The organism is Siphonobacter aquaeclarae, from assembly GCF_900103285.1.
Classification (GTDB): Bacteria; Bacteroidota; Bacteroidia; order Cytophagales; family Spirosomataceae; genus Siphonobacter; species Siphonobacter aquaeclarae.
Genome location: NZ_FNGS01000004.1, coordinates 291,960 through 522,645, shown reverse-complemented (window position 1 = coordinate 522,645; position 230,686 = coordinate 291,960). Strand labels below are relative to the sequence as shown.

General features: G+C 54.9%; 180 protein-coding genes (1 of these 180 running past the window's edge). 91 read left to right on the top strand and 89 right to left on the bottom strand.

Features of this window, described 5'->3' with window-relative positions:
* The 8 genes from BLR09_RS12500 to BLR09_RS12465 form a co-directional block, all read right to left on the bottom strand.
* Window positions 1-182 carry the 5' end (the start) of an NADH-quinone oxidoreductase subunit C gene (locus BLR09_RS12500; protein WP_093202422.1) on the bottom strand. The gene continues 322 nt to the left of window position 1, outside the view, so 182 of the gene's 504 nt are visible here — the first part of the coding sequence; it begins with the start codon at window positions 180-182; its stop codon lies off the left edge, out of view.
* A 6-nt stretch (window positions 183-188) separates the two neighbouring features.
* A complete protein-coding gene (locus BLR09_RS12495; protein WP_093202419.1) occupies window positions 189-746 on the bottom strand; it encodes an NADH-quinone oxidoreductase subunit B in 558 nt (185 codons plus the stop codon).
* 25 nt (window positions 747-771) lie between these two features.
* Window positions 772-1,173, bottom strand: a complete 402-nt coding sequence (locus BLR09_RS12490; protein WP_093202907.1) for an NADH-quinone oxidoreductase subunit A — start codon at window positions 1,171-1,173, stop codon at window positions 772-774.
* Between the two features lie 146 nt (window positions 1,174-1,319).
* Window positions 1,320-2,675 (bottom strand): neutral/alkaline non-lysosomal ceramidase N-terminal domain-containing protein, encoded by a 1,356-nt coding sequence (locus BLR09_RS12485; RefSeq protein ID WP_093202416.1) that lies wholly within the window; start codon window positions 2,673-2,675, stop codon window positions 1,320-1,322.
* A 63-nt stretch (window positions 2,676-2,738) separates the two neighbouring features.
* Window positions 2,739-3,197 carry a DUF3299 domain-containing protein gene (locus BLR09_RS12480; protein ID WP_093202414.1) on the bottom strand — a complete coding sequence of 153 codons (459 nt, stop codon included), beginning with the start codon at window positions 3,195-3,197 and terminating at the stop codon, window positions 2,739-2,741.
* A 187-nt stretch (window positions 3,198-3,384) separates the two neighbouring features.
* Complete coding sequence (locus BLR09_RS12475) at window positions 3,385-5,802, bottom strand: TonB-dependent receptor (protein WP_093202904.1); 2,418 nt, start codon at window positions 5,800-5,802, stop codon at window positions 3,385-3,387.
* Window positions 5,803-5,809: 7 nt separating this feature from the next.
* Entirely contained in the window at window positions 5,810-6,940 is a 1,131-nt protein-coding gene (locus BLR09_RS12470; RefSeq protein WP_093202411.1) for a DUF4249 domain-containing protein, read from the bottom strand.
* A 201-nt stretch (window positions 6,941-7,141) separates the two neighbouring features.
* Window positions 7,142-8,380 (bottom strand): ABC transporter permease, encoded by a 1,239-nt coding sequence (locus tag BLR09_RS12465; RefSeq protein WP_093202407.1) that lies wholly within the window; start codon window positions 8,378-8,380, stop codon window positions 7,142-7,144.
* 615 nt (window positions 8,381-8,995) lie between these two features.
* Between BLR09_RS12465 and BLR09_RS12460 the strand changes: the two genes are divergently transcribed.
* From BLR09_RS12460 to BLR09_RS12445, 4 genes are read left to right on the top strand one after another with little or no spacing between them, the layout of a single operon-like run.
* Window positions 8,996-10,480 carry an alginate export family protein gene (locus tag BLR09_RS12460; protein ID WP_093202404.1) on the top strand — a complete coding sequence of 495 codons (1,485 nt, stop codon included), beginning with the start codon at window positions 8,996-8,998 and terminating at the stop codon, window positions 10,478-10,480.
* Window positions 10,481-10,495: 15 nt separating this feature from the next.
* Entirely contained in the window at window positions 10,496-11,779 is a 1,284-nt protein-coding gene (locus tag BLR09_RS12455) for an MFS transporter (RefSeq protein ID WP_093202402.1), read from the top strand.
* A gap of 11 nt (window positions 11,780-11,790) precedes the next feature.
* Complete coding sequence (locus tag BLR09_RS12450; protein ID WP_093202398.1) at window positions 11,791-15,297, top strand: nitrate reductase; 3,507 nt, start codon at window positions 11,791-11,793, stop codon at window positions 15,295-15,297.
* Window positions 15,298-15,303: 6 nt separating this feature from the next.
* A complete protein-coding gene (locus BLR09_RS12445) occupies window positions 15,304-16,785 on the top strand; it encodes a rubredoxin (protein ID WP_093202395.1) in 1,482 nt (493 codons plus the stop codon).
* Here BLR09_RS12445 and cobA read toward each other — a convergent pair.
* A complete protein-coding gene (gene cobA / locus BLR09_RS12440) occupies window positions 16,740-17,492 on the bottom strand; it encodes a uroporphyrinogen-III C-methyltransferase (RefSeq protein ID WP_093202393.1) in 753 nt (250 codons plus the stop codon). The two genes, BLR09_RS12445 and cobA, sit on opposite strands and share 46 nt — an antisense overlap.
* A gap of 322 nt (window positions 17,493-17,814) precedes the next feature.
* On the opposite strand from cobA, the gene nirB reads away from it, so the two are divergent.
* The 6 genes from nirB (at window position 17,815) to bla (ending at window position 24,552) form a co-directional block, all read left to right on the top strand.
* On the top strand, window positions 17,815-20,325 hold the full coding sequence (gene nirB / locus BLR09_RS12435) for a nitrite reductase large subunit NirB (RefSeq protein WP_093202901.1): 2,511 nt from the start codon (window positions 17,815-17,817) through the stop codon (window positions 20,323-20,325).
* A 33-nt stretch (window positions 20,326-20,358) separates the two neighbouring features.
* On the top strand, window positions 20,359-20,685 hold the full coding sequence (gene nirD, locus BLR09_RS12430; protein WP_245689919.1) for a nitrite reductase small subunit NirD: 327 nt from the start codon (window positions 20,359-20,361) through the stop codon (window positions 20,683-20,685).
* A 49-nt stretch (window positions 20,686-20,734) separates the two neighbouring features.
* Entirely contained in the window at window positions 20,735-22,177 is a 1,443-nt protein-coding gene (locus BLR09_RS12425) for an ATP-binding protein (protein WP_093202388.1), read from the top strand.
* A gap of 141 nt (window positions 22,178-22,318) precedes the next feature.
* Window positions 22,319-22,981, top strand: a complete 663-nt coding sequence (locus BLR09_RS12420) for a response regulator transcription factor (RefSeq protein ID WP_093202385.1) — start codon at window positions 22,319-22,321, stop codon at window positions 22,979-22,981.
* A gap of 60 nt (window positions 22,982-23,041) precedes the next feature.
* Entirely contained in the window at window positions 23,042-23,668 is a 627-nt protein-coding gene (locus tag BLR09_RS12415) for an ABC transporter ATP-binding protein (protein WP_093202383.1), read from the top strand.
* Window positions 23,665-24,552, top strand: coding sequence for a class A beta-lactamase (bla, locus tag BLR09_RS12410; protein WP_093202380.1), 888 nt, complete (start codon window positions 23,665-23,667; stop codon window positions 24,550-24,552). The genes BLR09_RS12415 and bla overlap by 4 nt, the downstream gene beginning before the upstream one ends.
* Before the next feature lie 2 nt (window positions 24,553-24,554).
* Here the strand turns inward: bla and BLR09_RS12405 are convergent, their stop codons facing one another.
* The 7 genes from BLR09_RS12405 to BLR09_RS12365 all read right to left on the bottom strand — a co-directional run bounded on the left by BLR09_RS12405 (window position 24,555) and on the right by BLR09_RS12365 (window position 39,465).
* Window positions 24,555-25,130, bottom strand: a complete 576-nt coding sequence (locus BLR09_RS12405; protein ID WP_093202377.1) for a precorrin-2 dehydrogenase/sirohydrochlorin ferrochelatase family protein — start codon at window positions 25,128-25,130, stop codon at window positions 24,555-24,557.
* Window positions 25,131-25,610: 480 nt separating this feature from the next.
* Entirely contained in the window at window positions 25,611-26,672 is a 1,062-nt protein-coding gene (locus BLR09_RS12400; RefSeq protein WP_093202374.1) for a T9SS type A sorting domain-containing protein, read from the bottom strand.
* Window positions 26,673-27,041: 369 nt separating this feature from the next.
* Window positions 27,042-27,938, bottom strand: a complete 897-nt coding sequence (locus BLR09_RS12390) for a DUF4249 domain-containing protein (RefSeq protein ID WP_093202369.1) — start codon at window positions 27,936-27,938, stop codon at window positions 27,042-27,044.
* Window positions 27,939-27,950: 12 nt separating this feature from the next.
* Window positions 27,951-30,344 (bottom strand): TonB-dependent receptor, encoded by a 2,394-nt coding sequence (locus BLR09_RS12385; RefSeq protein ID WP_093202367.1) that lies wholly within the window; start codon window positions 30,342-30,344, stop codon window positions 27,951-27,953.
* 435 nt (window positions 30,345-30,779) lie between these two features.
* The gene (locus BLR09_RS12375; RefSeq protein WP_093202361.1) at window positions 30,780-31,829 is read right to left on the bottom strand and encodes a T9SS type A sorting domain-containing protein; all 1,050 of its coding nucleotides are present in this window, start codon (window positions 31,827-31,829) and stop codon (window positions 30,780-30,782) included.
* Between the two features lie 60 nt (window positions 31,830-31,889).
* Window positions 31,890-35,939, bottom strand: coding sequence for a beta strand repeat-containing protein (locus tag BLR09_RS12370; protein ID WP_093202359.1), 4,050 nt, complete (start codon window positions 35,937-35,939; stop codon window positions 31,890-31,892).
* A gap of 541 nt (window positions 35,940-36,480) precedes the next feature.
* On the bottom strand, window positions 36,481-39,465 hold the full coding sequence (locus BLR09_RS12365) for a S9 family peptidase (RefSeq protein ID WP_093202356.1): 2,985 nt from the start codon (window positions 39,463-39,465) through the stop codon (window positions 36,481-36,483).
* A 193-nt stretch (window positions 39,466-39,658) separates the two neighbouring features.
* Between BLR09_RS12365 and BLR09_RS12360 the strand changes: the two genes are divergently transcribed.
* The gene (locus BLR09_RS12360) at window positions 39,659-41,413 is read left to right on the top strand and encodes a CotH kinase family protein (protein ID WP_093202354.1); all 1,755 of its coding nucleotides are present in this window, start codon (window positions 39,659-39,661) and stop codon (window positions 41,411-41,413) included.
* A 44-nt stretch (window positions 41,414-41,457) separates the two neighbouring features.
* Here BLR09_RS12360 and galU read toward each other — a convergent pair whose 3' ends face one another.
* Entirely contained in the window at window positions 41,458-42,330 is an 873-nt protein-coding gene (galU, locus tag BLR09_RS12355; RefSeq protein ID WP_093202351.1) for a UTP--glucose-1-phosphate uridylyltransferase GalU, read from the bottom strand.
* Between the two features lie 15 nt (window positions 42,331-42,345).
* Entirely contained in the window at window positions 42,346-43,341 is a 996-nt protein-coding gene (locus tag BLR09_RS12350) for a mevalonate kinase family protein (protein WP_093202349.1), read from the bottom strand.
* Window positions 43,342-43,487: 146 nt separating this feature from the next.
* Here BLR09_RS12350 and BLR09_RS12345 point away from each other — a divergent pair, with 146 nt between their 5' ends.
* The 3 genes from BLR09_RS12345 to BLR09_RS12335 all read left to right on the top strand — a co-directional run bounded on the left by BLR09_RS12345 (window position 43,488) and on the right by BLR09_RS12335 (window position 45,461).
* Window positions 43,488-44,024, top strand: a complete 537-nt coding sequence (locus tag BLR09_RS12345) for a TrmH family RNA methyltransferase (RefSeq protein ID WP_093202898.1) — start codon at window positions 43,488-43,490, stop codon at window positions 44,022-44,024.
* 26 nt (window positions 44,025-44,050) lie between these two features.
* Entirely contained in the window at window positions 44,051-44,503 is a 453-nt protein-coding gene (locus BLR09_RS25515) for a hypothetical protein (RefSeq protein WP_176785531.1), read from the top strand.
* 64 nt (window positions 44,504-44,567) lie between these two features.
* Window positions 44,568-45,461 (top strand): SMP-30/gluconolactonase/LRE family protein, encoded by an 894-nt coding sequence (locus tag BLR09_RS12335; protein ID WP_093202346.1) that lies wholly within the window; start codon window positions 44,568-44,570, stop codon window positions 45,459-45,461.
* Between the two features lie 189 nt (window positions 45,462-45,650).
* Here BLR09_RS12335 and BLR09_RS12330 read toward each other — a convergent pair whose 3' ends face one another.
* On the bottom strand, window positions 45,651-46,124 hold the full coding sequence (locus tag BLR09_RS12330; protein WP_394331406.1) for an acyl-CoA thioesterase: 474 nt from the start codon (window positions 46,122-46,124) through the stop codon (window positions 45,651-45,653).
* A 231-nt stretch (window positions 46,125-46,355) separates the two neighbouring features.
* Between BLR09_RS12330 and BLR09_RS12325 the strand changes: the two genes are divergently transcribed.
* The gene (locus BLR09_RS12325) at window positions 46,356-46,988 is read left to right on the top strand and encodes a DedA family protein (protein ID WP_093202341.1); all 633 of its coding nucleotides are present in this window, start codon (window positions 46,356-46,358) and stop codon (window positions 46,986-46,988) included.
* A gap of 130 nt (window positions 46,989-47,118) precedes the next feature.
* On the opposite strand, the gene BLR09_RS12320 is transcribed toward BLR09_RS12325, so the two are convergent.
* On the bottom strand, window positions 47,119-48,168 hold the full coding sequence (locus BLR09_RS12320) for a tetratricopeptide repeat protein (protein WP_093202338.1): 1,050 nt from the start codon (window positions 48,166-48,168) through the stop codon (window positions 47,119-47,121).
* A gap of 273 nt (window positions 48,169-48,441) precedes the next feature.
* Window positions 48,442-49,086, bottom strand: coding sequence for a class I SAM-dependent methyltransferase (locus tag BLR09_RS12315; RefSeq protein ID WP_176785530.1), 645 nt, complete (start codon window positions 49,084-49,086; stop codon window positions 48,442-48,444).
* A gap of 206 nt (window positions 49,087-49,292) precedes the next feature.
* Between BLR09_RS12315 and pheT the strand changes: the two genes are divergently transcribed.
* The 4 genes from pheT to rny all read left to right on the top strand — a co-directional run bounded on the left by pheT (window position 49,293) and on the right by rny (window position 54,327).
* Window positions 49,293-51,719, top strand: coding sequence for a phenylalanine--tRNA ligase subunit beta (gene pheT, locus BLR09_RS12310; protein WP_093202333.1), 2,427 nt, complete (start codon window positions 49,293-49,295; stop codon window positions 51,717-51,719).
* A gap of 38 nt (window positions 51,720-51,757) precedes the next feature.
* On the top strand, window positions 51,758-52,117 hold the full coding sequence (locus BLR09_RS12305) for a hypothetical protein (RefSeq protein ID WP_093202330.1): 360 nt from the start codon (window positions 51,758-51,760) through the stop codon (window positions 52,115-52,117).
* Window positions 52,118-52,392: 275 nt separating this feature from the next.
* On the top strand, window positions 52,393-52,674 hold the full coding sequence (locus BLR09_RS12300) for a cell division protein ZapA (protein ID WP_093202328.1): 282 nt from the start codon (window positions 52,393-52,395) through the stop codon (window positions 52,672-52,674).
* 81 nt (window positions 52,675-52,755) lie between these two features.
* The gene (gene rny / locus BLR09_RS12295) at window positions 52,756-54,327 is read left to right on the top strand and encodes a ribonuclease Y (RefSeq protein ID WP_093202325.1); all 1,572 of its coding nucleotides are present in this window, start codon (window positions 52,756-52,758) and stop codon (window positions 54,325-54,327) included.
* A 50-nt stretch (window positions 54,328-54,377) separates the two neighbouring features.
* Here rny and BLR09_RS12290 read toward each other — a convergent pair whose 3' ends face one another.
* Window positions 54,378-55,175: a hypothetical protein gene (locus BLR09_RS12290; protein WP_093202323.1), complete on the bottom strand. Its 798-nt coding sequence runs from the start codon at window positions 55,173-55,175 to the stop codon at window positions 54,378-54,380.
* Window positions 55,176-55,339: 164 nt separating this feature from the next.
* Window positions 55,340-55,717, bottom strand: coding sequence for a Rid family detoxifying hydrolase (locus BLR09_RS12285; protein WP_093202321.1), 378 nt, complete (start codon window positions 55,715-55,717; stop codon window positions 55,340-55,342).
* A gap of 117 nt (window positions 55,718-55,834) precedes the next feature.
* Between BLR09_RS12285 and BLR09_RS12280 the strand changes: the two genes are divergently transcribed.
* On the top strand, window positions 55,835-56,956 hold the full coding sequence (locus tag BLR09_RS12280; RefSeq protein WP_093202318.1) for an AI-2E family transporter: 1,122 nt from the start codon (window positions 55,835-55,837) through the stop codon (window positions 56,954-56,956).
* Between the two features lie 21 nt (window positions 56,957-56,977).
* Window positions 56,978-57,922 (top strand): DMT family transporter, encoded by a 945-nt coding sequence (locus tag BLR09_RS12275; RefSeq protein WP_245689918.1) that lies wholly within the window; start codon window positions 56,978-56,980, stop codon window positions 57,920-57,922.
* 2 nt (window positions 57,923-57,924) lie between these two features.
* Here BLR09_RS12275 and BLR09_RS12270 read toward each other — a convergent pair whose 3' ends face one another.
* The 3 genes from BLR09_RS12270 to BLR09_RS12260 form a co-directional block, all read right to left on the bottom strand.
* Window positions 57,925-59,310 (bottom strand): TlpA family protein disulfide reductase, encoded by a 1,386-nt coding sequence (locus tag BLR09_RS12270; protein ID WP_093202316.1) that lies wholly within the window; start codon window positions 59,308-59,310, stop codon window positions 57,925-57,927.
* Window positions 59,311-59,410: 100 nt separating this feature from the next.
* Window positions 59,411-59,623, bottom strand: coding sequence for a helix-turn-helix transcriptional regulator (locus BLR09_RS12265; RefSeq protein WP_245689917.1), 213 nt, complete (start codon window positions 59,621-59,623; stop codon window positions 59,411-59,413).
* Window positions 59,620-60,087, bottom strand: coding sequence for a hypothetical protein (locus BLR09_RS12260; protein ID WP_093202313.1), 468 nt, complete (start codon window positions 60,085-60,087; stop codon window positions 59,620-59,622). The genes BLR09_RS12265 and BLR09_RS12260 overlap by 4 nt, the downstream gene beginning before the upstream one ends.
* A 327-nt stretch (window positions 60,088-60,414) precedes the next feature.
* Between BLR09_RS12260 and fbp the strand changes: the two genes are divergently transcribed.
* Window positions 60,415-61,431: a class 1 fructose-bisphosphatase gene (gene fbp, locus BLR09_RS12255; RefSeq protein ID WP_093202311.1), complete on the top strand. Its 1,017-nt coding sequence runs from the start codon at window positions 60,415-60,417 to the stop codon at window positions 61,429-61,431.
* A gap of 142 nt (window positions 61,432-61,573) precedes the next feature.
* Complete coding sequence (locus BLR09_RS12250; protein ID WP_093202308.1) at window positions 61,574-62,044, top strand: ferritin-like domain-containing protein; 471 nt, start codon at window positions 61,574-61,576, stop codon at window positions 62,042-62,044.
* Window positions 62,045-62,161: 117 nt separating this feature from the next.
* On the opposite strand, the gene BLR09_RS25695 is transcribed toward BLR09_RS12250, so the two are convergent.
* Window positions 62,162-62,599, bottom strand: coding sequence for a hypothetical protein (locus BLR09_RS25695; RefSeq protein ID WP_093202305.1), 438 nt, complete (start codon window positions 62,597-62,599; stop codon window positions 62,162-62,164).
* 456 nt (window positions 62,600-63,055) lie between these two features.
* On the opposite strand from BLR09_RS25695, the gene BLR09_RS12240 reads away from it, so the two are divergent.
* The gene (locus BLR09_RS12240) at window positions 63,056-65,488 is read left to right on the top strand and encodes a zinc-dependent metalloprotease (RefSeq protein ID WP_093202303.1); all 2,433 of its coding nucleotides are present in this window, start codon (window positions 63,056-63,058) and stop codon (window positions 65,486-65,488) included.
* Window positions 65,489-65,535: 47 nt separating this feature from the next.
* Here BLR09_RS12240 and BLR09_RS12235 read toward each other — a convergent pair whose 3' ends face one another.
* The gene (locus BLR09_RS12235) at window positions 65,536-66,465 is read right to left on the bottom strand and encodes a sugar phosphate isomerase/epimerase family protein (protein WP_093202300.1); all 930 of its coding nucleotides are present in this window, start codon (window positions 66,463-66,465) and stop codon (window positions 65,536-65,538) included.
* A 43-nt stretch (window positions 66,466-66,508) separates the two neighbouring features.
* A complete protein-coding gene (locus BLR09_RS12230; protein ID WP_093202298.1) occupies window positions 66,509-67,258 on the bottom strand; it encodes a DeoR/GlpR family DNA-binding transcription regulator in 750 nt (249 codons plus the stop codon).
* A 112-nt stretch (window positions 67,259-67,370) separates the two neighbouring features.
* On the opposite strand from BLR09_RS12230, the gene nudK reads away from it, so the two are divergent.
* From nudK to BLR09_RS12165, 12 genes are all read left to right on the top strand, one after another.
* Window positions 67,371-67,943, top strand: coding sequence for a GDP-mannose pyrophosphatase NudK (nudK, locus tag BLR09_RS12225; protein ID WP_093202295.1), 573 nt, complete (start codon window positions 67,371-67,373; stop codon window positions 67,941-67,943).
* A gap of 228 nt (window positions 67,944-68,171) precedes the next feature.
* Entirely contained in the window at window positions 68,172-70,010 is a 1,839-nt protein-coding gene (gene glmS, locus BLR09_RS12220; RefSeq protein ID WP_093202292.1) for a glutamine--fructose-6-phosphate transaminase (isomerizing), read from the top strand.
* Between the two features lie 78 nt (window positions 70,011-70,088).
* Window positions 70,089-71,237 (top strand): hypothetical protein, encoded by a 1,149-nt coding sequence (locus tag BLR09_RS12215; RefSeq protein ID WP_093202290.1) that lies wholly within the window; start codon window positions 70,089-70,091, stop codon window positions 71,235-71,237.
* Window positions 71,238-71,642: 405 nt separating this feature from the next.
* Window positions 71,643-74,819, top strand: coding sequence for a SusC/RagA family TonB-linked outer membrane protein (locus BLR09_RS12205; RefSeq protein WP_093202285.1), 3,177 nt, complete (start codon window positions 71,643-71,645; stop codon window positions 74,817-74,819).
* A gap of 12 nt (window positions 74,820-74,831) precedes the next feature.
* The gene (locus BLR09_RS12200; protein ID WP_093202282.1) at window positions 74,832-76,670 is read left to right on the top strand and encodes a RagB/SusD family nutrient uptake outer membrane protein; all 1,839 of its coding nucleotides are present in this window, start codon (window positions 74,832-74,834) and stop codon (window positions 76,668-76,670) included.
* Between the two features lies 1 nt (window position 76,671).
* The gene (locus BLR09_RS12195) at window positions 76,672-77,340 is read left to right on the top strand and encodes a DUF3823 domain-containing protein (protein ID WP_093202280.1); all 669 of its coding nucleotides are present in this window, start codon (window positions 76,672-76,674) and stop codon (window positions 77,338-77,340) included.
* A 219-nt stretch (window positions 77,341-77,559) separates the two neighbouring features.
* Window positions 77,560-79,089, top strand: a complete 1,530-nt coding sequence (locus BLR09_RS12190; RefSeq protein WP_093202277.1) for an alpha-N-arabinofuranosidase — start codon at window positions 77,560-77,562, stop codon at window positions 79,087-79,089.
* A 189-nt stretch (window positions 79,090-79,278) separates the two neighbouring features.
* A complete protein-coding gene (locus tag BLR09_RS12185; protein ID WP_093202275.1) occupies window positions 79,279-79,968 on the top strand; it encodes an NUDIX hydrolase in 690 nt (229 codons plus the stop codon).
* Window positions 79,969-80,185: 217 nt separating this feature from the next.
* Window positions 80,186-81,865: a ribulokinase gene (locus BLR09_RS12180; protein WP_093202272.1), complete on the top strand. Its 1,680-nt coding sequence runs from the start codon at window positions 80,186-80,188 to the stop codon at window positions 81,863-81,865.
* Window positions 81,858-83,342, top strand: a complete 1,485-nt coding sequence (gene araA / locus BLR09_RS12175; RefSeq protein WP_093202270.1) for an L-arabinose isomerase — start codon at window positions 81,858-81,860, stop codon at window positions 83,340-83,342. Before BLR09_RS12180 ends, araA begins: the two co-directional genes overlap by 8 nt.
* Before the next feature lie 54 nt (window positions 83,343-83,396).
* Window positions 83,397-84,095, top strand: a complete 699-nt coding sequence (locus tag BLR09_RS12170) for an L-ribulose-5-phosphate 4-epimerase (RefSeq protein ID WP_093202267.1) — start codon at window positions 83,397-83,399, stop codon at window positions 84,093-84,095.
* 29 nt (window positions 84,096-84,124) lie between these two features.
* Window positions 84,125-85,780 carry a sodium/sugar symporter gene (locus BLR09_RS12165; protein ID WP_093202266.1) on the top strand — a complete coding sequence of 552 codons (1,656 nt, stop codon included), beginning with the start codon at window positions 84,125-84,127 and terminating at the stop codon, window positions 85,778-85,780.
* 139 nt (window positions 85,781-85,919) lie between these two features.
* Here BLR09_RS12165 and BLR09_RS12160 read toward each other — a convergent pair whose 3' ends face one another.
* The 7 genes from BLR09_RS12160 to folP form a co-directional block, all read right to left on the bottom strand.
* Window positions 85,920-87,545 (bottom strand): serine hydrolase domain-containing protein, encoded by a 1,626-nt coding sequence (locus BLR09_RS12160; protein ID WP_093202263.1) that lies wholly within the window; start codon window positions 87,543-87,545, stop codon window positions 85,920-85,922.
* Window positions 87,546-87,588: 43 nt separating this feature from the next.
* Window positions 87,589-88,404 carry a helix-turn-helix transcriptional regulator gene (locus BLR09_RS12155; protein ID WP_093202261.1) on the bottom strand — a complete coding sequence of 272 codons (816 nt, stop codon included), beginning with the start codon at window positions 88,402-88,404 and terminating at the stop codon, window positions 87,589-87,591.
* Between the two features lie 42 nt (window positions 88,405-88,446).
* A complete protein-coding gene (locus BLR09_RS12150; RefSeq protein ID WP_245689916.1) occupies window positions 88,447-89,601 on the bottom strand; it encodes a metallophosphoesterase family protein in 1,155 nt (384 codons plus the stop codon).
* Between the two features lie 198 nt (window positions 89,602-89,799).
* Window positions 89,800-90,273: a peptidoglycan-binding protein LysM gene (lysM, locus tag BLR09_RS12145; protein ID WP_093202255.1), complete on the bottom strand. Its 474-nt coding sequence runs from the start codon at window positions 90,271-90,273 to the stop codon at window positions 89,800-89,802.
* A gap of 128 nt (window positions 90,274-90,401) precedes the next feature.
* Entirely contained in the window at window positions 90,402-91,430 is a 1,029-nt protein-coding gene (locus BLR09_RS12140; RefSeq protein ID WP_093202254.1) for a M15 family metallopeptidase, read from the bottom strand.
* Window positions 91,427-92,239: an aminotransferase class IV gene (locus BLR09_RS12135; protein ID WP_093202251.1), complete on the bottom strand. Its 813-nt coding sequence runs from the start codon at window positions 92,237-92,239 to the stop codon at window positions 91,427-91,429. Before BLR09_RS12135 ends, BLR09_RS12140 begins: the two co-directional genes overlap by 4 nt.
* Before the next feature lie 196 nt (window positions 92,240-92,435).
* On the bottom strand, window positions 92,436-93,281 hold the full coding sequence (gene folP, locus BLR09_RS12130; RefSeq protein ID WP_093202890.1) for a dihydropteroate synthase: 846 nt from the start codon (window positions 93,279-93,281) through the stop codon (window positions 92,436-92,438).
* Between the two features lie 177 nt (window positions 93,282-93,458).
* Here folP and atpD point away from each other — a divergent pair, with 177 nt between their 5' ends.
* From atpD to BLR09_RS12115, 3 genes are all read left to right on the top strand, one after another.
* Entirely contained in the window at window positions 93,459-94,976 is a 1,518-nt protein-coding gene (gene atpD / locus BLR09_RS12125) for a F0F1 ATP synthase subunit beta (protein WP_093202250.1), read from the top strand.
* Between the two features lie 91 nt (window positions 94,977-95,067).
* Window positions 95,068-95,310 (top strand): F0F1 ATP synthase subunit delta/epsilon, encoded by a 243-nt coding sequence (locus BLR09_RS12120; RefSeq protein ID WP_093202248.1) that lies wholly within the window; start codon window positions 95,068-95,070, stop codon window positions 95,308-95,310.
* 157 nt (window positions 95,311-95,467) lie between these two features.
* Window positions 95,468-96,718, top strand: a complete 1,251-nt coding sequence (locus BLR09_RS12115; protein ID WP_093202246.1) for an OmpA family protein — start codon at window positions 95,468-95,470, stop codon at window positions 96,716-96,718.
* Window positions 96,719-96,924: 206 nt separating this feature from the next.
* Here BLR09_RS12115 and BLR09_RS12110 read toward each other — a convergent pair whose 3' ends face one another.
* Window positions 96,925-97,785: an NAD-dependent epimerase/dehydratase family protein gene (locus BLR09_RS12110; protein ID WP_093202243.1), complete on the bottom strand. Its 861-nt coding sequence runs from the start codon at window positions 97,783-97,785 to the stop codon at window positions 96,925-96,927.
* 85 nt (window positions 97,786-97,870) lie between these two features.
* Window positions 97,871-98,734, bottom strand: coding sequence for a helix-turn-helix domain-containing protein (locus BLR09_RS12105; protein WP_245689915.1), 864 nt, complete (start codon window positions 98,732-98,734; stop codon window positions 97,871-97,873).
* Between the two features lie 1,248 nt (window positions 98,735-99,982).
* Between BLR09_RS12105 and BLR09_RS12090 the strand changes: the two genes are divergently transcribed.
* Window positions 99,983-100,603 carry a class I SAM-dependent methyltransferase gene (locus BLR09_RS12090; RefSeq protein ID WP_093202235.1) on the top strand — a complete coding sequence of 207 codons (621 nt, stop codon included), beginning with the start codon at window positions 99,983-99,985 and terminating at the stop codon, window positions 100,601-100,603.
* Between the two features lie 98 nt (window positions 100,604-100,701).
* Here BLR09_RS12090 and BLR09_RS12085 read toward each other — a convergent pair whose 3' ends face one another.
* The 6 genes from BLR09_RS12085 to BLR09_RS12060 all read right to left on the bottom strand — a co-directional run bounded on the left by BLR09_RS12085 (window position 100,702) and on the right by BLR09_RS12060 (window position 108,614).
* Entirely contained in the window at window positions 100,702-100,914 is a 213-nt protein-coding gene (locus BLR09_RS12085; protein WP_093202232.1) for a hypothetical protein, read from the bottom strand.
* 104 nt (window positions 100,915-101,018) lie between these two features.
* Window positions 101,019-101,471, bottom strand: coding sequence for a hypothetical protein (locus BLR09_RS12080; protein WP_093202229.1), 453 nt, complete (start codon window positions 101,469-101,471; stop codon window positions 101,019-101,021).
* Window positions 101,468-102,757, bottom strand: a complete 1,290-nt coding sequence (locus BLR09_RS12075; RefSeq protein ID WP_093202227.1) for a hypothetical protein — start codon at window positions 102,755-102,757, stop codon at window positions 101,468-101,470. The genes BLR09_RS12080 and BLR09_RS12075 overlap by 4 nt, the downstream gene beginning before the upstream one ends.
* Window positions 102,758-103,824: 1,067 nt before the next feature.
* Complete coding sequence (locus BLR09_RS12070) at window positions 103,825-105,453, bottom strand: DUF8201 family protein (protein WP_093202224.1); 1,629 nt, start codon at window positions 105,451-105,453, stop codon at window positions 103,825-103,827.
* Window positions 105,454-105,492: 39 nt separating this feature from the next.
* On the bottom strand, window positions 105,493-107,970 hold the full coding sequence (locus BLR09_RS12065) for a glycosyltransferase family protein (protein ID WP_093202221.1): 2,478 nt from the start codon (window positions 107,968-107,970) through the stop codon (window positions 105,493-105,495).
* 77 nt (window positions 107,971-108,047) lie between these two features.
* Window positions 108,048-108,614 (bottom strand): RNA polymerase sigma factor, encoded by a 567-nt coding sequence (locus BLR09_RS12060; RefSeq protein ID WP_093202219.1) that lies wholly within the window; start codon window positions 108,612-108,614, stop codon window positions 108,048-108,050.
* 157 nt (window positions 108,615-108,771) lie between these two features.
* Between BLR09_RS12060 and BLR09_RS12055 the strand changes: the two genes are divergently transcribed.
* From BLR09_RS12055 to BLR09_RS12040, 4 genes are all read left to right on the top strand, one after another.
* Complete coding sequence (locus BLR09_RS12055; RefSeq protein ID WP_093202216.1) at window positions 108,772-109,812, top strand: FecR family protein; 1,041 nt, start codon at window positions 108,772-108,774, stop codon at window positions 109,810-109,812.
* 151 nt (window positions 109,813-109,963) lie between these two features.
* Window positions 109,964-113,317, top strand: a complete 3,354-nt coding sequence (locus tag BLR09_RS12050) for a SusC/RagA family TonB-linked outer membrane protein (RefSeq protein WP_093202214.1) — start codon at window positions 109,964-109,966, stop codon at window positions 113,315-113,317.
* Between the two features lie 12 nt (window positions 113,318-113,329).
* Complete coding sequence (locus tag BLR09_RS12045) at window positions 113,330-114,769, top strand: RagB/SusD family nutrient uptake outer membrane protein (RefSeq protein ID WP_093202211.1); 1,440 nt, start codon at window positions 113,330-113,332, stop codon at window positions 114,767-114,769.
* A 3-nt stretch (window positions 114,770-114,772) separates the two neighbouring features.
* Entirely contained in the window at window positions 114,773-117,091 is a 2,319-nt protein-coding gene (locus tag BLR09_RS12040) for a PDZ domain-containing protein (protein ID WP_093202208.1), read from the top strand.
* 50 nt (window positions 117,092-117,141) lie between these two features.
* Here the strand turns inward: BLR09_RS12040 and tatA are convergent, their stop codons facing one another.
* The 7 genes from tatA to proS all read right to left on the bottom strand — a co-directional run bounded on the left by tatA (window position 117,142) and on the right by proS (window position 128,247).
* Entirely contained in the window at window positions 117,142-117,303 is a 162-nt protein-coding gene (gene tatA / locus BLR09_RS12035) for a twin-arginine translocase TatA/TatE family subunit (RefSeq protein ID WP_093202205.1), read from the bottom strand.
* 131 nt (window positions 117,304-117,434) lie between these two features.
* The gene (locus tag BLR09_RS12030) at window positions 117,435-118,844 is read right to left on the bottom strand and encodes a TolC family protein (RefSeq protein ID WP_093202202.1); all 1,410 of its coding nucleotides are present in this window, start codon (window positions 118,842-118,844) and stop codon (window positions 117,435-117,437) included.
* Window positions 118,841-120,193: an HlyD family secretion protein gene (locus tag BLR09_RS12025; RefSeq protein ID WP_093202199.1), complete on the bottom strand. Its 1,353-nt coding sequence runs from the start codon at window positions 120,191-120,193 to the stop codon at window positions 118,841-118,843. The genes BLR09_RS12030 and BLR09_RS12025 overlap by 4 nt, the downstream gene beginning before the upstream one ends.
* A gap of 17 nt (window positions 120,194-120,210) precedes the next feature.
* The gene (locus tag BLR09_RS12020; protein WP_093202196.1) at window positions 120,211-122,337 is read right to left on the bottom strand and encodes a peptidase domain-containing ABC transporter; all 2,127 of its coding nucleotides are present in this window, start codon (window positions 122,335-122,337) and stop codon (window positions 120,211-120,213) included.
* A 308-nt stretch (window positions 122,338-122,645) separates the two neighbouring features.
* Entirely contained in the window at window positions 122,646-125,099 is a 2,454-nt protein-coding gene (locus tag BLR09_RS12015; protein ID WP_093202193.1) for a glycoside hydrolase family 95 protein, read from the bottom strand.
* Between the two features lie 46 nt (window positions 125,100-125,145).
* Window positions 125,146-126,654, bottom strand: a complete 1,509-nt coding sequence (locus BLR09_RS12010) for a sialate O-acetylesterase (RefSeq protein ID WP_093202190.1) — start codon at window positions 126,652-126,654, stop codon at window positions 125,146-125,148.
* A gap of 120 nt (window positions 126,655-126,774) precedes the next feature.
* Window positions 126,775-128,247 (bottom strand): proline--tRNA ligase, encoded by a 1,473-nt coding sequence (gene proS / locus BLR09_RS12005; protein ID WP_093202187.1) that lies wholly within the window; start codon window positions 128,245-128,247, stop codon window positions 126,775-126,777.
* A gap of 233 nt (window positions 128,248-128,480) precedes the next feature.
* Between proS and BLR09_RS12000 the strand changes: the two genes are divergently transcribed.
* Both BLR09_RS12000 and BLR09_RS11995 read left to right on the top strand, forming a co-directional pair.
* Complete coding sequence (locus BLR09_RS12000; protein WP_093202184.1) at window positions 128,481-129,551, top strand: hypothetical protein; 1,071 nt, start codon at window positions 128,481-128,483, stop codon at window positions 129,549-129,551.
* Window positions 129,552-129,698: 147 nt separating this feature from the next.
* Complete coding sequence (locus BLR09_RS11995) at window positions 129,699-131,345, top strand: OmpP1/FadL family transporter (RefSeq protein WP_143011081.1); 1,647 nt, start codon at window positions 129,699-129,701, stop codon at window positions 131,343-131,345.
* A 66-nt stretch (window positions 131,346-131,411) separates the two neighbouring features.
* On the opposite strand, the gene BLR09_RS11990 is transcribed toward BLR09_RS11995, so the two are convergent.
* From BLR09_RS11990 to BLR09_RS11980, 3 genes are read right to left on the bottom strand one after another with little or no spacing between them, the layout of a single operon-like run.
* Window positions 131,412-133,352: a sialate O-acetylesterase gene (locus tag BLR09_RS11990; RefSeq protein ID WP_093202178.1), complete on the bottom strand. Its 1,941-nt coding sequence runs from the start codon at window positions 133,350-133,352 to the stop codon at window positions 131,412-131,414.
* A 1-nt stretch (window position 133,353) separates the two neighbouring features.
* The gene (locus BLR09_RS11985) at window positions 133,354-134,379 is read right to left on the bottom strand and encodes a glycoside hydrolase family 43 protein (RefSeq protein WP_093202175.1); all 1,026 of its coding nucleotides are present in this window, start codon (window positions 134,377-134,379) and stop codon (window positions 133,354-133,356) included.
* Between the two features lie 28 nt (window positions 134,380-134,407).
* Entirely contained in the window at window positions 134,408-135,418 is a 1,011-nt protein-coding gene (locus BLR09_RS11980; protein ID WP_093202172.1) for a LacI family DNA-binding transcriptional regulator, read from the bottom strand.
* Between the two features lie 248 nt (window positions 135,419-135,666).
* On the opposite strand from BLR09_RS11980, the gene BLR09_RS11975 reads away from it, so the two are divergent.
* Complete coding sequence (locus BLR09_RS11975; protein WP_093202170.1) at window positions 135,667-137,736, top strand: outer membrane protein assembly factor BamB family protein; 2,070 nt, start codon at window positions 135,667-135,669, stop codon at window positions 137,734-137,736.
* A gap of 1 nt (window position 137,737) precedes the next feature.
* Here BLR09_RS11975 and BLR09_RS11970 read toward each other — a convergent pair whose 3' ends face one another.
* Window positions 137,738-138,256: a shikimate kinase gene (locus BLR09_RS11970; protein WP_093202885.1), complete on the bottom strand. Its 519-nt coding sequence runs from the start codon at window positions 138,254-138,256 to the stop codon at window positions 137,738-137,740.
* 41 nt (window positions 138,257-138,297) lie between these two features.
* Window positions 138,298-139,392, bottom strand: a complete 1,095-nt coding sequence (locus tag BLR09_RS11965; RefSeq protein WP_093202168.1) for a BT_3928 family protein — start codon at window positions 139,390-139,392, stop codon at window positions 138,298-138,300.
* 308 nt (window positions 139,393-139,700) lie between these two features.
* Here BLR09_RS11965 and BLR09_RS11960 point away from each other — a divergent pair, with 308 nt between their 5' ends.
* The gene (locus BLR09_RS11960; protein WP_093202167.1) at window positions 139,701-144,749 is read left to right on the top strand and encodes a translocation/assembly module TamB domain-containing protein; all 5,049 of its coding nucleotides are present in this window, start codon (window positions 139,701-139,703) and stop codon (window positions 144,747-144,749) included.
* A gap of 4 nt (window positions 144,750-144,753) precedes the next feature.
* Window positions 144,754-147,087, top strand: coding sequence for a translocation and assembly module lipoprotein TamL (tamL, locus tag BLR09_RS11955; RefSeq protein ID WP_245689914.1), 2,334 nt, complete (start codon window positions 144,754-144,756; stop codon window positions 147,085-147,087).
* On the opposite strand, the gene BLR09_RS11950 is transcribed toward tamL, so the two are convergent.
* From BLR09_RS11950 to BLR09_RS11930, 5 genes are read right to left on the bottom strand one after another with little or no spacing between them, the layout of a single operon-like run.
* Window positions 147,088-149,241 (bottom strand): TonB-dependent receptor, encoded by a 2,154-nt coding sequence (locus tag BLR09_RS11950; protein WP_093202164.1) that lies wholly within the window; start codon window positions 149,239-149,241, stop codon window positions 147,088-147,090.
* Window positions 149,242-149,283: 42 nt separating this feature from the next.
* A complete protein-coding gene (locus BLR09_RS11945; RefSeq protein ID WP_093202162.1) occupies window positions 149,284-149,706 on the bottom strand; it encodes an EamA family transporter in 423 nt (140 codons plus the stop codon).
* A gap of 13 nt (window positions 149,707-149,719) precedes the next feature.
* Complete coding sequence (locus BLR09_RS11940; protein WP_093202159.1) at window positions 149,720-150,430, bottom strand: phosphatase PAP2 family protein; 711 nt, start codon at window positions 150,428-150,430, stop codon at window positions 149,720-149,722.
* 58 nt (window positions 150,431-150,488) lie between these two features.
* Window positions 150,489-151,040, bottom strand: a complete 552-nt coding sequence (locus tag BLR09_RS11935) for a DUF1599 domain-containing protein (protein WP_093202157.1) — start codon at window positions 151,038-151,040, stop codon at window positions 150,489-150,491.
* Window positions 151,041-151,091: 51 nt separating this feature from the next.
* On the bottom strand, window positions 151,092-151,676 hold the full coding sequence (locus BLR09_RS11930) for a selenoprotein S family protein (RefSeq protein ID WP_093202154.1): 585 nt from the start codon (window positions 151,674-151,676) through the stop codon (window positions 151,092-151,094).
* A 161-nt stretch (window positions 151,677-151,837) separates the two neighbouring features.
* Between BLR09_RS11930 and BLR09_RS11925 the strand changes: the two genes are divergently transcribed.
* The 3 genes from BLR09_RS11925 to BLR09_RS11915 are packed head-to-tail and all read left to right on the top strand — an operon-like array spanning window position 151,838 to window position 155,372.
* Window positions 151,838-154,258, top strand: a complete 2,421-nt coding sequence (locus BLR09_RS11925; protein WP_093202151.1) for a tetratricopeptide repeat protein — start codon at window positions 151,838-151,840, stop codon at window positions 154,256-154,258.
* Between the two features lie 31 nt (window positions 154,259-154,289).
* Entirely contained in the window at window positions 154,290-154,997 is a 708-nt protein-coding gene (locus tag BLR09_RS11920; protein WP_093202149.1) for an ABC transporter ATP-binding protein, read from the top strand.
* Between the two features lie 3 nt (window positions 154,998-155,000).
* Window positions 155,001-155,372, top strand: a complete 372-nt coding sequence (locus BLR09_RS11915; protein WP_093202146.1) for a DUF4260 domain-containing protein — start codon at window positions 155,001-155,003, stop codon at window positions 155,370-155,372.
* Here BLR09_RS11915 and BLR09_RS11910 read toward each other — a convergent pair.
* Together BLR09_RS11910 and BLR09_RS11905 are read right to left on the bottom strand one after the other, a co-directional pair.
* Complete coding sequence (locus BLR09_RS11910) at window positions 155,338-155,736, bottom strand: response regulator (protein ID WP_093202144.1); 399 nt, start codon at window positions 155,734-155,736, stop codon at window positions 155,338-155,340. The two genes, BLR09_RS11915 and BLR09_RS11910, sit on opposite strands and share 35 nt — an antisense overlap.
* Window positions 155,737-155,825: 89 nt before the next feature.
* Window positions 155,826-156,254, bottom strand: coding sequence for an FKBP-type peptidyl-prolyl cis-trans isomerase (locus tag BLR09_RS11905; protein ID WP_093202141.1), 429 nt, complete (start codon window positions 156,252-156,254; stop codon window positions 155,826-155,828).
* A 137-nt stretch (window positions 156,255-156,391) separates the two neighbouring features.
* Between BLR09_RS11905 and BLR09_RS11900 the strand changes: the two genes are divergently transcribed.
* The gene (locus BLR09_RS11900) at window positions 156,392-157,696 is read left to right on the top strand and encodes a DUF4876 domain-containing protein (RefSeq protein WP_093202139.1); all 1,305 of its coding nucleotides are present in this window, start codon (window positions 156,392-156,394) and stop codon (window positions 157,694-157,696) included.
* An 8-nt stretch (window positions 157,697-157,704) separates the two neighbouring features.
* Here the strand turns inward: BLR09_RS11900 and BLR09_RS11895 are convergent, their stop codons facing one another.
* Window positions 157,705-158,184, bottom strand: coding sequence for a hypothetical protein (locus BLR09_RS11895; RefSeq protein ID WP_093202136.1), 480 nt, complete (start codon window positions 158,182-158,184; stop codon window positions 157,705-157,707).
* Window positions 158,185-158,330: 146 nt separating this feature from the next.
* Between BLR09_RS11895 and BLR09_RS11890 the strand changes: the two genes are divergently transcribed.
* On the top strand, window positions 158,331-159,824 hold the full coding sequence (locus BLR09_RS11890) for a S41 family peptidase (RefSeq protein WP_093202133.1): 1,494 nt from the start codon (window positions 158,331-158,333) through the stop codon (window positions 159,822-159,824).
* On the opposite strand, the gene BLR09_RS11885 is transcribed toward BLR09_RS11890, so the two are convergent.
* The 7 genes from BLR09_RS11885 to rplS all read right to left on the bottom strand — a co-directional run bounded on the left by BLR09_RS11885 (window position 159,821) and on the right by rplS (window position 166,312).
* The gene (locus BLR09_RS11885; protein WP_093202130.1) at window positions 159,821-160,528 is read right to left on the bottom strand and encodes an SDR family oxidoreductase; all 708 of its coding nucleotides are present in this window, start codon (window positions 160,526-160,528) and stop codon (window positions 159,821-159,823) included. The two genes, BLR09_RS11890 and BLR09_RS11885, sit on opposite strands and share 4 nt — an antisense overlap.
* 40 nt (window positions 160,529-160,568) lie before the next feature.
* A complete protein-coding gene (locus BLR09_RS11880) occupies window positions 160,569-161,081 on the bottom strand; it encodes a DUF6702 family protein (RefSeq protein ID WP_093202128.1) in 513 nt (170 codons plus the stop codon).
* A gap of 1 nt (window position 161,082) precedes the next feature.
* Window positions 161,083-162,477, bottom strand: coding sequence for an RIP metalloprotease RseP (gene rseP, locus BLR09_RS11875; RefSeq protein ID WP_093202125.1), 1,395 nt, complete (start codon window positions 162,475-162,477; stop codon window positions 161,083-161,085).
* Window positions 162,478-162,685: 208 nt separating this feature from the next.
* Window positions 162,686-164,047, bottom strand: coding sequence for an L-fucose:H+ symporter permease (fucP, locus tag BLR09_RS11870; protein WP_093202123.1), 1,362 nt, complete (start codon window positions 164,045-164,047; stop codon window positions 162,686-162,688).
* 33 nt (window positions 164,048-164,080) lie between these two features.
* Window positions 164,081-164,869 (bottom strand): L-fucose dehydrogenase, encoded by a 789-nt coding sequence (locus BLR09_RS11865; RefSeq protein ID WP_093202120.1) that lies wholly within the window; start codon window positions 164,867-164,869, stop codon window positions 164,081-164,083.
* 30 nt (window positions 164,870-164,899) lie between these two features.
* Window positions 164,900-165,733 carry an amidohydrolase family protein gene (locus BLR09_RS11860; RefSeq protein WP_093202117.1) on the bottom strand — a complete coding sequence of 278 codons (834 nt, stop codon included), beginning with the start codon at window positions 165,731-165,733 and terminating at the stop codon, window positions 164,900-164,902.
* A gap of 222 nt (window positions 165,734-165,955) precedes the next feature.
* Window positions 165,956-166,312 carry a 50S ribosomal protein L19 gene (gene rplS / locus BLR09_RS11850; RefSeq protein ID WP_093202112.1) on the bottom strand — a complete coding sequence of 119 codons (357 nt, stop codon included), beginning with the start codon at window positions 166,310-166,312 and terminating at the stop codon, window positions 165,956-165,958.
* A gap of 286 nt (window positions 166,313-166,598) precedes the next feature.
* On the opposite strand from rplS, the gene BLR09_RS11845 reads away from it, so the two are divergent.
* The 7 genes from BLR09_RS11845 to BLR09_RS11815 all read left to right on the top strand — a co-directional run bounded on the left by BLR09_RS11845 (window position 166,599) and on the right by BLR09_RS11815 (window position 173,209).
* Window positions 166,599-167,285, top strand: a complete 687-nt coding sequence (locus tag BLR09_RS11845; RefSeq protein WP_093202110.1) for a head GIN domain-containing protein — start codon at window positions 166,599-166,601, stop codon at window positions 167,283-167,285.
* A 177-nt stretch (window positions 167,286-167,462) separates the two neighbouring features.
* Entirely contained in the window at window positions 167,463-167,699 is a 237-nt protein-coding gene (locus BLR09_RS11840; RefSeq protein WP_093202107.1) for an acyl carrier protein, read from the top strand.
* Window positions 167,700-167,874: 175 nt separating this feature from the next.
* Entirely contained in the window at window positions 167,875-169,122 is a 1,248-nt protein-coding gene (gene fabF / locus BLR09_RS11835; protein WP_093202105.1) for a beta-ketoacyl-ACP synthase II, read from the top strand.
* A 48-nt stretch (window positions 169,123-169,170) separates the two neighbouring features.
* Window positions 169,171-169,944 (top strand): ribonuclease III, encoded by a 774-nt coding sequence (rnc, locus tag BLR09_RS11830; protein ID WP_245689913.1) that lies wholly within the window; start codon window positions 169,171-169,173, stop codon window positions 169,942-169,944.
* Window positions 169,945-170,031: 87 nt separating this feature from the next.
* Window positions 170,032-170,505, top strand: a complete 474-nt coding sequence (locus BLR09_RS11825) for a DUF456 domain-containing protein (protein WP_093202102.1) — start codon at window positions 170,032-170,034, stop codon at window positions 170,503-170,505.
* Window positions 170,506-170,688: 183 nt separating this feature from the next.
* Window positions 170,689-171,666 (top strand): porphobilinogen synthase, encoded by a 978-nt coding sequence (hemB, locus tag BLR09_RS11820; RefSeq protein WP_093202100.1) that lies wholly within the window; start codon window positions 170,689-170,691, stop codon window positions 171,664-171,666.
* 178 nt (window positions 171,667-171,844) lie between these two features.
* A complete protein-coding gene (locus BLR09_RS11815; RefSeq protein ID WP_093202097.1) occupies window positions 171,845-173,209 on the top strand; it encodes a dihydroorotase in 1,365 nt (454 codons plus the stop codon).
* 80 nt (window positions 173,210-173,289) lie between these two features.
* Here BLR09_RS11815 and BLR09_RS11810 read toward each other — a convergent pair whose 3' ends face one another.
* Window positions 173,290-173,517: a hypothetical protein gene (locus BLR09_RS11810; protein WP_093202095.1), complete on the bottom strand. Its 228-nt coding sequence runs from the start codon at window positions 173,515-173,517 to the stop codon at window positions 173,290-173,292.
* A 178-nt stretch (window positions 173,518-173,695) separates the two neighbouring features.
* On the opposite strand from BLR09_RS11810, the gene BLR09_RS11805 reads away from it, so the two are divergent.
* From BLR09_RS11805 to BLR09_RS11795, 3 genes are read left to right on the top strand one after another with little or no spacing between them, the layout of a single operon-like run.
* On the top strand, window positions 173,696-174,997 hold the full coding sequence (locus tag BLR09_RS11805; RefSeq protein WP_245689912.1) for a BatD family protein: 1,302 nt from the start codon (window positions 173,696-173,698) through the stop codon (window positions 174,995-174,997).
* A gap of 25 nt (window positions 174,998-175,022) precedes the next feature.
* A complete protein-coding gene (aroC, locus tag BLR09_RS11800) occupies window positions 175,023-176,102 on the top strand; it encodes a chorismate synthase (RefSeq protein WP_093202089.1) in 1,080 nt (359 codons plus the stop codon).
* A 13-nt stretch (window positions 176,103-176,115) separates the two neighbouring features.
* On the top strand, window positions 176,116-177,972 hold the full coding sequence (locus BLR09_RS11795; RefSeq protein WP_093202087.1) for an ABC-F family ATP-binding cassette domain-containing protein: 1,857 nt from the start codon (window positions 176,116-176,118) through the stop codon (window positions 177,970-177,972).
* Window positions 177,973-178,027: 55 nt separating this feature from the next.
* On the opposite strand, the gene BLR09_RS11790 is transcribed toward BLR09_RS11795, so the two are convergent.
* Entirely contained in the window at window positions 178,028-178,771 is a 744-nt protein-coding gene (locus tag BLR09_RS11790; protein WP_093202876.1) for an SDR family oxidoreductase, read from the bottom strand.
* 85 nt (window positions 178,772-178,856) lie between these two features.
* Here BLR09_RS11790 and BLR09_RS11785 point away from each other — a divergent pair, with 85 nt between their 5' ends.
* Window positions 178,857-179,192, top strand: a complete 336-nt coding sequence (locus tag BLR09_RS11785; protein WP_093202084.1) for a winged helix-turn-helix transcriptional regulator — start codon at window positions 178,857-178,859, stop codon at window positions 179,190-179,192.
* On the opposite strand, the gene BLR09_RS11780 is transcribed toward BLR09_RS11785, so the two are convergent.
* The 4 genes from BLR09_RS11780 to rsmH all read right to left on the bottom strand — a co-directional run bounded on the left by BLR09_RS11780 (window position 179,193) and on the right by rsmH (window position 184,270).
* A complete protein-coding gene (locus BLR09_RS11780) occupies window positions 179,193-180,581 on the bottom strand; it encodes a capsule assembly Wzi family protein (RefSeq protein ID WP_093202082.1) in 1,389 nt (462 codons plus the stop codon).
* A 140-nt stretch (window positions 180,582-180,721) separates the two neighbouring features.
* A complete protein-coding gene (locus tag BLR09_RS11775) occupies window positions 180,722-182,989 on the bottom strand; it encodes a penicillin-binding protein (protein WP_093202079.1) in 2,268 nt (755 codons plus the stop codon).
* 18 nt (window positions 182,990-183,007) lie between these two features.
* Window positions 183,008-183,343 (bottom strand): FtsL-like putative cell division protein, encoded by a 336-nt coding sequence (locus tag BLR09_RS11770; RefSeq protein WP_143011080.1) that lies wholly within the window; start codon window positions 183,341-183,343, stop codon window positions 183,008-183,010.
* A 3-nt stretch (window positions 183,344-183,346) separates the two neighbouring features.
* Complete coding sequence (gene rsmH / locus BLR09_RS11765) at window positions 183,347-184,270, bottom strand: 16S rRNA (cytosine(1402)-N(4))-methyltransferase RsmH (RefSeq protein WP_245689911.1); 924 nt, start codon at window positions 184,268-184,270, stop codon at window positions 183,347-183,349.
* 193 nt (window positions 184,271-184,463) lie between these two features.
* Here rsmH and BLR09_RS11760 point away from each other — a divergent pair, with 193 nt between their 5' ends.
* Both BLR09_RS11760 and BLR09_RS11755 read left to right on the top strand, forming a co-directional pair.
* Entirely contained in the window at window positions 184,464-185,678 is a 1,215-nt protein-coding gene (locus BLR09_RS11760) for a peroxiredoxin family protein (RefSeq protein WP_093202074.1), read from the top strand.
* 88 nt (window positions 185,679-185,766) lie between these two features.
* Window positions 185,767-187,173, top strand: a complete 1,407-nt coding sequence (locus BLR09_RS11755) for an alpha/beta hydrolase-fold protein (protein WP_093202072.1) — start codon at window positions 185,767-185,769, stop codon at window positions 187,171-187,173.
* Window positions 187,174-187,237: 64 nt separating this feature from the next.
* On the opposite strand, the gene BLR09_RS11750 is transcribed toward BLR09_RS11755, so the two are convergent.
* The 7 genes from BLR09_RS11750 to BLR09_RS11720 form a co-directional block, all read right to left on the bottom strand.
* Entirely contained in the window at window positions 187,238-189,625 is a 2,388-nt protein-coding gene (locus BLR09_RS11750) for a glycoside hydrolase family 20 zincin-like fold domain-containing protein (RefSeq protein ID WP_093202069.1), read from the bottom strand.
* 137 nt (window positions 189,626-189,762) lie between these two features.
* Window positions 189,763-191,664 (bottom strand): heavy metal translocating P-type ATPase, encoded by a 1,902-nt coding sequence (locus BLR09_RS11745; RefSeq protein ID WP_093202066.1) that lies wholly within the window; start codon window positions 191,662-191,664, stop codon window positions 189,763-189,765.
* Window positions 191,665-191,667: 3 nt separating this feature from the next.
* Window positions 191,668-192,291 carry a hypothetical protein gene (locus BLR09_RS11740; protein ID WP_093202064.1) on the bottom strand — a complete coding sequence of 208 codons (624 nt, stop codon included), beginning with the start codon at window positions 192,289-192,291 and terminating at the stop codon, window positions 191,668-191,670.
* A gap of 190 nt (window positions 192,292-192,481) precedes the next feature.
* On the bottom strand, window positions 192,482-193,705 hold the full coding sequence (locus BLR09_RS11735) for an efflux RND transporter periplasmic adaptor subunit (RefSeq protein ID WP_093202061.1): 1,224 nt from the start codon (window positions 193,703-193,705) through the stop codon (window positions 192,482-192,484).
* A 47-nt stretch (window positions 193,706-193,752) separates the two neighbouring features.
* Window positions 193,753-198,081 carry a CusA/CzcA family heavy metal efflux RND transporter gene (locus BLR09_RS11730; protein WP_093202058.1) on the bottom strand — a complete coding sequence of 1,443 codons (4,329 nt, stop codon included), beginning with the start codon at window positions 198,079-198,081 and terminating at the stop codon, window positions 193,753-193,755.
* A 64-nt stretch (window positions 198,082-198,145) separates the two neighbouring features.
* Window positions 198,146-198,481: a DUF6660 family protein gene (locus BLR09_RS11725; protein ID WP_093202055.1), complete on the bottom strand. Its 336-nt coding sequence runs from the start codon at window positions 198,479-198,481 to the stop codon at window positions 198,146-198,148.
* Between the two features lie 119 nt (window positions 198,482-198,600).
* On the bottom strand, window positions 198,601-199,413 hold the full coding sequence (locus BLR09_RS11720; RefSeq protein ID WP_093202871.1) for a T9SS type A sorting domain-containing protein: 813 nt from the start codon (window positions 199,411-199,413) through the stop codon (window positions 198,601-198,603).
* A gap of 458 nt (window positions 199,414-199,871) precedes the next feature.
* Here BLR09_RS11720 and BLR09_RS11715 point away from each other — a divergent pair, with 458 nt between their 5' ends.
* Both BLR09_RS11715 and BLR09_RS11710 read left to right on the top strand, forming a co-directional pair.
* Window positions 199,872-201,722, top strand: a complete 1,851-nt coding sequence (locus BLR09_RS11715) for a sensor histidine kinase (protein WP_093202052.1) — start codon at window positions 199,872-199,874, stop codon at window positions 201,720-201,722.
* A gap of 24 nt (window positions 201,723-201,746) precedes the next feature.
* Complete coding sequence (locus tag BLR09_RS11710; protein ID WP_093202049.1) at window positions 201,747-202,433, top strand: response regulator transcription factor; 687 nt, start codon at window positions 201,747-201,749, stop codon at window positions 202,431-202,433.
* Here the strand turns inward: BLR09_RS11710 and BLR09_RS11705 are convergent.
* Window positions 202,414-203,805, bottom strand: a complete 1,392-nt coding sequence (locus tag BLR09_RS11705; RefSeq protein ID WP_093202868.1) for a high affinity choline transporter 1 — start codon at window positions 203,803-203,805, stop codon at window positions 202,414-202,416. The genes BLR09_RS11710 and BLR09_RS11705 overlap by 20 nt on opposite strands.
* 263 nt (window positions 203,806-204,068) lie before the next feature.
* On the opposite strand from BLR09_RS11705, the gene BLR09_RS11700 reads away from it, so the two are divergent.
* From BLR09_RS11700 to BLR09_RS11665, 8 genes are all read left to right on the top strand, one after another.
* A complete protein-coding gene (locus BLR09_RS11700; protein WP_093202046.1) occupies window positions 204,069-204,377 on the top strand; it encodes an ArsR/SmtB family transcription factor in 309 nt (102 codons plus the stop codon).
* A 1-nt stretch (window position 204,378) separates the two neighbouring features.
* A complete protein-coding gene (locus tag BLR09_RS11695) occupies window positions 204,379-205,179 on the top strand; it encodes a sulfite exporter TauE/SafE family protein (protein WP_093202044.1) in 801 nt (266 codons plus the stop codon).
* 37 nt (window positions 205,180-205,216) lie between these two features.
* Window positions 205,217-205,522, top strand: a complete 306-nt coding sequence (locus BLR09_RS11690; RefSeq protein WP_093202041.1) for a thioredoxin family protein — start codon at window positions 205,217-205,219, stop codon at window positions 205,520-205,522.
* Window positions 205,523-205,527: 5 nt separating this feature from the next.
* Entirely contained in the window at window positions 205,528-205,836 is a 309-nt protein-coding gene (trxA, locus tag BLR09_RS11685) for a thioredoxin (RefSeq protein ID WP_093202039.1), read from the top strand.
* Window positions 205,833-207,236, top strand: a complete 1,404-nt coding sequence (locus BLR09_RS11680; protein WP_093202036.1) for an MBL fold metallo-hydrolase — start codon at window positions 205,833-205,835, stop codon at window positions 207,234-207,236. The genes trxA and BLR09_RS11680 overlap by 4 nt, the downstream gene beginning before the upstream one ends.
* Window positions 207,237-207,238: 2 nt before the next feature.
* Window positions 207,239-207,799 carry a YeeE/YedE family protein gene (locus tag BLR09_RS11675; protein WP_093202034.1) on the top strand — a complete coding sequence of 187 codons (561 nt, stop codon included), beginning with the start codon at window positions 207,239-207,241 and terminating at the stop codon, window positions 207,797-207,799.
* Window positions 207,796-208,263, top strand: coding sequence for a DUF6691 family protein (locus tag BLR09_RS11670; RefSeq protein WP_093202031.1), 468 nt, complete (start codon window positions 207,796-207,798; stop codon window positions 208,261-208,263). The genes BLR09_RS11675 and BLR09_RS11670 overlap by 4 nt, the downstream gene beginning before the upstream one ends.
* 77 nt (window positions 208,264-208,340) lie before the next feature.
* Window positions 208,341-208,739: a DUF983 domain-containing protein gene (locus BLR09_RS11665; RefSeq protein WP_093202029.1), complete on the top strand. Its 399-nt coding sequence runs from the start codon at window positions 208,341-208,343 to the stop codon at window positions 208,737-208,739.
* A gap of 4 nt (window positions 208,740-208,743) precedes the next feature.
* Here the strand turns inward: BLR09_RS11665 and BLR09_RS11660 are convergent, their stop codons facing one another.
* Complete coding sequence (locus BLR09_RS11660) at window positions 208,744-209,958, bottom strand: BaiN/RdsA family NAD(P)/FAD-dependent oxidoreductase (RefSeq protein ID WP_176785528.1); 1,215 nt, start codon at window positions 209,956-209,958, stop codon at window positions 208,744-208,746.
* A 110-nt stretch (window positions 209,959-210,068) separates the two neighbouring features.
* Between BLR09_RS11660 and BLR09_RS11655 the strand changes: the two genes are divergently transcribed.
* The 8 genes from BLR09_RS11655 (at window position 210,069) to BLR09_RS11625 (ending at window position 219,565) form a co-directional block, all read left to right on the top strand.
* Complete coding sequence (locus tag BLR09_RS11655; RefSeq protein ID WP_093202024.1) at window positions 210,069-211,523, top strand: UDP-N-acetylmuramoyl-L-alanyl-D-glutamate--2,6-diaminopimelate ligase; 1,455 nt, start codon at window positions 210,069-210,071, stop codon at window positions 211,521-211,523.
* On the top strand, window positions 211,523-212,512 hold the full coding sequence (locus tag BLR09_RS11650) for an FAD:protein FMN transferase (RefSeq protein ID WP_093202021.1): 990 nt from the start codon (window positions 211,523-211,525) through the stop codon (window positions 212,510-212,512). Before BLR09_RS11655 ends, BLR09_RS11650 begins: the two co-directional genes overlap by 1 nt.
* A gap of 72 nt (window positions 212,513-212,584) precedes the next feature.
* Entirely contained in the window at window positions 212,585-213,556 is a 972-nt protein-coding gene (locus tag BLR09_RS11645) for a formylglycine-generating enzyme family protein (RefSeq protein ID WP_093202019.1), read from the top strand.
* Window positions 213,557-213,582: 26 nt separating this feature from the next.
* Window positions 213,583-214,905: a Gfo/Idh/MocA family protein gene (locus BLR09_RS11640; protein WP_093202016.1), complete on the top strand. Its 1,323-nt coding sequence runs from the start codon at window positions 213,583-213,585 to the stop codon at window positions 214,903-214,905.
* A 73-nt stretch (window positions 214,906-214,978) separates the two neighbouring features.
* Complete coding sequence (locus tag BLR09_RS11635) at window positions 214,979-216,382, top strand: sulfatase-like hydrolase/transferase (protein WP_093202014.1); 1,404 nt, start codon at window positions 214,979-214,981, stop codon at window positions 216,380-216,382.
* A 194-nt stretch (window positions 216,383-216,576) separates the two neighbouring features.
* Entirely contained in the window at window positions 216,577-217,989 is a 1,413-nt protein-coding gene (locus BLR09_RS11630; RefSeq protein WP_093202011.1) for a hypothetical protein, read from the top strand.
* A gap of 56 nt (window positions 217,990-218,045) precedes the next feature.
* Window positions 218,046-218,198, top strand: coding sequence for a hypothetical protein (locus tag BLR09_RS25510; RefSeq protein WP_176785527.1), 153 nt, complete (start codon window positions 218,046-218,048; stop codon window positions 218,196-218,198).
* Between the two features lie 104 nt (window positions 218,199-218,302).
* Window positions 218,303-219,565, top strand: coding sequence for a class I SAM-dependent methyltransferase (locus tag BLR09_RS11625; RefSeq protein WP_218126649.1), 1,263 nt, complete (start codon window positions 218,303-218,305; stop codon window positions 219,563-219,565).
* Here the strand turns inward: BLR09_RS11625 and BLR09_RS11620 are convergent.
* Window positions 219,546-220,724, bottom strand: coding sequence for a hypothetical protein (locus BLR09_RS11620; protein ID WP_093202006.1), 1,179 nt, complete (start codon window positions 220,722-220,724; stop codon window positions 219,546-219,548). The two genes, BLR09_RS11625 and BLR09_RS11620, sit on opposite strands and share 20 nt — an antisense overlap.
* Before the next feature lie 39 nt (window positions 220,725-220,763).
* On the bottom strand, window positions 220,764-223,226 hold the full coding sequence (locus BLR09_RS11615) for an alpha-ketoacid dehydrogenase subunit alpha/beta (protein WP_093202004.1): 2,463 nt from the start codon (window positions 223,224-223,226) through the stop codon (window positions 220,764-220,766).
* A 323-nt stretch (window positions 223,227-223,549) separates the two neighbouring features.
* Between BLR09_RS11615 and BLR09_RS11610 the strand changes: the two genes are divergently transcribed.
* From BLR09_RS11610 to BLR09_RS11600, 3 genes are all read left to right on the top strand, one after another.
* The gene (locus tag BLR09_RS11610) at window positions 223,550-223,996 is read left to right on the top strand and encodes a DUF1573 domain-containing protein (RefSeq protein ID WP_093202001.1); all 447 of its coding nucleotides are present in this window, start codon (window positions 223,550-223,552) and stop codon (window positions 223,994-223,996) included.
* 614 nt (window positions 223,997-224,610) lie between these two features.
* A complete protein-coding gene (locus BLR09_RS11605) occupies window positions 224,611-225,192 on the top strand; it encodes an RNA polymerase sigma factor (protein WP_093201998.1) in 582 nt (193 codons plus the stop codon).
* An 11-nt stretch (window positions 225,193-225,203) separates the two neighbouring features.
* A complete protein-coding gene (locus BLR09_RS11600) occupies window positions 225,204-226,037 on the top strand; it encodes an anti-sigma factor (RefSeq protein ID WP_176785526.1) in 834 nt (277 codons plus the stop codon).
* 119 nt (window positions 226,038-226,156) lie between these two features.
* Here the strand turns inward: BLR09_RS11600 and BLR09_RS11595 are convergent, their stop codons facing one another.
* A complete protein-coding gene (locus BLR09_RS11595; RefSeq protein ID WP_093201993.1) occupies window positions 226,157-226,675 on the bottom strand; it encodes a cupin domain-containing protein in 519 nt (172 codons plus the stop codon).
* 178 nt (window positions 226,676-226,853) lie between these two features.
* Between BLR09_RS11595 and dnaG the strand changes: the two genes are divergently transcribed.
* From dnaG to BLR09_RS11580, 3 genes are all read left to right on the top strand, one after another.
* A complete protein-coding gene (dnaG, locus tag BLR09_RS11590; RefSeq protein ID WP_093201991.1) occupies window positions 226,854-228,875 on the top strand; it encodes a DNA primase in 2,022 nt (673 codons plus the stop codon).
* A gap of 96 nt (window positions 228,876-228,971) precedes the next feature.
* Window positions 228,972-229,439 (top strand): Mpo1 family 2-hydroxy fatty acid dioxygenase, encoded by a 468-nt coding sequence (locus BLR09_RS11585; RefSeq protein ID WP_093201988.1) that lies wholly within the window; start codon window positions 228,972-228,974, stop codon window positions 229,437-229,439.
* Window positions 229,440-229,613: 174 nt separating this feature from the next.
* Window positions 229,614-230,686: 4Fe-4S binding protein (locus tag BLR09_RS11580; RefSeq protein ID WP_093201986.1), on the top strand; the 1,073-nt coding region annotated here is incomplete at its 3' end.

The window sequence follows — 230,686 nt, the reverse complement described above, 5'->3', positions numbered from 1 at the left end:
GCCAGGTCGGTCAGAAATTTGAACTGGAAACCGGGGTGATCATAGAGGTACCGGATGATGGTCTTCGCCGAATCTACCGTGACAAAAGCACTCATGATACCATGATGCTCCTCGAAGCCGGCGATGGTCGCTTCTCCGAATTTTGCCAGCAGGTCGTCAGCTATTTCTTGATTGGTAATCATATCCTGTCACTTGATGATGCCGTACGATTCAAGCAGGGCGGTGTATTCAGCCGAGTCGCGACGGCGAAGCGGTTCATTCTTAACGATTTCCTGCAACTGCATTACGCCGTCCAGAATCTGTTCGGGGCGGGGCGGGCAGCCGGGCACGTAAACGTCCACCGGAATGATCCGGTCGATTCCCTGAAGCACCGAATACGTATCAAAAACCCCTCCGGAGGAGGCGCAGGCGCCAACGGCGATCACCCACCGGGGTTCGGCCATCTGGATGTATACCTGCTTGAGAACAGGCGCCATCTTCTTGGCGATCGTGCCCATGACGAGGAGCATATCCGCCTGACGGGGCGAGAAGCTCGGACGTTCCGAACCAAACCGCGCCAGGTCATAGGTAGCACCCATTGTCGCCATAAACTCAATCCCGCAGCAGGAAGTCGCGAACGGCAATGGCCAGAGCGAATTGCTCCGGGCAAGGCCGATGACTTTCTCGAAGGAGGTAGCAAAGAATCCCGATCCGCCGTAGCCGTCCGGGGCGTCTACTACTTTGATATTGTTAGGTCTGTTGCTCATTGTCTGTCTGTTTTTTCAGATGCGATCAATCCTGGTCCCACTTCAGCACGCCCTTTTTGATCACATAGTAGAAGCCGGCAAGCAGCAATACCATGAAGACGATCATCTCGCCGAACATCAGCATACCCAGTCCGTCCTGCTTGAACTTGATGAAGTTAACAGCCCAGGGGTACATGAAAATGATTTCGACGTCGAAGAGAACGAAAAGAATAGCCGTCAGAAAGTACTTGACCGAAATAGGAGTACGGGCGTCTCCGTAAACGGGAATACCGCATTCCCAGGGATCTTCCTTGCGGGCGGTGCTGGTCTTCTTCCGCGTGCCGGTGAGCAGGTGCGTCGCCAGCATCGTCATGACAATGAACCCCATAGCCGCGAGAAACTGAACAAATACCGGCGCGAAGTCGGAAGGAAGCGAAGTCAATAACATCATGAATGCAATAACTTTTTAGGTGCGGATGAGCGGCAGAATCGGCAGATTCCCCCTTCCTCCGTTACAAAAATCGCATTCGGAACGACTTTAGCCAAAATACGAAGGAGTTTAGAATCATTCTAAGTAATGTCGGAAATCGCCCGTCAGAGGGCGTTCAGCAATGCCTGCCCGGCTTTGACGAGGTAGCTGCCGGTATTCGGCCCGAACCAGTTCATCACAACGCTCTCATAGGTATCCCGGGTCCAGTACTTATCCGGCGTGACATAGCCGATGTAATGCCCGTTGAAGCTCGTGACTACCACATGCAGCCGCGACCGGAATTCAGGTACCAGTTCCCCTGAAAAGTCGGCCGGCATCCCCAGCAGGGCGATATCCCCGATGCGGAGTACCTTGATATCGGCCGTTTCTTTGCCGAACAGCAGGTCCCAGGCCCACTGCCGTACTTTCCAGCCCTTCGCTACCTGCAATTGCGGTTGGCGAAGCTCCACCGGCAGGGTGGCAAATGCGAGTGACGACGTCGGAGAAGTAGCAATACCCGGCAGTACCTCCCGGATTTTACGGTTCAGCGCCTGCGCTTCCTCATTCATTTCCTGATCATCGGTACCGCTTTTGACGTGCGGACGCATCGAACCCACACCGCCGGCCATGAATGCGGCGAAATCGACCTGCTGTTTTTCCAGCGAATCAACCAATACGCCGGGATAGTCACGGGATACCACCAGGTTTTCGTCGTTGATTAGCGTCGCGTGAGCCGCATAGGTAACGAGCAGGGCCGTCGCGCCGGATTGCTTTTTCAGTTTGATCATCCGTACCATGGGGTCTACGATACCTTCCGTGCCGACGAGGCGGTTTTCGATGTAATCCGGCAGCGCCGCTTCGCCGTATCCGATTTCCGCCGGTTCCAGGTTCGCTTCTGCTGCCGTCAGCGCTTCTATGGTGCGGCGGGCGAGAAATGCAACGACTTCGGGGTTATAGTCCCCGGCAATCATTTCGCTGCCGAGGCCTTCCTGCCAGCCGCCTTCGCTGTTGTGGCTGTGAATCGCGCCGAAGTACAGTTGATCTGCCTGGAGCGTCAGGTGTTTGGGCCAGTGTTGGCGGACCGCTTCCACGATAGTCGGCGGAACGATGAGCAGGTCGGTCGCGACGATGGCCGTCCGCCGCTGCCCGTTGTCAAACACAAAAGCGCGTACATACAGAGAATCACGCACAGCAGTAGAAACTTTTCCGCGGCGGGTACCGTACCCTGCAAGGGGCGTAGGTTCCGACGGCGTAATATTGGTCCGCGCCCAGCCGATTTGCAACGGCTTGTCGCGAAGCGGATCCGGACGTTGCTGTGCCAGGGCGGCAGTTACTTTCTGTAAATGGGTATTGGTGACGGCTTCGGCTTCGGAGCCGGCATACGGCGTTTCATCAACAGTGGTCAGCGTAGATACGAGCAGCACCAGAATAAGCGCAATCAGTATCAGGCAGGTTTTGGTCAGGATTCTCAGAAATTTCATAAGCCGGAAAAGAAAAAGCCCCGCCGCAATAACGGCAGGGCAAAGGTAATGACGGGCGGCGTCTTATTCTCCCGGAACGATCTCGGCGTTTTCGAGAATGTAGTTCAGTTCGTAGATATCGCTGGCGTTCAGTTTAAGCGTGCCTTTGAAGCTGGCTACTTCGTCGACCTTAAACCGTCTCGGTTTCTTCATTTTAAGGGCCATAATGGTTTCCGGGCCCGTTCCCGTGCAGAAAAAACACATGGAGTTAGGGTAGGCCGACAACACAAAGGTATTGGTCGTGATGTCTACCGGAACGAGGTATCCTTTGATGACAACTTCCTTGTTGCTCAGTTTCTGTACGCCCGGCCCGAAGTTCGGGTAGAGGATGTACATCTTTTCTTCCGGGTACCACTTCTTCTGGAATTTGACATCCTTCAGGTTTTCCCAGGTAATCTTTGCCGGCTCGGCAAAAGGAGCTTTATCGGTCGTGGCGGCGACAAAAAGGACGACAGCCGCCATCAATGAAAGGAATATCCGCATGGCACAGGAGTGGTTTCAGCAAGTCTTAACGCTAAAAATCGAGCCAAAGTTACCGCAATTCACAACTTTTTTCAACTGGGTTGCAAAAACTCGGTTGCAAAAACTCAGGTACAAAAACCCGCTTGCAAAATGAAGTTGTAAAATTTCCGATCCGGCCGATACCAGTATTCCTCGTTCCACTCAGTTCTTACTGAAACTTGAACGTATACGCGATCGTCACAATCGGCGCACCGAATACGACCAGTTTCTGCGATTTGGTTTGCACGCCTTCCGTCCGGTAGAAAACAGAATAGGCGTTTTTCCGGCCGTACAGGTTATACACTGTAAAGGCCCAGTGACCTACCCAGCGCTTGTTTTTCATGGTTGGATTGGTGATGTACCAGGAAAAATCCATGCGGTGGTAGTCCGGAATCCGTTCGAGGTTGCGGTCGGTGTAGAAGGGATAATAACGCCCCTGATACGACACCAAGCCCGCCGGAGCGGTATAGGGCCGTCCGGTTGAATATGCAAAATTGAACGAGAAGCTGTTGTGCTTGCCCTGGTTGATGTTGAGCGTCGCGTTGAGGCTGTGCGGGCGATCGTAGTTGGCCGGATACCAGTTTCCGTTGTTGATGCGCTGCGTAAAATCTGTGCCTTCGCTGATGCGGTTCTGCGACCGGGCATAGGTATAGCTTACCCAGCCGGTCAGCTCACCCCGTTTCTTCGAAATCATGGTTTCAATACCCCAGGAGCGATTGACACCCTGCAACAGCTGGGTCTCCGGAAAGCGCTGCAACAGAAAATCGGCGCCGGGTTTGTAGTCGGGGACATTTTCGGTATGCCGGTAGTAGCCTTCAACAGACAGCTCATACACATCATCCCGGAGGTTGCGGAAATAACCGGCAGAGATCAACTGGCTGACCTGCGGCTTGATAAAAGCATCGGAAGTTTTCCAGCGGGCAGTCGGCATCGGTGTTGTCGTATTCGAGACAACCTGCAGGTATTGCCGCATGAGGTTGTACCCGAATTTCACGGACGAAACCGGACTTAGCTGGTAGTTGATGCCGATGCGGGGTTCGAAACCTCCGTATGAACGCATGACCTGCCCGCTGCCGTAGAGGGTGGAATCCGTCACCGAGAAATCATCCCGTGGCTGACCTTCTGCGTACCGGCGGACGATACCCGGCCCCAGCGCCAGAAATTGGGAATAGCGCAGGCCGAAGGACGCAGATAGTCGTTTCGATAACGTCAACTGGTCTTCCGCATGTGCCGCCAGCTCTACGCCGTTTTCAACAGGTGTCCGGATCGACAATACCGCCGGGCTGGTACCCGGTTTCAGGTCGCCGGGATGCACGCGGTACTGCGTCGCGCTGATGCCGACCTCCCAGTTATGCTTCTTTTGCTGGATATTAAGGCTTGTTTTGAACTGATGCTGGCGGATACCGGACTGAATGACGACTTTATTCCGCGAATCTTTTTCCGGCAAAAGAATTTTGGGCACATAGTCTGCCGCCAGGACAGTCGTCTGCAGATTCACCTTGCTGTTGAACGCGTAAAACCAGCGACCGGAAACGTTAATCGTCCGGTGATCGTATTGCGTGGAGGTGGCGACGACGTTGGCGATCGATCCGAGCAGATCCGTCTGAAAAAAGTCCTTCGTCCAATATGCCGAAAGGGTAACCGTATTCCGGTTGTTGAGCCGGTAGAAGACCTTGGCCGCGGCGTCGCCAAATTTCGCTTTGATATTGTTAAGCCGCTCGGAAGCGATGGGCAACAGAAAGTCATTGAACGCCCCGCGGCCTGTGAGCAAAATACCCAGCTTGTTTTTGATAAGGGGAATGTCGAGCTGCAACCGGTTGGATACCAGGCTGATCCCGCCGTTCATTTTGAACTTTTCCAGATTCGGGCTCGCCAGCGTAACGTCCATTACCGCTGCCGCCCGTCCGCCGTACCGGGCCGGCGCGTTGCCTTTGTAGAGTTCGAGCGAAGAAACGGCGTCCGGGGGGAAGGCCGAAAACAATCCGAACATATGCGTCGGGTTGAAAATCGGCGCGTCGTCGAGCAAAATCAGGTTCTGATCGGTCGTTCCGCCCCGGATATTCACCCCGTTGGACGCCTCGCCCACACTCGTCACGCCCGGCAGCATCTGTACTCCGCGCAGGAGGTCTACTTCCCCGAACGCCGCCGGAATGCGTTCCAATGTTTTGATATTGAGCTGGTTAACGCCGAGCAGCGGGCGGCGTACGTTGGCGTCAACGCCTTTCGAGGAGACAATGACTTCCTCCAGCTCGTTGGCCAGGCTATTGAGCCGGACGGATAGCTGGTGATCGTGCGTGAGGTTGACGTGCACCCGTTTCGGCCGGTAGCCGATCAGGCGAAAAGACAGCCAGTATTGCCCGGGATAGAGCGTCAGTTCGAAGCGGCCGTTTTCATCGGTCGTCGTTCCGGAGCGTTTGAAATCGACTAAAACCGCCGCTTTGATCAGAGGGGTACCTTCGAGTGAATCCAGCAGCGTTCCGCGGATTTTGAAGCGGACGGCATCTCTTTGGGCGGTTTGGACGGGCGTCTGCGCCCCGGCGGCGAAGCACAACAGGCCCGTAAAAAGAAAGAGTAGTAGTCTTTTCATAGGCAGGTTATTGCCAGCCATCCGGGCGGAGAGGCGTACGGGTGGCACTGAGTTTACAGGGGGCGCGGGGCGGGCGGGCGACGCCCGGAGGCTCTTCGTGATACGGCTCCAGCTGCATATCCCGGCCGCCCAGCAAGCCAATAGGTTTGGCGAAAGTCGCATCTTTCCGCTGCAGCCAGTACTTCTGAATCGTTACGGCTGCCGCTGAAAAGTATCCCATGACATATTCGTTGGGATTATCCACGTTCTTGATATTCCCGGCCAGCGCAGCAGGCGGGGTATCGGTCAGGCTTCCCGTGCGCTGGGATTGCTGGTCGATCAGGCTGAAGTACCGGTAGGCGTCGGTCGACAGGGATAGCTGGCGCAGTTCCACCAGCGCGGGGTCCCAGCTGAAGAAAGGCAGGGTGGCTACTTTTTTGCCTGTGATGGTTTTCCCGTTGGAATAGATATCGGCGAATACGTTGAGCTCTTCCTCGTGGAAAATTTCCCAGCAGTCGCCTTCGCAGGCATAGTCATAGATAATCGGCGGGACGTAGTTGATATTCATCGACACGCAATCCTGTACCGAAGTCTGGTAGAGCGCATTGGTACAGGTCGCGCAGGCATATTGCCGCTCCCATAACGTCCATTTCCAGAGATAAAAATTGCGTTCGGTTACCGGGTCGTTTACGTCTACAAACAGGTGATGCGCCGGAAGAAAGCTGATTTCGCTCTGCCGGATGCCCTTTGGGTCAAATTCCTGGTAGACCCGGGTAATGGGTACGGCGGAGGGCATTTTCTCGGTCGTGGAAGCATATTTCTTTCCGTCCGCGAGAACAATTGACAATTTATACTGGTCTCCCGGCTTGCCCCGGAACGATTCCGGCAGGGAATACACGCCTTTCGTCGTTTCGGTAAACGGCAGGGTTTCGCCGTCGTTAATGGTCAGTTGCAGGTGTGCGCCGGTAACCAGGCCGGTGCGGTCGGGCGTGCGGGCCCAGTCGCTCATGCGGAGCGTAATGCTTTGACGTTCGGGAGCATTGGTCAGGTAGCCATCAACGACGAGGAGGTTCAGCTCGTTGCCATACTTGCCGTCATACGGTTCCACGCATCCCGAAAGAACCCATCCGAGGAGGAGCGCCAGGTAACGTTTTTTCATAGGTTTAGCGAACAGAGGTTGCCGTGGGTGTATCGGGGCGATGAAGAAGGAAACGGGTCGGCAAAATCTGGTTACGAAACTAAGACAAACCGGCTGAATGACAGGCGAATGCGGCGAGTTATTCTTTTTTCTAGATAAAACCGGAAAAAACAAAGCCGGCAGCGGAATGCTCCGCTGCCGGCTTTGCTGTGCTGCAACCTGCTATTCCTCGGCCAGTGTCCGGGACAGATTAATGCGGTATATCGTCAGTGAAGGCAATGCGGCAGCCAGCAGGCCCAGCGCCAGTACGCCTCCGAACAGGTATACTTCCGGCGTCGTCAGCGCCATCACCTGGAAGCTGTAGTGGAAACTCTGATCCGCGCCCGCTGAGAGAATACCCAGGGCGATGCGGCTGAAGAGCAGACCGAATAGATATCCGAATACGCTGATGATCAATCCTTCCAGCAAAAGCATGAGGAAGAGCCGGCCGCGGGTAGCCCCCATCGACAGCATCAGCGCCATTTCATATTTGCGTTCTTTCAGGGAATTATACAGCGAGATGAACACGCTGACGCCGGCAATTACGATGATGACCAGCGCCATCCAGCGGAGGGTATCCACGCCTACGCCGAGCAGATCCAGCATGCGGTTGATTTCGAGTGCCGGAGATGCGGCCTGCAGTTTGCTGTTTTCGTTGATAATCCGGGGAAGAATGACATTCCCCATCGGATTCCGGAACGAGATCAGCAGGGAGGTGATTTCATGCGCGGGCCCGGCGGCGGAGTCGGCCGGAGCTTCTCCGTTGACCATTTCCCCGATGATTTCATTTCCCTGACTTCCTTCCTGCCCTTCGTGTACCTTCCAGATACTTTCGTAGGGAGTCAGGATGACGTTGTCGACGACAGAATTATTAAAAGCAGCAATACCGACGACCTTGTATTTCGCATCGCCGTGAACGTGCCCTTCGGCGTCAAAACCGTGCGCGCCGGCGAAGGTATCGCCGATTTTCAGGCCGGTCTGCCGCGCTACCTTATCGCCGAGAACAGCCTCCAGCGGTTGCTGAAAAACGCGTCCCTGTGCCAGTTTCGCTTCAAAGTGATCGAGGTAACGCTGATCGGTCCCGACAATGCGGAACAGTTTGTAGTTATCGCCCATCGACAGCGGGATGGCTGTTTTGACCATCGGATTCCGGGCGAGGCGGTTGGCGTCGTCAAGCGGAATATTCCCCGTCGGCGAATCGATCTGGTAAATCGAAGAAAGGATGATCTGAAGCGGGCTTCCTTTCGCACCTACGACCATGTCGATGCCCTTCAGGTTCCGGGTGAATTTATCTTCCAGTTGCTGGCTGATGAGGACGAGCAGCGAAATCAGTCCAACTCCCAGCGCCATCAGCAGCGTGCTGAGGAACGTGCTGAGCGGTTTGTCACGGAGATTGGCGAGGGTAATCTTGACGACGTTCATGCCGCAAAGTTGTCAAAAAATCGGAGCCGCACGCATGCAGGCGGAGGAATGATCCGCGCGACTTTCCATTCGCCGGATTCGGTCTGTTTCAGCGTTTTTCATTCTTCAAAGAGGATTTTTGTATTATTCAATGTAAAAATTGAAATGTGAGTATAAGTATTTACTGATTCTCTAAAAAACTGTTTTGAAAGGTCAGCTGATCGGATATTTAAAAACGGCCATACTTTTTGATAATTTGTTGTATTTTGACAAAAACAGGTTTAAAATTTTAAAGAATATTAGATCGGTAGTAGAAAATTTGGCAAAAATTGGTTTAAAAAAATTTGGGTATAACTAGTTACTTGTTACATTTGATCACCTGAAAGTAAAAGCGGGTAATACACCAGACTTCATCCATCCGGATTCAAACAAAATCACAAACGCAAGGCGGAAAAGTCACCTCCGCCGCCCGGGAAAGCTACGGCCTTTTTCCGGTTGCCGCAGACCAAAGAAAACACGTTTGACGACGGGGCCGGAGAGCCCGGAAAGTCAAAAACCGGAAGGATGTGGGGGCATCCGTTCCGGTTCGGAAGAATCGTTTAGCAAGGGTTTTACCAACAATTCATTCCAAAACAAATGATTCACAACTACAAAAGCAAGTGGGGGCTTGCTTTTGGGGGACTGTTATCGCTAACATTCACCGCAAAAGCGCAGGTGACGCTCACGGGCCAGATCCGGACCCGTACCGAGCTCCGCCAGGGCTATGCCACTCTGTTGCCCAAAGGGGCTTCGGTGGCAGCCTTTACCTCTCAGCGCTCAGGGATTTCCCTGGGCTACCGTTCCGAACGAATCCGGGTGGGAGTGACCCTCCGCGACGTCCGGGTATGGGGGCAGGACGCCTCCAGTATCTCACCGGCCGACGGCAACCGCCTCTTTCTCCACGAAGCATGGGGGGAGTTTGTGCTCTCGGATTCGACCTGGAAAGACAAGCTGATCAGCCAGTTATCACTGAAGGTAGGTCGTCAGGAGCTGGTATATGACGACGTCCGCCTGCTCGGTAACCTCGACTGGCTGCAACAGGGCCGGCGTTTTGACGCCGCCGTGCTGAAAGCCGGAAAAGGGCCCTGGCAGTTTGATCTGGGCATCGCATTTAACCAGAATTCCGATGCTGCGGGGGTAAAGGGGACTTTCTACACACCCGGAAACGTGCCGGCGTACGTCGCCAGTACCACCGGTTCGGTACTGCCGGTACCGGCTGGTTTTGTGCCGACGAGCGGCAAAGGCGGAGCGCCGCAACTGGTATCCGCCGTATCCACCAACGGCCAGACGCAGCAGTTCAAGTCCCTGCAATACCTGTACGCCGCCCGCCGGTGGAAAACCGTCACCGCTTCCGGCTTGCTCTTCAAGGACGATTTTCAGAAGTATCGTATAGATAGCATCGGTAGTCAGGCGGTCGGTTGGGCCTATGGCCGGCGATACGACGTAAAAGGCGTAAACAGCCGGTTTACCTATGGCGCGATGGTCACCGGCAGTGACAAGCGCTGGCAATGGCAGGCGTTTGCCTATGGGCAGTCGGGGCATACCGCAACGGGGCAATCGCTCTCGGCTTCGTATTGGGGCGTGAATGCTTCGATACGTCAGGGTAAATGGTGGATCGGGCCGGGATTCGAACGGCTTTCGGGCAACAATACCGTCGACCCCGATGGAAAAGACCACCGTTTCGACCCGCTCTACGGCACGCCGCACAAGCATTGGGGGTACATGGACTACTTCTATGTCGCGACGGGTGCGCCGGCCGGCGGCCTCAACGACGCCTTCCTGAAGGCCCGGTACCTGATCAACAAGCGGTTCACAGCTACGCTCGATATTCACCATTTTTCGCTGGCCAGCCCGGTCCGCAATATGCTCGACGGCTCCCGCCTCGCCGGGCAGCTGGGTCAGGAAATCGACCTGGTTGTGACGGGCACTGTCACGAAATATGCCACGCTGGAGGCCGGGTACTCCTGGCTGCGCGGTACTGACAGCCTCGAATATGTCAAGCTCGGGACTGCCGGACAGGCTTCCCATCAGGCGCAATGGGCCTACCTCATGCTGAACCTGCGGCCTGAATTCCTTCACTGAAAACGCATCCCTGCTATGAATACGTCACCGTTGGAGTCACTCCGCCTGTTTTCCTTTTCGGGCGTACAAATGCGTACGTTCCACCTTACCTGGATGACCTTTTTCCTGTGCTTTTTCGGCTGGTTTGGCCTGGCGCCGCTGATGCCGACGATCCGGGCCGACCTCGGACTGACCAAGGCGCAGGTCGGAAATACCATCATCGCCGCCGTTTCGATGACGATTTTCGCTCGCCTGCTCATGGGCTGGCTGTGCGACGTCTGGGGACCACGGAAAAGCTATACCCTGCTGCTTGTCGTCGGTGCTGTTCCGGTGATGGGCGTGGGGCTGGCACACGACTACACCTCTTTTCTGCTGTTTCGTCTCGGGATCGGCGTGATCGGCGCCTCGTTCGTCGTCACGCAGTACCACACCTCAGTCATGTTTGCACCGGCGATCAAAGGCACCGCCAATGCCGTCGCCGGTGGCTGGGGAAACCTCGGCGGCGGCGTCACCAATATGGTCATGCCGCTGATCTTCGCCGGAATCGTCGGCGCGGGCTATACCCCGCACGCCGCCTGGCGTATTGCGATGGTCGTGCCGGGCACGGCGATGCTGCTGATGGCGTTTCTCTACTATCGCTTCACGAAAGACACACCGGCCGGTAACCTGGAAGACCTTCCCGCGAAAAAGGCCGTAAAAAAATCCGGAGGCTTCCGGACAATCTCAGCGGATATCCGGGTATGGGCACTGTTTCTGGCATATGCAGCGTCGTTCGGGATGGAGATTACGTTCGACGGCGTCGCGGCGCTCCATTTTGTTGACACGTTCGGACTATCCCAGGCCTCAGCCGGGTTCTGGGCCGGGATTTTCGGATTCATGAACCTGTTTGCCCGGGCGCTCGGGGGCGTGGCTGCCGACAAGGTTTCGGTCCGGTATGGCATGCGGGGCAAGGGCGTTTTACTGGCCGTATTGCTGCTGCTTGAAGGCCTGGGGCTGCTGCTGTTTGCACAAGCCGGCAACCTGACGGCCGCGATCGTTTCCATGCTGACGTTTGCCCTCTTCCTGAAAATGGCCAACGGCGGAAACTACGCCATCGTACCCTTCGTGAATCCGTCGTCTGTCGGCTGGATTTCCGGGATTGTCGGCGCGGGCGGTAACCTCGGCGGCGTACTGATGGGCTTTCTGTTCAAATCGGAAAGCCTGACCTATGCCGACGCCTTCCGCTACATCGGCTTTGCCATCGCCGGAATCGCCCTGTTCTGCTTTTTTGTGAATTTCTCCGGAAAAACCGAGTCGGTTGAAGAGACCGTACTCGCCTGATATTCATTGCTATGTCGCGCCGTCCGAACGAAACCGAACACAAAACCACCTGCTGCTACTGCGGGGTCGGGTGTGGTATTGTCCTCACCGACAAGGGGAACGGCGCTTTGCATGTGCGGGGCGACGAAACGCATCCGTCGAGCAAAGGAATGCTCTGCTCGAAGGGCATGAACCTGCATTATACGGCGATGGACGACAGCGACCGTCTTCTCTATCCGCAGATGAGGATGAACAGGTCCATGCCGATGCAGCGGGTTTCCTGGGAGAATGCCCTTGACCGTACTGCCCGCATATTCAATAGGTTGATCGGGCAGTACGGTCCGGATTCGGTCGGTTTTTACATTTCCGGGCAATGCCTGACGGAGGAGTACTACGTCATCAATAAACTGATGAAAGGGTTTGTCGGGTCGAACAACATCGATACCAACTCCCGCCTGTGTATGTCCTCGGCGGTTGTGGGCTACAAAATGACCCTTGGGGAAGATTCCGTGCCGGTCAGCTACGAAGACCTGGATATCGCCGATTGCTTTTTCGTAGCGGGCTCGAACGCCGCCTGGGCGCATCCGGTTATCTGGCGGCGCATGGAGGCCAACAAGCAGCGGAATCCCGAGGTGAAGATCATCGTTGTCGATCCGCGACGTACGCAAACAGCCTCCGTCGCCGATCTGCACCTGCCGCTGCGGCCCGGTACCGATGTGACCCTGTACCTGGCTCTGGCACGTATCCTGATTGAAAACGGATGGATCGACCGGGACTTTATCCACGACCATACCGAAGGTTTCGATACCTTCCGGGAAGCGGCGTTCCGGCGGACCGTAGCGGAAGCTGCTGATGCCTGCGGGCTTCCGGAAGAAGACCTGCGTCTCGCGGCCCGGTATATCCATGCTTCCCGTGGTTTTATGACGTTGTGGACGATGGGGCTGAACCAGTCCGTCATCGGCGTCAACAAAAATGTCTCGCTGATCGCCCTCAACCTCCTGACCGGGCGCATCGGCAAGCCGGGAAACGGACCATTTTCCCTGACCGGCCAGCCGAATGCCATGGGCGGGCGGGAAGTAGGCGGCCTGGCCAACCTGCTTCCGGCGCACCGGGACCTGGGCAACGCCGGCCATCGCGCGGAGATCGAACGCTTCTGGCAGGCGCCGGTACCTATCAATCCGAATCCCGGACTGACGGCGACGGAGATGGTCGACGCCCTGCTCGACGGCCGCATGAAAGCCATCTGGATCGTCTGTACCAACCCGATGGTAAGCCTGCCGGATTCCGACCGTGTAGCCAGGGCATTGCAAAAGGCCCGGCTGGTGGTGGTGCAGGATGTTTCCAGCCGGTCGGATACCCTCGCTTATGCCGATATCGTTCTCCCTGCCGCTACCTGGCTGGAAAAGGAAGGGACAATGACCAATTCCGAACGGCGCATTACCCATCTCCCGAAAGTACTCGACCCGCCGGGAGAGGCCCGCGCCGATGCTGAGATTATCCTGGATTTTGCGGGACGGATGGGCTGGGGAGAAGCATTTTCCTACGAAAGCCCTGCCGATATCTATGCAGAGCATGTAAAAACGACGGCCGGAACGGAATGCGATATTTCCGGCCTTTCCTATGCCATTCTGAAGGAAAGAAGGTCGATACAATGGCCCTTCCGTAACGGCGAAGGTACGCCGCGGCTTTTCACCGATCACCGCTTTCCGACGCCGGGCGGCCGGGCACGGCTGGTCGGCGTTCCGGATGAAAACACCTCAGAACCCCTGAGTCCGGACTACCCGCTTATCCTCACCACCGGGCGTATCCGCGACCAGTGGCATACCATGACGCGGTCCGGAAAAGTCAATAAACTGCTTCAGCACATCAGCGAACCCTTTCTGGATATCCATCCGGACGATGCTGCGGAGCGTGGAATAACCGAGGGTACGGTGGTCGTTGTTTCCGGCCGTCGGGGGCAGGTCCGCGCCAAAGCCCGGATTACCGACGAAGTACGCCCCGGCGTCTGCTTCCTGCCGATGCACTTCGGCAAAATCGGCGGCGATGTGCTGAACCGCACCAATAACCTGACTAATCCGCTCTTCGACCCGAAATCGAAGGAGCCGGATTTCAAGTTTACCGCCGTCGAGGTAGTACGCTACGTCAAACCCAAAGAAAAGATCATCGTAATCGGAGCCGGTTCAGCCGGTCTGGGGTTTGTACAGGCCTATCGTCAGTTGAATACTGACGACGAAATTTCAGTATTCTCCCGGGAGATATATCCCTTCTACAACCGCGTCATGCTGCCCGACTATATCATGGGTGCGCAGACCTGGGAGCAACTGGTGAAATTACGGGAAGACCAGTTCGAAGCCCTTGGTATTGAGGTACATAAAGGTGTTTCCATTGTTTCTGTCGATCGGGAAAAGAAAACCGTAACCGACTCCCGCGGAGAGATTCATGCCTACGACCGCCTCATCATGGCCGCCGGAAGCCAGGCGTTTGTGCCGGCTCATTTTCCGAAGCTGCCCGGTATTTTTCCGATGCGGAGCCGCCTGGACGCCGATACCCTGCTGCCGTTTCTGACGCCGAAAGAGGGGCGCCCGCCGAGAGCGGTCGTCATCGGCGGGGGATTGCTCGGCCTGGAACTGGCGGCTGCGTTCCGGGAGCTGAAAGTGGATGTGACGATTGTGCAGCGCAGCAGTCGTTTTATGGACCGGCAGCTCGATGCCCTGGGTTGCGAACTGCTGGCCCAGGAAATCCAGGACCGGGGTTGCGAGGTATTTTTCAACGAAGAAGTCAAGTCGTTTTATGGAACCGAAAAGCTGGAGGGCGTTCGGCTTGCTTCCGGTCGTCGGGTGGATTGTGAAGTCGTTATCGCCGCCATCGGCACCGTACCCAATCACCAGCTGGCACAGGACTGCGGCCTGGAAATGAACCGGGGCGTCGTCGTCAACGACTACCTGCAAACATCTGACCCTGCCATTTTCGCCATCGGCGAAATAGCCCAGTGGCGCGGGCAGATGTGGGGGATTACCGTCGCCGCCGAACAGCAGGCAGAGGCGGCCGCCCGTTACATCGCCGGAGACCTGACCAGGCCCTATAAGGGCAGTTTATCGGTTAATATCCTGAAAATGGAAGGGTTGCACCTGGTGTCGATGGGGATTACCCAGGCGCCCGATACCTCCTATGAAGAAATTGTCTTTATCGACAAGGCAAAGCGCTACTACAAGAAATGCCTGGTGCACCGCGACCGGCTCGTCGGCGCGATTCTCATCGGAGACAAAAATGAGTTTCTGGAATTCCGGGAGCTGATTGCCAACGGAACCGAGTTGTCTGACAGACGCCTGGAACTGCTCCGAAGCGGCAAAACGGCCGATCCGGTCAGCGGCAAGCTGATTTGCAGCTGCAACAACGTCGGCGAAGGAAACCTCGAAAAGGTGATTCGCGGCGGGTGCCACGATTTTACCGAACTCTGCAAGACGACCGGCGCCGGCACCGGTTGCGGGTCCTGCCGGCCGGAAGTACGAGCCATTCTGGAAAAGGTACAAACATCCTGAACAGCCATGCAGCGCGATTACTACACGATCAAGGTCAATTTGTGGGGAGGCGTCGTCTCGCCCGGGGTATTGCAGGAGATACTGGGCGCGGCTTGGAAGGCGGGCGTCCGCGACGTCCGTTTCGGGCAGCGGCAGCAGCTGATACTGGTCGCGCACCATGAGTCGGTGCGGGAGCTGGAAGCGGCGTTGCAGCAAACCGGCTGTTCTTTCGAAACCCAGACCGATCAATATCCGAACCTCATCAGTTCCTACTGCGGCGCAGACGTATTCGGCCCGACCTCCTGGCTGACGGAATCTGTCTACCAGGATCTGTTCGAGCAAATAGGTCCTAATCGGTTGAAAATCAATATTTCAGATAATCGCCAGAGCTTTACGCCGTTTTTTACGGGAAACCTGAATTTCATTGCTTCACCAACGGAGCAGTTCTGGTACCTCTATGTTCGTTTTCGCCGGCGTAATGATATTTTCCGCTGGCCGGTACTGATCTATTCCAATGAGATCGCCCAGCTGAGCCGCCGCCTGGAAGAGGCGATGATCGGCGAAGAAGCCTTGACAGGAGACGCCCTGCTCGAAGCTGCCGGCGACGCGTGGATCAGCCAGCCCATCCGGGAAGAGCTGGTACTGCCGAAGTTCATGCTGCCGTACTACGAAGGCTTCAACCGGTATGGCAACAAAACCTGGCTGGGTATTTACCGCCGGGACGAGTATTTCTCGATACGCTTTCTGCTCGATATCTGCCGGCTGTGCCTGCGGACCAAAGTAGGGCAAATCTGCCTGACGCCCTGGAAATCACTGATTATTAAGAATATACAGGAAAGCGATCGGGAAGCCTGGAGCCATGTACTCGGGCGGCATGCCATCAACGTCCGGCATGCCGCCAATGAACTATGCTGGCAGACGGAGGACGATTCCGACGAAGGCGCCCGTCTTAAAAAACGCATTCTCGCCGTTTTCGAACGCAACGATACCCGCACGTTCGGACTATGCTTTGGTATCCAGACCCGGCCGAGATCCGAAGTATTCGGCTCCGTACTCGTCCGGAAGCGGCCGCTCTTCGCAATTGCCGGCTGGGCGTTTCTCTACCGGTACGACATCTGGCATACCGAAGAGTTCAACCCGAATTCCCGGAAGTACCAACTGTTTGAATCGGGATTGTGGAAGATACACGTGGCGGTTCAGCTGGAACGGTTATGCCGCCGGTATTCGTCGCTCACCTGGAAGGAACCCGAAGAGCCGCTTGTACCGGAAGCGCCGGTAGCTTCTGTGCGCCATGTTCATGAATGTGCCGAATGCCTGACGATTTATGATCCGGTTTTCGGAGACGAAGCGAACGGAATCGGGCCAGGCGTGCCGTTCGACGTACTGGAAGAGACCTATGAATGCCCGGTTTGCAGCAGTCCGAAGGTCGCTTTCCGGGAAGTGGAAAGCGACCTTCCGGCCGATCAGGGCGTATGGAGAAAAGCAGAAGCCTTTTCGATAGCGAAGTGAGGACTCAAGGCGACGACCTCCCCGATGATGATCACGCCGGGGCCGGAGCCGGGGAGCGGCTCGTCCGGCAACGTATCCACGATACCGGTGTACAATTTTTCCCGGGCGGTCGATCCGTCACGGATAATGGCGACCGGCGTGCGGCCTTTTTCCGCTTCCTGAAACAGGGTTTTGATTTCCCGGATTTTCCGGAGACCCATGAGGATGATAACCGTGGCTTCAGACCGGGCCGCGAGTGCGATATCCGGGCTGAGTTCATGGTTTTTGGTCGTGCCGGTCAGCACCCAGAAACTATCGGAAATACCCCGGGTCGTTACCGGAATACCCTGCAGGGCAGGAACGGAAATACAACTGGAAACCCCCGGAATGACGTCGCACGGAATCCCGAAGGCGCGGGCGGCAGCCAGCTCTTCGTTTCCACGGCCGAATACAAACGGGTCGCCGCCTTTCAGCCGGACCACGTGTCCGTACCGGAAGGCGGAGTCGACGATGAGGTCGTTGATTTGTTCCTGCGTGTAGCTGTGGCGGCCGGCGCGCTTGCCGACATACAGGGTAGGTGCGTGTTCGGGGACGTAATCCAGCAGCGTCGCAGCGCTCAGGGCATCGTATAAAACAATGTCGGCCAATTGAAGGGCCCGGATGCCTTTTACCGTGATGAGCTCCGCGTCACCGGGTCCGGCCCCCACCAGACTCAGTTTGGGATTCATATATGAGTATTTTTACTTATTATTGAATCGGATGATTCGTTTATCAAAAGTATGTATTATTTTGAGTTTTTATCTATTTTTCTGTTAAAATTCTGAAGTATTTTATTTTTTCGGAATTTTCTTGTGTATAATACAACTACTGCTTTATATTTGAATCATGTAAGTACTAACATCTAGCTACTTATATGTGGATTTTCGGGGAACCGGTTCTTTTTTCGGGTGCGTGGGGGCGCAGCCGGATGAGTAAAAGAGCCGGATCCTTCTCCGTTGATCCGTTACATATTCCGGAAGAATCAAGGTTTTATCAGACAAGGTTATGGAAATGACTGGAAGGACCCGGGTGGTTGTCGTAGGCAACGGCATGGTCGGGTACAAATTCTGCGAAAAGCTTCTCGCCAGATCGGCGGCTTTTGACGTAACGGTCTTCGGGGAAGAACCCCGGCCTGCATACGACCGTGTGCATCTCTCTTCTTTTTTTGAAGGAAAATCGGCCGACGACCTCTCGATGGCGCCGCTGAGCTGGTATGCCGAAAACGGCATTACGCTGTACCTGTCGGATCCCGTGGTGGATATCGACCGGGAGGCAAAAACGGTTCGCTCGCATCACGGCGTTGTGGTGCCGTACGACTACCTCGTACTGGCGACGGGCTCCGGCGCCTTCGTGCCGGCTATTCCCGGCGTGGAAAAAGAGGGAGTGTTCGTCTACCGCACGCTCGAAGACCTCAACCTGATCCGGTATTACGCCCGCGGCGCCCGGAAAGGAGCGGTCATCGGCGGCGGATTGCTCGGGTTGGAAGCCGCCAAGGCCCTGCTCGATCTGGGCCTGGAGGAAACGCACGTCATCGAATTTGCCCCGCGGCTCATGCCCCGGCAGATCGATCAGGCTGGCTCCGACATCCTCAAACACAAGCTCGAAAGCCTTGGGTTGCAGATTCATCTTTCGAAAAACACCCAGGAAATTGCGGGAGACGACGCCATCCGGCGGATGGATTTTGTCGACGGCTCTCACCTCGATGTTGATCTGCTTGTTATCTCCGCCGGAATCAAACCGAGGGACGAAATAGCGAAGCTGTCGGGCCTGGAGGTCGGGTCCCGCGGAGGTATCGTGGTGAACGATCGCCTGCAAACCTCTGACCGGTCTATCTTCGCCATCGGTGAATGCGCCCTGGCCCACCACATGATTTATGGGCTGGTCGCACCGGGATACGAAATGGCGGAGGTGGTAGCCGCCAACCTGTGCGGAGGCGATAAAACCTTCCTGCCGTTCGACATGAGTACCAAGCTCAAGCTCATCGGGGTCGATGTGGCGAGTTTCGGTGATCCGTTTACGAATGATTGCCGGACGATCATTTACGAAGACACGGCAAAAGGCGTTTACAAGCGCATGAACGTGTCGACCGACGGCAGGCATCTTCTCGGAGGCATCCTCGTCGGCGATGCCGATCAATACAACATGCTGCTGCAGACGGTCAAAAACCTGACCGTCCTGCCCCCCGACCCGGAAGACCTCATGCTCGGCAGCCGGGGCGGAAGCGCCGATACAGGGACGGGTGTCATGTCACTGCCCGACGAAGCCCTGATCTGCTCCTGCGAGGCCGTGACAAAGGGCGCGATCTGCCACGAAGCAGGCGAAAACAATATTACGACCTTCGAAGGCATCAAAAAATGCACCGGTGCCGGCAGCGGCTGCGGCGGCTGCGTACCGATGGTGAAGGATATCATCCAGGGCGTGCAGAAACAGAAGGGGATGTACGTCCGGAATACGGTTTGCGAACACTTTTCCTATACGCGTCAGGAACTGTTTGACCTGGTCAAAATCCGCGGAATCAGGACGTATGACGAAGCCCTGAGCGCCTATGGGGAGGGAGACGGTTGCGAAGTCTGCAAGCCTGTTGTTTCGTCGATCCTGGCCAGTCTCTGGAACGACATGATTCTCGAGAAAGGAAATGCCGTGGCGCAGGATTCGAACGACCGGTTCCTGGCTAATATCCAGCGGGGCGGTACCTATTCCGTCGTGCCGCGTATTCCCGGCGGGGAGATTACTCCGGAAAAGCTCATCGTACTTGGGCAGGTGGCGCAGAAATACGGCCTGTATACAAAAATCACCGGCGGTCAGCGGATCGACCTCTTCGGCGCCCACGTTTCGGATCTTCCGGTTATCTGGGAAGAGTTGATCGCGGCCGGTTTCGAAAGCGGTCATGCCTATGGCAAGGCCCTTCGTACGGTAAAATCCTGCGTCGGAAGTACCTGGTGCCGGTTTGGTCTGCACGATTCGGTGTCTTTTGCCATCGAAATCGAAGACCGCTACAAAGGCATCCGCGCGCCGCACAAGCTGAAAGGCGGGGTATCCGGATGTATCCGCGAATGCGCGGAGGCGCAATCGAAAGACTTCGGGGTCATCGCGACCGAAAAAGGCTGGAACCTGTATGTCTGCGGCAACGGCGGCTCCAAACCCAAACACGCGCAGCTGCTGGCAGCGGATATCGACGACCGCACCCTGATCCGGTACCTCGACCGGTTCCTGATGTTCTATATCAAAACGGCAGATCCCCTGACCCGGACTGCTACCTGGCTCGACAAGATGGACGGCGGTATGGCTTACCTGAAGTCGGTCGTGGTGGAAGATTCCCTCGGTATCGGCGCCGAGCTGGAAGCGGAGATGGAGCAGCTCATCGGCCAGTACAAATGCGAATGGAAGGAAGTAGTGGAAACGCCTGAATTGCGGAAGCGCTTCGTCCATTTCGTGAATGCCCCCGAAAAGAAAGATCCGGAAGTCCGGTTTGAATCCCTCCGCGGGCAAATCAAGGCGGAAGACTGGAACCGCGTCGGTTAATACTACTTTTTTCCCGAAAACATGAGCAATAAAATGTTGACCTGGCATCCCGCCTGTTCGGTAGAGGATGTTCCGGCCGATGGAGGAGCCTGCGCCCTGATTGAAGGAGAGCAAATCGCCATCTATTATTTCGCCCGGCGCAACCAGTGGTACGCCACCCAGAACGAATGCCCGCACAAGCGGCAGATGGCCCTCAGCCGGGGTATGATCGGCTCGAAATCCGGCGAGCCGAAGGTGGCCTGCCCGTTTCATAAAAAAACTTTTTCACTGGAGAGTGGCCTTTGCCTGGGGGATGAAGCGTATACTATCCGGACGTATCCGGTAAAAGTAGAGGAGGGGACCGTGTGGATTGGGCTGTGAAAGTCCGGGAAACGCTTCGCAGGCTTGAAATAGGGTCTAAATTTGCCGGATGGAGCAGCACGTACGACAACAGACAGAATGGAAAGTAACCCAGGGCCTTACCCGGTTATATGTGTTTTGTCTGTCGGCCGTGGCCATTTTTACGCTGGCCGGGCAAATTCTGATTCAGCGTTCGCTGAGTGACCTGCTCGACGACGCTCACATCGTCAACATCGCCGGGCGGCAGCGCATGCTCTCCCAGTTGCTGACGAAGCGCTCGGTGCTCCTGGCGTACCCCGACCGGTTTAAGGACACGGAGTCTTACCGGAAGGATTTCGCCGAGCAGCTCCGCCTCTGGAAGGAAAGCCACGAAGGGCTCCGGAACGGAACATTGACCGGGAAAAAGGTCATTCAGGTGAAGAAAAGCGCACCGCTGGATTCGATGTTCGTTCGCCTGGAAGTACATTTTAACCTGATGTACAAGGCATTTGAGGTGGTGGAAAAAGGCGGACAAGGCATGCCGGAAGCGCTTTCCGTGATTCTGGGGAATGAAAGAGCTTTTCTGGAAACGATGGACAACATCGTGTTTCAGTTTGATTTTGAGACGCAGAAGCGCGTCGACCGCGTGAAAAACATCGAGTTTATGCTCGCGGTACTGACGTTTGTGGTGTTGTTTATTGAAGGGGTATTTATTTTCCGACCCGTTGTCGAGTATACCGGTGAGATGTTTCGGGCCATTACCCAGTCGGAAGCCAGTCAGAAACAGGCCAACGACCAGTTGCAGATTGTCAATCAGTACCTGAGGGAAGCTCAGGAAGCACTCATGCAGTCGACCGAAGAAAAACTGGAAATGCAGCGCCATGAAGCCCGGGTAAGGGCCTCGTCCCTGCTTGAAGGGCAGGAGGAGGAGCGGAAGCGGCTGGCCCGGGAATTGCACGATGGTATCGGCCAGATGCTGACGGGTATCCGCCTGCATATCGAGCAGTTGCAGGATGTTCCGTTTTCGAGTGAACGGCAGCGCCGGAACTACGAAGAACTTCGCCAGCTGATCGTCGAAACCATTGAATCTACCCGGCAGGTGTCCTTCAACCTGATGCCGAGTGTGCTGTATGATTTCGGCGTCGAAGCAGCCATCCGGATTCTGTGTGAGCGGGCCGCCCGGGACTCGGGTATCGAAGTGGAATTCAAGTCCCGGCCGGGCCGGAAACGTATTCCCGAAAATGCAGGTATCGGACTGTATCGGATTACTCAGGAAGCACTTAATAATTGCCTGAAACATGCGAAAGCTCAATATGTCGAAGTGAGCCTGATACAGGAGAAAGACAGGGTCCGGCTCCGGATTCACGACGACGGCAAAGGGTTTGACCTGAAGAAGTTAAAGGCAAGAAAAGGGTCTCTGATCGGCTCAGGGCTCCGAAATATGCAGGTACGTGCCGAATTATTGGGGGGAAAGCTTCAGATATTGTCCAAAACCGGGGAGGGAACTGAGATTAGTGCATCCTTACCAATGTAGTTTTCGTTATTTTCTTAAAAAAGGATGTGATATTTACTAATCATGTAATTCTGTTTCGTTACTTTGGGCTATCATACATTTTACACCAAGTCGCCTGTCGTGTGAAGTGTTATTCCTTTCACGAAACCGCTTACAGAAAGAATGGGAAAAATTAGAGTATTGGTCGCAGATGACCATGCCGTTGTCAGGAAGGGGATTCGAATGCTTCTGGAAGACGAGGATTCCGTCGAGATTGTCGGCGAAGCCGCCGACGGACAGGAAGCTATCGACCGGATTCCCGAAACCAAACCGGACGTCGTGATGCTCGACATCACCATGCCGAATGTATCGGGAATCGAGGCAGCCAAGACGATCGCTCAGCAGTATTCGTCTGTTAAGTCGCTGATTTTCAGTATGCATAATAACCAGGACTATATCCTGAAATCGGTGGAAAGCGGTGCCTCCGGATACCTGCTCAAGGATACGACCAAGGAAGAAATCCTGCTCGCGCTGCAGAAAGTATCCCAGGGGGAAAAATACTTCCCGCCGACCATCTCCTCTGTCTTTGTCGACGCCCTTCTCGGCCGCAGCCGCGGACGGGCGGCGAGCCGGGGCGGAGACGACAGCCCGCTCAGCAAACTGTCCCGGAAAGAACGCCAGATCCTGAGCATGATTGCCGAAGGACTGAACAGCCGGGAAATCGCCGAGAAACTCGGCCTCAGCATCCGGACCGTCACCAACCACCGGGCGAATATGCTCCGGAAAACCAAGGTGAAAAACACGGTCGAACTGGTCCGTATCGCCGTCGAAGAGAAAAAAGCTTAGGACGTTTGTTGCTACTTCCCGAAAGTTCTCGGACTTTCGGGAAGTTTTTTTTGCAATGCGATGATACAGACGAGGGACCTGACTTTTGCCTATCATCCGGACAAACAATTCCGTTTTCCGGATATTCACTGCCCGGACCGGGATACCCTGCTGATTCTTGGCCGCTCCGGCAGAGGAAAAACGACTTTCCTGCACCTGCTTGCCCTTCTGCTTCAGCCGCAATCCGGAGAAATTACCGTTGCCGATCAGGCGATTGCCGGCCTGTCGGCAGCCGAAGCCGCCCGTTTCCGCGCCGGCCATATCGGACTGATCTACCAGCGTCCGCATTTTGTCCATTCCCTGTCCGTACTGGATAACCTGCTGATGGCCAACTACCTGGGCGGTCGGAAGCAGGAGCCGGCGAAAGCGCGCCAACTGGCCGAAAGCCTCGGGTTTCAGGAACACCTTCATAAGAAAACCCATCAGCTGAGTCTTGGAGAACAGCAACGCGTCGGTATTGCCCGTGCGCTGGTGAACGAACCCAAAGTAATCCTGGCGGATGAACCTACCTCCAGCCTGGACGACGAAAACTGCCATCAGGTAGTGGAGCTGCTCAAACAGCGGTCGGGTGAATTGGGAGCGAGTCTGGTCGTTGTCACACACGACGGCCGCCTGAAAGAAGAATTCCAGCGACGGGTAGAACTATGACACCACGCGCGTGGCTGACCGCTCTATGCATGATCGCTTCGGTTGCTGCGACTGCACAATCTGCCTCGCTGCGGACTGAACTGGTACGGATTGCCGAGGCGTCAAGAGGCGTTACGGGTATTGCCGTAACCCAACTCGAAACGGGAGATACCCTCTCCGTTCGCGGGCGTGAGCACTTTCCGATGCAGAGCGTCTTCAAATTTCCCCTGGCACTGGCTATACTGGATCTTGCCGACAAGGGACGGCTGTCTCTCGATAAAACAGTACGCGTACTGCCCAATGATCTGGTTCCGACGTATAGCCCGCTTCGGGAGGCCTATCCCAACGGAAATGTGGACATTACCATAGCTGAATTGCTCCGCTATTCGGTTTCGTTGAGTGACAACATCGCCTGTGACCTGCTTTTCCGCGAACTCGGCGGGCCCGATAAGCTGGAAAAATACCTCCGCAAGCTCGGTCTTACCGGCATTTCGGTGAAAGCAACAGAAGCACAAATGGCGACGGGCTGGAACGTCCAGTATACCAACTGGTGCGAACCAAAGACAATGAATGACCTGCTCGTCCGGTTTTTCACGGGAAAGATACTTGGCACGGCGTCGACGGAGCGGTTGCGGAAATGGATGCTGGATACGCCTACCGGTTCGGCGCGGTTGAAGGGACGCCTGCCCGCGGGAACACCTGTCGTTCACAAGACCGGAACCTCTTCCACGAATGAAAAAGGCATAGCTGCTGCCACGAACGATGCCGGCGTGATTACCCTGCCCGGCGGCGGCCATGTGGCTGTTACGGTATTTGTATCGGATTCTTCCGCAGGGCTGAAAGACCGTGAAGAGACCATCGCCCGTGTAGCGCTGGCTGTCTATCAGCACTATACGAAAAACTGAGGCTATTCCGGTTTTTTGTGGATCAGCCCCTCTGTCAGTTTATTCAGCTGGTCTACTTTCTCCTTAAAATCCCCTTGTATCCGGTTCCGGATAACGGTCAGGTTATCCAGGATATCCTGAATATTGTCCGGGATAACGTCTGTCAGAAACTCGCGCAGCCGTTTCGCAACGGTCGGCGATTTGCCGTTGGTAGAGATGGCGATTTTCAGGTCTCCTTTCCGAACGACGCTACTGAGGTAGAAGTCACAGAGATCCGGCGTATCGGCAACATTCGTTAACAATCGCATACGGCGTGTCTTTTCGCAGATAGCGGCATGCAGCGCGCGGTCGTCTGTCGCGAGGATAACCAGGTCCTTTTCGTCCAGATCCTCCCACTGAAACGCCCGCTCGTGCAGCAGGACGCGATCGGAGGCCAGTTGCTGCATCTCCGGAAGGAAATACGTCGCCACGACTGTGACGCGGGCTTCGGGGCTGTTGGCCAGCAGTGCGGTGAGTTTTTCAAGTCCGACGTTTCCGCCGCCTACCAGCAATACGTGGAGGTGTTCCAATTTCAGAAAAACAGGAAAGAGCTGGTTCATGACAGGGCAATGGAATGGACAACGAAGGTACAAAAAGAAAGCCGCCCAAAAGGACGGCCCCCGTAAGTTGAAAGGAGAGTGGGTAATATCGGAACAGTTTCCGGCAGGCAGGAAAACCAACCCCTGGGGAGTGGATATCCGGCCGGCAGGTGGCTGCGTAGCAGGTCGGGCGCTCAAAACGCCATCTGGAAAATCGGGACGAGGGTGATTTGCTGGCGGGCAAGTCAGGTTCAGTTCTGCTGCCGGAGCGGGGGCGGAATGCCCGTCAGCGAGAATGGAACGACTGGATAGGCACTGGAAAAAGGCTGCGGTCAAAGAGCTTTCCTTCTTTCAATCAGCATCCATCCGTTGTTCAAAGATGCATATTCCGTCGAATATAAGCGAAGGAGACAGCGTACTTTTTTCACAACAGAAAGCCCTGAAAGCAAAAAATCCCGCTTCCGGAAAGCCGAAAGCGGGAACATGTTCATACAACTGTAATCAGGGTAAAACTACTTTCACCGTTGAAGGTTGATCGTTGTGTTCTAATCTGACGAGGTAAATACCCGGATGAAGGGTGGCGGTATCAAAATCAACATGATTTTTTCCTTTTTGAAGGGACAGGTCCTGTGAACCTATTTTCCGGCCGGTCAGGTCGTAAAGCGACAGGCTGCCGGTTCCGGAAAGGTTCATGTCGCCATATTCCACCTGGACCCGGATGTTCCGGTTGACCTGCGGAAAGGCTTTTAACTGGATGCCAATGTACCCGTCGAGTTTGACCGAGCGCACATAGGTATAGGTAAAGGCGCCATCCAGGTCGACCTGCTTCAGGCGATAGTAATGCACACTGGACGGATCCGGGTAGCTGTCCGTGAAGGAATAGACTGATTTGGATGCCGTCGTTCCGTTCCCCTGCACCACGCCGATGGACTCGAAGTCCCGGGCGTTGGTCGAATGCAATACTTCAAAATAAGCGTTGGTTTGCTCGTGTGCCGTCGCCCAGTCCAGGCGGATACTGCTGAGCGACGGCTTTGCTGTGAACGAGATGAGCGACACCGGTGTGTTTACATCCGTGACAGCAAACGGAGCGGAGGCGGTGGGTGAGTTGCTGGTGATCCCATCGCCGATATACATGAGGCTGATATTGGTTGTGGCGACGCTCTCGTCCTTGTTGGGCGACACGCCTTTGACGATGACATTGATCTGTCCGCTCTCCTTCGCGGCGATTTTCTGCCCGGTCTTGAATGTTCCCTGCAGGGTGTTGAAAGAGGCGTCGTACGCCCAGTCAAATTTCTTCGAAATCCCCGTTTCCGGTGAAATAGCGGCAATGGAAGACGGGTCGGGCCGGTAAGATTCCGGGAAGGAGATAGTGACGAAAAGAATCGGTGAAACGATATCTGCCGTGCCGTTATTGGCAAGGGTAAAAGAGGCCGTCGACGACGATCCTACTTTCACACTGGCCGGTAAAAAGACGAGGTTCATCACATCCACCACCTTTGTCTGGGCAATGGCAGACACCGAACATCCGATCAGGATTACAAGTGAGTAAAGAAAACGTTTCATACGAATCAAAGCTTTTATGTCATTCGTTCGAGCAGGTCACAAACGAATCAAGCCCGTCCGAAAACGGGAGACAAGTGTCATCAACGATAAAGCTTCTGGAGGTGCGGTGGTACTGTTTCTATTGTCCTTGGCGACAAATTTAGAGAAGTCGTGGAAATTCCAAGCAAAAATCAACAAAATATTTACTTATGTAGTGGTCTTATTATCAGCTTTTTATGGCCTGTTGCTTTAATTTTTTCTTGAGTTATTCTAAATAATCGCTTGAGAGATAGGGCTCGCCTATGAAAAAGAAAATAAGCTAACTGCCCGAAAATGAGCAGGAACGGCGCCGGAAACCGGGCCGTTCCTGTCCAACGGAGAGTGCCTGCGTTAACGAAGTTCTTTCACCTGGATCACGCAGGCGCCGAAGACCCCCAGCCCGCCCCCGATATTGGTATAAACCGGGACTGCTTCGGCAAACGGATTATCGCCGACCTCCCGCTGCGACTTGATCGACTCAAAAAAGCGGTAATAGTTTTCGTCGGTATGATACACGAAAGAATACATGGAAGGCTTCCGGATCAGCGAGGCCTCGGCAGGCTTTTTGGCCGTTCCGATGTAGTAGTCAAGCGGAGAACTGGTATAGCTGCCGGCCTGGCGAGTATCCTTCAGAAACGAAAGTACCCGCGTATCCCGCAGGACCACGATGGCCGTGTCCTTCCGGCCGTTGTTGAAGGCATACGGTGTCCCCTGCCCATATCCGACGAGGTAATAATCGGGCAGCGTTGTTTGGGATTTGGTCCAGGAGAGCGTCCGGCGGCGGTATGCCTGATAGGAACTGCGGGAAGAATCGACGGCAATAAAACTGACGCCGGCGTCCTTATTGGTCAATGATCCGACGGGCCGGGGTATGGTACACACCGCGCGGATAGCCGGCAGGCCCGGGGCGCTTACCTTCAGCGTGTAGCTTCTGCCGGGTACCAGCCGGAATTTCGAAGCCTGTATGCGGTAGAGATTGGAGGTACTTTCATTGACAAGACTTACTGCCTGGGTTGCATAGGAGAGTGTAACGGACGCATTTTTCACCGGATTGATGGTTGATTTATCGCCGCTGCCGTCTCCCTGGATGCCCCGGTTGCGGTTGACTGTTACCGTGATTTCCGGCTCGGCCGGATTGAGGTAGCATTCCACTACCAGTTTGGGCGTATTATCGATGAGGATGCCATCAAGTTCCTGGATGCAGGAAGTCATCGACAGGAGTAGCGGAAGTATGTACCGTGTTTTCATTGTATTGCTGGGTTAGAAACGGAATCCGTACGAGACACTTGGCAGAATGGGGAACAGAGTGACTTGCTTCAGCTTATTCTGGTAGTTTTTGACGCCGGCCTCAGTCGATGTATTAACCGTGTCGAAGTAGTAAAAGGAAGGATTCTGCCGGTTATACACGTTGTATACGGAGATTTCCCAGGTACGTTCGAACCGGCCTTTTGCTTTGCGAAACTGGATACCCAGATCCAGGTGATGGAAGGGTGCCGTCCGGAAGCTGTTGCGGTTGCCGTATTCCTGAAACACACGACCGGTGTAGTAATCTTTCGCGTCCCCGAGGAGGGTAAGCGCCGGTGTTCCCTGAATCCAGTACTGTCCGCGGGGAAGTGTGAAGGCCTGATTGGTGCCATAAACCCACGTTGCAGAGAGTGTCAGCCGGGGAGTGACATGGTAAATGCCGACGAGGGAAATATCGTGTCGCCGGTCATACCTCGCCCAGAATTCCCGGCCGAAGTTGAGTTCGTCAAACTGCTGGCGGGTCCAGGAAAGGGTGTATCCCAGCCATCCGGTCAGCTTGCCGGTTTTCTTCTGCAGGAGAAATTCGGCCCCATAGCTCCAGCCACGGCCATAGGTAAGCTGGTCTTCCCACTTGCCGGTGTCGTCATAGCTCAGCGAGCTGGCACCCTCCCTGTAGGCAACCATCTGCTCCATGCGCTTGTAGAAACCTTCCAGGGTCACGGCGATTCCGGGCCGCAAGTCCTTTGCCAGCCCGAGTGCCACCTGCTGGGAGCGCTGGGGTGGAGTACGGTCGGTCGATGGTATCCAGAGGTCTGTCGGCAATCCGATACCCGAATTCGACAGCAAATGAATGTACTGGTTCATCGATGCGTATGACGCCTTGACGGCCCAGTTTCCCGGAAACTGGTAGGCCAGCGAAAGACGTGGCTCCGGCTGGAAGTAATATTTCTTTTTGCTGCGGAAGGCACTGTAGCGCAGTCCGGCATTGATGCGCAAACGGGTCGTCGGCTGGTAGGTATCTTCGATGTAGGCGGCGCCTTCCCAGCTGTCGAGTTGCGCAGATGCGCGCGACGGCGGTTTCAACCCGTATTCATTTGTACTGGTGACGCTGCTGGGATTAAACTGATGCGACGTTAGCTGAAAGCCGGCCTGAAGCTGGTGGCGGGTGCCGGGCAGCCATTGGAAATCGGCTTTTGCAGTGTAGTCGTAGATCGTCGATTCATTGTGCAGGAAGTATTTGACCTTCTTGTTGTTGTCGGAAATAACGTTTCGTTCGAGATCGGCGGCGGAATGGTAATGCGTGAAAAGGAGGGATACGGTCGACAGAAACGACGGCCGGAAGGCATGCGTCCAGCGTAGTCCACCGACACCGTTTCCCCAGACAAAGTGTCCCCTCTCCCTGCTGATGGTACCTTCGGTCGCATACTTGAAGTAGTCGTTTCCCCAGTAGCCGCTCAGGGTTAGTTTGTCTTTGGGGCCGAGGTGGAAGCTGAGCTTGCCGTTGAGGTCGTAGAAGTACCCGTTCCGCTCTTCCATGCCGGAAAGAAACGGGCGGATGGCCAGGTCGGCATAGGTCCGCCGGGCGGAGAACAGAAACGAAGACTTGCCTTTCTGAATCGGGGTTTCGAGGGAAAGACGGCTTGAGATCAGGCCGATACCTCCTTCCATCCGGAACCGCTGAAAATCACCTTCGCGCATCTGCATTTCGATGACGGAGGAAAGCCGCCCTCCGAACCGCGCCGGAAATCCGCCTTTCATGAGGTTGACCGACTGAATGGCATCTCCGTTGAAAAGCGAGAAAAACCCGAAAAGGTGGGAAGTATGGTAGATCGGGATACCGTCAAGCAGCACCAGGTTCTGATCCGGCCCGCCTCCCCGGACATACAAGCCGGTAGTGCCTTCAGCGCTTTTCTGGACGCCGGGCATGAGCTGGAGAGCTTTGAGTACATCCTTTTCACCCAGCACGCTCGGGATTTCCCGGATCTGCTGCATGGGGATCGAGAGGCCCGACATCTGTACGGTCTCCGACACCCGGGACGAAGCCCCCGACTGCCCGGTAACGATCACTTCCTGGAGATGCGCAGGGGCCGTTTTCAGGTTCATATGCACCGCAGTACCTGCTCCCGGTCGCACCCGGATGGTTGCGGTTTGGTAACCTATCGAACTATACGAAATATGGTATTCGCCTCCTTTCGAAAAGGAAAGGAAATAGGCGCCGGTAGTATCGGTCAGCGTACCTCCGCGGGTTTCGCGGATAGCGACCGCCACACCCGGAATCGGGACGCCCGTCTGAGCATCCCGGACGGTTCCGCGCAGCACAACGGCGGACTGCGCCTGCGCGGTAGTTGACGTAAGGCACGACCATAGAGCCGTCCCCGTCAGGTGGACAAGGAAGAGAAGACGTTTCATAGCGGTGCGTCCATACCCTTGGCGGGGGTATGCGGATAACAAGTGCGTTAGACCATTTCCGATGGATCGCGGTGGTGCGCGGCCCGTCGGCACAGAAACAGATACGTTTTACTGGTGTGGTGTTAAAGCACCTGAAAGCCGGTCAAAACGACGCAGCCTCCGGGAAACAGAAGGAACTACTGAATTGTGGTTTTTTAAGGTAGAGAGGTCCCGGATATGGTTGGCGACAGACCGGGGAATTTTACTAGAACAAAGATAGGGAACGCTTTTGAGGGCTGTTAGACCGCTGTCTGCGGAAAATGTCAGAAAAAACCGGTACGTATACCCCGCCTTCCGGATCAAGTGAAAAGCGATCTTCGGATTGTCCATTTCCGGGATGAAGACAAAAAAAGGCCGCTCCCCAAGGAGCGGCCCGACTTGCTAGACAGGGTATCGTTAAGGTAGAACGATTCGGACAGATGTGTTTTTGGACGGGTTTTCCAGCCGTACCAGGTACACGCCGGAGGCGAGTGAACCTGAGGCGAAGTCAACGGTATTGCGTCCTTTCACGAGCTGAATACTCCGGGTGCCGACCTTCTGACCCGTTACATCCAGGAGCGAAACCGTGGCTGCAGAGGAGAGATTGTCGTCGCCGTAATCCACAAATACCCGCACGTTACGACCCGGATCGGCGTGTGCCTTGAGGGCAATGCCGACGTAGGAATCAAACTGGACCGACTTTACCGGCTGATCGGCATAAGTACCGTCGTTGTCCACCTGGCGAAGCCGGTAATAGTGAATCACCGCGGGGTCCGGGTTGAAGTGCGTGAAGGTATACGTGTTGCGCGCGCTGGTCGTGCCTTTTCCGGCAATCTTTCCGACCGACTCAAATACCTTGAGATCGGTCGAGTGCTGGATGTCGAAGAAAGCGTTGTTGCGCTCCGAAGACGTCACCCAGTCGAGTTGTGCATTGGTTCCGACGGCTTTCGCGGTAAAGGAAGCAATGGTGACGGGGGTGGGGGCTTCGTTGACGGTAATACTGGTAGAGGAGTTGTCGTTCGTAGTCGACAGGTTTCCTGCAGCCGAGCATCCACCGGAAAGACTGTAGCTGATGTTGGCCGATACATTAAGGGCTCCGCCGGATGCAGCTGCTCCTGTAGCCGTTACGAAAACTGTTTGCAAGGCAGAGAAAGCCGGAAATGCTCCGTTTGCATTGACCAGTCGGATTGTGGCTCCGCCGTCAAGGATAGTCGATGTCCATGCAGAATTGCTGCCTGGGCCAAGGCCGGTTATGGTTGCTACGCCAGAAGGAACGGAAACCGTAACAACCAAGCAGCCTTGTGAAATATCCAGATTCCCTCCGTTGCTGATATCAACTTGAAAGGTGGTAGTCGCTCCGACATTGAAAGTCGACGGAGTAGCATTGATATTAACCCCCGGATCCGCTTGAGCAAAAGCTGCCTGTGAGGCGAAGGTTGCGAGAAAAAGTGCTAGTATCTTTTTCATAAAATAAACGTTTTAGCCGAGGGCCTGACTCCGGCAATATACCGGAGCCAGACCTCTGGATTAGTTGGTGGTAACAGCCGTGACAGCAATGTTGTTGGGGAAGTTGGATTCGCCTCCCGTAGACGGGAACAAGGTCACGTTGATGTTCTGGATTGTGTTTACACCGATACCTGTCTTACGGGTAATCTTGAAACCGACTACCTTATTTCCAAAAGCAGGGATGCCTGTAGAGGTCTCAACGGTGATGTATCCGGCGTCTTCGGTGAAGGTCCAGTCTCCATTGGAATTGGCTACTCCTCCGAGTACGTTGGAATTGCCGCTTGATGTGGAGTAGGTGATGTCAAAGGCCGAAAGTTTCTGAATCCGGAACTTGATGTTACCGGTTGAAGCAACGTGGTTGATCTCAGCAATATTGACGATGAAATCACGGGGAACTCCGACGGTCGAAGGACCGAAGTTGAGACCATCAATCAGGATGTTCGGCGTAAAGTCAGACACCAGATCTCTCACCAGCAAATGCAACGTACCGGAAGCCGAAGCCGCAGGCGTTCCGTCATCCGTGGTTGTGTAAGTGAAGTCAACCGGACCTGTGAAGCCGGCGGCCGGTGTGAAGGTGAAGCTGCCGTCTGCACCGAAGGTGAGAGAGCCCTTGCCTACAACAGACGTCACTGCGAAGTTGACCGTCTGGTTGTTGCCTTCCGGATCGTAATCGTTGGTCTTCACGTTGCCCGAAACGGCTGCGTTCTTGTTCGTTGCGACATAGTCATCCGTTGCCGAAGTCGTGTTGGCGGCACCCGGATCGAGAACGATCACCGTAACGGTTGCCGTCTGGCAGAGTCCGCCCGGAGTTTCGCAAACCTGATACACGAAGGTGTCTTTGCCGGAGAATCCTGCATTCGGCGTGTAAACGGCCTTGCCGCCTACAATGGAAACCGTACCGCTGGTGGCAGGTGTCGTGATCGTCGGAGTACCGAGCGTGCCGCCGTTGTTGCCGGGGCCGTCGTTGGCTTTGACATCAATGGTAACGGCTGCCGGGTTGGAAGCGGCGCCCTTGATGGTAACTGCATCCGGGTTTACAACCGGTTTGTTGGTATTTACTGCCGGGTCAATGACCGTGATCGTCAGCGGAGACGTTGGGCAGGGAGCTGCCTGGCCGGGTACGCAGACCGGCACGTCGTATACATACACACCCGGAGTCGAGCTCTGGAAGGTGAAGGTGCCGTCGGAGTTGACCGTCAGCGTCGGGGTAGAACCTGCAGGGCTGGAAGTCGGAGCAGCAGGCTGGCCGTACGTAGTTCCGGCCGGTACTGCGTCGTTCGTATGGACATCGCCTGTTACCGCCGTGTTTTTGTTCGAAACAGCGAAATCAGGCTTGATGATGTTGCTCACGCAACCCAGCACGCCGCCTACAACAGAGCGGGTATCCACAAATGCGCCGTAGACATCAACGAAGGAAGCCAGGGCACCGACAAGCGAGCCTACGCTCAGTTTGATTTCGTCAAACGGCTTGGTAGCTGCAAAACCGACATTGAAGAAGTCTCCGTTGTTACCGAAGATCTGTACCAGAACCGACAGATCGAGGAGGTTACCTGCATTCTTCGATTCCTGTTGTACGCCGTCGAGGTAGGTCGTCACCGTTACGTAGGGGAGGAGATCCGCCGCTATGAGGAACGAGTTCTTCTTGATGGTGAAACCGGCAAACGTTCCGATGGGGTAGGTGTCTACCGCGTTCAGGACAGAAATGGAACCTTGTGAAAGACCGCCGGCCGTGTTGGTGATACGGGCGAAGTCCGTCGTGCTGGCAGATACCACGTTCCAGGCATCCTGAATCGTACAGGCTGCGCAGGCAACGCCGGTGAAGCCGGTGTTGGCGCCGTTGATAACAGCCGGGAAGTCAGGTGTGTTGAGGTAATAGGTACCGTTGCAGGCAATGGTGCCGGCACAGGTTTTCTCGAACACGGCGCCGTAGATTTTGATGTTGCCGAGGTCGGCTCCTACCGTCTGGTTGAAGGAGATCTTCACTTCGTCGAACGGAACTGTGCCTACGATACCCACCGTCTGCCGTGTCACGCCCGTCAGCAGCGAAGTAGAAGCGCCGACGATCAGGGCGTTGCCCGTTCCGGTTTGTACCAGCGTGCCATTGTTATACAGCTGAATAGTAGCGGTGGAACCGATTACACCGAGTGACAGCAGCGTGGCCGACTCGATGTCAAATCCGGCGAAGGTATTGGCCGGATAGGTTTCGAGGGCGTTGGCCACAGCGAATGTACCGGAAGCAGCTACGCCGGCAGCAAGTACCATTGTCGCGTAGTTGGTCGCATCGGCATCTACTGCGTTTTGCGAGTTATTGAGGCTACAGGCAACGCAGGCAACTCCATCCGTACCTGACTGGGCGCCGTCTACATAAACCGGGAAATTCGGGTTGGTGACTGTCGTCAGCGTGTTGCAGGCGAGCGGAGTAGTCGGCACGCAGAATTTCTGGAGAACCGCGCCGTAAACCGTCGTGGTACCGAGGGTAACGCCAATGGTTTGCGTAACGACGAGTTTTGCTTCGTCAAACGGCTGCGAGGCCAGGAAGCCTACCGTTCTTCTGCCGTTGCCGGCGAGTACGGAACTGCCCACTGCAGCGAGGCTTGTGGAGTTGATGGATTCCACTTGTACGCCGTCTTTATACGTAACTATAGACAGGCCATCCAGGACGCCGATGCCGAGGAGGCTCGGGCGGGCAATGTCAAATCCGACAAACGTGCCGGCAGGGTAGTCGGTTACGACGTCTTTCACAGCAATCGCACCGCTCACGGCGACGCCGCCGGTCAACGTAATCGTGGCGAAGTTCGTCTGGTCGGCGTCGATGACGTTGTTCGCTCCTGACACCGAGCAGCCCACACAAGCGGCGCCACCGATACCGGACTGACCTGCGTCAACAATAACCGGGAAAGTGCCTTCAACTACCTTGGTCGGCGTATTGCAGGCCAGCGCAGCGCCTGCGCAGAATTTCTGGACTATCAGGCCATATACCTGGGTGCTGCCGAGGTTGAGGCTGACCGGCTGGTTGATTGTCAGGCGGACTTCGTCAAATTGCTTCGTGGTGATGAAGCCGATTTTCTGACGACCCGAGGCGCTGAGTACGCCAACCGATGCGAGTGTATTGCCGCCGGTGTTGGAAGCTTCCTGCAGAACGCCATCCTTATAGGTGGTGATGACAAAGTTGGAAAGAACACCTACGTTGAGCAGCCCAGCGTTTTCAATTTCGAAACCGGCGAAGAGACCCGCGTCGTAATCCGTCGTCGGATCGACTACCGATACGTTCGCTGATGCCAGCAGCCCTACGTTGAGTGCGACGGTGGCAAAGTCAGATGTACTGGAGCTCGTGATATTATCGAGATCACTCATCGTACCCACTGATACGCCGCTGAAGCCCGTACGATCCGGGTTGATGTGCGCGCCATAGGTGGGGTTGTTGAGGTAGGTAGCTGTGTTACAGGCCAATGCCGGTCCTGCGCAGTAACGCTGAAGGACAGCGTAATAGACGCTGATCGTTCCGGCGCCCAGCGCGGAATAGCTCAGGCGGATCCGGTCAAACGTCTTGGTGGTATAGAACCCGACTTTCGATTGCCCTGCCAGAAGCCCGGTAGACAACAGACCCGCCGAAGACTGGGTTTCCTGTTGCGTTCCGCCGAGATACGTGGTAATGGTCAGAGTACCCAGCACCGAAAGCAGTGTATTGTCGCTCACGACGAATCCAGCAAAACTTCCTGCCGGGTATACGTTAGTGGAAGTCGCATTGTTGTCTTTCACTTCCAGCCAGGCAGAACCGCCAATGATGAACGAAAAGCTGGATGTGTTCGTGAGGTCGCTGTCAATGACACGCGCTTTGTTGGAGAACTGATCTCCAATCAACTGGCTCGACGTGACGGTCAGGTTGCCGAATGTCGGGTTCACAATCGGCGTAAGCGTATTACAGGTCGCCGCCGTATACTGGGCCATCGCCTGCTGCATGCCGAAGAGGACGGCAATCAGCAACGACAGGTAGCGGAGGCCCGTGTAGCCTGCCTGCTGCCGTCTGAAGGTGCGACTCTTTTGCACCCCCGGGAGAGTAGAGTTCTTCATAAGTTGGATTAGATTACAGTTGAAACTTTTTTACGTAATGTGTTGGGTACAAACAGGAACAACCAGACAAAAAGGGCAAAAAGACAATGGGACGTAAGCTGAAAAGCAGACGTCGGGATAACCTGGAAAACCAGGAAAAGAAAAACGCGAAGCAAAGTCGGTCAGAAAGGGTCAGGATCCTTGCCTGGCGGAGCGGTGACCGACTGGCTGGGGATACGCAGCGAGGAGCAGACTCAAGTGGGTAAAAGCGGCTGTCCTCCGGTTATACATAGGCAAAGGCGGTTGACGTTGTATAATAATTCCGTAGATACGCGATTAGATGGATAGAGCATTGGCGAAACTAATCGTTGGCGGATCGAAACGGGAAAAGCACCCTCGCGGGATTACCTATCACGATTTGCCAATTGCTAAGTAAGTAAATAATTAAATACCGTCGGCTACTCGTTCTATATTTTTACAGTAAAAATTTAAATATCGTACAGTAAAATAATGGACGGTATTTAAAAAGAAAGGCCGCCCGGAAGGGGCGGCCTTTATACGTTTAATCTTCGAATAGTACCCTTTTTTCCAGGTGTTCTTCCAGATCCGATTTCCGGATTCCTTTCTTCCACCAGTCGGGCTCCGGTTTACTTTTCAGGTGATAGTCAAAGAATTCCATCATCCGAACTGAGTAATCTTTCCGGTTGGGAAGTTTCGCCAGACCGTGATTCTCACCCTTGTATTGTACAAGAACAACGGGCTTCTTCAGGCGGCGTAACGCGTTATAAAACTCAACCCCTTGCGTGAAGTCAACGGCGCCGTCGGCATCGTTGTGCAACAGCAGCAATGGCGTCGTTACCTTCGTCACGTGCTGCAACGGAGAGTTCCGGTAGTACGCTTCCCAGTTTTCCCAGGGCGCCACGAGCCGTCCCTGCGACGCTTCGAATATCTGCCCGTTTCCGATACCGGCGTTCTTATAAATAAGGTTATACATCGATACCATATCGGTCAGGGGCGCTCCCGCCGCCGCGGCCTTGAACAGACCCGTCTGCGTGATGAGGAAGCTGGTTTGATACCCTCCCCAGGAGTGTCCGTGAATACCCATCCGCTGCTCGTCGATCACACCGGTGCGGATCGCCGCCTTGACCGCGGGAAGTACGCACCATACCGCCGACATACCCGGATCGTTGAATTTGTAAACGATATCCGGAATGAAGACCGCGTACCCGTTGGAAGTATATACGCCTGGATTCCAGCCGGTTCCGCTGAATCCGGGATTGGCATAACTATGCAGCGTCTGGGAGAGCTTTTCGTAGTAATAGACAATCGTCGGATACTTTTTGCCTTTCTCATATCCGGCCGGGAGGAACAAAGCACCCTGCAGACTATCGCCCTTGTCTGATACATAGTTAACCAGCTGTACCCCCGTACTCCAGCTGTACTTGCCGAAGTCCGGCGCGTTTTTCGTGACCTGCTTCGCGGCAGACAGATCCGCTGACGCAGATACGAAGTAGTCCGTCGGATCGTTGAAATCTTCCCGGCTGAAGACGTATGCCTCTGCTTTTTTAGCCTTCGCCAGGCCGCCTACCGAGGCATCTTCCCAGATCAATGGGCGTACGCCCGGAACCGGATTTCCTTTTTTATCAATATCAATTCGGCCGATACCGGATTTTTTCGTCATTTCTCCATACAGACGCACATACAGGGGCTTCTTCAGGTCGATGCCTTTTTCCTCCGGGTCAAGACGGTACCGGCCGGTATACCGGATCTTCTCTGCCTTGCCGTTACGTGTCAGGTTTACCGCTTCCCTGCCGTCAGCGCTTACTTTCCAGATATCCCAGAGATCGCGCAGGAGGACATAACGGCTGTCGCTCGACCACCCCAGCGGATAAATCAACGGCTTTTCGACATGGTGATCGTCTTCCGTATCAATGAAGCTGGTCGGCGCCGAGAGGGTGACGGTAGCCTTTGTCGGAATATGATAAACATAAAACTGTCCGTCTTTTCCATACAGCAGTCGGGTACCGTCTTCGGATGCGCGCGGCAGGTTCGCGCCGGACGGTCCATAGAACTTCTCGAACAGCTTCGTCCGGACACCGGTTTTCAGATCTACTACATAAATATCTGTGTAATTCTGGCCGTCGAGGCTATTCTGGTACTCATACGGACTGTCTTCCATTGCCAAACCGTAAAGTTCCTTCGGCAGGGGGCGTACGTCGCGGACGGTGCTGTCTCCCAGGCGGGTAAACTTCGTTCCATCATACATCGCCAGAAAACTGAACTGCTTTTCCTGCGGCTCGTTGATCTGCTGGCGTGATTGCAGGGTCTTGTCCTGCCAGTTCCAGATGGTTACTTCGGGTTTGTCGATGTCGTCTTTTTTGTCGGCCGACGGCACCGCACCACCCCGCTGAGCTACTTTCGACGAGTCCGTTTTCAGCTTCGCCAGCGCTTTCTGAAGGTCTTCGAGGGATTTGATCGTTGTATCCGCCTTGATTCTGGCCAGCTTGTCCTTGTCGGAAACGACTGCTGTTTTGACAGAGTCCTTCTTCGGCTCCGTTTTCGCGTCTGCCTTCGTGTCTTTCTTAACGGGATCTACCTTGTGAATACCGAACAGCAACCGGCCCAGGTCCTCCGTCCATACCGGACGCCGGTTCGGGCTGACCGTCATGCCTTTCGGGAAATTCAGGCTGTCCTTCGTCGGCTGGTACACGGTCAGCGACGGCGCGCCTCCAAAATTCTTGATACCCAGGACGCTGTAGAGTTCTGATTTGAATTTGTCGTCTTTGGTGCCTTTCAGCAACGCGAGACCGTCACCTTTTTCCGTCCAGCTCAACGACTGGTAGCGGGCTTTGTCGTTTTCCACAACGGTCGTCAGGCCCGTCGTCATCTGCCGGAGATGGACGCCGTTTCCGGCTTTTTCGGCAGCGTCGACGGTCAGTGCCAGCCAGTCGCCTTTCTTGTTGAACGCCATCTCCGAAATGTTTCCGATGTTTTGGGTCTTGCCGGTTGCCAGTTCATACAGCAGCAGGTCGCGGCCTTTCGGGGCATCCGGACCGCCCGCGCCGGGCGTCGTGAGCAATGCCAGGAAGCTGGCTGTTTCCCCATTGAACGCAAACGCTGATATCCGCTCGAATTCCGTCTTTTTAGCCGAGGCGAGCTCGATCAGCCATACTTTCTCGGGGAGAGGTTTGCCGGGGCTTTTGGCTGCGGCTTTTTTCTCCTTGGCGGTCGGGAAAACCTTGAAGGCAAAGTACCGGGCATCGTCCGAAAAACTCATCTGCGCGAACGTCGCCGCTCCAATGGCATAGGTATGCCGGGTGGTATCGCCGGTTTTCTGAAGGATCAGTTCGGCGTCGCCCTCCGCGACGGACGACAATACATAGGCCATCCATTTGCCGTCCGGCGATAGCTGTGTTCCGCCAAAAGGAGAAATGGATTTCCAGGCAGCGACATCTTTCCAGGAAATGGGGGGCTTGGGTTGGGACTGCGCAAAGCCTTGCTGACCAAAACACAGCAGGACAAACAGCGAGAGTACTAGTTTGCTCATAGGGACGTCTGGTGAAGTGAGATCGTGAAGATACGAATAGAGTAAAGTCTTCAGCGACAAAAATAGTATGGATGGTTTAAGATATTGTAGAAATTAATCTACATATAACTTATTGAATAAAAGGATGTTATCTCTTGGATCGTTCGGTAAAAACTGTAGTTTTGCTTAACCGCTTCACCTTCGACAATTTAACATGAGATCCATTTTTCCCGTCGCCCTGACAGCTTTGCTGTCCGCTCCTCCCGTATTCGGCCAGGTCTTTACTTCCACCAACCTGCCGTTGGTAGTCATTCAGACAGCCGGAAACCAGACCATTCCGGACGAGCCGAAAATACTCGCTTCCATGAAGATCATCTACCGGGGACCCGGCCTCCGGAACGCGCTTACCGATACGGTTTACAATTACAACGGCAGCATTGGCATCGAGATTCGCGGCGCCAATTCCCAGTCGGCTCCCAAGAAGTCGTACGGCCTCGAAACCCTGAGCGCTCCGGATATCAACGCGTCCTCCCAGGATGTTTCGCTGATGGGCTTTCCGGCGGATAACGACTGGATTCTCTATGCGTCTGCGTTTGATAACTCGTTTTTGTCGAATGTCATGGGGTACCAGTTTTCCCGGCAGATGGGGCGGTATGCCAGCCGAAGCCAGTACGTGGAAGTTTTCCTGAACGGAACCTACCAGGGGCTCTATGTACTGGGCGAAAACGTGAAGAGAGGGTCCAACCGGGTCCCGGTCTCAAAAATGGAACCGGCAGATATTTCCGGCGACAAGCTGACCGGTGGCTATATCGTCAAAATCGATAATTACGATGGTAACTACCGCTGGCCCGGCGCCTTTTCGCCGGAATGCCGCTCCGGTTTTCAGCATAACCTGGAGGTACATTATCCGAAGGTGGGCGATCTCCAATCCGCCCAGAGTACCTACATCCGTCAGTATATCACCAACTTCGAAAACCAGCTCCATGCACTCAATTTCGATCCTGCCACGGGCTACCAGCAGTACGCCAATCTGACTTCCTTCGCAGATTACTTTCTGATGAACGAGGTGACCAAAAACTCGGACGCCTATTCCAAGAGTACCTATATGTACAAAGACCGCGACAGCAAGGGCGGGAAACTGACCATGGGGCCTATGTGGGACCTCGACCTGGGCTATGGCGCCGGGTTCTGCCTCGGCGGCGACTCCCGCGGGTGGACGTTTGAAAATAATATGCCCTGTACGCCAAACGACCAGATTGTACCTTTCTGGTGGTCCTACCTCATGCGGGATACCACCTTCGTGCAGACGACCCAGCGCCGCTGGGCTGTCATGCGGCAGTTTGTCTTTTCAACCGCGCACGTTACGGCCGTCGTCGATTCCCTGACGGCTATTTTCCAGGAAGCGCACGCGCGCAATGCCGTGCGCTGGGGGATGAGCAGCGACCTGACGTCGGCCGTTAACGGAAAAAAGAACTTCCTGACGCAGCGGCTGGCCTGGATGGACGCCAATATGGGTGGCCTGGGGTACTACATCCGTCCGTACAGCATATCCGAATACTGTACCGTCAATCCTCCGACGCTGCACGCCAATAACAGCTGGCCGAATAACCTGTATACCTGGAAAAAGAACGGCACCAACGCCAATTTTTCCCAGGATTATGCGGTGCCGCAGGCAGATACCTATTCTGTCACGTTCTCCTATGTCTTGTTCGACAAAACCTGCGAGTATACCTTTTCGTCCCGAACCATTACCCAGCGGACAAATCAGGTCGTAACTTCCCGACGGTCAGGAGAATGGGAAGACGAGAATACCTGGAGCTGCGGCAAGCCACCGATACCGGCACAGCAGGCCTATCTGTCGCCGGGGCATGTTGTCCGGCTTAACGGCAATTCATCTGTTGCGAAAGTCGATTTCGGTACCGCCGCCCAGCTTGTATTCCGGTCGGCCGCTCAACTGAACCTGCCCTAACGCAAAAGAGGCCCGGTTGGGGCCTCTTTTGCGTTACTCAGACATTATGCCTGATCGTATTCTTTCACAATTTCCTTGAGATAAGCGAGGAAAGGTTTGGCAAATTCTTTCCGCCGCAGCGCAAACTCGACGGTCGTTTTGAGGAAGTCGAGCTTGTTGCCGATGTCATGCCGCTTCCCTTCGATGAGGTGGCTATAGACGTTCTCGCGCCCGAGGAGCAGGAGAAGGGCATCGGTCAACTGGATTTCGCCGCCTTTTCCTTTCGGCGTCTGCTCGATCATGCGGAAAATCTCCGGGCTGAGGATATACCGCCCGGCGATGGCCAGGTTCGACGGCGCCTGCCCGAGAGCCGGCTTTTCTACCAATGTTTCGAGTTGTAAAATACTGTTACTCAGTTCTTTACCGCCGACGATACCATACCTGTTTACCTTATCCGCCGGGACCGTTTCCACCGCGATAACGGACGATCGGTACGTTTCATACGTATCCATCAGTTGCTGTGTCACGGGGATGACCGAATCCATGATCGTGTCGCCGAGCAATACCGCAAATGGCTCGTTTCCGACGTGGTGGCGCGCGTAGTAGATCGCGTCGCCGAGCCCGTTGAGTTCTTTCTGACGGACAAAATGAATATTCGCCATGTCCGAAAGGCGGCGCAGCTCGTGGAGCATTTCGTCTTCCTTTTCGGCCAGACGGGTTTCCAGCTCGAAGTTCCGGTCGAAGTGATCTTCGATCGACCGCTTTCCTTTTCCGGAAATAATCAGGATATCCTCGATACCCGAGTCGACAGCCTCCTGTACCACGTACTGGATCGTCGGCGTATCGATAATCGGAAGCATTTCCTTCGGTTGTGCTTTGGTGGCAGGTAAGAACCGGGTTCCGAAACCCGCTGCCGGAATGATGGCTTTCTTGATCATGAGGGTGAAGAATTGTCAGACGACATAGGGTTTGATGACCCGGGCATTCAGTTTCTGGAGGTCGACGAAAAGGCGGTTGAGCATTTCGTCGTCCCGGTAGATACCGATGATGCTTCCGCCGGAACCGGTAAAGGAGGCCGAAGCCCCGAGTCGCCGGGCGGTTTCGATCATCTGCATGTTGACCGGATGGATATTGTAAATGCGTGTGCGGAGATCGAAATTATGGTTGATCAGCTCGTTTAGCGTGGAATAGTCCTGCTTTTCAACGGCTTCTTTTCCCTGTCGGGCTAGGTCTGCGATCTGAGACAGTGTGTCAACTACCAGTGGCTCGCCGCGTTCGAAACGGGCTTTTACGTCGTTGTGGACCTTTCCCGAAACCTTACTCATATCGGTATTGTACGCCAGGTACAGTTTCGGCAGCGCCTGAGGATCTACCCGTTCGTAGTTGCCGAAACCACGGGATTCGATCAGTTGCCGCTGAAAATCCATGTATACGCAGCCTTCGTAACACTGAATGACCCGGTCCTGAAGCCCGGCCGTTATGCCGAGCTCTTCGGTTTCGGATTTCATGACGAGTGTCGGCAGGTATTCCAGCGGAATCTCCACATCATAAAATTGCATAAGGGCCCGCATCGTCGCGACGATGATGGCACTTGAACCCGAAAGGCCCACCTGGCGCGGTATGGAGCTGCTGTACCGGATGGTGAAATTCCGGTTGGGCAGCCGGATACCTTCTTCCAGGCAGTAGGTCGTAAACTTCCGGATGGCTGCTTTGATGAGGGGAATACCTCCGTTGTAGCCGATTTGACCGACGGTATCGACGAGGTGAAAAATACTGCGGAAAGTATTCGCGTCGGCTTCCTGCTGCTCGATGTGTAACTCGGGCGACTGCCAGAGCGTCACCGATGCACCGAAGTTCCGGACCGAAATGGAAAGCGTTTTTCCGAAGAAACCGTCAGAAGGATTACCGAGCAAACCGGCCCGGGCGTATGCGCGCGTTTCAATCAACACGTCAGAGGCTGTTTTTAGGACCCTGTTGTGGCGGGTCACAAGAGGGTAAAGTGATGTTTAAACATGCCAAAGTAACGAACTTTGTAAGGATCTTTTCTTTTTTGCCCGATGGAATGACCGGACGGCGCGAGTCAAACCCTGAAGAAATGGTACGAAAACGTACAACCGATGAGCTCAACCGCCTCTCTGTGGCGGATTTCAAAAATACAGACAAGTTTTCTTTTTCCCTGCTGCTCGACGATGTCCGCAGCCTGAATAACGTCGGCTCTGTTTTCCGGACGGCAGATGCCTTCCGGGCCTCGACTGTCTACCTTGGCGGTATTACCGGCCGGCCGCCGCACCGGGACATTACCAAGACCGCGCTCGGCGCCGATGAGTCTGTTCACTGGGAACATATACCCGATTGCGTTTCTTTTTGCCGGGAATTACAGGCGAAAGGCGTGCGGGTCGTAGCAGTGGAACAGGCAGAGGGCAGTGTACAACTCCCCGATTTTAAGCCGGAACCCGATACCGAATATGTTTTCGTTTTTGGGAACGAAGTATTTGGAGTCAATGATAAAATCATGGAAATTGCCGACGCCTGTCTGGAAATTCCCCAGTTCGGCACCAAGCATTCGCTGAATATTTCCGTAACCGTCGGAATCATTTGCTGGGACTTTGTCAGCAAACAATTCCTTAGCTAACCGATCTCCAATACGACACCAAATCCATGAAACCAGACAAGAAGTTAACGACCGACCTCGCCTCTGCCATCTCCGCCAAACTGGCGGGTCTGAATGAAAAACACGGAAAGAAACTCGCCAAACAAGTAGAAAAAGCGTCTGAAGAGCTGGTGAAGAAGTTTGCCAAACTCCAGAAAAAGGAAAAAGAAAAGCAGGAGAAGGAAGCCGAAAAAGCGAAGAAAAAAGCCGCCCGTGACGCCAAGAAAGGCGCTTCTGCGAAGTCTGCCGCGAAACCTGCTGCTGCTCCGGCCCCGAAGCCCGCTGAAAAGCCCGCGCCTCCGGTAACGGCGAAACCGGCTGCTCCGGCCAAACCGGCCACCGCACCGAAACCCGCTCCGGCAAAGCCCGTTGCTGCGAAAGCTCCTGCCAAACCGGCTCCGAAACCGGCCGCTCCGAAAACGGAAACCGCAAAGCCGGAAGAAAAAGCGCCTACTGCCTGATCCGGCTGAATGATACGACCCGAGGCCTTCACCCATGTGGAGGCCTCCTTTTTCTTTGGAACGAATGAAACGAGTAATCTACAGTGCCGCTCTGGCGCTTCTTCTGGCAGGTTGCTTCCGGCAATCGGCGCCGTCGTTTGACAAAACCCGATACGAAAGCCGTGATTTCACCGCACAGAACCTCTTCAGCAAGAATATAGAAGGGCCCAGTTTCGACAAAAACGGGCAACTATACGTCGTAAATTTCAAGGAGGACGGAACCATCGGCCGGATCAGCGCCGACGGGCAGGGCGAGGTATTTCTGACCCTTCCCGGAAAAAGCATCGCCAATGCCATTCAGTTCAACTCGAAAGGCGAAATGCTTCTGGCGGATTTCATCGGGCATAACGTCCTGAAAGTCAATATGGATACGCAGGAAGTGGGCGTACTGGCGCACGACGACCGCTTCAACCAGCCCAACGATATCTGCATCACGAAAAAGGACGTTGTTTACGCCTCTGATCCCAACTGGAAAAACCAGACCGGGCAGTTATGGCGCATCGATCCCGATGGAAAAGCGAACCTGCTCCTGACGGACCTAGGTACTACAAATGGTATCGAACTCAGTCCCGACGAAAAGACCCTCTACGTCAACGAAAGCGTACAGCGGAAAATCTGGGCTTACGACATCGACAAACGCGGCGACCTGAAAAACAAACGCCTCTTCACCGAGTTTCCGGACTTCGGTATGGACGGCATGAAGTGCGACAAAAAAGGTAATCTCTATTGCGCCCGCTACGGGAAAGGTACCGTCGCCGTACTCAGTCCCAAAGGCGAGCTCCTCCGTGAAGTCATGCTGAAAGGCAAGGACGTCAGCAACCTCGTCTTCGGCGGCAAGGACGGCAAAACCGTCTTCGTCACCCTCCAGGACCGCAAAGGCATGGAGCATTTTAGGGTGGAGACGGCGGGGAGGAAGTGAGGGCAGTTTTCAGTTTGCGGTTTTTTTGTTTTCAGTTGTGAAATACCGGCCGATCAGGCTGTCAGAAAAAAGTGAGGAGGAATAGCGCGAAAGATCATTCTTTGCGCTATTCCTCCTCACTTGTATAGATCATCGAGCGACTATCCGCCTGCCCAACTGAAAACAGAAAACCGTAAACAGAAAACCGATTTATTCAAACAACTTCGCCAGCTCCGTCGCTTCCGACGGCTGCATACGGCCGGCGAGGACGAGGCGCAGCTGGCGGCGGCGCAGGGCGGCTTCGTAGAATTGCTTTTCTTCTTCAGTTTGGGGGACGGCAGCCGGTACGTCGATCGGGCGGCCGGTCTGATCAACGGCGACGAAGGTATAAAACGCCCGGTTGGTCATTACCCGCTCACCCGCCGGGATGTTTTCGGCGTGTACTTCGATATACACTTCCATGGAGGAGTTGAACGCCCGCGTAACGAAGGCACGGAGCGTCACGACGCTGCCGATGGGAATAGGGTCCTTGAAGGCCACGTTATCGACGGAGGCGGTCACCACCACCCGGCTGGAGTGTTTCTGCGCGGCAATTGCGCCGCATATATCCATCAGGCGTAACAGGTTACCGCCCATGAGGTTGCCGAGGTTGTTGGTGTCGTTCGGGAACACCATCTCGGTCATGGTGGTAAGCGATTCGGAGGAAAATTTTTGCTTTGCCAAAGAGATTTCGGATCGAAAAAAGAATGTTGATGAACCGGTTTACGGTCTGCGACGGGAGTATCCGGTGATTCGGGTGCAAAAATCCGAATCCGCCGGGATAAAAACCAAACGTCTTTTCGCCTAAAAATCGGGAAGGGTACCTGCATTCCAAAACATCTGGCCTAACTTCGTCGGACAATATGTTCCCAAGCCATGGCACTACCTGATTGGTTGACCTTCCTGACGGATTCCGAAGAAATTATACGCACCGGCGGCCTGATACTCATCTGCCTGATCGTTTTCGCTGAAAACGGATTGTTCTTTGCCTTTTTTCTCCCGGGAGACTACCTCCTGTTTCTGGCCGGAGTTTTTTGCGGTACGGGTATTCTGACCGTTTCGCTGCCGTTTATGCTCTTCTGTATTTTCGGTTCGGCGGTATTGGGCTCGCTGACAGGCTATCTGTTTGGAAAGTTTTTCGGCGGCAGGCTCGAAAACAGGCCGGATTCCCTCTTTTTCAAAAAGAAGAATATCGAAACCACGCGCCAGTACTTCCTTAAGTATGGATCGAGGGTGTTGATTATCAGTCGGTTTCTCCCCGTTGTCCGGACGTTTGCACCGATCCTTTCAGGCATGATCAAGCTGGACTTCCCGCATTTCATGACCTATAATGTCATCGGAGGAGCCCTGTGGGTAGTCCTGCTCAGCGGCAGCGGCTTTTATTTCGGCGAACGATTCCCCGGTATCATCAACTACGTCCACTATATCATCCTGTTCTTCCTCGCTGTGACAACCTTTACCGTCGTCCGTGCCTATCTCAATGCCAGGAAGGAAATGAAGGCGGAGTAGGGAGTGGCACAGATGGTCGGCTATAAGCAATAAGCCGTAGGCTTTAAGCAAAAAAGCGCTCCCGTTATGAGGGAGCGCTTTTTTGCTTAAAGCTTATCACCTACAGCTTAAAGCCGAAAGCCCGACTGCCTTACTGACAATACTTCTTAATCATCTTCGTCGCCTCTTTTTCCCCGGCCTTTTCAAGCATTTTCCAGTCTTCGCAGGCTTCGGCCATGCGGTTGAGCTTGAAGTAGGTCGCAGCGCGGTTGAGGCGGATGGAGACGTTGGCAGGGTCCAATTGGATACACTGGTTAAAGGTAGCCAGGGCTTCTTCAAACCGCTGCCGGTTGAATTGCTGCAATCCGGTCTCAAACAGGTCTTTGGCTTTCAGTGCCTGCACCGCTTCCAGGGTAAGCTGCCGGTTTTCCGGAAGACCGTATGGAAACTCGTAATTCACCTGCGTGCGGACCGGCTTGTTGTGTACCCGCGCCGGAATCCACTGGCCTTCAGATGCTTTGATGGCTTTGACGAGGTTGTCGTTGTTTTTCGGATCTGAACTCTCGACTACCTGTATATTTTCGATGCGACCGGTCTTGCTCACGATAAAACTAACCCGGAACCGGTCCCGGCGCGGCCGCGCAAGCTGCCGGAAAGCATCTTCGATGTAATTGTAGGAATTCTGGTAGGTTTCGTAGAAAGTACTGTCGATCAGGCGCGTTTTGAACTTCGGATACACAAATTCATTCATCACAAAAAAGGAATCCGTATCGTACTTGGCAGCCGGAAGAACAAACCGTTTCTGGATATAGTCCTCGTAAGACGAAGCGTCCTGGCGGGCACAGATGAAGCGAAGCTGATCGTTCCGCAGTACAGTAGACGTCTGTTCGGAAAGCTGAAGCTCATAGTCCGTCAGCTTGTCGATCTGATACGTGGCATTCTGGGCGGTACGGATACGACTGCCGCTCAGGGTGTAGGTCACTGTGGTGCCTTTGCCTCCGGTATAGAAGCGCAGGCGACGGTCTTCGAAGACAAAGACGATATTACTCCGGTCTACTTCCTCGTCGCTCATCATCTGATACCCGTTCCGGTACTCTACGCGCTTCGCTACCCAGACGCCCTTGAGTTTCTCCGCATCGATATCCTGGGCCAGCAACTGCTGGGAAAGTATGACTAGTAAAAAAAGACAAAACGGTTTCATGGCAGTCGTTCCGGGTAAATCAAAAGGGCATGATTCGGGAAGGTACAACTGAAAATCCCGGATCACACCCTCATCGGCGAAAATTGAGATGCCGAAAATTAACGACAACTTGGGTTTCGGCAAATATAGCGTTTTGATTTAACCAATTTTAAGGGAATATGTATAGCTGAAAACACAACGTACAGTCGTTGCCAGAAATTTTTACCCGATTGAAGAGAAGTTTTTCCGGGAAATAGCGACTAACTCCGCCGAAATGTCGCAAGCGCCTCTGCCTCAGGAACCCGCGCCGATCATGTCCTTCTGTGCTTCCGGCAGGCATCTCCAGGCATAAAAGGTGCCGAGCAGCGTCGGCTGTATCCAGGCTACAGTTACTTCCGCAAACCCGCTTTCCTTCAGCCATCCGGGCCACAATCCCGCAGGGCCAAATCCGTTTTGCGTGCGGTCGACTGCCCGTGTGACCCGGGTCATCAGCCGCTGCGCCGGTGTGAGGGGTGGGCCCCAGTCTCCGAGCCAGAAGCAGCCGTCCGCCGCCAGTACCCGCCGCACCTCCCGGAAATAATGCCGGGCTTCTTCTTCCCCGAAATGCTGAAATACCCAGGTGGAAGTAACAGCGCTGAAATGCCCGTCCGGAAACGGCAGCGTTGTGGTTTGCGCCAGGTGTACGCGGAGGTGTTTTTTCCGGCAAACGCCAACCATGTGCGGGTCTGCGTCGATGCCTTCGGCCTGTTCGGTCGGAAAAAGCGAAAGAAAAGCACCGGTACCGCAGCCGAAATCCAGAAGGGAAGCCGGTCCGACCTGATTCCGCAGCCAGCTGCGGATGCGCTGTTCGGGTGTGCCCAGGCGAACAGCCCAGTCGTATAGCGGGGTCAGAACCGCATAACCAAGTGCCGGTACAAAAGGAACAGGACGCTGCGCCACACGTATGGAATTACAAAGACGGACCCGGGAAGACCGGTAAACAGATGAGCCTAAAGGTAGAAAGGAAAACCGGTATGAAGGAGGAGTGAGGAAATCTCATTTCTCCGCCCGACGCTAGTAGCAAATTCCCTACTTTTGCAGTATTGACCTGTATAGCTGCCCGGCAAACCGAGACGTCCGGGCCATTTTTTCGATAGTACATCATTATGAATATTTCCCTCAATTGGCTCAAGCAATACATCGCGCTGACGGAGTCGCCTGAAGAACTGGACCAGCTCCTGACCGGCTGTGGTCTCGAGGTGGAGGAGATTGAACGGATCGATCCGGTTCCGGGAGGTCTCCGGGGTGTGGTCATCGGAGAGGTGCTGACGTGCGAGCGGTTTACCGTCAAGGAAAAACAACTGAGCCTGACGACAGTAGATATCGGTGAAGAAACGCCGTCGACCATCGTCTGCGGCGCCCCCAACGTCGCCGCAGGCCAGAAAGTACTCGTTGCTACGGTGGGTACGACGATCTATCCGACTGGTGGCGAGCCTTTTACCATCGCCAAACGTAAAGTATACGGTCATCCGTCGGAAGGAATGATCTGTGCCGAAGACGAACTCGGCCTCGGTCATGGCCACGACGGAATCATGATCCTGACGACGGCTCTCCCCAACGGCACGCCGGCAGCCCAATACCTGAAACTGGAGCCGGATCACCGCATTGTGATCGGTCTGACGCCAAACCGTGCCGACGCCGCCTCGCATATCGGCGTTGCCCGTGACCTGAAAGCGCTGCTCGGCCGGGATATTAAAATTCCCTCTGTGGATGGTTTTCACAGCGAAAACAACCAGCACCCGATTACGGTGACCGTCGAAAATACCGAGGCCTGCCCGCGGTTTTGTGGTGTAACGATCGACGGAGTGAAAGTAGGAGAGTCGCCCGACTGGCTGAAGGAACGCCTGACGGCGATCGGTCTGCGGCCGATCAACAACGTCGTCGATATCACCAACTTCATCTGCCATGAAACGGGTCAGCCGATGCACGCGTACGACTGGCACGAGCTGGCCGGTCAGCAGATCGTCGTGAAGACCCTGCCGGCCGGAACGAAGTTCGTTACCCTCGACGGCGTCGAACGGACCCTGTCAGACCAGGATCTCATGATCTGTGACGCAGAAAAACCGGTGGGTATTGCCGGGGTATTCGGCGGGCAATCGTCCGGGATCAAGGAAACAACGACGCGGGTATTCCTGGAAGTGGCGTATTTCTCGGCCGACTGGGTCCGGAAAACGGCCATGCGTCATGCGTTGAAAACCGACGCCAGCTTCCGTTTCGAACGGGGCACCGATCCGAATTTCAAACTGTACACGCTCAAACGCGCCGCACTCCTGATTCAGGAAATCGCAGGCGGAAAAGTGACGAGCGAAGTCACCGATACCCATCCGGCCCAGTTCAAGCCGGCACAGGTGGAGATGACATACCGGAATATCGACCGGCTCATTGGGCAGAAGCTCGACCGGGCCCGGATTGAACGAATCCTGACCGACCTGGATATCAAAGTCTGGAACGGTACGGAGGAAGGGTTCACGGCTTCGATTCCCCCGTATCGGGTGGATGTAACCCGGGAAGCCGATGTGATTGAGGAAATTCTCCGGATTTTCGGACTGAACAACATCGGGCTGTCGGACAACCTCAGCACTGACTACCTGGCGAAGTTTCCCGAGCCGTCGAAAGACCGGGAACGTATTCCCTTCAAGATTTCGCAACTGCTGGCCGGCGCCGGCTATCAGGAGATCTTCACGAACTCACTGACAAAGCCGTCCTATGCCGAATCGGTGAAGGACAGCCTGCCCGGCGAGAATGTGGAAATCCTCAACAAACTGAGCGAAGACCTGGGCGTGATGCGGCAAAGCATGCTCTTCTCCGGCCTGGAAGCGCTGGCATATAACGTGAACCGTCGTCAGCGGGACCTGAAATTCTTCGAATTCGGAAAGACCTACCACAAGATTTCCGGCAAGTATGTGGAAAAGTCGCACCTGGCGCTCTACCTCACCGGTAACGCAGCAGGCGAAACCTGGCAGCAAAAAAGTCGGGCGGCTTCGTTCCATGACCTGGTATCCGGCGTCAACCGGATTTTCCGGAAGCTGGGTATTGAGGAGTATGACGTGCAGGATGTGGAAAGCGGAGACGTCTGGGCCTATGGCCTGGCCTATGTCGTGAAAAAGCAGGTGGTAGCCCGTATCGGTCTGGTACGCCCTGATCTGACGAAACGGTCGGACCTGAAGCAGCCGGTGTATTACGCCGACCTGGACTGGCCGGTTCTGATGAATCTGTATACGGCAGAAGTGACGTTCCGTGAAATTCCGAAATTCCCGGAAGTAAGACGGGATTTGTCTCTCGTTTTAAATAAAACTGTTAGCTTTAAGCAGGTACAGGAAATTGCTTCGAAATACGAGAAAAATCTCCTGCGTCAGATCAACGTTTTTGACGTGTACGAAGGCGCTAACCTTGGCGAAGGAAAGAAATCGTATTCCGTGAGTTTCATCCTTCAGGACTATACCCAGACCCTGACTGACGCTCAGATCGATAAAGTGATGAACAAGCTGATTCTGGGTTTTGAGAAAGAGCTGGAGGCTGTGATCCGGAAGTAATTCCTGTCATTTTCCTTTAACCCTTTTAATCAAGTACGATGGATTTTATCGATACGTCACGTTCTCCGGATGAACTGGAAGAACGGCTGCGCTCAAAGGGTCAGCACCTGGAACTGAAAATCCGGACGCTGTTGTCGCAGATGGACCAACTCAATATGATGTTGCAGGATAAACAACGCGAACTGGAAGGGCTTCATTCCCTGCTCAAGGAGCGTGATGAACTGATCCGGAAGCAGAAAGCCGATTTGTCTGATCTGCGGAAACGCAGCGAGCAGAAAGGCCGGATGAGCCGCGTAGCGCTCGATTCCCTGAACCCGGATAACCCGGACGCGCTGCGGATTCAGGTAGATCATTTTATCCAGGAAGTGGACAAGGCGATCAAAAAGCTGACGGAATAGCAGTAACAGGTGATAAGCAATAGGCGGTAAGCTTTAGGCCGCAAACGGCAACGTTTACACAGCTTGCAACTTATTGCCTATAGCTTAAAGTCCGCCTGTTGCGGTACATTTCCTGCCGCAAAGCTTCATTCCAGCCCGATTATTTGTATATATTCGTTTGAAAATACTAAACTTGTAACAGTTTAGACGTTATTACAGGCCATCCGACGGGCAGCAATGCCGTTCCGAAGGCAGAGAAAACGGGGTTATTGCGGTGAAAGCTTTAGCCAATTCGCATGGGAACAACGCGTACCATCCACATACAGCTCGCTGGAACTCAGTATGAAATGACGATTCCGAAAGAGGACGAACTTTACGTCCGGGAAGCCGCCCGAATACTGAATGAGCGAATGCAACAATTACTCGAGAAGGAAAATGTGCACAGCATGCACGAGCGTATGACGCGCGTGATGTTGTTCTGCATGGTTTCGAACCTGAAACTGAACGCGATTCAACACCAGGCCTTCGCGCAACTCGAATTGATGGACGACCTGATCACTCCTGCTATCAGGAACTGATCATTTCCCTTTCCGTTTCTCTCCCCCAGGATCAAGTCCGGTGATGGACTGTTTGGTTTCACTACATAACCATCCAGCCAAATGCAGGATTCTGGTATTCTATTGTATTTGCTCGATACCCTTATTACGGCGGGGATAGTCTTCTTCATTACCCGCCTGTTTTTGGGAAAAGCGATTAAAAACCGTGAGGCAGAGGCTGAAACACGGGCAGCCGACATTATCCGGAATGCGGAAGAGAAAGCGGAGAACATTAAAAATCAGCGTATCCTGGAAGCGAAGGAAAACTTCCTGAAAAAGCGTGCTGAGTTCGAGGAAGAAACGAACAAACGCAAGCGTGCTATTCAGGAAAACGAACAGAAGCTGAAAGAAAACGACCGCCAGCTCAACCAGCAGCGGGAGCAGGTAAAACGCAAGGAAGAAGAACTCGAACGTCAGCGGCAGCAGGTTACCCAGCAGCAGGACAGCGTCAAGCGGAAACTGGAGGAAGCAGAAAAATCCCGCCTCAACGCCGTTTCTCAACTGGAGAAAATGGCCGGTCTGACGGCCGACGAAGCCCGCCAGCACCTCATCGATAACCTCAAGGCAGAAGCCGAAACGAAGGCGTCCAGCTATGTCAAGAATATCGTCGAGGAAGCCAAGCTGACAGCTACGAAAGAGGCGAAAAAGATCGTCATCGAAACGATCCAGCGGACGGCCGCTGAACAGGCGATCGAAAACTGTGTATCTGTATTCAACATCGAATCAGACGACATCAAGGGTAAAATTATCGGTCGGGAAGGACGGAACATCCGGACGCTCGAATCGGCTGTGGGCGTCGAAATCATCGTCGACGATACCCCGGATGCAATCGTTATTTCCGGCTTCGACCCTGTCCGCCGCGAAATTGCCCGCCTCTCCCTGCACCGCCTCGTACAGGACGGCCGGATTCACCCTGCCCGGATCGAGGAAGTGGTCAACAAGACCCGGAAAAACATCGAAGACGAGATCGTCGAAATCGGCGAACGTACCGTCATCGATCTGGGTATTCATGGCTTGCACCCCGAACTGATCAAGATGGTGGGCCGGATGCGCTTCCGTTCCTCTTACGGACAAAACCTCCTCCAGCACTCCCGCGAGGTCGCGAAGCTTTGCGCCACGATGGCTTCCGAGCTCGGCCTGAACGCCAAGCTGGCCAAACGTGCCGGTCTGCTTCACGACATCGGGAAAGTATGGCACGAGGAGCCCGAGCTGCCGCACGCCATCCTCGGTATGGAGCTGGCGCAGAAGTACAAGGAGCACCCCGAAGTGTGCAACGCCATCGGCGCCCACCACGACGAAATTGAAATGACGAGCATGATCTCGCCGATCGTGCAGGTGTGTGATGCGATCAGCGGCTCTCGCCCCGGCGCGCGTCGTGAAATGATGGAAAGCTATATCCAGCGTCTGAAGGATCTCGAAGCGTTGGCTATGAACTTCAGCGGAGTAGACAAGTGCTATGCGATCCAGGCCGGTCGTGAACTCCGTGTCATCGTCGATTCTGACAACGTAACCGACGAAAAGGCCGGACAGCTCAGCTACGATATTTCCCAGAAGATCGAAAAAGACATGCAATACCCCGGTCAGATCAAAGTCACCGTGATCCGGGAAATGCGGTCTGTCGCCTACGCGAAGTAAGCGCTATACAATTCTCCGAAACGGCGGCTGTGGCAACACGGTCGCCGTTTTTATTTTCCGGGAGACACAAGATGCTGCTCAAAGAGAAAGGAGATCGACGGATTCAGCACCGGATAATTGAACCGGAAAAAGGCGGCACTGCGGTCTGCTTCGATGAGCAGCTTACCGCGCATGGCTTCCCCGGGTTTGAGGATCATCCGCCGGAAAGTTTCCTGCCCGAAGGTCGCCCGTTCCCAATGCAACTGATCGATCTGGTTGGCAAACTGCTGCCGGTCCGTAACCCGCTTGACAGCCAGCGCCTGCCAGCCGGCCGACATCGTGGCGCTTTTCGTGGCATATTCATGGAAAGATTGCCGATGGTTGGATTCGTTGGATACTTCGGCAACAGCCAGTCCGACAAACAGTACCGTATTCAGTACTTTGTTGGCCCGCAGGCGGCGTTCGGCGGCGGCCATCCGTTGAGGGATCAGCGTTACTTCTTCGTCAGGGTCAAGGGCGCGGGCAGACGCAAATACCAGGGTACCGTCGGCCCGTTGCGACGGCAACTGTTCCTTTCGGTTGTCGAGCGCCATACCCCCGAAGTCCCGCGGGCGGATCTCCAGTTCCCGCTCAGAGATATTCGTAATTTCAGTATCGAAGACGTAGTATTCCTTCCACTGGCCTCCGTCTCTCCGTCGGTAGGTGTTTTCGAAGGAAGTAACCACTTTGACGCTGTCGTTCAGTTGTTTGACGACGCGGAATCCTTCTTCGTCACGGGCACTGGTATCCAGGGGATTAAGCCGGATCATCTTGTGCGAGCAGGACGTCAGGATAAGAGCGGAAAGGAGGAGGTAGAAGGTGTGTTTCATGGCCGTCCGGGGTGTGGTTGGACAAAGCCAAATATAAGCAGCAAACAACTGTCCGTTAGATCATTAACGTTTTTTAACGCCTAAAACGAAAATGTCCGGCAAGATGTGCAGACACCTGGCCGGACAAAACTTTTCGGCTGTTCGCCGGTTACGTAAACAGGAGCTTAATCTTCAATCGCAATGACTGAAATTTCCACCGACACGTCTTTCGGAAGGCGGGATACCTGTACCGTTTCCCGGGCAGGGAAATCGCCGGTAAAAAACTCGCCGTATACTTCGTTCACCAGTGCGAAATCGTTCATATCCTTCAGGAAAATGCTGGATTTCACAATATTGTGGTAATTAAGGCCGGAGGCGCTCAGAATTTCGCCGATGTTGACCATTACCTGCCGGGCCTCCGCCTTGACGCCGGCTTTTGCTTCCGCCAGATCTGCTGCAATCTGTCCTGACACGAAGACGAGGGAATTGATTTTAACAGCCTGAGAATAAGGCCCGATGGGAGCGGGGGCATTCGGCGTGAAAATGATCTGTTTTTTTCTCATTGATCCGCGTAATGTATTTTAAGCCGGCAAGATACTAAAACTCAGGAGTACTGTCCGGACGTTCTGTTTATTCAGACGCCGGTTTTTGATATAACGTTTAGTCGCAACCCCAAAAAAATGGCTGCTTCCACCGGAAATACACCCCTTTATCACCGCGTTTCGCACGTGCTGATCATCCTGGTTATTCTCACCTACGGCATCTACATCGGCCAGGAAATTCTCATACCGCTTGCCCTTGGAGGCCTTCTGGCTATTCTGCTGCGGCCGGTAGAAGCCTGGTTTATGCGGATAGGCCTGCATAAAGTCATTGCGATTTGCCTGACGCTGCTGGTTGCAATAGTGGTATTGGCAGGACTGGCGACGTTCATTTCCATGCAGGTATCGACGTTTTCGGAAGACTGGCCCCAATTGCAGCAAAACCTGACAGATTTTTACCAGGATGTGCGGCGCTGGGTACGCAGCGAGTACCACGTCAGCTACCGGCAGCAGGCGCAGTACCTCAAGCAGGCGCAGCAGAAAACCCTCGAAAGCCTGCAGGGCAGCGGAGCCGGGGCGATTGCCGCGATCTCCGGGCCGCTCGGTACCCTGGCGCTTCTGCCGATCTATGTGTTTCTGTTGCTGTATTACCGGACGATGCTGCTGAAATTCATCGTCTCCCTCTTCCCCGAAAAAGAAGCGCCGCGCGTATGGGACATACTCAGCCAGGTGAAGACGGTGATCCAGAGCTATGTCATCGGGCTGCTGCTCGAGACGACCTGCGTAGCCCTGCTCAATTCCCTCGGGTTGCTCGCCCTGGGTGTCAAGTATGCAGTCATGCTCGGCGTCATCGCAGCGATTCTTAACCTGATTCCGTACATCGGCGGGCTGATAGCCATCGGTCTGACCGTCATCATCGCATTCATGAATACCCCGGATCCAACCATCCTGATGGGGGTTGTGGCGGTATTTCTCGTCGTACAGTTTATCGACAATAATTTCTTTGTTCCGATGATTGTCGGCTCGAAGGTGAAAGTCAATGCCCTGGTTTCCATCGTCGGCGTGCTGATTGGCGGCGCTATTGCCGGCGTATCGGGTATGTTCCTCTCCATTCCGGCAATTGCCCTGCTGAAAGTCATTTTCGATCGTGTGGATGGCCTGGAGCCCTGGGGTATGCTCATCGGAGACGACAAGCCTGACGACGCGAAGCGTCCTCTTTTCCGGCTGCCTTTCGGGGAACGGGAAGGAAAGAAAAAAGGTTGACGTGTTTTCGTCTCCCCCATTATGAGTAGTCTGCCGGTATCTCCCGTTCTGAAAAATGTTTCGAAGCGATATGCGTCTTCGTCGGTCGCGCTGATGTTGTTTGCTTCCTTGCTGTTTGCTTCGATGACGGTCATTGCCAAGCAACTGAGCGGGCGTTTCGATGCGGTGGAGCTGGTGTTTTTCCGGAATGTAATCGGTGTAGCTTCGATTCTGATCAGTGTCCGGCAGCGGCCTTTCCGGCATACGGGCGGCCGCCTGGGGTTACTCGTCTTTCGGGGCGTGGTGGGGACGGCATCGCTGTATACCCTGTTTTTTGCCGTCCGGACGCTGCCCCTCGGTACGGCGTCGGCATACCAGTATACCTATCCGATTTTTCTGAGCCTGCTGTCGTTTTTCATTTTGGGCGAAAAGCTGAATGTCCGGGAATGGACGGCCATCGGCCTGGGCTTTGCCGGTATTCTGTTCATTTTCCGGCCGGATGTGACGATGCCGCTGCGCTGGCACCTGATCGGGTTGACCTGTGCGTTGCTGACGGCGGTTTCGTACCTGTCGATCCGGGGCCTCAAGACCTATTACGATACCCGGGCAATTGTTCTATCTTTTATGCTGTCCGGTATGCTGCTGCCGATCATTTCAATGGCGGCGGGTCATTTTCTACCGGATTCCCATAGCATCTTCCTCGGCCGTTTCGTCTGGCCGGAAGGCTGGGAGTGGCTGGTGCTGCTGGCGATGGGTTTCGCGGCGCTATTGGGTCAGTTGGCCATGACCCGCTCGCTGGGAATGGACAAGGCCGGGCGCGTTTCTGCGGTAGGCTACTCCAATATTGTTTTTTCCCTGATTTTCGGCCTGATACTGGGCGATCCGTTTCCATCGTGGCTCATGCTGCTGGGCGTTGCCCTGATCATGACCGGCGGGGTACTGATTGCCTGGAAACGAAAGCCGGAGGAGCCGCACGGAGAGGGGTAGGGTTACTTCCCTGACGCCGATACTGCTTCAATCTGTTTGATTAGCTCCTCCGGATTTTCGGAAGGACGCGTGATGCTGAAACGTCCCGAACGATCCAGGAGGAAAGTCGTGGGATAAGCCGCGACGAGGTAATCTGCAATAACAGGATGTTCGCCAAAGCGGTTTTCCGTAAATACATGCTGTCCGGAAATGTTAAACCGGGCCAACGCCTTCGTCCAGGTATCCCGTCCATCCACCGAAATCACGAGAAAAACAACATCCGGATTATTTTCAAAGTATTTCTTCACCGGTTCTGTCTTCCGGAACAACGCATGGCAGGGACCGCAGGCGGCAAACCAGAAATCGAGGTGTACGACCTTCCCGCGCAGATCGGCAAGCGTGATTTTCTTTCCATTCTGATCCTGCAGTGAAAAATCCGGCGCGGGTTGGCCCTCCCGGATACGCGTGGCATAGCGGTACCGGGCCTCGGCGATCTGTTTCAGCCGGGCGTCTTCGAGCTTGCCGATGGCCGGGCGGATGCCGGAGTCTTCGCCGGGATTCCGGGCAATGTCACGCAGTAACCGGGAAAACAAGACCCGGGTTCTCAGCCTGCGCGGCAGCGTCTGTAGAAAGTAGGCATACATCGTCAGCTTGTTTCCGGGCAGGGGCGCGATATTTTCCTCGAAATAGATCGAGGCAGTCGATTCCACCATCGATACATAAAAACGGGAGGAAGCAAAGCGGTCGTCAAACACAAGCAGCTTTTTCAGGGCCTGCCGCGAGGCGGTACTGAGCTTCCCGCTTTGCTTCTCCAGAATAGCATTGTAGGAATCTCCAAAAACCGATACGAGGCTGTTGTACTTCACCCGCAGTACCATTGCCTCCAGGTACCCTTCCAGCACCGGGCGACAGGCAATACGGATTGCCGGATCAGGGATCTTTCCCGCCAGTACAATCCGGATACTATCGATTTTCGGAAACAGGTAGTCGACGGGGTAGGAGTGCTTCCGTGCGGGTTCGGTTTCTGCAATGGCAAAGGCTTTCAGCCGGTCGATTTCTTCCGCGAGAAGGAAAGCTTTTCTTCCGCTGCCGGCAACGGTATAGGTACGGGCGAAATCCGACGCATCGTACCGGATGTCGAGATGGGTACCCGGACCGGCAAACCCGCCGAAACGGTTCGTGCCGTCGTAGAAAGCCAGCGAAACCACGCTGGGAACGTCAATCCGGTAGTCGATCCGGCCGTTTTGAACCGGTATGGAAATCGTCGCGGGACCTTCTGCGATATCACCGGAAAGAACGGTACACTCGAGTTGTGAAGCCGTCAGGTTGGAAACGGTCCCGGTCACCCGGATCTCGCCGGCGCGGACCAGGTGTGTCAGAAAAAGCAAAAGAAAGAGCGTCGGTCGCATAGAAAGGAAAAGTAATGGGCCCGTCGGCCGTTTTTTTAAACAAAGGTCTCCTAACGGCGCGCCGGAGAGACGCCCGGATCACACAGGAAAGGAGCGCCGGCTATTCTTCGCGCAGGAAGAATACGTCGTCTACCTTTTTGCCGAAGACAGCAGCAAGGCGTATGGCGAGGATGGTAGACGGCACATATTTGCCGTTTTCAATCGAGATAACAGCCTGCCTGGATACGGAGACTCTCTCTGCCAGCTCGGCCTGCGTCATCTGAAGCCTGGCCCGCTCTACGCGCAGGGTATTTTCAAGAATATAGTCTTTCAATCTGTTCTCCGCGTGAGGTAGTAGTACCGGGCCACATAGGTTGTACCGAAAGCGAGTACGCCGGTACCCAATATGCTGGTGGTGGTGTTGATAAGTTGGTAGCCGGGCGCCAGCACGAAATAGCCGAACAGGAGAACGGCGCCCAGCAAACCGCTTATGACCGCAAACTGCGTTGCCTCCAGCCGGGCATTGTAGTGGAATTCATCCGGTTCCTTCGTAAAGAGAAACAGCAGGATACCGAGGGCAATCAGGGCGGTTGTTGCGTAACTCAGCAGGGAATTGACCGACCAGAATTCCGGAGGGTATGGATACGAACCATCCGGTAGTGTCTGCTCTGGCCATAGAATCCGGTAAATGTTGATAAGTCCTTCTGTTTCAGCCATCCACAGGCCGGCCAGTCCGATCAGGACGGCAAAAATGCCGCTGTTTTTGAATGAGGCAGGTATGAGAAGCAGTTTTTTCATCGGTTTAGAAGTTTGCTTCAAACGTAAGTCAAAGCAATTGAAATGTAAAGTATAGATTACATTTTGTGATGAATGGATTACATTTTGGTGTAAATTAATGATGTGGGTATCTGTCGCGTGACGATGGCCGTTTCTCCTGTATAAAAAGCCGCCTCAAAATAAGGGTTCCCTCCCGCCTAAGGGGTCTCATTATCAGATCGCTTAATCTCTTTCCTTTAAAAAATTCCGTAACTTTTCCTCTCATCGTTGTTGCTGCCCGGTCCGAACCGGACAGAGAGGATCTCTTTTGTTTCTATCTGTCGTATATCTAAAAAAACGAGCACAGCCATGACTCAGGCCGATGAGAAAATTGCCATGCCCGTCGGGGTAACCCTCGACCGCTTCATCAAGCGAAATCAGGAAGCTTTTCCGTTCGCCACGGGGGAGTTATCCCAGCTATTGCGGGATATTGCCCTTGCCGCCAAGATCGTGAACCGGGAGATCAACAAGGCCGGTCTTGCTGACATCACCGGAGAAATCGGCACCTCCAACATCCAGGGAGAAAGCCAGCAGAAACTCGACGTCATCGCGCATATCCGCTTCATGCGGGCGCTCAGGAACGGAGGAGAAGTAGCCGGTATCGTCTCGGAAGAGGAAGACAGTATTCTCTTTACAGGTAACGACGACGCGAAATATGTCGTGGCCATTGATCCGCTCGATGGCTCCTCGAATATCGATGTCAACGTGTCCATCGGTACTATTTTCTCAATATACCGCCGGAAAAGCGAAATCGGCACGCGGGTGACGGAGTCCGACTTTCTGCAGGGAGGAGACGCCCAGGTAGCTGCCGGGTATGTGCTCTACGGTTCGTCCACCGTACTCGTCTATACCACCGGCTGCGGGGTCAACGGGTTTACGTATGAGGCGTCGCTCGGGGAGTTTTTCCTGTCGTACCCGACGATCACCATGCCGGAAGACGGAACCATTTATTCCCTCAACGATGGGAACCTGCACGACTTTCCCCCGCAGGTGCTGACGTACATTGACAAATGCCGGCGTCGCCGGTACTCGGCGCGGTACATCGGCTCGCTCGTCGGGGATTTTCACCGGAACCTGCTCAAAGGAGGTATCTACTTTTATCCGCCTACGGTGAAAACGCCGAATGGAAAACTACGCCTGCTGTACGAGTGCTTCCCGCTTTCCTTCATCATCGAACAGGCGGGCGGCCTGGCAACCGACGGACGGCAGCGCCTCCTTGGCGTGCCCATCCGGAGCCTCCACCAGCGCAGTCCGCTCTGCATCGGCTCAAAAAAGATGGTGGAGGAAGTAGAACAGGTGCCCTCTATGATCCGACGCGACAACTGACGACTTGCACGGTTCGGGGACAATTTTTCCCGGTTGTGGAATGAGCGTTATGGGTTAATTGGTTGATTTTTAGCGTTTTGTAAAAGTGGCGTTGGTTTTTTCGGGATATAGCCGATTACCATATTAAACCAACACTAACGTCATGGAAACGACCAATGAAAACCTGGTTCATGTACTGAACGACCTCATCCGCATCAACAATGACCGTATTGCCGGCTATGAAAAAGCAGCCGAAGAGGCAGAAACGGAAGACGTAGACCTCAAGGCGCTGTTCAACCGCCTCGCCAATGAAAGCCGCAACTACCGGGACGAACTGAGCCGGGAAGTGCTGGCGCTTGGCGGCGAGCCGACAGACGAAACAACTACCTCCGGAAAATTCTACCGCGTCTGGATGGATGTGAAAGCCGCTTTTACCGGTCACGATCGGAAAGCCCTTCTTCAGAACTGTGAATACGGGGAAGACGCCGCGCAGGACGCGTATCAGACTGCGCTGGAGTCGCAAGCCAGTATGTCTACCGAAGTACGCCAGCTCATCGCCACGCAAAAAGGCAAGCTGAAAGATTCCCACGATGCGATCAAGCGATACCGGGACCTGCATGCGGAACTGAGCTAGCTTTATAGAGCGGAATGAGAACAGAAAGAAAGGTGCGTTTAGGCACCTTTCTTTCTGTTGATGAAATTAGCGTTCGATCATTAAAGCATCGGACACCCTCGCATATTACCTGGTTCTCTAGTAAATACCGATGGGGTGTTCCCAAAATTCTACTTCAATTTTACCCTTGGTTGCCGTGCCTGGGGTAAAATGAAGGCCAAGTACCAACCCCTTTTGTCCAATGCTGGAACTGCTCTCGGAATTTATTGAGTCAGAATATATTCGCGCGTACTTCCTTATGACCGCTGAATCGAGTTGGACTAAGTTGTCTGCTATTGGAAAGGGAGGGAATTCATTACTTCCATCACTAGAAAACAGTCCTTCAGAGTAGCCGACTGTGCCATTCATGTATCCTTTTATTTTGTATCCAGCGTCTGCATTTCCACTTTTTAGTTTGAAAGTCAATGTGATAGGCTTTGATAAGTCAGTGATCAAATGAGTTTCTCGAATATCCCGACTATTACACCCTAAAACCATCAGTAGAATTGCGGGGACGGTTATCAACTTAGTAATCATTGCAAAGTGTGGTTGCTGAGTTGGTGCTAAATAAATAACTTGTTTGGCTACCGACTGCGCTCTTCGAGATGTTCCGCAGGGCATCTCGAAGTCCAGATGCAAAAGATATGTATCTTTTCAGACCTTAACTGTCACGTCCGGCAAGCCGCGTAAGATTAGGCAGGTGTAAGAATTATACATCAGATTTAAATCTGAAATACCTGGATTTCGAGATGTCCTGCGGAACATCCCGAAGAGAGGAAGCCGCGTAAGTAAAGAGCGGGCTTCACAGAACATCCCCAAAGAGCGTCGGAAAGGCTGCCCCCAAAGGGCGGCCTTTCTGTTGTCCGGACAAAAAGGAAAAAGGACGGCGGATTTGTTTGGTCTGGTCGTATTTGGCTGGTGTTTCCTTCTAAGGATGCGTATTATTGCCAAATAGTATTCCAGTGCGCTTCATCCCGTTAACCAAACATGCGTATGCGTCGTTGCTTTATTCTCTCCTTGCTCTTTTGGGGATTACTCCAGCCTGTTTTCAGCCAGAGCATCTCATCCGTCACGAACGGCCTTCAGAAAATGCCGGGATACCTGACCCTGTACTGGGACGCCAAAAAAGGGAAGATGTTTCTCGAAATCGACAAACTCGATACCGAAATCCTCTTCCATACGGCGCTTTCCTCCGGTATTGGCTCGAATGACATCGGTCTGGACCGCGGAAAGATCAGCGCCGGCAAAATTATCAAGTTCCAGCGGTCCGGCCCGCGCATCCTGATGGTGCAGCAGAATTACGATTACCGGGCCACCTCTTCTGACAAAATGGAAAAGCTGGCAGTGGAGCAGTCTTTCGCGCAGTCTGTGCTCTGGGGCTTTGATGTAGCAGGGGAAGAGGGTAACAAGGTGCTCGTCGATGCGACGTCTTTCTACCTGCGCGACGGCTACGATGCCGCTGCCACCATCGCCCGGGCCAGGCAGGGCTCGTTTCGTCTCGATCCGAGCCGTTGCGCCTTTTACCTGCCGTATACCAAAAATTTCCCCGAAAACACGGAAGTGGAAGTAACCCTTACGCTCACCGGCGAACAGGCGGGCGCGTATCTCCGGGAAGTAGTTCCGACACCGGGAGCCATTACCTTCCGCGAACATTATTCCTTTATCAAATTGCCGGACGCGGGCTATGAGCCGCGGGCGTTTGATCCGCGCGCCGGTATCAATCCGGTCGAGTTCTTCGACTACTCCTCTCCGTTCAGCACGCCGATTACGACACGCTATATCCGTCGCCACCGGCTGAAGAAAAAAGACCCGTCGGCAGCAGTATCAGAGCCTGTCAAGCCGATTGTGTATTACATGGACCCCGGTGCCCCCGAACCGATCCGCTCCGCGCTGATGGACGGTATCGGCTGGTGGAACCAGGCGTTTGAAGCTGCCGGGTATAAAAATGCCTTCCAGGTGAAGGTATTGCCCGATACCGCCGACCCGATGGATATCCGGTACAACCTCGTGCAGTGGGTACACCGGTCCACCCGCGGCTGGTCCTACGGCTACAGCGTTTCCGATCCGCGTACGGGCGAGATTATCAAGGGAAAAGTGACACTCGGATCGCTGCGGGTGCGGCAGGACTACCTCATTGCCAGCGGCCTGGTAGGAGAGTATACCTCCGACGAACCCAGCAAAGAGGCTGAACAAATGGCCCTCGCCCGGTTGCGCCAGCTCGGTGCGCACGAAACGGGCCATACCCTGGGATTGCCGCACAACTATGCGTCGACAGTCAACAACCGGGCGTCAGTCATGGATTATCCACACCCCCTGGTGCGGATTATGGGGCCGAAAAAGTTGGACCTGTCTGACGCCTATGCCACCGGCATCGGTGAATGGGACAAGATTGCCATCAACTATGCTTACCGGGAGTTTCGTTCGAAAGAGGAAGAAAAGAAGGGTCTGAAAAAGATCATCGACGATTATATCGATAAAGGCTTTCTGTTTCTGACCGATCAGGACGGTCGCCCGGAAGGCTCCGCCAGTCCGGTTACCCACCTGTGGGACAATGGGAAAAATGCGGTCGATGAGCTGAACCGCGTCATGGAAATCCGGAAAATCGCCCTGGACAACTTCAGCGCGAAGAAGATACCCGTCGGCGCGCCGATCGCCACCCTGCAGGAGGTACTCGTTCCACTGTACCTGTTTCACCGGTACCAGCTCGAAGCGGCTTCAAAAGTAGTAGGCGGCGTATCCTATACCTATGCGGTGCGGGGCGACAAGCAAAAAGTGATGGAATATGTACCCGGCGACGAGCAGCGGCGGGCGCTTGACGCCGTCCTGAATACGATCAAACCGGAGGTATTGGCGCTTCCGTCGTTGATTATCAATCTGTTGCCGCCGCGCCCGTATGGATACGACGAAAACTCCCGGGAAGTTTTCCACGGCCGTACCGGACTGACGTTCGATCCGCTGTCGCCGCCGGAAGCAGCCGCCGGCATGGCGCTGCGCTTCCTCCTGCAGCACGAGCGGGCGGCCCGGCTGATCGGTAACCATGCGATCAATGCGTCCCTGCCCGATTTCTCCGAAGTAGTCGACAAAATCATGGCCGCCACCTGGAAAGCTCCCGCCCGCAAAGGGTATGAAGGAGAAATTCAGCGGGTAGTAAACGTCGCTGTACTCGACAAGCTCATCGCCCTGGCCGCAAACGCCGACGCGGCCTCCCAGGTGCGGGCCGTAGCCGGCCTGAAGCTGCGGGAACTGCGCGTCTGGCTGGAATCGCAGACGAGCCCGGATGAAGCGGAGCGGGCGCTGGACGTCTTCGCCGCCAATCAGATCCGGCAGTTTGAAGAAAACCCGGTCAAGGTAGTCGTGACACCCCCGGCCAAAGAGCCGGACGGCGCGCCCATCGGCAGTTTCGATGCGTATAGCTGCGACTGGTAAGAAGTAAAAAAGCCGGTGAGGATCACTCACCGGCTTTTTTGTGTGAATCAGGCGAAGGCCTCACGGAGGGTGGCGAGGCTCTTCGCGACAGCCAGCTCCGGTTTTTCCTTTCCTTCAAATTCAATCGAAACGTATCCTTTATATCCCGCCTTTTTGAGGATGCCGGCGATGCGCTTGTAATCCAGGTCGAGGGTATACCATTCCCCGCCGCCATAATAGGTCTTCGCCTGCACGAACGTGGCGTAGGGAGCTACTTTCTCCAGCTTGTCGTAGGGGTTTTCGAGGAAATTGCCGGTATCCATCAGCACGCCCAGCCAGGGCGAGTCGAAAGACTTCCGGATACGAAGGAGGCCTTCGGGCGTTGACGTCAGCCCCCAGTGATTTTCCAGCGCTAAGTGTACGCCGCATTCAGCGGCTTTGTCGAGGCACTCGCCGGTCGCATCGATCGCCCATTTGAAGGCGTCGTCTTCGGTATATCCGGGAATGGCAGCTTCGATGCCACGGTTTTTCATGTATTCGTCGAACGACTTCGTCGTACCCCAGCGACCCGAATTCAGACGCAGGCAGGGAATACCGAGCTTGTAGGCCAGTTCGATGCAGTGTTTGGTATGCTCGACGTTTTTCTTCCGCTCTTCCTTATCCGGCGAAACAAACGACTGGTGAATCGACAGCGCAATCAGGTCTACGCCGTTGAGAAAAGCATGTCGTTTCAGCTTCTGCAGGTAGGCGTTGTCTTCGCCTTCCATCTGGCGGTGAAGGACGTCCACCCCTTCAATACCCATGCGCGAAGCCTCGTCGATCACGTATTCGATGGGTACTTTGGGCGTTTTGAAATGCCAGTAGGAGTAGGTGGCCAGCCCGAAGCGCTGGCGCGGAGCGACCTGCGGCGGAGCAGCGGTGACGAGAGCAGGGGGAGCAACGACAGACGCGGCGGTTCCCAACAACCCCGTCCGGAGAAAGGTACGACGATTCGACATAGATGAATAGAGGATGTAAGTTCCTCAAGATAGTGAATCGCGTTTAAATCCCGCTTACAACGATATGCCCGGCGTCGGTATACTGCCGGTGAAGCGATTCGTCAAGGCGCTTGTCCGTCAGAATCCGGTGAACAGCTGTAAGAGGCGCATACCGGAGGTAGCTGTTGCGTTCGAATTTTCCGGCATCGGCAAGCAAAAAAGTCAGCGAAGCATGATCGATCAGCGCCCGCGACAGCGACGCTTCCGTTTCACTCTGTGCCGAAAGACCATTCGTTAGCGAAAGGCCATCCGTACCGATAAACGCCTTGTCGGCATGATACCGGGCGATGTGTTCCAATGCCACCGCCCCATGTACTGCCCGGCGGTGCGGGTCCAGCTCTCCGCCGATGAGGTTGATACTCAGGTGCGGAGCTTCGAGTAATACCGAGAGTACGGGCAGGGAGTTGGTGATGATCTTCAGGTTACGAAATTTCTTCAGGTGAGGGGCAAGCGCCAGTACCGTGCTGCCGCAATCAAGAAACAGGGTATCTCCGTCTTCCACAAAATGCGCAGCAAGCTCGCCGATGTAGGTTTTTTCGGCAGAATGACGTTCAGACTTTCCGGCGAAACCGGTGCCGTCGGGGAGGAGGGCGCCGCCATGCGTACGGACAAGCTTGCCGGCATCCGCCAGCTGATTCAGATCCCGCCGGATGGTGATTTCCGATGTGCCCAGTCGCTCGGCGAGGGTACGGACGGTCACTTCTTCTTCGGTATGAAGCTGGGCCAGTATCTGCCGGTGCCGCTGATTCGTCATTTTGATCGTTTTTGACCGAAAGATAAGAAGTAATGATCGTATTTGTATTGAATCGAATTATTTCGCCCATATTTGAACAAAATAATTCATAAACAATCAAAAACGATCAACTATGCGTGATGTTCGGATTCAGCAAACGGAAGTATTGTCCGACAACTGGTATACCCTTCGGAAAGTGACGTTCGACTACCAACTGAAAAACGGTACCTGGCAGCGCCAGTCACGGGAATGTTACGATCGCGGAAACGGGGCCGTGATCCTCCTCTGGCATCCGGAGCGGCAGACGGTGATTCTGACCCGGCAGTTCCGCATGCCTACCTATGTCAACGGAAATCCGGACGGGATGCTCATCGAAGCCTGCGCGGGCCTGCTCGACCGCGACAGCCCGGAGGAGTGCATCCGGCGGGAAACGGAGGAAGAAACGGGTTTCCGGATATCCCGTCCCGAAAAAGTATTCGAATTATACATGAGCCCCGGGTCGGTAACCGAAATTCTCTACTTTTTTCTGGCAGAATACGACGACTCGCAGCGCGTGCACGCCGGCGGAGGCGTGGAGGAGGAAGAAGAAATTGACGTACTCGAAATACCCCTCACCCGGGCGATGGAGATGATTGGATCAGGCGAAATCCGGGACGGAAAGACGGTTATTCTGTTGCAGCAATTGTGGATGCGGTTCCGCAACTAGACGTGTTTTTACGTGGGAGTAGTGATCGCTTCGAAACAGGACTACGAAAATGAGGCACGTACCCGGCCTATATGGATTTTTGTTTTCGCAACGGAAGTGTTTTTTTTGTCTGAAAAAGAGTTGACTTTTTGAAAAAATTTATTAATAGAAAACGTCTTCCCTCTTTCGCACCTCTCCTCTACCTATCCGAAGCGAAGTTGATCACTACAGTAAACCATCGTCTTTCTTATGTGCGGAATTGTGGCATATGTAGGCTATCGCGAAGCCTGCCCATTGATTATCAAAGGACTGAAACGCCTGGAATACCGGGGGTATGACTCGGCCGGAATTGCCCTGATGGCAGCCGACGGCCTGACCGTCTACAAGAAAAAAGGCAAAGTTGCCGATCTCGAGGCGACGCTCGAAGCGGATACCCTCAGCAGCCATATCGGCATCGGGCATACCCGCTGGGCGACGCACGGCGAGCCGAATGACCGCAACGCGCACCCGCATTATTCGCATTCCCGGCAACTGGCCATTATCCACAACGGTATTATCGAAAACTACGGGGCGATCAAGCAGAACCTCCAGCAGAAGGGATATGTCTTCCACTCCGATACCGATTCCGAAGTACTGGTGAATTTCATCGAGGATATCCGGAAGGAGACGTTCTGCTCGGTGGAAGAGGCCGTCCGCCTTGCCATGCAGGAGGTTGTCGGCGCCTATGCGATCGTAGTCATGTCACAGGACGAGCCGGGTACGCTTGTCGCCGCCCGCAAAGGCTCTCCGCTGGTGATCGGCGTAGGAGAGAAGGAGCATTTCTTCGCTTCCGACGCCACGCCTATTATCGAATACACCAACGAGGTGATTTACCTGGACGACTACCAGATTGCTGTCGTCCGCGACGGAGACCTGATCGTCAAGAATATTGAGAATGTCGAACAATCACCTTATATCCAGCATGTTGAACTGGAGCTGGAAGCCATCGAGAAGGGCGGGTTCGAGCATTTCATGCTGAAGGAAATCTTTGAGCAGCCCCGTTCGGTGAAGGACTGCTTCCGGGGGCGCGTCAATGCCGACGAGGGCCACCTGGTTCTGGGCGGTCTGCGCGAGTACCTCGACGACATCGCCAAGTCAGAGCGCATTGTCATTGTGGCCTGCGGTACTTCCTGGCATGCCGGGCTCGTGGCCGAGTACATTTTTGAAGAACTGGCCCGCATTCCGGTGGAGGTGGAGTATGCTTCCGAGTTTCGCTACCGGAACCCGATTATCAAGGAGGGAGACGTTGTCCTCGCGATTTCGCAATCGGGTGAAACGATGGATACCCTGGCCGCGATTGAACTGGCCAAATCCCGTGGGGCTATTATCCTGGGAATCTGCAATGTAGTCGGCTCGTCGATTCCCCGGATTACGCATGCGGGCGCCTACACGCACGCTGGCCCGGAAATCGGAGTGGCCTCGACCAAAGCCTTTACCGCGCAGGTATCGGTGCTGACCCTCATGGCGATCGCCGTTGCGCGAAAAAAAGGGAACCTGCACGAGGATACGTTCCGCCGCTTCCTGTTTGAGCTTGAACGCATCCCGGACAAAATCGAAAAGGTGCTGAAGAACGCCGACAAGGTGAAGGAAATCTCGGAACTGTTTAAAGATGCCCGGAATTTTATCTACCTCGGCCGGGGACTGAACTTCCCTGTAGCGCTTGAAGGGGCACTTAAACTCAAGGAAATCAGCTATATACATGCCGAAGGGTACCCGGCAGCCGAGATGAAGCACGGCCCGATTGCACTGATCGACGAGGACATGCCGGTCGTCTTCATCGCCACCCGGGATCAGTCGTACGAGAAAGTTGTCTCCAATATTCAGGAAGTCAAGGCGCGGAAGGGAAAAGTCATCGCAGTGGTGACGGAGGGCGACAAACTGATCCCGACGATGGCTGACCATGTTGTCGAAATACCGGTGACGCATGAAGTACTGATGCCCTTGCTTTCAGTAATACCGTTACAGCTTTTGTCGTATTACATTGCCGTTATGCGCGGCTGTAACGTAGATCAGCCTCGAAATCTTGCTAAATCTGTTACGGTGGAATAAGACAAATTGTTATGTTTGAAGTACGGAATCTGTCAGCCGCCAGCAGAAGCAGATTCTGTACTTCACCTTACACCGTAGATGCAGCCTATAGACACCAAAGATACTGTTTACGCAGGGTATCGTTATTTTTTGCTGGCAATTGACAAGTTCTGCGCTGGCCGGTGGTGGCGGGAACGTATCTGGCTGCTGTGCCTGCTGCTGGTGTTCTGGCATATCTCTCCGTTTTTCAATTTCCATTATTTCGATTCGCCGAACTGGGATGCGATGGAAGCCCAGAGCCGCTCCCTTCTGACGCCCATCCCGGCCAACGGAGATACGCATGTCGAAAAGATGGCCTTCCGCCTCTTCATACCGGCGGTGGCGGGATTTTTCGGGCTCGACCGGGAGGGTATTTTCCTGGGCCAGATACTGGCAGGTATTGTTTTTCTCCGCCTGCTGATCGGGTTGGTGTTCCGGCTGCTTGACGATAAAACCGCTACGTTTTTCTTTGCCGTCGGCGTTACGGCCTGCTACGTCTGCTTTTCGGCGTTTTATGACGTGTTTGGCCGGCCGGATATTTATCCCTACCTCTTTCTTTTACTGGCGCTGTCGTGGAGGAATCCGGTGGGTATCTGGCTGTTGTGTGCGGCAGCGGAATGGAGCGACGAACGGGGTCTGATTCATTCTACGCTTGTCTACCTTTTTTGGGTATTAAAGGAAGAGCCGCGACCGGGGTTCAGGCAGCTGATTTTCCCCAACAAGTACGCGGCGGCAGTAGCGTTGAGCTGGGTATCCTACCTCCTGATCCGGTTTTGGCTCAGCCATCATGCCGGTTTTGAGACGGGCTACTCGGATGTCGGGCACCATGTCATCTTCGGAAATTCCCGTTTTTACGCGCTGGCGACATTTTCAACCTTCGGAGCAAACTGGCTGCTGATCGGGCTGGCAGTGCTGCTGTGTTTGGCCAGGATGCCCATTTTCGGCCTGGCACTCATCGTTGCGCTCGGTTTGAACTGGCTGACTTCCGTTCTCGTATTCGACATCAACCGCAGCCTTTCCTATAGTTTTACTGCGCTTCCGCTTGCCTTGCTGGTACTAAGCCGTCATTCGGGAAAGTCAACCATCCGAATCGTCTGCCTGTTTGTCGCGGCATTTTCCCTGCTCCAGCCCCAGGTCGTGTGGGACGGCCACTACCATTACCTTCCGCCCCTTCCGGTTCGTCTCGTAGAAGTGTTTCTACGTCCCTGAAACAGGGACTTTCAGCGAATGAGATCGCGCAGATGTGCAAAAAAAAGTAGATAAAGTAATAAATCTTGTCAAAATACAGTCGGTGGTCGGCAAATTTGAGGGAGTGTCCCCACTGTGTCTCTTCTACATTTGTTTGCCTGATTTGTTCATGTTTTTCTTGAATAATGAACAAATAGGGAATGGGCAGCCTGCTTTTCCCCCGGGGAGATCCTTCACGACGACCTTTTCTTTGAACGCAAAACCTTTCCACAGACTACTTATGATGCACTGATGTTTGCTGTAACCGGGCAATAAAAAAGCCGGCGATAGTTGCGATATCACCGGCAGTCCGTTTGGCTGCCCCTTGGCCGGGGCAGACGGGGATGTTTTGCCCAAAACTTCCGACTGAACAAAACATTCAAAACTATGAAAAAAACACGACCTTGTTTCAAGGGCGGTGGCTTTCCATGGCAAATTGCCCTGGTACCTCTTCTGTTAACTTCCGTTCCCGAGGCCGTAGAAGCCGAATCACGGAAATGGACCTGGGCCCAACCCATTGCGGATACGCCCGTCACCGGAACAGTGACCTCTTCTTCCGGTGAACCGCTTGCCGGAGTCAGCATTCTGCTGAAGGGAACGACGCGCGGCGCGGTGACGGACGGCCAGGGAAAATTCTCAATCTCCGTTCCGGACGCTTCTTCTGTCCTGGTATTCAGTTTCATCGGATACGAAACGCGGGAACTGACCGTCGGTTCGATGACGCAATTGACGGTAACACTTACGTCGTCGTCCAAAAACCTGACGGAAGTAGTCGTAGTAGGGTATGCCACCCAGTCGAAACAAACGGTAACCGGAGCTGTCGGAACGCTCAAGTCTACTGACCTTCTCCGCACGCCGGCCGTTACGACTTCCGGGGCGTTAGTCGGTAAGATTCAGGGGATTACAGCCCGGCAGGCCGATGCCCGCCCCGGCGCCGGAACGAGTATCCAGATCCGGAACATGGGTACGCCGCTGTATGTCATCGACGGAGTTCCTTCCGACGAAGGAAACTTCAACAACCTGGGCCAGAACGATATTGACAACATCTCTATTCTGAAAGATGCCTCCGCAGCGGTGTATGGCCTCCGGGCGGCCAACGGGGTTGTCCTCGTGACCACCAAACGCGGGAAAACCGGCAGCAAGCCCGTCATCAACATCAACGGGTATTACGGCGTCCAGAATTTTACCCGGTACCCGCGGCCGGCCAATGCCTACCAGCACGTGCGGGCGCTTGCCGAATCGGACCAGAACCGGGGTATTGCGACGACCTGGACGCCGGAAGAACTCGCCAAATGGAAAGCCGGTACCGAAAAAGGCTATCAGAGCTTTGACTATTATGACATGGTGATGCGGCCCAACGTCCCGCAGTACTCCCTCAATGCCAATGCCTCCGGCGCCAATGAACATGTAAACTATTATGTGTCAATCGGGCATCTGGATCAGGAGGCGCTCATCCGGGATTACAAATTCAACCGGACCAACGTTCAGACGAACGTGGAAGTGGCGCTTTCGAAGCGCTTCCGCATCGGAACGCAGCTGAGCGCCCGCCGGGAATTGCGGCACCAGGTCGGCGTACCCGGGCTGGATGACTACTTCAACCCCTTCCTGAGTATCTTCTCGATGTGGCCGACCGAACGGCCTTACGCCAATGATAACCCGAAGTATATCAACCAGACGCACAACGTTAACGTCAATCCGGCGACGTATAAAGAAAGCGTTACCGGGTATATCGACGAAGTATGGATGAACGGCAAAGGCAACTTCTATGCCCAGTACGATTTCGGTTTCGGCCTGACAGCCAAAGCCACTGCGTCGTATCAATTTACCAACTTTGATTTCGACGGGTTTGAGTACACCTACGACGCCTATACCTACGACCCCAAAACCGATACCTATAACGTCGTTCCCGGAGGGGGTAATCAAAACCCCTGGCGGGAAAGGCGGAAACGCAATATTGTCGACCGGTTCGCGCAATTTCAGCTGAGTTACAACCGGCAGTTTGCTGATCACCACGTTTCCGCGGTACTCGCCTATGAGCGGTCGGATCAGGATAACAAGTATATGGTTGTCCACACCGTTCCGCCGAATAACTACATTCCCATTCAGTATTTCGCTAATCAGGATTACCTGGCCGATGAATGGAATGTACAAGCCCGGGCGGGGTATATCGGTCGTCTGAACTACAGCTATAAAGACAAGTACCTGGTGGAAGCGCTCGGCCGGTATGACGGCTCCTTTCTCTTCGCGCCGGGACGCCGCTACGGGTTTTTCCCGGGCGTATCCCTCGGCTGGCGGTTGTCGCAGGAAAACTTCCTGAAAGACAAGTCCTTCCTGGACGAACTGAAACTGCGGGTTTCCTATGGCCGGACCGGCAGTGACCTGATCAATAACTCCTTTGTCGTATCGCCGTTCAGCTACCTGTCGGGGTATAACTGGGCAAGCGGAAACGCGGTGTTCGACGGCAATCTGGTCATCGGTCTGCAGCCGCGGGGCCTGCCGATTACCTCGCTTTCGTGGGTGACGAACATCTCCAAAAACATCGGGATTGATTTTTCCTTTTTCGGGGGAAAATTCTCCGGACAGTTTGACGCCTTTGAGCGTCGCCGCAACGGCCTGCCCGCTGCCCGGTACGACGTACTTCTGCCGAGCGAAGTAGGCTACTCGTTGCCAAACGAAAACCTGAACTCCGACGCCAATCGCGGTCTGGAAGGCGTGCTGACGTACCGGGGCAAGGCCCGGGATGTCGACTATTCCCTGAGTGTCAACGGGACCATCTCCCGCCTGCGGAACATCAGCCAGTACAAACCCCGCTTCGGCAATTCGTGGGACGAGTACCGTAATTCCCAGGTCGATCGCTGGGCCAACATCAACTGGGGCTATCAGGTAATCGGGCGGTTTCAGTCACAATCCGAAATCGACGGCTACAAGATCAACAACGACGGGCAGGGTAACCGTACCCAGCTTCCCGGAGACTTTATCTACAAGGACGTCAACGGAGACGGCATCATCAACGGTATGGACGAGCGCCCGATCGGATACGCCGAAGGCGCCAACCCGTATTTCAGCTTCGGCATCAACGGGAGCGTGGCCTACAAGGGCATTACGCTGACGGTAGATTTTGCAGGCGCAGGCATGCAGTCCTTCCGCCGGGAAGTGGAAATGAAGATACCGTTTCAGAACAACGGTACTTCTCCCAATTACATGTTTGAAGACCGCTGGCACCGGGAAGATCCCTTCAATCCGGACAGCAAGTGGGTTCCAGGGACGTATCCGGCCATCCGGAAAGACAATACGAGCCACGTCAACTTCAGTCGCCGGAGTGATTTCTGGGTGACGAACGTCCGATACATCCGGCTCCGCAACCTCGAAATCGGTTATCAGTTTCCGAAGCCTTTCCTGTCGAAAATCGGGTTGTCGGGCCTTCGCGTGTATGTCAACGGAACGAACCTCTTTTCGATCGACAACACCCGCGACATCGGCATTGACCCGGAAATCTCGTCGAACGGCGCACTGGTCTATCCGCAGCAGCGCTTATACAACGCCGGCTTCAGCCTGAACCTCTAACCGACCAGACCGATGAAAAAAAACATACTACTCCTCGCCGCCGTGACGGCGCTGGCCACCGGATGCAAGAAAGACTGGCTGGACCGGCAGCCGCCCAATATCATTACCGAAGAGCAGGTCTGGAACGATGCCAAAATGATCACCAGCCTGTTGGCCAACTACTACAACCGCCTGCCGGCGCACAGCCAGCTCGACAATGGCTGGGCGGAATTTGCTGCGTACGACGAAGCGATGTGGTCGGGCAACGACGACGCCCGCAACAACATCATCAACTACCCGTTTGACCGCTGGCGGTTGTGGGACTATGGCCTTGTCCGGGACGTCAACCTGGCGCTCGAAGGCATCGAGAAATACGGAAAATCCTTGTCGGAAGCACAAAAAGCCCAGTTTTCGGCGGAGCTCCGCTTCCTGCGTGCTTACCAGTATTTTGAGCTGGTGAAACGCATGGGCGGCGTCCCCCTCGTGACAAAGCAGCTCATCTATGATTTCAGCGGCGATCCGGCACCCCTGCAGCAGCCCCGGAACAAGGAAGAAGAAGTATACGACTTCATCGCGGCCGAACTCGATGCCGTCAAGGACAAACTCGGCAATGCCGGCAGCAATACCCGCGCCAACAAGTTCACAGCCCTGGCCCTGAAAAGCCGCGCGATGCTGTACGCCGGTTCCATCGCCAAATACAACAACCTGATGGGCGCGCCGATCGCGACTTCCGGTGGGGAAGTAGGTATTCCGGCCAACCGGGCGAAAGAGTACTACACCAAAGCCTTCGACGCCGCGAAGGAGATCATCCAGACCGGCGGCTACAGCTTGTATCAAAGTAATCCGAACCTGGGCGAAAACTTCTTCGAGGCCGTCACCAGAAAAATGAACAACAAGGAAGTAATTCTGGCGATGGACTTTCTGACGGCGAAAGACAAGCGTCATGGTTTTACGTATGACAACATCGCCCGGAATGTGCGGGAAGATAACCTCGGGTCGTCTGCCATTACCCCGAATCTCAACCTCGTCGAAGATTACGAATACCTCGACGGGTCATCAGGAGAGCTGCGCAACCGCACTGCCGACGGATCCGATTACATCTATTACGACAACCTCAATGGCATTTTTGCCAACAAGGACGCCCGGTTATACGGTACCATTATTTATCCGGGGACGACGTTCCGCGGCCTGGAAGTACAGATACAGGCAGGGGTGAAGGTATGGAATGGCACAGCCTATCAAACCGTCGAATCCAATACCCTCGGCGCGCTGCATACCGATGGTAAACTGCTGACCGGCTCTTCCGGGCCGCAACGTTCGCAGACCGAAGTATCCAACACCGGCTTCTACCTCCGGAAGTACATCGACCCGGCGCCGATGGCCAGCACCCGCGGTATTCGCAGCGATATGTGGTGGGTACGCTTCCGCCTTGGTGAAATCTACCTCAACGCCGCGGAAGCCGCCTTTGAACTCGGACAAACCGCCGACGCTCTGGCCTATGTAAACCGACTGCGCGAACGGGCCGGATTCCCGGCCAGCAGCCTGAAAACGCTGACGATCGACCGGCTGCGGAACGAACGGCGGGTAGAACTGGCCTTCGAAGACCACCGCGTCTGGGACCTCAAGCGCTGGCGTATCGCCCACGAAGTATGGAACGGCAGTCCCGGCAACGCCGACGCCGTAGCATATGCGCTCTACCCGTACCGGGTGGTCCGCCCCGGCGACCCGCGCGACGGCAAGTATGTCTTCGACAAGCTGGTAGCGCCCCGTTTCCGCGCGCCACGCCTGTTCCAGATGGGGAACTACTATTCTTCCATCGACCAGAATGTGATCAACAACAACCCGAAAATCGTACGTAATCCTTTCCACTGACATGAAGAAGCTATTGTATGGACTGACGGTACTGGCCGCTCTCCTGGCCGGTTGTGCCAAGGATAACTACACGCCGCCTTCTTCCACGCTGAAGGGCAGAGTCGTTTACCAAAACCAGCCGGTTGGGGTACGCAGCGATGGTGTTCAACTGGAATTGTGGCAATCAGGCTACCAGTTGTATACCAAGATTCCGGTATATGTCGATCAGGAGGGGTCGTTTTCTACTTCGTTGTTCGACGGCGATTATAAACTGGTGCTACTTCGCGGAAACGGCCCCTGGGTGGATAATACGGATACGCTCCGGGTCAATGTGAAAGGCGCTACGCAGGTGGACGTACCCGTGCAACCGTACTACACGGTAGCGGGAGAGGCGTATAAGAAATCGGGTACGACATTTACCGCTACCTGCCGGATCAACCAGGTCGTAACGTCGCGCGCGATCGAGCGGGTGACCTTTTACCTGGGCAGTACGCAGTTTGTCGATTTGAATAACAACGTCGCGAAGGCCGATCTGACCGGCTCGGCGCTGTCCGATCTGAGCAAGGACCTGACGTTTACCCTGCCCATGCCGGCCGGCGTCAATAAAAACTACCTCTACGGACGTATCGGGGTGAAGACCGTCGGCGTTGCCGAAATGCTGTATTCTCCCGTGCAGGAAATTAAATGGTAAGTAATTGTGTAGTGGGAAAAGCCGGGCTTGCTTGAGCCCGGTTTTTTTTGTTTCTGACGGTTCGCACTATACGGGTTGAATGAGGCAGTAGGCGTTTGTTTGCTGTTTTGAAGATGTGTTGTTAATTTTTATGTCAAAATAAAGGTATACTCCGCCAAGTGACAGGGAGTGTGGAAACACCGGTTCGTCTAATTTTGTCCCGGTTATTTCCTGTTTTCGATGAAAAAGACCTTGACCTCTCTCTTTCTGCTCCTGACCGCGGGAGCAGTGTCGGCCCAGAGCCGGATCGTAGCTCGGAGCGCTGATACGACGGTGACGATCAGCCGGCATATCTACGGCCACTTCGCCGAGCACCTCGGCCGCTGTATTTACGGCGGTATTTATGTCGGGGAAGCGAATAAAACCATCCCCAACGTCAACGGTGTCCGGACGGACGTCATCGACGCCCTCAAAAAACTGAAGATCCCCAACCTCCGCTGGCCGGGCGGGTGCTTCGCCGATACCTATCACTGGAAAGACGGCGTAGGCCCGAAAGCCAAACGCCCGACGATTGTGAACCAGTGGTGGGGAGGTGTAACGGAAGATAATTCCTTTGGGACGCATGACTTCCTGGACCTCTGCGAGCGCCTCGGTACGGAGCCCTACCTGGCCGGTAATGTCGGCAGCGGCACGGTACAGGAGCTGGCCGACTGGGTGCAGTATGTCAATTTCGGCGGCGTCAGCCCGATGGCCAACTGGCGGAAGGAAAACGGTCGTACCGAACCCTGGAAAGTGCGCTACTGGGGCGTTGGAAACGAAGCCTGGGGATGCGGCGGAAACATGCGGGTGGAGTACTATGCCGATATCTACCGGAAATATGCCACGTTTATGTCGGACTGGAGCGGGTCGAAGCTCTTCCGGATCGCCTCCGGCGCCAGCGACGCCGACTACCACTGGACGGAAGTACTCATGCGCGATATTCCGCATAACCTGCTCAACGGCGTAGCCCTGCACCACTATTCGGTGACGGACTGGAACAAAAAGGGACCCTCGACCGCGTTCGATGAAAAGCAATACTTCGGTACCATGAAGCAGGCGCTTCTGATGGAAGAGCTGGTGACGAAGCACTCCGCTGTCATGGACAAATACGATCCGAAGAAAAAGGTCGCATTGATTGTGGACGAATGGGGCGGCTGGTATGACGTCGAACCCGGTACTAACCCCGGCTTCCTCTTTCAGCAGAATACCATCCGGGACGCGCTGATCGCCGGTGCGACGCTCAATATTTTCCACAACCATGCCGATCGCGTCCGGATGGCCAACCTGGCTCAGGTCGTGAACGTGCTGCAGGCCGTGATTCTGACGAAAGAAGAAAAACTGCTGCTGACGCCGACGTACCACGTCATGGAAATGTACAACGTACACCAGGATGCGAAGCTCATTCCGGTGACGCTGACTTCACCGGATTATGTATTCGGAGACGGGAAACTTCCGGCGGTATCGGCCTCGGTATCACGCGATAAAAACGGAGCGATTCATGTATCCCTCACCAACATCGACCCGAAAAAGGAACAGGAGATCTCCCTGGAAGGGCTGACGTTCAGCTCTGTAACGGGAAAAATCCTGACCTCCGCGAATCTGCAGGACCACAATACCTTCGAGCAGCCGGAAAAAATTCACCCCGAAACGTTTAAAGGAGCCACGAAGGCAGGTAACGCGTTGAAAGTCAAACTTCCGAAGGCGTCTGTCGTCGTGCTGGAATTGAAATAATTATAAAAGTCAGGAAAACAGAAAAGCCGGCGCAGCGGGTATGCGTCGGCTTTTGTCGTCTTTTTCCGGAAAGGAACAGATTTCTTTTAATAGAAGCCTTCCTTTTATTGAAAAAGTTTAATTATTTCATTGGTTATTCGAAATTATTGTGTTGTTTTGACACGATTGGGCTTAACCGAATAACCTGTTATGGAGTACCTTGTTGAAAACCGGGTCCTGGTAGCGACCGATTGTATCATTTTCGGATTCGACGGGGAGGAATTGAAGCTGTTGCTCATCAAGCGTAATTTTGAACCGGAAAAAGGAAAATGGTCGCTCATGGGCGGGTTTCTCCGGGCCGACGAAGACCTGGAGGTAGGCGCCAAACGCATTCTTCACGAACTGACGGGGCTGGAGAACGTCTACATGGAGCAATTGCAGACGTTCGGGGAAGTGAACCGTGATCCGGCCGAACGAACCGTTTCGGTCTGTTTTTTTGCCCTCATCAACATCCACGAACACGACGCCGAGCTGGCCCGCTCCCGGAACGGATACTGGCTGAGCCTCAAGGAACGACCGAAGCTCATCTTCGACCACGACCGGATGGTGGAACTGGCCCTGCAGCGTTTGCGCTACAAGGCCGCTCTCCACCCGATTGGGTTTGAACTGCTGCCGGAGAAGTTCACCATACCGCAGCTGCAGCGCCTGTATGAGGCGATTTACGACAGCCCGTTCGACCGCCGCAACTTCAGCCGGAAGATCCTGTCGACCAAACTGCTCAAAGACACCGGCGAAAAAAACGAGCACGGCGTGACCAAAAAGGCCGTGCTCTACCGCCTGGATCAGGAGCGGTATCAGAAGCAGTTTAATGCGTTTTTGCATTTTATGTCGGATTTCTGAAAGCAGTTTGCGGTTTTCAGTTTACGGTTTTCAGTTTTTGCTTTCGGGGAGATTTTCAGGGAATTCAAACGTTTTTTAGGGGTACTTTCTCCGGAAACCAATCCCTAACTGAAAACTGAAAACTGAAAACTGAAAACTGAAAACTGAAAACTGAAAACTGAAAACTGAAAACTGAAAACTGGCATCCAAGAATGTGTCACCTTAACACTTTAAACCTGTGACCCAAGATAAATATGTAATCGGGGTGGATTACGGGACCGACTCGGTGCGGGCGCTGGTGCTGCATGCGCTCACGGGGGAAACGGTCGGTACGGCTGTTTTCGAATATCCCCGCTGGAAAAAAGGCCTCTACTGTGATGCGTCGGAGTCCCGTTTCCGGCAACACCCGCTTGACTACCTGGAAGGTCTGGAGCAGTCGGTCCGGGAGGCGTTGAAGAACGTTCCGGCAGAAATCCGTCGGCAAATCGCCGGGATTTCCGTCGATACCACCGGCTCCACGCCCGGCCCTGTGGACGAGTACGGTACGCCGCTGGCGCTGCTGCCGGAATTTGCCGGCAATCCCAACGGGATGTTCATCCTCTGGAAAGACCACACCAGCAACCGCGAAGCCGAAGAGATCAATACCCTCGCCAAACAATGGGAGACGGATTTTACGACCTACGTCGGCGGGATTTACTCCTCGGAGTGGTTTTGGGCGAAGATGCTTCATACCCTTCGCGTGGATCCGGAGGTTCGGGAAAAAGCCTTTTCGTGGGTGGAGCATTGCGACTGGATTTCAGCGGTGCTGACCGGAAATACCAACCCCCTCACACTGAAGCGGAGCCGCTGTGCCGCCGGGCATAAAGCGCTCTGGCACAAAGACTTTGGCGGACTTCCTTCCGATGAATTTCTGACCCGCCTCGATCCGCTGCTGTCGGGCATGCGTGATCGGCTGTTTTCCGATACCTATACCTCCGATCAGCCGATGGGGCGTATTTCGGCGGAATGGGCGAAGCGGCTGGGGATTTCTCCCGATGCCATCATCGGCGTTGGCGCATTTGACGCCCACATGGGGGCCGTTGGCGCGGAAATCGAAGCTTATTCACTTTGTAAAGTAATCGGCACGTCGACGTGCGACATGCTCGTCGCGCCGACAGACGAAATCGGGGACCTCGTCGTCCGCGGTATCTGCGGGCAGGTCGACGGCTCCATTCTCCCCGGGATGCTCGGTATGGAAGCGGGTATGTCGGCCTATGGCGATATCTACGCCTGGTTTCAGCGCCTGATTGTGCAGCCGGTTGCCGAGCTGGTAGGCGAGGAAGCTGCTACGGAATTGCAGAAAAAACTGCTTCCGGCGCTGTCCGAAAAAGCGGCGCTGCTGCCGGTTACGCCAACCGATCCGGTGGCGGTAGACTGGTTTAACGGTCGCCGGACACCCGACGCCAACCATACCCTCAAGGGCGCTATCTCCGGCTTGAACCTCGGCAGCGATACCGTTCGGGTGTTCAAATCACTCGTGGAAGCTACGGCCTATGGTTCCCGGAATATTGTAGATCGCTTCCGGGAAGAAGGGGTACCCATCCGCCAGGTAATCGCCATCGGTGGCGTAGCGCGGAAATCGGCCTTTGCGATGCAGACGCTGGCGAACGTCCTGAACGTGCCGATCAAAGTAGCGGCGTCGGATCAGGCGTGCGCGCTGGGTGCGGCCATGTTTGCGGCCGTGGCGTCGGGCGTGCATCCGACTATCGCTGCTGCGCAGGAGGCGCTGTCGGCCGGTTTCGACGCTGTGTACGAACCTGAGGCGGACAAAGCAGCCATTTATGAAACCCTGTATGCCCGGTACCTCTCCCTCGGCCGCTTCCTCGAAACCGGCCTGATTGCTGAACACGAATCCTCTTATTCCCAAGAAAATGCTTGATTTAAAACAGTTTGAAGTCTGGTTTGTCACCGGCAGCCAACATTTATACGGGGAAGAAACCCTTCGTCAGGTAGCGGAACATTCGCAGGTAATCGCTTCTTTTCTCGATTCGGCGCTGCCGGTTCGGGTAGTATTCAAGCCGGTCGTCAAAACCCCGGACGAGATTTACCGGGTCATTCAGGACGCCAACGTAGCCCCGGGTTGCGCCGGGATCGTGGCCTGGATGCACACGTTTTCCCCCGCTAAAATGTGGATAGGTGGCCTGAAAGCCCTTCAGAAACCGATGCTCCACCTGCATACCCAGTACAACCGGGATATTCCCTGGGGCGAAATCGACATGGATTTCATGAACCTGAACCAGTCGGCGCACGGCGACCGCGAGTTCGGCTTCCTGGCCTCCCGGATGCGGCTCAACCGCAAGGTAGTCGTCGGGCACTGGCAGCAACCGGATGTGATCGAGCGCCTGTCGGTATGGGCACGCGTGGCCGTGGCCCGGTACGAAATGCAGGGTATGAAAGTAGTCCGTTTCGGAGACAACATGCGGCAGGTAGCGGTGACGGAAGGAAACAAAGTCTCTGCGGAACTGACATTTGGCTATTCCGTCAATACACACGGCGTCGGCGACCTCGTCCAGGTAGTCAACCAGATTTCCGATGCGGAAATCGACCGCCTGCTCCGGGAATACGAAGAACAATACCAGGTGACGGCCTCCCTGCGTCAGGACGGAGCCTTCCGGCAGTCGCTCCGGGAAGCAGCCCGTATTGAACTGGGACTCAAGGCCTTTCTCGAAGACGGCAATTTCAAAGCCTATACCGATACATTCGAAGATCTCCACGGACTGGTGCAACTACCGGGTATCGCCTCACAACGGCTGATGGCGGCAGGCTACGGCTTTGGCGGGGAGGGCGACTGGAAAACCGCCGCGATGGTCCGCTCCATGAAAGTCATGGCCAGCGGGTTGCAAGGCGGTAACTCGTTCATGGAAGACTATACCTACCACTTCCAGCCTGGCCGGAATCTGGTGCTGGGTTCGCACATGCTGGAAATCTGCCCGTCGATCGCGTCGGGAGCTGTTTCCTGTGAAATCCACCCGCTTGGTATCGGCGGCAAGGCCGATCCGGTCCGCCTGGTATTCAATGCCGGCGGCGGTCCGGCGCTCAACGTGTCGGTGATCGACCTCGGCAACCGCTTCCGGGTGCTCGTCAATGAAGTAGAGGCCGTCGAAGCCGAAGAAGCCCTGCCCAAACTGCCCGTTGCCCGTGTACTCTGGAAACCCCAACCCGATATGCAGACCGGCTGCGCCGCCTGGATTCTCGCCGGAGGCGCTCACCATACCGTTTACAGCCAGAACCTGACGACGGAATACCTCGAAGATTTCACCGATATGTTTGCCGTGGAGCTGACCGTAATCGACGAGGCGACCCGCCTCCGCACGTTCAAAAACGAACTCCGCTGGAACGACGTCACCTATCGCTAACCGAACGGGGCAGGTGCTTCCATCCGGAGTACCTGCCTCTTTTCCCCGATAATCATGTTTAAAAACCTGCAGGAAGAGTGTTACGAAGCCAACATGATGCTTCCGAAACTCAACCTGGTGGTGTTCACCTTCGGCAACGCGTCGGTGGTGGACCGCAGCCAGGGCCTTTTCGCCATCAAGCCGTCAGGGGTACCGTACGAGGTATTGCACCCGTCGGATATTGTGATCTGTGATTTTGAGGGTCGGGTTGTGATGGGAGACAAGCGTCCGTCTTCCGATACCAAAACCCACGCCGTTCTGTTTCAGAACTGGACCGATGTCGGCGGTATTGTCCATACCCACAGTACCTACGCAACGGCCTGGGCGCAGGCACAGCGCGATATTCCCATCCTCGGAACGACCCATGCCGACTACCTCACGGTTGATATACCCTGTGCGCCGCCGATGGACGACGCCATGATTCAGGGCGACTACGAGCGGGAAACCGGTTTCCAGATCCTGAATGAGTTCGAACGGCGGAACCTGTCGCCTTCTGAAGTGGAAATGGTTTTGCTGGGCAATCACGCGCCGTTTACCTGGGGAAAAACCGCTGAAAAGGCCGTTTACAATGCCGGCCTGCTCGAGGCGATTGCCCAGATGGCGTACCTGTCGTGCACGTTGCGACCGGACGTACCGAGGCTGAAACAGACGCTGATCGACAAGCATTATTTCCGCAAACACGGCAAAGACGCCTACTACGGGCAGGGTTGCTGATCTCTCTACCTCCAAATCCTACCTATTTTATGACGCTTGGCCTCGAATCGCTGGATTATGCGATCTTCCTAGTCTATTTCCTCATCGTTGCTTCGTATGGATACTGGGTTTACAAACACAAGGGCAAACAAACAGCCGATTCCAAGGATTTTTTCCTCGCGGAAGGCTCGCTGACATGGTGGGCCATCGGTTCCTCGATCATCGCCTCCAACATTTCGGCGGAGCAGTTTATCGGCATGAGCGGGCAGGCTTTTCAGCTCGGTATTGCCATTTCGGTATACGAGCTGGTAGGGGCTTTCTCCCTGATTATCATCGCAGTATACTTTCTGCCGATGTACATCCGGAACAAGATCTATACCATGCCGCAGTTTTTGCAGGTACGGTACGACGGTCGTCTGGCTACCCTGATGGCCGTGTTCTGGCTGTTTTTGTATATCCTCGTCAACCTGACTTCCATCGTCTACCTCGGCGCAATCAGTCTTGAGAAAATGACGGGCTTCGGGTTTGGCAGCTGCGCCGTTTTCCTGACCGTCTTCGCAGTATTCATTACGCTTGGCGGGATGAAAGTCATCGGCTATACCGACGTGATTCAGGTAATCTGCCTGATTGTCGGAGGATTAGCGACAACCTACCTGGCCCTGAACCTGTTGTCAGATAAAGTAGGTTCCGGCTCCGGGGTATTCGAAGGTCTCGCACTCATCCGCGACAAAGCCGACAGCCACCTCCACATGCTCTTTTCAAAAGGAGAGTACCAGGTGCACGACGGTCGCGGGGGCTTCATCGATGCCTACAACCAGCTGCCGGGTTTGATGATGTTCATTATTGGTGGACAATGGATTGTAAACTTCAACTACTTTGGTTGTAATCAGTACATTACCCAACGGGCGCTGGGCGCGGACCTGACCACGGCCCGGAACGGACTGCTCTTCGCTTCTTTCCTGAAAATCCTGATGCCGTTTATTGTGGTATTGCCCGGTTTGGCGGCGTTTGTGCTGTTTCAGGAAAATGCCGATCCGGCGATTGTCTCGGGTATTACGGAAGGCGGAGTCGTCAAACCCGATAATTCCTATCCGGTATTGCTCAACCTGCTGCCCACAGGGCTGAAAGGACTGGCTTTTGCGGCGCTGACAGCTGCGATCGTAGCCTCACTCGCCGGGAAAGCGAACAGTATTTCGACGATTTACGTCCTCGATATTCACAAGAAATTTTTCAACCCTAATCTGGATGAAAAGCAAACGGTGTGGCTCGGCCGGGTATCGATCGTTGTCTCGTTCGTGATTGCGCTCGTGCTGAGTCCGTTTCTCCGGAATTTTGGCCAGGGTTTCGAGTATATTCAGGAATATACCGGCTTTATCTCTCCGGGTATTCTGGCGATTTTCCTGCTGGGATTTTTCTGGAAGAAAGCAACGGCCAACGGCGCGCTCGCAGCGGCCTTGCTGAGTATTCCGCTCTCGGCATTCCTGAAGTATTCCTTTCCGGAGATGCCATTCCTGAACCGGATGGGGACTGTCTTCTGGATATGCCTGCTTGTTCAGATCCTGATCAGTTACATCGGCGGGCGCGGCAGGGATAGTGAAAAGGCCTTCGCCGTCGAAGCCTCCTGGTTCCGCGTTCCGGCGCCTTTTCTGATCGGCGCCGGGTGCATCACTGCTCTCATCGTGACGATCTACGCCGTCTTCGGATAAAATAGTTTAGTGTTGGTGTTGGGTTTAGAGCCGGGGTGGTTGCCGGCTCTTTTTTTGTTTAGAGTTTGGGAGTTTAGGGTTTAGAGTTGGTGTCATCCACCCGACTTCCGCACCCAAACCCCAAACTCTAAACCCTAAACTATTTTCCCAACCCCGACACCGCCGGCAACACATACTCCTCCAGTATCTGATCTGCCTGCCTGTGGGCGTAGCCGCTGCCGTAGGCTGTGGCGGTGATGACGACTACCAGGCCGGGGTCTTTCAGGACGTAGATCTTGTTGCCGCCGTTTCCGGAGCAGTAGTAGGTTTCGCAGGAGTTGCCTTCGCTCCGGAAGGTTTTATTCCAGAACAGAAAGCCGTAGTATTCCTGGGTTCTCCCGGGAATTTGAGTCTGGCGGGAGAAGGTCTGCCGAACCCAGCTTTTGGGTAACAGCTGACGGCCGTTCCAGTTTCCGTCGTTGGCATATAGCTGCCCGTACTTCGCAAAATCAATAGCCCTCATGCGGATACCACCGGCCGTACTCGGTACATGCTGGGGGGTATACATCCATTGATAGGTATTGATTTTCAACGGTTTGAATAGTTTTTTGTCGGCATATGCCTCAAGGCCGCCGGGAATAGCTTTGTCCAGTATACTACCCAGCAGCATGACGCCCGCGGTGAAATAGTGCCATTGCCCGCGGTATTTAACGGTATCCAGGGGAAGATCCAGCGTGAACTTCACCCAGTCGGACTGTGGGTACATATTCTCTTCGTTGCCGGGCGAGGTAGGATCGCCGTCGTCGCCATCAAAGCGCGAGCGCATCGTCAATAGTTCTTGCAGCGTTACAGCGGCTTTGGCAGGCGAGTAGTGTTGATAGGATTGAAGGGGATAAAAGGTACCCAGGGTTTGGCCGGTAGACGAAAGATAACCGTCCGCCAGCGCCATACCGGTCAGGGTGGACGCGAAGGATTTTCCGACCGAGCGAACATCGTGCAGGCTGTCGCGCGTGCTGCCGTTGAAGTACTCTTCCACCAGAATTTTTCCTTTTTTCAGAACGACAATACTGGTAATGTGCCGGAAGACGTCTGCTTCGATATAGGCCTTCAGCTTCCGGATCCGGTTGTAGTCAAACGGCTCGTTTGATACCGGCAGTCCTTCCCCCGGGATCACCCGTGTCAGTGATACCGAGGCAGTATTCACGTCCGGATGCCGCTTGACCAGCAAATCGAGCTGCCCTTCTGCGATGACTTCACCGACGATCAGGCGGGGCGTTTTCACATACGGTTTCAGGATGATTTTCAGGATATGAGGACCGTCGGTCAGGGTACTGTCTCCGCCGTAAAAGAGAAAGCGGTTCCACGCCGACTGGCTCCACCAGGCACCTTCGTGCTGATTGTCGATGAGCGGTTTGTTCCAGGAAAGGTCGGCTTGCTGCTGCGCGGGCCTCGGGGCGCCGGGTAGTAATTCGGTTTGATAAATCAGTTTGCCGTCCATCAGAAAGGAAAACTGATAATTCCCGATTTTGGAGAGGGAATCAGCGGACAGTGCCGGGGCAAGGTCGTGCAGGTAGCTGCTCAGCGTTCTTTCGAGGAAGACCGTCATGAACAGGTTGCTTTTCGGCGTGAGCGTCAGGTGTTTGAGTACATCCTGTTCCTTTAGTTCTGATGGCGTGACGGCCGCGCCGGTAAACACCAGCCTGCCGGCAGGGATCGTTTGTGCAAATCCCTGATGGAGCAAGGCAGGCAGCAGGAGTACGAGGCAGATTCTAAGAAATACATTCATACTGCAAACCTGGCGACAAGGAATGACGGAAAATAGAACGCTGTTAACATCCTCCCAGTAATTTCCGAAAGGCGTAAGGCGTAGTATGCTGGTGGCGGCGGAAGGTACGGATGAAATGACTCTGGTCCGCAAAACCGCAGTCGGCTGCAATCGCCGCGAGCGAGTGGTTCGGGTCTGCCAGAAGACCGGAAGCCCGCTGTACCTTCAGCAGCCGGAGGTAGTCGCCGAGCGTACACTGAAAATAGGCCGGAAAAGCGCGCGATAAATGAACAGGATGGACGTCGGCCTGCCTCGCCAGTTGCGAGAGGCTAAGCAGATGACTGTCAGGATCTTCCTGAAGAAATTCTTCGAGCAGATGTACCCATTGCGGCACTGTACGGGTACTGATCCCTGCTTTTCCGGAAGCCGTAGCGAACAGTTCCAGCAGCAGACTGTCTACCTCCGCAGCGGCGAGCGTTCCTTTCGCTTTCGTCGCGGCGAAGATGCGGTACATCAGCAATTTGACGGCAGGGTGTCTGAAGCGGATACTGCCCTCCGGCAAACTGGCAGCAAGGTCATATTCCGCGACCCATTCCGGTTTCAGTTCAACGTGAAAGCCACGCGTAAACCCTTTGGGTTTCAGGTTGTAATGCGGTTCCTGCCAGTGGTGAAACAGCAGATCGCCGGCCGTGCAGTGGTAGCGTTCTTTCCGGTTGCCTTCCAACACCCGTCCCTGAAGAATAAAGGTGAAATAGGCATTTTCGTGGTAGTGCCAGTCGACCTTCGGATGGGTATACTCCGTGTCCGTGAGGTTCAGGCCCCCCAGTTGCAGCGATTGGTTGGTCATACCGAAAAACTGACCGGTCGTAAGCAGCTTCATCCCGATTATGTTGAAAACGAATACCTCCCGAAAACGCTTCCTCTATCCCTCTACTACTACCGCTCCCTCCTCAATCCGCAGTACTTCCTGGTACACAAGGGTATTATCCAGGTCAACATATTGAATGAGGGCTTCGGGGCCATCCAGCCGGAGATAGGCGAAGCCGTTGTATCCGAGGTTTTTACGTTTCAGGCGGGTACGAATGCGGTCGTCCCGGAAAACAATCGGTGAAATATCCGCAGGCTCGTCGAGCTCCACCGGCATACCTCCGTGCCCGATGCAGCGACCGTGAACCGGCCATTCACCGCTGAGCGGCTGCCCGGAATACACAATCAGCCGGTGTTCGTGCCCCCATATCCAGGCGGCGGGCCGTTTGGCAGCGCCGAGAAGGCTGACCAACTGCCGGGCAGGCTCCGGAAAAGCTTCCCGGAAAACCGAGAAAGGAGGGTGGTGGCTGAGGAAAAGCAGTCCGCGGCGGTCTTCCGGATTGCCCAGCCGGACCTGGTCACGTAGCCAGTGCAGCTGTGCGTCTTTCAGGCGGCAGTCCGGCGGACGGAGAATTTCCATCACCGGATTCCGGACCGAAGTATAGCCCGTATCCAGCCCGACTACCCGCCAATAGTCGTTTTCCAGACAGAAAAATCCGGCTTTCTGTACGACCCGGATGCCACTCTGCTCAATCCACATTTTCGGAAGCAGCGTTTCGAAAAAAGCCCTTCCGTTGGAATACATCTCGTGGTTGCCCGACAGCGCCAGGCTGCCGCAGCGGCCCCAGGGCCACGAAGCCTCCGGAATCAGAAAGTTGGCTGCGACTTCTTTTTGTGTGCCGACAAAGTAGACGTCGCCCAGGTGAATGCTGTAATCCGGCTCATACCGGGCTGCCAGACGGCCGACTTTATCGGACTCTTCGGTATCGGAGGCCCAGTCAGACAGAAGAGCAAACGACGCCACGGGCGGAATGCGGTACACGCCTGAATCATCCTGTTTCGGATAGGCCGAGTAGGGGTGCCGTCGCCCGAAGCGGCTTTTTACATAGTGGTAAACGAAACCGAAGAAATTGGTCCACAGAAACTGCCCGATCCGGTAGGTGACGGTATCGGTGGGTTTCAGCTCCTCCTTCAGCTCGCTTTGCTGGGTCTTGAGGTGGTTTTCGACCTTGTTATGGCCGAGGTTGACATAATCTTTGACTGATCTCACTAGGCGACGCGGTTTCGGAACGGCTGCCGGCATTCAGCTTTCGGCTATCGACTGTCCGAAAGGTCCGACGGAGAGTGAAATATACGCCCGTTTCCCTCTGATCGTCAAAACGGAAACAGTTGATTGGCGGCAGCCAGACGTAAAAAAAAGTCTCTTCCGGAACCGAAAGAGACTTTTTTCTGAAAAGGTATTCCGCTATCAGAGCGCCGGGATCCGGAGCACCTGACCCGGGTAAATCAGATCCGGGTTGGTGAGCATCGGTTTGTTGGCTTCGAAAATCACGGGGTACTTCATCATATCGCCATAATAAGTCTGGGCAATTTTGGACAGGGTATCACCCTTTTCGACGGTGTGATACTGCGCTTCCGGCTTGGGAGCAGCAACCTGAAGGCGGTTGTCTACCTGATCCACGCCTTCTACGTTACCAACGGCGAGAGCGATCTTCTCGGCGTCTTCCTGGTTTTCGACCTGACCTTCGAGTACGACCGTTGAGCCGGCCGTTTTCACTGTCAGGGTCTGGTATGCCAGGCCGAGTGATTTTACTTTCTGAAGCAGGGCACTTGCACGGAGGGGTTCTACTTCTTCCGGCTTAGCGGCTGCTACTTTAGCTTCTTCTTCCTTGTTGCCGAACAGCTTTTCGCCGACACCCTTCATGAATGAAATCAGTCCCATGAGATGATTGGGTTTTAGGTTGATAGTTAGAAAATACTACTTTACTCCCCCGAAAGGCTCCCATTGCTGGGAACTATTACGGGCGAATCGGCTGCCAAAGTAGAGAGATTTTTGAAATAATTGATACGTCAATGCCAGATTCCTAAACGATAGGAGATTATTAAATTGTTACCCAGCCAGACGGAGAGGGTCTGGGTTTGCAGATTTCCGGCCAGAACGAGATCCTGTTCGGTTATCGTACCTGAGGGAAGGTATACATTGGGTCCGGCCTGAGCGGCGGCGCGCACCAGACAGGGGCAGGGCATTTGCGTCCGGAATTCGTTCAGGACGACGAGAAGCGCTTTGGTATCTTCCACGTCGGTTTCTTTTCCGGCTTCGATCTTCTGCCGCACGCGCCGGAGGTAATACTCGTAAAACGGCTCAAACTCGAATCGCAGCGCCGGAAACTGCCTCAGGAAAGCAGCCGCGTTGTAATGGTACTGAAAATGAGGAGGATCGATGAATCCGACAAAATTTCCGCCCCAGTACAGGTTCCAATGCGGCGCGAGTTCGCCAATGAGGTCATACGGACCGGTATTGCGGACGAGGCGCCCGCGCCGGAAGATCCCCAGGTCGGCAGCCAGTCCCAATTGGTGAAACGACACCGGCGCCATGCTTCTGCCGCGACCGAGGAGGCGGTTCTGTAATTCCGCGCTCCGGAGATCGGAGATCACCCGGACTTCGTAGTTGGGCATGCGCAGTCGCATGGAGTCGACGAGCGCGTCCCGCCGCGTCAGAAATACCTGCCGGGTGGTATCGAGGAGCCAGGCCCACCGGTTGTAGAGGACCGTCGGATCTTCGACGAGGGCGGAGAGGTAGGCGCGTTTTTGCAGGGCGTCAACGCCGGAAGAAGGCCGGAGTGAATCGCGCCGGTCGTAGCTGCCGAGAGAGAGTACCTGGCCGTCCGCGCGGGTGACAAACGCCCATACTCTCTTTGCAGTAGCCGCGAGTTCCCGCAGGGTATCCGTCCGGTAGACCGGCAGTACAAGGTCATATACATCCAGCGTACCGACTTTCCGGGTACTGTCGCAGCGGAGGGACTCCCACGCCGGAGCCTGAGCGGATACCTGGCCCGCCAGCAGGAGCGTCAGCGCCCATCCGAAGAGGAGTTGTTTCAACGTTTTTCGTAATTCAGGAACAGTTCGTAGAGTTTGCGGGTGACGGGGCCGGGTGTACCCGTGCCGATCGGGCGGTTGTCGACCCGGGTGACAGGCACGATGCGTTTCGTCGAGCCCGTCGTGAAAAGCTCATCGGCTGCCAGGGTTTCGGCGAGGGTCACATCCCGCTCTTCTACCTCAAACTGCCCGCCGGCAAATGCAAGGATGTGTTTGCGGGTAATTCCCTTCAGCATGCCGGAGGCCGGCGTGATGACTTTGTCGTCTTTGACAATGAAAATATTGGACCGGGAAGACTCCGTAACGAGGCCGTCCTTGTAATACAGTACGTCGTCAGCGCCGATTTCACGCTGTTTCCGGAGGAGGTAGATCGGAAGGAGGTAGTCGAGCGATTTCACCTCGGCCAGTTGCCGCTGGTGATCCACACTCATGAAATGCAGGCCCACGTCCGGGTTTTTGAACTCGAACGGTTTGGCGATGACGAAGAAATTGGGGTCGGCAGGGGCAAATCCGTCGGGAGAATATCCGCCGGTCAGGACCAGCTTAAGTCCCAGCAGGGGATGGGGGTTGAGGCGGATGAGCTCGGCGATGATTTCGCGGAGACGTTCCCGGCTTTCCGGCAGGGCAAGACCCATGAGCTGAGCGGAGCGCTCGAACCGGTCCAGGTGGTCTTCCTGAAAGACCGGCTGCCCGTCTGTTGCCCGGAAAAAATCAAAAATACCAAACGCGCGCAGCAGGCCCAGGTCGTTGACGCCGAGCCTGGCCTGCTCTTCCGGTAAAAAATCCCCGTTGAGGAAAAAAGTGGATGCCATTGGATTGAGAGGGATGATTGGGGCTTTTGGGCGTTAAGCTTTATGCTGTAAGCTTTAAGCGGACGCATCACATTCGGAACATCCATAAAACAGAAGCAAAATACAAGAAAAACGCAAGCCATGTTTTACCGGCAGCTCACTGCCTAAAGCCTGTAGCTTACCGCCTACAGCTCCAAATATAGCCCTTTTCCCCCGTTCACCCGCCCAGCCAGCCGAGTATGCGGATGGTTTCGCGGGCTTCGCGGACATCGTGGACGCGCAGGATGTGGGCTCCTTTCTGAAGGGCAATGGTATTGAGGACGGTCGTCCCGTTGAGCGCTTCTTCCGGCGGAATTCCCAATTTTTTCCAAATCATGCTTTTCCGGGAAATCCCGATGAGCAACGGAATGCCGAAGACATGGAAGGCGTCGGCCTGGCGGAGCAGCTGGTAGTTCTGATCGGCATTTTTGGCGAACCCGAAACCCGGGTCAATGACGAGGTCCTTCACTCCCAACTCCCTGAGTCTGGCGATTTTAGGGTGAAGCTCGTCGAGGATATCCGGGATGAGGTCCCGGTATTGATTGAGCCCGGCCATCGTTTGCGGCGTGCCCCGCATGTGCATGAGGATGTAGGGCACCTGAAGGGCGGCGACGGTCTCGTACATGGCATCGTCGAGGAGCCCGCCTGATACGTCATTGATGATGGCCGCGCCGGCGTCGACCGCCTGGCGCGCCACAGACGCCCGGAAGGTATCCACGGAAATCACCGCTTCCGGAAACCGTCTGGCCAGGGCGGTGATAATGGGCGCGACGCGGCGGATTTCTTCTTCCGGAGAAATGTCGGCTGCGCCGGGGCGGGTAGAATAGCCGCCAATGTCCAGAAAATCAGCCCCTTCGGAGAGCATTTTTTCCGCCCTTTCGAGGAGGGCGGCTTCGTTTCCGAACCGGTTTCCGGTGTGAAACGAGTCGGGAGTAACGTTGAGAATGCCCATCACGGCAGGCGTTTCGAGGGAAATCAGCCGGCCGCGGCAGTTGAGCGTGAAGGGAGAAAAGGCAGGAATCATGACGCAAAAATAAGGCCCGGAAGCCGCCGGGAACGGACGCGGAGCCGGTTTAGTGCCGGAACGCGTGTTATTTCGGAGATATTCCCGGAAATATCCAATAACGACTTTGGCATTCCGGGAAACGTAGCCTATTTTTGCGGGAAATTTTCGCAATCTCCCAGTAACTACTCATATTCAATGGCAAACGCAGTCAATAAAGGTAAGATTACCCAAGTGATCGGACCGGTTGTAGACGTGAGTTTCGAAGAAGAAGGTTCATTCCTGCCGGCTATCCTTGATGCCCTCGAAGTAACGAAATCCAACGGTCAGAAAGTTATTCTGGAAGTTCAGCAACACCTCGGCGAAGACCGTGTCCGGGCGATTGCAATGGACGCGACCGAAGGACTTTCCAGAGGGGAGCAGGTAGTGCACCTGGGAACGACGATTTCCATGCCGTCAGGCGAAGGAATCCGCGGTCGTCTCTTCAACGTTGTCGGAGAGGCCATCGACGGCATGCCGCAGCCTTCTTCCAAGGATAGCCTTTCCATCCACCGCGCCGCTCCGAGATTCGACGAGCTGGCTACGTCGACGGAAGTTCTGTTTACGGGAATCAAAGTCATTGACCTCCTCGCACCTTACGTAAAGGGGGGTAAAATCGGTCTCTTCGGTGGTGCCGGTGTAGGTAAGACGGTATTGATCCAGGAGCTGATCAACAACATTGCGAAAGTTTACGGTGGTCTTTCCGTATTCGCCGGTGTCGGTGAGCGTACCCGGGAAGGAAATGACCTCCTCCGCGAATTCATCGAATCAGGCGTTATCAAGTACGGTGAAGATTTCACCCACTCGATGGAAGCAGGCGGCTGGGATCTCTCCAAAGTAGACGATCAGGCCCTGAAAGATTCCAAGGCTACCCTCGTGTTCGGTCAGATGAACGAGCCTCCGGGAGCACGTGCCCGCGTAGCACTTTCCGGTCTGACGGTTGCCGAGCACTTCCGTGACGGCGACGGTGAAGGCCAGGGACGCGATATCCTTTTCTTCATCGATAACATCTTCCGCTTCACCCAGGCAGGTTCTGAAGTATCCGCTCTTCTCGGCCGGATGCCGTCTGCCGTAGGTTACCAGCCGACGCTGGCAACGGAAATGGGTGCGATGCAGGAACGTATTACGTCTACCAAGCGTGGTTCCATCACCTCCGTACAGGCCGTTTACGTACCTGCGGATGACTTGACTGACCCCGCTCCGGCGACGACGTTTGCTCACTTGGATGCCACCACGGTATTGGATCGTAAGCTGTCTGCCCTGGGTATCTACCCGGCTGTGAGCCCGCTGGATTCGACCAGCCGGATCCTGAGCCCGGACGTACTCGGCGACGCGCACTACAACTGCGCCATGCGTGTGAAGCAGATCCTCCAGCGCTACAACGAACTCCAGGATATCATCGCCATCCTTGGTCTTGACGAATTGTCGGAAGAAGACAAGCAGACCGTTGCCCGCGCACGCCGCGTACAACGCTTCCTGTCCCAGCCTTTCCACGTGGCCGAGCAATTTACCGGTCTGAAAGGGGTCTTCGTTTCCATCGAAGAAACCATCAAAGGCTTTAACAAGATCATGGAAGGTGAGTACGATCACCTGCCCGAAGCTGCCTTCAACCTCGTCGGTACCATCGAAGATGCGGTATCGAAAGGAGAGAAGCTGCTGGCTGAAGCATCTAAATAAGTTTTTGAGTTTAGGGTTTAGGGTTTAGAGTTTGCCGGGAAACCTGGAGCTCCGAACTCTAAACTCCAAACTCTAAACTCCAAACTCTACTATGTTCATCGAAATCATCACCCCCGATAAAAAAGTCTTCGCTGGCGAGGCATCCGCTGCTTCGTTTCCGGGGACGCAGGGTGCTTTCCAGATTCTGAACAACCACGCCCCGCTGGTCAGTACGATCGGGAAGGGCGAGGTGGTCGTCGATGGCAAGGAAGGACAGCAGACCTTTACTGTCGACGGTGGCGTCGTGGAAGTCCTCAACAATAAGGTACTCGTGCTGGCGGAAGCCATTCTTTAACGGGTATCTCTTGGTCTTGAAAAGCCCTGTCAGGTTCTCCTGGCAGGGCTTTTTTCGTGGCTTGATTCACCACCTGATATTTTGTTAACTTTCGCCGGATAAGTTCCGCGCCTTTTGTCGTTGACAGGAGTGGACGGACCAGCCGTATTCCATTACCATGAAAAAGCGATTGTTCTTAGCGTACGTATTTCTTTTCTGGACGGGGATTTCCCTGGCCCAGGTCACTGTGAAACCGAGAGTGGAAGAAGCTCCCGAATCGGATGTGATCATCACCCGGGTAGAGCTGACCAAAGACTTTACCATTCTCCACATGCGGTTCGAAGCGCCGGTGCCTTCGCTGAAAGACCGGAAGAGAAACCTGTTTGAAAGCGTGGAAGAAAGCATCGGCATCGACCCGATGAGCGAGCTCCAGGCCAATGCTTACGGCCGCCTGTATTCTTTTGCTTTTGTGCGGACGGAAGGGATACCGACCCGCCCGAACTACCGGATCGTTCAGCCGGGAGACGTGGTGAATTTCCGGGTTTACTACGAGCGCCTGGAACCCGGCCTGGAAGTATTTGACCTGCGCGAATGCCGGAGCGGAAACCGCTGGACCTGCTGGAATTTTTTCAACGTCCACATCAAAAATCCGGCTCCGAAAAAGAAGAAAAACCTGAAAACACCGGCTGTACCCAAGGCTCCGGCTACCAAACCGGTCGAAAAACCTGCCGCTACGCCGCCACCGCTGACAGTACTCCTGAGCGGACAGATACTCGACGCCGTTACCAAAGAACCGCTGCAGGCGAAAGTAGCCGTGCGGAAGGAGGGTGCAAAAGCAGATACCGTCCGGACCATTGCGGGAACAGGCGTATTCCGCAAAAATCTTCGCGCCGGCAAATATCAGGTATCTGTGCATGTACCGGGATATGAAGCGGCCTCCGCGACTGTCGACGCGAAAGAAAAGGACATTGATCAGGATTTTCTGCTGAAACCGGTTGAAAAACCCGCTCCGCCCGTCGCCCCGCCGGCAGAAGAACCCAAACCGGTTGAAGCGCCGAAGATCGAAGACCTCAAACCGGAAGTAGGAAACAAGATAGAACTCAAGAATATCCTGTTCGAAACGGGTAAGGCCGATCTGCTGCCGGAATCACGCGTCGACCTCGATCAGGTAGTCAGCTGGCTGAAGAATAATCCTACCGTCGAAATCCGCCTTGAAGGACATACCGACGCCATCGGCGATCCGGAGAAGAACATGGAACTGTCGATCGAGCGGGTAGTAGCCGTCAAGCGCTACCTGATCTCCAACGGCATTGAAGCGGCCCGCGTGCAGACGAAGGGCTTCGGAGACACGGTTCCGCTGACGACCGGCCGCAGCCAGCAGGAACGCCGGCTGAACCGGCGGGTGGAGATGGTGGTGGTGAAGAAATAGCAGGGGGCATGGGGCAGAGGGCATGGGGTACCCGACGGGAGAGGTCGCCGGTGATTGTCAGCGTAAAGAGGTTATAATCACAAACCCGGACCGTTCAATTTGCGATAAAAAGAAAGGGGGGAGCTGTCGGTACCGCGACAGCCCCCCTTCTTTTTGCCTGAAAATCTATTTCTCCTTCACACCACCACCACGATCATACTGAATGGCTACAAAATATCAAGATCGCGGGCCACATAATAGCTTGGCACCAATGGCCGGAAGCCGGTTTTCCTTCGGAGTTTGGAAATATCCTGAACACCCTGGAAGGGGTCGTTAAGGGGGCCTTCTATTCCATCAAAGGTATCTGCTGCTTTTCCGACAGAATCAGCCAGTTCGTACAACGTGATCGGTGCATCGTCGGCTAGGTTGAAGATCTCTCCGTCCAACCCTTCGGTGGTGAGCAGCAGTACCAGCGCCTGCGCAACATCCAGGTGATGTACCATATGCATGCGCGACCCTGAATGCATGTTCAGCTTTTTAATATATGGGATAATTTCGGCGATGTGCGGGTCTTTATCCCCGTAAACGAAGCCGAGGCGCAAGATACGGACGTCCAACCCCTGGTTTTGCTGCATCCCGATCAATTCCCTTTCTGCGGCGATCTTGCTGGACGAGTAAGGACGTGGATCGTTGATATCAACCTGTTCGTCTTCTTTTGCCGGGCGGTGGTAACCCGAACCGTATACATTGGAGGTGCTGGTAAAAATAAATCGTTTGACACCGGCTTGGTGTGCAGCCTGCGCTAATGCGATACTTCCCTCGCGGTTGGTTTTGATGATACCTTCGTTATCCGTAAAGGTCCGGAAGAGCGCGGCAAGGTGGACCACGGCATCCATACCGGAAACGGCCGCCGGCAAGGTGGCTGGTTCGAATAGGTCGCCGGTTATGGGTGTCGCGCCAACTTCTATCAGATCGCGGGCCTTTGTCACGTCCCTGACCAATATCGATACATCAAAGCCTTTGGCTATCAGGCGAGGAACTAAACGGCTGCCTATTTTTCCTGTTGCTCCTGTTACTAAAATTTTCATTGTCGAGTGATTTAATAATGATAAGGCAAAACTAGGCCGCAGCTGGGCGGACAGCCAATCAATATCAAACCAATAACTATGATTTTCAAACCTTCCGGAATGTGTTCGGCGTGCTGCCAGTCAGGCGTTTAAAATAGTTATTAAAGTAGGCAGGGTATTCAAACCCAAGCGCGTAAGCGATCTCGGCGACGGCCCAATCACTGTGTAGCAACAGTGCTTTTGCCTCGGCAATAATCCGTGCAGATATATGCGCCGAAGTGGTTTTGCCCGTCGTTTCCCTGACTGACCGATTCAGGTAATTGACATGTACATTTAAATGTCTGGCATAGTCCTGCGGACTGCGCAAGCCGAGCGGTTCGTCGCTGCGCTCTATCGGAAACTGCTTTTCGAGAAGGTCAGTGAATTGGTGTGAAATGCGGCTTTCGCCATTTCTAAAGGTAGAGACATGCTGCGCAGGCTGTATTCGAAGGGCCTCGTGGATGATGAGCGCAATGTAGTTTTTGATCAGATCGCCTTTATAAAGGTAGTCGCCGTCGTAAACGGACAACATTTTCTTAAAAAGACCGGTCATAAATGCGGCTTGTTCTGCATTCAGCGTTACAACCGGATTTTCGCCGACTTTGAAAAGCGGGGAGTCCTGTAAGTCCCGCCCATTGAGGAAGGTTTCGGTAAAGATACATGCGTAACCACTGGTACGGTTGATACGGCGGACCAGCGCGTGCGGTACCTGCGGGTTGACGAAAAAGAGCGCAGTGCCTTTGATGTCCAGTAGCTGGCCGCCATAGTTAATGGTCATGTCGCCATGGACCAAACCCATTTTGTAAAAGTCGCGCCGCCCGGCTTTGACCGGGATTTCTGTTGATTCCGGAAGGGCATGAACTTTAAAACCCTTCAGTCGAAGGTCCACTTCATTCAATCCGGGAATTCCAGTCCTTTCTTCGTTTAGCATGCGGCAAAGTTAATAAAATCAATCCTTTGCCATTCTAAAATTGATTTGCCCTGAACGAAGCAAGCTTCCAGGCCAAAATAGCTATCAAAGAGGTTCAGACTGTCCAGAAACCAGCTTCCAGGTATGAGATTCATCCCACGCAGACTGCGGCCTGGAAACGGGAGTTTGGGAAAAGGCGGAGTTAGCGTTCGGCAAGGACGTTCCGACGAACGGAAATAACACTGAGAATACAAAGGAGAAAGAATTTTATTCCAAGAGCGGAGAACTTCAAGTCCGGGTGGACTTTTTAAAAAGGTCTTGGGAAAACGAGTGTGATGGAGAAACGCGGCTCGGCCGCCTCCGTATGGCTGAGCCTGCATCGGTGCCCGGATTTTCTGGGAGGTATTTCATGCTGCATGTTCTCCAAAGGAATTGCCGGATCCGGGATGGAATTATTCCGGCCCGCCGGTTACAGGATTCTGCGGTCTCATAAAACGTTCGTTTGGTGAGAGGGTATACATGCCTTGAGGGAAGTTAAAAGCAACTTCCACAACAAGATAAGATCGGAATTTATACCAAACAGGATAGTTGCTGCTTACGTCGCTACTACGGAGGATGATTTATTTTTTCAGTAGATCGGCTATTTTTTTAAGTTCCGAGCGTGCGTTTATCGTATTCGGATGTTGTTCGCCTAGGTGTTGCGCGAACGTGTTTTCCGACTGTTGTAGGAGTACAAATGCTTCGACTGACCGATTTACCTTTTCTAGCACATTGACCAAATGAATTCGCCCAACGGCTACCATAAGGTGGTCGTCAAAGAGAGCGCGATGATTGGCTAGGGTCTGTTTGAACAAGAGGGCAACGTCTTCGCAGCGGCCTAAGGTCTGGTAAACCATCCCAAGATAGTCTCATAAAATGCAACATTGTTGCATTTTATGAGACACTTGCTTACGTTTGTAATGCCGCTCTGAAAATAGTTTACCCGGCAACACGTAGTCGGGTAGGCGGCTTTGTCTCATGGTAGAAGTATTTATCACGACTATTGGTGACGTCGAACAGTCCCGGCAAACGACAGAATTTCTGACGATCGATCTGCCATCCCTGCGGTTCAACCTGGATATGGAACAATCCGGGCCAGGGAGAGCCTTCCCTTGTGGTCATACCATACTGCGGGTCGAAGGAATTGACATTGATTCGGATCGGATCATCGCCATTGTGAACGCGTTGGGGTTCAGGTGTGAAGTGTTAGCCGATAAAATTTGCAGATAGATGGCTGAGATCTGGGAAAACACATTCAGGCGAAGACAGGCGATTTGGGGTTTTGAGCCTGCACATTCAGCGGTATTGGCCAACGACTTTTTTCTGGAAAAAGCGGTAAAGAAGATACTCGTGCCCGGCATCGGTTACGGGCGTAATGCCCACGTTTTCGCCCGGAACGGCATGGAAGTAACAGGCATAGAAATTTCCGGGACAGCTATTGAACTTGCCCGGAGGCAGTACGGAACCAGCATAGCCATTTTTCAGGGTTCAGTAACAGATATGCCTTTCGACGCAGCGGTTTATGATGGCATTTTCTGCTACGGTCTCATACATCTGTTCGACAGGCAGGAAAGAGCCAAACTTATTCAGGATTGCTATCGTCAGCTCGCTGATGGAGGGTATATGCTATTTACAGCGATCTCGAAGCAAGCCCGTACCTACGGACAAGGTCGTCTCATCAGTAAAGATTACTATGAGGTCTTTGACGGTATCAGGATGTTTTTTTACGATCAGGATTCCATTGATGAAGAGTTTGGCGATGCCGGATTGTTTGAAACCATGCGAATTGAGGAAGAGTATCCGTTCTTTTTGATCAAATGCCACAAAGGCAGCGATTCCGGACAGGCTTGATTGACGCTTTTGCTATCATAAGATTTTTCAAAGGCCAAAGTTGTTACAATGTGCGCGGTTCGGTTTGGCCATCCTCCGGTGTGCATTGGGATTCTTCATTAACAGCAGACCGCCTGGAGCCCCCGCTCGGCTGCTTCAGAATCGCTGAAACCTGCGCGGTCGTATTCGAGGTATCCGCTTACCACTTTCTCGACAAGCGAGTCCAGGTACTCGGCCTGCAGCAGCATCCGGATCTGCCGGGGCGTTGCGTTAGCCCCAAGTGTTCCCCGATATATCTCTGGATGCGGCTGCTGAAGTATCCGGGGTATCATAAAACGTTCGAATAAAGTCGACAAAAGGAAAGGAGGTAGCCTAAAGCTACCTCCTTTCCTTTTTACCAACTATTCAGCCTTTTGACAAGAAAGCCGCGTGGCATCTACACGTATACAACTTTGAGAGAAAGAACCGACCATTCCCCGTTTCGATCTGTCAGCAAGACTGTGAATACTCTACCGCTCGCCGGAAGTCCGATTCTGATTTTCAGCTGGCTGTCCGGGGCCGGTTCGACCTCAAGTAATTCGACAATGGGATCAGGTTTCTCCCAGTCAACTTTCTTCCCGATAGGCCACCTATCAAGCACGATGCATTTTTTACCGTTGATAAACGAATCTTTGTAGGACTGCCTATCCTTTTGAGGCACCGACAACTTAACTGAATTTCTGTAGTAGGCCTTTGAAAGTATACGCTTCTGTGTGTCGAAAACATGCTGTATGGCAGACAACACAGCCTTCGAGGTATCCAGTTGCGCTTCTGAGTTACCAGTTGCGCCCTTGGCGAGCGAAGCCGTGCAAAACTGAAACAGGGCGATTAAGCAGAGAATGTTTTTCATCGTCTGTAAAGTCTAAAGGAGTATTTACCCGCATTGTCAATATCAATAGTCACAGCAAAGGCGCTTTTTTCAAATGCGAAACCGCGTTCAACATTTTCCGGCTTTCCTGTTTGTGCATACGATTGATGGACAAATTCATGGAGAACAGTGACCGCTAACAGAAACGAATATGCCCGAAAATCAGCATCATTGTTCGAGTTTTCCAACGACTGAATTGTCGTTTCATCAATGTATATATTTTCGGGATTTTCCGGATCAAAAAATCCGTAATACTGAGAAATAGGATGTATGCGAATTTCTGGCCCGTTGTCATCTAGACCGATTCGATTTAATAGTTCACTTTCTGGTAATGAAGCCCATTTTACCAATGCACTCCTGACGGATTTGTCATTTTGAACGAACGTTTTAAGACCACGAACGACCTCGGTAAATTTGGGGAATCTTTGCTGGTCCAATTGGCTCATTCGAAATGGTGGGTATTCTCCTACGTAGTCACCACCACCGCCAGCGGGTGCGGGAATGGGTGAAGCATCGGGCGGGAATCTCGGATCGTTGTTGTCACAGAGCCAAATTGATTCCGAACTTGATAACGAATAAGACCGCCCGTTTATGTTCATGGTCAACTCGCATTTGTTAAAACTATCGTCGGCTGGGTGGCCGTAGATCGTCTTTTTATCTCCCATGATGTCCAGGGCAGTGTAGTAGCAGGCAAAGCCCCAACCACATCTTCCTGAACTGGCTGGACCTGAAGGGAGCTCTTCCGTCGTAAAAAGGCGCTTTCCGTTCGAATAGTTTCTGACAAAGGCGATCTCTCCTGACAGTTCGTGATAGATAATCGATCCAGTGTATGTCTTTATCCAATCGTTTGATTTTGAAGACTTATTTTTATCCGCTACGACAAAATAATAGGACTTTAATTCACCTGATTTGTTACGAAATACGATGAGTTTGATCGGCTTACTTTTATATTCTGCCATCGACCCATTGTCTTCTTTTCCTAAATAATAATAGACCGGATGCCGCGTAGGTACTACCAGATAGGTCCCATATTCACTTGTCTCCACATAGCTGTTGCTCCAACTTGGCTTAACGCGCTGCCAGAAGTCATTTTTGTTTTCTCGTCCTGAAAGGGACCTGCTTTCGACAAATTTCTTCGCTTCATCTACTTGTACCGAATTATACAAATTGACAGGATCATTCTTCAGTTCCTGTATTTCCCTGCTCGTACATGAAAACATCGTTGAGAGGATAGCAAATACTATCAGCAACTTTAATTGATTGCTCATTTGAATTAAGTTTTCGTTAATTGTTTTGAATATTTCTTAATATCAACTTAATGAAAACAAAATAGAAGTGATTAGGTGATACCTAACAGAGGGGTTTTTTCATGAGCAGTTCTGTTTTTATGTGTTGGATTCAGGCAAATATCAAATGATTGTTTTAACTTTATTCTTTTTACAGTTTAAATATTTGAGACATTTAGTACATCCGATTCGGATCAGGCTCCAAAGAAATATGAAACCCCCACCGACCAATGGCCGACGGGGGCGAACAGACTACTTCCCTTCTAACCTCCGTGACCAGGAGGACAGAACAATTCTTATAAAACGAATGAACACATAGAATGCCGCCGGCTGTTTATTCCGCTGTCCTTTCAATCAATTCTGATACGTACTATATCGCCTGCTCAGTGGCTTCTGAGTCCGAAAGACCTGCTTGTAATTTTGGGGATAGATCTTACAGTCGAATTACTAATTTCTGTAATTCCTGTACCTACAAATCCTGCGAGAGCGACGGCTAATTGGTTGGTTTGTTTTGCTGAACGCGCAACTAAGGGGTTGTGAGTTTATCGTCGATTGCCATAAAGACCGCTTCCAGTCCTCGCTCGGCTGACTCTGAATCGCTGAAACCTGAGCAGTCGTATTCGAGGTGCCCGTTCACTGCTTTCTCGACAAGCGAGTCCAGGTATTCTGCCTGCAGCATCTTCCGTTTCTGTTGGGGGGATCGTTGAGCACAGCGTGGTCGCCGATGTATTGTTTGATCCGGTTGCGAAGTATCCGGATTCATTCTGCCGTCTCACCAAACGGTCCTCCGATAGCACACATAAATTGATCACCGCAAACAATACTGTCCGGCTCTGTAAATGGATCAATCCGTTATCTCACAAATCAGCGTATCATAAACCCGAACTTTGTGATACATTCCCGGGTACCGAAAATGAGTATCCACCCGGCCGGGTCCTGATCCACTACCAGGGATACTTTGAAGGTCTATCAAAAAGAATCCAGGGTACCAGACAGAACAGACTGACTCCCAGGAAATACCTGCGACTTTCAGGCCGGGGGAGTATGCCTCACCTCCTCACCCGAAACCCCTCACCAATCCCATCTCCCCTCAATACCAGCCCCGGATTATAATACGGACAACACGGCAATGCCATGTCCTGACAGTTACCCCAGTAGCCGTAAATGCCGTGGGTAATTTTGGGATCGTCGGTAGCGAAATAGATCGTATACCCGCTGAGCCGGTACGAGCGGACTTTCGCCGCCGGATAATCTTCCGGAAAAACCCAGGTAGGTCGTTGCCGCGTAAACGATGCATACAGCAGCGTCACGAAGAAAAAGGCCAGCCCCAGATGCAGCAACTGAATATAACGGAGCTTCACAAACGGCAGGTATCCCAGCAACAGGGCAGCAATGATGAAACCCATTCCGAAGCGGAGTTCCGGCGCATTGATAAACCAGAAGGCGACGCCACCATAAGCGATTGTCACCAGCCACGGCCACAACGGATACGTCCGCGCGAAGGCCCGGACCGTTTTCCAGCCCGCAGCCCCCACCAGCGGCCAGCCGAACAACAACAGAAAAATGACTTTGTCCGGAACCGGCTGGGTAACCGACCAGTGCGGTACCCAGCTGAAATCCAGCAACCCTTTTACCGGACTGAGTTTGGTACCTCCCGAGAGGTTTTTGAGCCCCTGCTGAATGGTGACGGCGGGGACTTTCCAATCAACCGGAAACCAATCCAGTGCCGCCGCGTCCGTCGGATACAGGATATACCCCGTCAGCACCACGTTCGCCGTCAGCCACCAGGCAAGCGGGAAAAGCCCGGCCGCGACAATCCCTCCGGCGAGCCGGTAGTTTTTCCGGAATAAAGCTTCTCCGAAATAAGCCAGCGGAATCGCCAGCAGTACCAGCGTACTCATTTTGATGGTAAACGCCAGAAGTGTGAGCCAGACAACCGGCAGCGCCTCACCGCGCGCTCCTTCCATGCGCCGGATCAGGAGGTAAAAAATGAGTCCGACGAGTAACTGCGCCGGATGGTCCGGCGTGGGCGACGACAGCCGCCAGTGCGCATGCCAGAGAAAGAGTACCCCCATTCCGAAAACGTACCGGTTGCTGAGCTTCCCGGAAGCCGACAGCGCATCGAGCGACCAGAGCGCCACGACCAGCATCAGCCAGCCGTTGAGTACGTGAAACGACGGTCCTCCCAAAAAACGGAGACTGAAAAAGGCTTCCGTCAGAAACGATGCATTGTTGAACCCGAAGCGGTAATTGACATTCGCCAGCCCCGGAATAACGGCATACTCCGATATCCAGCGGATCATCGGCGCATGATACCCGCCGGTATCGAGCAAACGGGGCAGGTGAGTAGTCCGGGTGAGAATAACGGCTACACACAGCAGCGAAGTAAGCCAGAAGCTGGTGGGATGAGCCGGTACCGCCCGCAACCGCTCCTGCCAGTAGTCTCTACGGAGCCATCCGTATACCAGCAGGCCGCCGACAATCAGCACGTGAACGACCAGGCCAACCGGCACTGCCAGCCAGAGATACCCCAGCACATTCGTCAGCCCGGCCCAGCCAAGCAGCGCCACTGCGGGTAGCGGAAGGCCTTTTTCCAGCCGAAACAGACGGCAGACAGCGTCACCGGCCAGCAGGCAGATTACGGTTACATATCCCCAGAGCAGAAGGGTAATCAACATAGGACGGGACCGAAAAAAGGGGGCCGGAGCCCCCTTCGTTTATGCTTTTCTTCGACTTTCGATGACGACGCCGGCCACCAGCAGGAGAATGAGGGCGATGTTGGAGACAAGGTCGATCGTCATCGCCGTTTTCCACACCGGCGGATCGAATTTAAACTCGATTGTGTGTGTACCCGCCGGAATCCGCAAGCCGCGAAGCAGGTAGTTAACACGGATATGGGGTACTTCTTTTCCGTCTATGTACGATTTCCAGTCCGTATTCCCTTTGTAGAATATTTCGGAGAATACGGCGAGCTGATCCGATCCGGCCTTGCTCTCATACTTCAGCTGATCGGGCGCGTAGCTCGTCAGGCGGATGGTATTGGTGGTATCGTAGGAAATGGTCAGGCCTTTCACGTCGGCGGCAAACCGCTGATCGATGACAGCCGTTTTCCCCGGATCAAAGGTTTCCAGGGTTTTCATTTCCTCGTTGGCATTCGGAACGAGTTTGTATTCTTTCACAAACCAGGCATTGCCGAGCGCGGCAGCGTTGAGCTGGGCGGCGTCCTGCCGGGTCTGCTGATCGCGCTGGATGACATACTTGGCGTTGAGCATGTTGATGACGCCCATGAAATTCTTCGGCAACGCATATTCCATCAACTCGGAATAGCGCTTCAGTTTCGCAGCGTGATAGCCACCGAGCGACTTGTGAAAATACGACGCGTTGGCATCGCTCATGAAGAAGCTGCGGTTGTCCATCACCCGGTAGCTGAGGCTTTTGTCCTGCAGAATCTGCTCGTCTACCGGCGTCGGCTCCATGATCGCGGCGGCTTCCCGGCGGGTGGTGAAGTCGTCGTTGTTCAGGTACTTTTTATCAAGCTGAAAAAGATCTACCAGGATAAGGAGTCCGAGAACCGGAATGAGAATGGCTTCCTTGATTTTTCCGGTAACGTACAGCCAGACGCTGCCGGCTGCCAGGAGTACGAAGAGAAGCGTCCGGAGCGAGTCGGCTTTGAGGACCGAAATACGGTCTGCCAGGAGCGCCCGGTAGATTTCCGTTGCAAACGCCGGATCGCCTACCATGCTGGTCAGTACGTCGGTATCATTCGGGCGGCGGATATCGAAGATCGAAGAGCCAAGAAGCCAGATCAGCAGGGCTACGCCGCCCGTAAGTGCCGTAGCGGCAATAAGCGGCGTTTTGATTTCGGCGAAAGTCGGTTTCCGGTCGAGCAGCTCCTGAACGGCCATAATGCCCAGCAGCGCGAAGAACAACTGAACGACGCTCAGCGTCATCGTCACCGCCCGGAACTTGTTGAACATCGGCAGGTGATCAAACAGGAACCCGTTGAAACCGGCGAAGTATTTCCCCCAGGCAATGAAAATCAGCAGGACAGTGGAACCCAGTATCCACCATTTCAGGCGGTTTTTGACGATGAATAAACCCAGTGCAAACAAAAACAACACGACTGCACCGGCATAGGCCGGACCGCCGTTGATCGGCAGGCCACCCCAGTATACGGGCATGGCTGTTTCCACAAACTGCTTAGCCGAGCCCGGATCGAGCCCGCGCTGGGACAGCACTTTATAGGTTTCGGAGTCGGTCGAAAGTCCGCCGTTTGACGCCCCGCCGAATACCCGCGGAATCAGCAGGGTAAGGGTTTCCCCGACTTCATAGCTGTATTCAAAGGCATAGCTTTTGTCGAGACCGTCCTGCGGAGCCGCCGTGGCTTCGACGCCTGGAGCGCCGGGTTTGGGTAAGGTCAGTTCCGTTTTGCCGCGGGTGGTTTCTTTGGAATAGTCGTTCGTGACAAGCAGACGGCCGCCGTAGCTGCCTATCCCGATCGCTGACGAAACAGCCAATACCACACCGGCCAGCAACAATTGCTGCACCTTACCCTGCTTGACCAGCACAATCGCCTCCATGATCACATACGGGATCAGGGCAAGACCAAAGTAGTAGGTGATCTGCGGGTGATTGGCATACATTTCCAGGCAGAGGAACAGCGCCGTCACGGCTCCGCCGATCCAGTACCGGCCACGGAATACCAGCATCAATCCCGCGAGAATACCCGGCAGGTAAGCCAGCGCATAGATTTTTGAAATATGCCCGGCCTTGATGAAAATCAGGTTATAGCTGCCGAAGGCGAAAGCTACTGCACCTACGACGGCCAGCCAGCGGCGTACGCCCATCGTCGTCAGCAGGACGTACATCCCGAACATCATCAGGAACAGTACCCGAATGGTTTCCGGAATAACGGAAAGGGCAATGACAATGCCTTTACCGACCCAGGTATAAGGATAATCTCCGGCGACCATATAGGCCGGCATACCGCTGAACATCGAGTTGGTCCAGAGGGCCCAACGGCCGGTGGCTTTGAAGTATTCGTTCAATTCGTGGGCTCCTGCCTGCGCCTGCTGGATGTCATGCATGCCGAGTACCTTCCCCTGAAGGTTGGGAGAGGCATACAGCGCGGCGATGACAAGCAGGACGGCAACGGCCGCCAGGTGAGGCAGTAACTTGCTGAGCGTGGATTTCATGCGTGCTACGATGGAAAGGCACAAAAATAGAGCAAACCCGGAAGAACAGGCTAGTAGCCTCCGAAAATCGACGAAGATTACAGGGAACTGCCCGTGAGCAGCACCGTTACCCAGATCCAGTAGTCAAACGCTTCGCGGAGATGTCCCAGTGCGCGGTACTGCGTATTCCGGACTGACTGGTTCGTAATCCCCAGCATATCGGCTACTTCCTGAATACTGAAGTTGTGCACATACCGGAGCTGGATGACCTCCTGCTCGCGCGGGGAAAGCTGCTGAATAGCCGCGTGCAACCGCCGGATCTGATCGGCGTCTGTTTCGTCCGTTTCCGGAGCGGGGAGGTGAAAGCAGGCTTCGGGCAGCGACGACTGCATCTGCTCCTGCCGCACCGATTTGACGAGGCTGTTGCGCAGGCAGCGAAAGAGGTAATAGCGCACAGAATCGGTATCGGCGAGGTTTTCGCGGGACGTCCAGAGGTGGAGAAAGAGATCCTGGATGGCGTCGCGGATGAGTTGCCTGTCGGACGTCACCCGATACCCGTACGTCAGCAGCTCCTGGATATACCGGTCGTACAAAGCGGCAAAGGCCGGGCGGTCGCCTTCCTTGAAGCGCTTCCAGAGCAGGATATCGGAGTGGGGCTCGCTCATCGTGTGAGAATCAGACGGTTGTCGTCATCCCGGATAAGACCGGTATTTCGGGCAGATACCCGTTAACCGTTAAAATAAAAAAATCAAAAGAAATTATTGGAAGATATGAGTACAAACGGACTCTCTGCGGATTTAGAATTCAGAACGGTCCGATACCATGTCTGAAAAGAACTATGCTGATTTTGTCCGGGACGAAGCCTTTGTCCGCTGGGTACTGACACCCACCGCCGGGGACGAAGCGTTTTGGGAAGCCTACCTGCACCGGCATCCGGAGCAGGCGGAAGACATCCGCCAGGCGAGGCAGTATGTCCGGAACCTGTCGGTCGCCGCCCGTCCTGCCATACCTGCCGGCGAGGCGGGGCTTATCTGGGAAAGCCTTGAAGAAAAATTGAAAGTACGTCCCCTGCGCCGGTGGGTCGTTTTGGCCCGCGTGGCAGTACTGCTGTTGCTGCTGGGCGGCGCAGGCGTGTTTTCGTACTACCGGCTGCGGAGTACCGGGCGGGAAGGGTACGGGCGTATGGCGCCCGACCGCGACCTGACGGAAGTGGTCAATACCACCCCGCAGTCGAAACGGGTGGAGCTGCCCGACCGGAGCGTCGTCGTCCTCGAACCCAACAGCAAACTCAGCTACAATGCCCGGTTTGAAGGAGACAAGCGGGAGGTATACCTGGCCGGAGAAGCGTTTTTTGAAGTCACGAAAAATCCCGAAAAACCTTTTCTGGTGTATTCAGACTATGTCGTGACGCGGGTCATCGGTACATCGTTTACCATCCGCGCCTTTCCGGACAAGCAGGTAGTTGTATCGGTGCGGACAGGAAAGGTGACGGTATTTTCCCGGAAGAAGCAGGGAACATCACAGGAAATGATCCTGACGCCGAATCAGGAGGCCGTGTTTCCGTCGGCCGAAGAGGAAGTGATCCGGAAGCTCGTTCCGGCGCCGCGGCAGATCATCACGCCTGAGCAGTTCAGCGATTTCCGGTTTGAAGAGACGCCGTTGTCCACCGTATTCACCACGCTAGAAAACGCCTATGGTATCCGGATTACGTACGACCCCGATGTGTTGAAGCATTGCAACCTGACGTCGGACCTGTCGGGGGAGTCTCTGTTTCAGCAATTGAACCTGATCTGTGAAGCCATCCACGCCCGCTACGAACTGACAGACGGCCAGGTCGTGATTTACGGCAAGGGATGCGACTGAAAACGAACCACCGCTTTCATTATCAATAAATAAAGCCGGCAGTACTGCGAATACCACCGGCCCGTTTCCAGACCTGCTGCGAACAGGTCAGGAAGGAGTGTTTTTGCCTGTTCAAAACAAAAACAGCCGTCAGCGACGGCAACCCAAATCTATGGAAAATTCGGTACAAACGAATGGTCTGCTTTTGCGTATCATGAGGGTAAGTGTCACACAACTATGCCTGGCGCTGACGACGGTAAGCCTGGCTTTTGCGACGGAAGCACCGGGGCAAAACGTGCTGGAACGGCCGGTGTCGATCCGGGTGGAGAACCGGCCGCTGAAGAATGTCCTCGGCCAACTGGAAAAGGAAACGCAGGTGCGGTTTACCTACAGTCCGAAAGCCATCCGTGCCGACCGGCCCGCGTCGGTGACGGCCGTAAACCAATCGCTCGGGCAGGTATTGCCTGTTCTGCTCGACCCCCTGGGTATCTCGTATAGAGTAACCGGTCCGCATTCGATCGTCCTGAATACGAAGGAAGAAGTACCGGCGGAAACGGAACCGGCGAGGCAGGTGCCGGTCGACCGCATCCTGACCGGCCGCGTTTCCGACACACAGGGAAACGGACTACCGGGTGTCAACGTGGTGGTCAGGGGTACCCAGCGGGGTGCGACTACCGGCGAAAACGGAAACTACCGCCTCGAAATCCCTGACGGCCCGGCTACGCTTGTCTTTTCCTCCGTCGGGTACCTGACCCGGGAAGTATCGGCAGACGGGCGTACTTCATTGGATATCAGCCTTGAGGCCGATGTGCGCGCGCTCAACGAAGTAGTAGTGGTAGGCTATGGGCAGGTCAAAAAATCCGACCTCACCGGATCGGTATCCTCTATTTCCTCAAAGAATATCACGCAGGTGAAAGCGGTATCGAATATCGCGCAGGCACTTCAGGGCCAGGCGGCGGGAGTGCAGGTCATCCAGCGCTCGGGCCAGCCGGGAGAGTATGTGTCGATCAAAATCCGCGGTACCAACTCGATAGCCGGCGGGAATGATCCGCTGTATGTGGTGGACGGGCTGCCGCTCGACGGCCTTAGTGCCCAGCTCAATCCCGACGATATCGAACAGATTGAAGTACTGAAAGATGCCTCTGCCACAGCGATTTATGGCTCCCGCGGCGCGAACGGCGTCGTCCTGATTTCCACCAAAAAAGGAAAAGAAGGCAAAGTGCAGGTAACCTACAACGGCTACCTCGGCGTACAGACGCTCCGCCGGAAAATCAAACTCATCAACGCCCGGCAGTTCGGACAATTGCAGAATGAAGTAGCGACGAATGATGGCCAGAAACTACCGTGGACGGCCAGCCAGCTCGACAGCCTCGGTACCGGTACCGACTGGCAGGACCTCGTCTACCGCCCGGCGCGGGTGCAAAACCACGACATTGCCCTGTCGGGCGGGTCGGCGTCTACCCGCTACTACACGTCTTTCGGGTATTTTGATCAGGACGGCATCATTGAAAACTCGAACTTCCGCCGGCTGTCTTTCCGCGGAAACCTCGATCAGAAAATCAATGAAAAGCTGGACGTCAACGTAAGCCTGTCCCTCCAGCAATCCCGTTATTTTCAAGCCGACTACCCCAGCGCCGACGGGGGCGGAGTACCTTTTCAGACAATGGTGATGCCGCCGACCGTGGGCGTGTATTCCCCAGGCGGAGACTATACCCGCTTCACCGGTGTTTCGTGGGGGACGACCAACCCGGTCGGTACGGCCCGGGAGAAATGGAATCCGTCGCTCAACCTGCGTATCCTCGGCAATGCGGCGCTATCCTACCAGATTATCAAAGGCCTGAAACTGCGCCTGAGCGCCGGGCTGGATAACAACTGGAACAAAAACGATTCGTACATCCCGGCGACGATCTCTCAGGGCGCGCCGAACGGGCGGGCGTCGAAGTCATACAGCAACAGCATGACCTTCGTCAATGAAAACCTGCTGACCTATGCACGGCAGGCGGGGAAGCATACCTTCGACCTGCTCGGCGGGATTACCTTTCAAAGCAATAAATCGGAAAACCTGAGCAGCGGCACCGCCATTGACTTCCTGACCGATCTGTACCAGAATAACAATATCCAGTCGGCCAATACCAAAGCGCAGCCTTCTACGGGCTACTCCGATTATACCCTGGTTTCGTACCTCGGGCGGCTTAATTACAATTTCGGGGGAAAATACTTCGCAACGGTGACGGGCCGGTACGACGGCTCCTCGAAGTTCGGAGAGAATAACAAGTTCGCCTTTTTCCCCTCGGGCGCACTCGCCTGGCGGGTGTCGGAAGAACCGTTTTTGAAAAGCCTGCCCTCGCTCTCCAACCTCAAACTCCGGGCGAGCTATGGAAAATCGGGCAATCAGGCCATCTCTGCGTACCAGACACTGGCGAACCTGAGCAACGTGAGTGTGACGTTCAACAACCAGGTCAACGTCGGCTATGTTCAGGGCGCGCTCGAAAACCGCAACCTGAAATGGGAGACTACTGCGCAGCTCGACCTGGGTATCGACATCGGTCTCTTTAACGAACGGGTGCAGTTTACGGCGGATTATTACAACAAAAAGACGACCGACCTGCTGCTCAATGTGACGCTCCCGCCGACCTCCGGCTTTGGCTCCGTGCTGCAAAACATCGGCGCGGTACGCAACCGGGGCTTTGAATTTCAGCTTACAACGCAGAATACCACCGGCGACGTCAAGTGGAGTTCCGTCCTGACCTTCTCCCACAACCGGACCAAAGTACTCGATCTCGGCAAAGACGCCTCCGGCAAACCGTTGACTTACAAGGAAGTAGGGACAGGAGGTAACTGGTTTCCGATCATCACGGGGCAGTCGATGATGCAGTTGTACGGGTATAAAGTGCTGGGTATCTACCAATCTGACGAAGAAGCAAAAACAAACGGAGAGCCGACGAAGAAGGCCGGCGACTACAAATTCCAGAACACAGACGGCAATTCGGTCATCGACGGCAACGACCGCATCACCCTTACCCGCCTGGAACCGAAGTTCACCTTTGGCTTCAACAATACCATCAGCTACAAACAGTTTGACCTGACCCTGCTGTTCGTCGGATCGTACGGAAATGACATCGTCAACGAATTCCGGAAGTACAACATCACGATGAACGGCCGCTGGACGCCGACGCTCGAAGCCTTCAACGGTCGCTGGACAGGTACCGGCAATCAGTTTGACCGCCCTTCTGCCAACAGTGGCAGTGCCATCCGGGACTATGCCAACAGCCTGTGGGTCGAAAACGGCTCTTACCTGAAGCTCCGGGATATCACCCTGGGCTACTCCCTGAGTAAAGAGTTGCTGCGCTCGCTCAAAATCGCTTCGGCGAGGGTGTATGTCAGCGCGCAGAACTACCTGACGCTGACGAAGTACACCGGCTATGACCCGGAGGCGTCGTGGTCGGCAGCGTCGATCAACGGATGGGACCGGGGCGTGTACCCGTCTATGAAATCCATTACGGGAGGGGTTAAGATCAATTTCTAACGAAACAGACACATGAAACGATACGCTATTCTTTTCGCGGGACTGTTGCTGGCCGGGTGCGACAACAGCCTGAAGGAATCTCCGAAAACCTTCATCAGTCCGGACGCTTTCTTCACTACAAAGGCGAGCTATGAAACGGCCGTCAAAGGCATCTATTCCTCCATGACCGGGTATTTCGGACAAAATAACCTGGGTATGCGGGAGATGTTCAGTGACATTTGCGGGGCGCCGTCTTCCTCGATTGAGCAGGCCTTGCCGACGTACCAGAACAATCACCAGCCGTTTTTCTATAATGTCCGGGGGGAATGGTCGAACAACTATTCCCTGATCAAAAACGCGAATTTCGTCCTGGATAAGCTGGGTACTTCCACCATCGAAACCGCGGCAAAGGAAGCCCTCTCGGCAGAAGCCAGCTGCCTTCGCGCCTTCGCTTACTTTCAGTTGGTGCAGTTTTTCGGGGATGTGCCGCTCCGGACGACGCCCATTACCGACTATGCCCAGGTACAGATCGCACGGGCGCCTCAGGCTGAAGTATATAAGCTTATTGTCGACGACCTGACCTACGCCGAGGCCCGTCTGGCCGACACTCCTCCCCAACAGGGCCGGGTTTCGAAATGGGTAGCCACGGCCATGCTGGCGCGCGTATACCTGGCGATGGCAGGCAAACCGACGAACAAGACGGAGTACTACCAGCAGGCCCGGGACAAGGCCGTGGCCGTTATCAACTCCGGGAAGTATCAGTTGCTCGACGATTATTCGAAGGTATTTCAGAACATGGCCTATACGTCGGAGAGTATCTGGGAGGTCCAGTTTATCGCCGGTCTGGGTGGAAACGGTCTGCATAGTATGTCGTGTACGGCGGCAGGATATAATACCTTTTTGAATCCGGCCACCTGGTTTGTCGGTAGCTTCCCGGCGGGAGACCAGCGGAAGGCCTGGGGTATCCGGAGTGATTATGCCGGTCCGGATGGAAAAGTACTGCCCGTCTTTTTTCAGAAATTCGTCAAAAACAGCCTGATTGATAACCGGACACTACAGTCGGCATCGACCGCCCTGGTGGATTTCTCGCTGCCGGTGATCCGGCTGGCGGAGATGTACCTCATTGCTGCGGAGGCGGAGAACGAGGTAAACGGACCGGCAAACGCCTATGCCTGGATCAACAAAATACGGTGGAGAGCGCGTGTGGATAAGTCCAACCCGGCGCATGTGCCCGACCTGTCGGGACTGTCGAAAGACGCGTTCCGGCAGGCGGTGCTCATGGAGCGGAAGTGGGAGCTTCACCTGGAGGGAAGCTCCTGGTTTGACCTCAAGCGTACGGGTACCCTGAGCCGGATTCAGACGGTCCTGAAAACGGACCTCGTCCACCCGATTGGCGCCTACAACGAAACCTGGTACATTCCCGATACCGAAATCACCAACAACAACATCGCGCAAAACCCGGCGTATCAATAAACTATGTATAAACTGATTTGCTGCCTGCTATTGGCCGGGCTGACGGCCGGCGCCCAGTCTGTCGTCCGGACAGTGTCTCCCTCCGGCAACGACGCCAACCCCGGTACCCCCGGCCGGCCGATGAAAACACTGGCCGCTGCGCTTCAGAAAAAAGGCGGAGACGTCGTCATTCAGCTGCGGGAGGGTACCTACTACCTTCCGGAAACAGTCGAAATCCGGGCAGGACAGTTTTCCTCGCTCACGATTCGTCCGTATGAAAAGGAAAATGTCACGCTCAGTGCCGGCCGACTCCTGACCCTGCGCTGGAAGCCCTTCCGGGACGGTATTTTTCAGGCCGAACTGCCGGATGATGTGCCTTTTGAACGCCTGTATGTGGACGAACGCTCCGAGCCCCTCGCCCGGTACCCGAACGAAGATCCGCAGGCGCGGGTATTCGGAGGTACTGCCGCCGACGCCCTCGCGCCGGAGCGCGTAGCCCGCTGGCAGCATCCCGCAGGAGGCTATGTTCACGGCCTCCACGCCGGAGAATGGGGCGGGTTTCATTACCGCATCACCGGAAAGGATGAAAAAGGCGGCCTGCAACTCGATGGCGGCTGGCAGAACAACCGGCCCGCTCCCCTGCACAAACAGCACCGGATGGTGGAAAACATCTTCGAGGAACTGGACGCGCCGGGAGAATGGTTTGCCGACCGGCAGAAGCGGATTCTCTACTATTTCCCGCGAAAAGGAACACCGCCGGCTACTGTTGTCGTCTCCCGCCTGAAAAATACCCTGGAGCTGAAAGGCACCCCGGCTCGTCCTCTCCGGAACGTGGCAGTAGAAGGTATCCGCTTCGCACACAACGAGCGGACGTTCATGGAGACAAAAGAGCCGCTGCTGCGCAGCGACTGGACGATCTACCGGGGCGGCGTTGTGACACTCGAAGGGACTGAAAACTGCCGGATCAGCCGGTGCGAGTTTGCCGCCGTGGGAGGTAACGCCGTTTTCCTGAGTAAGTACAACCGGAACGATACCATCCGCAGTTGCCACATTCACCATACCGGCGCAAGCGCGATTGCCTTCGTCGGGGATTCTGCTGCGGTACGCTCACCGTTGTTCCGGTATGAACATTCCCAGCCGTATGCCGCGCTCGACCGGACGCCCGGACCCAAATCCAATGCTTATCCGAAAGGTTGCGTGGCATTTGACAACCTGATCCACCACGTCGGGCAGATGGAAAAGCAGGCAACAGGCGTGCAGATCGAAATGGCCGAAGGTATCGTCGTTTCCCACAATACCATTTACCATACGCCACGGGCCGGTATCAACATTGGCGACGGCGCCTGGGGCGGGCATATCCTCGAACACAACGACGTGTTCGAAACCGTGCTCGAAACCGGCGACCACGGCGCCTTCAACTCCTGGGGGCGCGATCGGTACTGGAGCCCGAACCGCCGGTACATGGATAGCCTGGCGGCCGCCCATCCGGAACTGATTTTGCTGGATGCGCAGCATCAGACGGTGATCCGGTACAACCGTTTCCGGTGCGATCACGGCTGGGACGTTGATCTGGACGATGGCTCGTCGAATTACTACATTCACCACAATGTCTGCCTCAACGGCGGACTGAAGCTACGGGAGGGTTTTTACCGGAAAGTGGAGAATAACGTGCTGGTTAACAATTCCTTCCATCCGCACGTGTGGTTCCGGAACAGCGGAGACCGCTTCGAACGGAACATCGTCATGAAGCCGTATTTCCCGATTCAGGTGGACGACTGGGGGCCGCATATCGACTTCAACCTTTTTCCGGATACGTCCGCACTGGCTGCGGCACGGCAGTCGGGGACGGATGCCCACAGCGCCGCCGGAGACCCGCAGTTTGTGGCGGCGGCTACGGGTGACTACCGTGTGAAAGATACCTCTCCGGCACTCGCCCTCGGATTCCGGAATTTTCCGATGGATGATTTCGGTGTAGTCAGTGCGGATTTGAAGAAAATGGCGGCAAAACCGGCTATTCCGCAGCCCATTTCGATGCAGTCCCTCGCTAGCCGGTCGGCACGTGCGGCATTCCTGGGAGGGAAGGTCAAAAACGTGGAAGGCCTCGGCGAGCGCTCGGCATATGGCTTGCCCGACGAAACGGGGGTAATTGTAGTGGAAACGGGCGGACTACTCGCCACATCAGGCATACTGGCGAAAGATGTCATCCGCTCGGCAGACGGGCAACCGGTCAAAACCTGCGCCGACCTGCTGAACGTCTACCAGGCTTCCAACTGGAAAGGCCATATCGGAGTCGACATCATCCGAAACCAGCAGCCTCTGAAGCTGACACTTCAGCTGAAATAGAAAAAGGGCCGGCTTCTGAGGAAACCGGCCCTTTTTTTGGGGATTATGCCCTACGAATTCTCGATGTTATCACGGATTTCTTTCGACGCGTCCTTGAATTCCCGGATGCCTCTGCCCAGTCCGCGCGCGAGTTCGGGGATCTTCTTGGCTCCGAACAATAGCACAAAAGCGACAATAATCAGGGTTATTTCAGGTCCTCCCATTCCAAACATAGCAGTGATCGTTTAGTGAGTGAATGCGTAAAGTTAGACACGAAACGATACAATTGTTTAATGCCCGCCCTGGAATATCGTCGAAACCCCTGATTTTATTGCTTTTTAATCCCGAATTAAGGCGCTGAGCATCAGGGCGTCGTTCCGCCGGCGGCATACAGGCTGTTGGCCCAGGCCTTGGCAAACTTGGCCCGGAGCGACTCCGTCTTGATCCGCATCTCGATCAGTTTCGACTCCTGGGTATTGACCAGAAACAGCGTACTTTCCCCGATATCGAACTTTTGCTGCTCCGCACGGACCAGCAACGCCTGATTTTCCGTCGCCTGCCGCTGAAACTCGCCCTGCTGCTGGAGCGCGCGGGCTTCGTTGAAAACCTGACGGACTGTCGTACCGATATCCCGGCGGGTTTGCTGCTGATCCAGCTGGGTCATATTCTGCTTGATCCGCACCTGTTGCAGCTTGCCGCGTTCTTTCCGGAGAAAGAGCGGAAAACTGAATTCCGCGCCGACTTTGTAGTTATTCGTCAGCCACCAGCCGGCGTCATAGGTCTTCCCGATCGCGACCGGCTCCCGGATGAAATTGTAATCCACGTTCAGCGTCGGCAGCAGCTGGTTTTGCCGGAGTTTCCGTTCGATTTCCAGTTGTTTCAATTTGTACCCGAACTTGAGCAGCTCCGGGTGCTGGTCTTCCGCCCGGACCAGCAGCGCTTGTAATTGCCCGTCCGTTGGTTCAGGCAAGGTAATGCCTCCCGGAATAGCGTTTTCAGGTAATTCCACCGGATTCCCCTGTTCGTTCCAGAGATTATTGGAGAGCCCGAGGCGGGCGTTCTGCCAGTCAACCAGCGCCGCCTGAAATGCCGCCTGGCGCTCCTGTACCGTAATTTTCGCCTGTACGGAATCGATGGCGGCGAGATCGCCGATATCCACCCGCTCTTTTACCGCCCGGTATCGGGTCTCGGCGAGTTGCAGCCCCTCCTGCGTGTAGCGGAACTGCTGGAAGGAGAAGTACCAGTCCCAGTAGGTCTTCGCGGCGTCATACATGACCTTGTTGACAGCTTTACGGCGATCGGCTTCGGCCATATCCTGTAAAAGGAGCGCCTGTCGGACGGTCGCGCGCCGGGCATCAATAATGAGCCCCTGCGCCAGCGGGACGCTTAATCCTGCGTAAACGAGGCCGGCATCGGGCGTCTGGTACTGAGGATTGACGTACTTGCCGGTATTCCGGTCGAACCCTGCTTTCAGGTCTATACCTGTCCAGGTCGGTATTTTCAGGGTGTTTTCCCAGTTATTATAGTACTCGTTGTCCTTGTATTCTTTCCGGCTGAAGTCGGACGAGAGTTTCGGATCGAACATACCCCGTGCCTGCATCAGCTCGGCGCGGGCGTCGGCGGGGAGGAGCTGCGCCTGCCGGACGACGGGGTGGTGTTTCAGAATCAGATCGGCGTAATCGGCATAGGTGAAGATCCGGACGCTGTCCTGACCCCGCGCTATTCCCGCCATCATCCCCCAAAACAACAGGAAGCAAAGGCAGAAGCGCGTCATTTTCCACCTCCTTTTCCATAGTCCGCCTTGGGCTCTTCCTTCAGACTGGGCGGGAAGCCGTTGAGCTGCCGCCAGATTTCGTACCAGACCGGTACGTTGTCGAGCATGACCCAACCGTAGACTCCCGAGCCAAGACGTAGCTGCGCGGGCCATTGAACATCGTGATTGACGTTGGGCGTCACCAGCAGGCGGTATTCACCGTTGTTGGAATTGACCTGGTCGATGACCGTGACCGTACCGCCGAAGGTCCCGACACTGACGGAAGGCCAGCCCGAAAACTGAAGCGCCGGCCAGCCGTCGAACCGCAGCCGTACTTCCCGGCCTTTCTGGATCAGCGGAACGTCCATGGCTTTTACATACAGTTCCACCGCCATTTGCGGCCTGAGGGGTTGAAGGGTGCAGATGGCTTCGCCTTCCTTGATGGTTTCGCCCACGCCTTGTTTGAGGGCTTTGACGACAACCCCGCTTTGCGGCGCCCGGAGGACATACTGATTCCGGCGTACGGTTACGTTGGCGACTTTGTTACGCAGTTCGGAAAGCTCTTTCTGCCCGTCGCCCAGTGACGAGACCGCCGAGCTGCGGTCGGAAACCGATTTGGCAATTTCCTTCTGATACTCCGCTTCAATCGAGCTCAGCTCAATGCGGGAGTTGATGAGATCCTGTCGGGAAATCGACAGTTTGTTTTCGGCAGAAACCAGCTTCGCGCGGGCGCTCTGGAAGCTCAGTTCACGGCTTTCGAGATCGGTTTTGGAGAACAGACCGTCCTGATATCCCTTCTGAAAACGTTCAAAACGAACCTCGGCAATGCGGAACTGAATACGTTCATTGGCAAGGTCAACGCTGTCGGACTGTACTTTTGCTCCCGATTGCAATACCTTGTTCCGGGCTTTTTGCAGACTGAGCCGCAAGGCGTTACGCAGAGCAGACAGCTGATTATCAAGAGCGCCGATCTTCATTTCATAGCCTTCGACGGCGTTTTCCTTCGCGCCTACCTGCTCCGAAAGCCGTTGCGGCAGGTTAGGATCGAAGTAATCGTCCTTGATTTCAGAAAGCACCAGGATGGTATCGCCTTTCTGAACGGTCTGTCCTTCCCGCACATGCCATTCCTCGATCCGCCCGGCGATGATATTCTGGACAGTCTGGGGCCGGTCTTCCGGCGTCAGGGCCGTGACCGTCCCGGTACCGTTGATGTTCTGCTGCCAGGGCATGAAGAGCACGACGAGCAGGGTAATAAGGATACCCACAATCCACCGGGCCAGCCGGCGACCGGTTTTGCGGGACGAGAGCGTCTTAAGGCTATTCATGCCGACGCCCTCGAAATTGGTATCGTTACGCGATATATGAAGCATTTCCGGAGTAGTTGAAGTCAATGAAACGGACCATCGGATACGATGCGCCCTTCGTCGAGGACGATCACACGGTCGCACGCGCCGAGTACATCGGGATCGTGTGAGATGGTAATAAAGGTCCACGGATGGGAGCGGTCGCAGATAAACCGGGTCAGCTGCCGCTTTTCATCCCGGTCCAGCAAACCATAAAAATCCGTGAAAATGAGGAGCCTCGGCCGCTCCACGATGCACCGTGCCGCCATGATTTTGGCGTTGAAGCTGTCGGAAAACTTCTGACCGCTGGCGATCATCTGGGTATTCAGACCGCCTGGCAACTGACTGATGCGCTGGCTGAGGTTCAGGTTTTCCAGGGCCCATTGGACATCGGCGAGGGTAATGCCGCTGCGGCCCATCGTGATATTTTCGAGGATGGTACCGTCGAATATTTCTTCAGTCGATACATTTTTCGCTACCGCATTCCGGAAATCATTCAGGTGGATATCGCGGAGCGAAAGGCCGTTGACGGCCACAGCACCGTCATAGTCTGTCAGTAACCCGCTGAGAATCTTGACGAAGGTATCTTTCCCGCCGCCGTTGGAGCCGGTCAGGCCGATGCGTTCGCCTGCCTGTATGGTCAGGTTCAGGTTTTGTAAAACCGGCCGTTTGCCGTCGGGATACTTGTAAGACAGGTCGCGGATGGAAAGGGAAAGCTCCTGGTCCCGAAGCGGTACGCGGATGCCGCTGGCGCGTTCCAGGGGCAGGTCGGTCACCGCGCCGAGCTTTTCCACGGCCGTCACCAGGTCAAAAATGACGTCGATGCTGTTGATGAGTTTTTCCACCGACCCGACGATCAGGACGATGATGATTTCCGAAGCGACAAACTGCCCGAGGGTAATCTGCCGGTCGACGACGAGGTATGTTCCCAGAATCAGCAGCGCACCGACGACCAGCGTCTTGAACGCCACCATGTAATAAAAAATGCGGACGAGGATTTTGAAGTGCTTGCCGCGGTAGAGCAGGTACTTGCTGACGAGGTCGTCCATCTTTTCCAGCGGCAGGTTGGTATTTCCGACGACCTTGAAGCTGAAAAGGGTACGGGCAACGTCCTCGAGCCATTCCGCGATTTTGTACTTGTACTTCGACTCAGCGAGGCTGGTTTCCAGGCCTTTCGACGCATTGAGCCGGATCACGAGGAACAGCAGCAGAACTGTCACCAGTCCGAATACAATAAACATCGGGTGGTACGCAAAAAGCAACAGCAGCCCGAAGACAATCTGTACCAGCGCCCCGGTGATATCGATGAGTACCTTCGGCATCGCTTTCTGAACATTCAGAATGTCGAAAAAGCGGTTCATCAATTCCGGTGGGTAGTACTTGGTGAGGGCTTCGATCTTGATCCGCGGAATGCGGTAGACAAACTCAAAGGCCGCCCGGGCAAACACCCGCTGCTGGAGTACTTCCACGATGGATACCTGAACAATCTGCAGAATCCCGGTAATCAGCGTACCGATGATGACCAGCGTGATGAGCAGGTAGACCGAAGAAAAGACCAGTCCCCCCTGAATAAGTCCGACAATTGCCTGAATACCAAGCGGTAAGCTCAGTGCAATCAATCCCGAAACAATCGCGTAGAGATAGAGGTATCCGATGTCTTTCCGTTCGTTGGTGAAGAGGCGGAGGGTACGCTGCCAGGGGCTCAGCGGTTTGGCATCCTGGGGATCTTCGGTACCGCTCAGGGGCTGGATCGGAAAGACGGTCATGAACAATACCTGGCCGTCGGCAGTCAGGACAGGCGTCAGGTCGGAGGGGTCCTTCGGCGAAGGGCCTGCGTCCGAAACGGACAGAAAGAAGGGCGTGTTTTTCCGGGCGTCTTTTCCGGCGATGACCGGAGCGGAGCCGTGCGGAGTCTGCTCGAAAAAGACGAACGGATGCTCCGCGGAAGTCACCCAGGCCCAGAATTCTTCCAGCGGTTTGGCATGCTTGACGATCGCGAGGTTGACCGTAAAGGCCTTCTGGATGAGGTCATCGGCAAAGGCTTCGGTACTCTCCGGCTGATACTGGGCGATCTGGTCAGCCGGAGCGTAACCGGGTGAGGTCTTTTGCGATTCCGGGAAATAAAGTTCGGCGAGTTTCCGAACGGTATGATTCAATACGGGGATAGTCATAAGATATAGAATTCATCAGCGAAGGCATATCGGGCAGACTCGTCCGGAAACAGTTCAATATACCACAAATCAGGCGCTCCGGAGCGGTCATGTCAGTCATTTTCAAATCAGTCGAAAAAGGGTTTTTCCCCAGCCTTGCGAACCGAAACAACCACAAATCTAAAGCCGGAGGTTCCGTCAAGTAAAGGCTCTCATCAACTTCTAATAATTTGCTAAAAGCCGGAAACCCGGGGTTTTGTTATGGAAAAAGTTAAAAAAAACGGCCCGCTGCATGCGCAACGGGCCGTTTTCGGTAACCGGGCTGTTTCTTACTCCGGCAGCAGGCGGTAGGTTTTGCCGGCTGCCGTCGGAAAGACGAGGAGGTAACCGTGCGCGTCCTGAACGGAGCGGACCGCTGCTCCTTCGAGCCGCAGGGGTGAAGCCGTCCGGATCCGGCAGGTATCTCCGGCTCTGGAAACGACCGTCGCCGTTGTCAGTTTCTTTCCATTCCATTTCATCGCAATATCAAAACCTCCCCGCGCGCGGAGGCCGGATACTTCCCCGTTGGCCCAGGCATCAGGCAAGGCTGCCAGCAGGTGTATGTCGCTGAGGTGGCTCTGCACCAGCATTTCCGTCATACCGGCTGTTCCGCCGAAGTTGCCGTCGATCTGGAAGGGAGGGTGCGCATCGAAGAAGTTCGGATAGGTACCGCCGCCGCGTTGGTAATCGGTCCCGTTTTCTCGGGTATAGTGGAGCAGTTGGCGGATGAGGGAGTAGGCATGGTTGCCGTCCAGCAGCCGGGCCCAGAAGTTGATTTTCCAGGCTTTGCTCCAGCCGGTACCTTCGTCGCCCCGGAGTTCCAGGGTTTTCCGGGCTGCGGCTGCAAATTCAGGCGATTCCACCGGAGAAATGCGCCGGCCGGGATGCAGGGCAAAGAGGTGAGAGACGTGACGGTGATGCGGATCTTCGTCTTCCCAGTCGCCATACCATTCCTGCAGGTTGCCTTTCCGGCCGATGTGGAGGGGTAGCAGTTTGTTTTTCTTTTCGACGAGTTGATTTTTGAATGTCGCGTCGGTGCCGAGCGCGTCCGCCGCTTCGATGAGGTTGGTAAACAGGTCGTGAATGATGGACATGTCCATTGTCGAGCCAACCGTTACAAACGCCGGTTTCCCGTTTTTATCCAGGAAAGCGTTTTCAGGGGAAGTCGACGGCGACGTCACCAGGTACCCGTTTTTATCCTCCATCAGGTATCCCATGCTGAAGACGGCCGCTTCTTTCATGAGCGGATAGGCGACGTCCCGGAGAAAGGCCCTGTCTTTCGTAAACCGGTAATGCTCATACAGGTGCTGACAGAGCCAGGCGGCGCCTTCGTTCCAGTTCGCCCATTTGGGATCGCCGTGCCCGACATCCCCGACTGGGTTCGCCAGCGCCCAGATATCCGTATTGTGGTGCGCTACCCAGCCGTTCAGATTGTAGTATTCTTTTGCGACGCTTTTTCCGACGACTGACAGGTTTTTGATCAGGTCGAACAATGGCGCATGCAGGTCCGACAGGTTGGTAGGCTCTGCCGGCCAGTAGTTCATCTGGGTATTGATGTTGATGGTGTAGTTGGAACTCCACGGCGCGCGTAGTTCCTTATTCCAGAGCCCCTGGAGGTTAGCCGCCGGATTTCCCGGGCGCGAGCAGGCGATCAGCAGGTAGCGGCCATACTGAAAATACAGTGTTTCCAGCCCCGGATCATACGCGCCGCCTGAATAGGCCTGGAGGCGTTCGTTGGCGGGAAGGTCGGGCCGGTTGGCGAGCGTATCCTTCAACCGAAACGAAAACCGGTGAAAAAAGGACTGATAATCAGTGATATGCTTTTTTTGTAACGTCGCATACGGCAGGGCTGCGGCTTTCCGGATAGCCTCCGAGGCGAATTTGTTTTCGTCCCGGCCTTCGGTATCGGGGCATTTGTCGAAACCGTTGAAGCTTGTTGCGGCGGAGACCAGCAGCAGGGCCTCTTTCGCTCCGCTGACATGGATTCCGGACGTATCGGCTGTGATTTTTGCTCCCTTACTGATTACCCGGATTCGGAATTGATACCGCATGCCGGCGCAGTCGCCGTCATAGGTAACCGGGTTCTGGCCTTTCGGATTGTAGTAATTGGGATGTACGTTGGAAGGGGCTTTTCCTTTGATAATCAGCTCGTTGTTTCCTTCCGCTACGCGCTCGAAACGTATCTTACTCCGCCCCGAAACCGAGAAAGACAGGTTTTGTGTACCCGTCAGGCGAATAGCAATGATATTGTCGGGTTGCGAGGCGAAGATTTCACGCGTGTACCGCTGTCCGTCTACTGTAAAACGGGTAGCGGCGACAGCCCGGTCGAGGTCAAGCTCACGGGAGTATGCTGTCGGGGCACCGGTGCCGACATTTTGCTTGATAATCAGATCGCCCAGCGGCAGGTACGACTGGGTATACCGGCCCTGCATTTTCTTCAGTAATGCCGTGGCTTTGGTATAGTCTTCAGCGGCGAGGGCTTCGCGGACGGCGGGTAGTTGCTTCCAGGCGTCGGGGTTGGCACTCTGCCGCATCGGTCCGCCGGACCAGAAGGTACCTTCGTTGAGCTGGATCAGCTCTTCCGAAACCCGTCCGAAAACCATGGCGCCCAGGCGGCCATTGCCGACGGGCAGCGCTTCTGTCCAGACTTCAGCCGGTTGCTTGTACCAGAGGGTGAGGGGAGTATGCTGGCCGGAGGCGGTAGCCCCCCCGGCCAGGAGAAGAAAGAGTGCTTTTTTCAGCATAGAGGTTCAACAGTTGGTACCTCAAAGAGAAAAAAAAGCCCTTTGGCTACTCTTTATCCGTGCGGAAAGGCGTAGCTGGTAAACCCTCTTTGTTGAAGAGATTCACGTCCGGAACATTTTCCCAACCAAACCGCACCGCTGCCGGTTGGTCAACCAGCGGATTGCTGACAACAATCGTATTGCCCTGAATCTGAGCCATCGCCGGGTAGAACCTGTTATCAGCCCCGGCGATAGCAAACCCGCGGAGCGGACCGTCTTTGGCTACCAGTCCGCCGCCGGTATGTTTGAACGAGAGAACGGCCTTGTTGCCCTGATATGCCACAGATTCAAAGACCGGACCCGAATATTCGATCGGCTCGCCGTAGGCCAGCGCCCGTGCAGCAAGGCTAAGCCGCTGACCGACAGGTTGTTTGTCGGCCGGGTGGATGTCTGCGTAATCGCCGCAATCGGTGGTCACGACCATGGCGGTATTAGGGGTGTTTTTCCACGCAATCAACTGCGCCTCCCGAATCTGCGGCTGCATATCCTTGTGCGGGGCAATTTGTACAAAATAGAAGGGGAAATCGCCCTGCTTCCAGTCGGCGCGCCAGTTGGCAATCATAGTCGGGAAAAGCGTCTGATACTGTTTGGCGCGTCCGTTGTTCGACTCGCCCTGGTACCAGATCGCGCCTTTGATGCCGTAGGGTTGCAGCGGCACGACCATCGCGTTGTACAGACCGGCGATGTAGTTGCCGGAATGCGGGTCGCGGGGGGCGGCCGGTCGGCGGGGTAACGCCTGGTTGTAGCGCGCAGCCTGTACCGAATCGGCCAGAAATTGCCTGATGAGTGATGCTTCCTCTTTCCGGAAGGCGTCCAGTTTTCCCGGATACTCTTTCACTGCCGCATCATACGCCGTAACCAGGGATTGGAGCTCCGGATTTTTCTCCAGGGCTGCACGGCTCGTCCAGTTTTCAGCGGGCGTACCGCCAAAAGCGGTAAACAGCAGGCCAACAGGTACTTTGAGATCGGTATGCAGGTGTTTGGCAAAGAAATACCCGACAGCGGAAAAGTCGCTTACCGTGGCAGGGGAGCAAACCGTCCACCTGCTGCCAATGTCTGTTCCCGGAGCCGGAGCATATTTAAGAGGAACATAGTATTCCCGGATTTGCGGATAGTTGGCAGCGTCCCGTTCTTTTTCCCAGCCGATAATGGGTTTTTGGCCACGGCGCGGGCCAAGCTGCCGCTCCATGTTCGACTGCCCGGAGCAGATCCATACCTCTCCGACGAGTACGTCTTCGATTTTGACGGTATTATCGCCCGAGATCGTCAGTGTGTATGGACCTCCGGCGGTAAGGGGCTTGAGGCGGACCATCCACTTGCCGTTTGCGGCGGTCGTCTGAGCCGTTTGGCCGGCGAGCTCCACGCGGACCGTTTCTCCGTCTCTCGCAGTACCCCATACCGGGACGTCGATGCCCCGCTGTAGTACCATGTGATCACTGAAAAGGCTATTGGGTTTTACGTCGGCCCGGCAGGGAAAAGCGGCGATACCTGCCAGGAGGAGGAAAAGTTGTTTCATGGAAAAACAGGTTTGAGAGAAATAAAAGAGGCGACCGTGAAGTCGCCTCAAATATAGAAAGTACCTCAAAACCAGTGGAAATGGACTATCAGAACCTTGCTAAATAAGAATAGTTGGCTCTTAGTACGCCCGGGCAAAAATCACGCGGCGTTTTGAAGGCTTGCCGGAGAACACGCAGACGCCGTCTTCTTCAGGGGCATTCAGCGGGATACAGCGGATGGTAGCCTTCGTCAGTTCCTTGATTTGCTCTTCGGTTTCGCTGGTTTCGTCCCAGTGGGCGAGGAGGAAGCCGCCGTTTTCGATTTTTTCCTGGAATTCTTCCCAGGTGTCAACCGTAAACGTGTTTTCTTCCCGGAATTTCAGCGCGCGGTTATAGATAGATGCCTGAATATCATCGAGAAGCGCTTTGATCGTTCCCGCGATTCCGTCCATCGGAACAACCTGCTTTTCCTTCGTATCGCGGCGGGCGAGTTCAACCGTGCCGTTTTCCAGGTCACGCGCACCAACCGCCATCCGGACAGGTACCCCGCGGAGTTCGTACTCGGCAAACTTCCAGCCGGGTTTCTCCTGCTGGGAGTCGTCGAACTTGACGCTGATGCCGCTGGCTTTCAGTTCTTTGATGATCGGATCGATGGCGTCGAAGATCACGTTCAGTTGCTCTTCGTTCCGGAAAATGGGAACGATAACCACCTGAATCGGCGCGAGCTTCGGAGGCAGAATCAAACCCTGATCATCGGAGTGCGCCATGATGAGCGCGCCCATGAGGCGGGTCGAAACGCCCCAGCTCGTTCCCCAGACATAGTCGAGTTTGTTGTCACGACCCAGGAACTGTACTTCAAATGCCTTGGCAAAATTTTGCCCGAGGAAGTGGGAAGTACCGGCCTGAAGGGCTTTTCCGTCCTGCATCATGGCCTCGATGCAATAGGTTTCGACGGCGCCGGCAAAGCGCTCGTTCGGGGTTTTGACACCGCGGATAACGGGCAGCGCCAGCCATTCTTCCGCGAATTTGGCGTATACGTCGAGCATCTGCTCGGCTTCGGCGACGGCTTCTTCCGAGGTGGCGTGGGCGGTATGCCCTTCCTGCCAGAGGAATTCAGCGGTGCGGAGAAACAGACGTGTGCGCATTTCCCAGCGAACCACGTTGGCCCACTGGTTGATGAGCAGGGGCAGGTCGCGGTACGACTGGACCCAGTTTTTATACGTACTCCAGATAACCGTTTCGGACGTCGGACGGACGATGAGTTCTTCTTCCAGTTTGGCGTCCGGGTCGACGATCACGCCGGAACCGTCCGGCGCGTTTTTGAGCCGGTAGTGGGTCACGACGGCACACTCTTTGGCGAAGCCTTCCACGTGGCTGGCTTCTTTCGAGAGGTATGACTTGGGAATGAAGAGGGGAAAGTACGCGTTGACGTGCCCGGTCTCCTTGAACTTGTCGTCGAGCGCCCGCTGCATCTTTTCCCAGATGGAGTAGCCGTATGGTTTGATGACCATGCACCCCCGGACGGCGGAATTTTCGGCCAGATCGGCCCGTTTTACGAGGTCAAGATACCATTCGGAGTAGTCGTCCGCGCGGGAAGTAATGCCTTTGCTCATGGAATTTTTCTGCAGGAATGTCCGTTACCAGAATAGCGTTAGTTGATTGATTATCAATTCCTAACTGCAACCGAAAACTGGTCGACGGAGCCAGGTGTTAAAATTGCCGTTAATAAAAGTTAAAGTCTTTTAAAGAGGATTGCAAAGATACATTTTAGCCTTAAGTTTGTAACAGTCGGGCTGAAATCGGCCCGATTGAAGGACGGAAAGTCAACTTCAAAACCCATAATGTCATGGAAATCAGGAATGTTTCGAAGTACCTGGCTGTAGCCGTACTGGCAGGTATTTGGGGATGCAGTCCGAAACAGACTGCCCAGCGTTCCTATGTGTATGATGACCTCTACTCCGCCTCGTCGGATGTGCGGGCTGTTGCCTACAGCAATAAGCAGAACAACGTGGTAGGAGAGCAGGCGAGAGAGGCAAACTCCGCAGGGAACGATTACTACAACAAGACAGAAGCGGAGAAGTACAGCGGTACCGTTAAGCAATACAGCAGTTCAGTATACGACAACGCCTACGACAACACGTCGCAGTATGCGTACAACAACGGATACGGTAACTGGAATCCCTACGGCTGGAATTCCTGGAACAGCTGGAATAACTGGTACTATCCGATGTATGGTTTCTCACCGGGATGGTCCATTGGCCTGGGCTTCGGCAGCGGTTTTTACCGCCCCTGGGGCCTGAGCAGCTGGTATGGCGGGGGCTTTTATGACCCCTGGTACAGCAGCTGGGGATACAACCCGTACTATTACAACTCCTGGGGATACTACCCGAGCTATTACGGTGGCGGGTACTACGGAGGATATTACCGTGATCCCTATTACTACGGAGGCGGGAACGTCGTGGTGAAACCGGGTAATTCCAACACCGGCGGCAGCTATAGCCGTCCGCGGTCAACGAACTACGGCCGGTCGCAGTCTGCCTACAACAATGACTTCGTAACCCGCAGTAATCCGGGTGCGGCGGTATCGCCGAACCGGGGTGGACGGACCAGCGCATACAACGATCCGTCAGCCAGCAACAGTTATTATTCCCGCCCGCGCCGGGATGGAGGCGATTACTCTTCGTTCTCAGGCAACAACGGAAATACGTACCGCAGCGGCGGAACGGTTAACCGGGACAACAATACCTACAGCCGTAGCTGGAATAACGACAACGGAAGCCGGAATAACAGCTGGTCACAACCCAGCAATAATTCCTGGAACAACAACAGCCCGTCGAGAAGCTACTCGGCACCGTCCAGCGGTGGCGGTGGTGGAGGCGGCGGTGGCGGCGGTGCCCGTTCCCGTGGTCCGCGGTAGGCTTAACAAACTTTAACGCGAGTAAAAACCCCGTCAGCGCGCCTAGTTGACGGGGTTTTTCGTTATTTCATAGCCGGAAACCCTGGCATTCCTTTTTGCGGAATCGGGTTTGTAGCCTTTACTTTGATCGAGTCTCAATTTCTGACCATGAAACGTATATCCGGTTTTGTCGCTCTATTCCTGCTGTCAGGTGCCGCCTGGGCCCAGGACAATAACTATGAGTCGCTCGCCCGCCTGTTCTCCCAAACCAACCCGCAGGGCTCTGCCCGCATGCAGGCCATGGGCGGAACACATACGGCGCTGGGCGCTGACGTAACGACGCTGTCGGGCAATCCCGCCGGCCTCGGTTTTTATACCCGATCGGAGTTGAGCATTTCTCCGATGTTCAGCCAGATCAACAATTCCTCGCAGTATATCAGCCGGACACAGGACGCTTCCACCAACCAGTTTACCCTTGGGAACGTGGGGATTATCCTTGCCGGCGACAAGCGGAATCCGGTTCGAAGCAGCCGGTGGGTAGGAGGTTCGTTTGGCGCCAGTTACTCCCGTCAGAATATCCTGAAAAGCTCCATCCGCTTCGGAGACCGCAACCAATACAGTTCGATGGCGGATTATTTCGCACAATATGCTAACGACGAAGCGAAGGGGTCTTCGGCAGGGGTGACAGCATTCGACTTCAAAAAAGACCTGCAGGCTAATGGCAATGTGTTTGACTATCCGACTTCTATGTATTATTATGGATTGCTGATCGATCCGGGTTCTCCAAGTGGCCCTCCGTATTCCGGTACCGAACCGCATAAAACCACCAATCAGTCTTTTGCTTTCAACAGCAGCGGGTACACCAGCCAGTGGAATTTTGCTTACGGGGCGAATTACATGAACAAGCTGTATGTCGGATTGGGATTTGCTCTGGCACGAATGAGCTATACGACATCCAAGGTGATGACTGAAAACTTCGAAAACCCGAATGCCATCAGCGGATTTACCTATAACAACGACCTGACGACCAGCGGAAAGGGATTCAATATCTCCGCAGGTTTAATCTACCGCCCGAGCGATATCGTGCGAGTCGGTGTTTCGATTACGACACCCACCTGGTACACTATCAACGAATCGGCAGGTCAGGGGCTGCAAACCCGTCTCGCGCGCCCGTTTGAAGTCAGCGAGGACACCAACCCGGAATGGGATAATAGCCTTCCCGGAACACTCCGGTCTGCCGGCTTTAATGTCACCACCCAGAACGGTACCAACTACATTACCAGCGTTCCGCAGCTTTCAGTGCTGCCGTTTGACTCGCAATACCGCCTCCGAACACCGATGAAACTCGCCGGAGGACTTGGCCTGTTTTTCGGGAAAGTCGGCTTTATCTCTCTTGATGCCGAATTGATCAACTATTCGAACATGAAGTTTTCGAGCGATGATCCGAACGCAGACGGAGGCCTTTCCGACGGCTACTACACCGGCATCGTCCGGAATACGTACCGGAACGTAGCCAATTTCAAACTTGGCGGCGAAGTCCGGGCTGATCAGGTTAGCTTCCGCGCAGGTATCAGCTACTACCAGGATCCGTATAAGCAGACGTCGCAATTCAATTCGCTGGATCGTGCCCGTTGGATTTATTCCGGCGGTATCGGGTACAAGACCGACAAGTTTTACGCCGATGCCGCTGTCTTGTATGGCGTTCAGACAACGGCCTATACGCCCTATATTTTGTCGACGACGCAGGACTATGCTTCCGCAAAAATCAAAAACACAACTACTACCGGTGTACTGACAGTTGGCGTGTATTTCTGATAAAAAGCTATAAACAGGAAAGGAGGCAGTGGACACTGCCTCCTTTTCTGTTTATAAACTAGCGATCTAAGGCTGAAGTGGCCGGGTATCAGTCGTAAAGGGGGATGCCGGAAGTCCTTCCTTGTTATACAAATTCGCATGATCAGGGTTGTCTGCCCATGCGTACCGGACAATTGTCGGTTTCGACACTTCCGGGCTGTGGACCACAACTGTTTTGCCTTTGATCCGGGCGCTTGCCGATACAAATTTTCCATCCTCCCCGGCAATAACAAAACCGGAAAGAGCGCCGCCCCGTGCAACGAGACCGCTTCCCGTCAGATCAAAATGCAAAACCAGTGCCTTTCCCTTTGATTCGGAGAAACGATAAGCGGGTCCGGACGACGTCAGATCGCGCTTGCCATATGCTACCCGCATTGCTCCCAGCGCCAATCGTTTTCCGACCGTTTCCTTATCCAGCGGGTGAATATCGTTCCATTCGCCGGCGTCGATCGCAACGGCCATGGCCGTATGCGGGACCGACAACGTGCGTCGCTGTGCTTCCCGCAAAACAGCCCAATTGCTTTCAGAAGGCAGCGCTTTCGCTTCCATGAAGTTGGCGAGCTGGACGAAAATGAAAGGCAAATCCGCCTGTCGCCAGTGCGCGCGCCAATCGGCAATGAGGGCCGGCAACAGCCGCTCATACTCGGCCGGCTGTGCGGTATTGGCCTCTCCCTGGTACCAGATGACTCCTTTGAGCGCGAGGGGAAGCAACGGCGCAATCATGGCGTTGAACAGGCCATTGGGCTTGTATTGAAAGAAAGTCGTCGGAGGAGCAGGCGAAACCGTCGCGCCGATCTGATAGTTCCACGCGCCTGTCAAGTCGATGGGAGAGTCGCCGGTTTCGAGTACATACCGCTTGTCGGGTACGAAGCCACCTTTGCCGTTGCTGCTTACTACCCGCACCACGATTGTATTCTTCCCCGCCTTGACCAACCCGGCCGGAATGGTATAGCGCCGCGGCGGGTATTGATAGCCGACAGACCCGATGAAGGTCCCGTTGACAAAAACCGAGTCGCTGTCGATAATCCGTCCGAGAAACAACTTCAGCGCCTTGCCTTCCAACCCGGCCGGAAGTTCGATGTCCTTCCGGAACCATACGGCTCCGTTACCCTTCGGCGCTCCGGCGTCTTCCCAGTAGCCGGGGATGGTGAGCGTTGGCCAGCCCGAAACGTCGGCGCGCGGGTCCGTCCAGTTCGGAGAAGCTTGCCATCCTTTGTCGGCGCTATGCAGACGGCCGAACCAGTCGCGCATGTCCTGCTGTTCCTGCCGAAGTGTGCGGCGGATCAGCGCAGTGTCCTGCAGGGCTTTCAATGTCTCCAGTTTTTCGGGGAAAGCCTTTAGCGCCTCTGTACTCATCCACGCCTCGGCGGGAGACCCGCCTACACTGGCGTTGACCAGCCCGATCGGAATACGCTCCCGTTCAACTAATTCTTTCGCGAAAAAATAGGCTACCGCAGAAAAATTCAGTACCGTTTGCGGCGTCGCAGTTTCCCAGCGTCCTCCAGGCACATCGCTTGCCGGATTCCGGAAATCGTAACGGGTCGGAAGAAAAAAATGCCGGATCATCGGCTGATTCGCGGAGGCAATGACCTCCGGATATTTTTCCCTGACACGTTCCATCGGCAGCGCCATGTTTGATTGTCCGGAACACAGCCACACATCACCAACCAGAATGTCGGTTACTTCCAGGCTGTTACTGCCTTTTATGTGCAGCGACGAAGGGCCGCCTGCCGACTGCGGCGGCAGAGTGACCGACCACGTACCGTCAGACCGGGTATCCGTTTCCCGCAGTACATCCCGGAAACGGACCGAAACATGTTCGCCGGCGCTCGCCCAGCCCCAGATTGTCAGGGGCCGGTCCCGTTGCAGCACCATACCGTTGCTCACCAGCCGGGGCAGACGGATCTGGGCAGCTACCGGAAAAGTACTGACAATCAGTAGAGTAGAAAGAAAAAGTAACCGGCGCATATCAGGGGATGATTTCCCGGATGGAGCCGTCGGCATTCCGGTGCAGTTCGCGGACTTTTACATTACGCAGGTGCGTCTGGCCGGATAGTTCAACGTCGTGGTAGAAGATGTACCACTTGCCACCGATTTCTACGATAGAATGGTGCGTAGTCCAGCCTGAGACAGGTTTCATCAGTACTCCCTGGTACGTAAAGGGGCCATAGGGCGAGTCGCTGGTAGCGTAGGCAAGCAAGTGAGTATCACCCGTAGAATAAGAAAAATAGTACTTGCCTTTGTACTTATGCGTCCACGCGCCTTCGAAAAAACGACGGTCATGATCGCCACCGAGGAGGGGTTTGCCTTCCTTGTCGAGAAGCTGAACATCGCGTACGGGTTCGGCAAAGGAGCGCATGTCTTTTCCGAGCTTGACAACTTTCGCTGAAAGGGCAGGTTCCTTGTCTTTCTGAAGGTCGGTCTTCAGGCTCGCGTCGTACGTTCCGGTATGCCAGCGCTGGAGCTGTCCGCCCCAGATTCCCCCGAAATACAGATAGGTTTCACCGTCCGTATCCGTAAAGACCGCCGGATCAATACTATAGCTGCCGGGAATAGGTTTGGGATCGGCTTTGAACGGCCCTGCCGGCGACTTGCTCGTCGCCACGCCAATCCGGAATACATCATCCTTGTCCTTTGCAGGGAAATACAGGTAATACGTGCCGTTTTTATAGGCAGCATCCGGCGCCCATAGCTGTCGTTTGGCCCAGGGGACGTCTTTCAGATCCAGCGCTACGCCGTGATCCGTGACTTTTCCACCGATACGGTCCATCGAAAAGACGTGGTAGTCCCGCATGTTGAAATGCCCGCCTTCGTCGTCCTGCGGTACATGCGCTTCAATATCATGAGACGGATAGAGGTAGACCTTTCCGTTGAATACATGTGCTGACGGATCAGCGGTATACAGATGGGTAATCAGTGGTTTAGGCGATTGTGCCTGCGCCGCCAGACTGGCAAATGCGAGAAGCGCGGCGGCGGAGTACCTGAAAAGGAACATGGTTTTGGAAGTTAAGAAGTAATATGATTCAGGGAGTAGAAGAGCCGCGTACAATCAGTTCATGGTTTAGTACGATTGTGTTTGCAGCAGTGACAGGGGGCTGGCCGCTGAGGTGACTAATCAGGCTCTGCGCGGCGATTTCCCCCATTTCCTGCCCGGGGTAGCGGATGGTTGTAAGCCTGGGCTCCACGACCTGAGCGACAGGGTCGTCGTTGAATCCCACCACCGCGATGTCATTCGGGATGGCAAACCCTGCCTCTTTGAGCGCGCCGATGCAGCTGGCCGCACAAAAGTCGCTCGCCACAAACAGCCCGTCCGGCGGTTGCGGGAGCTGCCGGATATACCGGGCGGCGTCGAGCCCGTCCTGGCGGGTAAGGTTACCGACGAGGACGAGGTCATCCGCCAGGCCATGCTCAGCCAGCGCCTGCCGGAAACCTCTTAGCCGCTCTTCGTAGACGTTCCGCTTCTGGCTGCCTGATACATGCATCATCCGTTTGCGGCCCTGCCGGACGAGGTGTACCGCGGCGTCGTACCCTGCCCGCACGTTGTCGATGACAATGCTTGTGCAGTTGGGATGGGGCAGCACCCGGTCGAACAGTATGACGGGAATCTCTTTTTGAAAGAATGGCTGGAAGTGCGAAAGGTCGTCCGTGTCAGAAGACAGGGAGACGAGTAATCCGTCGATCCGGCTGTCGAACATGGTTTTGACATTGGCTTTTTCCTTTCGGACCGATTCAAGCGACTGGCTGATAATCAGGTTATAGTTGCCCTCGTTGACTATTTTTTCCATGCCGGCCAGCACGGTGGACATAAAGGCGCTGTCGAGCCGGGGAACAATAACGCCAATGGTATTGGAACGCTGGCGGCGGAGGTTACTCGCAAACGTATTGCTCCGGTATCCCATTTCTTCCGCGGCAGCCGTAATAAGCCGCTTGGTGCCGGCACTGATCGCCGGGTGATCTTTCAACGCACGGCTGACAGTAGCCGGCGAGAGTTTCAGCAGCCGGGCTATATCGTAAATCGTTACTTCTTTTTCCATGGAAAAGAAAAAGCCCTGACCGGTCCGGACCCGTTGATGATCCGTTGATCCGGCAGTGCTATCGCCAAAAATAGGGAAAAAAGTAAGCAAAATGCAATCGGTTGCATGAATGAGAAAGAACCGGCAGCGAGTCGTGCAGCTGGAGCAGAAGAACCCTGTCCGGTACCCCGATTGGTCCGGCGTCTCTATTGATTGTCAGTAGTTTCGGCTAACTTGCTCCGGTCGTCAGAACAGCTTAACCTCTCCTCATGAAATTTCTTCTTCCTCTCGGGCTTGTCGCGCTCGCCTCGGTTGGTATTGCTCCGGATGCCGACTGGCCGGAGTACAACGGCGACGGCGCCCGCAGCCATTATTCCCCGCTCCCGGATATTGATACCGTCACTGTTACTCACCTTCGCCAGGCCTGGGAATACCGTTCGGGAGGCGCCGATACCGCCGGAAATCGTTCTCAGATCCAATGTAATCCCTTGTGTATCAAAGGGGTTGTGTATGGCGTTTCGGCGGGTACCCAGGTATTTGCGCTGGACGCTGGAACCGGACGGGAACAGTGGAAAACCGCACTTCCCGAGGTCGGCGGTACTACCAGCCGGGGCGTCAGCTACTGGTCTGACGGAACGGAAGAACGCCTTTTCTTCGGCGCCGGCCGCTGGCTGTATGCCTTGGACGCCCGTACCGGCAAACCTGTTCCATCTTTCGCCGATAATGGAAAAATCGATCTCAAAACCGGTATCGACCGGCCCGGCGCAGATGACTACGTCCGCCTGAATACCCCGGCTACTGTTTTCCGGGACCTGGTGATTGTTGGCGCTCGCGTTTCAGAAAGCGAAACCGCACTGCTGGGAGATATTCGCGCCTACGACGCCCGCTCCGGCAAGCTGGTCTGGACCTTCCGCACCATACCGCTTCCCGGAGAACCCGGTTATGAAACCTGGTCTCCCGCCAACCCGCGGCAGCGCCTCGGCGGAGCCAACGCCTGGGCAGGCATGGCCATCGACCGGCAGCGGGGTATCGTCTATATCCCCACCGGCTCGGCTGCCTATGATTTTTTCGGGGGAAACAGAAAGGGAAGTAACCTGTACGCCAACTGCCTGCTGGCGCTCGACGCGACAACCGGGAAAAAGCGCTGGCATTTTCAGTTTGTCCACCATGATATCTGGGACCGGGACCCTCCGGCGCCACCCAACTTGCTGACAATTGTCAGAAACGGCCGCCGGCAGGACGTCGTCGCGCAGGTAACGAAACAGGGAGAAGTATATGTTTTCGACCGGGAAAACGGGGGGCCTGTCTTTCCTGTGAAGGAAGTACAGGTACCAACTGACGGCGTGCCCGGCGAAGTACCGTATCCGACACAGCCTGTATCGGAACTGCTGTTTGCCCGGCAGTCGTTCACGGTAAAAGATGTCTACAGCCGTGTTGCCGACCGCGATTCGCTCGTTCGCGTATTGGGTAAAGCACGTACGGGACGGCCCTATTTACCCCTGACCGGTACTATGACGGTCTTCTTCCCGGGTACCGACGGAGGTGCGCAGTGGGGCGGGGCCGGGACAGATCCGGCGGGAGTACTGTATGTTCCGTCGAAAGAGATACCTGTCTATACTTCGCTGATTCCCAAAGAAGTATCCATAGGCTCTGTAACCGGCGAAAAGTTGTACCGCCAGCATTGCAGTGCCTGTCACGGTCCGGACCGGAAGGGCAATCACGATGGCAGCTATCCGTCACTACTCGGCGTCGGGCAGCGCCTGTCCGGTGCCGCGATTGCCGGAGTATTACAGAAGGGAAGGGGCATGATGCCTTCGTTTACCCACCTGAAAGAGGAGGAACGGAAAGCGGTAATCGATTTTCTGCTGGAAAAAGGAGGAAAAGCGATGGTCCGGAAGTCGGCCGCGTCACTACCCTACCAGCATACCGGGTACAACCGCTGGTATGACCGCAACGGCTATCCCGTCAGCACGCCGCCTTGGGGAACACTGACGGCGATTGACCTCAACACCGGCGCGCGAAAATGGCAGGTTCCCCTGGGGGAATACCCCGAACTGACGCGTCAGGGCGTTGCGCCGACCGGGACAGACAACTACGGAGGACCGCTGGTTACCGCCGGCGGGCTGGTATTTATCGCCGCCACGCGCGACGAGCAGTTCCGCGCCTTCGATGCCCGCACCGGAAAGATCCGCTGGCAGGTTGCGCTTCCGGCAGCAGGGTATGCGAGCCCCTCAACCTACCGGTATCGCGGAAAACAGTACATCCTCCTGGCCTGCGGCGGCGGAAAACTCAATACCCGTTCGGGAGACCGGTACCTGGCCTACGCACTGCCCGACTGACTCAGGCGATGACGGAGAGGTGGCGGAGTACTTCCAGCAGCGTTTGTACGTCGGTTTCGCCTTCGATGGTCACATCGGCCTGTTCGTAAAAGGCGCGGCGGACGTTGAGCTTGCGTTCGAGTTCTTCGAGCAGGGTAGCGGCGTCGTCTGTCGGAAAAAGCGGCCGGTCGTTTTTGCGGGTATGCATCATCCGGTCGGCCAGCATTTTCGGCGGTACATCCAGGAATACGCTGACACCCCGCTCACGGATAGCGTCCATGTTGTTGTGGAAACAGGGAACGCCTCCGCCTGTGGACACAATCAGTCCGGCATCGGCGGGAAGGCTCTGCAGTACCTCGCTTTCGGCTTTCCGGAAATATTCTTCGCCCCGAAGGCTGAAAATCTCGGCAATGGTCAGCATTTCCCGGAGTTCGATCCGTTTGTCCATGTCGACAAATTCATAGCCGATTTCCCGGGCGAGGTTTTTCCCGAGGGTACTTTTTCCCGAAGAGGGCATTCCAAGCAAAAAAATATTCTTCATATACATCGACCGGCCGGAAAGGCGCGGCTGATAGAGGTTGTCTAGTTAGAAGCGTTGAGGATCGTCTCCTTGTCGGGCGCCGAGGCGAAGCTCCATTTGCCGCGTACCGTGCCGTCTGAGATCAGCCAGAGACCGGGGTTACTCCGGACGATGGTCTTCAACACCTTGAAATCGGCAAAATAATACGGAAGCGAAAGCTGATGCTCCCGGCGGAAGGCGTCAAACTCCCCGGCAGTAGCGGAGGTGACGATCGCCGGGCGTACCGGCGAGCCTTCCAGGCTGCGGAGCAGGCCGAGCAGTTCCGGCAGGGATGCCTGATCAGCTTTTTTCAGGTCCTGAATAATCAGAAACAGGTGTTTTCCCTTGAAGGAATCCTGGGTAAAATCGGTATCTCCGTTCCAGAGACGGTAGTCGCTGATGCGCGGACCGGCGTCGGGATTCAACGGCCCGATCATCTGTTTGAACTGGTAGGTCGTATCGGTAGGGTACTCGTCAAATTCTTTTTCCTGGCCGTTTTTGGTCATGATGTACGTAAACCGGAACGGCTCCTTGTTTTTCATGTTTGCGGGGATGTTCTGACCCACGGCGTAAGGCAGTCCGTCATACGGCGGCAGGTACCATACCGCATACAGCCCGATTCCGATGCAGGCAATGACGGCGACGGCCATTGCGGAATTGGAGCGATAGTCTTTGAATATGTTTCGTTTCCAGACGACAACGAGCAATAATACCAGCAGGATGACGTCTTTCCAGAACGACGTCCACGGTTTCAGCTTGATCATATCGCCGAAACAGCCGCAGTCGGTCACCTTGTCGAAATACGCCGAATAGAAGGTCAGGAAGCCGAAAAAGGTACACAGCAATACCAGAAACCAGGCTGTTTGCCGCAATTTCCATTGCAGCAGCAGTGCCACGCCGGCGAGTACTTCCAGCGAGCAGAGCAGAATGGAAAAGAAGAGGGCATAGGGAACCAGCGCTTCCCAGAAGCCGGCCATTCCGGCAAAGTCATGGGCGAAGACTTCGAAGTATTCCTCCAGTTTGATCTGGGTACCGACGGGATCGTTGAGTTTGATCAGTCCGGAGAAGATAAACACGGCTCCGACGAGAATGCGGCACGTATGGGCAAACAACTTCATGCAGGATCGAAAATACGGGTAAACAACTTCCTTACCGGATGCGTTAATAAAGAGACGGAAGCGTGGACGAAGATACCCGCTGTTTTATGCCGCCGATTCCCGCAAAGGTAACGACGAACGGGCGAGTACGAAGCACATTAACATATCATTAACGGGTTTCTGTAGTATCTTTTCAGGGGATCGTAGAGCCTTTTACACAGTTTGAGTGGATTTATGGATATTTGGCGACGAAACCGACTCCCACAAGAATCCATCTGACCTGGCGTTTTCTTTTTCAAGGATGCCGGCACGCGTGAAGGCAGTAGCCTATGAACATAAAAAAGACTATAAACTATACACTGGCGGCGATCGGGGCGCTGCTGCTGGTTCTGGTAGCCTTTCTTCTTATTCTGGGAACAACCTCCTGGGGACAGCAGTTTGTCACCCGGCAGGTGAATAATTACCTGAAAGGCAAACTGAATGCGCCCTTCTCCATCGGTCGGATCAGCTACCATATTCCCGACTGGATTCAACTGGACGATGTGTATTTCGGAACGCCGAAGGGAGATACCCTCCTCAGTGGAAAGCGGCTGCGGGTAGACCTCGACATGCTCGGGCTGCTGCAAAGCAAGGTAGCGCTCAACCAGATCGAGCTGGACAAGATCCGGCTCGATATCCGCCGGACCCTTCCCGATACGACCTTTAATTTTCAATACCTGATCGACGCGTTTTCTTCCGGAAAGCCGGCCGATCCGGCGGATACTGCCTCGGCGCCCCTGGCGCTCAGCCTCTCCGGTATTGCGCTGAACGATGTGCAGGTACGCTACCACGACGATGTCGCGGGAGCCGATGTGACCGTCCTCCTCGATACCCTCAAAGGCAAATTTGATGAAGTAGACATCGCCAAGTCCCGGTACCACGTCAACGAAGTCCGCTCGGGCGGGCTCTCGGTCAAAGCCAGAATCTATCCCGGTATTCCGTCAACGGCGCCGGCTGCTCCGTCGAACCCTGCCGACAGCCTGGACCTCCGCATCGGCGACTGGAAACTCTCCCGGACGGCCTGGGATGTCCGGGTTGAAGACGCCCATTTTGCCACGAAAGGAAAAGCGGGATACCTGGCCGTTGCCGGAGACCAGCTATACCTCAATGGCCAGCAGGTCAATATCCGCTCGCTGGAACTGCTCAACGCAGATGTTTCCGCGTCGATGCAAAAAGCGCCTGCCGCTGCCGGGAAAAAAGCAGCCGAGCCGTCTCCAGCTACAGAAGGCGGCTGGAAAGCCAGCCTCGGCCGTGTTCGCCTGGCCGGCAACCGCATCTGGTATGACGACGAAAATGCCCCCCGGCAAGCCAAAGGCATGGATTATGCCCACCTCGACGTACGGGGACTTACCCTTGCGGGCGAGCAGCTGGTTTACCAGCCCGACCGCATCAGCGGGAGCCTCCGACGGGGAAGTTTTACCGAAAGAAGCGGCCTGAACCTTCGTCGCCTGGATGCCGATGTAACCTATACGCCGAAAGGTATTTCCCTGACCCGTTTTCTGTTGCAGACGCCCGGAACGGAGCTGAAAGACCGGCTGATTATCCGGTATGACTCGCTCGGGCAACTCATGCGGGCGGGCGAAGCGCACCGGGTGACGGTGGATGCCCGCCTGACCCGCAACAAGCTATCCTTTGCCGATGTACTGCTGCTGGCGCCCGGCCTGGCGGATACTCCTCCGTTCAAAGGCAACGAAAAAGAAGTACTGACTGCGAACCTGGAAGCCAAAGGTACCCTGGCCGCCCTGCGCCTGCCCCAGGCGGAATTTACGATGCTGTCGGGCACGAAAATCAAGGCGAAAGGCCAGGTATCCTATCCGACGGACCCCGCGCGTATGGGGCTGGATCTGACGATTGATCAGGCTGCTACGACATCCGCCGATATCCGCCGCCTCCTGCCGAAGGGCACCCTGCCGGATTCCGTGAGTATCCCGCCGCAGATGCAACTGACCGGGACGGCCAAAGGAAAGCTGAACGCCCTCCGCCTTGACGCGGCGCTGAATACCGTTTGGGGAAACGCGGCGTTTGACGGTACGCTCAACAATTTCGTCACCGGAAAAAACCAGCAATATACCGGTACCGCCAAACTGGAGCAGTTTGACCTCGGCAAATGGCTCGGCCAGCCGAAGGTATACGGTCCGGTGACGGCTACGGCGACAGTCGATGGTAAAGGCATCGATCCGAAAACAATGGCGACGACCTTTGACGTCGATATTCCCGAAGTCACCTACAACGGCTACCGGTACCAGCTCATCAAGGCTACAGGAAATCTCGATAACGGTACCCTGCACGTAACCGGCGGCATCAACGACCCGAACGCGCGGCTGTCTCTCAACGCCGACGCCAACATGGCAACGACCTATCCGTCCGTAAAAGGAAAAGTCGACATCGGAACCCTTGATCTCCATGCGCTGAAATTCTACGCCGATCCGCTGAAGCTGAACGGAAATGTGGTGATGGATTTTGCGTCGACCAATCCTGACAGCCTCATCGGCCGTCTGGCTGCGGAAGATCTGAAAATACAGCTCAACGGAAAGCAATACCCCGTCGATTCCCTGTACCTCAAAGCGGGGGTAGACGGGAGCGCCCGGAACCTGATCGCCAGAACCCCGTTTGCCGAGATAGACCTGGGCGGACACTATACCTTCTCGAACCTCGCTGCTGCTTCGCTTTCGGAGATCAACAAATACGTTACGCTGCCGATGGAAGTATCCGCTCCGACGGCCCCGACGGATTTTTCCCTGAAAATGCGCGTTAGGCAGCACCCGCTGCTGCTGGCGTTTGTACCGGGCCTTACCCGGCTGGAGCCGGTGAAAATCGAGGCGACACTCGACAGTAAGCGGGCCGATTCGACGCTGAATATCTCCGTCACAGCCGGACCGATTGAGTACGACACCATGCTCGTCGCCGGAGCGAACCTGAAACTCGTGACCAAAGACGGGAAACTGGCCCTCAACGGGGAAATAGGCGAAGTAAAAACCCAGTCCCTGCATGCCTTCAAAACAGGATTGGCAGCTACGGCCACCGACAACCGGGTGCGTTTTGCGGTCATGAACCGGGATTCACTCGGGAAAGACCGCTACGGACTGGCCGGGCAGGTACTCGTGCAGGGCACAACCTACCAGATGAACCTGGATCAGAAAGGTTTGCTGACGAACTACCGGTTCTGGTCGGCCGATACCTCCGGTTTTATCCGTTATGGAAAAGAAGGCGTTCAGGCGGAGAAGTTTTCGTTGTCGACGAAAGATCAGTCGATTACCGTCAACAGCACCGAACCGCGGCCCAACGCGCCGCTGCGGGTGGAGGCTAAAAACCTCATCCTCACCGATCTCGCGAAACTGGCCAATCAGGACAGCCTGCTCGTGGCCGGGGTACTCAACGGAGACGTGATCGTGAAAGATTACCTCGGCGAAAAGCGCCTGAGTTTTACGGGAGACATCCGGGTTGACAGCCTGGAAGTCATGCAGAAGGCCCTTGGTAACCTGGAGGCCTCTTTCGCCAATACCGATGATAACCGGATCAAGGTAGAAACCGCGCTGCATGGTACGGTCAACGATATTCACGTAGGCGGCTACTACAACCCGACATCGACGGCCCAGGCGCTGGATCTCGACGTAGACCTCAAGCGCCTCGATACCCGGACCATTGAAGCATTCAGCTTCGGGCAGTTACGCCGGGCGAAAGGGCAGCTGACCGGGCAGATCAAAGTGAATGGCGCGGTGGATAAACCCAAACTGAAGGGAGAGGTCAACTTCGATTCCGTTTCCTTCAACCTGACCTTCATCAATGCGACCTACGCCCTGCACAAGGAGAAGGTTACCTTTGATAATCAGGTGATTCGCTTCGATAAATTCGATATTACGGATAGCCTCGGCCGTACGCTGACGACTGACGGAACCGTCGACATATCCACCCTCCCCAACGCGGCCTATAACCTGAGTATCTCTTCGAAGAAATTCAGCGTACTAAGCGCCAGTAGGAAGGACAATGATCTGGTGTATGGAAACGCCACGCTGACGGCCAACCTCCGCGTGCGGGGGCGGGGTACCAGCCCGGCAGTGTCGGGCGACCTGAAAGTAGACGACGGCAGCAACGTAACCCTGATCCTGCCGGATACCGGTCCGGAAGCCGGAGACGCTGCCGGTATAGTTACCTTCATTCAGCCGAATGATACCACGGCGTTGATGAGCTACCTGCGCCGCCCGGCGAAGGATAGCCTCAATACCCGGATTCGGTTTGATCAGCTGACCAATTCCAATATCTCCCTGAACCTGGAAGTCAACGAGAAATCGGAGCTGACGATCATCGTTGATCCGCTGACCGGCGACTACCTCCGCGCGAAAGGCAATGCCCGCCTCAACATGAACCTGGATGCCGCCGGCAACCTGGGGCTGTACGGGCGCTATGACGTCACAGAGGGGGGCTATCTGCTCAACTACGAAGGCGTACTCCGGAAGCAGTTCCAGATTCAGAAAGGAAGCTCCATAACCTTCTCCGGCGACCCGATGAAGGCCGATATGGACGTTACGGCGATTTACCGCGTCAATGCCCGGCCGTATGACCTGATAGGCAGTGAAACGGGTACGTCCGGGGCGGGCTCGTCGTCTGATACCTACCTGCTCCGGAACAAGATGCCGTTTGACGTCGCCCTGATGATGAAAGGTAATCTCTCCGCCCCCAACCTCAGTTTTGATATCCGGCAGCCTACCACCGCCAATGCCGGATTGGCGAATGAAACGAGCTCCTGGTCCGACAGAATCAACAAAAAGCTGTCGGATCTCCGCCAGGACCAGTCGTTGGTGAACCGTCAGGTATTCGCCTTGCTGGTTTTGGGGAATTTCTTCCAGGAAAACTCGTTTGATTTCTTCTCCAGTGGCGCCGGAGGAGGCGCGATGGCAGAGAACGTCGCCCGGAACAGCGTGAGCAAGATTCTCTCGGAACAGCTCAACCGGCTGGCGTCGAGTGTAATCAAGGGCGTTGACCTGAACGTGAACCTCGCGTCCGGGGCAGATTATGTAAACAATACCGGCGGCGCCGGCGCCCGGACCGACCTGAATGTCGGTCTGTCCAAGAGCTTCATGAACGGGCGGCTGTCGGTCAGCGTCGGGAAAAACTTCGTCCTCGAAAACACCACCGGTGTGCAGAACCCGAACGAAGTATTCGACAACGTATCGCTGAACTACAGCCTCACGCGGGATGGCCGCTACATGGTACGTGCCTACCGGAAAAACCAACTTCAGAGCGTTCTGGAAGGGTATATCGTCGAAACCGGTATCGGGTTTGCCATTACGATAGACTACAACGCCTTCAAAGATCTTTTCAGTAAGTCTGCCAAAGAATAAAGCATTGCGTACGAGGAAACACATACGGACACTGACCCTGCTGACGGGGACGCTGCTGCTCATGGCGGGCTGCCGTGTCGGCAAGTACCTGCCCAAAGACGAAAAGCTGTACGATGGCGCCGATATTCAATTGGTGTCGGATGCAAACGTTTTGTCCAAAACCGAAAAAACGGCGCTGACCGAGCAGATGCTTGAGATGGCCCGCCCGAAAACCAACAAGCAGATTTTCGGCTTCCCCTACAAAGTCTGGTTATACTATGTCATCGGTGAGCCGAAGAAGGATTCCAGCTTCCGGGCGTCGCTGCGACGGAAACTGGGCGAGCCGCCGATTTTCGCGACCAGCCGATCGATTTCGGCCAATTCCGGCGTCTGGAAGTCATTCCTCGAAAACGAAGGGTATTTTCATTCCTCGGTGGAAGGTTCCCTGGTTGAAAAAGGATACAAGGCCAAAGGCGTCTACAAGGTGAACGTTCTGCCCCGGTATACGATCGACTCGGTCGGATTTTTGTCGGATACCATCGCGGTCGGCAAGGATTTCCGCGAGGCCGGAAAGAACACGCTCCTCCGCCCGACGCGGCCCTATCGCCTCGATAACATCAAGCTGGAACGGGAGCGTATCACGCAGGAATTCAAGCGAAAGGGCTATTACTACTTCACGCCCGACTACGTCGCAGTACTTGCGGACACCGCTACCGGCAACCACAAAACGCGGCTGTACCTGGCGCTCAAGCCGGACATGCCCGACGCCGCCGGCCGGAAATACTACATCCGGAATGTATATGTCTATCCGAACTATACCCTCGCGGGCGCTGCGCAGGATACCAACCGCCAGGAAGCGGTACGGACGACGGCCGGCTTTTTTGTCGTGGATTCGTCGCGGGCGTATGATGAACGCCTGTTTCACAGCGTTATCGGCTTCAAACCCGGCCGGCGGTACAACAGCCGCGTTCAGGACGTCAGCCTGTCGCGCCTGATCAATCTCGGTACATTCAAGTTTGTCCGGAACCGGTTTGCGCCTGACGTACAGGGCGATTCGACCGTACTCGACGTTCACTACTACCTGACGCCGCTGCCGAAGAAATCCCTTCGCCTGGAAATCGCCGGTACCTCCAAATCCAATAACCTGACCGGTTCGCAACTGACCCTGAGCTGGAAAAACCGGAACCTGTTCCGGCGGGCGGAACTGCTGACCATCAACGGAACTGCCGGGATAGAAGTGCAACTTGGCGCCGGGTCGAAGGGCGTCACCAATTACAGCTACGGCCTGGACGCTACGCTGACGTTCCCGCGGCTTGTCAGCCCGCTCCGGATCGACTACGATCGCCGTCAGATTCTTCCCAAAACGAACATCACCGTTGGTTATCAGCAGATTGTCCGCAGTCAGTTGTACGACCTGAATTCCTTCAGCGGTTCGCTGAGCTATTCGTTCCGCGGAAATAACCAGACCGAGCATACGCTGACGCCGCTGAGCCTGACCTTCGTCAAAACCTCCAATTTCGGCGACCGGTTTTATGAACTGCTGACCGATCCGACGGTCTCCGCGCAATACCTCGCCCTGATTCAGGGTAACCAGTTGATTCCGAGTAGCTTGTATACGCTGCACTGGAACTCGGCTCCCCAGGCCGGAAGCGCGTGGTCCCGGCAGTTTGTCTTCAATGCGGAAGCGTCCGGTAACGTCGTCAGCCTGTTCACGAAAGACAAGGATTTTGACGGAAAGAAAGACCTTTTCGGCTCGCCGTTTTCCCAGTTTCTGCGCGCGGATATCGACAGCCGCCATTACTATAAGCTGACGCCGTCGATCACCTGGGCGTCGCGCCTATTTGCCGGCGCCGGGATTTCGTATGGCAACTCGACCTACCTGCCTTTCGTGAAGCAGTATTTCTCGGGCGGTAGCAACAGTATCCGGGCATTCCGGCCGCGGGGCATCGGGCCCGGCCGGGTCATCAAGCAGGATAGTCTCCAGACGACACTGCTGCAGGACGGCGGCGGAGATATCAAGCTCGAACTCAATACCGAGCTCCGGATGAAGTTCAACAAGTACTTCCAGGGAGCGCTGTTTGTCGACGCCGGTAACGTCTGGATGTACAAGGACGAAACGCTCTACGGGCAGGAAGCCGTTTTCTCAAAAGATTTTTACAAGGAAGTAGCGGTCGGTACCGGCGTAGGGCTTCGGATTGACGTAACGTACTTCGTGCTGCGGTTTGACCTGGCCTTCCCGATCCGGAAGCCGTGGCTACCGGAGGGAGACCGCTGGACGTTCAAGGATATCCGCTTCGGAGATACCGACTGGCGCCGGAAAAACCTGATTCTGAATATTGCCGTCGGCTATCCCTTCTGATCAGAGCGTACATTTTACCGCCAGGTTGACGATACGTCCCTGTTGCGGCGCCCACAGCGGACTGAACTGCGGGTGTTCCGGCCCGCCGCTCACGACCGGTCCGAAGCCCGACTGGCGTACGTCAAACAGGTTTTCGGCATTCACCACTACCGAAACCGGGCCTAATTGCCGGGATACCATCGCCGCCCAGAACCAGTAGTTGGGTACCCGCTGGTTGTTGTACAGGTATTGATTTCCCACCCAGCTGCTTTCAATCCCGAATCGCCATTTGTCCGGAATGGTGTAGGCGAATGTCGACGAGAACTTGTCCTGCGGCGCAAACGGCAGGTATGTCGTTTCACCACTGCCGGCCCGCCGGGAGAGGGTATGGTTGTAGCCGAGGTATAGCTCCAGCTCGTCGTAAGTCGCGCGGAAGTACGTATCCGTTCCGATGCTTTTGACATCGTAGGCAGCATTGACAAGTTCAGCCCCGTTGGGCTCGTCGGCACGGGGTATCGCGATCACCGGCGAGCCGATCCGGGTGTAGTAAAAGGCCTGATCGACCTGGATGGTCATGTGTTCTCCCAATGCCTTGTGGTAGCTGATATCCAGGTTGGTGCCTGTTGATCGCTCGGGTTTTACGCCGGCTGCTATCGGCAGGAAGTACTGATAGCTGAGGTTGGTCTGCGCGGAAGAAGGCGTAATGAGGGAAAAGACATTCGGGGTTTTATATCCCGTTCCCACACTGATGCGGGTAGTCCAGGCGGTACCGGGTTTGGTCATGAGCGACAGGCGCGGCAATAAAAAGTTGCCAAAAACGGAGTGATGATCGTACCGCAGTCCGGCCTGGAGGGAGATTTTCTGGGTCAGCTTCCAGTCGTCCTGTGCGAACAGTCCCAGTGTTTCGTAACGATAATCCTGCAACGGCGTATCCAGCCCTGCTTTTTTGCGGAATCGTTCGAGGGAGTAATTGAGCCCGCCGACGAGCGTATGCCGCCCGGCCGTGATCACATCGGAAAGCTCCTGGTATGCCGAGGTCTGTTTTCCCCCGAAAAAATAACCGCCGGAAGTGAGATCCCGGTCAAAAAGGCTGAAAGTACCCTTGGCGGTCAGCTGGTTATTGCCGGCGCGGAGGTCGTAGTGGTAGTCGACCGTATGCCGGAATAATTTCGACGTTTCAGTATAGGTATGAAGGCCCGACGGCTCGTTGAGCGCGATCATGTCGCCAGCTTTCCGCTGTTCGGTCAGCAGCGAGTACCCGATGTTGAACGTCGACTGCTTCCCGAACGCAGTGAAAAAGCGGGGATGAAGGGAAAACTGCTCCAGAAACGGACTATCCGAATACCCGTCTCCGTTGACATCCACGGCTTTCTGATGCGTGTATCCGGTGAAAAGCGTCAGGCCGTTGACACCCCATTTGTGCGCATAGTACCCGTTGACATTGCTTTCCTTCAGCGTAGACCGGTTGACGAGGAAGGTCAGCTCCGGTTTGTCCGGTGTCTTCGAGACCAGGTTGATCATTCCGCCGATCGCCCCGCCGCCATACAGCGTCGAAACGGAGCCTTTGACTACCTCGGCCTGCTTCAGGTCGAGCGGCGGGATCTGCAATACGCCCAGGTTTCCGGAAAATCCTTCGTAAAGAGGCAGGCCATCACGCAGGAGCTGCGTGTATTTCGGGTCAAGTCCCTGCATGCGGATGCCCTGGTTTCCTGTCAGCGGCGAAGTCGTCTGAACGTGGATGATGGAGATATCCCCGAGCAGGCTGGCGACATTGCCGGGTACCATGGCGGCTTCTTCGTTCATTTCCTCCAATCCGAGTACTTCGACTTTCAGGGGAAGATCTTCGATCCGGGATTGTGTCCGGGTGGAAGTAACGGTCACTTCTTCCAGCGATTCGGCGTCGGGCGTGAGCTCCACTGCCAGCGTATCGGTACCGGCGGTAACCGACCGGGTAAGCGGCACATAGCCGACCATGCGGAAGGTATACGTGCCCGCCTGCGGGAGCGTCACGACGCCGGAGGCATCGCTGACATACCCCTGTTTGCTTTTTTCGGGAAGAACGCTGACGCCGGGAAGGACCTCGCCGCTATGGCGGTCTTTGACCCGGCAGGGGCGCTGTGCCATAGCGGAAAACGCGACGGCGATCAGGCAAAGGGAAGAGAGCGCAGTTTTCATGCCCGAAAGGACGAAACTGATTTCGCAGAAATTTGGAAGGACCTACTTCCAGATCAGAATGAGCAGGCCAATCAGCATCAGCCCGCCGCCAAGCCACATTTTCGGTGTCAGCGGTTCTTTCAGGAAAAGTACGGCCAGGGCCAGCGTCACCAGAATACTGGCCTTGTCGATCAAAGCTACCTGCGACACGGGTCCGGCTTGTACGGCCCGGTAGTAAAAAATCCACGATAGGGCAGTCGTCAGCGCCGAAACGCCCAGCCACGCGAGCGCCCGGCCCGGTACCTGACTTAATTCCCCCAACCGGTGAAAGGCCAGGTACTGCACAAAAACAATGCCCAGTACCAGCACGGTACGGATGAGTACGGCGGCATCCGACGAAATGTCCTTCAGGCCGGCTTTGGCGACTACGGCTGTCATGCCGGCAAACAGCATCGATAAGAGGCTGTACGCGATCCAGGATTTCATACAGGAAAGATAATCAGAGCGGAGCAACCAGTGCAAGACCTCCGGCGGCGCCGTTGTAAAACGGCATCACAGCTATTTTCCGGTCGCGGCGGAAGATTTTCCGCTGTATCCAGGGATAGCACCGGTATACTACTTCCGTAGTGCCGATTCCGACGCCGGCGCTGAAGAGTACATCGGCCAGCCAGTGCCGGTCGTTCAGCATCCGCAGCGCCGCCACGCTGGTGGCGACACCATATCCGCCCACACTATACCAGATACTCTGGTCTCCGTATTCTTTCGAAAGAATGGCCGCTCCCGTAAAAGCGACAACCGTATGGCCGGAAGGAAAAGAGTTGTTGGAGGATCCGTCCGGCCGTGGATAGCCGACGGTTATTTTCAATCCCTGCGTAATCGACTGGGCCGCTACCTGCGCGAGCGCGGTGATAATCAGCTGGTCTTTGAAGGTATGTTTTCCGCGGACGCCGACGGCCCCGAGAGCAAGGGGAATGATCGTCGGGGTATATTCCAGGTAATCATCGGCACGGGTATGGAAGTTGGGATAGTGCTTCCGGAGTTCCGTCCGCACATCCCGGCTGATGGCTCCCTGCGTCGCCAGGCCGGCGCCCATGAATACCACCGGGGCGATAGCGGCTTTCCACAAAGGTTTTCGTATAGTCGAGTCCACCTGACCAAAACCGGCCAGGACATGGAGCGTCAGCAGGGCGCTCAGGAGAACATTTCGCATTCCGTACAGGGATAGGGAAAGGCAAAGAAGAACCGAAATTCTGAAGGAAATTCGAAGGCTACTGCTCAGCCTGCGCCTGACCGAGCTGAATCAGACAGAAAACCGAGTAGTTAATCATGTCCTGGTAGTTGGCGTCGACGCCCTCCGAAACCAGGGTTTTCCCTTCGTTGTCTTCGATCTGCTTGGTACGGAGCAGTTTCATGAGGATGATATCCGTCATCGACGACACCCGCATTTCCCGCCAGGCTTCTCCGTAATCGTGATTTTTGTTGAGCAGCAAACCGATCGTTTCTTCGATGTGCCGGTCGTAGAGCGTGGAGAGCTCTTCCGTTGGAATTTCCATGCGGCTGTCGTCGGCCAGCTGAAGCTGGATCAGCGCCATGACGCAGTAATTGATGATTCCGACAAATTCCGGTACAATACCTTCTCCCACACGGGAGACGCCCGTTTCCTGCAACTGCCGGATACGCTGGGCTTTGATATAAATCTGATCGGTCAGGCTGGGCAGGCGGAGAATCCGCCAGGCCGTGCCGTAGTCCCGGTTTTTCTTCAGAAAAAGCTCCTTGCAAAGGGAGATCACATGACGGTATTGCCGTTCGGTTTGTGACATCATGATGGGATGAGTAACGAAAATCCCGGCAATGCCGGACGACAAAGGTAGCTAGGCCCGGGTTCTCTTCCGCAACGTATTAAAAATGCAATAGACGAGTATACACCCGAAAAGGAATACTGCGGCCCAGAAACTACCGCCCCAATCAACCGAAAATAAGCGTATAAACCGCAGATCTTCAGGAGATAAAGGTGTCAGATCAGAATTGGCGGTACGGATGAGCCGGTCGAAGTCCGACAAGGTATACCGAAGGTACAGAAGGGAAGCCAGGCCGCTCATTGCCAGCACGCCGCAGGTACATGCTGCCAGCCGCCGCGGCCCCCATACCGCAATGATACCCAGCGCAGCAGCCAGCAGGGGAATGGCAGCGGCGGGCTGCATCGGTATGCGGCGGGATTGGGTAAGCGCCGCATTGCCGTTCTGGCCAAACTCGGCGATGTCTTCGTTTTTCAGCCCTTTCGACCATTCCGGAATAACCGGATCGGGTTTCCCGCCGGTAACAAGCGTCCAGCCGGTTACCGTAGCCACCGGCTGCTCACTGCAGCTGATGGTCAGAAAGTTGAAAAAGAAACAAACGATAACCGCTAAAAAGCCACTGGAAGTCAGGATGTTGGATAAAGTGCGGGATGTGACCATAGAAGCAAATATATCCGACAAATCGAAAACAAAGTACTCGCGATCGATTCACGAACCTCAATACAAACGTTCTTTGCAGCGTTTAAGACCGTAACCCGACAGGTAATACCCTGATCGAACCGGATAAATACAACGTTGGAAGGCGTTGCCGAATGCTTGCTATGCAGGATTATTTTTTTTGGAATTCGTGGCCACGCCCGTACCGGAGCCTGGCCTTTGCTGGTCTCGCTTTTGTTATACTGTCGCTGACAGCCTGGGGATATTATGCCTTCCGGGGTGTCGACAATGTCCTGCATTGGGATGTACTCAGTGAGTTGGGAGAACACCCCGTCACCTTAGATCGCTTTCAGGCAGGCGGTTCATCGTTCAGCATCGAAGGCCAGGCCTATACGCTGACGGAGCAGTTTGTAGCGTCTCCGATGGCGACGGCCAACCCCGTCAGCGACTGGCTATGCTTCCTGCTGTTTTTGGCGGGAGCCGCGCTGACCCTCGCCGCTGTTTCCGCGCTTCCGCGCCTGTGGTATTTCGGGGCGATGACGGCTTTTATCGTGCTCCTGAGTACGCTTCAGGTGGATACGGTGGCGGGGCGGGCAGACCGGACTATCACGATCGTCCTCGTGACGGTATTTACCGCACTGAGCTTTTATTTCCATGCGTTTCGTCCGGCGACAGGACTATGGGCCCGGGTAGCGGTCTTTACCGGGTTGATTGCCCTGTCGGTTGGCGCGCTGTTATTGACTGGAAAAGGGTCTGTCGACGGATGGCTGGCCTACGGATATCCTGCCGGGATGGCCGTTTTTACCCTGTTTTCTTTCTGGATCAGCTTTGAAATCATGATCGGGATTGTCTGGCTGGCGACGAATCAGTCCGGCCGGAACGGACTCGTTCCCTTTGCCGCACTGACGGTTTTTTACCTGACCAACCTGCTTTTTACCCAATTGCACAATAGCAAATTGCTGGATTGGAACCTCCTCTATATCAGTCCTTTTGTCTTTCTGATAGCGTCTGTATTGCTGGGTTTTCGGGGAATGAAGCAGCGGGAAGAACAGGAAGCGGCACCCTGGCCTTTTGCGCCACAGGGATTTGTCTTATATGCCGGACTGGCAACCATTTCCTTTGCCATGCTTGCCCGCCTGTGCGCCTCGGCCAATGACCCGGCGATTGAGGCTTTGGAAGACATGGTCAGCTATACCCACCTGATCGGCGGGGTACTGTTCTTCTTTTATGTTTTTTTCAATTTCGGGACGATGATGTGGCACGGGCGGCCTGTTCACCGTATTCTCTTTAAACCGCCGCATTTCGGTCGTTTTCACATACGGGGATTGTCGGCTGTCGCCCTGATCCTGTTTTTGTATAACAGCGGATTTTTTCCGTTTTACCAGGCCGTCGCCGGGTATTTCAACGGATTGGGAGACGTCGCAACGGAAAAGAAAGACTACCGCATCGCCGAAACGTTTTACAACCAGGGCGTTGCTTTTGAATTTCAGAACCATAAGTCCAACTACGGCCTGGCTTCGCTGGCCTGGGTGCAGGGTGATTTCGCTTCCGCAGCCCGTTTCTTTCGTCAGGCGCTGGCCAAGCAGCCGTCGGCCTATGCGTATGCCGGGCTGACCCGAAGCCTGATGAATGAAGACCTGGCTTTCGATGCGTTTTTTGCCGCGCAGGAAGGGCGCCGGTCGTTCCCCGAAAGCGGAGAGCTGACCAATAACCTCGCTTACCTGCATGCAAAGGCAGGCGGAGCCGATTCTGCCCGCTATTATTACCACAAGGCTGTTGAACTATGCCGGGAAAAAGGCGTTCCGGAAGCGAACCTGATTGCATTGGACGTCCGGACAGGAAAGACGCCTGAAGCCACGACATCCGACTACCTCGCGGTGCGGGTAAACCGCCAGGCCATCGACCTCCTGCAAGGGAAGAAAGAAGGAAAGCAGCCGGACATTCCGACCGATTCGGCGATGACCCTGCTTCAGTTTGCCGATCTTTCCAACGCCGTACTCCTTGGTTTACACCAGGAAAAGCCGGTCTTCACGGACGCGGCCTGGCGGAAGCTTCAGGAGCGGAACGAAGCATATTTTGACGATCTGCAATACCTTCAGGCGCTTTCAGACTATTACAAGGGAGACAAACTGGCCGGGCTGGACGTTCTTTCGGCCCGGACGCTGGGGGATACCTCGGCGCGGGGCGACCGCTGGCGGCGTCCGCTGGCCGCCTTCCTCAACCGGGAGTCGGCCGCCGAAATGGACCCGGCGCCGCTGCGTGACTGGAAAGGGGACGGCTCGGAACTACTCCTCCGGCAGCCGTTGAACCTGAAGGTACTGGAGCGGTATACCGCCGAGGCCAACCGCCGGAAGGAACCACAAAAAGGGTACAATGCCCTGTTCAATGCGCTGAAGTACCGGACCGATTCTCCCGGAATCCTTTCCGCTTATATCCTGCAAAGCCTTGAAACAGGGCTTACAGCCTATGCGGACGAAAAAATGCAGCGACTGAAAGAGGTCGATCCGGCGGCGTACGAGCGGTTCTTGCCCGTCTATCAGCAAAAACGGGCACTCATCGAAAAACGCCGGGAGGATTTTCAATGACCGTGTAGGTTTGAAACATAACGATCATCCGATGAATATTATCGAGACCTCACAGATTCAGAAGCGTTACATCATGGGCGCGGAAGTCGTCGAGGCCCTCAAAGACATCACGATCTCCATTCGAAAGGGCGAATACGTGGCGTTTATGGGGCCCTCGGGTTCGGGGAAAAGTACCCTGATGAATATCGTGGGATGCCTCGATACTCCGACTTCAGGCTCGTATATTCTCAACGGGCAGGATGTCAGCCGGATGGGCGAAAACGAACTGGCCGAAATCCGTAACAAGGAGATCGGTTTTGTGTTTCAGACGTTTAACCTGCTGCCGCGGCAGACGGCCCTTGAAAACGTTGCGCTGCCGCTTATTTATGCCGGCTATTCCCGTGCCGACCGCATCGAAAAAGCGATGGGAGCCCTGCGGGGCGTAGGCCTGGAAAACCGGGCGCATCACCGCCCGAACGAACTTTCCGGCGGGCAGCGCCAACGCGTGGCCGTCGCCCGGGCGCTGGTCAATGATCCTTCCATTCTGCTCGCCGATGAGCCGACGGGTAACCTCGATACCAAAACCAGCTATGAAATCATGGATCTCTTTGATCAGTTGTATTCAAAGGGAAATACCATTGTAATGGTTACCCACGAAGAAGACATCGCAAAATATTCTCACCGCATCATCCGGCTGCGTGACGGGGTCATTGAAAGTGACCTGGTCAACGACGACGTCATCAAGCCGGTACTCCACTAGGATATGAAAAACTGGTTGCGCAGCGAGGAAGTTATCCAGTTTCTCGCTTCTATTGTCGTGTTCTCCCGCCTCGATTTCGCCTGGTGGGTCTATCCGGCGCTGATCCTGGTGCCCGATCTGAGTATGATCGGGTATGTCGTATCGCCTTCGGTCGGCGCAGTGGTATACAACCTGGCACACCACAAGGGGCTGGCCCTGGCAGTGGCCCTTGCGGGTTGGTTCAGTGGAACAGACTGGCTGACGCTTACCGGTGTGCTATTGTTCGGACATTCCTCGATGGACCGTATACTGGGCTATGGCCTCAAATACCCGGACAGCTTTCAGCATACTCACCTGGGGCTCATTGGTCGGGGGAATGGTCCCAGCAGGGACTGACAGCCGCGAGCAGTTCAACCAGGTGTACAAAATCTGCCGGTTTGGTCAAGAAGGCAGCGGCGCCGAGGGAAAGGGCTTCTTCCCGGTCAGCAGGCCGGCTGGAAGTCGTCAGAATGATAACCGGAATACTCTTCCATTCCGGATGGCGCTTCAACGCGGTCAACGCTTCGAATCCGTTCATGCGGGGCATATTCAGATCCAGGAGAACAAGCGTCGGCAGCTCCGGAGCTATTTCAAGCCCGGCCAGGAGCTCTTCTCCGTTGGCGAAAAAGAATACTTCGCAGTCCGCGTGTTCGTTCAGCCCTTCCTGCGCAAAAAAGCGATCATCCTCGTCATCGTCCACCACGTAGACTATCTGCTTCATGTTTTGTCTGTTTCGGGTCTTCGAAACTACAAAAAAACAAAAGGAGACGGCCCGGGGACAGTCTCCTTTTTTCTATACGGTTCAGGTCGTTAGTTGACGCTGACGAGTTCGATTTCGAAAACCAGATCCTGGCCGGCCAGGGGGTGGTTGGCATCGACCGTGATACCTGTCTCGGTGATGTCGGTAACTGTTACGGGAATGACCTGTCCTTCGCCGTCGGCGTGCATATTCAGCTGCATACCGATTTCGAACGGAATATCCTGGGGCAGATCGCTTTTGTTAAACTGGAAGACGAGGTTTTCGTCAGAAGGACCGTACGCATCTGCAACCGGAATATGAACGGTTTTCTTTTCTCCGATCTGCATTCCGGTAATGCCGGAATCAAAACCAGCGATAACCATACCGCTACCCAGCGTGAATTCGAGCGGTTCGCGACCGGCAGAAGAGTCAAATACTACTCCATTGGTCAGTTTGCCTGTGTAATGAACGCGAACTTTGTCGCCTGTTTTAGCCTGCATAGCTGCTGATAGTTTGATTTTGTTCACCCGTGGAACCACGTTGTAGCTGCGCGGCTGAAAGATTTATCCGGCAAAGGTAGGTTAAAATTTCGTTCCCGCCTTTACTTTTGGGTGATCGGGAATTCCCTATACTACCCATGAAAAGCCTGCTTGCCGCACTTCTTCCAGCCCTTTTGCTTGTTGTTCTCTTCTCCTGCCGGATGGAACTGGATCCTTCCCTGAGCCTGACGACAATCCGCATCAAAGTGGGATTTGACGAATCGCTTTCCGCTTTATCGCCTCAGGGTGTATCGGTTTTGCTGAGAGATGTGCAGACGGGGGAGGAGTGGACCGGAACGACGGATGGCAGCGGAACGGTACAGTTCCCGGACCGGATCGGCGGCAACTATACCGTCAAAGCCCGGCGCTCGATTCCGGCGGCGGAGTTTGAAGGCCTGACCGGTTTTCCGGTTTCGGCGGACGTGGTTCTGGAAGATTCCCTGGTCAAAAAAGAATTTAGCATGACCGCCGGAAGCGACGGAGAAATCCGCCTGATGTCTTCCGTTGGCGGCTGGGTAGTACGCCAGGTATACTACGCCGGTTCGGATACCCTCAACGGCGCAGGTCTCCGGGATCAGTTTTTCGAAATTACCAATAACTCGACCCGGACGATGTACGCGGACAGCCTGTACATCGGCTTGCTGCAGGGAGTAAAGACAAAGGACCTGACGTCGCCGTACGTCCTGCCTGCTTCAGGCCAGTTCGACTGGAGCCAGGCTGTCAACATGCCTTCCGCTTCCAAACCGGCCGCCAATACGGATTATGTGTATGCCCATACTGTGGTGATGATTCCGGGAACGGGTACGCAGTATAAGGTAGAGCCTGGAAAAACCCTGCTCATCGCGCGGAATGCGCAGAACCATAAAACAGGGTATGCCGGCACGGATGGAAAAATGCTGGCTACGAAGAATCCGGCCCTGACCGTTGACCTCAGCAAGGCCGATTTTGAAGCGTATTTTCAGGGCAAGGTTGTGACGGACGTAGACAATGCTTCTGTTCCGAACCTGTCAGTTATCTACTCTGCCGCTCAGGATTTCACGCTGAGCGCAGATGGGAAAGAAGCGATCGTCTTATTCAAAACGACGCAGGATGTGACAAAATGGGGTAAATATGCCGTCCCCACTACGCGGACTGTCACTGCTTCCACGGCATTGAACGTACAAATTTCGCTCGGGTTTGTACTGAGCGGTGTCGAGATACTGACTTCTTCCACTATCCCGAAAAAACTCCCGGCCAGTATTGATGCCGGTTTTTACGCCGTTCCCAAAGGCATCTATTCTTCTCAATCAATCGTCCGGAAAGTCCGCAAAACCGTTGGTACCCGCGTCATATTGACGGCAACCGGAAACTCGCAGCAGGATTTCGACTACCTGAACGTGGCGCTGCCGGGCGGCTCGAAGTAGGCAGGCAGCTAATGCGCAAGGCTTGGTGTCTTCGGAGCAGTATCTTTCGAAAGGTTCTCCAGTGCTACACTATCCAGTAATTCTTCTTCCAGTTTTTCTGCCCAGGTGCGGAGGTAGAGTACGACGTCTTCGCGGCAGTTATGGCGCATCATATCCCGCCGTTCTTTCGGAATCCGCTGCTTGATTTTCGGGTCCGAGAGCCATTCCAGGTGTTGCAGATCGCTGGTGGTCAGGCCATACTGGAGTAGGTCGGCGATGAGCAGATCGATTGGCAATCCGCTTACCGGACAGTATTCTTCCACCTGTTCCCGCCAGTCGCCACTGCGGGCCATGGCAAAAGCATGAATGTCGGCCTGGGTAAGACGCGTCAGTTCCTGGGCCAGGTTTCCGCAATTGCAGGCGCCCATGTGGCCCCACATATAGGGAGCGCCTTCTTCCAGTTTCCGGGCGGTGCGGCGAAGCGCATCGAGTAAGACCAGTGAAGCCATATCGCAGAGAACTTAACAGGGAAACCGCAGGGTATCTGCGGGTAGTTATGTAAATTTACCAGTGTACGGACGCAAACGGAACAACCGGACGTTTTTATTCCGGTGTTTGTCCGACGTGATAGGATGACCCCGGGCGTCCCCCTTGTATGAAACACCTGATCTGGCTTGTTATCGGCATGGCCGCCTTCTCGGCCTGTTCGCCGCGAGCCTACTCTCCGCAGCGGACGTTTGAGGCGTCGGCGCTGCGCAGCGACTTTGAGCTCATGCGCAAGGGACTGGAAACCAGTCACCCTGGATTATATTGGTATACCCCGAAACCCAGGCTGGATTCTGCTTTTGACGCCACCGCTGCCCGCCTCGACCACCCGCTGACCGAACTGGAATTCCGGAAACTGCTCGACCCGCTCGTTGAACTCATTCACTGCGGGCATACGACGGTCCGCGGCTCCCGGGGGTTCGAACACTGGCGGAAACGACATAAACCACAGGATTTTCCACTTACCGTTTTTGAACACAAAGGCAAAATCTTCGTGGCCTCCAACTTCAGCGATGAACCGGGTATCCGCAAGGGGCAGGAGGTAGTGCGGATAGACGGGCATGATGCGCTCTCCGTTTACGAATCTCTGAAAGGAATCGTCATTTCAGACGGATATAACCAAACGTTCAAGACGACCACCATCCTCAATAACTTTCCAACATATTACCGGTATTGGTACGGCGAAAAGGAACGATATGAAGTGGTTGTCGTGGACTCGCTTCACGAGGAGCAAACCTTTCGTCTTCGCTGGAAAAAAGAACAGAAGGCAGCAAAGGCTGTAACCCCCGCCGCGGTGACGCCCGTGCCGGGACAGGTACGCCCGCCGGCGACGGTTCCTGTAGTCCGTTCGCTGGGAAACCGGAATATTCACCTCGCTTTTTCGCCTGCAGATTCCAGCATTGCGATTCTCGATATTAATACCTTCGGCGACGGCAGCTACCGGAAATGGTACCGCCGGGTTTTCAGGGAAATCGAACGAAAGAAAGTCACACACCTGGTCATAGACCTGCGCAACAATGGCGGAGGAAAAGTAGCCGCCAGCAACCTCCTCATGCGGTACCTGATGGACCAGCCGTTCCAGGCCTATCAATCGGTCGAAAGCCTGCCCTATCCCAGTCCCATGACCCGGTACATCAGCGAACGGATCGGCCGCGACATCATGATCGCCATGATCGCCCGGAAATTACCGGAAGGCCGCCGGGCGATCCGCAGTGCCACACGGATTCAGAAGCCGGTCAAAAAATACGGCTTCCGGGGCGATGTGTACCTGCTGACCAACGGCGGGTCGTTTTCGGCATCCTCTATTACTGCAGCCAATCTTCAGTTCTGGAAAAGAGCGGTGGTAGTAGGCCGGGAAACCGGCGGCGGGCGAAACGGTTGCTCTGCCTGGTCTATTCCGTACCTGACGCTCCCGCAAACCCGGGTACGCGTGCGTCTCCCGTTATTCAAAACGCTCACCGCCGTAACCGACCCGAACGTCGGGCATGGCGTCATACCCGATCATCAGGTCGTGTTTACGGCGCAGGATATCATGGGAAACCAGGATCCCGACCTGCAGCGGATCTATGAACTGGTACGCGGCTCCCGCGTGGTGAAGGACTAGCTTGCCGGATTGGTGGCAAATACCGTCGTCTCGGTTACAAAAGCGACATCCCGCAATTGCAGTACCGACAGAATTACCTGTGCAATTTCCGTTGCTTCCATCTTGCTGGGGTCATAATCCTTTGCTTCCCGGCCGGCATTGACGCCAAACGATGTCTGGACTTCACTCGGGTTGATCAGCGTCACCCGGACGTTGTGCTTGCGCAATTCCTGCCGCCAGCATTCGGTCATCCCCCGCAACGCAAACTTCGACGCAACATAGGCGGTGCCGTTCGCGAAGCCGTGCAGGCCGGCAGTAGAGGCGATGTTGATCAGATTTCCGTATTGTTTTTCGGTGAAATACCGGGCTGCTTCCCGCCCGACGAGCATCGCTCCTGTGATATTGGTTGCAATCTGCTCTTCAAACTTATGCCGTTCGATTTCTGCCAGGGGGGAGAAGTAACCGTAGGCGGCATTGTTGAGGACGACGTTGAGATCTCCGAAGGTTTCCAGAACGGTCTGGAACATTCCCTTTACTTCTTCTTCCCGGCTGACGTCGGCGTGAATGGGCAACGCCCCGGTTTCAGCGGCGGCGCGCTGAAGCCGGTCGTAATGACGGCCGCAAATGGCTACCTGTGCGCCGGCGGCAACGAGTTGACGGGCGGTTTCCAGTCCGATTCCCGAGCTGCCGCCCGTGATGAGTACTTTGGCTTCCTGAAGATTCATGGGATTGTTCGTTTCGGGAAAGAAACGAAAATCGGCTCATTTACTCAACAGGGCGAACCGTTACTTTTTCGTTGAAGAGGAAGTACTTTTTTTCGGCGCCAAAGGTAAGATTGACGATATTCTGCTGGTCGTCGAATACGTCGGTCAATGCAGACTGCTGGATTTTACAACCGGGCAGCGGGCCGGAAAAAGGAAGTTCGAGAAAAACCCAGGTAGCGTCGAGTTCATTCTGCTTTCCGACGTACTGATAGGGGCGAAGCGCCCCCTGCGGGTTACTCCATTTAAAGTGTTTGCGGACGTAGGCTTCGACCAGGCGGTCGTTTTTGTCGTTGTCCTGAATATGGATTTTCGGGCCTTTGTTTCCCTTGTTAAGGGCTGTTTCCAGGTCGTCCGTAAACAGCTTGATCTCCACTTCGAAATTACCCGTCCTGGCGTTGTACCGCATTTCAGTCAGGCTGTTGTGGAAATCATGGGCACGAAAGGCAAACAACAGGGAAAGGAGGCACGCGACGGCGAGCCCGGCTGCTTTCCCTGTTGTTTGGCTGATCCGCATATTACTTGAAAAGATCGTTTCCGATAGCGAAGACCATCAGGCCGAGCAGGAGAATCGTTCCGATTTGCTGCGCACGTTCGAGGAATTTTTCGGACGGTGCGCGGCGCAGGATCATCTCGTAGAGGAGGAAAATCACATGACCGCCGTCAAGTGCCGGAATCGGCAGCGCGTTCATAAACGCCAGCGCCATCGAAAGCAGGCCGGTGACAGTCCAGAAGTGGTTCCAGTCCCAGATTTCTCCATACAGTTTGCTGATACCCACCGGACCGCTGATGGCGTCTGTCGCAGCGACTTCACCCTTGAAGATTTTTCCGAAGCCCTTTACGTTTTTCACAACGACGTCAAAGGCGTCATAGGTACCGGCAGCGAGCGCCTGTCCGAAGGAGTAATCCACGTGGGCGGGCGTCTGAAGCGGCGTGCGCTTGGCGTAGAGCAGGAGCTTGCCTTCGGGCGTCACGCGGGGCTTCACGGTGAGTTTCTTGCCGTTCCGGTCGAGTACCACGTCGAGTACCTTGCCTTTGTTGGCGGCAAGGATATCCGTAAACTGGTGGTAATAGGTGATCGGTGTTCCGTTGATGCTGACAATCTTGTCGTTATCACGCATGCCGGATTCCCAGGCAGGGTATACCTTCGGCTTCGACCCGAAGAACCGGGCGAAAAGACCGGGCTCTTCCGGCTTGGCTACCTGCGCGATGCCGTCGAAACGGGTGAAGGTGCTCAGGAAGCGCTCCGGGTTGTTGTCTTTGGCGAGCTGACCGGCGAGGTCATTCGGAACTGCCACGGTCAGTTCCTGTCCGTTTCGCTCAACGGTGTAGTTGCTGTTGGATTCGAGCAGTACCCGGCCAACGACGTCCTGCCGGAAATCTTCTACTGCCTGGCCGTTTACTTTCAGGATTTTGTCGCCCGTTTGCAGGCCGATGGCTTTGGCGAGTTCGCCGGCGACGATCCCGTTTTTGTTTACCTCCGCGACCGGAATGTAGTTGTACCCGTTCTGGTAGGAGAGGGAAACGAAGATGACGATCCCGGTAATGATGTTGACAATAATCCCGCCGAGCATCACCAGCAGGCGTTGCCAGGCCGGTTTGGCGCGGAATTCCCAGGGCTGAGGCTCGCTCGAGAGTTTGGAGGACTCCTGGGTTTCGTCGATCATTCCGTCAATCTGCACATACCCGCCCAGCGGAAACCAGCCGATACCGTACTCCGTCTCTCCGATTTTCTTCTTCCAGAGCGCGAAATTGGCGACGTTCGGAAGGGGAAAGAGAAAGTCAAAAAAGATGTAAAACTTATTGACGCGTATTTTGAAGAGCTTGGCAAAGGCGAAGTGCCCAAACTCGTGTAAGCCTACCAGAATTGAAAGACCGAGGAGCAACTGCCCGGCCATAATCCATCCACTCATTCGATTCGGTGTTTAATTGGGAACCGGCTGTCCGGAGACGAACGCGGCCGGAAGTCGGTTTGACTGGTTAACGCAAAGATAGACGGAAAGGCTCGTCTGTTAAGAATTTTTTAGATGGAAGGCTTTCAAAGCCAAACGGCGGTAAGTCAAAAGCCGGGCACTTCCGAAGAAATACCCGGCTTTCCGGAATAACGCAGTCTGTGCCTGCTTAGTCTACCGGCCGGATTTTATATCCCTTTAAGGCGAAGAAAACCACCACCATAAAGCAGACCAGCGGTACCAGCAGCGCAGCGGAGGCACCGGCGGGGAACAGAAGTCCTGCTACCAGCGGCAGCACCGCACCGCCTACAATACTCATAATGACGAGAGAAGAGGCGATTTTAGCCTCTACGCCGAGGTTTTTCGTCGCCAGAGCAAAGATCGTCGGGAACATAATCGACTGGCAGAAATACGTGAAGCTGAGGCAGATGATAGCCGTCAGTCCGCCGGTAAGAATCGCCAGACCTACAAGAATTACCGATCCGATTGAAAACAGGGAAAGTACCCGGTTAGCCGGCATTCGGGTCATGAGTGACGTGCCGACAAAGCGACCCAGCATAAAGAGTACCAGTGCAAACGACGCATGGAATCCGGCGATCTGGGTATTGGACAGGTTAGCCGCGTCGGTTCCCGTTACGGCGTTGATGAAGTTCATCCAGCCTTCGGCGAGTACCCAGTGCTTTTCACGCGAGAAATCGAGCTTGAAATCCACAAAATACCCCCAGAGCGTCGCCTGCGCGCCCACGTTGGCAAACTGGGCGAGGATCCCGAATACCAGGTGGCGGTGACGGAACAAATGGGTAATGGGGATTTTCCCGGCTGATTTTTCTTCTTCCGCACCTACTTCCGGCATTTTCATGACCGCAAAGAGAATGGCTACCAGCGCCACAATCGTTCCGATAAACAGGTAGGGACCCTGAACGGAAAGGGCTTCTTCTACCCGGATCGCTTCGGCCTGGGCAGCCGGCAGTGCCTGGAGCATTTCCGGCGTATATTCTTTTTCCGAGAAAATAAAGAGGGCGCCGATAACCGGACCGAGGATCAGGCTGATCCCGTTGAAAGACTGCGAGAAATTCAGCCGCCATTCCGCTTTTTGAGGCTCTCCCAGTACGGTTACATACAGGTTTGCCGCCGTTTCGAGGAACGCGATTCCACTCGCAATCATAAACAGCGCAAAAAGGAAAAAGCCGTATACCCGGGCGCTGGCCGCAGGATAAAAGAGAAACGCGCCGGCCGAGTACAGGACCAGGCCGAAAAGAATACCTTTTTTATAACCGAATTTCCGCATGACGTACCCGGCCGGGAGCGCCATGAAGAAATAGCCGAGGTAAAAGGCGAAATCCACGATACCTGCCTGGAACCGGCTCAGGTCCAGGGCAATCTGAAATTGCTTGATGAGCGATCCGTTGAGGGAGTTCGCCAGCCCCCACAAAAAGAAAAGACTGGTAACAAGCGCGAACGGGATGAGGTAGCTGCCGGACGACGTGCCTTCCTTGAGTTTGACGTTTTCGGGTGCTGGGCCGAGTGCCATTTAGTGAGCGTTTAGAGTGGTAGGTGAAGCGGCTCAGGCATTGGCGAGCGCGCGATCAAGATGCACATAGCCGCCGTCGACATGGATCAACTGGCCGGTGGTATGGCTGGAACGTCCGGAAAGGAGAAAAGCGACGGCGTTGCCGAGTTCTTCGGCGGTCGTCATCCGTTGCTCCAGGGGAATATTCCGGGTGATTTCCTTCAGCTTTTCCTCGGGATTTGACAGTCCGTTCAGCCAGCGTTCGTAAAGCGGCGTCCAGCATTCCGCCACGATGACGGCGTTGACCCGAATACCGTACTTGAGCAGTTCTACCGCCCATTCCCGCGTGAGGGCGTTGCGGCCGCCGTTGGCAGCTGCATAGGCAGAGGTACCACCCTGGCCGGTTTCGGCCGTTTTCGACCCGATGTTGACAATAGCACCCTTCGATTCTTTCAGGGCGGGCAGCGCATACTGCGCCATCAGGTAATAGTGAATGACGTTCTTGTGAAGCGAAGCGACGAACCCTTCGTATGTCCCGTTTTCCAGTCCGACGCCGTCGTTTACACCGGCGTTGTTGACCAGTCCGTCGATACGTCCGAATTGCTCCAGGGTCAGGCGGACCGCCTTTTCGCATTCCGCGGGCTGCGTCAGTTCCGCCGATACCGCGAAGGCGCGGCCGCCGGCTGCTTCGATGGCTTCTACCGCTTTCCGGTTGTCTTCTTCGTTGCGGCCAACGATGACGGGAATGGCGCCTTCAGCCGCCAGTACCCGGCAGATACCTTCTCCGATGCCTTTGGCGCCGCCGGTGACGATGATAATCTTGTTGCTAAGCTGTAAATCCATGTGTAAAAGAGAGGATGCTAGGGTTTGCCGTTAGGCCGGAATGTCATAGAACCGGAGGGTATTGTCGCCCCAGAACCGCGCCTTTTCCGATTCGGTGAAAGGAGCCATATAGGCTTCCAGTACCTGTATCCACCGTTCGTAGGAGCTCGCCACCAGGCAAACCGGCCAATCAGAGCCGAATAGAACCCGGTCCGGACCGAACGCTTCGAATACCACATCAAGATAGGGGCGCAGCTGCTCCGGGGTCCACTGTTCCCAGTCGGCCTCGGTAACCATACCGGATACCTTGCACGAGACATTTTCCCGGCGGGCCAGGCTTTCCATGTCATGGGCCCATTTCTCGATATTCCCCTGCTTGATATAGGGTTTTGCGAGGTGGTCAACGACGAACTTCTGATGGGGCAATCGGGTGACGAATTCCCGGGCTACCGGCAATTGATTCGGGTATATAAGAATGTCGTAGGTGTATCCATACTCTTCCAGCAGGCGTACGCCGTCCATAAATTCCGTCCGGAGGAGAAACAGATCATCCGGTTCGGCCTGTACGATATGGCGGAAGCCCCGGAGTTTGGAGTTCGGGCGGAAGTAGTCGAGCCGCTCGCGAAGGTTGTCGGCCCGCAGGTCTACCCAGCCGACGACCCCCCTGATCGCGTCCTGACCTTCGGCCAGTCCCAGCAGAAATTCGGTTTCCAGCTCGGATTGGCTGGCCTGAACCGATATGGCGCCGTCGATACCGGCGGCGCGGAGTACGGGGAGAAGGTCTTCGGGAAGGAAATCACGGCGGATGACTTCCATAGAGGGGGTAATCCAGGCATCCCGCACCGGATCAAAGTGCCAGAAATGCTGATGGGCGTCGATTTTCATTCGCTTGTTGCAGGTATAAGAGGTATTATTTTACGTCCCTGAACCCGAAAAATACTACCGGACTGGTCCGCAAAGCTCCGAAAGTAAGCCACTTTTTTCCATTTTTCGTCAGGAGACGATCCGCCCGCCCTGAAAACGAAGCTGGAAAACCGGAGGAAAGGGACAAAAAGAAGGGCCATTCCCATGGGAACGGCCCTTTCTTCTGCGTAGCAACGAATATGCTTATTTCTTCTTCTCCTTGATCTTCGCTGCCTTACCCTGCTTGCCGCGGAGGTAATACAGACGTGACCGACGGACAGCGCCAAAACGGACTACTTCGATCTTTTCGATGTTGGGGGACAGGATCGGGAAGATACGCTCAACACCAACGCCGTTGGATACTTTCCGGACGGTGAATGTTTCGCCGTTGGAACCGGCGTTTTTGCGTTGGATAACGGCTCCGGTGAAGATCTGGATACGCTCCTTGTTACCTTCGCGGATTTTCACGTGTACGTTTACCGTATCACCTGAGTTGAAATCGGGGATGTCGTTCCGGCGGGCAGCATTGTCGGCCTCTACCAGCTTGATCAGCTCACTCATGACGAGTTTGTGTATTAAGGTCTTAACTGATGAAAACGGCAACATCGGAATCCCACAGGTCGAGCGGTTGCCGAAATGAACCGCAAAAGTAGGGAATTTTATTCATTCCGCAAGACACGGGGAAATATTTCGGTGAAAGTGCAACGTGGTTGTGTGGAATGGCATCTGTTGGGAAATGCAGGGGGCGTGGGGCAGAGGGCATGGGGTAGAGTACCGGTAGCAGGCCTCTCAACCCTAAACCCTAAGCTCTCAACCCTCAACTCCAAACATCAAACAAGGTCATCTGATGAAACATTTCACCTTTCTCCTCGTACTGCTGGGTTGCAGCACCACGCTTTTTGCTCAGGAAACCCGTACTTTCTCTCTCAAGAATTTCGACCGCTTTCAGCTTTCTTCTGCATTTGTCGTGGACGTACGTCCCGGTGACTTCAGCGTGAAAGCAGAGGGAGAAGCGAAGGATCTTGACGACCTGGTAGCAGAAGTTCGCAACGGCGAGCTCGATATTCACTTCAAGGAAAAAGACAAAGGCTGGTGGAAAAACAACCGGCGGGAGCGGGTGACGATCACCCTCCGCATGCCGGCCCTGAAGGGTATTCAGCTCAGCGGAGCAACGAAATCAGATATTGCCGGTTTCAGTTCCGACAAACTTGACATCCGGATTTCGGGTGCGTCCAATGCGAAAATCGATGTGAAAGCGAAGCAGGTAGCCCTGGATCTGTCAGGCGCTTCGTCCATCAACCTGACGGGCAGCGCCGGAGAAATCAAAGGGTCGGTGTCAGGCGCGACGTCCTTCCAGGGAGGAGATTTTGCGGTAGACCGGGCCGTTATTGACGCCTCCGGTGCCAGTTCGGCGCATGTCAACGTGAAAGAATCCCTGTCAGCCCAGGCAAGCGGCGCGAGTAAAATCCGGTACCGCGGGCATCCGTCGGTACAGGCCAATACCTCAGGCGCGAGTTCGGTTCGCAGCGAGTAAAATCGCCGGAAAAATAAGGCCGGAGGAAAGGGATTGCCCGTCGCAATTCTTTCCTCCGGCATAGCCTTAACGTCCGTTTTTGGCTTTCGTTGTTCCGACTATCCGAAAAATATGTTTGTCAATCTGAAAGCAAGTAATTTTCTTTGCGACGTTTTTTGAACCAAATCATTCATAACAATGTCAGAAATCTCAGCTAAGGTCAAGCAGATTATCATTGACAAATTGGGCGTGGAGGAGTCGGAAGTAACCCCCGAGGCTAGCTTCACGAACGACCTCGGTGCTGACTCGCTCGATACCGTGGAACTCATCATGGAATTTGAAAAGGAATTCAACGTGTCCATTCCTGATGATCAGGCTGAAACGATCACGACGGTCGGACAAGCTGTTGCTTATCTGGAAGAACACGCCAAGTAAGTATCTCTTTCAGCGGTGCTAATTTGAAAATGGGCATGTTTATGTCCCTTTTCGGATTAGCACATTTTTTTGATTTTGCTCGGTCAGGTTCACTTTCCGGAAAATACACCCTACTTTCGCTGAAAGGCCGGGTGGTCCGGAAATACCTGTCGTGATTACCCAAAACCATTCCGCTATGCAATTAAAGCGAGTTGTTATTACTGGACTTGGAGCTCTTACCCCCATTGGAAATACGGTAGACGAGTACTGGAACGGTCTGAAAAACGGTGTCAGCGGCGCTGCTGGCATTACCCGGTTCGATGCCACCCGCTTCCGGACGCGCTTCGCCTGTGAGGTTAAAAACTTCGATGTGCAGTCGTACATTCCTCGCCAGGAAGCCCGAAAGATGGACTGGTTTACCCAGTACGCTGTCGTCACGGCCGACCAGGCCATTGAAGACGCGGGCTTCGATAAAGAAAAACTCGATCTCGACCGGGTTGGTGTGATCTGGGGAGCCGGTATCGGCGGTCTCAAGACCTTTGAAGACGAAGTACTTTCGTTTGGCGGCGGAGACGGGACCCCCCGTTTCAATCCGTTCTTTATCCCGAAGATGATCGCCGACAGCGCCTCCGGCCTGATCTCGATCCGGCACGGTTTCCGCGGACCCACCTATGTGACGGTCTCGGCCTGCGCGTCTTCCGGAAATGCCCTGATCGACGCCTTTAACTACATCCGTCTCGGTAAAATGGACGCATGTGTATCAGGCGGTTCTGAAGCAGCCGTTACCCAGGCGGGTGTCGGCGGTTTCAACGCCCTCAAGGCCCTTTCAGAACGCAATGACGATGCGGCTACGGCTTCCCGCCCGTACGACAAAGACCGCGACGGTTTTGTCCTCGGAGAAGGCGGCGCAGCTCTTGTTCTCGAAGAATACGAGCACGCCAAAGCCCGCGGCGCCAAAATTTACTGCGAAATCGTTGGAGGCGGCATGTCTTCCGATGCCTACCATATTACAGCTCCCCACCCCGACGGTCGCGGCGCGTTTATGTGTATGAAACTGGCGCTTGAAGACGCCGGTCTGGCTCCGGAAGCAGTCGACTATGTCAATACCCACGGTACCTCGACGCCCATCGGAGATCCTCAGGAACTCAAGGCGATCGAGCGACTGTTCGGAGACCACGTGACGAAGCTGAACATCAGTTCTACCAAGTCCATGACCGGTCACCTGCTGGGTGGTGCGGCGGCTATTGAAGCGGTTGCGGCGATTCTGGCGATTCAACACCAGACCATTCCGCCGACGATCAACCACTTCACGGATGATCCGGACATCAACCCGCAGCTGAACCTCACCTTCAACCAGGCTCAGACACGTGAGGTTAACGTGGCCATCAGCAATACCTTCGGGTTTGGCGGACACAATACCTGCGTCGTATTTAAGAAAATCTAGCCCGGCCGACCGGTCCACACCAGCCGGTCAACCTTAACTTGTTATCCTGTGCTGCTACCGCTGTTTGTATCAACGGTCTTTGACCCACTGACCCAATTTTTCAGATCTCCTTCCGACAAGGAAAAGAAGCTGAAAAAGGCGGTAGCTACGCTCATTGGGACCCGCCCGTCCAACCTCGAACTCTACCGCCTGGCTTTTATGCATACGTCGGTGAGTAAGCCGGTAACCGGGAAGGACCTCCGCCTGTCGAACGAACGACTGGAGTACCTCGGTGATGCCGTACTCGGGATGGTCGTAGCAGAATACCTGTTCAAGAAGTATCCGTACAAGGACGAAGGCTTCCTGACCGAAATCCGCTCGCGGATTGTGAACCGGGAATCGCTGAATCTGGTCGCCCGCAAGCTCGGACTCGACAAGCTCGTCGAATACGATCCCAACCGGCGGACTGTCCTTACCCGGACTTCCATGTACGGCGATGCATTGGAGGCTTTTGTCGGGGCAATTTACCTGGACAAGGGATTTCAGTTTACGAAGAAATTCATTCTTAAACGCCTGTTGTCGAGCTACTTCGACCTGGACAAAGTAGTTGAAACCAATATCAATTACAAGTCTCAGATCATCGAGTGGGCGCAGCGGGAAGGGCGGGAAGTCCGGTTCGACGTGACCGAAAAAGGAACCGCCCGGCATAAAGAGTTTATTGCCGAACTGCTGATTGACAACGAAGTCTTTGCCACCGGCTCCGGCTTCAACAAGAAAAAAGCAGAGCAATCGGCCTCGGAAAAGGGGATGGAAAAGCTCAATCCCGTCAAAAGCACGGAGTAATCCTTTCCAGAACCCTTTTATCCGTCTCAAAAGCCATCCTCATCGGGGTGGCTTTTTTGCTTTCGGGAAGACGGCTACCTTTCGTTCATGGAAATCGTGCTGCTTATTCTCGGAATCGCCGCGTTGCTGACAGGACTTGCCGGAGCGGTTCTTCCTCTGCCGGGCCCTCCGCTCAGCTTCCTCGGATTACTCCTGCTCAAAGGATCAGGCTACGCGGAGGTATCGACTCCGGCGCTGATCGTCATCGGTATCATTACCCTGATCATCACCGTACTGGACTACTACGTGCCGATCTGGGGTGTGAAAAAATTCGGGGGTACCTCCTACGGCGCCTGGGGTACCACCCTGGGGCTGATCGCCGGTTTGTTTGTACCCATCCCCGGCGGCCTGTTTCTGGGCGCTTTTCTCGGGGCCTTCGCCGGCGAGCTGATCGCCGGCCTGTCTCACCAAAACGCGCTCAAGGCCGCCTTTGGCTCTTTCCTCGGTTTTCTGGCAGGTATGTTTATGAAAATAGTACTGTGCCTGGTGATGATTGGGTATGCGGTGGTGGCGGCATTCTGAGACGCGGTTTTCAGTTTTCAGTTTTCAGTTGGGTTTCCGGGATAGCTCTTTCATCCCAAACTGAAAACCGAAAACCGTAAACTGTAAACATTTCCTCCCCATTCACCCCAAACTCAAAACAGAAAACCGAAAACTGAAAACCGCACCGTAGCTTTGCGGGCGTTTGAACAAGATGCTCGTGCCATGAACATTATTCGTCGTCCCCGCCGCCTGCGTACCAATGCGGCGGTCAGAGCGCTGGTCGAAGAAACGACGGTATCCGTCAACGACCTGATCCTTCCCGTTTTTCTGGTAGAAGGAACCCGTGTGAAAAAGGAAGTCGCTTCCATGCCGGGGATTTACCGGCATTCCCTCGATAACCTCCTCGAAGAAATCGCCTACTGCCGCGACCTGGGTATCAAGACGTTTGATATTTTCCCCGGCCTGGCAGAAGAAAAGAAAGACCGCTTCGCCACCGAAAGCCATCGCCCGGGCAATATGTACCTGGAAGCGATTCATGCGGTCAAATCCCGCTTTCCGGATGTCGTCGTGATGACGGATGTGGCGATGGACCCCTACAGCTCCGATGGCCACGACGGCCTCGTCGAAAACGGTGAAATCCTCAACGACGAAACCCTTGAAATCCTCGGAAAAATGGCCCTCGCCCAGGCGCAGGTCGGCGCGGATATCCTCGGACCCTCCGATATGATGGATGGACGGGTCGGGTATCTCCGGGAAATTCTGGACGACAACGGCTTTACGAACGTGGCAATTATGTCGTACACGGCCAAGTATGCGTCGTCGTTGTACAGCCCCTTCCGGGATGCGCTGGAGTCGGCCCCGAAATTCGGCGACAAAAAGACGTATCAGATGAATCCCGCGAACATCAAAGAGGCCATGATTGAAGCTGAACTTGACTATGCGGAAGGCGCCGACTACCTGATGGTGAAGCCCGCGATGCTGTACCTGGATATCATCAAGATGCTGAACGACAATTTTGCGCTTCCGATTGCGGCTTATAACATCTCCGGAGAATACTCCCTGATCAAGGCCGGCGCGCAGAACGGCTGGATTGACGGGCAGAAAGTCATGCTCGAAACGCTGACGTCCATCAAACGGGCGGGAGCGAAGATCATCCTGACGTATTTCGCGAAGGAATTTGCGGAGTTGCAACGGAAATAAAGCAATACCTGATGACAAAGCGGGGCTGTTTCGATCCGAACGAAACAGCCCCGCTTCATTTTTTCTGTGAAGTCTGTGTCGTCTGTGAGCTGTTTTAATGTCTCACAGACGACACAGACTTCACAGAAAGGGTATTCGGTTTGGTTGGGACGCGTACCTTTGCCGAAATTTGACAGGAATGAAATCCGTACTTCTCCTCAATACCCGCCTCGTCAACGAAGGGCAGATCCGCGAAGCGGACGTATTTATCCGCAACGGACGCATCGAACAAATCGGAACAGGGCTTTCGGGTCTCACCGCCGACGAAGTCATTGACGCAAACGGCAAATACCTCTTTCCCGGTGTCATCGACGACCAGGTACACTTCCGCGAACCCGGTCTGACCCACAAGGCAACCATCGGCTCCGAAGCCCGTGCAGCCGTAGCCGGCGGCGTAACCAGCTTCATGGAAATGCCGAATACCGTACCGAATGCCCTGACGCAGGAACTATTGGCAGATAAATACGCCATCGCGGCGCGTACCTCGCTTGCGAATTACTCCTTTTACATGGGGGCGTCGAACGACAACTACGACGAAGTCATGCGGACAGACGCCCGCCAGGTATGCGGTGTGAAGATTTTTATGGGCTCGTCGACCGGTAATATGCTGGTAGACAATCCGGTAGTACTCGGTCAGCTCTTTGCCAACGCGCCCTACCTGATTGCGACGCACTGCGAAGACGAGGCTACTATCCGGGCCAATGTTGCGCTGTACAAAGAACGGTACGGCGATAACCCTCCGGCGCGGGTACACCCTGAAATCCGGAATGTGGAGGCCTGTCTGAAATCCAGCTCGATGGCAGTAGAACTGGCGAAAAAGCACGGTACCCGTCTGCATATCCTGCACATTACGACGGGAGAGGAGACAGGCTTGTTTGAGAAAGGTTTTTACGGAGATTCTTCTGTCGAAGCATCCGTCAAAGCACAAAAACACATCACGGCGGAAGTATGCGTGCATCACCTCTGGTTTGACGCCCGGGACTATGAGACCCTCGGCAATCAGATCAAGTGCAACCCGGCAGTGAAGGCAGACGGCCACAAGCAGCGTATTCTGCAGGCCCTGCTCGATGACCGGATCGATGTTATCGCGACCGACCACGCCCCGCATACCTGGGAAGAAAAACAGCAGCCCTACTGGAGCGCGCCATCGGGGTTACCGTTGGTACAGCACCCGTTGCTGCTGATGCTGGAGTTTTACCACGACGGGAAGATATCGCTTGAAACCATAGCGAAGAAAATGTCGCACGCGGTAGCAGATTGTTTCCGGATCGAAGAGCGCGGGTATATCCGCGAAGGATACTGGGCGGATCTGGTATTGGTGGATCTGGAGAAGCCGAATACCGTCACGAAAGAGTCGCTTTACTACCAGTGCGGCTGGTCGCCGCTGGAAGGCCATACCTTCCGGTCGTCGGTCACGCATACGTTCGTTTCCGGGCACCTGGCGTACCGGGATGGCGCGCTTGACGAGTCGGCTCAGGGCCGCCGGATGACGTTTGATCGCTGATAGTCTGAAAAATTACCGCATAAAAAATCCCCGTCGGAGACCGAACGGGGATTTTTGGCTTTCCCTAAAATCACCACAAACTATTCTTGAGCGAGTCGAAGTTTGCGAAAGCGTACCGTCGCAAAGCAACGACGCAGGATACGGTAGTACACTTTGCCGAATTGGGCATAGCACCACATTTTGAGTTCTTTTACTTCCGCCGGAATCAGCTGACGGATTGCTTTACGTAGTTCCTTTTCAAATAGCCTTGCGTCAAAACTTACCTTTTGCAAGATTAGTTTGACATATTCTAAGAGAGTTATAGACATGGTGTGACGGTGGTTTAAGGTACAACAAATGGCTGGCGGCCATCAGTTTCGGCCTATCTTTGTAACGATGAAGGCGCGACAAATATATTTGATTTTACTACTTTTTTATTGTTCTTTTTCAAGAGTTTTTGTTTTTGCCCAGCAACCGGCTGTTCGGATCGAGCTGGGGAGTGCTGTTGTGTCTCCCGGACGCCCGTATTCGATCACCGTCGTCATCACCGGAAGTGAGCAGCGCGAGTATGACCGCTTTCCCGATATCAAGGGAATGAGCCGGCGTGGTACCACCACCACGACTTCCACCAATACAATCGGGAATCGGACCGAAATCGTTCAGCGCATCACCCAAAATTATATTCCAAGCCAGCCGGGTACCTACGACATTCCGCCGTTTACGATGACAGTCAACGGTCAGACGGTGGTATCCCCCGGAGGAAGCGTCAATGTGACAGACGCGGCCGCCAGGGAAGGCGAACCCGAGGAAGAAGTGGCAGAGGAGGAAGACACGGCTCCGGCCGATGCCAAAGCGGCAGCTTTCCTTTCTCTCCGATCCAATCGGAATCAGGTATTTGCGGGGGAAGGGTTCAGTTTGTCTCTCGGTTTTTTTGTGGCGGACGACAACCCGCTTGAGATGGATTTCTACGCGCTGAACATGCAGCTCGGCGCGATTCTGAAGCAGATCCGCCCTGTCAACTGCTGGGAAGAAAATTTTGGCATACGCGGCCAGCCCCAGGTGTACCAGACCACAATCCGGGGAAGGAAATACACGGAGTACCGCCTGTTTCAGGCAGTTTATTTCCCATTCAATACGGAGCCTATTCACTTTCCGGCAGTAAGCCTGAAAATGACCGTTAATACGCCTAAAGGGAAGAAACAGCAGTTTATGACGTTTACGTCGCAGCCGCTGACGGTTACACCGAAGCCCCTTCCTTCTGATCCGAGAAAAAATCAGGCCGTCATCGGATCGTATACCGTGCGCGAGCAGCTCCGGGGCGGAGTCATCCGGACGGGGAAGAGCGTTCAGTACCGGGTGACCATCAGCGGCGTCGGCAACCTGACGCCGGTCGCGATCACAACACCGGAAAACGACAGCTTCTTTGACTTCTACTCTCCGTCGGTGTTGCAATCCGTCACCCGCAGAAGGGGAATTGTGACCGCCGAAAAGACGTTTACTTTCCAGATCATCCCCAAACAGGCCGGAAACTTCCCGCTCAGCACGTATTTTCGCTGGATTTTCTTCAATCCATCCACCGGAAAATATGTGAACTGGCAGTCGGCCGTTGTCCTGAAAAGTACCGGCGAACGCGTTGCAGGCGCCAGTACGGGTGATCCGGGAGGATCTATTTTCTCCGGAATTGAGGACCTCGATTCGTCCAGGCCATTCATCAATGTCCAGGCCAATATACTCAGCATTGCGAATGCCGTGCTGACGATTATGGCACTGGGCATGTTATATATTTTTATCCGGGGCCGGCGCGGGTAGCGCGGCTCTTTAATTCAGCAGGTCCATGTCCAGTACGTACGGAACACTATTCAAAATCAGCACGTTCGGAGAATCTCACGGCAAGGCGATCGGCGTGGTTGTCGACGGATGCCCCGCCGGTATTTCTTTTGACGAAGCGTTTATCCAGCAGGAGCTCGACCGTCGGAAGCCGGGTCAGTCCCGTATCACCACGCAGCGACGGGAAGCCGACGAATTCCAGGTTCTATCCGGTGTTTTCGAAGGAAAAACAACCGGTACGCCCATTGCCCTCGTCATCCCGAATGAAGATCAGCGCTCCAAGGATTACAGCCATATTTCCGAGCAATTCCGTCCGTCTCACGCCGACTATACCTATACCGCCAAGTACGGCGTCCGGGATTACCGCGGTGGCGGCCGCTCTTCGGCCCGGGAAACAGCTGCCCGCGTGGCGGCCGGCGCCCTGGCAAAGCTGGTACTGAAAGAACTGGGTGTTTCGATTGAAGCCTACGTATCGCAGGTAGGCCCGATGAAGCTGGAAACGCCGTACCAGCAATTGACCATCGCGCTGGCGGAAGAAAATGCCGTCCGCTGCCCTGACCCTATCCTCGCTGAACAGATGTTTGCCTTCATCGATGAAACCCGTAAAAAGGGTGACAGTATCGGCGGCGTGGTTTCCTGCGTATGCACAGGCGTGCCCGCGGGCTGGGGTGAACCGGTATTTGACAAATTGCATGCTGAGCTTGGCAAGGCGATGTTGTCGATCAACGCGGTGAAAGGTTTTGAGTATGGTTCGGGCTTTGACGGCGTTGAACTATACGGCTCCCAGCACAATGACGAGTACTATACGGATGAGCAGGGGCGGGTCCGGACGCGCACCAACCTCTCCGGAGGTATTCAGGGTGGCATTTCCAACGGAGAGGATATCTACTTCCGCGTGGCGTTCAAGCCTGTCGCGACGATTATGCAAGACCAGGATTCGGTAGACGTCCACGGAAATCCTGTAGTCGTTTCCGGAAAAGGCCGCCACGATCCCTGCGTGGTTCCCCGAGCCGTGCCTATTGTCGAAGCAATGGCAGCCCTGGTGCTGGTCGATTTTTACCTGATCGACCGTTCGAGAAGAAGTTAACGAAGCGATTGTCATGAATTATTTATCGGCCGAAGGGCTGTCCAAGTCAACCGGTGAGCGCTGGCTCTTCCGGAATATTACATTCGGGCTCAGCAAGGGCGACAAAGTGGCGCTTGTGGGCCGGAATGGTACGGGTAAAACGTCCCTGCTTGATGTCCTGGCCGGCTGGCAGGCGCCGGAAGAAGGGGCCGTCAGTATCCGGAAAGAGGTTCGGGTAGGATACCTCAGTCAGCAACCGGCGCTCGAGGAAGCTGTGACTGTTCTGGATACGCTTTTTGCCGGAGACAGTCCGCTCCTCGCCGTCATCCGGGAGTATGAAAACGCTCTCGCGCACAACGATACCGACCGGATCACCGAAGCCGCCGGAAAAATGGAAGCACTCAAAGCCTGGGATTACGAGGCGAAGGTGAAACAGATTCTGGGCCGGCTGGGCGTCGCGGAAAGCAATTTCGACAAGCCCGTCGGGCAACTGTCAGGCGGCCAGCGGAAGCGCGTAGCCCTGGCGAAGGTACTGATCGAAGAACCGGATCTCCTGATTCTGGATGAGCCGACCAACCACCTCGATCTCGAAGCGATTGAATGGCTCGAAAACTACCTCGGGACTGCGAATACGACGCTGTTGTTGGTCACGCACGACCGGTACTTCCTCGATCGCGTATGCTCCGAAATCCTCGAACTGACGGAGGGAAGTATCTTCCGGCACAAGGGAAACTATTCGTACTTCCTTGAAAAACAGGCAGAACGTCAGCACGCAGAAGCCTCCGAAGTAGACAAGGCGAAGAACCTCCTCCGCCGTGAGCTTGAATGGATGCGGCGCCAGCCCAAAGCCCGGGGTACCAAAGCCCAGTACCGCGTCGATGCGTTTTATGACCTGAAAGACAAGGCCAGCCAGGAGCGGAAAGAGTCGAACGTTGAACTGAACATCGGCATGACCCGCCTCGGCAGCAAGATCATCGAGCTGAGCGATATTCAAAAGGCGTTTGGTAACCTGAAGATTGTCAAAGACTTCGGGTACGTATTTCGCCGGAAGGAACGGGTAGGTATTGTCGGTAAAAACGGCGTCGGAAAATCTACTTTTCTCGATATTCTGACGGGAGCGCAACAGCCCGATTCGGGGTTGATCGATGTCGGTGAGACAGTACGGTTCGGGTATTACACCCAGTCTGAACCCGATTTTAAACCGGGTCAGCGCGTCATTGACGTCGTCAAGGAAATCGCGGAAGTGATTACGCTGGGCTCCGGCGAAACGATTTCAGCGAGCCAGTTTCTGCAGCACTTTCTTTTTGATCCCAAGAAACAATACACGGCAGTCGAAAAGCTGTCCGGTGGTGAAAAACGGCGTCTGCAACTGCTGCAGGTACTGATCCGGAACCCGAACTTTCTGATTCTGGATGAGCCGACGAACGACCTGGATATCCAGACGCTGAACGTCCTGGAAGATTACCTGCTTCAGTTTGCGGGGTGTATCGTACTGGTTTCGCACGACCGGTACTTCATGGACCGGCTCGTTGAACACCTGTTTGTATTTGAGGGGGAAGGAGTTATCCGGGATTTTCCCGGCAACTACACCGACTACCGGGAGAGCCTGAGCCAGGCTCCTGTCGCAGAAGCGCCGAAACCGAAAGCCGAAGCCCCCAAACCGGTCGCGACAGCCTCCAAACGCAAGCTCAGCTTCAAGGAACAGAAAGAACTGGAAAGTCTGGAGTCTGATATCGCGGACCTTGAAGGCAGGAAGACCCGGCTGACGGAACAGATGAACGGCGGCGAGGGTGACTACCAGCAGATTGCTGCCTGGGCGGCAGAAGTCGAGGAAATTACCAACCTGCTGGAAGAGAAGGAACTACGCTGGCTGGAGTTATCGGATATCTGATTGCTGACACAAAAATGAAACGAGCCGACCGGGTACTCCGGCCGGCTCGTTTTGTTTACAAGGTAAGCCCTCCGTCGATGACAAACTCCGAACCGGTGATGAAGCCGGCCTGGTCTTCACTGAGGTAGGCGACGAGTCCGGCGACGTCGTCGGCTGTACCGATTTTTTTCAGGGGAATCCGCTCGGTCAGGTGGTCAAAAACCTGCTGTAGCTGCGCTTCGCTGAGACCGGATTTGTTCAGCACTTCTGTTCGGGTAGGGCCGGGGCTAACAATATTTACCCGTATCTTCCGGGTAGCCAGCTCGGCAGCGGCAGTTTTGGCGATCGAGTTGAGCGCAGCTTTACTGGCCTGGTAAACGGAACTCTGCGGCGCGTACATCTGCGCGACGATGGAGGACAGAAACACGACGGACGCACCTTCCGGCAACAGCGGAATGAACCGGTTCAGGGTGAAATACGCCCCGCGGAAATTGATGTTCATCATCGTATCGAAGTACTCTGCGGTAGTGTTTTCAATGTTGGAACCTCCGCCGGCAATTCCGGCGTTGATAAACAGGATGTCGAGCCGGCCAAATTGTTCGCGGATGTATTGAACCAGCGCATTTGTATCTTCCAGAACAGCCTGATCGGCGGTAAAGCCAAATACGCCAAGTTCCCGCGCGGCAGTTTCGACGGCCTCCCGGCGGCGACCGGTGATGACGACGGTAGCACCCCGTTCGGCCAGTACCCTGGCAGCTGCATACCCGATTCCACTGTTTCCGCCCGTCACGAGGGCAATTTTGTTTTGAAGAGTTTTCATCGCTTTTTTTTTGCGCAAAACTAAGTACCGCCGGCATGCGCTTCCGGCGCGGTATACCGGAGTATAGTACACTCAAAAAAGTCACATGATACGGAACCAATCAGAGGAAGCGCGTGCGCTTCAGGATGCCCTGTACGCTATCGGAGGGAAGTGGAGGCTTCCGGTGATCAACTCGTTATGTAACGGAAACAAGCGGTTCAAAGACATTCAGCAGAGCCTGCCGGGTATTACGCCCCGGGCCTTATCGCGGGAATTGAAGGAACTGGAACTCAACGCGCTCGTCACCCGTACGGTATGCGAGGACTTCCCGTCTCAGATCGAATATGAGCTCACAGACTATTGCCGTACCTTTTCCGCTATCATTCTGGAAATGATCCGCTGGGGGCGTGAGCACAAACGGACCGTGATGGAGCTGGCCTGATCACCGCCGGTATTTCCGGCGGTAGCGCACCGCATCGGATACGTTTTCTTCCGAAAGTCCCCATTGCTTTTTCCACCCGATGGATACCGCCCACCGGAATACCGGGCCGGTATCTGCGGCGAGGGCTCCTTCCCATTCTCCGCCCAGGCGTAACCGGGCGGGAAGTGTCAGGCGGAGGAGCCCGCTGGCGTATCCGGCGCTGGCGACATACGAGAGCTTCCCTTCCAGCCCCGTTTCATTTTCCCAGACGGCTTTCCATCCGGTGTGGATAACTGCAACCCGGTTTCGTTCGGGCGAGACGAAGGGCGTCCCGATTACCTGCCCGTGGTAGGTCCATCCCTGCAGGTACTGTGCATGGCGGAAGTAGTCCTCCGTCCACCGGCCGCCCCGGCCCTGATTCAGGGTAGACAGGTATTCGAGTACAAGTAGCCGCAGGATGCCTTCCCTCCGCGTGAAACGCAGGCCGGTCAGGCCATCCGCCACATTCGACAGCCCGAGCAAAGAGGGCATGTCATAGGGCTGCTGACGGTAGAACAGCAGCCCGGTCTCAGGCAGGAAAGCGGCGACGTCAATCGTCCCCAGGTGATTACCCACCCGTTCGCCTGCATCATAGGCGTTGTAATGATGACCGGAAACGCGCGCGCCGGTCCAAACCGACCACCAGGCGGCACCATCGGTTGGCAACGTACCATCCGGCTGAAAAAAAGCGGCCTGCTCGGGGTGTTCCCGCAACCATGCCGCGCTGACCCGGCCACCCCATTGAACCTGGTGATTGATACCGGCCATCCATTCGATCCGCCGGCCCTGCCACCGGCCATACAGGTACTTTTGATGCAGGCGCACGTGCCGGACGACGGCCCGCGGCTCGTCCAGCCAGCCATGCGCAATGCCTGCCCGCACCGATAGCCGACCGTGCGCCAGCGGCGTCCACTCCGGCAGGTGCAGCGCGATTTTTGGCACCGGCAGCGCATTGCCCGACCACGCGAAGGGACCGGTACCCATCACACTATCTGCCAGGCCTGCCACTTCGTTTCGCCTGCCAAGGGAAAGTTCCATTCGGCCTGCTTTTGCCTTGATATACCCTTCCGGAACGACAGCATGGATTGTGCTTCCTCCCGTCAGCGCAATTTCAGCGCCATAACCCCAATCCCAGAACCGCCGGCGAAGGTAGGAGCGAGTATGTGTAGGTGTTTGATAATCAGCGTGGATGGCGAAACGGGCAGCAGCCAGTGGTCCGTTGCCCGTCAGTATACCGCCGGTATTGCGTTGCAGCCAGAATGGCAGCGCGGAATACAGACCGGCATGGCAGGAGTAGGTCTCCCGGTCGGTGAAAAGCTGAGCGGCTGCCGGCAGAATGGGTATCAGCCAGAGAAAAAGAAAGCGGATCATGATCGACGCAGGTTGAATGCGCCGTCAAACTACCCCTCTGAAACCGGGAGCATTTTTATTGATAGAAACGACTGATCTACCGGTTGATACATCAAAAAAGCCGGGCGGTATCGTCCGGCTTTTTTGATGTAGTTGCCGTATTATTTCAATTCCAGTACAATGGATTTATCCACAGGGTCTGTCCCGGGTTCCAGCGATTGGGCGAATACGTGCCCGCGACCTGTATAGCGCACCCGGTATCCCCGGTTTTCGAGTACATACAGTGCATCCCGCAGCGACATACCCTTGAGGTTGGGTACTTTGCGGGTGGAGCCACGCGGCGCTTCGTCCCAGCCGCTGGCATTGGTCGGAATCCCGAGGCCCGAGGCAATTTGCCGGAGATCAGACGGGTGGGCATTTCCGAGTTCGTTTTGCCACTCAGAGGTTAGCAGCGCTTTTCCGCGGAGGGTACGGTGCATCTGCAGATCGAGAGCCCGTACCTTATCGGCAATCTCCCGGAAAACGGGTGCCGCAGCTGTGCCGCCATACGCTGACATACCTGTTTCAGGGTTATGCGGTTCATCCAGCGCTACAAAAATGGTATAGCGGGGCTTCTCCGCCGGGAAATAGCCGGCGAAAGATGAGTAGTACAGCCGGGTTTTCTTTTTGCCGTCGAATTTGATGGACGTCCCCGTTTTTCCGGCGATGCGGTAGGTCAGGGGAGCGATACTCCGCGCCGTGCCGTTGGCGTCTTCGAGTACCCCTTCCAGCATTTTCTTCACGATACCCAGCGTTCGCTCAGAGCAGATCTTCTGGCTGTCCCGGCGCTGTGTCTGGGTGAAATCACGTTCGACCAGCTCGCCGCGCTTGGCTGTTTTCACGACAATCGGCTGAATCCAGTAGCCGTTGTTCGCGACAGCATTGTAATAAGCCAGCATCTGCATCGCCGAAATCCGGAGCTCTTCGCCGATAGCCATCGTCGGGAGGGACTTGTTGCTCCACAGCCGGTCGCCGGGGCGGTGAACCTCCGGTTTTTCATTACCACGACTTACTTCCACCTGAAAATCAAGCTTATCCGCCAGGTGGAATTTATGGAGGTAGTCGACAAACGTATTGGGTTTGCTCCCGAAATACTGAACCAGCGTCCGCGCCATCCCCGTATTCGAAGAGCGGATAAAGGCGCCATACAGCGAAATAATACCGTAGCCCCGGTTATTCGAGTCGTGAAGGTGGAGATACTGCCCGCCGGTGGTATTCACGAGGTCATTGGGAGATGCTTTGGTTTCCTCAAAAACCGACATCATCGTAGCCAGTTTGAACGTCGATCCGGGAGCGATGCGGTAGTTGACAGCAAAGTTCTGATCGTCGACATACGTACTGTCGCGGGTATGATGGAGGTTCGCCAGGGCTTTGATCTCCCCGGTCTGCGTTTCCATCACAATCGCCACGCCATACTTCGCTTTATACCGCTTGACGGCCTTGAGCAGGGCTGCTTCCGTCACATCCTGCATATTGACATTCAGCGTGGTATACAGATCCAGCCCCGGAACGGCATGGTGCGAATCTTCTTCGTTGATCGGTCGCCAGCTGCCCCGCAGGTTTTCGAACCAGCCGTGGCCTTCCTGGCCGACGAGCATGCCATTGAAGCTCTTCTCGATACCTGTCGCACCGCGCATAACGGCAACTACTGATCCCTGCGGGTCTTTCACAAGGGAGTCGTCGGTGCGGCCCAGCAGGCGGGACGCTGTATTGCCAAAGGGTTTATCCCGATTCGGTACGAGCTCAAAATTGAGGCCGGTAGAGAAAAGTTTGACGCTGTCGAGCGGCATCCAGCGGAAGCGGAATACCCGGCGCTCCAGCTCTTTATCCTTCTTTTTTTCCTCGGCTGTCGCTTTCCGGAGGACAGCCCACTTGGTCTGCTCAAAGAGCCATTTCTTTTTTTCGTAAGTAATGGGCGTCGGGCTGATCGACAGGTACCGGGGTTCGGTTTCCCATTTGGCGGTATCGGTTTGCGCCTGATTATAGGCCATGACCTGCAGGAGGTTGTTCCGGCCCTGTACAATCCGCCGGCGGATTGTAGATGATGGCTCCTTCAGGATTTTACCGAGGTGGATGCTGAGGGAATCGAGGTTTTTGAAGAAATGTGCCGAATCGGCAGCGTGCCGGACCGTTACGCTGAGGTCAATCCCTACCCGGTATTCCGGCACGGAAGTAACGAGAAGACTGCCATCGTCCGAAAAAATATTTCCGCGCGTTGCCGGAATAATCCGGTAGCGTGAATTTTCAGCCCGGTCTTTCCACTCCTTACCCTCGACCTGCTGGACATACACAATCCGGGCCGCGATGGCAATACTGAAAAGCAATAGTCCGACCGATACGATGATACTCCGGATGAAGATCCGCCTTTTCAGGTTACTGGACTCAGCCATGATGATAAGAAGGTTGAATTACTCCGTAGGAACGACGACTTTGACAGGAGGTTGCTGATTCCGGTAGTCCTGCAGCCCCATAGGCGCTACTTTCTGCACGATTTTAGACTGGCGCGATTCCTGCATCAGCTTGGATTTTTCGTAGGTCAGCTCGGCGTTCAGCTCGCCGATTTCCCGCTTGAGGCGGTCTGTCTGCCGGATACGCGACTCGCCGCGGAGTACCCAGCCGACGTACAGAATCAACAGGCACACCACCCAGAAGGCGTTGAACATCTTTTGCCCGGGCGTCGACTGCCCCATCCATTGCCCGACCTGGAAATACCGGGCCAGCGATTTAGACCACTTCGATGCCATAGATCAGACCATATTCGGTTCGGCGATCCGGAGTTTGGCGCTCCGGGCGCGGGGGTTGAGGGCGATTTCTTCGGCGGTGGCTTCTACGGGTTTCCGGGTGACCGACCGCAGCGGCTTCAGCTCGTTTCCGTACAAATCCTTTTCCGCTTCACCGTAAAACTTTCCGGCGCGGATAAAGTTTTTGACGAGACGGTCTTCCAGGGAATGATAACTCATCACAACCAGTCGCCCGCCGGGAGCGAGTACCTCCGGCACCTGCGTCAGGAACTCTTCCAGCACGGTCATTTCCTCGTTTACCTCGATCCGGACAGCCTGAAATACCTGCGCGAAATACTTGAACTCTTTTCCTTTCGGGGCGAAGCGCTGAAGTACATTCCGGAAATCCTGAACAGTATGAATCGGCTGGTTCATGCGCGCGGCCTGCACGGCAGCGGCGAGGGTCCGGGCGTTCTTGATTTCGCCGTACAGCCCGAAGATCTTATGCAGCTCGGCCTCTCCGTATTCGTTGATGACCTGCTGGGCGGAAAATTCGGCATTCGGGTTCATGCGCATGTCGAGCGGGCCGTCAAACCGCGTCGAAAAGCCCCGCTCGGGTACGTCAATCTGGTGGGAAGAGATTCCCAGATCGGCCAGAATCCCGTTGACCTGCTTGATGCCGTGTACCCGGAGAAACTTTTTCAGATAGCGAAAATTGGCTTCGACGAACAACAGCCGGTTGTCGTCCAGTTTCCGGGCCTCATTCCGGGCATCCGGATCCTGATCAAAGGCAACGAGCCGGCCATCGGGGCCCAACCGCTCCAGAATTGCTTTCGAGTGTCCTCCGCCGCCGAAGGTCACATCCACGTAAATGCCATCCGGCTGTATATTGAGCCCTTCCAGGCATTCCTCCAGCATGACCGGACGGTGGTAATCGAAAGCAGAAGACATGTTCGGAACCCGATTGAAAAATATGCGCGCCCGGACGGGGAACTTTCCCTACTACCATTGTTATTTAGTAGAGTAATCCGGAGTTTCAGTTACAAGATTAACAAAATTTACAATTGTAAATCAACTGTTTTGCGAAGTCTGAACTGAAATTACCATTTGCACTTCCTTACTTCATTGATAATCAGTCTTCCCTATGAAAAAAATCTTTCTGGTTGCCACGGGAGTCCTGCTCGGAAGCCTCGCCCATGCCCAGGTACAAAAAGGAATCTGGCGTGCCGAAGTCTTCAACAAGGGGGGCGCCCTGCCGTTCGGACTGCAGATTGAGCCGGCCGGCGCTGCCAACACATTTAATGTCTGGGCGATCAACGGAAAAGAGCGCCTCAAGATGGACGCTTCTACCCTGAAAGGTGATTCCCTGCATATTCCGATGGAGCTTTTTGACGCCGAACTGGTCGGAAAAGTAGCCGGTAATCAGATGACCGGCGTCTACAAAAAGAAGCGCGGAAAAGCGGTGCTCACCCTTCCCTTCCGCGCCGAATTCGGAAAAGAATACCGGTTTGCGCCGCAACCGAAGCCGACTTCCTGGAACATCGCCGGAAAATATGCCGCGACCTTCAAACAGGCAGACGGAAAGACGTCCGAAGCAGTAGGCCTGTTTGAACAAAAAGGCTCACGTGTTTCGGCTTCATTTCTGACGCCGACGGGCGATTACCGCTTCCTCGACGGTGATATCGTGGGCGACAGCCTCTTCCTTTCCGCGTATGATGGCTCGCACCTGTTTGTCTTCAAGGCGCGCCTCGAAAAGGACAAGATTTCCGGAGATTACTTCAGCGGCCTGAGCGGCCACGCTTCTTTTGTTTCGGTGAAAGATGAAAAAGCGGCGCTGCCGGACGAAAAATCGCTGACCTTTCTGAAACCCGGATTTGACAAGGTTTCCTTCAGTTTTCCCGATGCACAGTCCGGTAAAAAGGTGACGCTCGACGACCCCCGTTTCAAAGGAAAAGTCGTCATTCTCCAGATCATGGGTTCCTGGTGCCCGAACTGCATGGACGAAACCAACTTTCTCGTCCCCTGGTATAAGAAAAATGCGAAGCGCGGCGTAGAAATCCTCGGGTTGTCGTACGAACGCAGCGACGATTTTGCTGTCGCCGCGCCAAAAATCAAACGCATGGTCGACCGCTTCCAGATTCCGTATCCGGTGGTACTGGCAGGCGCAGCCGATCAGACGGCTTCCGCTACGCTGCCGATGCTGAACCGGATCATGGGATATCCCACGACCATCTACATCGACAAAACGGGCAAAGTCCGTGAAATCCACACCGGTTTCTCCGGCCCCGGTACCGGGAAGTACTACGATCAGTACGTGGAGGATTTTAACCGGTTGATGGATAAGTTGCTGGCGGAATAAGCAGGGGGGCAGAGGGCAAAGGGCATGGGGTAGGCAACCGTCCTCCCTCTGCCCTTTGCCCCATGCGTCAACCCAAACAGGCAGTATCATGAAGCGAGTACCCGTCCTTCTTGCCTTCCTTCTCGCCTTCCTTCTCGCGCTTTCATCCGGCGCGATGGCCCAGGAATGGATCCGGGATTCGCTTTATTCCCCGATACTGAAAGAGACTCGCCCCATCGAAATCGCCCTGCCGAAAGCCTACAGGCAGGATACCGCCCGGTATGACGTTTGGTATGTGCTGGACGGAGAGTGGAACGCGTATACCTTCTCGATGATCCACAATTACCTTCGTGCGATTTCCTTTATGCCGCCGATCATCATCGTGAGTGTTCCGAACCGATATCTGGACGGGTATAACCTGAGGGACAGGGACCTTACCCCCAAACCGACGCCGGAAATAGCTTACTCGGGCGGCGCGCAAAACTTCCTCGGATTTCTCAATCGCGAATTACTTCCCCATATCAACCGACAGTACCGGACCAGCGGATATAACGGCCTTTGCGGCTCATCCTTTGGCGGCATGTTTGCCCTGTATGCGTTGCTCAAAACGCCGGATACGTTCAAGTACTACGTGATTGCGGACGCTGCGCTGCATTATGCCAACGGCTATTTTCCGGGCTTCGCCGCGCAGGTACTTCCCGGTACAAAATTTCGCAACAGGGTACTGCATATGGGCGGGCGCAACGGATACTCGTATCACTACATGCGCCGGGACGCCATGGACAGTACGCTTCGGAGCCTTCATCCGGAGGGACTTCGGTGGGATTCCGAGCTGTATGAGGACGAAACGCATAGCTCCACCACCTTCAAGGGCAACTACGACGGCCTGAAATTCGCTTACCTCGGATATTATACCCGAAACGTGAGTTTTCACCTGACCGGCGGGATTGTTGTTCCCGGTAAACCCATCAAATTACTGCTGGAAACGGATCATTCTGATATCCGGTACACGACTGACGGCTCGATCCCCAACGCTCAATCAACGCGTGTGGATAGAGCCTTAATTGTGGATAAAACCGACGGCCTGAGAGTCAAATCATTCTCCACAAGCGGATTATATGATCGGGAGATACCCGTTCATGTTACGACCGGTGATTTTCTGCGCCCGAAAGAGCCCAACCGAAAGCAAGATGCATCGGGGAAAATTACGGCAGCAGAATGGACTGCCGATGGGAAAATCGCCGGAGTACTCCCGATCACTGCTGATGGCTATTATGTTTTTCAGCTGACTCCTTCGCCGGGTACCCGTTTGTGGCTGGACGACAGGCTCTGGATCAGCTACAACACTGCGACCGGCCACGCGAGGCAAACGGTCATGTTGCCGCTTCGCAAAGGAAATTACTACCTGCGGGTCGAGCATTCAAAGACCCGGGATACTCCTTCGCTGGATTTTGGCGTCTACTACAGCATTGATGGTCAGGACGATTGGTGGAAGAACGTCATCGTCCGGAAATGAGCTGAGCCCAAACCGATAAAGAAGCAGTCTCCCGACTCTTTTACCCCATGCCCTCTGCTCCAGGCTATTTCCTCATCAGCCAGATTTCCGTCACCTGTGAGCCACGCTCGCCTTCGCCGCAGTTCCAGATAAAGGTGACGGCGCCGTCGGCCGTAACAGTGCGGGGTACGTCAAATTCAAAAATCGGCTGCTCGCCGGTTTGAAGGAAGTCGTGGATGACGCTCCCGTCGTCTGTCACCAGTTTCATCCGTGAGCGAAACCGGCCCGTATACGAAATACGCATGCGGTAGGTGGCAGTACGGTCCAGGTCGGAATAAGCTATTTTCAGCGGCAGGTTATACAACGCTTTCGCCTGTTTCATCCACGCGCGGGGCGTGATCTGGCCTTTGAAACCCGTGGCTTTGATCTCGTCCACCCATTCTTCTCCTACTAATCCGACGCCGAAACTTACCCGCGGCGATACCAGGCTGCCGGGATCCTGCTCCCACGGTAGCTGCCCGAGTACCCGCTTCCAGCTTGCCGGATCGCCGAAATGGTCGTAAAACCCTCCCGGACCGGGATCGGTCCGGTGAAGCATCTCTGCCAACTGCCGGAGGCGTTCGTCTTCGCTTTCCACTTTTTCGATCTGCGCGAGGTGAGAGAGGAGCCAGGGCGCGTCGTTCAGCGGGATATCGATGTTGTCGAGGAAATTGCCCCGCCCTCCCGCAGCACCGTGCTTTTCGATCGTCAGCTGCGCGCCGATACTCCGGAACAGGGAATCTCCGAGCGCCATGCAGCGGCTTCGTAATGCCGCCTGAACAGGCATTTTCCAGGCTTTTTCGAGAAGCTGCCGCGCTTCGGCGATGGCGGCGAGGGATCTGCCCGGAGCGATGGCGCTCAGCCGGTCGCGGGCTTCCTGCTCCAGTTCGGTTTCGTACAGCAATCTTCTCCGGGTATAAGCATCAAAATAGGCCCGGATCAGGCCCATTTGAAACCGGGCATTGCTCAGGACGGCTGCCGGAGCGCTTCGCTCGAGTGCCTGCCACTGCACGAGCGTCCGGTCTATGTGGTCATTGGCAAGTACTGCACCCCGGCCATTTTGTTCCAGCGCCAGGAGGCCCTGCGCTACCGGCTCGGCCACATCCGGACCGAGAAACAGGCGGGCGTAGTCGCGCAGGGTCTCGATCACCGGCGTTTCCGGGTTCCAGTCCTGATCGCTCCAGACAAATTTATTGACGTCGTCGTTTGTGCCCTCGGAGTAGGAGATACTGCCGGCTCCGTATTCGTCGAAGGCATTGTGAATGGCTTTTTCATCGTTCGGGCGCGGGTTGATGGCCTCCCGCCCGAGGGTCATGGCCCAGGCAAGATCCCAGTGCGGAACCGGGTACTGGCTGGCATAATTATGCGTGATGTCGGGGTAATGCCGGATCGGAATGGACGGCTTTACCAGCTTGCGTATTTCCTGCACGGGCGTCTTGATCCACGGCCCGAATACGACGCCGCCAAACCAGGGATATTCCTTGTTGACATGCTTGTAAAAGGCATCAAACCAGGCCTGTGTCGGGCGGAATACCTGTGGAGAAACCCAGATTTTTGCTTTCGGATGATACTCGCGCAGTACGGCGGCTTCCTTTTCCAGCCAGGCAAACAATACGTCCGGTTCGAGATCGCCGGGGTCGCCGCCCGGAACAAAGAGTGCATCGAGTTTCGGTACTTTCGAGAATACCTCCCGCCGTTCGTTGAGTTCTTTCCGGACGGAATCGGGGTGGGAGTAGTCGGAACCCATGTTCGGGTACCACATCCAGACGTCCAGGCCGTAGTCGGCGCAGATACGGGATTGCTCCGCAATCATCCGCATCGGCGGGAGTACCATGTGGCGGCTCGTGGCATCGTCGTCCGTGCGCGGCGGCACAATCTCGATACTATTGGCGCCGAACAGGGCCAGGTCCCGGATGTATTGATCAAACCGGGCTACCGTAAACGCGTCGTAGGCGTTGGTTTTGGGGCGATAGCCGAGCTGATGCCCGCGAATGGGGTATTTCGGCGTACTGGTAAGGGTGGCTTCGGAAGAAATTGTCAGCTTTCCGGCACGCATTTCCATCTTCCGCAAACACCGGCCCACGCCATAGAGCAGGCCCCGGGCATCTTTTCCGATAATGGCGACGCCTTTCGGACCTGCGACCAGGCTGTATCCCTCCGGACCGATGGATGCTGCTGACCGGTAGCCTTCCGGCAAACGCTGCTTGTCTTTTTCGAGAACCAATGCGATGAATGATTGCGCAGGTATACGTGTCGCAACAGGCAGCCGGATACCCGTCCGTTTCTGAACTTCCTCCTGCAATACATCCAGACTGCGGCGGAGTACTTGTTTATCGGAAACGAGGTTGACGGCGGTAGCCCGGGAAAGGTCTATCGTCTGCGCGGCGACGCAGCAGGGCAGGAGCAAAGTCCAGAAAAGAAGCAGGCGAATCATAGCAGAGGTGAGGCAAGTGCAGGGATAATACCGTCACCTGAAACAGAAAAGACTATTGATACTCCGATTTTCCCGCAAGAAAAAAGGCACACCGGGGTTTCCGGCATGCCTGCATGGGTTGGAAGACAAAATACGGTTTAAAGTTTCCGGGCCTGGATGCGGTAGGCATTCAGGATGGCAAGCAGGGCCACGCCTACGTCGGCGAATACCGCCTCCCAGAGTGTTGCGACGCCACCTGCGCCGAGCGCCATGACGATGATTTTGACGCCCATCGCCAGTCCGATATTCTGCCAGACGACCGATTTGGTCAGCTTGCCGATGCGAATGGCAGTAGCCAGTTTGGAAGGTTGATCGTTCTGAATGACGACGTCCGCCGTTTCAATGGTCGCGTCGCTGCCAAGGCCGCCCATGGCAATGCCTACGTCGGCGAGGGCGACTACCGGCGCATCGTTGACGCCGTCGCCCACAAACGCGAGCTTGTGACCGGCGTCTTTTAACGCCTGGACTTTTTCCACTTTTTGTTCGGGAAGCAGATCGCCATATGCGGTACGGATGCCCAGTTCGCCGGCAACTTTCTGAACCACAGACGATTTGTCCCCCGAAAGCATCACCGTTTCCACGCCGAGCTGCGCCAGTTTCCGAACGGCTTCTGCCGCATCTTCCTTGACTTCATCGGCGATGGTGAAGCAGCCGGCGTAGTTTCCGTCAAGTGCCACAACGACCAGCGTTTCTACCCTGTTTTTGAGATCGGAAGGGTAGGTAATGCCTTCTTTATCAAGTAGTTTGAGGTTTCCGCAAAGAACGGTTTTTCCGTCAATAACCGCCTGAAGGCCATGCCCGGCTATTTCCCGCAAATCGTTCAGGGTACCGGACGGGGTAATGCCGTTTGCTGCCGCATAAGCGGTTACAGCGGTAGCAACCGGGTGCGTAGAGCGACTTTCGATCAGCGCCGCCAGCCGGATGAGTTCGTTGCGGTCAGGCAGCGCGGATTCCACCTGCTGTACTTCAAAGGTACCCTTGGTCAGGGTGCCGGTTTTATCTGATACGAGGGTCCTGATTTCCGTCAGAACATCCAGAAAGTTGGAACCTTTGACAAGAATACCGTTACGTGAGGCGAGGCCGATTCCCCCGAAATACCCCAGCGGAATCGAGACAGTCAGGGCACAGGGGCAGGAGATGACGAGAAAAATCATCCCGCGGTACAGCCACGTCGAAAAATCATACGGCGAAACGAACAGCGCCGGCAGGAAAATCAGGCATACCGCCAGCGCAAACACAATCGGCGTATAAATTTTGGCAAACCGGGAGATAAACAGCTGCGTCGGCGCCTTGCGGGCCGTCGCATGCTGAACCATATCCAGAATACGGGAGAGCTTGGAGTCCTTGAACGCAGTAGTGACGCGGATTTCGGCTTCCCGATCGAGGCTGATCATGCCTGCCAGTACGGAATCTCCCTCCCGGCGGGTGTCCGGGCGGGATTCGCCGGTGAGTGCCGCCGTATTGAAACTCACAGCGGGAGAAAGCAGAAGGCCGTCGAGCGCGACTTTCTCCCCCGGTTTTACGCGGATGACTTCGCCGGGCGTGACGTCAAAGGGAGATACATCCACCGCCTGGCCGTTCCGGAGGGCGGTCACCTGGTCGGGCCGTACATCCAGCAAGGCTTTGATCGAACGTTTCGAACGGCTGACGGCAAGATCCTGAAACAGCTCGCCGATTTCGTAAAAAACCATCACCGCTACGCCCTCGGCATATTCGCCGATGTAAAAGGCGCCCAGCGTGGCGGTTGTCATCAGGGTAAATTCATTGAAAAAATCTCCTCTGGCGACGTTCCGTCCCGCCTTGCGGAGGGTTTCATGGCCGGCCAGCAGGTAGGCTGCCAGCATGAGGATGATTTCAATCGCTTTCGGTACCGTGGTCACCTGCGCCACGGCCAGGAAACCGAGTAGCAGCACCAGACTGGCCCATAGCGGCCAGCGGCTCAGGAAAATCGATTCTTCCGCGGATTGGGGCGGTGCGACCGGCGCTTGAACAGTTTCCATAGGCTAGTGTTCGAGAAAAAGATTGAGTACGGCGAGGCCGATCAGCGTCAGCCCGGTGATGAGGTGTTCGTGGTGCTCGAACCAGTGGGCGTTGACCCGCTGGAGTCCGTAAACACCGAGCGTCACCATGCAGAGCATGCCGGCCAGCGTCACGACGTTGTAGATAACTGCCACCAGCGTCAGCGCCTGCCAGCCGATGGCCCCGGCGCTGAGAAAGAAGGCATTGATTTCGATACAGGGCGATAAAAACATCGCCAGGCACAGCGACAGCAGCAGCGCTCCATAGCTGCGGCCGGCCATGTCGCGCGGCTCCACGTGGGTATGCGCGTGTGCGTGCCGGAAGTGCTGCATGAGGTAATACAACCCGAGCATGAGCAAAACCGCGGGAATGACGGTCTCAGCCAGTTCATGGTAGCTTTCGGAGATTTCGTAGCCGGCCAGGCCGACAATCATCCCTAAAAGCGTGGTACTCAGCGTATGTGCCAGTCCGGCTAGGGCCGTGACGGTCAGCGTACGGCCGAGCGGCCAGCGCTCCGTCTTGCTGATCGCAATAAACGGAAGCCAGTGACTGGGTATCAACGCATGCAACACGCTGAGTACCAATGATCCGATGAGAATTTGTATCATGGGGTGTTGGGGAGTTTGGGTGGTAACGGCTGTATGCAATAGGCTTTAAGCAGTAGGCTGTCAACTGCCGGGTAGGTTTGATAGCAATATATATTGCAAATCACTGCCAAAGGCCCATCGGCTAATTGAGCGGGATTGTCAGCAACCTGTAGCTCAAAGCCTATCGCTTACCGCTTATCGCCTACAGCTTCTAGTGCGAATGCCCATGCTCACTATTATTCATCTTCGACAGCAGGTCATACGCGCCTTTGAGGACGAGTTTGCTGCCGGGAATATCGAATCCGTCGGGAAGGAAGACTTCCGTGAAGCCGTTCTGCGACGTGCCCGTTTTGATTTCGACCCGCCGGAAGGGATAGTGTACGCCTCCTTCTTCCTTGTGCTGTCCTTCTGAAACAAAAACGTACTGCTTTTCGCCCGAGCGTACCACCGCGGTTTCCGGGAGGGTATTGACCTGCGCCGCTCCCGTTTCGATCGTAGCAGTGCAGTAGGTACCGGGGAGCAGCTCGCGACTGTCGCCCCCGAGCCGGCAGAGTACCTTCACCATGCGTTCGGGAGATATCTCCCGTCCGATCAGCGAGATGGTCGCTTTCCGGTTGGTTTGTGCCAGTTGGAGGTCAACCTTCTGGCCGGTTTTCAGTTTCGGGATGTCTTTTTCGAAGACATTCAATTCTGCCTGTAAAAAGCGCGTATCGGCCAGTTCGGCCAGCATTTCGTTGGGCTGGACGGCCTTGCCGGTATTGATATTCACTTCCGTGACATAGCCGCTGGCCGGCGCCGTTACCGGTATCGTGCGCAGAATGCCTTTTTCCAGCGAAGCCGGCTGGAGGTGAAGCAGCGCCAGCTTCTGCCGCAGCGCATCAAGGCGCACCTTCAGCGCAGCCAGGTCCGTACTGGTACGCTGGAAAGTTTTGGCTGCGGATACGTTTTCGCGGCTCAGTTCCTCCTGCCGGCGGAATTCCTTTTCGGAGTAGGTAAGCTGGGCCTGCGCTTCGAGAAAATCCTGCTGCAGGGTGATGAACTCGGGGTTTTCCAGCGTCAGCAGTACTTCTCCCTTGTTGACCCATTTTCCGGGCAGCAGACTCGTATTCCGGACAATACCGCCATACGGAAACGAAACGCTGATTTGCTGCTGCGGCGGCATCGTCAGGCTGCCGGTAACCTGAATAGTGCCGGAAAGCGCCCGTTTTTCGATGGCTCCCAGCGAAATGCCGGCGGAGCGGAACTGGGCTTCTCCCAGCTCTACTTCCTCCTCTTCTTCGCCTTCCTTGTGTTCGTGACCTTCGTGATCGTGCGCGTGCTCTTCGCCTTCGGCATGCGCGTGATGTTCGTCTCCGGTTTTGGGTTTTTCGGTCTTCTGGCAGGCGGTAAACGACAGAAGCGTCGCCGCCAGCAGGATCGGGATGTATTTTTTCATGGAATATCAGATCAGAGGAACGCCGGTATCGCCCGCGCTCCGTGTTGCTATCGGATGCCCAGCACGTACTCCAGTCGGATTACCTGCTGATTGTAATCGTTGACGGTCTGCAAATAGCCAATGCGCAGGTCGTTGGCCGTGCTGACGCCCTGGAGATACTCGACATAGCCGATTTCCCCGGCCTGAAACCCGCGTTTCGCCTGCCGGGTGATTTCGGCGGCCTGCGGCAGGGCGGAAGACTGGTAGTAGTCGATCGTCTGCTGGAGCTTTTTAACCTCCTGTACCAGTGCCGACACTTCGCCGCGGACATTCCGCTGCTGCTGGTCAAACTGGTTCTGCTGCGCCTGCTCGGTAATCCGCGCCGATTCTACCCGTGCCTTTGATGCCTTCCCAAACAGCGGAAAACTGATACCGGCCTGTACGCCGTGAAAGCGATTCAGGCCGTTGGCCGTCTCGGTACTTCCCGGCTTCACCGTTCCGATCAGGCTTTGGTTGAAGTAGCCCAGTGAGTAATCCGGCAGTCGGTTGGCCTGTTGCAGCCGGCGTTCGGCTTCAGCGACCCGTACCTGCTGGGCATACCAGGCCAGCAGCGGGTTTTGGGACGAAGCCGTATCCGGCAGGGGGCGGAGGGGCAACCCCGTGCTTTGTATCCGGACAGGTTCTTCCGAAAAGAGCAGGGTTTGAAGCCGCTGACCGACAATACTCCGGTCGGCCTCGTTTTGCCGGCGCTGGGTTTGTACCTGGCGGAGACGGGTCTGGGCAATGGTCGACTCCAGGGAGCCGGTTTCGCCGGTGCGGAGGCGTACGTCGGCCGCCCGGGCAAAGTCGGTGTATAGCGAATCCTGCGTAGCGAGATACCTCTCAAGTTCTGCCAGGTATGCCGATTCATACCAGACGGATTTCACCTGAAACCGGAGGTCGTTTTCCGATATGGCTACCTGAATTTCAGCGCTTTTGACCTGAGATTCGAGGACAGACGACCGGGCTTTGAATACGCCGGGGTTCGGTATGGTCTGACTCAGCGTGAAGTTCTGGTCGAACTTATAGCTGTTGTACTGGCCGAGCATGGCCGTCAGGTCGGTTTTGGGTACTTCCCGCGCGGTTTTCCGGAGCGCATCCCGGGCTTTGACGTCGAGCCGTGCGGCAGCGATGGAGCGGTTGCGTTCCAGGGCGGTACGGACGGCGTCATCAACCGTCAAGCCACCCTGCGCATAGCCTGACAGGGACAGAAACACCAGCCCGATCACCGGAACAATCCGGGAGGCTTTCAACTGAATACGTTGTTCGAGATACATATACAGAATAGGAATGACAAACAGGGTCAGGAGCGTCGACGTGATCAGCCCTCCGATCACGACCGTCGCCAGCGGCTTTTGTACTTCTCCCCCTGCGCCGCTGGAGACGGCCATCGGAAGGAAGCCCAGCGAAGCGACCGCCGCCGTCATCAGGATCGGGCGCAGCCGTGTTTCCGTACCGGTGAGGATAATTTCCCGGATATCGGTTAATCCGCTCTTTTTGAGAAAATTAAATTCCCCGATCAGCACGATTCCGTTCAATACCGCTACCCCGAAGAGGGCAATAAACCCGACGCCCGCCGAAATACTGAAGGGCATATCCCGCAGCATCAGGGCATATACGCCGCCAATAGCCGCCATCGGGATAGCGGTGAAAATCAGCAGGGACTGGCTGACCGACCGGAACGTAAAGTACAGCAACACGAAAATCAGTGCCAGCGCCAGCGGTACCGCGATGGAAAGCCGGCCCGTCGCTTTCTGGAGGTTTTCGAACTGCCCGCCGTAGCGGACGTAGTAGCCTGACGGAAATTTCACTTTTTCGTTGATTTTGGTTTCCAGCTCCTGGACGACACTTTTGATGTCCCGGCCGCGTACGTTGAAACCAATGGTAATCCGCCGCTTGGCATCTTCCCGCTGAATCTGATTCGGACCCAGCTGAAGCGATACGTCGGCTACCTGCTGCAACGGAATATGCACACCCGCCGGGGTTGTTACGAACAGGTTCTGAACGTCTTCGATTTTCTGGCGATTGTCAGCCGAAAAGCGCACGACCAGCTCAAAACGCTTCTCGCCTTCGTACACCAGCCCGGCCGTTTCTCCGGCAAAAGCGGAACGGACGGCCCGGTTCACCGTTTCGATGTCCATGCCGAACTTGGCGAGGCGGTCCCGGTCGATGCGCACCACGATCTGCGGCAAGCCGGAGACTTTTTCCATGAAGATATCTTTCGCGCCGTCGACCGTCGATACCAGCGCGCCGACCTGCTGTTGCAGGCGGACAAGTTCATTCAGGTCTTCCCCGAAAATCTTCACACCGATATCCTGCCGCACCCCGGAAATGAGCTCATTCGAGCGGAACTGAATCGGCTGGGATATCCCGAAGTTGACGCCTGGAATTTCTTCCAGCGCTTCTGTCATGAGGTTGGCCAGTTCTTCGCGCGTTTTGGCGGAAGTCCACTGATCCTTGGGTTTCAGCTTGATCGTCAGGTCGCAGGCCTCCATCGGCATGGGGTCGGTCGGGATTTCAGCGGCGCCGATCTTCCCGATGACCTGGGTTACTTCTGGAAACCGCTTTTTCAGCAGGTCAGACGCCTGGGTTACTTTGTCCACCGTTTGGGAAAGGGAGCTACCGGTCAGCAGCATGGTTTCGGCGACAAAATCACCTTCTTCCAGCGTCGGAATAAACTCCCCGCCCAGGCGGGAAAACGACCACACCGATACGCCGAACAGCACTACCGCCGCCACGAGGATCAGCAGCTTATGCCGCAGCGCGCCGGATATCAGCGGCGTGTACAGCTTGTGAAAAAAAGCCATGATCCGGTCGGACAGGCTTTGACGGTGCGTAATATTTTTCGACAAAAACAACGCCGTCATCATCGGTACATAGGTCAGGGACAGGATGAACGCGCCGAGAATGGCAAAACTGACTACCTGCGCCATCGGCTTGAACATCTTCCCTTCAATACCTGAGAGTGTCCAGAGCGGCAGGTACACAATGAGGATGATGATTTCGCCAAAAGCGGCCGAACTCCGGATTTTGCTGGCCGACTGGTACACTTCCTCGTCCATCTGTGCCTGGTTGAGCCGGCCGGCCGGTCGCAATCCGAAGTGGTGCAGCGTCGCTTCCACGATGATAACCGCGCCGTCCACAATCAGCCCGAAGTCAATCGCGCCGAGGCTCATCAGGTTGCCCGATACGCCGAACAGGTTCATCAGAGCAACGGCAAACAGCATCGCCAGCGGGATGACAGAAGCGGTAATGAGGCCGGCCCGCAAATTCCCCAGAAAAACAACCAACACGAAGATGACGATCAGCGCGCCTTCAACGAGGTTTTTGGTCACGGTTCCGATGGCGCGTTCTACGAGTTCGCTGCGAACCAGAAACGGGTCAATGTCCACGCCTTCCGGCAGGGTTTTCCGGATTTGTTCCATGCGTTTTTCGACCCGACCGACGACCTCGCTGGAATTCTGCCCTTTCAGCATCATGACCAGCCCGCCGACGGCCTCGCCGTCTCCGTTTCGCGTCAGCGCGCCGTAGCGGTTGGCGTAGCCGTAGCCGACGGTCGCGATGTCCCGGATGAGTACCGGAGCGCCGCCGGAGGTATTTTTGACGACGATCTTGCCGATGTCGTCCAGGCTGCCGATAAGGCCTTCCGAGCGGATGAAATAGGCTGTAGGCTTTTTGTCGATGTACGCGCCGCCGGTATTCTGGTTGTTCCGTTCAAGCGCCGTGAATACCTCGTTGATACTCAGGTTATAGCTCCGGAGTTTGGCGGGATCGAGGGATACCTCGTATTGCTTGAGAAACCCGCCCCAGCTGTTGACTTCTGCTACGCCGGGAGTGCCGAGTAGCTGCCGGCGAATGTACCAGTCCTGAATCGTCCGCAGGGAAGTCGCGTCATACTGCTTTTCATAGCCCTTTTTGGCGTGAACGGTATACTGGTAAATCTCCCCGAGGCCGGTGGATATAGGGGATAGCTCGGGATTGCCGATGCCGTTGGGGATCAGGCTTTTGGCTTCTGACAGGCGTTCGTTTACCTGTTGCCGGGCCCAGTAGATATCGGCATCGTCGTGGAAAACGATGGTTACAACAGACAGCCCGAAGCGGGAAATGGACCGAACTTCCTCAATTTCGGGGATGCTCGCCATCGTCTGTTCAATGGGAAAGGTAATGAGCCGTTCCACTTCCGGAGCGGCAAGGGAAGGCGTACGGGTAATAACCTGTACCTGGTTGTTGGTGATGTCGGGAACGGCATCGATCGGCAGCCGCGTCAGCGAATAGCCGCCCCAGCCGACGAGGGCGAGGGTTAATATCCAGATAATGAGCTTGTTTTCGATTGAAAATCGAATGATTCTATCCAGCATGATGACCAATAGATAAGGTGAAACCGGTTACCCCGCGGGTAACGTATGGGCACAATAATCCTTATCAGGCCTGAGTGGGAGGCTGCCAGAGAGAAACGGTGTATTCCTGCGGCTGGTCGACAGCCGGCATGGAAGGCGCCTGAGTGGGCAGAAGGGTAATAGCAGGATGGATATCCGGGAAGGTATGCGTGAGCGGAACAAACCCGCCGAGGCAATGGCAAACACAGAAAGGCGAGCAGGAAATGCCGTCGCAGTCATGGTCGCCGGATACATGGTCGGCAGCTTGAACGACTGTCACCTGCGCCCCGTCCCGCTGCTCATGGTGATGGTGGTCGTCCGTGCACGGAGACACCGACAACACCAGCACATATACCGCAAGCAGCAGATTCAGGATACGCATGGGGCAAAGATAGGCCGGGGATTTGTGCAACAGGGAAGCAGAAAGCAAAAAATAAAGCCGGACGGGAAACGTCCGGCTCCTGATTGGCGATCAGCAGAAAACCCAGTTTAGTAAGAAGGTTATTCAACTGCTACGCGGCGGACGGTACCGTCCTCGCCCTGCGTAACAGTGACAAAGTAGGTTCCTTTTTCGGCTTTCTTGGACAGGGTAATCTGTCCGACGTAGTCGCCTTCGAAGTCTTTCACGGTTTCTTTCGCTACTTCATGCCCTTTGACATCGGTGACGAGAATCGTGACATCTCCTTTGGCCGGAGCGGTGAAGCGCAGGTTCAGCGTCTGGTTAAACGGACGGTTCGGGTAGACATTCAACCCGCGAACAGTAGACGAATTACTGCCGCCGTCCCAGCCCCATACGCGCGGAGCGACGTTGCCCTTGCCTTCTTCGGGGAAGTCAAAACGGAAATTGCGGTTGAAGTTCTGGCCGAAATCCCGGTTAAACTTCTGTCCGAAGTCTTTTCCCCAGCGCTCCATGTTCTGGCCGAGGCGCTCCATGTCTTTTTCAAAACGGCCCCAGTCTTCACGGGCGAAAGGTCCGTCATCGTTCCGGCGCTTTTTCATGACGCGGACGTCACGTTCCACTTTCATATCCGGATTAATGTTCTTGAACCGCATGGCGTCGTCGCTGTCTCCGATGATGATACGGGTGCGACCGCCGCCGGAGTTATGTGCATTGAGGGAATCCAGGAAGGTATCCAGCTGTGCCTGATCGGCAAAGGTGCGGTCGATGACGGATTTCCGGTCACCGGCCTGCCGTTCATAATGGAGGCGCAGTTTCTTGTCTCCTTTTTTGTCCTGGTTTTTATCCTGGGCCAGCGCCGTCCCTGCCGTCAGCACGAGACAGGCAGCAAGAGGTAAGAGAAAATCAGTACGCATACCTGTTGTTTGGTTTTGTTTGGTGAAAGACATTGGAAGGAAAAGGATGTTGCATGAGAAGGGGATTTTTTTGTTGGAACCTTTACGCGTGTCATGCATGGGGCATGGGGCATAGGGTAATCGTAATGACGAGGTTCTCTACCCGGTGGTTGAGCCCCGTCGAAACCTCCGGCAGCTTTCTTTCTTTTTCATTCCTGACAAATTCGCGACGCTGGTTTCGACGTAGCTCAACCACCGGCTATTGCGCCAGGTAACGAAAACGCCGGCAACGCAACGCCTACCGCTTGCAGCCTATCGCCCTGCTAAATCCCCTCATCTTGTTAAAAATGCCTAAAATGATATCTTTGGCATCCCTCCGCGAAGAAAAGATCCGGTATTTTCGTTGAATGACTATACTATTTTCGGCATTTGGAGGGCAGATCGCCTTTCAGGTTTAAACAGGGCCGGGCTTTGTTTGTATGACGCAGCAGAAAATTCGTTGGCTGGTAGTTCTGATGTCTCTGGCGCTGATCGGGCTGGTGATCTTTCAGGTTGTGGGCGTGCGTGAAACCCTGAATGCCAAGGAGGATCAGTTCGACGGCAGCGTCACGGAAGCACTGGATGCCGTTGCGCATAAACTGGAAAAAACCGAAGTAGCAGTCCTGACCAGCCGCCGCCTCGCCGCTGAGCGCCGGAAGGAGAAGCTTCAGCAGATTGCCATTCACGACCGTCCCGCGAAAACCGAACCCAAAGGCCGCAAAGCCAGTCCGCGGAAGGCCGATCCGGCGACGATACAACGGTATGCGTCTCACTCGCCGATTGTGCAGCAATGGGAATTTTACGGCCGGGTTACGGTTCCGTCAGACGTACTGAACCGGACCAACGGCACCCTCACCGATGCCGAAATGCACTACGTGGAGGAATATTACCGGAACGAAAGCCCGCCGCTCAACCCCGACAACCGCCTGCGTAGTGAACTCGAAAAGACGTACGACGAAACCATGTTCCGGAACCTCCGGAAAGATGTAGAATCCGTCAAGGCCCGGCGGGACTCCGTCGGGAAGTTTCTGGCCAACCGGGTCGTGGGCGACCGCAAGGCGGCCCCTGTCCGGAAACATATGCCGAAAGAAGCGGCAGCGAAGCCCAAAGTCACGTTTTCACGGCCCCGCGTTTCCCGGATTGACTCGGCCCGGCTGCCCCACCGGCACATGACCGAATTCGAGAAAGCCGAGCAGAAATCCCGGGTCATGCGGGAAGTGCTGCTGGATATGTTCACAAATGACCGGCCCCTCAATCAGCGGGTGGACATGGCTATTCTGGATTCCCTGCTCAAAAATGAAATGTCGATTCGGGGTATCAGTATCCCGTTTGAATACGGGCTGCGATCGGACGATAATCCCCACGACTTTATCTTCACCTCTTCGCCCGGTTACCGGGAAGACCGACTGCTCGACGGGTACAGCATGCAGTTATTCCCCTCCGACCTGATGGCGACAGACAACATGCTCTATGTCTATTTCCCGGAAAGGCAAAGCTACCTGGCGCAGCAGGTGTGGACAACGCTTGTGAGTTCCGTCATTCTCATTTTGGTCATGGCGTCGTGTTTTTATGTGGCGATGAGTACCATTGTCCGGCAGAAAAAGCTGTCCGACATGAAAAACGACTTCATCAACAACATGACGCACGAGTTTAAAACGCCGGTATCAACGATTTCACTGGCTACGCAGATGTTGTCAGACGAAGCGGTGGCGGCATCTCCGTCCATGCTGAACCGCTACCTGGGTATTATCCGGGATGAAAACCAGCGGCTGGGCTCTCAGGTGGAAAAGGTATTGCAGGCTGCGCGGTTCGACCGCGGCGAGGTTCGGATGATGCGGGATCAGGTTGATTTACACGAACTCATCGAAACCGTCGTTCATAGTCTGAGTCCGCAAGTCGAAGCCCGGAACGGAGTCATGCATACGAATCTGGGCGCGAAACAGTCAATCGTAACGGGAGACGAAGTACATCTCACCAATCTGATCTTTAACTTGCTGGACAATGCCATCAAGTATTCCGGCGAGGTAACGGACGTATCCGTATCCACGGCCAGCTCGGCAGATGGCGTCCGCGTCACGATTTCCGATAAGGGTATTGGCATGACGAAGGAGAATCTCCGGCATATTTTTGAACAGTTTTACCGCGTACCCACGGGCAACGTCCACGATGTCAAAGGCTTCGGGCTGGGGCTCAGTTACGTCAAGAAAATAGTAGAGGAACACAAAGGGACAATCCGGGTAGACAGTGCTCCCGGCAAGGGAAGTACCTTCGAGGTATGGCTCCCGTTCTGATCCCGTCACTATCATCTGCAACACATGAAAATCTTATTAGCCGAAGACGATCCCAACCTGGGAACCCTCCTCCAGGAGTACCTGACGTTGAAAGGGTACCCTGCCGATCTCACCCGGGACGGGGACGAAGCCCTCAACCAGTTTGTCCGGAATCAGTATGACCTCTGTATTTTTGACGTCATGATGCCGAAGAAGGACGGCTTTACGCTTGCCAAGGAAATCCGCCAGGCCAATGCCGATATTCCCATTATCTTCCTCACTGCCAAGGCGATGAAAGAAGATACGCTTCAGGGCTTTCGCATCGGCGGGGACGACTACCTGACCAAGCCGTTTAATATGGAAGAGCTGGTCGCGCGGATGGAAGCCATCCTGCGGCGCAGCCAGAAAAACGATTCCAAAGAGAACAAATCCAACCGCATATTCGAGCTGGGTTCCTTTACGTTCGATGCCGAGCGTCAGACCCTTACTGCCGCCGGCGAATCCCAGAAACTGACCAGCCGGGAAGCGGAACTACTGAAGATTTTCTGCCAGCACCTGGGCCAGCCCCTCAGCCGTAGCTATATCCTGAAGGCGATCTGGGGAGACGATAGCTACTTCAACGCCCGGAGTATGGACGTCTACCTTACCAAAATCCGCAAATACCTCAAGGCTGACGACAGTATTCAGTTAATCAATTTGCACGGAGAAGGCTTCAAGATGATCGTCGGGTAAGCAATGCAGGGCGGGGGAGAAGCAACGATCCTCCGGCCATGCCCACCGTACTGAACAGCAATCCGGTCAGGATCGGGTTGACGGGGAGAAGCCCGTCGGCCCATAATCCGACGCACCCCAGTACCATTGAAAGCAGGCAGCCCGGCAGCGTGGCCCGTTTCCAGAACAGGCCGGCTGTCATGGGTACAAACAGGGAAACCAGGCTGAGTGCGGAAGAATCCCCGACGAGTTCGAAGACATCCTGTTTTCCCAGCGCCATCCAGACCGAGGAGGCGGTGACGAAAACCACCGCCAGCCGGATGGCCAACAAAAGTTTCCTATCTTCCATATCCTTGAAAAAGGGACGGACCAGGTTTTCCCCGATAACGGCGGCCGGCGCCAGAATTGCGCCCGACGTGGTACTCAGCAGCGCCGAGATCAGCGCACCGAAAAAGAGTATCTGAATGGCAAGAGGTGTATGCTGGAGGACCATATTCGGAATGATGAGCTGCGGGTCGGACCGGAGCAGATCGGGGTGCAGTTGTACCGCCGCCAGTGCAATGAAAAGCGGGAAGAGTGCGATGGTCCAGTACAGGCCACCGGCGGCTACGGACGAACGCACAGCTGTCCGGGCGTCTTTCGCTGCCATGACCCGCTGAAACACATCCTGCTGCGGTATAGAACCGAGGCCGATGGTGATCCAGGCGGCGAAGTAGTCCAGCGAAGAAGAAAGGGAAAACTCTCCCGGAACCAGCCGGAAGAAGCCAATAGGTTGCTTTTCAGTAAGTTGAGCTAATCCTCCTGTTTCCTGCCATAGAATTGCGGCGAGTATTACCAGTCCGGCAATCAGAATAATGTTGTGGAGAAAGTCCGTTACCGAAATGGACCACATGCCGCCGGTAAGGGTGTATACCATCACCAGCCCGGCGCCTACCCAGATACCCGTCGCCATCGGTAATCCGAAAACCGTTTGTCCGACAATACTCATCGCGACCAGCTGCGCGGCAATCCATCCGAAATAGGAAGGTACAATAAGAATGGCTGACAAATACTCGGCCGACTTGCCGAACCGCAGGCCGAAAAAATCGCAGAAGGTAATGATGTTCCAGCGGTAAAAAATCCGCGCATAGACCAGTCCCACCAGAATCAGGCATAGCCCCGCGCCGAACGGATCTTCGATGACGCCCAGAAATCCTTCCTTCACAAACCTTCCCGGAGCCCCCATCATCGTTTCAGAGCCGAACCAGGTCGCAAACGTCACCATTGATGCCAGCGCAAACGGCAGATTCCGCCCCGCCAGAACAAAATCTTCCGTGTTTTTTACCCGACGCGAAGCCCACAGGCCCACCGCCAGGTTCAGGATCAAATAGGCGACAATCGCAGTAACAAGCATACCGGTGCGGAAAAGAAGGCTGATTTTACACATTTTTCCCGACGTGACCTGACCGGTAAAAAAATCAGGCTGACATGTTAATATGAAAATATGTTCATATATTTGTGGGGAAGATTGGGTGGAGGAAGTTTTCAGTTTTCAGTTTTCAGTTTTCAGTTGGGGGTACTATGCGCATTCCCGGATTTGGCGACAACTATAAACTGAAAACAGTAAACTGAAAACAGTAAACAGTAAACCATCCGCTTTCCCCAACGCATACGCACATGATCACGACCGATAAAACCCTCAGCCGGGAGAAGCTCGAAAAGGCGGCTTTCATCCTGAAGACCGTGGCGCACCCGACCCGGCTGGCTATCATTGATTTGCTGGGCAGTCAGGAGAAGATGAGCGTCAACGAGCTATGCCGGGCGCTGGATTGCGAGCAGTCGCTCCTGTCGCATCACCTCATCAATATGAAGCTGAAAGGCCTCCTCAACTGCGAGCAGGACGGGCAAAACCGCTTCTATTCACTGAAGGAGCGGGATGTCCTCAAGCTCATTGACTGCATCGAGAACTGCGATTGCCGGATGTAGGATGGACGTTCTCGGATATGGCCTGGCAATCGCCATCGGATTGCTCCTCAGTCTCCTCGGAGGCGGAGGTTCGATATTGACCGTGCCGGTACTGGTGTATGTGTTTCACCTGCCGCCGACGCTGGCTACGGCGTACAGCCTGCTGATTGTGGGAGCGGCGTCGCTCGTCGGTTCGGTGGATTACCTCCGGCGGGGACTGGCAAGCCCCAAAACGGCCTTGTTTTTCTCATTTCCCTCGTTTGCGATGGTGTTTCTTTCCCGGAAATACCTCGTCCCGATGATGCCGGAGGTACTTTTCCGGGGCGACGGGTGGGAACTGACGAAAAACCTGTTCATGATGATTCTCTTTGCCCTGCTGATGGTATTGTCGGCGCAGTCGATGATCCGCGGACGGAAAGAGAAAATTGATACCGGAGAAGGAATCCGCCGCCAGTTGAACTACCCGCTGATTTTTGTGGAAGGGCTGCTGGTAGGTACGCTGACGGGGTTTGTGGGTGTAGGAGGAGGGTTTCTGATCATTCCCGTACTCGCCAACTTCGTACGCCTGCCGATGAAGCTCGCAGTGGGTACGTCGCTGCTGATCATTGCCATTAACTCGTGCATCGGGTTTCTGGGTGATCTGGGCCAGCATCGCATGGACTGGGAGTTTCTGGGCAGGTTCACCAGCCTCGTGCTGGTCGGCGTCGTATTCGGAACGGGCCTGTCGCGCCGGGTGCCCGGCCATACCCTGAAACCGGCCTTCGGGTGGTTTACCCTCGTCATGGGAACGGGGATACTGATTAAAGAGTTGTTGATTTCATAGACACTGCATAACCACAGGTTTCGGCCTGAAAAAAAACATGAACGGAAGCTTTGAAGAGGTAATCCAGTCGGATGAACCCGTCCTCCTTGAATTTTATACCGAATGGTGCGTACCCTGCAAGAAAATGGCCCCGCAGTTGAAGGAAGTGGCCGAAATCTTTGGCGACGACCTGACCATCATCAAAATAGACGCCGAAAAAAACACGGCGCTGAAGAAACACCTCAAGGTCGAAGACGTGCCGACGCTGCTGCTGTATCAAAAGGGCAAGCTCCTCTGGCGTCAGTCCGGCGGCGTGTATGCCAACAAGCTCGAACGAATCATCCGTGAAAAAGTAAAGTTCTGATCGCCATGAACGGAAATTTTCAACAACTGATCCAATCTGAAAAGCCGGTCCTGATCGACTTTTTCGCTGAATGGTGCGGCCCCTGCAAAATGATGGCCCCGCATCTGAAGGCACTGAAGGACAAAATGGGCGAAAACCTCACGGTGGTCAAGATTGACATTGACAAAAATCCCGCCCTTGCTACACAATTACAGGTGCGGTCGGTACCGACGCTTGCCCTCTATCAGCAGGGACGTCTGCTGTGGCGGCAATCCGGCGCGCTGACGGCCCCGCAACTGGAATCGATTGTTCATCAACATACCCTCCCGTCATGATCATTGAACAGATTTATACCGGCTGCCTCGCGCAGGGCGCCTACTACATCCAGGTGGGCAACGAAGCGGCGGTGATCGATCCGCTGCGGGATGCGCAGACATACGTCGGCAAGGCTGCCCGGAATAAGGCGACTATCAAATACATTTTCGAAACCCACTTTCATGCCGATTTCGTCTCCGGTCACGTAGAACTCGCCGCCAAAACCGGTGCGCCGATTATTTACGGACCGAAGGCCAACCCTGCTTTTGAAGCGATTGTGGCGGCTGACGGACAGGAATTTCCCCTCGGTAACTATACCATCCGGGTGTTGCATACTCCGGGGCATACCATGGAGTCGACCTGTTTTTTGTTATTGGACGAAAACGGTCGCGGGAAGGCCGTCTTCACCGGAGATACCCTGTTTATCGGAGATGTAGGCCGACCGGATCTTGCCCAAAAGGCCGATCTGACGATGGAAGACCTCGCCGGTTACCTCTTCGACTCACTTCGGAATAAGCTGTTACCTCTTCCGGACGACGTGATCGTCTACCCGGCTCACGGCGCCGGTTCTGCCTGCGGTAAAAACATGGCAAAGGAAACATTCGATACCCTCGGCCATCAGAAGGAAACCAACTATGCCTTGCAGCCGCAGACGAAGGAGCAGTTTATCGCTGCGGTAACGGACGGGCTCACGCCGCCGCCGGCTTATTTCCCGGAAAACGTACGCCTTAACAAAATGGGCGTCGAGTCGATCGGGGAGGTAATGAAACGGGGAAATCACCCCTTGTCACCGGACGCCTTTGAGCAGATAGCCAATGAACACGGCGCCCTCGTCATCGATACCCGGAAACCGCAGGAATTCAAAGACGGCTTCATCCCCCGGAGCATCAACATCGGGATCGACGGAGATTTTGCTCCCTGGGTCGGAACCCTGATCACGGATATCAACCAGCCCATTTTGCTGGTAGCGACGCCCGGACGGGAAGAAGAAGTCATCACACGACTGTCGCGCGTGGGTTATGACCAGGTACTGGGGTACCTCGAAGGCGGATTTGACGCCTGGAAAGCAGCCGGTCGTGAAACGGATCACATCGAGTCGATTCCGGCAGAGGAGTTTGCCCGCCGCTATGAGGCCGGGAAGCTGGTCGTCCGCGACGTACGCAAGGGTTCCGAATACGAAGCCGAGCACGTCGAAGGCGCCGAAAACGTACCCCTGGCGTACCTGAGCGAACACATGGAACTGTTTCCGTCTGACAAGCCGGTGTATGTACACTGTGCCGGCGGCTACCGGTCGATGATCGCGGCTTCGATTCTGAAATCCCGCGGGGTGGATCGCGTCGTGGATATTGCCGGCGGATTTGGCGCCATCGCGAAGACGGAGGTCCCCAAGACCGCTTTTGTTTGCCAAAACTCAAAATAACCATGATAGAATGGCTCTCCCGGCCCTGGCCCTGGTATGTGGCGGGGCCGCTGATCGGTCTCACGGTACCGACGCTGCTTTTGCTCGGAAATAAGGCCTTCGGCATCTCTTCCTCGCTTCGCCATATTTGCGCGGCCTGTTTCCCGGCCGGGTTGTCGTTCTTTCAGTACGACTGGAAACGGGAGCGTTGGAACCTCTTTTTTGTCGGGGGAATCTTCCTCGGCGGTATCCTGGCGGTGCTGTTACTGCCCAACCCGGATCCGCTGGTGATTGCGCCGCAAACAAAGGAAGATCTCGCTGCGCTGCATGTTTCCGATTTCCGGGGATTATTGCCGGAAGACCTGTTTAGCTGGTCTAACATCTTGACGTGGAGGGGATTAGTTGTGACGGTAGTCGGTGGTTTTCTGGTAGGTTTCGGAACGCGCTGGGCAGGCGGATGTACTTCCGGCCACGCCATCATGGGACTTTCCAATTTGCAATGGCCGTCGCTCGTAGCGACAGTCAGTTTTATGGTCGGCGGCTTGCTGATGACCTGGTTCGGACTTCCTTTCCTGTTGAAATGAAAACAACCGTTGAAGAATTCAGCCCCGTGCAGGAAAAGGGAAGTACCTTTTTGCTGCGTACCCACCTGCCGTATGGGCTGGTAGGTGTACTGTTTGGTATTGTCTTTGTGAAAGCGGAGATTGTCTCCTGGTTCCGGATTCAGGAAATGTTCCGGTTTACCAGCTTTCACATGTATGGCGTAATCGGTTCGGCGGTCGTTACCGGTATGATTTCCGTTTTTCTGCTGAAGAAATTCCGGGTGAAAGCCATTACGGGCGAGCCGATAGCCATCGCGCCGAAGGTATTCCAGCCGGGGCAGGTTTACGGAGGATTACTTTTTGGCTTCGGCTGGGCGCTTACCGGCGCTTGTCCGGGACCGCTCTTCGCGCAGATTGGCGCAGGGTATAGTGTGGTGATTGTCACCCTCTTATCGGCGATTGCCGGTACCTGGGCTTATGGAGCGCTGCGGAAGTATCTCCCCTAGGAATTGATTTTGGTCATGGCATTTCGCAACGGGTTACCTGTAAACTTGCAGCGATAGTCAACTAAACACGTCAGAATATGGGCAGAAGTTTGCCGGACGCACTTGCCAGCGGGCGTTGTCCCCGCTGCCGGGAGGGAAAATTATTCACCTATCCGTGGTGGAAAGTCACGAAGTTCGACCAGATGCCGAAGTACTGCCCGCATTGCGGCATGCGGTACGAGCGGGAGCCGGGCTTCTTTATCGGAGCGATGTATGTCAGCTATGCCCTGACGACGGGTATTATCCTGATCACGGCATTTGTGCTGTTCAATTTCTTCGATGATCCGTCGCCCTGGGTATATATCCTGGTATCGGTCGGGCTGATTCTGCTTTCCGTGCCGTTTACCTTCCGGGCGTCGCGTATTCTGTATATCTACCTGTTTTCGGGAGTTGGGTATGAAGAACACCCCGAAAAACTGCATCACCCCGACGAATAATCTTTTACAGACCGATGGATAATCCGGCGATATAGGCCGTTGTCCACGCCGCCTGAAAATTGAATCCGCCCGTGATTCCGTCGATATCCAGGACTTCCCCGGCAAAAAACAGGCCGGGGATTTTTTTATGCTGCAGGGTTTTCGGATCAATATCGGATAGCGATACGCCTCCGCAGGTAACAAATTCTTCCTTGAACGTCGTCTTTCCTTCTACCTGAAAAACAGCATTGGTCAGTGTTTCATGCAGTTTGTGGAAAGGCTTGCCGGTCAGGTCGCTCCAGCGCATCTCCTCCCGGTTACCGGATTCGGCGAGAAACGCGCGCCACAGGCGGTTCGGCAACCCAAACGGTGCAACGGTACCCAGTTGTTTGCCCGCATTTGTTTTCCGGAATAGTTCGAGTTGTTCGCGTGCGGCCTCCGGTTTTTCACCCGTCCAGTTGACCAGGCACTGAAAGCGATAGCCGCCGGCGGCGAGCTCCCGGGCGGCAAATGCAGAGAGTTTCAGTACCGCCGGACCGCTGAGACCCCAGTGGGTGACGAGCAGCGGGCCACTGTATTGAAACGAAGTTCCCGCAATGCGTACAAGCGCATCCGGGACCGATACGCCGGGTAATTCCCGCAAAAATGACGTCGGGCTGTTGAAGGTAAACAGCGACGGAACAGGCGATTCTGTTTGAATACCCAGTCGTGTAAGCCACTCGTACCCATCAGGTTGCGGATGCCCGCCCGTGGTGATCAGGACGCGGGTAGCCGTAAAAGCTCCTTCTGTGGTGGTGAGTTCAAAGCGGTCGTCTTTCGGTTCCAGTCGTCGGATACCTTCCGACAGGCGGATTTCCACCCCGGCTTTCCGGGCTTCCCGCTGCAGGCAGTCGATAATGGTCCAGGAAGAGTCCGTGACCGGAAACAGGCGGCCATCCGGCTCGGTTTTCAGCTCCACGCCCCGTTCGGCAAACCAGCGGATGGTATCCTGATTGGAAAAACGGGGAAACAGCTGTTTGAGAAAGCGGGCGCCCCGCGGATATCCCTTCAGCAGCTCCGCGAGGGTGGGCGCAGCGTTGGTGACGTTGCAGCGGCCTCCGCCGGAAACCTTGACTTTCCCCAATACATGCTTTCCTTTTTCAAAGAGGACGACGCGGGCGTCCGGAAAAGTCGTGGCTGCCGCGATCGCTCCGAAGAACCCCGCAGCCCCGCCTCCGATAATGGCAATGGTGTGTTTCATGATTCGAAACGCAAAGGTAGGAAGCGGGATGCTTCACTTCCGTAAAACGGGAGCTTTGAATATGGAGCAGGCTCCTTAATTTTGAACCACGCACCATTACGGGCTTTTTTATGCTCCTCAAGGATCTTCTCTATAAGGTATCGCTCGAAGCGGTAGCTGGTTCCACCGACCAGGATATCCGGTCCATTACCTTTGATTCCCGGCGGGTTGAGCCGGGCAGCCTCTTTATCGCTATTCCGGGGACGCAGGTCGACGGACACGCCTTTATCCCCAAAGCCATCGAATCAGGGGCTTCGGCTATTCTGTGTGAAACGATGCCGGAGGTTTTGCAGGACGGCGTCACCTATATCCAGACGGCGGATGCCGCCCGGGCAATGGGATTCGCCGCTGCCAATTTTCATGGGCAGCCCTCGTCAAAACTTCAGCTCGTGGGCGTGACGGGTACGAACGGCAAAACCACGACCGTCACCCTGCTTTTCCGCCTTTTCCGGGCGCTGGGCCACCGGTGCGGGCTTATCTCGACGGTACAGAACCAGATTGAGGACGAAGTTATCCCGTCTACCCATACTACTCCGGATTCCCTCTCGCTCAATGCCCTGCTCGCGCAGATGGTGAATCGCGGCTGTACGCATGTCTTCATGGAAGTATCGTCTCATGCCGTTGTGCAGGAGCGGATCGCGGGTTTGCAGTTTGCCGGGGGTATTTTCACGAATATCACCCACGATCACCTGGATTTCCACAAAACGTTCGACGCCTATATCAAGGCCAAAAAGGGCTTTTTCGATCAACTGCCGAAACAGGCCTTTGCGCTGGTTAATGTGGACGACCCGCGCGGCCGGGTGATGGTGCAGAATACCGTCGCCCGACGGGAAACCTACTCCCTGGAAACCGGCGCCAGCTTCCGGGGCCGCCTGCTTTCGGACTCTATTTTCGGCCTGGAAATGGAAATCGACAGCCAGCAGGTACATTTCCAACTGATCGGAAATTTCAACGCCTATAACCTGCTCGGCGTTTACGGCGCAGCCTGCCTGCTCGGCGAGGAGCCCGGCGAGGTACTGACCCAGCTTTCGGGCCTGCAGCCGCCTCCGGGCCGTTTTGAGCAGGTAATCTCCCCCGAACATATCGTCGGAATTGTGGATTATGCGCATACGCCCGATGCGCTGAAAAACGTACTCGAGACCATTTCCGAGCTCCGGCAGGGGAATGAGCAGATCATCACGGTAGTCGGTTGCGGGGGTAACCGCGATGCGACCAAACGCCCGGAAATGGCCAAAATCGCCTGCCAGTATGCAGATCGGGTGATTCTGACGTCGGATAATCCGCGGAACGAAGACCCGCTGGCTATTCTGGCCGATATGGAAAAGGGTATTCCGGCGCAGACGGCTGCCGTAGTGGAGATATTACCGGATCGGCATGAAGCGATCCGCCGCGCGGTATTGCTGGCGCAGTCGCATGACGTCATCCTCGTTGCCGGAAAGGGCCACGAAACCTATCAGGAGGTAAAGGGGGTGAAGAATCACTTTGACGACCGGGAAGAACTTCGCCTGGCTTTTTCCGGACACTGATGCGCCGTCTGCTGCTACCGCTGCTGCTGCTGACAGCTGCTCAGGGAATGGCCCAATCGAAGAAATGGGTATTCCGCCAGCCGAAAATGGGCTCACTGTTTACGGTGCAGACCTGGTCGACGGATTCTGCCGCCGCTGCCGGCGCTGCCGCCCGTGCCTTCCGCCTGGTGGATTCGCTGAACCTGATTTTCAGCGACTACCTGCCGGAATCAGAACTGAGCCGGCTGAATGCGACGGCCGGAAGCGGTCGTTTCATACCGGTATCTCCGGCGCTGCAGGAGATACTGGCGCAATCGAAAATGGCCTGGGAGCGGAGTGAGGGTACGTTTGATGTGACCGTCGGGCAACTGACCCAGCTCTGGAGGACGTCCCGGAAAAGCCGGAAGCTGCCCGAACCGGAGGTGTTGAAAAAAGCGCTGGCAACCGTAGGATCTCGGTATATGATCCTGAAAAACAATACCGTTAGCCTTCAACGGCCGGGTACCCGCCTGGATCTCGGCGCCATTGGCAAAGGGTATGCGGCGCAGCGGATGCTGGAAGAAATGGAAAGACAGGGTTTCCCTGAAACGCTGTGTGACGCGGCTGGTAATATGGCCGTCGGCAAAAGTCACGGCGCTGAAAAATGGAAAATCGGCATTGAGATACCCGGGACCAACGGCGAGTTGCTGGAAAAGTACCTCCCGCTGGAGTCCGAAGGTATTTCAACCTCCGGCGACGCCTATCAGGCCGTGATCATCGATGGAAAAAGCTATGCACATATCGTTTCTCCCGAAACCGGTCTGGGGTTGGGGTACAAACGGCAGGTGACGATCGTGGCACGCGATGCCGCAACAGCCGACTGGCTCTCAACCGCCTGCTACATGCTGCCGCCGGAGAAGGCTATCCGTCTCGCTGAACGGGAAAAAGCGCAGGTTCTGATCCTCGAAAACACGGAAAAAGGGATGAAAACCTGGTCGGCCGGATTCAAAAAGTTCGGTCTGGAAGAGTAGTTTTTATCCCTTTTTTTCTAATATGATTACCAAACATTTCACGCGTTATTCACTTAACTTACTCTAACTCTTGTGAATTTTCTTCCCAGAACAGCAATCAGTCTTTTAGCGTTTTCCGTTTTTGGTGGACAGGCTTTCGGGCAGGCGGAGCAGGGAAAGCCCTACGAACAGGATTTTCCGGAAATACCGGTGAAAATCAGGATGGTACCCATTCCGGCCGGCGAGTTCCTGATGGGAAGCCCGGTATCGGAAAAAGGCCGGCACCCGGACGAGGGGCCGCAGGTGAAAGTAAAAGTAGATCCGTTCTGGATGTCTGAAACGGAGATTACCCACGATCAGTTTTTTCCGTTCCGTTTTGATGAGAAAGACGCGGCGCCAAAACCGGATGCCGTTTCCCGTCCGACGGCCCAGTACATCGACCTGACCTGGGGAATGGGCAAGGAGGGTGGATTTCCGGCCAACTCCATGCAGCCCTATACGGCGCTGACCTATTGCAAGTGGCTGTGGAAGAAAACGGGTATTTTCTACCGTCTTCCGACAGAAGCTGAATGGGAATATGCCTGCCGCGCCGGCAGCAAGGCCGCTTATCCGGCCGGTGTGACCGCCGCTACCATCGGGCAGTATGCCTGGTATGAAAGCAACAGCAAGGAGGCGTATCACAAGGTGAAGCAAAAAAAGCCGAATGCCTTTGGTCTCTATGACATGCTGGGCAACGTCGCCGAATGGACGATGGACATGTACGATCCGCAGTATTTCCAGAAGCTGTCGGCTCACCCCGAGAGCGGTTTCTTTGTGGAGCGGTCTTCCCTGCGGGCGTATCACACCGCACGCGGAGGCAGTTTCAAGAGCAAGTCGGATGAACTGCGCAGTGCCGACCGCCTCCCGCAGGTGGAAGACTGGAACCAGCGCGACCCGCAGATGCCCCGCTCCAAGTGGTGGATGACCGACGGAGACGCCGTAGGTATTCGCCTGGTACGTCCGGTGAAGCAGCCGACGAAGGAAGAAGCAGAAGCCTTCTTCGAAAAAATGGTAGGTAAACAATAACAGTATCTTCTAAACCAATACGTTCCATGAACAAAGATTTCCAATCCCGCAGGGACTTTGTGAAAGCCGGATCACTGCTCGCAGGTGGTCTTATTGCCGCTCCGCTGGCTTCCAATGCCGGCAGTTTGTTCAACTCCGCCGTTGCCGATGAAATCAAAATTGCCCTGGTAGGTTGCGGGGGGCGTGGTACCGGCGCTGCCATGCAGGCACTGGCTACCAAGCAAAACGTGAAGATCGTCGCGATTGCAGACGCCTTCGCTGACCGCCTCGAAGGCGCTCTCAAGCAGATCACCGAAGGCCTGAGCCAATCCGGCAAGTCCGATCGTCTGGCCATCGGTGAGAACAAGTTCGTGGGTTTTGATGCGTATAAGAAAGCCATTCCCCTGGCCGACGTCGTTATCCTGGCAACGCCTCCGGGATTCCGCCCCATCCACTTCGAAGAAGCGGTGAAGGCCGGCAAGCATATTTTCATGGAAAAACCGGTAGCGACCGACCCGGCCGGCGTTCAGAAAGTGCTCGCGGCAGCGGAAGAAGCTAAGAAGAAAAAACTGAACGTCGTGGTAGGTCTTCAGCGCCACTACCAGAACTCCTACCGCGCCCTGTTGAAAAACAAGGCGATGATCGGAGACATCGTATCGGGTAACGTATACTGGAACAACGACGGCGTATGGGTGAAACCCCGCCAGGAAGGACAGACCGAAATGGAATACCAGATGCGTAACTGGTACTATTTCAACTGGCTTTGCGGCGACCACATCACCGAGCAGCATATTCACAACATCGACGTATTCAACTGGTTCAAAGGTGGTTACCCCATCCGCGCCAAGGGTACGGGTGGTCGTGAAGTACGGAAAGGCAAAGACTACGGCGAGATCTTCGATCACCACCACGTCGAATTTGAATATGCCGACGGTACCATCCTCAACTCAGAGTGCCGCCACATCAAGGGTACCTGGGCCAAGGTGGACGAAACCATCATCGGAACGAAAGGCAAAATTCTTTGCGGCGACGCCAGGATTGTTGATTACAAAGGAAAATCCTTGTTCCAGTTCAACAAGAAGACGGAAAACAACCCGTACCAGGCTGAACACGACGAGCTGTTCGCAGCCGTTGCCAAAGGCGAATACAAGTTTGCCGACGCAGAAAACGGGGCGAAGTCGACCATGACTTCCATCCTCGGTCGCCTGGCAACGTATTCCGGCCAGATTATCGACTGGGATACCGCGATCAACTCCGGTCTCGATCTCCATCCGACCGAGTACAGCTGGAACGCCAAGATGCCGCTGAACCCGAATTCGGAGGGTCTGTATCCGGTTGCTGTTCCGGGTGTAACGCGCTTTTTCACCTAGGAAGGATCGTTTATAAAAGAGAAAAACCCGCTGTTTCCCGGCGGGTTTTTCTCTTTTATAAGCATCTTTGACCATGTCTTTTTCGAAAAACAACATCCTTTCCACGGGATGGCTGCACCCGGTTCTCCTGGTGCTTTACTTTATCGCCAGTGTCTGGTACGACAGCGGCCGGAGTGCCTGGGGTGAAATAGGGCTGGCGCTGTTGATTACTTCCGGCGTAGTCGGATTATTCTGGCTGTTTTTTGCCCTGCTGGCCGGGCCGGGTGCGCGCAATGCGTCGATTCCGGCAACGCTGCTCGCGCTGGTACTCCTGAATGCTACATACCTGCAATTTTCGATTCTGCATGAATCCGTGCGGTTCCGGATTACCTTTCCGGTGGTCGTCGGAATATTGGGTCTCCTCAGTTTCTATTTCCGGAAAAAACAGCTGAATCTGAGTCGTATTCACCTGTATTTCAACCTCGTCATACTCGCCAGCGGAGCCTGGCTGGGCTGGAAATGGATCAATTTTCCGCAGCATATTCTGACTATTCCGGAGGTAAAAGTCGCGCGGGCAGGAGAGAGAGACGTATACCTGCTCGTGATAGACGCCTATGCCGCGCCTCACAACCTGAAAAAGTACTGGCATCACGACAATACTGCCTTTATCGATTCCCTGAAACGCCAGGGATTCCGGGTTTTCCCGCATGCACATTCCAACTACAACATGACCCAGCGGACACTGGGAAGTATGCTCAATCTCAGCTACCTCAATAGCCTGGAGGAAACCCGTAGTACGGAAAAGCTACTGGAATACATACCCGATAATCTGACGACGAAGCTTTTCCGGCAACAGGGATTCCGGACCGGCTGGTTCAGCCTCTTGCAGGAGTACCCGGGCGATACCCGCCCCGGAACGACGTTTCTGCCCATCAGCTACCTGACGTATGCTGCATCCAGGAGCGCGGCCTATTTTGTACCGGCAGTATATGCCCGGATTCCCGGCGCCATCGATGAGCCGCTGGAACCCCGGTTCCGGCGACTGATGCAGCGGGCTGCTGATTTTGAGCGTTTTGTAAAGGAGCCGGCCACCGGGCGTCGTTTCGGATATTACCACAGTGTCTTTTCGCATCCGACGTATGTCGTAAATGCCCGCGGTTTCGATCCGAATATCCGGTCCGTTCCAGAGATGCAGGCCTACGGCGGGACGCTGCCATTCAGCGAGCAGCACATGCTGGGAGTGGTGAATACGATTCTGTCGACCGGAAGACCGTCTATCATCGTGATTCTCAGCGATCACGGGTACCGGGGGATTCAGCAAATTCCGCGGGAAGAAGCGATCCGGGAAGGTTATGAGAATTTTCTCGCTGTCTATGAAACCGGGGGTGTTGGTACCGACTGGTATGAGGAAATTACTCCGGTTAACGTGTGGAGGAAAGTAATCAATCATGAGTTCGGTAGTGGAATGCCTATGTTGAATGACAGCCGTAACCGATAAAATAATGCTTGTTAAGAAGATGGGATGGGGTTGAGAAGAGGTCGTTTTCGGCAGTTATATTCTGCTGATGGCTAGCGGCGCTATCTTCTTTTTGCGATGAATCGTCGAAATTAATATTCGTTTTATCTAATTATACTTTATTTTTCGCGTTCACTTCTTATTATTCGGGAGTTTTATTCACTTGTATCAATTCTATGATTAAAAAACTGTCGTTTTTTCAGAACGGCTATTGGTTGCACCCATTATTGCTCGCTATTTACTTTCTACTTAATGTTTGGTATGACAGCGCAAAAATTAGCTTTACCGAAGTAGTTGGCACGTTTATAACTGTCGTATTATTACTAGCAATTATTTGGGGGATATTGGGATTACTGCGCTGGAAAAACCGGCGTAATATTTCCCTTCTTGTCACGCCACTGGCTGGTCTATTGCTGAATGCGGTATATGTTCAGGCGAATTTGCTTCATGAACAAATACGTTTCAGGACAACATTGGGCATTACCCTGTTTGTGATCTTGATGATAGCGTTGCGGCTCAGGAAAGTCAGAGAATTGTTATCGAATGCGCATACTTATCTCGTTATCTTGATTCTGGGCTGGAGTTTATTTCTCGGATATCGTTGGTTTTCATACCCGAAGGAAATCATTACGCCGCCCATTTTAGAAGCATCTCATGCCGGAGAAAAAGATGTCTATCTACTTGTGATGGATGCTTACGCAGCAACACCTAATCTGCAGAAATACTGGAATCATTCCAACAAGCCGTTTCTGGATTCGCTTGGATCCAGGGGTTTTCATTTGGTCAAAAATTCGCATACAACGTATAACATGACCCGCAGGGTTATGTCTACAATGCTGAACGTCAACTATCTGAACTCCTCCCGCGACCTGGCCAGGAGCGACGAGGTGCTATTGCCTTTTATTCCGGGTAATGCCTCCAGTAAGTTGTTCAAAGCGAAAAACTACAACACATGCTGGTATAGTCTGTTGCAGGAAACAGAAGATGATTTCCGGAATGGCGTTTATATTTTCCCGATGAGTTTCACACATTACGCGGCAGCACGAAGTGCCATTTTTTATATACCTTTTCTTATTTCGAAAGTCCCCGGATATCCTGTTGAAAAGCCGGAGCCGAAATACAAAAGATTGATGAAGAGGATGGCCGATTTTCAGACTTTTCTAAAGGATAGTTCGGCAGCCCGTCAGTTCGGTTACTACCACAGCGAGCTATCGCACGAAAACTATGTTGTAAATAAAAAAGGATTCGATCCGGATGCAGAAAACCGCCCGGAAATGGAGGCTTACGGACAAACGCTGGTTTATCATGAAGGGCATATACTCGAACTCGTCCGGAATATTCTCAGCCGCAGACGCCCGTGCATTATTCTCATCATGAGTGATCACGGTCACCGGTGGATTAAGAATATACCGCGCTCGGAAGCTGACAAGGAGGGGTTTGAGAATTTTATGTGTGTATATGAAACCGGCCAGCACTATGGCGACTGGTATGAAGGCGTTACACCCGTCAATGCATGGCGTATTGTACTCAACCACACATTTGGCACGGCTTTGCCACTTTTACCGGATCATATAGGTATTTATGAATAAATTGTTAATTTTGCTTTATTGTTACGTGAATTCTTAAACCAACCGATTGACCTGTTATGAGTTCTTTGCTACTTTATCTCGATCCCGGCAGCGGCAGTGTTATTGTTCAGGCATTGATTGCCGCGTTTTTAGGAGCAGGGGTTTTCTTCAAGAGTATTAAACTTTGGGCTTCTCAGTTTTTTGGAAATAAAACAAAAGACGAAGAGTGACGCATCCAGCATCTTTCCGGGATCCCGATGGTTTTGTTTTCCTTCATAACGGAGAACCGTTCAGACAAGTAAACCCTTCCTACCTGCCGGATTATGATTTTCTCATGTCGTCCGGACTGTACAGTCAACTGACCGAAAAGCGCCGGCTCATCGCGCATGAGGAAGTACAGGATCCACGTTCTTCACCCGATCCCGTCGCGGCGCGTATTCTCAAGCCGTCCGTCATTCCGGTGATTACGTATCCGGCTTCCTGGTCGTTCCGAATGCTCCAGGCCGCCGCCGTTCTGACCCTTGATATTCAGCTCAAAGCGATCGAAAAGGGAATGGTGCTGAAGGATGCTTCGGCGTACAACATCCAGTTTGCCGGTCCCAATCCGATTTTCATCGATACCCTGTCTTTTGAACAGTGGTCGGAAGGAAATCCCTGGTTTGCCTACGGTCAGTTTTGCCGGCATTTTCTGGCGCCGCTTGCGCTGATGTCGTACGGCGATGTTTCCCTGCATACGCTCTGGTCAGCCTATCCGGATGGTATTCCCCTGCCGGTTGCCACGCAATTACTGCCGCTGAAGGCCCGGTTTTCGATGGGGCTCTATCTCCACCTGTTTCTCCACGCCAGTCAGCTTAATGCGACGCCCCGGGGTGGTGCCAAAACAGCGAAAAAATTCTCGAAACAGGAGCTGACAAACCTCGCCAATCACCTCAAGGCAATCGTCAAAAAGCTGAAACCGGCTGCGACTCCCTCCAACTGGATTGAGTACTACGAAAATGACGTAGAGCAGGCTTATCAGGTCAAGAAGCGCGAGGTGATTTCGGGTTGGCTGAAGGAACAACAACCGGGTAAGGTTCTCGACGTTGGCGCCAACCGCGGGCAGTACAGCTACATGGCTGCCGAAACCGCAGCCTGTGTGATTGCTGCTGAAGCGGATCCGACGTGTGTCGATGCGATGTGGCTTGACATGCGGGAAAAGAAGGTTGATCGTATCCTGCCGATCTGCTTCAATGCCGCCAATCCGGAGCCGGGTATCGGCTGGATGAACGAAGAACGTTCGTCTGTACTGGAGCGCATCGGTGCTGATTCGGTACTGGCGCTGGCGGTGACGCACCACCTGGCTATTACCTATGCGATTCCTTTTCACCGACAGGCGGAGTTTTTCTTCCGTCTCGGAAAAGAAGCATTTGTGGAATTTATTCCGAAACCCGATCCCAAGGTGCAACTGCTGCTGAAGACGCACCGGAATCCGTTCGACTCCTACAGCCGGGAAACATTTGTGGCGGCTTTCGAGAAGCTGTTTGATGTTCGTCGCAGCGCTGTTTTGTCTGACAGCGGGCGGGAGCTCTTCTGGCTTGTCAGAAAGCCCGGCGTCTGAGCCAGAAATATAGAAAGGCGAAAAGCACAAGCGCATACGCTGCATAGGGCAGCGTTTCGGTAAGGCTCCAGCATTCGACGCACCAGCTGCGATCGTCTGCTGACGAATATGCCGGGTCCGGTTCCGCCTGTGTCAACCGCATCAACGGCACTGACAGCAGCAGGAGCAGACTGCTGAACCAGGGCGTCTTAACCGAATTAATACCCAGCAGCCAAACAGTCAGAACAAACGGAGCGCCGTTGAAGAAAATCCGGCTGGTATCTCCGCCACCTACTAAACTGAGGACCAGCCAAAGGCCCGCTCCCCAAAAAATCCATGTATTGCCACGTGGCGTTTCGTTGAATGCGGAACGCCACGTGACTATTCCGGCCAGCAGAAACCCGCCATACGCCATAAACCAGCTGACCGGTATCCGTGGAATCAGCGCAGCGTTTTGGAGGTAATACCAGATGACACGGAGCGGCGTAATGAGGGAATTGCTGCGCCAATCGGCCGCTTCCGGCGGGAAACTAATGCCCACTGCCGCCCGCGTCGCCAGGGCCAGCAATACCGGAACGATCGCCGGATTAAAAAACCGTTTTTCTTCCCGCCATACCCATAGCCAATACAGAACGGGCAGCAGAAGCAGTACTTCTTTTGCCAGCATTCCGACGACGGCCAGCAGGCTGAAAGCCGCTATGCGCCGCACTGCGTTTGTTTCTGCCAGCCAGACAGCGATCCAGAGCGCCTGTATGGCATATACCGGCGAATCCGCGTTGGCCGGATCAGGGAGGTACATCCGCAGTATTCCTTTCCAGTGAAAAACCATCCAGCAAACAGCAGGTATCCAGACAGCCGGGCGGATAGATAATCTCCCCCAAACTACTACCAGCGCACCGGTGCATACCGCACTGAAGAACGCCGTCAGCCAGGCGAACGCCGTTTTCATATCAGGCGCAGGCAGGTGTGCCGCCAGCCAGGGCATCAGTATCCGGGTATTGTAGGGAAAAGGGACCGACGCATCGCCTGCTTCTCCCCGAAAGAAATGGTACAGCCGGATGTACTTATGGGCATCGAGCAGGGGAGAAGTAAGCTCATAGGTATAAGACGGAGCCAGCCGGGCATACAAGAGCCCGGCTGTCAGCGTCAGCAGAAATACGGCAGCGACGCGTTTGGTCATGCCGGTAGAGAAAAAGAAGCAGCCGGTATCCGGCGGCCGTTATTCCTGCGCTTTCCACCAGCGGCTGCCTGAGAAGGACCAGTCACTGATTTCATATCCGAGAGAAGGATACCGGCGTGGATCAGATTCGTGAAGCATGGCATAGGCCACGTCGAAGATGTCTTCAGTATTGGGTTTCGAGAAATAGTCGCCGTCGGTTGTATAGGCCGGCCGGTGAGGATGTGCCGTCAGCGTTTGCGGGTCGGCGTCGAGCCATCGGAAGGCCTTTTGTTCATCAAGAATCTTATGAAGCATAAAGGCCGACGCTCCGCCGGGCATGTCTTCGTCCGTGACCAGCAAGCGGTTGGTTTTTTGCACGGAGGCCAGGATACGGTGATGCAGATCGAACGGGATGAGTGTCTGTGCGTCAATTACTTCGGCCTCAATACCCACGGTCGCCAGTTGTTCGGCAGCCTCCATCACGATGCGGCACATGGAGCCGTAGGTCACAATCGTCAGATCAGTACCTTCCCGGAGTACTTCCGGTTCCCCGAGGGGCAGGCAGAATTCGCCAAGGTTGGACGGTAGCGGTTCCTTGATCCGGTAGCCGTTGAGCGGCTCGATGACAAGTGCCGGGTCGTCGCCACGAAGGAGCGTATTATAAAAGCCCGCTGCCTGGGTCAGGTTACGGGGAACGACCATGTGCATACCCCGGAGCGCGTGCAGCAGCACGGCCATCGGAGAACCCGAATGCCAGACGCCTTCGAGCCTATGACCGCGGGTACGAACGATGACGGGCGCTTTCTGGCCGCCCGCAGTACGGTAATGCAGGCAAGCGAGGTCGTCGGACAGCGTGGCCAGCGGGTAAAGCATGTAGTCGACATACTGTACTTCCACTACCGGGCGCAGGCCACGAAGTGCCGCGCCGATACCCTGTCCGATGATGGTACTTTCCCGGATACCTGTGTCGGTTACCCGCAGCTCGCCGAATTTGGCCTGAAGACCGGCCATGCCCTGGTTGACGTCTCCGATTTTACCCACGTCTTCGCCGATGGCAAAAATCCGCGGATCGCGGGCGAGGAGTGCATCAAAGTTCCGGTTGATGATTTCACGGCCGTCGAGCATGGGGCTGTCGGCTTCGTATACCGGAGGAACGACAGGCACGCGCAACGGCGATTCGTCAGATTGACTATACAGAAAGGTATTGAACCGCTTCCAGTTTTCGTGTTTGGTACGGTTGAGCCAGTCGACCAGTACCTGCTTAGCCGGAATTTCTTCAAAGCGAAGCGCGCGGACCGTCTGTTTAACAGCCTCAATTACATCGGAGCGGAGGGGATTCTGCAGTTTTTGCAGGTGCGCCCGGATGGCGAGGATGTCGTCGCCGGCGCGGCTGTCGCGCGCGGCGCGGGCCATGCCTTCCAGCGCTGAATCCAGATCAGGCCTCAGGGATTCGAGGTATGCTTTCCAGGCGAGGTCGCGCGCGGTTCGGGCCGTTTTGGCCGCTTCGGCTTCGACTGCGTCGAGTTCTTCGGCGGTGGCGTAGCCGTTTTCCAGAATCCAGAGACGGAATTGACGGTTGCAGTCCATTTCGACTTCAAACGCCAGCCGTTCCCGTGATTTGTACCGTTCATGGGAGCCGGATGAGGAGTGTCCCTGTGGCTGGGTGACTTCTTCGACGTGAACGAGGCTCGGAACATGCTCGGTACGGGCGAGGAACGAGGCCTTGCGGTACGCTTCGATGAGCCGGATATAATCCCAACCCTTGACGGTGATGATTTCCAGGCCCGGTTTTTCGTCCGTGCGCTGGTAACCGGCGAGGGCTTCGGAGATACTTTCCTTGGTCGTCTGGTAGCGGATGGGTACAGAAATACCGTAGCCGTCGTCCCAAACAGAGAAAATTACCGGTATCTGCAGTACTCCGGCAGCGTTGATGGCTTCAAGGAACATGCCTTCGGAAGTCGATGCGTCGCCGATGGTCGCGAAACATACTTCGTTTCCGTGATCCGAGAAATCGGTCAGGTACTGCAGGCCGGGGTTTTCCCGGAATAGCCTGGAAGCGTATCCGAGACCGACGGCACGGGGAATCTGCCCGGCGGTCGGAGAGATATCGGATGCATTATTATAGCGGGTAGTCTGGGGAAGAAAATGCCCCCGTTCATCCAGGTGCCGGGTAGCGTAGTGCCCGTTCATCATCCGGCCGCCCGTGTTGGGTTCGGCGTCGATGTCGGTATGGGCATACAGCTGGGCAAAGTATTGTTGCCAGGTCAGCTCACCGAGGGCAGCGACAACGGTTTGGTCCCGGTAATAGCCTGAACGCCAGTCTCCTTTCCGGAAAGCATGGGCCATGGCTACCTGGGCGAGTTCTTTCCCGTCGCCGGTAACGCCAAACTTGGCTTTACCCATGAATACTTCTTTACGGGCCAGCAGGCTGACGTGGCGACTTTCCCATACTGTTCGATAGTCGGCCAGAATCAGCTCTTTGGTAAGAGACAGGTGGTCCAGGGCGGCTTCCTTCATTTCCATCGACAAGCAGTTAATCAAGTGAATACCTAGTTAAGCGGAATACGCTTCCGACATGGAACCGGCGCGTAAACAAGCAGGTCACTCAGCGGGTCGGAACGCTGAAAACAGGGCCGGAAAGGCCCTGGCGAGGGGTCGGGCGGCCTGCCGGCACCCTCATTGCCTTGGTAAAAATAAAGGAAAAGGAATCAGGTATCCAAACCCCGCGGAACGATGTTTTTTGCCGTTAACATATCATTAACAGCGTACTGTTTTGAGCGAAAAGAGGTTCCCGCTACTTTTGCTCCGGATCCAAAAGAGAAACCAAACAAACTTTATTCAATCCGATGAAAAAGCAACTTTTCTTTTTTCTCGCCCTTTTTGCCCTCTCTGCAACGGCTTTTGCCCAGGGTAAACTGAAGGTGGATGTAGAAACGAAAGACTTCGGCAAAATCCCTCAGGGCAAGCCGGTTACCTACGAATTTGTGGTAACCAACACGGGGAATGCCCCGGTTGTAATCAGCAATGTAACGGCTTCCTGCGGTTGTACCACGCCGACCTGGTCACAGGCTCCGATCCTTCCGGGTAAGAGCAGCAAGGTCAGCGCTACGTACAACGCGGCTGCCATGGGCGCCTTCAACAAGCAGATTACGGTATTCAGCAACGCTGAAAACAGCTCGATGACGATGTTCCTGAAAGGCGAAGTACAGCAGAAGACGGAAACCAGCGTTGCCAACGCTGAACCCGAAGCCAAGGCAAAAGACAAGAAGTGCCCTCCGGGCAAAAAGTGCTGACAATTGTCAGTGGCGAAAGAGGCTGTCCATCGGGCAGCCTCTTTTTGTTTGATTACCCGTGTAGCAAAAGGTTCGATGCTAACTATCTGATTGATCGTCAATTAAAATTTTTTCTTAAAAAAACTGAAAAAAAATCCCGAACGAAGAATCCACGGCAGGGCAAAATCCCGTAACTATGTCTGGACAACCGAAACTGCTCAGGCTTGCCCTCGGGTACTGTCTGAGAAGTAAGTTAAAGGTGTGGGTTAATTCATTTCCGGTACAAGGGGCTTCTCCGTAGAGGCCCTTTGTCTTTTTCAGGCTGTATGCTTTAGGCAATAAGCGGAAAACGGGCCGGAGAGAAAGGTAGCTTAAAGCCTATGGCCAGACACTTATGGCTGAAGACATGGAGTGGACTTTTCAGGCTATCTGCTTTAGGCAATAAGCAATAGGCGAAAACGGTTCGGAGAGAAAGGTAGCTTAAAGCCTATGGCATAGAGCTTACAGCTAAAAGACCCGCAGCCGACACCTTTTATAAACTTATTTCTGTCATCGCCCGCTTATCTGCACAACAAATGAATTGAATTTTACACCCCTTACTGTTAGTTTTGTTGTGACTATCTAATTTTTCTCCTTTGGGCAAAAAACGCATCATTGTAGCCGAGAACGACCTGGTTGCCATGCTCCGTGAGCGTAACCAGCGTGGGTTTACCATATTATACGACAACTATTCGTCTGCGCTGTACGGGGTTATTCTGAAGATTGTCAGGTCGGAAGAAATCGCCGCAGATGTCATGCAGGAATCGTTTGTCAAGATCTGGCGCAACATCGACTCTTACGAACGTTCGAAGGGTAGCCTCTTTACCTGGATTCTGAACGTTGCCCGCAACACAGCCATCGATAAAATACGATCTCAGGACTATCAACAAAATACTCAAAACCAACCGCTTGAGTATTTCGTAAGTGTGGTTGAAGAAGAAAATCCAGTTGAGCATCAGGTTGATGCCATCGGCGTCCGCAAAGTGGTGGATCAGCTTCGTCCTGAGTACCGGTCGATCATAGAGCTCGTTTATTTTCAGGGCTATACGCAGGCCGAAGTTGCCGAAGAACTCGAAATCCCACTTGGAACGGTCAAGACGAGGGTAAAAGCCGCCCTTGCTCAGCTCCGGAATCTGATATCTATACTGATTTTTGTCGTTTTTGACCACCTACATTAATCATTACACCATTGAATGAGCAAGAAATAGTCTCGTCTGGCTTGCTGGAAAGCTATGTGCTGGGTTTCACATCTGAAGAAGAAAACAGTCAGGTGGAGAAGTGGCTCACGCAGAATGCTGAATTCAGGAAACATGTGGAGGAAGTACGGTCGACATTGGAAGACTATGCCTGGGAAGTGGCCCAGGAACCTCCCGCCCACCTGAGAAATCAGATTCTGGGCTCCCTGCAAACATTATCAGAAGCCGGGAAGACTGCTGTGAACGGAGCTTCACACCGGCCTTCCGCCGAGCCCGCACCGGGGCTCTCGATTCTCCGGTCTATTTCCGGTTCCCGGAACTGGGCCGCCGCCGCCGCCGTCATCGTGGTGCTGAGTGTGGTGGGAAATATCCTGCTGTTCCGTCAGTGGAAAAAGACAGAAGACCTTGTCTCCTCCCTGGAATCACAGAATACACAGCTCGCCAATAATTTAAATGTACAGAAAGCGTCCTTCATTTCGATACGGGAAGAAATTGCGGTACTCCAGAACCCCGGAACGAAGCTGATCAAACTGAAGGGAGAGCCCATCGCGCCCACTGCCTTTGCGATGCTGTACTGGAACGATGACAAGAGCGAAACGTATCTCGCCAATGTGCAGCTGCCCTCTGCACCCAACGGGAAGCAGTACCAACTCTGGGCAATCGTAGACGGGAAACCGGTAGACGCCGGCGTGTTTGACCCCGTCACGAGTATGCAGAAAGTAAAACAGGTAGAAGGTGCCAGTTCCTACGCCATTTCCCTGGAGCCGAAAGGCGGCAGCCGCGAAAGCGGCCCGACCGGCCAGGTATACGTGAAGGGCGGGATCTGATAACTTTAGAAGCCACAAAAAAACCATCCGGATTTCCGGATGGTTTTTTTGTGGCTTCTAAAGTTATCAGGCAGAGGGCATGGAGCAAAGGGCCCCATGCCCTCTGCTCCATGCTGAAATTACTTGCGCTGGAAGTCGTCCTGTACGCGGACGATATCGTCTTCATCCGAAGGATTGGCCGGATCGGTATGCTGCCAGATTTCAGCGACAATACCCCAGTTTTCGAGGCCGATCAACCGGTGGCGCTCGCCCTGCTGAAGGGTAATGAGTTGGCCGGGTTCGTATTCGTTGGTTTCGCCTTCGGCGTCGGTCGGGCTGGTCATAACGGCCACTTTACCGCCGACTACCCGCCAGATTTCTGCCCGGCGGAAATGGTATTGCCAGGAGAGGCGTTTCTCCGGTCCGACGACCAGGATTTTCGGGCTCAGCTTGGCGAAGCCCTTCAGGTCGTCCATGTTGACCGTCGGAAAATATGTCGAGACAAACTGGGCCGTCTGTGCTTCATCGATAACGAAGAAGCCTCCCCACGGACGCGTCTGGTCCTGAGTGGCGATGTTGAGGCCGTGGCTGGCGAGCTCCGCGGCGATTTTGTCGAACAGTTCGGCCTTCGTGGTTTCAGGCGAGAAGGAAATATTCATAAGGGAAAGAGTTTACCGGTCAAAAATACGGATATCGCTGAAAGCCCGGTAGTCCGTTCAAAAGATACCTCCGGATCAGGCACTTTTCTTATGAATGGATAGTTGTCAATCGCCGCCTTCCGGCACGGTTTCTTTCGCCGTCAATCGCATTTTCGCTATTGTGACCTACCTTTGATCCATGCGAATACCTCAGGAAACGGTCCAGCAGATTCAGCAGGCCGCCGACATTGTTGACGTCATCAACGACTACGTCACGCTGAAGAAGCGGGGGGCGAATCTTATTGCCTGCTGCCCGTTCCACAACGAGAAGACGCCGTCGTTCAACGTCAACCCGGCCCGGGGTATTTTCAAATGCTTCGGTTGCGGAAAAGCCGGGGATGCCGTCAAATTCGTCATGGAGATCGAGGGCATCGGGTATCCGGAAGCCCTGCGGCACCTGGCGAAAAAATACGCCATCGAAATCCGGGAAACCGAGCTCACCCCGGAAGAAATACAGCATCAGAACGAGCGGGAAAGTCTGTACATCGCGCTCGATTATGCCCGTAAATTTTACCAGGAGCAGCTGCTGGAAACCGACGAAGGGCAGTCCATCGGTCTCAGCTACTTCCGCGAACGGGGGTTCAACAACCCGACCATCGCCAAGTTTGAACTTGGCTATTCGCCCGATAGCTGGGATGCCTTCACCAAAAAAGCGCTTCAGCAGCAATTCCGCCTCGACGTACTGGAGAAAGCAGGGCTATCGATCCGCCGGGATCTGGACGACCGGCCCGACGGCCGGGTATTTGACCGGTTCCGGGCGCGGGTTATTTTCCCGATTCATAACCTGTCGGGAAAGGTAATCGCCTTCGGAGCCCGTACCCTGAAGACCGATAAGAACCAGCCGAAGTACCTCAACTCGCCGGAAACGGAGGTTTATCACAAGTCCAACAGCCTGTACGGATTATATCAGGCGAAAAATGCGATCCGCGGAGAAGAAGTAGCTTACCTGGTGGAAGGCTATACCGACGTCATCTCCCTGCACCAGGCGGGTATTGCCAACGTGGTCGCGTCTTCGGGTACTTCGCTGACGGTCGAGCAGATTCGATTAATTGGTCGTTTTACGCAGAATATCACCGTTTTATATGATGGCGACGCCGCCGGTATCAAGGCCTCCCTGCGGGGATTGGACCTGATCCTGGAGGAAGGACTCAACGTCAAGCTCTGCACTTTTCCGGAAGGGGAAGATCCCGATAGCTACGTCCGTAAGATCGGCGGCGAAGCGTTCAAAGCCTATGTCAGGCAGCATGCGGTCGACTTTATCCGCTTCAAGGCGGAAGTATTGTTGCAGGATGCGGGGAACGATCCGTTCCGCCGTGCCGGTGTAATCCGGGAAATGGTGGACAGTATCTCCCGGATTCCCGACGCGATTACCCGCCAGGTATTCTTCCAGCAGACGGCCCGCCTGATGGACCTTCCGGAGGAAACCCTTATCTACGAAGCCAACAAGAAGCTCCGGGACAGGGCCAAAGCGGGTTCCAAACCCCGTGACAACCGGGAAGTGCCCCTGCCGCCGGGCGTAGTACCTCCGGCGGAAGAGGGGCCGTTTTCCGAACCTCCGTTTGGGGGAGCTCCCTTCGAAGAGACGGCAACCGAGACGGTTACGACGCCGAAGCGCCCTCCGCTTTCTTATCAGGAGGAGGAGTTCTGCCGGTTGCTGGTCCTGTATGGCAGTCTGGTCATCGAAAAGGAAGTACGGGAGCAGGGTGAACACGAGATTACCCTCATGGAGTACATGGTAGGGCAGACGTATGACCTGGAATTTCAGACGCCGGTGTACCGTCGGTTTATGGAAATTTTCCGGGCGGCGAGCCAGCAGGAACTGTATCCGGAAACCCAGTTTTTCCTTGGTCACGAAGAAGAAGAAATCCTGCAGACGAGTATCCATTTCGTCACGGAAAAACATCCGCTCAGCGAAAACTGGGCCAAGATGCATGAAATCTATATTCCGCATGAGCGGGAACGACTGGGGAAAGACGGATATGCCTGTATTCTCCGGTTGAAAAAAGCTTTCAATAACCTGCGTATGGCGGAAGTGAAGCAGCGGTTGGGGTTGTCGGCAGAATCTGCCGAGCAGGAAGAGTTGCTGATGCAATTCATGAAGATGAAGAAGATCGACCAGGCGATCTCCAAAGAATTGGGTATTATCGTGACCGGTTACTGATTTTCAGGCTGTTTTCCCGCTATTTTTTCCCGTTTGTTTTGTAGCTTTTCCACATCTTCCGGCGTTTTCTCCGGAAGCCTAACCTCTTGACAGGCAATGAAAAATCTGCAAAGCTGGCTGGATGAATACGGGGAAAGTCACCGGAATCCGACCAATAAGGCTGTTCACTGGGTATGCGTACCGGTTATTTTCTTCAGTATTGTGGGGTTGCTGTATGGTATCAAACTGCCGGTTGACCTGACGCCGGCGATTCCGCTGAACGTCGCGATGATTGCCGCGGTATTGGTATGGCTGTATTACCTGCAGCTGTCAAGGCCAATAGCTACCGGCATGCTGCTGGTATTGTTGCTATGCCTGTGGGGAAGCGAACTCATTGAAAAGCACGCTCCCTGGCCGCTGTGGGCGGTATGCCTGGTGTTGTTTGCCGCTGCCTGGGTGGGGCAATTCTGGGGGCATAAGGTAGAGGGCAAAAAACCCTCGTTCTTCAAAGACATTCAGTTTCTGATGATCGGGCCGGCCTGGCTGATGCATTTTCTTTTCCGGAAATGGCATATCCGCTATTGAATATCGGCTAAATAGGCTACTTGATTGGATTCGTTCTAAAAAGCAATGAGAAACGACTGCCCCAAACGGCGGTCGTTTGCGTTTGCCGGTGTATTTTTGCGGGTACCGGACAGCCGAAGGGTGAACTCCGGGGCCGCCAGGCGGGTTGTACCGGCGGAATTAGTCCGAGTTGGCATGGCAGATAACGAAGTATCCTACTGGGGAACATTGAAGCGGGGAATCCGGTCGAGTCTGAAAGGACTTCAGTTGTCTTTCCGGCACCTGAAGGATGCCCGGACACGGCGCAAGCCTGTTTTCGTGGATGACCCCTCGTATTTTGAACAGCAGACGGGTATGGTGACGCTGCGGTATCCGTACGAGTCTGTACCCGTTCCTGATAACGGCCGCTACCGTCTCCACAACGAAATGGACGATTGTATCGTCTGTGACAAGTGTGCGAAGGTGTGTCCGGTAGATTGTATTGAAATTGAACCGATTAAGGCAACGGGCGAAGTGGCGAAAGCGTCCGACGGGTCGTCGATCCGGCTGTATGCGGCGAAGTTCGACATCGACATGGCCAAGTGCTGCTATTGCGGCCTGTGTACGACGGTATGCCCGACAGAATGCCTGACCATGACAAAAACGTATGACTATTCCGAATTCGATATCCGGAATATGTTGTACCATTTTACGAACCTGACTCCCGAGCAGGCTGTGGAAAAGCAACAGCTTTACGAGCAGTTCGTCGCTGAAAAAGAAGCAGCCAAAGCCGCTGCAAAGGCCGCTCCGGCTGCCGAAGCGAAACCAGCCCGTCCGGCTGCGTTCAAGCCCGGATTCAAAAAGACCGAAACACCGGAGGAACCGAAGGAGGAAGCGCCGCAGGAGGTTCCGGCAGAAGAGTCAAAACCTGCCCGCCCTGTTTTCAAGCCCGGTTTCAAAAAGACGTCAGAAGAAGCCAGGCCGGCCGAAGAAACACAGGAAACGGCAGCGGAGACGCCCAAGCCTGCGCGTCCCGTCTTCAAGCCCGGCTTCAAAAAGACGACAGAAGAAGCAAAACCGGTTGAAGAGGCACCGACTGCGGAAGCGGCAGCAGAGACGCCCAAGCCTGCCCGCCCGGTATTCAAGCCCGGGTTTAAAAAACCGGCAGTAACAGAAGACGAAAAACCGAAGGAAGAACCGGCCGCTCCGGAAGCCATTGCCGAGGAACCGGCAAAACCGACCCGCCCGGTATTCAAGCCCGGGTTTAAAAAACCGGCAGTAACAGAAGA

Excerpts from the sequence above, each read along its gene's own strand:
- BLR09_RS12495 (WP_093202419.1), bottom strand. The coding sequence starts at position 746 with ATGAGCAACAGACCTAACAATATCAAAGTAGTAGACGCCCCGGACGGC.
- BLR09_RS12490 (WP_093202907.1), bottom strand. The coding sequence starts at position 1,173 with ATGTTATTGACTTCGCTTCCTTCCGACTTCGCGCCGGTATTTGTTCAG.
- BLR09_RS12485 (WP_093202416.1), bottom strand. The coding sequence starts at position 2,675 with ATGAAATTTCTGAGAATCCTGACCAAAACCTGCCTGATACTGATTGCG.
- BLR09_RS12480 (WP_093202414.1), bottom strand. The coding sequence starts at position 3,197 with ATGCGGATATTCCTTTCATTGATGGCGGCTGTCGTCCTTTTTGTCGCC.
- BLR09_RS12475 (WP_093202904.1), bottom strand. The coding sequence starts at position 5,802 with ATGAAAAGACTACTACTCTTTCTTTTTACGGGCCTGTTGTGCTTCGCC.
- BLR09_RS12470 (WP_093202411.1), bottom strand. The coding sequence starts at position 6,940 with ATGAAAAAACGTTACCTGGCGCTCCTCCTCGGATGGGTTCTTTCGGGA.
- BLR09_RS12465 (WP_093202407.1), bottom strand. The coding sequence starts at position 8,380 with ATGAACGTCGTCAAGATTACCCTCGCCAATCTCCGTGACAAACCGCTC.
- BLR09_RS12460 (WP_093202404.1), top strand. The coding sequence starts at position 8,996 with ATGATTCACAACTACAAAAGCAAGTGGGGGCTTGCTTTTGGGGGACTG.
- BLR09_RS12455 (WP_093202402.1), top strand. The coding sequence starts at position 10,496 with ATGAATACGTCACCGTTGGAGTCACTCCGCCTGTTTTCCTTTTCGGGC.
- BLR09_RS12450 (WP_093202398.1), top strand. The coding sequence starts at position 11,791 with ATGTCGCGCCGTCCGAACGAAACCGAACACAAAACCACCTGCTGCTAC.
- BLR09_RS12445 (WP_093202395.1), top strand. The coding sequence starts at position 15,304 with ATGCAGCGCGATTACTACACGATCAAGGTCAATTTGTGGGGAGGCGTC.
- cobA (WP_093202393.1), bottom strand. The coding sequence starts at position 17,492 with ATGAATCCCAAACTGAGTCTGGTGGGGGCCGGACCCGGTGACGCGGAG.
- nirB (WP_093202901.1), top strand. The coding sequence starts at position 17,815 with ATGACTGGAAGGACCCGGGTGGTTGTCGTAGGCAACGGCATGGTCGGG.
- nirD (WP_245689919.1), top strand. The coding sequence starts at position 20,359 with ATGTTGACCTGGCATCCCGCCTGTTCGGTAGAGGATGTTCCGGCCGAT.
- BLR09_RS12425 (WP_093202388.1), top strand. The coding sequence starts at position 20,735 with ATGGAGCAGCACGTACGACAACAGACAGAATGGAAAGTAACCCAGGGC.
- BLR09_RS12420 (WP_093202385.1), top strand. The coding sequence starts at position 22,319 with ATGGGAAAAATTAGAGTATTGGTCGCAGATGACCATGCCGTTGTCAGG.
- BLR09_RS12415 (WP_093202383.1), top strand. The coding sequence starts at position 23,042 with ATGATACAGACGAGGGACCTGACTTTTGCCTATCATCCGGACAAACAA.
- bla (WP_093202380.1), top strand. The coding sequence starts at position 23,665 with ATGACACCACGCGCGTGGCTGACCGCTCTATGCATGATCGCTTCGGTT.
- BLR09_RS12405 (WP_093202377.1), bottom strand. The coding sequence starts at position 25,130 with ATGAACCAGCTCTTTCCTGTTTTTCTGAAATTGGAACACCTCCACGTA.
- BLR09_RS12400 (WP_093202374.1), bottom strand. The coding sequence starts at position 26,672 with ATGAAACGTTTTCTTTACTCACTTGTAATCCTGATCGGATGTTCGGTG.
- BLR09_RS12390 (WP_093202369.1), bottom strand. The coding sequence starts at position 27,938 with ATGAAAACACGGTACATACTTCCGCTACTCCTGTCGATGACTTCCTGC.
- BLR09_RS12385 (WP_093202367.1), bottom strand. The coding sequence starts at position 30,344 with ATGAAACGTCTTCTCTTCCTTGTCCACCTGACGGGGACGGCTCTATGG.
- BLR09_RS12375 (WP_093202361.1), bottom strand. The coding sequence starts at position 31,829 with ATGAAAAAGATACTAGCACTTTTTCTCGCAACCTTCGCCTCACAGGCA.
- BLR09_RS12370 (WP_093202359.1), bottom strand. The coding sequence starts at position 35,939 with ATGAAGAACTCTACTCTCCCGGGGGTGCAAAAGAGTCGCACCTTCAGA.
- BLR09_RS12365 (WP_093202356.1), bottom strand. The coding sequence starts at position 39,465 with ATGAGCAAACTAGTACTCTCGCTGTTTGTCCTGCTGTGTTTTGGTCAG.
- BLR09_RS12360 (WP_093202354.1), top strand. The coding sequence starts at position 39,659 with ATGAGATCCATTTTTCCCGTCGCCCTGACAGCTTTGCTGTCCGCTCCT.
- galU (WP_093202351.1), bottom strand. The coding sequence starts at position 42,330 with ATGATCAAGAAAGCCATCATTCCGGCAGCGGGTTTCGGAACCCGGTTC.
- BLR09_RS12345 (WP_093202898.1), top strand. The coding sequence starts at position 43,488 with ATGGTACGAAAACGTACAACCGATGAGCTCAACCGCCTCTCTGTGGCG.
- BLR09_RS25515 (WP_176785531.1), top strand. The coding sequence starts at position 44,051 with ATGAAACCAGACAAGAAGTTAACGACCGACCTCGCCTCTGCCATCTCC.
- BLR09_RS12335 (WP_093202346.1), top strand. The coding sequence starts at position 44,568 with ATGAAACGAGTAATCTACAGTGCCGCTCTGGCGCTTCTTCTGGCAGGT.
- BLR09_RS12330 (WP_394331406.1), bottom strand. The coding sequence starts at position 46,124 with ATGACCGAGATGGTGTTCCCGAACGACACCAACAACCTCGGCAACCTC.
- BLR09_RS12325 (WP_093202341.1), top strand. The coding sequence starts at position 46,356 with ATGGCACTACCTGATTGGTTGACCTTCCTGACGGATTCCGAAGAAATT.
- BLR09_RS12320 (WP_093202338.1), bottom strand. The coding sequence starts at position 48,168 with ATGAAACCGTTTTGTCTTTTTTTACTAGTCATACTTTCCCAGCAGTTG.
- pheT (WP_093202333.1), top strand. The coding sequence starts at position 49,293 with ATGAATATTTCCCTCAATTGGCTCAAGCAATACATCGCGCTGACGGAG.
- BLR09_RS12305 (WP_093202330.1), top strand. The coding sequence starts at position 51,758 with ATGGATTTTATCGATACGTCACGTTCTCCGGATGAACTGGAAGAACGG.
- BLR09_RS12300 (WP_093202328.1), top strand. The coding sequence starts at position 52,393 with ATGGGAACAACGCGTACCATCCACATACAGCTCGCTGGAACTCAGTAT.
- rny (WP_093202325.1), top strand. The coding sequence starts at position 52,756 with ATGCAGGATTCTGGTATTCTATTGTATTTGCTCGATACCCTTATTACG.
- BLR09_RS12290 (WP_093202323.1), bottom strand. The coding sequence starts at position 55,175 with ATGAAACACACCTTCTACCTCCTCCTTTCCGCTCTTATCCTGACGTCC.
- BLR09_RS12285 (WP_093202321.1), bottom strand. The coding sequence starts at position 55,717 with ATGAGAAAAAAACAGATCATTTTCACGCCGAATGCCCCCGCTCCCATC.
- BLR09_RS12280 (WP_093202318.1), top strand. The coding sequence starts at position 55,835 with ATGGCTGCTTCCACCGGAAATACACCCCTTTATCACCGCGTTTCGCAC.
- BLR09_RS12275 (WP_245689918.1), top strand. The coding sequence starts at position 56,978 with ATGAGTAGTCTGCCGGTATCTCCCGTTCTGAAAAATGTTTCGAAGCGA.
- BLR09_RS12270 (WP_093202316.1), bottom strand. The coding sequence starts at position 59,310 with ATGCGACCGACGCTCTTTCTTTTGCTTTTTCTGACACACCTGGTCCGC.
- BLR09_RS12260 (WP_093202313.1), bottom strand. The coding sequence starts at position 60,087 with ATGAAAAAACTGCTTCTCATACCTGCCTCATTCAAAAACAGCGGCATT.
- fbp (WP_093202311.1), top strand. The coding sequence starts at position 60,415 with ATGACTCAGGCCGATGAGAAAATTGCCATGCCCGTCGGGGTAACCCTC.
- BLR09_RS12250 (WP_093202308.1), top strand. The coding sequence starts at position 61,574 with ATGGAAACGACCAATGAAAACCTGGTTCATGTACTGAACGACCTCATC.
- BLR09_RS25695 (WP_093202305.1), bottom strand. The coding sequence starts at position 62,599 with ATGATTACTAAGTTGATAACCGTCCCCGCAATTCTACTGATGGTTTTA.
- BLR09_RS12240 (WP_093202303.1), top strand. The coding sequence starts at position 63,056 with ATGCGTCGTTGCTTTATTCTCTCCTTGCTCTTTTGGGGATTACTCCAG.
- BLR09_RS12235 (WP_093202300.1), bottom strand. The coding sequence starts at position 66,465 with ATGTCGAATCGTCGTACCTTTCTCCGGACGGGGTTGTTGGGAACCGCC.
- BLR09_RS12230 (WP_093202298.1), bottom strand. The coding sequence starts at position 67,258 with ATGACGAATCAGCGGCACCGGCAGATACTGGCCCAGCTTCATACCGAA.
- nudK (WP_093202295.1), top strand. The coding sequence starts at position 67,371 with ATGCGTGATGTTCGGATTCAGCAAACGGAAGTATTGTCCGACAACTGG.
- glmS (WP_093202292.1), top strand. The coding sequence starts at position 68,172 with ATGTGCGGAATTGTGGCATATGTAGGCTATCGCGAAGCCTGCCCATTG.
- BLR09_RS12215 (WP_093202290.1), top strand. The coding sequence starts at position 70,089 with ATGCAGCCTATAGACACCAAAGATACTGTTTACGCAGGGTATCGTTAT.
- BLR09_RS12205 (WP_093202285.1), top strand. The coding sequence starts at position 71,643 with ATGAAAAAAACACGACCTTGTTTCAAGGGCGGTGGCTTTCCATGGCAA.
- BLR09_RS12200 (WP_093202282.1), top strand. The coding sequence starts at position 74,832 with ATGAAAAAAAACATACTACTCCTCGCCGCCGTGACGGCGCTGGCCACC.
- BLR09_RS12195 (WP_093202280.1), top strand. The coding sequence starts at position 76,672 with ATGAAGAAGCTATTGTATGGACTGACGGTACTGGCCGCTCTCCTGGCC.
- BLR09_RS12190 (WP_093202277.1), top strand. The coding sequence starts at position 77,560 with ATGAAAAAGACCTTGACCTCTCTCTTTCTGCTCCTGACCGCGGGAGCA.
- BLR09_RS12185 (WP_093202275.1), top strand. The coding sequence starts at position 79,279 with ATGGAGTACCTTGTTGAAAACCGGGTCCTGGTAGCGACCGATTGTATC.
- araA (WP_093202270.1), top strand. The coding sequence starts at position 81,858 with ATGCTTGATTTAAAACAGTTTGAAGTCTGGTTTGTCACCGGCAGCCAA.
- BLR09_RS12170 (WP_093202267.1), top strand. The coding sequence starts at position 83,397 with ATGTTTAAAAACCTGCAGGAAGAGTGTTACGAAGCCAACATGATGCTT.
- BLR09_RS12165 (WP_093202266.1), top strand. The coding sequence starts at position 84,125 with ATGACGCTTGGCCTCGAATCGCTGGATTATGCGATCTTCCTAGTCTAT.
- BLR09_RS12160 (WP_093202263.1), bottom strand. The coding sequence starts at position 87,545 with ATGAATGTATTTCTTAGAATCTGCCTCGTACTCCTGCTGCCTGCCTTG.
- BLR09_RS12155 (WP_093202261.1), bottom strand. The coding sequence starts at position 88,404 with ATGAAGCTGCTTACGACCGGTCAGTTTTTCGGTATGACCAACCAATCG.
- lysM (WP_093202255.1), bottom strand. The coding sequence starts at position 90,273 with ATGGGACTGATTTCATTCATGAAGGGTGTCGGCGAAAAGCTGTTCGGC.
- BLR09_RS12135 (WP_093202251.1), bottom strand. The coding sequence starts at position 92,239 with ATGGCATCCACTTTTTTCCTCAACGGGGATTTTTTACCGGAAGAGCAG.
- folP (WP_093202890.1), bottom strand. The coding sequence starts at position 93,281 with ATGATTCCTGCCTTTTCTCCCTTCACGCTCAACTGCCGCGGCCGGCTG.
- atpD (WP_093202250.1), top strand. The coding sequence starts at position 93,459 with ATGGCAAACGCAGTCAATAAAGGTAAGATTACCCAAGTGATCGGACCG.
- BLR09_RS12120 (WP_093202248.1), top strand. The coding sequence starts at position 95,068 with ATGTTCATCGAAATCATCACCCCCGATAAAAAAGTCTTCGCTGGCGAG.
- BLR09_RS12115 (WP_093202246.1), top strand. The coding sequence starts at position 95,468 with ATGAAAAAGCGATTGTTCTTAGCGTACGTATTTCTTTTCTGGACGGGG.
- BLR09_RS12110 (WP_093202243.1), bottom strand. The coding sequence starts at position 97,785 with ATGAAAATTTTAGTAACAGGAGCAACAGGAAAAATAGGCAGCCGTTTA.
- BLR09_RS12105 (WP_245689915.1), bottom strand. The coding sequence starts at position 98,734 with ATGCTAAACGAAGAAAGGACTGGAATTCCCGGATTGAATGAAGTGGAC.
- BLR09_RS12090 (WP_093202235.1), top strand. The coding sequence starts at position 99,983 with ATGGCTGAGATCTGGGAAAACACATTCAGGCGAAGACAGGCGATTTGG.
- BLR09_RS12085 (WP_093202232.1), bottom strand. The coding sequence starts at position 100,914 with ATGATACCCCGGATACTTCAGCAGCCGCATCCAGAGATATATCGGGGA.
- BLR09_RS12080 (WP_093202229.1), bottom strand. The coding sequence starts at position 101,471 with ATGAAAAACATTCTCTGCTTAATCGCCCTGTTTCAGTTTTGCACGGCT.
- BLR09_RS12075 (WP_093202227.1), bottom strand. The coding sequence starts at position 102,757 with ATGAGCAATCAATTAAAGTTGCTGATAGTATTTGCTATCCTCTCAACG.
- BLR09_RS12070 (WP_093202224.1), bottom strand. The coding sequence starts at position 105,453 with ATGTTGATTACCCTTCTGCTCTGGGGATATGTAACCGTAATCTGCCTG.
- BLR09_RS12065 (WP_093202221.1), bottom strand. The coding sequence starts at position 107,970 with ATGAAATCCACGCTCAGCAAGTTACTGCCTCACCTGGCGGCCGTTGCC.
- BLR09_RS12060 (WP_093202219.1), bottom strand. The coding sequence starts at position 108,614 with ATGAGCGAGCCCCACTCCGATATCCTGCTCTGGAAGCGCTTCAAGGAA.
- BLR09_RS12055 (WP_093202216.1), top strand. The coding sequence starts at position 108,772 with ATGTCTGAAAAGAACTATGCTGATTTTGTCCGGGACGAAGCCTTTGTC.
- BLR09_RS12050 (WP_093202214.1), top strand. The coding sequence starts at position 109,964 with ATGGAAAATTCGGTACAAACGAATGGTCTGCTTTTGCGTATCATGAGG.
- BLR09_RS12045 (WP_093202211.1), top strand. The coding sequence starts at position 113,330 with ATGAAACGATACGCTATTCTTTTCGCGGGACTGTTGCTGGCCGGGTGC.
- BLR09_RS12040 (WP_093202208.1), top strand. The coding sequence starts at position 114,773 with ATGTATAAACTGATTTGCTGCCTGCTATTGGCCGGGCTGACGGCCGGC.
- tatA (WP_093202205.1), bottom strand. The coding sequence starts at position 117,303 with ATGTTTGGAATGGGAGGACCTGAAATAACCCTGATTATTGTCGCTTTT.
- BLR09_RS12030 (WP_093202202.1), bottom strand. The coding sequence starts at position 118,844 with ATGACGCGCTTCTGCCTTTGCTTCCTGTTGTTTTGGGGGATGATGGCG.
- BLR09_RS12025 (WP_093202199.1), bottom strand. The coding sequence starts at position 120,193 with ATGCTTCATATATCGCGTAACGATACCAATTTCGAGGGCGTCGGCATG.
- BLR09_RS12020 (WP_093202196.1), bottom strand. The coding sequence starts at position 122,337 with ATGACTATCCCCGTATTGAATCATACCGTTCGGAAACTCGCCGAACTT.
- BLR09_RS12015 (WP_093202193.1), bottom strand. The coding sequence starts at position 125,099 with ATGCTGAAAAAAGCACTCTTTCTTCTCCTGGCCGGGGGGGCTACCGCC.
- BLR09_RS12010 (WP_093202190.1), bottom strand. The coding sequence starts at position 126,654 with ATGAAACAACTTTTCCTCCTCCTGGCAGGTATCGCCGCTTTTCCCTGC.
- proS (WP_093202187.1), bottom strand. The coding sequence starts at position 128,247 with ATGAGCAAAGGCATTACTTCCCGCGCGGACGACTACTCCGAATGGTAT.
- BLR09_RS12000 (WP_093202184.1), top strand. The coding sequence starts at position 128,481 with ATGGAAATCAGGAATGTTTCGAAGTACCTGGCTGTAGCCGTACTGGCA.
- BLR09_RS11995 (WP_143011081.1), top strand. The coding sequence starts at position 129,699 with ATGAAACGTATATCCGGTTTTGTCGCTCTATTCCTGCTGTCAGGTGCC.
- BLR09_RS11990 (WP_093202178.1), bottom strand. The coding sequence starts at position 133,352 with ATGCGCCGGTTACTTTTTCTTTCTACTCTACTGATTGTCAGTACTTTT.
- BLR09_RS11985 (WP_093202175.1), bottom strand. The coding sequence starts at position 134,379 with ATGTTCCTTTTCAGGTACTCCGCCGCCGCGCTTCTCGCATTTGCCAGT.
- BLR09_RS11980 (WP_093202172.1), bottom strand. The coding sequence starts at position 135,418 with ATGGAAAAAGAAGTAACGATTTACGATATAGCCCGGCTGCTGAAACTC.
- BLR09_RS11975 (WP_093202170.1), top strand. The coding sequence starts at position 135,667 with ATGAAATTTCTTCTTCCTCTCGGGCTTGTCGCGCTCGCCTCGGTTGGT.
- BLR09_RS11970 (WP_093202885.1), bottom strand. The coding sequence starts at position 138,256 with ATGAAGAATATTTTTTTGCTTGGAATGCCCTCTTCGGGAAAAAGTACC.
- BLR09_RS11965 (WP_093202168.1), bottom strand. The coding sequence starts at position 139,392 with ATGAAGTTGTTTGCCCATACGTGCCGCATTCTCGTCGGAGCCGTGTTT.
- BLR09_RS11960 (WP_093202167.1), top strand. The coding sequence starts at position 139,701 with ATGAACATAAAAAAGACTATAAACTATACACTGGCGGCGATCGGGGCG.
- BLR09_RS11950 (WP_093202164.1), bottom strand. The coding sequence starts at position 149,241 with ATGAAAACTGCGCTCTCTTCCCTTTGCCTGATCGCCGTCGCGTTTTCC.
- BLR09_RS11945 (WP_093202162.1), bottom strand. The coding sequence starts at position 149,706 with ATGAAATCCTGGATCGCGTACAGCCTCTTATCGATGCTGTTTGCCGGC.
- BLR09_RS11940 (WP_093202159.1), bottom strand. The coding sequence starts at position 150,430 with ATGCGAAATGTTCTCCTGAGCGCCCTGCTGACGCTCCATGTCCTGGCC.
- BLR09_RS11935 (WP_093202157.1), bottom strand. The coding sequence starts at position 151,040 with ATGTCACAAACCGAACGGCAATACCGTCATGTGATCTCCCTTTGCAAG.
- BLR09_RS11930 (WP_093202154.1), bottom strand. The coding sequence starts at position 151,676 with ATGGTCACATCCCGCACTTTATCCAACATCCTGACTTCCAGTGGCTTT.
- BLR09_RS11925 (WP_093202151.1), top strand. The coding sequence starts at position 151,838 with ATGCAGGATTATTTTTTTTGGAATTCGTGGCCACGCCCGTACCGGAGC.
- BLR09_RS11920 (WP_093202149.1), top strand. The coding sequence starts at position 154,290 with ATGAATATTATCGAGACCTCACAGATTCAGAAGCGTTACATCATGGGC.
- BLR09_RS11915 (WP_093202146.1), top strand. The coding sequence starts at position 155,001 with ATGAAAAACTGGTTGCGCAGCGAGGAAGTTATCCAGTTTCTCGCTTCT.
- BLR09_RS11910 (WP_093202144.1), bottom strand. The coding sequence starts at position 155,736 with ATGAAGCAGATAGTCTACGTGGTGGACGATGACGAGGATGATCGCTTT.
- BLR09_RS11905 (WP_093202141.1), bottom strand. The coding sequence starts at position 156,254 with ATGCAGGCTAAAACAGGCGACAAAGTTCGCGTTCATTACACAGGCAAA.
- BLR09_RS11900 (WP_093202139.1), top strand. The coding sequence starts at position 156,392 with ATGAAAAGCCTGCTTGCCGCACTTCTTCCAGCCCTTTTGCTTGTTGTT.
- BLR09_RS11895 (WP_093202136.1), bottom strand. The coding sequence starts at position 158,184 with ATGGCTTCACTGGTCTTACTCGATGCGCTTCGCCGCACCGCCCGGAAA.
- BLR09_RS11890 (WP_093202133.1), top strand. The coding sequence starts at position 158,331 with ATGAAACACCTGATCTGGCTTGTTATCGGCATGGCCGCCTTCTCGGCC.
- BLR09_RS11885 (WP_093202130.1), bottom strand. The coding sequence starts at position 160,528 with ATGAATCTTCAGGAAGCCAAAGTACTCATCACGGGCGGCAGCTCGGGA.
- BLR09_RS11880 (WP_093202128.1), bottom strand. The coding sequence starts at position 161,081 with ATGCGGATCAGCCAAACAACAGGGAAAGCAGCCGGGCTCGCCGTCGCG.
- rseP (WP_093202125.1), bottom strand. The coding sequence starts at position 162,477 with ATGAGTGGATGGATTATGGCCGGGCAGTTGCTCCTCGGTCTTTCAATT.
- fucP (WP_093202123.1), bottom strand. The coding sequence starts at position 164,047 with ATGGCACTCGGCCCAGCACCCGAAAACGTCAAACTCAAGGAAGGCACG.
- BLR09_RS11865 (WP_093202120.1), bottom strand. The coding sequence starts at position 164,869 with ATGGATTTACAGCTTAGCAACAAGATTATCATCGTCACCGGCGGCGCC.
- BLR09_RS11860 (WP_093202117.1), bottom strand. The coding sequence starts at position 165,733 with ATGAAAATCGACGCCCATCAGCATTTCTGGCACTTTGATCCGGTGCGG.
- rplS (WP_093202112.1), bottom strand. The coding sequence starts at position 166,312 with ATGAGTGAGCTGATCAAGCTGGTAGAGGCCGACAATGCTGCCCGCCGG.
- BLR09_RS11845 (WP_093202110.1), top strand. The coding sequence starts at position 166,599 with ATGAAACATTTCACCTTTCTCCTCGTACTGCTGGGTTGCAGCACCACG.
- BLR09_RS11840 (WP_093202107.1), top strand. The coding sequence starts at position 167,463 with ATGTCAGAAATCTCAGCTAAGGTCAAGCAGATTATCATTGACAAATTG.
- fabF (WP_093202105.1), top strand. The coding sequence starts at position 167,875 with ATGCAATTAAAGCGAGTTGTTATTACTGGACTTGGAGCTCTTACCCCC.
- BLR09_RS11825 (WP_093202102.1), top strand. The coding sequence starts at position 170,032 with ATGGAAATCGTGCTGCTTATTCTCGGAATCGCCGCGTTGCTGACAGGA.
- hemB (WP_093202100.1), top strand. The coding sequence starts at position 170,689 with ATGAACATTATTCGTCGTCCCCGCCGCCTGCGTACCAATGCGGCGGTC.
- BLR09_RS11815 (WP_093202097.1), top strand. The coding sequence starts at position 171,845 with ATGAAATCCGTACTTCTCCTCAATACCCGCCTCGTCAACGAAGGGCAG.
- BLR09_RS11810 (WP_093202095.1), bottom strand. The coding sequence starts at position 173,517 with ATGTCTATAACTCTCTTAGAATATGTCAAACTAATCTTGCAAAAGGTA.
- aroC (WP_093202089.1), top strand. The coding sequence starts at position 175,023 with ATGTCCAGTACGTACGGAACACTATTCAAAATCAGCACGTTCGGAGAA.
- BLR09_RS11795 (WP_093202087.1), top strand. The coding sequence starts at position 176,116 with ATGAATTATTTATCGGCCGAAGGGCTGTCCAAGTCAACCGGTGAGCGC.
- BLR09_RS11790 (WP_093202876.1), bottom strand. The coding sequence starts at position 178,771 with ATGAAAACTCTTCAAAACAAAATTGCCCTCGTGACGGGCGGAAACAGT.
- BLR09_RS11785 (WP_093202084.1), top strand. The coding sequence starts at position 178,857 with ATGATACGGAACCAATCAGAGGAAGCGCGTGCGCTTCAGGATGCCCTG.
- BLR09_RS11780 (WP_093202082.1), bottom strand. The coding sequence starts at position 180,581 with ATGATCCGCTTTCTTTTTCTCTGGCTGATACCCATTCTGCCGGCAGCC.
- BLR09_RS11775 (WP_093202079.1), bottom strand. The coding sequence starts at position 182,989 with ATGGCTGAGTCCAGTAACCTGAAAAGGCGGATCTTCATCCGGAGTATC.
- BLR09_RS11770 (WP_143011080.1), bottom strand. The coding sequence starts at position 183,343 with ATGGCATCGAAGTGGTCTAAATCGCTGGCCCGGTATTTCCAGGTCGGG.
- rsmH (WP_245689911.1), bottom strand. The coding sequence starts at position 184,270 with ATGTCTTCTGCTTTCGATTACCACCGTCCGGTCATGCTGGAGGAATGC.
- BLR09_RS11760 (WP_093202074.1), top strand. The coding sequence starts at position 184,464 with ATGAAAAAAATCTTTCTGGTTGCCACGGGAGTCCTGCTCGGAAGCCTC.
- BLR09_RS11755 (WP_093202072.1), top strand. The coding sequence starts at position 185,767 with ATGAAGCGAGTACCCGTCCTTCTTGCCTTCCTTCTCGCCTTCCTTCTC.
- BLR09_RS11750 (WP_093202069.1), bottom strand. The coding sequence starts at position 189,625 with ATGATTCGCCTGCTTCTTTTCTGGACTTTGCTCCTGCCCTGCTGCGTC.
- BLR09_RS11745 (WP_093202066.1), bottom strand. The coding sequence starts at position 191,664 with ATGGAAACTGTTCAAGCGCCGGTCGCACCGCCCCAATCCGCGGAAGAA.
- BLR09_RS11740 (WP_093202064.1), bottom strand. The coding sequence starts at position 192,291 with ATGATACAAATTCTCATCGGATCATTGGTACTCAGCGTGTTGCATGCG.
- BLR09_RS11735 (WP_093202061.1), bottom strand. The coding sequence starts at position 193,705 with ATGAAAAAATACATCCCGATCCTGCTGGCGGCGACGCTTCTGTCGTTT.
- BLR09_RS11730 (WP_093202058.1), bottom strand. The coding sequence starts at position 198,081 with ATGCTGGATAGAATCATTCGATTTTCAATCGAAAACAAGCTCATTATC.
- BLR09_RS11725 (WP_093202055.1), bottom strand. The coding sequence starts at position 198,481 with ATGCGTATCCTGAATCTGCTGCTTGCGGTATATGTGCTGGTGTTGTCG.
- BLR09_RS11720 (WP_093202871.1), bottom strand. The coding sequence starts at position 199,413 with ATGCGTACTGATTTTCTCTTACCTCTTGCTGCCTGTCTCGTGCTGACG.
- BLR09_RS11715 (WP_093202052.1), top strand. The coding sequence starts at position 199,872 with ATGACGCAGCAGAAAATTCGTTGGCTGGTAGTTCTGATGTCTCTGGCG.
- BLR09_RS11710 (WP_093202049.1), top strand. The coding sequence starts at position 201,747 with ATGAAAATCTTATTAGCCGAAGACGATCCCAACCTGGGAACCCTCCTC.
- BLR09_RS11705 (WP_093202868.1), bottom strand. The coding sequence starts at position 203,805 with ATGCTTGTTACTGCGATTGTCGCCTATTTGATCCTGAACCTGGCGGTG.
- BLR09_RS11700 (WP_093202046.1), top strand. The coding sequence starts at position 204,069 with ATGATCACGACCGATAAAACCCTCAGCCGGGAGAAGCTCGAAAAGGCG.
- BLR09_RS11695 (WP_093202044.1), top strand. The coding sequence starts at position 204,379 with ATGGACGTTCTCGGATATGGCCTGGCAATCGCCATCGGATTGCTCCTC.
- BLR09_RS11690 (WP_093202041.1), top strand. The coding sequence starts at position 205,217 with ATGAACGGAAGCTTTGAAGAGGTAATCCAGTCGGATGAACCCGTCCTC.
- trxA (WP_093202039.1), top strand. The coding sequence starts at position 205,528 with ATGAACGGAAATTTTCAACAACTGATCCAATCTGAAAAGCCGGTCCTG.
- BLR09_RS11680 (WP_093202036.1), top strand. The coding sequence starts at position 205,833 with ATGATCATTGAACAGATTTATACCGGCTGCCTCGCGCAGGGCGCCTAC.
- BLR09_RS11675 (WP_093202034.1), top strand. The coding sequence starts at position 207,239 with ATGATAGAATGGCTCTCCCGGCCCTGGCCCTGGTATGTGGCGGGGCCG.
- BLR09_RS11670 (WP_093202031.1), top strand. The coding sequence starts at position 207,796 with ATGAAAACAACCGTTGAAGAATTCAGCCCCGTGCAGGAAAAGGGAAGT.
- BLR09_RS11665 (WP_093202029.1), top strand. The coding sequence starts at position 208,341 with ATGGGCAGAAGTTTGCCGGACGCACTTGCCAGCGGGCGTTGTCCCCGC.
- BLR09_RS11660 (WP_176785528.1), bottom strand. The coding sequence starts at position 209,958 with ATGAAACACACCATTGCCATTATCGGAGGCGGGGCTGCGGGGTTCTTC.
- BLR09_RS11655 (WP_093202024.1), top strand. The coding sequence starts at position 210,069 with ATGCTCCTCAAGGATCTTCTCTATAAGGTATCGCTCGAAGCGGTAGCT.
- BLR09_RS11650 (WP_093202021.1), top strand. The coding sequence starts at position 211,523 with ATGCGCCGTCTGCTGCTACCGCTGCTGCTGCTGACAGCTGCTCAGGGA.
- BLR09_RS11640 (WP_093202016.1), top strand. The coding sequence starts at position 213,583 with ATGAACAAAGATTTCCAATCCCGCAGGGACTTTGTGAAAGCCGGATCA.
- BLR09_RS11635 (WP_093202014.1), top strand. The coding sequence starts at position 214,979 with ATGTCTTTTTCGAAAAACAACATCCTTTCCACGGGATGGCTGCACCCG.
- BLR09_RS11630 (WP_093202011.1), top strand. The coding sequence starts at position 216,577 with ATGATTAAAAAACTGTCGTTTTTTCAGAACGGCTATTGGTTGCACCCA.
- BLR09_RS25510 (WP_176785527.1), top strand. The coding sequence starts at position 218,046 with ATGAGTTCTTTGCTACTTTATCTCGATCCCGGCAGCGGCAGTGTTATT.
- BLR09_RS11625 (WP_218126649.1), top strand. The coding sequence starts at position 218,303 with ATGTCGTCCGGACTGTACAGTCAACTGACCGAAAAGCGCCGGCTCATC.
- BLR09_RS11620 (WP_093202006.1), bottom strand. The coding sequence starts at position 220,724 with ATGACCAAACGCGTCGCTGCCGTATTTCTGCTGACGCTGACAGCCGGG.
- BLR09_RS11615 (WP_093202004.1), bottom strand. The coding sequence starts at position 223,226 with ATGGAAATGAAGGAAGCCGCCCTGGACCACCTGTCTCTTACCAAAGAG.
- BLR09_RS11610 (WP_093202001.1), top strand. The coding sequence starts at position 223,550 with ATGAAAAAGCAACTTTTCTTTTTTCTCGCCCTTTTTGCCCTCTCTGCA.
- BLR09_RS11595 (WP_093201993.1), bottom strand. The coding sequence starts at position 226,675 with ATGAATATTTCCTTCTCGCCTGAAACCACGAAGGCCGAACTGTTCGAC.
- dnaG (WP_093201991.1), top strand. The coding sequence starts at position 226,854 with ATGCGAATACCTCAGGAAACGGTCCAGCAGATTCAGCAGGCCGCCGAC.
- BLR09_RS11585 (WP_093201988.1), top strand. The coding sequence starts at position 228,972 with ATGAAAAATCTGCAAAGCTGGCTGGATGAATACGGGGAAAGTCACCGG.